Here is a 230,686-nt window from a genome sequence, read left to right on the forward strand (position 1 = left end):
CGGCGACGCCCCAGATCGCCGACATTATGCCGAACAGCTGTGGCCAGATGTTGCGGTTAAACAGCCGCTCGACCGAGACGAAGGCCAGCGACACCAGCGCACCGCCGCCGAGCCCCTCGACCAGACGGCCGGCAAGAAACACCGGCATGGACGGCGCGGTGGCGCAGATCAGGGCGCCCACGGCATAGAGCAGGGCGGCGACCGTGACGTTGGAGCGTAGAGCGACATAGCTGACCAGCCGCCCGGCCGCTGCGCCGGCGACAATGGCGCCGAGCTCGTAGACGGCCAGCGACCAGCCGACGAACTGCACACCGGCGAGGTCCCCGACCATGGCCGGCATGACCGTCGCCACCATCGTCTCGTTGGTGGCGTGCAGCAGGATGCCGAGGCTGATGAAGCAGAAGCGCGCGAGGTCGCCGCTTGCCCACAATGCCCGCCAGTCGACCTTGTTGCTGGTGATTTCAGTCATTCTTTTACCCTGCCTTTGCATATCTCGATGCCGGCGCATGGCGCCAGAAGCCAGTGGGGGCTTTCCGGCGGGGCCATGCGCGCTGTTTCAGTCAGGCGAGTTGTAAAACCTCAAGCGCAGTTGAGCTCAAGTGGCTTTTTATCGAAGTGCAAACGGTCGAGATTGGCCGGAAGCCTCTCCGCTTGATGCGCCGGTCAGTTCTCAATGCTGCGCAGCTGAAACCGGCTGACGCCGATCGCGATGTTGATACCGGTCTGCGTCTGCAGGCTGAGCGGCTGCAGGGTGAAGGCCTGCGAGGAGCCGCCGACCAGGAGATTGGCGCCGGCGCCGACCGCAGCGGTCACTTCGGCGCTGGCGCCGATATAGTCGCCGGCCAGCGCGCCGGGCGCATAGATGTTCCTCAGCGGCGTCAGCACCAGCCATTGCATGACGGTCTGCTTGGTGGTGCCGATGTCGAGCCCATATTTGTTGACGGCGCCGAAATAGGCTTCCGGCGAAAAGCTCTTGTCGGCCGGCGTGAAGGTGCAGCTCAGATCCTTGCTGGAGCCGAAAACGAAGCCGGTGCCGCCGCCGATGGCGCAATCGAGCACACCGAGTTCGATGCCCTGGTCTTGCGCTTGGGCCTGGGCGGTACAGATGATGGTGATAGCGGCGGCGATGGCTGGTTTCAGCACGGCGGATCCCCCAAAAAGCATACGGCGCGAAACAGTAACCTGTTCCGCGCCGCGCGTAGAGGGATCAGTCGATCCTTATTTGCCGACGCTTATTTGAACGAGTGGATCAGCTCCAGGGAGGTCACGGCGACCGCTACATTGACGCCGGTCTGCGCCTGGACGCTGAGCGGCTCCAGCACAAAGGCGCCGTCGAGCCCGCCGACCAGCAGATTGGCGCCGCCGCCGGTCACCACGCTCGCCTCGGCGTTGACGCCGTAATAATGGCCGGCAAGGTCGCCCTCGTCATGGCCGCGGGTGGCGGCCAGAACCGCCCACACCAGCTGGCCCTGATGCGTCTGGCCGAGATCGACCCCGAGCTTGGAGATCATCCCCGTGTATTTCTCGGACGGCCCATGGTGATAAGGGCGGAACGTGCAGTCGACGCCCTTGTTCGACGTGATGACGTAACCGACGCCGCCGTCGATGGTGCAATCGAGCGTGCCGAGCTGAAGCTTGCCGGCGCTGGCGGGAACGGCAAGCAGCGTCGTGGCAAGTGCCGCGGCACAGATGATTTTCTTGATCATGGGTCAGTCCTTTCGAAAATGCCTTCAACAACGGTTGAATGGCCCGGAGCGTTCCGCTGAAAACTTGGCGCGATCAAGGCAGGGGTTAACGCTTTGCCCCGGTGGTTAAGATTGGGTGATAGTGGGGTTTTCTGGACACGCATCCCTAGCGGAAGCGCTCTGCGCTTTCCCGGGGAGAAACCGCTCACGCGGCGCACCGCATCAGGAATGGAACGTTGTTATAAAAGGCCGCGGATGGCGGCGCGCCGGCCGCATCTCAGCCGGCGGTGGCGCCCGATGTGCGCGACAGGCCGTCCTTGGCCGGCTGGTAGGTCGGGTCGAGATGGACGGCTTCGCGGTAGGCCTTCGAGGCCTTGACCTTGTCGCCGCGGCGCTCGTAGATCAGCGCCTGGTTGGACCAGGCTTCGGCGTTCTTGCCGTCGAGTTTGATGGCCATGTTGAAGTCGGAGAAGGCGTTGTCCTCGTCATTCATGGCGAGATAGGAGAGGCCGCGGCCGTTGTAGGGTTCGGCGGCGTCCGGCGCCAGCGAGATGGCGGTCGAGAAATCCTCGATGGCAAACTTGTGCTGGCCCTGGCTTTGATAGATCAGGCCGCGATTGTGGTAGGCGCGGGCATCCGTGGTGTCGAGCTGGATCGCCTTCTGGAAATCGTTGAAGGCCTGCTGGGTCTGGCCTGCCTTGCGATAAAGGTTGCCGCGGCCGATATAGGCGGCGTCATAATTTGCATTGATCTGGATCGAGCGGTTGTAGTCGGCAAGGGCGGCCGCCTGGTTGCCGAGGAAGCGCTGGATCAGCGCTCGGTTCGAATAGGCTTGGTAGAAATTCGGGTTGAGCTGGATGGCGGTGTCGAAATCCTTCAGCGCCGCCTGATACTGGCCGCCACGGCCATAGGCCGAGCCGCGCACATTGTAGCCTTCCGGATCCTGCGGATTGCGCTGGATCACCGCCGACAGCGAGGAGATGTTCTCGCTCGAGCCTTGCGCCTTGTCGATGTTGTTGAATTCGCCGGTCGGAACGCTCTGGCAACCGGCCAGCACCAGGCCGGACATCAGGGCTGCCGCCAGGGCCAAACCGCGCATTGTGGTTCTGCGCTCTACGCCGATTGCGTTCATGTCTGCCCTGTCCTCACTTCAGCCGCGCCGTCCAGGTCCCCCTCCGGGCCGGGTCACAGATTGTCGTAACAAAATCTAGAACGCCGTTTGCGCGTTCAAGGGAACGGCCTCTAACAGAATGGCGGCGCTCCAAACAAAAAGGTGGCGGCGATTCCGCATCGCGCCACCTCAGAGTATCCTTCGAAAAGGACGAAAAATTGGCGTCAGAACCGCGGTGGACGCGGAGCACCACCAGGACCACCGGCGGCGCCGGCAGCAACCGGGCGCGGCGTCATCGGCAGCAGGCCTTCGCGCTGGGCGCGCTTGCGGGCCAGCTTGCGGGCGCGGCGAACGGCTTCGGCCTTTTCACGGGCGCGCTTCTCGGAAGGCTTCTCGTAATGGCCGCGCATCTTCATTTCGCGGAAAATGCCTTCGCGCTGCATCTTCTTCTTGAGAGCGCGAAGCGCCTGATCAACGTTATTGTCGCGGACGAGTACCTGCACGGGCAATCCTGTCTTTCCGGTTTGATATCAACAGGCAAGTGGCCATAGCCACATGCCTCCGCGGCGCTTTACACCACGAATTGTGGCGGCTGATAGCAGAATCAGGCCGCGCTGTCCACACTGGAAATGAAGGACAACCGCCAATTTGCCACGGCAGCCCCGAGATAGGGCGCCAACTAGGCGCTGGCCAGATGGAGCCGTGCGAAATCCTCGAAGAATTCGCCGTAATCGCAGGTAATTTCCTCACCGGCTGATATATCTCGGGTGGCCGTGGCGCCGCCATATTGCGAAAAATCCGTGTTCGGCCGCTCGGCGTGGTTCATGAAGCGGCCATTATCGACTTCATAGACCATGAAGCCGGGACGGTCGGGGCTCGGATAGGCATAGCGGTCGAGCAATTCCTTGAGGTGCGGCGGCGCCGCCTCGTATTTGTCCATCGGGATCAGCCGGTCGAAATCCGGATCGAGCCGCCATATCGAGGCGCCCTTCCTGATCGGCTCGGCGGCGAACACGCCGACGCCTTCGATTGCGCTCTGGGCGACATAGGTCCTGATCAGCAGCATGTCCGTCCTCCTCACCCGAAACCGAATCGCCAAATCGCGTGGAAAAAGCAAGTCCGGTTTCGGGTTCTATGGCTGATCGGCGCGGGCGATGACCCGCGAAATGCTTCACGTCCGGGTGATCGAGACGCCGCCATCGGCAAACAGCGCCGATCCTGTGGTGAAGCTCGACGCATCCGATGCCAGGAAGAGCGCAGCGCGGGCGATCTCTTCAGGCACAGCGACACGTTTCAAGGCATGCAGGTTTTCCACGAAAGCGCGTGATTCCGGCGTCTTGAATGTTGCCGACGGGGTGTCGGTGCCACCCGGCATCAGCGCGTTGACCCGCACGCCCCTGGGGCCGTATTCGGCGGCCAGTACCTGCGTCAGGCCGATCAGTCCGGCCTTGCTCGCGGCATAGCTGGTCATGCCCGGCATGCCGACTGTGTGACCGACGAAGGTCGAGGTGAAGATCAGCGATCCGCCGCCGCGTTCGACCATCGCCGGCACCTGGTATTTCGCGCCGAGAAAGGCGCTGGTCAGATTGGCGTCGAGCGTCTCGCGCCATCCGTCCAGCGACAGTTCCGAAATCGGACCCATCGTTCCGACGGAGCCGACATTGTTGAAGGCGATATCGAGCCCGCCGAATTTTTCGACGGCGAGATCGACGAGGGCTTTTGCATAGGCTTCGTCGCGGACATCGCCGGCAAGCGCGACTGCCGTGCCGTCGGCGTCCTCGATTTCGACGACCAGCGCATCGAGTTCGGCCTGGCGGCGGGCGGCGATGACGACCCTGGCGCCTTCTTCGGCGAAGAGTTTTGCGGTGGCGCGGCCGATGCCGGAACTGGCGCCGGTGACGATGGCGGCTTTATTGGCGAGTGCGAACATTTTCTTACATCCTTTCATCGCGCCGGCTGTGCCGGCAACCGGGATGTTGATCGCAGTTCGAGACGGTGCTAGCCACCCGATACGTGCTCGACTTGCTGAATGGCTTCGCAGCGGCACAAGCGCCGCGCGCCGGACTATTGCTTCAGCAGCCAGCCGAGGCGATCGAGCGAAAATGCGTAGCTGATGGCGATGAGCAGCGTGATGACAACGCCCGTAGTCGTGTGACCGGCGGCATAGAATCCGGCTGCACCGCCAAACAGGATGGCCAGTTCAAGCACCAGCCTGACTGCGCCTGGTACAGGAACCGGCGCGCGTCCGGACCGGCTCGGATCGCCGCGCACCGCGAAGGTTCCCCACAGCGCAGCTGCAATGAACGGCAAGGCCAAGGCGAGGACCCAGCGCCACCATCCGCCGGAGAGGCTCCAGCCGGCAAAGCCGAGGCCAAGCAAGGCGGCAAGTTCCAGCAGGAAACGCAAGGTCAGATTCCACCAGGCGTTGCCCATATACGTCCTCCAGAGTCTCGCGATCGCCAGTGTGTCCGAACGCAGCCATGCCTGCCAGCCCGGGCAGGTCTTTTCCACCGCGGCGCAAAACGGCAAGCGCCGTCGCAAACAGCGCAAGGGTGGAAGCGCCGTTTCGCTAGTGATACACCTCGCGCGCCGGGGCTGCGTAAAATACCCCACCGCCATTTGCGAGGCTGGAACGTTGAAAAAATATTCGGTATTCGCCATCGCCCGCGAGGCCATGCGCGGCCACAAGGGCTGGGAGGAACAATGGTCCTCGCCGGAACCGAAGAAGGAATATGACGTCATCATCGTCGGCGCCGGCGGTCATGGCCTGGCCACCGCTTACTATCTCGCCACCGTGCACGGCATCACCAATGTCGCGGTGCTGGAAAAGGGCTGGCTAGGCGGCGGCAACACCGGGCGCAACACCACCATCATCCGCTCCAACTATCTCTATGACGAGAGCGCCGGCATTTACGACCATGCGCTGAAGCTGTGGGATGGGCTCTCCCAGGAACTCAACTACAACGTCATGTATTCGGCGCGCGGCGTCATGATGCTGGCGCACAATGTGCACGACATCCAGGTGCTGAAGCGCCATGTCCATGCCAACCGTCTCAACGGCATCGACAATGAATGGCTGACGCCTGAGCAGGCGAAGGAATTCTGCCCGCCGCTCAACATTTCCAGGCAGGCGCGCTATCCCGTTGTCGGCGCCGCCTTGCAGCGGCGAGGCGGCACGGCGCGTCACGATGCGGTGGCCTGGGGCTATGCGCGCGGCGCTTCGGCGCGCGGCGTGCACATCATCCAGAATTGCGAGGTCACCGGCGTCAAGCGGGCGGCCAATGGCGCGGTCATGGGCGTCGACACGACGCGCGGCTTCATCGGCGCCAAGAAGGTCGGCGTGGTGGCTGCAGGCCACTCCTCGGTGATCATGAACATGGCCGGCGTGCGCATGCCGCTGGAAAGCTATCCCCTGCAGGCGTTGGTGTCGGAGCCGGTCAAGCCGGTGGTGCCGTGCGTGGTTATGTCGAACACGGTGCACGCTTATATCTCGCAGTCCGACAAGGGCGAGCTGGTGATCGGCGCCGGCACCGACCAGTATGTCTCCTATTCGCAGACCGGCGGCCTGCATATCCTGCAGCACACGCTCGACGCCATCTGCGAGATGTTCCCGATCTTCACCCGCATGAAGATGCTGCGCTCGTGGGGCGGCATCGTCGACGTGACGCCCGACCGTTCGCCGATCCTGGCCAAGACGCCGGTGCCCGGCCTTTACGTCAATTGCGGCTGGGGCACGGGCGGCTTCAAGGCAACGCCCGGCTCAGGCCATGTCTTTGCCCACACGATTGCCAAGGACGATCCGCATCCTATCAACGCGCCCTTCACCATCGAGCGCTTCCGCACCGGTCGCCTCATCGACGAGGCAGCGGCGGCGGCGGTGGCGCACTGATGATGGTGGAGTTGGCTGTAGCGGTGCCGCTGGTGCTGGCGGGGGAGCAGGACCTGTTCCACTTTCCGTCACCGGACGAAGTGCGGACGCAGCCGATCAGCCGCGCCGGCAACGAAGCCAATTGGCCGTTTTCGATCGACGCCGGCATTCTGGGATGCGTGTGGAGTGGTGGCCAGAAGGTGGTCATCTTCATGGAGAACAGGCCCTCCGATCTCGGCGAGGACGACACATTCGAGCCGCGCAGCGTCATCGTGACGACCGATCCGTTTCAGCTCACGATCGGCAACATGGCGTATCGCGAGCTGTTTCGCCCCGCCGCAAGTGTAGAGGAGCGCATTCGGCTCGTCGCGCCTTTTGCGGCGATGGGCCAGAGGCTTTGCAACCAACCGGCCGGCGCGCATGTCGGCCACGGCGAATTGTAGGAACGAACGATAATGCTTCTCATCCGCTGCCCCTATTGCGAGGAAGAGCGCCCGGAGCTCGAGTTCCGTAACGCCGGCGAGGCGCATATTGCGCGTTCGGCCAACATGGCGGGCGAGAGCGACGACGATTTTGAAAAGTTCTTCTTCATCCGCTCGAACCCCAAGGGCATCATCTATGAGCGCTGGCGCCACATCCATGGCTGCGCACGCTTCTTCAATGCGGTGCGCGACACCGTCACCGACAAGTTCGTCATGACTTACAAAGCCGGCGAGCCGAAACCGTCCAAGCTGCCCAAAAACTCCAACGAAATGGCTTCCAAATGAGCGGCGCGTTCCGCATTCCGAGCGCCGGCCGTCTCAGCCAGGCCAAGACCGCGCGGTTCTCTTTCGACGGCCAGTCTTACACCGGCATCGAAGGCGACACGCTGGCCTCGGCGCTGCTTGCCAATGGCGTGCATTTGGTGGGACGTTCGTTCAAGTATCACCGTCCGCGCGGCTTCCTGTCGGCCGGAGCGGAAGAGCCCAACGCGCTGGTCGAGGTCAAGCGCGACGCGGCACGCAAGGCGCCCAACATCCGCGCCACGGTGCAGGAGCTCTATGACGGGCTGGTCGCGCAGTCGCAGAACCGCTGGCCTTCGCTGGCCTTCGATGTCGGCGCGGTCAACGACATTGCATCGCCGCTGTTTTCGGCCGGCTTCTACTACAAGACCTTCATGTGGCCGAAGGCAGCCTGGAAGAGCCTCTACGAGCCGAAGATCCGCGCCGCGGCCGGCCTCGGCGTTTCGCCTGACAAGCCAGATCCCGACCATTATTCGTCGCGCTATGCGCATTGCGACGTGCTGGTGCTAGGCGGCGGTGCGGCCGGCATTGCGGCAGCGCTCGCCGCTGCCGAAACCGGCGCGCGTGTCATCCTCGCCGATGAACAGGCCAGCTTCGGCGGCAGCCTGCGCTTCGAGAGCGGGGCGAAGATCGACGGCCAGGACGGCTATGCCTGGGCGCAAGGCGCGGTGGCCAAGCTCACCGCCATGGACAATGTCCGCGTTTTGTCGCGGACGACGGCGTTCGGCTACTACGCGCAGAATTTCGTCGGCCTGGTCGAGCGGGTCAGCGACCATCTGCAGAACCCCGGCCGCGATCTGCCGCGCGAAAGGCTGTGGCAGGTCCGCGCCAAGCGCGTGGTGCTGGCGACCGGCGCCATCGAACGCCATATGGTGTTTGCCGACAATGACCGGCCCGGCATCATGCTGGCCTCGGCGGCGCGGACTTATCTCAACCAGTACGGTGTCGCGGTCGGCAAAAATGTCGGCGTCTACACCGCAAATGACTCGGCCTACTCCGCCGCGATCGACCTGAAGAAGGCCGGCGTCAACGTGGCGGCGATCGTCGACCTGCGCGACCATCCGACCGGACCTGTGATCGACGAGGCGAGGGCGCTCGGGATCGAGGTCAATTTCGGCCGCGCGGTGATCCGCGCCGGCGGCAAGTTGCGCGTGACCTCGATGACGGTGCAGCCGAAGAATGGGGGCGGCGAGCGCACCATTCCGGTCGACGCCATCCTGATGTCGGCCGGCTGGACGCCGTCGGTGCATCTGTTCTCACAGTCGCGCGGCAAGGTCGCCTTCAATGACGAGACCAAGCGCTTCGTGCCGGGCATCTATGCGCAGGACTGCGTTTCGGTCGGCGCCTGCAACGGTACGGATGGGCTCTCGGCGTCGATCGATGAGGCCTATGCGGCCGGCGCAAAGGCGGCGAAGGATGCGGGCGGCAAAGTGGCCAAGGGCGTAAAGCCGAAGGTCGACGCGTCGGAAAGCTGGTCGCGCGGCATGCTGGGCGCGGCGCCCGGCGCCGGGCCGGACAAGACGGTCAAGGCCTTCGTCGATTTCCAGAACGACGTCACCGCCAAGGACATCCGCCAGGCGGTGCATGAAGGCATGCGCTCGATCGAGCACGTCAAGCGCTTCACCACCAACGGCATGGCGACCGACCAGGGCAAGACCTCCAACATGCACGGCCTGGCGATTGCCGCTGAGACGCTTGGCAAGCCGATCCCCGAGGTCGGGCTGACCACGTTCCGCGCACCCTATACGCCTGTTACTTTCGGCGCGATCGTCAGCCATTCGCGCGGTGCGCTGTTCGACCCTACACGCAAGACCGCGATCCATCCCTGGGCGGAAGCTCAAGGCGCGGTGTTCGAGGATGTCGGGCAGTGGAAGCGCGCCTGGTATTTCCCCAAACCCGGCGAGGACATGCACAAGGCGGTCGACCGCGAATGCGTCGTGGTGCGCAGCAATGCCGGCCTGTTCGACGCCTCGACGCTGGGCAAGATCGAAGTGGTCGGGCCGGATGCGGCCAGGTTCATGGAACTGCTCTACACCAATCCGTGGGAGAAGCTTGAGCCCGGCCGCTGCCGCTATGGCATCATGCTGCGCGAGGATGGTTTCATCTATGATGACGGCGTCGTCGGCAGGCTGGCGCCGGACCGTTTTCATGTGACGACCACGACGGGTGGCGCGCCGCGCGTCATGAACCATATGGAGGACTATCTCCAGACCGAGTTCCCGCATCTGAATGTCTGGCTGACCTCGATAACCGAGCAATGGGCGGTCATCGCCGTGCAGGGGCCGAAGTCGCGAGACATCATTGCACCGCTGGTCGAAGGCGTCGACATGTCGGACGAGGCGCTGCCGCATATGTCGGTGCGCGAAGGCAAGATCTGCGGCGTGCCGACACGGCTGTTTCGCATGTCGTTCACCGGCGAGCGCGGCTTCGAGGTCAATGTGCCGGCAGACTACGGCCAGGCCGTCTGGGAAGCGCTGTGGGCCGAAGGCCAAAAGCATGGCGCTACTGCCTACGGCACCGAGGCCATGCACGTGCTGCGCGCCGAAAAGGGCTACATCATCGTCGGCCAGGACACGGATGGTACGGTGACGCCGAACGATGCCGGGCTCGACTGGGCGGTCGGCAAGAAGAAGACCGATTTCGTCGGCATCCGCGGCCTGACGCGGCCCGATCTGGTCGCCAAGGGCCGCAAGCAGCTGGTCGGCTTGAAGACCAAGGACCCGAAAGTGGTGCTTGAGGAAGGCGCGCAGATCGTCGCTGACCCGAAGCAGGCGATCCCGATGAAGATGATCGGTCACGTCACATCCAGCTACTGGTCGGAAAATTGCGGTCGCTCGATCGCGCTGGCGCTGGTTGCCGGCGGCCGCGACCGGATGGGCGACACGCTCTATGTGCCGATGCCGAACGGGGTGATCGAAGTGGAGGTTACCGGCATGGTGTTCTTCGACGAGACGGGAGGGCGCCTCAATGGCTAAGGCTGCTGCAAAGAAGACGGCCCCAGCTGCAGCGCCGTCGGTCGAGCGCCGCCCGGCCCTGGCTGGACGCGTCCTTTCCGCAACGGATGTCAAGGTCGAGGTGCTGCCGCCGGCGGAGCGCATGTCGCTGCGCGCGCCGCAGGCTTCCGTCGCCGCGCTATCGAAGGCGCTCGGGCTGACCTTGCCGAAGCAGCCGAAGACCTCGGCGGCCAAGGGTGGCCGCACGGCGCTGTGGCTCGGACCGGACGAATGGTTTGTGATCGACGAAGCCGGCAAGGATCCGCTGGCCGATTGTGCTGGGGTTGCCGCATTGCATTCGGCGGTCGGCATCTCGCACCGCAACGTCGCCTTCGCCGTCACCGGCCCGGCGGCGGCCGCCGCGATCAATGCAGGCTGCCCGCAGGATTTGTCGCTCGAGGCTTTTCCGGTGCGCGCGGCGTCGCGCACCATTCTCGGCAAGTGCGAAATCCTGCTGCTGCGCACGGCAGCCGATGCCTTCCGGGTCGAGTGCTGGCGTTCCTTCTCGGACTATGTCTTTACTTTCCTGTCGGAAGCAGCCAGCGACGCGGCGGCGTAGGAACGTTTGACGGGTCAAGCCGTTCTGCTTCCCCCATCAGGGAGAACATACGATGCCGTCGAAAGCGCCGCCGAAGTCAGCTGGCAAGACGTCCGCCGTGCGCTCACTCGAACATGAGCAGCATCACGAGGTGACTGCCGAAGAGGAACTCGAGGAAGGCCTCGAGGACACGTTTCCGGCCAGCGATCCGGTGTCGATCACCTCGACGGCCATCCCAGGCGCGCCGGCAAGACCCGGCAAGGCCAAGACGGTGCCGATTCGCAAACCGCGCAAGAAATAACCGTTCGGCTACGCCAGGTTTGAACTCGGAGAAGCCCAGCTTGCGCTGAGAAAATGGGGGCGCTGAGGAAAAAACGGGCGGCCGGGATTATCCTGCCGCCCTTAAATTAGTCGTTGTGCTGTTCGGTGGTCGAGCTCGATCAACTTAGAACGTGCTCGGCACGATCCATGGGTTGATCTCGATGCCGAGACGCGGGCTCTTGGCCTTGACGTCGGACTTTTCGACCGAGCCGGTCACGGCGCAATCGAGCTTGGCATTGGTCGTGGTGTCGACGCAGGTGGCGGCCTGCTTGGTCGAGTGTGTGTTGTTGGCGGCGAAAGCCGAGCCGGAGAGAGCCAGCACGGTGGCTAGGGCGAGAAGGGTCTTGTTCATGTCAGTCTCCATCGGTTAAACTTTTTTCGTACATGTACGATACAACGTACACATACGTCCACCGAGATGGGTTTTCAAGTCGGAAAACGTACGCGTACGACAAATCTTTTTGAATGCCGAAAATTGCGGCGCACTGACACAGCCGAAGCTGTCAGGCCGGACGTTGAATTGGAGGGGCGGGGATGCTCAGCAGTCGACCGGGGTCTCGGTCAGCGGCGGCACATTCTGGGTGCTGAGCGTGGCGAGTGTGAAATCGCACATCCGCGTCACGAAAGCCTGTGGATCGCCGAAGGGGTAGAACGGGAACGTGATCAAAAGCGAGATGGTGCCGTGGCCGACTGCCCAAAGCATGGTGGCGATGGCGCGCGGATCGCCCTGCAGCTTGCCTGCAGCAACGCAGGCCTCGACCCTGGATATCAGCGCTTTCATCGCCGGGTTGGCCTCTTCCATGTCCTCATAGCTTCTGCCTTCCGGCAGCTTGGTCTTTTCGGTCATGAACACGGTGCGGTATTCGTTGGGATTGCCGAGCCCGAAGGCAGAATATTCGGTCATCACCGCACGCAAAGCCTCGATCGGATCGTCGGAAGGGTGCTCCTCGATGCGGCGGGCAAGTGTTTCGAAGGCATCCTCGGCCAGCGCAAACAGGATGTCTTGCTTGTCGGCGAAGTAGGAATAGACCGACATCGGAGCATAGCCGACCCGCTTGGCCAACTTCCGGATGGTCAGGCCTTCATAGCCCTCTTCCTTGACGAGCTTGTGGGCTGCGTCGAGCAGTTCGGAACGCAGTTCGGCCTTTTGTTTCTCGCGGCGTTTCTGGACGCTCAGTGGCAAGATCCGGTGCCTTTGGTTGGTTGTGCATGACTAAATATATACGCTGTACGGAAACGGGCAAGGGCGCTGTCAGGGACATCAAAAAGCGACCTCAAGCTTTCTCTCGAACAGTCGTGCCCGTCTGGTCCATTTCGCCGGCATCTATGTCACAGCATGTGTAACCTGGGCGCACGCAGGCAACATCGGACTGTTACAAACAAAGCCTATTTGGCGGCTCTGCAAGAAATTTCGGTTTTCGGGGGCCTCTATGGCTGCGATAGAGCTTTCGTCCGGGCTGCCGGGCGCACATCCACTTTCTCATGGCGCAAGGCTGGCGCTCAGGCGAGTCGTGATAGTCGCATGGCTGGCGATCGCAATCGGCTTCGCCATGGAAGCGCTTATTCTGACTGCCGGATTTGCGGCAGGTTCGCACCCGGCCCCGACCCAGGTTCTGATAGACTTGGCGCAAGGCGTGACCTGGTCATTCTTCGTCTGCGCCGGCGTCAGCCTCGGCACGGCGATCACCAAGGTGCGAGCCTCGCTTGGCGGCCTTATCGCCATGATCTCGGGGCCGCTGGCCATGGGCATCGCCAAAGGTACGCAAAAGGTGATGGTGAGCGCGCTTGATGTATCGGCAAAGCCCGTGATCCTGTCGCTCACCACGCTCGGTATGTTGCGGGCGATCGAGTATGGCTTGCTGGGCTGGATGCTGGCTTCGCTGGCATCCAAGGAAGAACCTCGCTCGCTGCATTTCATGCTGGCGGGTGCCTTGGCCGGCGCGGTGTTCGGCGGCGGGATCACGGCGCTGACGATCGAGACCGCCGCAGCCAAGGACATTGCGCTGGCATTGCCGCAGGCTGTCGCCACCGGCCTCATTGAGATCGTGTTTCCGATCGGATGCTCGCTGGTCGTCTACATCGCCCTGCAAGTCAGCCGGCACATGAAGTTCATTTCCAGCGATGCGCGCTAGAGCAGGATGATTTCAGGTCGAATTGACCTGAAATCTGAATCCGGGTCTAATCAAATTGATAGAGCATGATGTCGTCCGAAAACCGCTTCACACTTTCGGCATCATGCTTTTTCTACAGACGGTGATCGGTTTGCGTCCTGTTTCCAGGCCGGTTGCCACCGCCTCCGTGTGGGCTTGCTCCCCGGTCGGGGAACGGAACTGATCCGATCTGTCATCAAATCGCGCCGACCACACTATCTCATTGTCGAGTCAGGTTCGGTCGATCAGCTTGGCGGCAAGGTGCGACAGCAGCTTCACCGCTTGACCATAGGTCTTGGCCTTTTCGGGGTTGGAGGCGTTGCCGTCCAGCGCCCGCTTGTAGACGCCCTGGCAGATGGCAGCCAAACGGAAGAAGGAGAAGGCGAGGAAGAAGCTCCAATTGTCGATGCCGCCCAGCCCGCGCCGCCGGCAATAGGCGGCGACGTACGCGTCCTCGGAAGGAAGGCCGAGGGCGGCGCGGTCGACGCCGCCAAGACCGCGAAAGCCCGAGGCGTGCGGCAGGCGCCATTGCATGCATTGATAGGCGATGTCGGCGAAGGGATCGCCGAGTGTCGACAGTTCCCAGTCGAGCACGGCCAGCACTTTCGGCTCATTGTGCGCGAAGATCATGTTGTCCAGCCGGTAGTCGCCATGCACGAGAGATTTTCGGCCGTCATCGGCCGGCATATGCGTCTCCAGCCACGCGATCAGCAGGTCCATGTCGGCGACCGTGCCGGTCTCCGAGGCGCGGTACTGGCTGGTCCAGCGTGCCAGCTGGCGTTCGAAGTAATTGCCGGGTTTGCCGAAATCGCCGAGCCCGACCGCCTCGACATCGACGTCGTGCAGGGCGGCCAGGGTGGCGTTCATGGCATCGTAGAGGGCGGCGCGCTCATCGTTGCCAGCGGCCTCCGGCACTGCCGGATCCCAGAAGATGCGGCCGTCGAGAAAATCCATGACGTAGAACATGCGGCCGATCGGCGTCGCCTCCGCCGACAGATGCAGCATCGCCGGCACCGGCACGGCGGTGCCGGCCAGCGCCTTCATGACCGTGAATTCGCGGTCGACCTGATGCGCCGATTTCAGCAACTGGCCCGGCGGCTTGGCGCGCAGGACATAGCGGCCGCTGGCCGCGGTCAGCAGATAGGTCGGGTTCGACTGGCCGGATTTGAATTTTTCGATGGAATGAAGCCCGGCAAAACCCGGGATGTGCGCCTCGAGATAGGGCGCTAGTGCCGTCTGGTCCAGCGCGTTGGCGTCGCCGCTCATGCGGTCTCCGGCTCACGCTCGATCAGCGTCAGCGTCAGCCAGCGCGCCGTCAGCGCCGGCTTCTTCGAGCCTTCGATCTCGATGGTCACGTCATGCGCCGTCTGCACCCAGCCCGACGGCCTGACCTTGACGTCGGCCAGCACGAAGCGGGTGCGGATGCGCGCGCCGGTCTTCACCGGCGCCAGGAAGCGCAGCGAATCGAAACCGTGGTTGACGCCCATCTTGCCCTTTTCCAGCGGCGGCATGGTCTCGAAGGTCATCGCCGAGAGCAGCGACAACGACAGGAAGCCATGCGCGATGGTGCCGCCGAACGGCGTCTCGTTTTTGGCCCGCTCGGGGTCGCAATGGATGAACTGGTGGTCGTCGGTGGCGTCGGCGAACTGGTCGATCATGGTCTGTGTGACCTCGCGCCATGGCGAGACGCCGACTTCCTTGCCGACGCTGGCCAGAAGCACATCGAGACTGATCGGTTCCACTGCGGTGTCCTCCCCTCGCCGCCGACCGCGGCTCATTCCTTGAACAGTGTCAGCCCATGCTGCACCGACTGCCCGCCGTCGATCGGCAGGATGGCGCCGGTGACATAGGAACCGGCACGGCTGCACAAATAGAGCGTTGCGCCGCCGATGTCATCCGCCACGCCGATACGGCCGATGGGGACATGGCTGCCGACATGTCTGGCCTTTTCGTCGGTGCCCGTGGCAAAGGCGGTCATCCGGCTCTGGAAGGGACCGGGCGCGAAGGCGTTGACGGTGATGCGCCGCGCCGCGAGTTCGATCGCCAGCGTGCGCGTCAGGTGGTGAACGGCGCCCTTGGACGCGGTATAGGAATAGGCGTCGTCGGCCAGCGGCTGCGTGCCCATCACCGAGCCCAGATTGATGACGCGGGCCGGATCGGCATCGCTGGCCGCGGCTTCCAGCAGCGGCAGCAATTCGCGCGTCAGATGAAAGACGGCGGTGACGTTGACGGCGAACACCTTGGCCCAGCCGCTATAGGGAAAATCCTCCAGCGAGGCGCCCCAGGATATGCCGGCATTGTTGACGAGGATGTGCAGCTTCTCGGTGCGCGCCTTGACCTCGCTGACCAGCGCGGCAATGCCTGCTTCGCTCGAGACGTCACCGGCGAAGCCTTCGGCACTGCCGGAGCCGCCGAGCCCCTTCAACTCAGCGGCGACCTTGATGCAATCCTCGCCCTTGCGCGAGGCGATCATCACGGTAGCGCCGGCTTGGACCAAAGCGGTCGCCACCATGCGGCCGATGCCGGTCGCGGCTCCCGTCACCAGCGCTGTCTTGCCGGCGACTGAGAACAGTTCTTCCAGATAGCTCATCGCAATTCCTCCGCGCCTCTCTGCTCACGGTCTGGGGCGAAAGGGCTCGCGTTGACAAGGCTACCCGAAGTACGGTCATCCTTGCCACGGGTAAAGTGCCCCAGATGCGTGAAAGGGTTGGAGACCGATGGCGGACATGAATCTCGGCATGACCGAGCGGCTGAAGCCGATCCACGCCCGCGTCGCCACCATGGTGCGCGATGAGATCATGCCGCTCGATCATGAGTTTTTGAGCGAGGTCGGCAAGGGCGGCGACCGCTGGGTCTACACCGCGCGGCAGACCGAGATCCTCGAAGGGTTGAAGAAGACGGCCAAGGAGCGCGGTCTGTGGAATTTCTGGCTGACCGGGTCCGAGCGCGGCTACGGGCTCTCGACCGTTGAATATGCCTATCTCGCCGAGGAGATGGGCAAGGCGCATCTCGGCGCCGAGACCTTCAACTGCTCGGCGCCCGACACCGGCAATATGGAGGTGCTGGAGCGCTATGGCTCGGAGGATCACAAGCAGGCATGGCTGGCGCCGCTGCTCGAGGGGAAAATGCGCTCGGCCTATCTGATGACCGAGCCGGACGTCGCTTCCTCCGACGCCACCAACATCGCCATGCGCTGCGAAAGGCAAGGCGACGACTATCTACTCAACGGCGAGAAATGGTGGGCGTCGGGGGCCGGGGACCCGCGCTGCGCCATCTACATTGTCATGGTTCGCACCGGCGGCGAAGCCGATCCGCAGCACCGCCGCCACTCAATGATCCTGGTGCCGTCCGGCACCAAGGGCGTGACCAAGCTGCGGCCGATGCAGGTCTATGGCAACGACGACGCGCCGCATGGCCACATGCATCTTCGCTTCGACAATGTGCGGGTGCCGGCCGGAAACCTGATCCTCGGCGAGGGCAGGGGGTTCGAGATCGCCCAGGGGCGGCTTGGCCCCGGCCGCATCCACCATTGCATGCGCGCCATCGGCCAGGCCGAAATGGCGCTGGAGCTGCTGTGCCAGCGCTCGGTGCGCCGCGAGGCCTTCGGCCAGCCCTTGGCCAAGCTTGGCGCCAATTTCGACATCATCGCCGAATGCCGCATGGAGATCGAGATGGCGCGGCTGCTCTGCCTCAAGGCGGCGTGGATGATCGACCAGGGCGATGCGCGCGCAGCCGCGCCCTGGATCAGCCAGATCAAGGTCATCGCACCGCGCGTCGCGCTCAAGGTCACCGACGAGGCCGTGCAGATCTTCGGGGCGCAAGGCATCAGCCAGGACACGCCGCTGGCACGCTCATGGACGCATCTGCGAACCCTGCGCCTCGCCGACGGGCCGGACGCCGTGCACCGCCGGCAGGTGGCGCGTACGGAGCTCAGGAAATACACGCAGGAAAAGGTCTGAGCGGATGAAGGCCATTATCGCCCGCGATTTCGCGCCGCTCGACCAGCTCGTCCATGCCGACAATCTGAAGGAACTGGTCGGCTGGCATCTCCCCGGCAAGGTTCGGCCGGTCATCGAAGGCACTTATCCGCTGGCCGATGCCGCCGCCGTGGTGACGCGCGTGCTTGGCCGTGGCGCATCCGGCAAGCTCATCCTCAAACTGTAAGGAGCCCCGCCATGGCGATCCCCTCAGACATGAAAGCACTGCTGCTGACCGGCGACGGCTACACCAGGACGCCCTCCGGCAGTGCGCTGGAGGCGATGGAGCCGTATCTCAAGCTTGGCAGCATCGGCGTGCCGACGCCCGGACCGAGCCAGGTTCTGATCAAGGTCAGGCTCGCCTCGATCAACCCGTCCGACGTCATGTTCATCAAGGGCCAGTACGGTCAGCCGCGCGCCAAGGGCCAGCCGGCCGGCTTCGAGGGTGTCGGCACGGTCGTTGCCAGCGGCGACGAGCCCTATGCGAAAAGCCTGATCGGCAAGCGCATCGCCTTCACCACCGGCGTCACCAATTGGGGCGCGTGGGCGGACTATGCAGTTGCCGAAGCTGCCGGCTGCATTCCGCTGCTCGACACGGTCCGCGACGAGGATGGCGCGGCGATGATCGTCAACCCGCTCACGGCGCTCGCCATGTTCGACATCGTCAAGGAGACGGGCGAAAAAGCCTTCATTATGACCGCCGGCGCCAGCCAGCTTTGCAAGCTGATCGCGGGTCTCGCCAAGGAGGCTGGGTTCCGGCCGATCGTCATCGTGCGCCGCGACGAGCAGATTCCGCTGTTGAAGGAGATCGGGGCGGCCCATGTGCTCAACGAGAAGGCGCCGGATTTCAAGGCAGCACTACGCGATGTGGTCAAGGCCGAGCAGCCGCGCATCTTACTCGATGCGGTGACCGGGCCGCTGGCCTCGGCGATCTTCGACGCCATGCCGAAGCGCTCGCGCTGGATCATCTATGGGCGGCTCGATCCGGACCCCACTGTCATCCGAGAGCCCGGCCAGATGATCTTCCAACACAAGCACATTGAAGGCTTCTGGCTGGTCGAATGGATGCGCCACTTCCGCGACAAGCGCGGCCCGGCGATCATGGAAGCACAGAAGCGCTTTTCGGATGGGCGCTGGTCGACCGACGTGACGGCGGTGCTACCGCTGGATGAGGCGATGGCGAAGGTCCCGGCGGAGCTGGCCAAGCCGAACGGGAAGGTGTTTATCAGGCCGTGACTTTCTACCCTCCCCCTTGTGGGGAGGGTCGACGAAGAGCAATTTTGCTCTTTCGTCGGGGTGGGGGTCTTGGCTCCTACCTCTGTTATTCGCGGGAGCGCTGGACCGACGTTAGTTGGCGCTGCACCCCCACCCCGGACCTGCGGTCCGACCCTCCCCACAAGGGGGAGGGTAAGCGGAGCTACTCCGCCGGCTCGACATTGGCGTACGCCGCTTCCTCAAGCTCCCGCTTCAGCCTCGCTTCCTCATGCGTCTTCGGCGTGACGAAGCGGCCGAGCAGGAGGTAGGCGACCGGGGTCAGGAAAAGCGTCGAGACGGTGGCGAGACCCAGCCCGCCGACGATGACCCAGCCGAGCGCGATGCGCGCTTCGGCACCGGCGCCGGCGGCCAGCACCAGCGGGACCCCGCCGAGGATGGTGCAGATCATCGTCATCATCACCGGCCGCAGGCGGATGATCGAGGCCTGCTCGATCGCCTCGCGCACGCCGAGGCCGCGGTCGCGCAGCTGGTTGGCGAATTCGACGATGAGGATGCCGTTCTTGGCCATGACGCCGACCAGAAGCACGAGGCCGATCTGGCTGTAGGCATTGAGGCTGGTGCCTGACAAAAGCAGCGCAAAGATTGCGCAGGCAAGGCCGAGCGGGACCGTCGCCATGATGATGACGGCGCTGACGAAGCTTTCGAACTGGGCGGCAAGCACCAGGAGGATGATGACCAGCGCGAAGCCGAAAATGGTGATCATGGCGCTGTTGGTCTCGCCGAGCGTCGCGGCTTCGGCCAGCGGCAGGACGCGGCTGCCCGGCGGCAGCAGCGGGGCGGCGATCTGCTCGGCAACGCCGAGCGCGTCACCCAGTGCGAAATTGCCGTTCAGGTTCGAGGTGATCGCCACCGAAGGCTGCTGCTGTTCGCGGGTCAGCGACGGCGGCACGGCGCGCTCGGTCAGCGTGGCGATGGTCGACATTGGCACGAAGCGGCCGTCGGCGGTCTTCAGGAAGATGTTTTCCAGATCGGTCGGATCATTGATCGGGTTGGTGGTCGAGACCAGCTTCACGCCATAGCTGCGGTCGGCGATGTAGACATCGACGACATCGTTGCCGTCGAGCATCGCCTGCAAGGTGTTGGCGAGCCCTGATATGTCGATGCCGAGATCGGAGGCGCGCTCGCGGTCTATGGCCACCGCCAGCTGCGGCTGCGTCGGGTCGATGGAAAGCCGCGGCGTCTGGAAGCGCGGATCGGCCTGCATCCGGGCGATGATCTTCACCGCCGCGTCGCCGAGCGCCTTGCGGTCGTTGCCGACCAGCGCGAATTGCAGGCCGTTGCCGGCGCCGCGAATGCCGAGGCTATTGGCCTGCACCGGGAAGATGCGCACGGATGGCACCTGCCGGGTCAGCTGGCTTATCTGCGCCATGATCTCCTGCTGGCTGCGCGTGCGCTCGTCCCACGGCGCCAGCGTCATCACCATGAAGCCGGAATTGTAGGCGCCGTTCTGGCCGGCGTTTTCGAAGGTCGAGACGATCTCGCCGGAATCGCGCAGCGGCTGGATCAGCCGCTCGATCTTCTGCATCTGCTGCGTGGTGTAATCGAGGCTGACGCCTTGCGGCGCGTTGATGCGCAACAGCACGACGGCGCGGTCCTCGCTCGGCGTCAGTTCCTGGCGGATGGTGCCGAACAGGCTGAAGGCGACGCCCGCAAACAGCACCGCAACCAGCAGCACGATCCACGGCGCGCCGAGGCAGGCATGCAAGGCGCGCTTGTAGGCCGCGTTCAGCCCGCCACCGACGCGCGCGCCAATGCCGTGACCGCCTTCATGGTGGAGCGATGCGCCGGTCAACATGCGCGAGGCCAGCATCGGGCACAGCGTCAGCGCCACCACGCAGGAGAGCAGCACCGACATGGCGAGGACGAAGCCGAATTCGCGAAACAGGCCGCCGGTCTGTCCCGGCAGGAAGGAGATCGGCACGAAAACGGCAACGAGCGTCAGCGTCGTGGCGATGACTGCGAAGAACACTTCTTGGGCGCCGAGCACGGCGGCGGCACGAGGCCCCATGCCTTCGTTGCGCCGTCGCACGATGTTTTCCAAAACGACGATGGCGTCGTCGACGACAAGGCCGGTCGCCAGCACCAGCGCCAGAAGCGTCAGAATGTTGATGGAGAAGCCTGCGAGATAGATGGCGGCGATGGTGCCGATCATGGCGACCGGCATTGACAGACCAGGGATCAGCGTCGCGCGCCAGTCGAGCAGGAAGATGTAGATGACGATCAGCACCATGGAGATCGACAGGCCGAGCGCGATCTCGACCTCGTGCACGGCGCCGTTGACGAAGACTGCGTCGTCGCTGGTGATCTTGATCGACATGCCCTTGGGCAGGTTTTCCTGCAGCTTGGCGACGGCTGCTTTCACTCCGGTGGAAATATCCAGCGTGTTCGATTCCGCCTGACGGATGATGCCAAGGCCAATGCCGGTCTTGCCGTCGGAGCGCAACGAGGTCTGGCCGATGTCGGGACCGAGCGTGACGGTGGCGACGTCGCGGATGCGCGTCGTGCCGCCGATGATGATGTTTTCGAATTCTTCCGGCGTCGTCACATCGGCCGTGGTGCGGACGATGAGATCCTGGTTGGTGGTGGTGATCGAACCGGCTGGTGAATCGAAAGCGACCGAGGCAAGCGCTGCCCTCAGATCGGCGACAGTGAAGCCGAGGCTGGCGAGCTTGTTCTGGTCGACATCGATGCGGAAGATCTTGTCGCGGTCGCCATAGACCTGAACGTCGGCGACGCCAGGCACGGCAGCCAGTTCGTCCTCGATCTGGTCCTGGACAATCACCGTCATGTCCTGCACCGACATGGTGTCGGAGGTGACGGCCAGTCGCATCACGGCATCGGAATTGGCATCGGCCTTGACGATGCGCGGCGGATCGGCGGTCTCCGGTATCATGTTGGCGACACGGCCGACCGCGTCGCGCACGTCGGAAGCGGCGACGTTCAAATCGACGCCGTCGTTGAACTCGATGGTGACGCGGCTCTGGCCGAAGGACGAGGTCGACGAGATCGACTTGACGCCGGATACGCGCGCGACCGCACCCTCGATGGTGTCGGTCAGTTCACGGTCGACGGTTTCGGCGGCGGCACCCTCGAAAGCCGTCGACACGGTGACCACGGCGCGGTCGACATCGGGCAGTTCGCGGATTTCGACGCCGTAGAAAGCGGCAAGACCGGCCACTGCGATCAGCGTGTTCAGCACGAAGGCCATGACCGGCCTGCGGATGAAAAGAGCGGTGAAGCCGGTTTCGCTGGCGGTGCTGACAGGCGCGGTCATGAGCCTTCGGCCGCGTCCGCGGCGCGCTGATCCTGGCCGGCGATGCGGACCGCGCCGCCTTCGCTGACGCTCTGGGTGCCCTCGGTCACAACCATGTCGCCATCCTCGATCTCGGCGTCGATCAGCACCGTCTCGGTGTTGCGCTGGATGATGCGCACGGGAACGCGCCTGGCCTTGCCGTCCTCGACCTGCCAGACATAGGCGCCGTCGGAACCCCACAGGATCGCCAGCGGGCTGACGGCCGGATAGGTGTCGCCGGGGAAGCGCATGGTGATGCCGAACGACATGCCGGCGCGCAGCGAATCCGCCGGATTGGCGATTGCAGCCTTGACCAGCAGGGTGCGGCTCTTTTCGTCGATGTGGTTGTCGATGGCCGACACGGTGCCGGTATAGGCCTTGCTCGGATTGGCGATCGGCGTCGCCGACAGTTGCGCGCCGACCTTGACGGCGGCGGCGAAGCGCTCGGGCACCAGGAAATCGACCAGGATGGAGGAGCGGTCGTCAAGCGTGGCGATCGCCGACTGGCTGGTGACGTAATTGCCGGCCGATATCGGCAGGATGCCGACCGTGCCGGCGATAGGGGCGACGATCGAACGACGCTGCAAGGCGAGTTCGGCATCCTGCAGCGCCAGTTTGGCGCCGGCCAGCACCACTTGGGCATCGGCGACGGCGACCGGGGTCGCGGCGTTGGAGGCCCTCAATGATTTCACCCGCTCGAGCTTGTCCTGGGCATCCTGCAAGGCGAGCTTGGCACGATCCTGCGAGATCACCTCGGTCTCGGAATCGAGAACAGCGATGATCTGCCCCTTGTCGACGCGGGTACCGGACTGGACGAGGAATTCAACCAGCCGGCCGGAGCTGTACGGGTTGACCGTCACCGACGCGTTGGCGCGGCCGGTGCCGATCGCCTGCAGGCGATCGTTGATGGTGGCCGTGCCCGCCGGCAAGGCAACGACATTTGCCGGCCGGCCGGCAGCGTTGCGACCGCCTGCCTGTTTCGTCGTGTCGACCGCGCCGGTTGTGGCGGGCGCCGAAGCATAGGTCCAGTCGATGCCCCAGCGTGCCAGAACCTCCGGCGCGCCCGGGAAGAATCGCGCCCAGGCGAGGACAGCCGCGACCAGGATCACAAGCGCAAAAACGATCTGTTTCCAGGCGACCATCGACACTCCGGTTGGCAAAACGTCTACCGGTTTCGCCAAGCAAAAAAACGCGCAGCGACGCACCCGGTATGTGCCAAGCCGCCGCAATATCATGGCTTTATGGCAATTCTGCCGCTTCCATGCACATTAAATCTGCGTAATTTTGCGCACCTGCGGCGGGGATTGAACGTGTCAGCGCAGGCTTTCGAGGTCGCGGATGCGCCTGGCGCTGTCGGCCTCGAGCTGCCTCGTGACGGCGCCGATCAGCGTCTCGGCGACAACGAACAGAGCGGCGGAAGAGTCCCACGCCGAAGGCACGGCGGTGCGTCCGGCAATGACATGGCGGGCGAAGCGGGCGATCGGCGATAGCCACTGGTCGGTGAACAGCACGATCTGAACGCCGCGCTGATGCGCGGTCTGGGCAAAGCGGACCAGACTGTCCTGATAGCGCCTGATGTCGAAGATCACCAGCACGTCGCGCTTGCCCATGTCGATCAGCCGGTCGCGCCAGATGCTCTCCTGGCCGGCAAGGTGATAGACATCGGGCTGGATGATGGCGAGATGGGCGGCCATGTAGCGTGCCAACGGATCGGTGAAGCGGCCGCCGATCAGGAATGTCTTGCCGCGCCGGTCGGCAAGCCTTGCGGCGATGTCGGCAAGCTGTCTGTCGGAGAGATGCCTGAAGGTCTCGCGCATATTGTCCAGCGTCGCCTCCAGCATTGGCGATACTGCACCGCTTGGGGAGGCCGGGTTGAGCGTGCGCGATGCCGGCGACTGCAATTGCGCCGCCAGTTCGTCCTGCAGCGCCGACTGGAATTCGGGATAGTTCTGGAACCCCAGCCTGGAGACAAAGCGCAGGATGGTCGGCGACGATACGCCGGCGGCGGCCGAGAACTCGGCGACCGTCTTCAGCCCGATCAGCGGATAGTTCGCAATCAGTGTCTGCGCGGCGCGGCGCTCGCCGGCCGGCATCGTGCCGATGCGGTCCGAAATCAGTTCGGCAATGCTGGAAATCATCGTTTTCCCCACCCCTGAGCCCGTCCGGACCGCTTCCCCGAAATCGCGTTTGACAAAGCCGGACAAACTGTATGAAATCATCCACAGGGACGCAATGAGGCAAAATACGTAACATAAGATACAGCGCTCCCCAGGGGACGGCAGACTATGGAGAGAGCACGGCCCGCCAGCCTTGCATCGTCTGATACCGTAGGGGTAACGAACCCCGGCGGGTCCAGCCCTTTCGTGCTGACCTGCGACCACGCTTCCAACTTCCTGCCATCCGAATTCGGCACGCTTGGCCTGCCGGCCGAGGACCTCTCCCGCCACATCGCCTGGGACCCCGGCGCGCTGCCGGTGGCCCGCCGCATGGCGGCAGCGCTCGATGCGACGCTGGTCGAAACCCGCATCTCGCGCCTGGTCATCGACTGCAACCGTCCGCTCGACGCACCGGACCTGGTGCCGCCCGTCAGCGAGACGACGGCCATTCCGGGCAATGCCGGCCTGTCGGACAGTGAGCGCGCCGAGCGCATCGCTTTGTCGTGGCGGCCGTTCCACGACACGATCGCATCGATCATCGACGACCGGCAGGCGCGTGGGCAGGAGACCCGTCTGGTGTCGGTGCATTCCTTCACCCCCGTCTACAAGGGCAAGAAGCGGCCCTGGCATATCGGCATCATCCATGATGACGACCGCCGGCTGGCGTCGCCGCTGATAGCGGCGCTGCAGCGGCTCTCCGGCGTCACTGTCGGCATCAACGAGCCCTATTCGCCGGCCGACCGCGTATATTTCACTTTGGAGCGCCATGCACGCTCGCGCGGCCTTGCCTGCGCAATGATCGAAATCCGCAACGACGAGATCTCCGGCGAGACCGGGCAGCGGAAATGGGCGGATCTGCTCACGGGCATTTTTTCTGACCTGGAACCCGAGGAGGCCAAGGGTTCCCGGCGACACGCAATGGGAAAGTCAGTTCAATCGGCCAGCTAGAAAAACAGGGGACGAAAATGGCAGGACCGGACAAATCAGACGCTGAAAGATCGGAGGATGTAAAAACCCTCCATAGCATGGGCTATGCCCAGGAGTTGGCTCGCCGCATGAGCGGCTTCTCGAATTTCGCAATTTCCTTTTCGATCATTTGTATTCTGGCGGGCGGCATCACGTCCTTCCCGCTGGCCATGGCGACCGGCAGCGGCTTCGAGGCGACTGTCGGCTGGGTCATCGGCGGCGTCTTTGCACTTGTCGTTGCCGCGTCCCTTGGCCAGATCGGCTCGGCCTACCCAACGGCCGGCGGTCTCTACCACTGGTCGTCAATTCTCGGCGGGCGCGGCTGGGGCTGGGCCACGGCCTGGATCAACTTGCTCGGCCTGGTCTTCGTCGTCGCCTCGGTCAATGTCGGCGTCTACGCGCTGTTCAAGGACCTTGTCTGGTCCGGCGTGTTCGGCAACGACGTCTCCGCGTGGGGCTATCAGGAGCAGGTGATCGGCGTTGTGATCATCACGGTCGCACAGGCGCTGATCAACCATTTCGGTATCAGGCTCACCACCATGCTGACGGATTTCTCGGGCTACCTCATTCTGGTCGTCGCCGTCGTGTTGACCGCGATGTTCCTGATCTGGGGCGCAAGCTGGGATTTCTCGCGGCTCACCACCTTCGTCAACAACACCGGTGATCCAGGCGCAGGCTACGTTCCGACCGCACGGACGGCACTCGTCGCCTTCCTGATCGGCCTGCTCTACCCACTCTACACCATCACCGGCTTCGACGCTTCGGCCCACACGTCCGAAGAGACCCACAATGCCCGCGTGGCGGTGCCGCGCGGCATGATCCATTCGGTCCTGTGGTCGCTGGTGTTCGGCTTCGTCATGGCCGTTTCGTTCGTACTGGCCAGCCCCGATCTGGCAGCGACGGCCAAGGATGGCGCCAATGCCTGGTTCAATCTCTTCAACAACCTGCCGGCACCATTCCTGCTGAAGAGCATCATTGCCATCGCAATCGTGCTGGCGAACTTCATCTGCGCTCTCGCCGGACTGACGTCGACCTCGCGCATGATCTTTGCCTTCGCGCGTGACGGCGGCCTGCCCGGTTCGTCGGTGTGGAAAACCGTCAGCCCGACATGGCGCACGCCGGTGGCGGCGATCTGGCTCGGAGCGGTGCTCGCGGTCGCAGCGACATTGTACTCGCCGGCTTTTGCCGCACTGGCGGCCGGCTGTGCATTGTTCCTCTACGTGTCCTACGCCATGCCCGTGGCCGCCGGCCTGCTTGCCGAGGGCAAGAGCTGGACCGAATTCGGCCCGTTCCGCCTCGGCATCTGGTCCAAGCCGTTCGCCGTCATCACGGTGCTTGGCGTTCTGGTGCTGATGTATGCCGGCATCCAGCCGCCCTTCGACATCCTGATCAACTATGCCATCGGCCTGATCGTTCTGCTCGTGGTGCTGTGGTTCGGCATCGAATCGCGCCGCTTCAAGGGCCCGCCGATCGGCGCCGACATTGCTCGCCGCGCTTCCGAGATCGCGGCCGCGGAAGCAGCCGTCGGCCAGACGGCAGGCTAACAGCAAAGACTAGATGCTCCGGCCGGCGCAAGCCGACCGGGGCAGGGCCGGCCAGCTAAGAACGCAAAGGGGACTACAATGGCAGCACCGGGTTATTCAGACACAGACAAGGCGGAAGACGTAAAGCACCTCCATTCCATGGGCTACGCCCAGGAACTTGAGCGGCGGCTAAGCCGCTTCTCCAACTTCGCCGTTTCCTTCTCCATCATCTGCATCCTGTCGGGCGGCATCAATTCGCTGGCGCAGGCAACGTCGGGCGCCGGTGGCATCGGCATCGGCATCGGCTGGCTGGTCGGCTGCTTCGTCTCGCTGACCTTCGCGGTCGCCATGTCGCAGATCAGCTCGGCCTATCCGACGGCCGGCGGCCTCTATCACTGGGGTTCGATCCTCGGCAATCGCGGCACTGGCTGGGTGACGGCCTGGCTCAACCTGCTCGGCCTGATCACCGTGCTCGGCGCCATCAATGTCGGCACCTGGACGTTCTTCATCGGCGCCTTCGGGCCGACGCTCGGCATCGAGGGTACGCTGACCAATCAGATGATCTTCCTGGTCATCATCACTGGCGCCCAGGCGCTGATCAACCATCTCGGCATCAAGCTGACTGCGAAGTTGACCGACTTTTCGGGTTACCTGATCTTCTTCGGCTCGATCCTGATTGCTGTCGTCTGCCTGTTCTCCGCCGAGACCTGGGATTTCAGCCGGCTCTTCACCTTCCACAACTACTCGGGTGAGGCCGGCGCCAGCGTCTGGCCGTCCGTCTCGAACGCCTGGGTGTTCGCTCTCGGCCTTCTGCTGCCGATCTACACCATCACCGGCTACGATGCTTCGGCACACACTTCCGAGGAAACCATCAAGGCGGCCTCATCGGTGCCGCGTGCGATGGTGATGTCGGTTATCTGGTCGGCGGTCTTCGGCTATTTGTTCCTGGCCGCCTTCGTGCTGATGATCCCCAACATGGACGACGCCGCCAAGCAGGGTTGGAACGTGTTCTTCTGGGCCTTCGACCAGCGCGTCAGTCCCGGCCTCAAGGAGTTCGTCTACCTCGTCGTGTTCATCGCCCAGCTGTTGTGCGGCCTCGCAACCGTCACCTCGGCTTCGCGCATGATCTTTGCCTTCTCGCGTGACGGCGGCCTGCCGGGCTCGTCGGCACTGGCCAAGGTCAGCCCGACCTATCGCACGCCGGTGGCGGCGATCTGGACGGCGTCGGTCCTGTCGGTGCTGTTCGTCTGGGGTTCGACGCTGGTTTCGGTCGCCGGTACTTCGGCCTACACCATCGTCGTGTCCTGCACCGTCATCTTCCTGTTCCTGTCCTTCACCGTGCCGATCGTGCTCGGCATGCTGGCCTGGGGCACGCCGAAGTGGGACAAGATGGGACCGTGGAACCTGGGCCGTGGCATCTTCATGCTGTTCGGGGTCCTTTCCATAGTGTCGATGATCCTGATCTTCATCATCGGCATCCAGCCGCCGAACGACTGGGCGCTGTACATCACCGTCGGCTTCTTCATCCTGACGGCGATTGTCTGGTTCGCCTTCGAGCGTAATCGCTTCCAGGGTCCGCCGCTGGGCGATATCATCGCGGCGCGTCAGGCAGCGATCAAGGCTGCCGAACAGGCTGTCGGCGAAACCGGCCACTGACGTCACCATCATGGCCATGGCCGGCGTGCAGCCGGCTATGGTTTCGTCCTCAACGACCAAGCACTGGAGTGCCAAAGGAATGGCCGGAAATTTCTCGTTCGATCAGTTGAAGAAAGCGGTCTCCAATGGCGAGATCGACACGGTGCTGGCCTGCATCGTCGACATGCAGGGGCGGCTGGCTGGAAAGCGTTTCCTGGCGCAGTACTTTGTGGATTCTGCTCATGACGAGACGCATGGCTGCAACTATCTGCTCGCCGCCGACATCGATATGGAGCCGGTGCCGGGCTACAAGGCGGCAAGCTGGTCGAAAGGCTATGGCGACTTCGTCATGAAGCCGGACCTGGCGACGCTGCGGCGCATTCCGTGGCTGGAAAAGACGGCGCTGGTGATCTGCGACGTGCTCGACCACCACACCCATGACGACCTGCCGCATTCGCCGCGCGCGATGCTGAAAAAGCAGGTCAAGCGGCTCACCGAACGCGGCTATATCGGCTACTTCGCCTCGGAGCTCGAATTCTATCTGTTCAACGAGACCTATGATTCCGCCCGCAAGAAGCACTGGCAGGGCCTCGATACCGCTTCGCCCTATATTGGCGACTACCAGATCGGCATCACCACCAAGGAAGAAGGCGTCATGCGCCGGCTTCGCAACGAGATGGAAGCGGCCGGCATTCCGATCGAGAATTCCAAGGGCGAATGGGGCCCGGGCCAGGAAGAGATCAATGTGCGCTATGCCGAAGCGCTCGACATGGCCGACCGCCACGTCATCCTGAAGAACGGCGCCAAGGAGATTGCCGAGTCCGAAGGCAAGTCGATTTCCTTCATGTCGAAATACAATTACGGGCTCGCCGGTAATTCCAGCCACATCCACAATTCGCTGTGGAGCGCCGACGGCAAGACGCCATTGTTCTTCGACAAGAAGGCGGACTGGACTTTGTCCACGCTTGGCCAGCAATGGGCGGCTGGGCAGCTCAAATACGCCAAGGAGTTTACCTGGTTCCTGGCGCCCTACATCAACTCCTACAAGCGCTTCCAGGCCGGCACCTTCGCACCGACCAAGATCATGTGGAGCGAGGACAACCGCACCGCCGGCTTCCGCCTGTGCGGCGAGGGCACCAAGGGCATCCGCATGGAATGCCGCATCGGCGGCGCCGACCTGAACCCCTATCTCGCGTTCGCGGCGCTGATCGCCGCCGGCCTTGCCGGCATCGACGAGAAGCTCGAACTGCAGAAGCCGTTCGTCGGCGATGCCTACCAGGCCTCGCGCCTTCCGGAGATCCCGAAAACGCTGCGCGACGCCACCGAGACGCTGGCCAAGTCGAAGATGCTGAAGCAGGCGCTCGGCGACGATGTGCTCGAACATTATGTCCACACCGCAAAGTGGGAGCAGTTCGAATACGACCGCCGCATTACGGATTGGGAACTGCACAGAGGGTTCGAGCGGTACTAAAACTTTATAAAGCTTTAATGTTGACAATGTAGTGAAGTTAGTGCCATATGGTACTTGTAAACTGCAGTGCGCTACATTGAGGAGTTTGCAATGTCCAAATATGCGCCGCTCAAGGACTTTCTCATTGCCCAAAATGTCGATCGCGTTCCGATGTCATTCGCCGAAATCGAGAGAGTGCTCAATCTGCCGCTGCCCGCATCGAAGCAATACCCTGCATGGTGGAGCAACAATCCGAGCAACAATCCCATGACAAGGGAGTGGCTTGAGGCTGGGTTCGAGACCGAATCCGTCAATATAGGCAGTGGGAAATTGGTATTTCGCCGCGTTCGCAAAGTGCCCATTTCGGCGCCGCCCAGTGGTAGCGTGCCTGCCGCGCCAAAGGAGGCGCGCGCGGATCGCCACCCCGGTTTTGGTTTCATGAAGGGCCTGATAACAATCGAAGCCGGATTTGATATCACCAAACCTTTCGATGACGAGCCATGGGACCGGGGCTATCTGGGCGGTGAGGCTGACGCGCGTGACGGCAAACTTGCGGTGCGTAAATGAGCGAAGGGCCAAACCTGCTTCTGGATACATGTGCGATGATCTTTGTCGCCAACGATAGTCTGATCGATCCGCACGCAAGCCGGGAGATTTCGGAAGCGGCCTATGACGGCCGTCTGTATCTTTCGCCGATGTCGACATGGGAGATCGGAATTGGCGTAGCCAAGGGCCGGCTCAATCTGCCATTGGCGCCACTCGACTTCGTGGAGCGATTCATCGAGCGAATGTCGGCAAAGCTCAGCGCTATCTCACCAGCCATTCTGATTGCGTCATCCAACCTGCCCGGTCCGCCTCATGGTGATCCGATGGATCGGATACTGATGGCAAGTGCGAGAGCGTTGGACATGGTTCTGGTGACGCGTGACGAGCCCATCCTTCGCTATGGCCGCAATGGCCATCTGCGCACCCTAGCCTGCTAACTTGGAGTATCCTTTGGAAACCGTAAAACTCAAATCGCCCATCGATGGTTCGATTTACGCCGAGCGGCCGATCGCGACCGACCAGGCGATCAATGCCGCGGTCGAGCGCGCCAAGGCGGCGCAGGAGAAGTGGGCGCTGACGCCGATCGTCGAGCGCGGCAAATTTATGCTGGCGATGCTCGAAACGCTGGTCGCGATGACCGACGAGATCGTGCCGGAGATCGCCTGGCAGATAGGGCGACCGGTGCGCTATGGCGGCGAGTTCGGCGGCGTCAGGGAACGCACCAACTACATGGTCGAGATCGCTGAAGCCGCGCTGAAATCCGTGCCGGCATCCAACCCGAAGGACGGCTTCCGACGCTATGTGAAGAAGGATCCGCTCGGCGTCGTCATGGTGATCGCGCCGTGGAACTATCCCTATCTGACCGCCGTCAACACCATCGTGCCGGCACTGATGGCCGGCAATACCGTTATCCTCAAACATGCGGCGCAGACGCTGCTGGTTGGCGAACGGTTCCAGCAGGCGTTCGACAAGGTTGGGCTGCCCAAGGGCGTGTTCCAGAATGTCGTGCTGAACCATGCCCAGACCGAGAAGCTGCTCGGCTCGGGCAAGATCGACCATGTCAATTTCACCGGTTCGGTCGGCGGCGGCCGCGCCATCGAGAAGGCGGCGGCCGGCACCTTCATGACGCTCGGGCTCGAACTCGGCGGCAAGGATCCGGCCTATGTGCTGCCCGACGCCAAGCTCGACCATGCGGTGGCCAATCTGGTCGACGGCGCCTTCTACAATTCCGGCCAGTGCTGCTGCGGCATCGAGCGCGTCTATGTGCATGAGAAGGTCTACGACCAGTTCGTCGAAGGTTTCATCGCCGAGACGAAGAATTATGCCGTCGGCAATCCGCTGGAACAGGCGACGACAATGGGGCCGATGGCGCAGGCGCGCTTTGCCGACCTGATCCGCGAGCAGAAGGCCGAGGCGCTGCGCAAGGGTGCAATCGCACACATCAATATGAAGGTGGCTAACGACAAGGCCGGCTCGCCCTATCTGGCGCCGGAAGTGCTGACCGGCGTCGACCACCAGATGAGCGTCATGCGCGAGGAAAGTTTTGGCCCGATCGTCGGCATCATGAAGGTGCGCAACGACGAGGAGGCGATCGCGCTGATGAACGACAGCCCCTACGGGCTGACCGCTTCGATCTGGACCGGCGATATCGAGCATGCGGTGGCGATCGGCGACCGCGTCGAGACCGGGACCGTGTTCATGAACCGCTGCGACTACCTCGATCCGGCGCTGGTCTGGACCGGCGTCAAGGACACCGGCAAAGGCGTCGCCCTTTCGGCGCTCGGCTACGACAATCTGACCCGGCCGAAATCCTTCCATCTGCGCGAAGCCATCTGATTTTTTGAAAGACAAGACATGTCCAAGCTGATCTCCAAATGGAACTACCCGACCACCGTCCGCTTCGGCGCGGGGCGCATCAAGGAACTGCCTGACGTGCTCGCTGCCACCGGCATTAAGCGGCCGCTATTCGTCACCGATCCGGGGTTGGCGAAACTGCCGGTCGTCGCTTCGACGCTGAAAATCCTCGACGACGCCAAGGTATCCTATGGCGTGTTCTCCGAGGTGAAGCCGAACCCGGTCGATTCCAACCTCACCGCCGGCATCGCCGTGTTCAAGAAGGGCAAGCATGACGGCGTCATCGCCTTCGGCGGCGGTTCAGCGCTCGATCTCGGCAAGCTGATCGCGTTCCAGGCCGGCCAGACGCGACCGATCTGGGACTTTGAGGATGTCGGCGACTGGTGGACGCGCGCCAATTCAGATGCCATCGCGCCGATCATCGCCGTGCCGACCACTGCCGGCACAGGCTCGGAAGTCGGGCGTGCCGGCGTCATCACCAATGAGGCGACGCACACCAAGAAGGTCATCTTCCATCCGAAGCTTTTGCCGGCAATCGTCATTGCCGATCCGGAACTGTCGGTCGGCATGCCCGGCTTCATCACCGCCGGCACCGGCATGGATGCGCTGGCACATTGCCTCGAAGCCTATTGCGCGCCGGGCTACCATCCGATGGCCGACGGCATTGCGGTGGAAGGTGTGCGCCTGGTGTTCGAGAACCTGCCCAGGGCCTACGCCAAAGGCAAGGACCTTGTCGCGCGCGCCCACATGATGAGTGCGGCCGCCATGGGTGCTGCCGCCTTCCAGAAGGGTCTTGGCGCCATCCACTCGCTGTCGCATCCGATCGGCGCGCTCTACGACACCCATCACGGCATGACGAATGCGGTGTTCATGCCCTATGTCTTGGCCTTCAATCGCGACTCCATCGAGGAGCGGATTGCCCGGCTCGCTGCCTATTGCGGCATCAAGGGTGGCTTCGACGGCTTTGCCAAAGCGATCATCAAGCTGCGCAAGGAATTGAAGGTGCCGCATGCGCTGCCCGATCTGATCAAGGGGCTCGACATGGACAAGAAGCGCAAAGGGCTGATCGCCGACATGGCGGTGGTCGATCCGACCGCCGGCGGCAACCCGGTCAGGCTGACCAAAAAGGCGGCGCTGACGCTGCTCGAGAACACTATCGCCGGCACTGTCTGAGGCGGTTTCTGCGCCGGACGTGATCTAAAAACGAAGGGAAAGGAAGGGCAAGGGGGCAAAAAGCAAGGCAATAAACCATTAGCCGGGAAATTAAGTCGAGGCTAATTGCTACAGCCGGTTAAAAAGAGTTAACTTTTCGTACCGCCGGGGGCCAGTTTCAAAAAGCTTTCATCTGGCTGTCATATGAAACCGATACCGCATCGCAGGCGTCCATGACGCCAGTTCAACGGAGAGAACACATGTTCAAGTTCACAGGGAAAGTGCTTTCCCTTTCGGCCGTCGCCCTCATGGCGACCTCTGCTATCTCGTCGGCCCAGTCCATGGATGAACTGGTTGCCGCTGCGAAGAAGGAAGGCCAGCTCACGACCATCGCGCTGCCGCATGACTGGTGCGGCTACGGGGCCGTCATCGACGGCTTCAAGGCAAAGTATCCTGAGATCACCATCAACGAACTCAACCCCGATGCCGGCTCCGGCGACGAGGTCGAGGCGATCAAGGCCAACAAGGACAACAAGGGCCCGCAGGCGCCCGACGTCATCGACGTTGGCCTGTCCTTCGGCCCGACCGCCAAGGCTGACGGCCTGATCCAGCCCTACAAAGTGTCGACCTGGGACTCGATCCCCGACAGCGCCAAGGATGCCGATGGTTACTGGACCGGCGACTACTATGGCGTGCTATCCTTCCTGGTGAACAAGGACCTCGTCAAGGAAGCGCCTGCTGACTGGGCTGACCTGCTGAAGCCGGAATTCGCCAACACCGTGGCGCTTGCCGGCGACCCGCGCGCCTCGAACCAGGCCATCCAGGCCGTCTACGCGGCCGGCATTTCCGGTGGTGCGGCTGCCGGCGAAGCTGCTGGCACTGCTGGTCTCGACTTCTTCAAGAAGCTTAACGCCGCCGGCAATTTCGTGCCGGTCATCGGCAAACCGGCGACCCTGGCACAAGGCCAGACGCCGATCCTGGTGACCTGGGATTACAATGCACTTGCCGGTCGCGACACGCTGAAGGGCAATCCGCCCGTCGACGTCGTCGTGCCCAAGACCGGTGTCGTTGCCGGCGTCTATGTGCAGGCGATCAGTGCTTTCGCACCGCATCCGAACGCTGCCAAGCTCTGGCTAGAGTATCTCTACTCCGACGAAGGCCAGATCGGCTGGCTGAAGGGCTATTGCCACCCGATCCGCTTCAACGATCTTGCCAAGAACGGCAAGCTCCCGGCGGACGTGATGGCCAAGCTGCCGCCGGCCGAGGCTTACGCTGCCGCGGTGTTCCCGACGCTGGACGAGCAGGGCAAGGCAAAGGAAGCCGTCACCAAGAACTGGGATGCCGTCGTCGGCGCCAACGTCAAGTAAGGCTTGAAACCAACCGGGCGGCCTCGCGGCCGCCCGGTGTTCCTCGGAGACGGTAGCCGGCGCATGACAGATATCTCGCTTTCCGATCACGCAGTTGCCGGGAAGACCGCGCCCCCCAGCGAGGCGCGTGCAATGCGACTGCCGACGCAATGGCTCGGCGTTGCGCCATTCTTCATCTTCGCCATCATGTTCCTGATCCTACCCACGCTCTATCTGATGCTGGGTGCATTCCAGAACGATGCCGGCGAATTCACGTTCGAAAACATAGCAGCACTGGCGCAGCCATCGATTGTCGCCGCCTACTGGATCTCGCTCAAGGTCAGCCTTTCCTCGTCGCTGATCGGCGCCTTCGCAGGTCTCGGCATCGCCATCGCTATCGTGCGCGGCGGCCTGCCGGAGTGGATACGTTCGGCGACGCTGACATTCTCCGGCGTGGCTTCCAATTTCGCCGGCGTACCGCTGGCCTTCGCCTTCATCGCCACGCTCGGACGCCTCGGTCTCGCCACGGTGCTGCTCAACACCGTGTTCGGCCTCAACATTTATGCGCACGGCTTCAACATCCTATCGTTCTGGGGCCTGACGCTGACCTATGTCTATTTCCAGATTCCCCTAATGGTGGTCATCATCACGCCGGCGATCGACGGCTTGAAGAAGGAGTGGGGCGAGGCTGCGGCGACGCTTGGCGCCACCCAGACGCAATACTGGCGCATGGTGGTCATCCCGGTGATCTGGCCGAGTTTCCTCGGCACGGTCATCCTGCTCTTCGCCAATGCCTTCGGCGCCATCGCCACCGCCTATGCGCTGACCGGCTCTTCACTCAACATCGTGCCGATCCTGCTCTATGCGCAGATACGCGGTGACGTGCTGCACAATGCCCATCTCGGCTATGCGATCGCCTTCGGCATGATCGTCATCACCGGGCTGGCCAATGTCTTCTACATTTGGTTCCGGACGCGCTCGGAGAGGTGGCTGAAATGAAGTCCGGAAAATTCTGGGCTTGGGTCGTCTTCGGGCTGGGCGCGGCCTATTTCTTCATTCCGCTGATCGCGACGGTGGAATTTTCCTTGCGCATGCGGCGCGGCGCTTATTCCTTCGACGCCTATCAGATCGTGCTTGGCGACCCTCGTTTTCAGGCGACCTTTGGCTACTCAGTGCTTGCCGCCATCTTCACCATCATTCTGGGCGTGTTGATCGTGGTGCCCGCCGCCTACTGGATTCGACTGCGCCTGCCGCAACTGCGGCCGATCGTAGAGTTCATCACGCTGCTGCCGCTGGTCATTCCCGCCATCGTCATCGTCTTCGGCTATATCAGGATGTACGGTTCGAATTCGCCGCTGCCGTTCCTGGCGACCGACATGGGCACAAATGCCTTGCTGGTCATCGGCTATGCAATGCTGGCGCTGCCCTACATGTATCGCGCGGTCGATACCGGACTGCGCACCATCGACGTCAGGACGCTGACCGAAGCGGCGCAGATCCTTGGCGCCGGTTGGGGCACGATCATTGGTCGTGTGATCCTGCCCAATGTGCTGATCGCCGTGCTGTCGGGCGCCTTCCTTACCTTCGCCATCGTCATTGGCGAATTCACCATGGCCAGCTTGCTCAACCGGCCCGCCTTCGGCCCCTATCTGCAAAACGTTGGCGCCAACCGCGCCTATGAGCCGGCGGCGCTTGCCATCATCGCCTTCGCCATCACCTGGGGCTGTATGTCGCTGATCCAGATCCTGTCCCGTTTCGCGCCGAGATCGGCGAACCGCCCGAACTGATCGACAAAGTACTGATCGAAAGAAAAAGCCATGGCCGAACCATTCCTCTCCATCCAGCATGTGCGAAAATCCTTCGGCGCCACCACCGTGGTCGAAGATTTCAATCTTGATGTCGAGCCGGGCGAGTTCGTTTCCTTCCTTGGGCCATCGGGTTGCGGCAAGACCACCGTGCTGCGCATGGTCGCCGGTTTCGAAGAGCCGTCGGCGGGCAAGATCGTCGTCGCAGGCAAGGACATCACGAGGCTAAAGCCCAACCAGCGCAATGTCGGCATGGTGTTCCAAGCCTATGCGCTGTTCCCCAACCTGACGGTGGCGCAAAACATCGGCTTTGGCCTGAAGGTCGCCGGCATGCCCAAGGCGGACATCGACAGACGCGTGGCCGAGATGCTCGACATCATCAAGCTGCCGCAGATGGCCGACCGCTATCCCTACCAGCTCTCCGGCGGCCAGCAACAGCGCATCGCGCTGGCCCGCGCCATCGCGCCGAAGCCGAAGCTGCTTTTGCTCGACGAGCCGCTGTCGGCGCTCGACGCCAAGGTGCGCGTCTCGCTGCGCGAGGAAATCCGCTCGATCCAGAAGAAGCTCGGCATCACCACCATCTTCGTCACACATGACCAGGAAGAGGCGCTGTCGATCTCGGACCGCATCGCGGTGATGTATGGCGGCAAGGCCGAGCAGGTCGGCACCCCGTTCGAGATCTACAACCGGCCGGCGACCAAGTTCGTCGCCAATTTCGTCGGCACGCTGAACGTGCTCGAAGGCACTGTCACCGATGCCGCGTCCGGCAAGGTGCGCGTCAACACGCAGGAAGTCTCGCTAATGGGCAAGCTCAACGGCTCGAAGTCCGGTGACACGCTGTCGCTGGCGCTGCGACCGGAGGCGATTTCGCTCGGACGCCAACCCGGGCGCGATTCAAGCCTGTCGGGCGAAATCTCCGAAGTGCACTTCCTCGGCTCAGTCATTCGCGTTCGCGTCGGCATCGGCGGCAACACGGTGTCGCTCGACACCTTCAACAGCCCGGCAACGCCACCGCCCGCGGTCGGCGAGAAGGCCGACATATCGTTCTCATCAAGCGATATGCTGGTGCTGCACTAGCAAGCAGCATTTTGGCGCGACCGAGGCGGTCGATTCGAGCTGGCGCGATGAACGGCCGTATCATTGCCGGACCCGAGTGCTGGATAATCAACAGCATCTTGCCATCCAGCCACTGCCCATGATGCCGCTTCGCCGCTACGATGGGCCATGGCGCTATTCGAACTTACCCTCATCCTGCTTCTGGCTGCCGTCGCGCTGACGGCGCTGTCGCGGCGGCTGGAAATTCCCTATCCGTCCCTGCTGGCTCTGGCCGGCGTCGCGATTGCCTTCGTACCCGGTGCGCCGACGATCGAGATCGATCCGGAGCTGGCGCTTGCCCTGTTCATCGCGCCGGTGCTTCTCGACGCCGCCTATGACACGTCGCTGCGCGACCTCAAGCGCTACCGGCTGTCGCTCGCGTTGCTCGCGCTGGGCGCCGTGGTCTTCACCACCGTGGTGGTTGCCTTGGTCGGCTGGAAGATGGCCGGCCTGCCGATCGCGGCGGCAATCGCGCTTGGCGCCATCGTCGCGCCACCGGATGCGGTGGCCGCATCCGCCGTGCTCAGCCAGTTCAAGGTGCCGCACCGCATCACCGCCATCCTGCAGGGCGAGAGCCTGCTCAACGATGCCACGGCGCTGCTGATCTACCGGCTGGCGGTTTCGGCCGCGCTTGGCACGATCATGCTCAGCAACGCCGTTCCGGTGATCCTGCTGGCAACGATCGGCAGTGTGATCGCGGGCTATCTGTTTGGCCGCGTCTCGCTGCTGGCGCTCGGCCGCATCGAGGATGCGGCGAGCAGCACGGTGGTGCAGTTTGCCGGAACCTTCGCCGTGTGGATCATCGCCGACAGGCTCGGCCTTTCCGCCATCATCACCATCGTCGTCTATGCCATGACCATTGCGCGCAGGGCGCCGCGCCAGTCGTCGGCGAGACGCCGCGTCAGCACCTATTCGGTCTGGGAGTCGGCGGTGTTCGTGCTCAACGTGCTGGCTTTCGTGCTGATGGGCCTGCAGGCACGCACGATCGTTGGCAGGCTGGCCGGCGACGGGCAAGGCGAAGCATTCCTTTTCGCCGCAACGGTGCTGGTCGTCGTTATCGTCGCGCGCCTTGTCTGGGTGGCGAGTTACGTCGCGATCATCCGGTGGCTTGCCCGCTTCGGCAGCCAAGAGGCAAGGCGGGAATTGCCGACGTTCGGCGGCGCCGTCATTGTCGGCTGGTGCGGCATGCGTGGGTTGGTGACGCTGGTGGTGGCCATTGCGCTGCCGGCCGATTTTCCCGGCCGCGACCCGATCGTGCTTGCCGCCTTCGCGGTGGTGCTGGGCACGCTGGTGCTGCAAGGCATGACGCTGAAGCCGCTGCTGCGCTGGATCAACTTCGACCCCGATAGAACCGTCGACAATGAGGTGGCGCAGGCGCGCGTCGCCATCATGCAGGCAGCACTGGACGTGCTGAGCCGCAAGACATCTGCGGCCGCCGCCGTCGTGCGCGAACAGTATGAAGCGCAGCGCCTGATTGCGGAAAACCCGGAGGACGCTCAGGCCGCGACCGAATACGACCGGCTCCGCCTCTATGCCATCAACCGCCAGCGCGACACGCTCGAGGAGTTGCGCAGCAACGGCACGATCGGCGACGAAGCCTACCACCGGCTGGAGGAAGAGATCGACTGGGCCGAACTGGCGGCATCGCCGGCGGGCCGGTTCCAGCCGCTGACCACATCATAGACGCTGGCCCAGTTCCGCCGTCGTGCCGGTACATTGCAACCCGTCTGCCGAACCGCTACTGCCAAAGCGAAATTGAGCCGGATAAGCAATGAAGCTGGTCAGCTACAACATCCAGTACGGGTTCGGCGGCGATGGCCGTTACGATCTTTCGCGCTGCACCAAGCTGGTCGACGGCGCCGATATCATCGCGCTGCAGGAGGTCGAGCGGCATTGGCAGCGCACCAATGAGGACGACCAGCCGGAGGTCCTGTCCAAGCTGCTGCCTAGCTATTACTGGGTCTATGGCCCGGCCTTCGACATGGACGCCAGTGAGCAGCGCGACGGCCGGGTCGTCAACCGCCGCCGCCAGTTCGGCACCATGCTGCTGTCGAAGCTGCCGATCGCCTGGTCGCGGCTGCACGCGCTGCCCATGCGCCGCACGCTGCGGCCGCTCAACACGCGCAACGCCGCGCTCGAATGCATGATCCGCACGCCGGCCGGACCGGTAAGGGTCCTGTCGCTGCATCTCGCCCATATCGCGGCGGAGGAGCGTCTGGAGCAGATCGACTATCTCTTGGCCGAGCATCGCCGCGCGCCGTCCGAGGGCGGCCCGTGGAGCGGCGCGGACGATGAGCCTTCGCGCAACTGGACCAGTGGCGAGGCCGAGCCGGAAAACCCGACAGCTGCGATCTGGATGGGCGATTTCAACATGGAGCCGGGCAGCGCCGAATACAGCCGCATCGTCGGCAGCACGCCCTATCATCGCGGGGCAGCTTATCTCGACGGCTTTGTTGATGCCGCTGCCGTCGCTAGCGAGCCGGCTGCCGATTTCCACACCCATGTGAAAACGATCGACGGGAAAGTGGCAAAACGCCGGCTCGACCATTGCTTCGTCGGCGGTATGTTCGCGGACCGTGTGCGCTCGGTCAGTGCCGATATAGGCGAGATCGCTTCAGACCATTTTCCGGTCCGGATCGATATCGATCTCGAAACGCCTTTGAGCTCGGGAGATCGGTGAGCCCTCAATGACGCTTTTCGTCTTTTTCGCGGTGCTTGCCGCCGCCGCCATGCACGCGATCTGGAACGCGCTGGTCAAGGTGCATCTCGACCGCTTCCTGTCGATCACGCTGATGACGCTGGGCATGGGGTTTGCCGCACTGTTCGTGCTGCCCTTCGTCGAGTTTCCGAAGGCCGAAGTGTGGCCTTTCATCATCGCCTCGGTGCTCTTTCACATGGGCTACCGGACCTTCCTGATCGGCGCCTACAAGGCCGGCGATTTCGCCCAGACCTATCCGCTGGCGCGCGGCACGGCGCCGCTTTTGACCGCCCTCGGCGGCGTTGTCGTGGTGCAGGAGATGCCGGCGCCGTTCGCCATCCTCGGCATCCTGCTGCTGTCGGCCGGCACGCTGGTGATGTCGTTTCGCGGCGGCGCGCATCTGGAGCGGATCAATGTGCGGGCGGTCGGCTTTGCGCTCGGCACTTCGATCTTCATATCCAGCTATACGCTCTCCGACGGCAGCGGCGCGCGGCTGGCCGCAACGGCAACGAGCTATGCCGCATGGCTGTTCATCTGCGATGCCACGTGGGCGCTGGTGCTGTGCCTCATCTTTCGCGGGCCCAAGGCGCTGCCCGTGCTGGCGCGTGACTGGAAGGCAGGCCTGTTCACCGGCGTGCTCAGCGGCGCGGCCTACTGGATCGTCATGTGGGCGATGACCAAGGCGCCGATCGCCTCGGTGGCGTCGTTGCGCGAGACGTCGATCCTGTTTGCCATGATGATCTCGGTTTTCGCGCTCGGCGAGAAGATGACAGGCTGGCGCGGCGCCGCCGCGCTCAGCATCGTCGCCGGTGTCGTGGCCCTCAGGCTGGGCTGAGATTCTGATACTTCAGCCGAGCACCGTCATCACCTGTCCGCGCCGTTCCGGACTGAAGCGGATGACGAGGATGATGCAGACGGCGACCACGCCGGCAAACAGCGCCAGCGCGTAGCCATAGCTGCCTCCAGACGCCTCGGCGATGCCGGCCTGGTAGGGACCGCCATAGGACGCCGCGAGATTGCCGGCCTGGTAGATGAAGCCGGGCAAGGTTGCCCGCACGGCGCCGGGCGACAGCTCGTTAAGATGCACCGGGATGACGCCCCAGGCGCCCTGCACCGCGACCTGCATGACGAAGGCGCCGATGGCCAGCATGAACGGTGTCGAGCTGAAGGCCCAGAGCGGAATCGAGGGCAAGGCAATCACGCAGGCGAGCGTTATCGCGTTGACGCGGCCGATCTTCTCCGACAGTGCGCCGAACGCCAACCCGCCGACGATGGCGCCGATATTGGCGACGATGGTGATCCAGCTCACCGTGTGCGGGTCGAAGCCATGCTGCTTCTTGAGGAAGGTCGGGTAGAGGTCCTGCGTGCCGTGGCTGAAGAAATTGAAGAACATCATCAGCACGACCGCATAGACGGCGACGCCCCAGTGCTTCTGCAGCGTTTCAAGAAGGCCAGGTCTGACGGATTTCTGCGCCTCGACGAAGGCCGGCGATTCCGGCACATGCGAGCGGATGAAGAGCACGATCAGTGCCGGCAGGAAGGAGAGCAGGAACATGGCGCGCCAGCCGATCGTGTAACCACCGATCGTCTGCTGGTAGAGCACGCCGTAAACCACGGCCGCCAGAAGGTAGCCGGTGGGATAGCCGCATTGCAGGATGCCCGAGACCATGCCGCGGGCACTGGGCGGAATGGACTCCATGGCGAGCGAACTGCCCAGCCCCCATTCGCCGCCCATGGCGATGCCGAACAGAGCGCGCAGCGCGAGGAAAATGCCGAGTTTGGGCGAGAAGGCAGCCAGCGCGCCGATCACCGAATAGCTGACGATGTTGAGCATCAGAATGGGCTTGCGGCCATATTTGTCGGCCAGCCTGCCGAAGAAGAAGGCGCCGATGAAGCGTGTCGCCAGCGTCAGGAACAACGCTTTGGAGACTGCCGGAACGTCAGTGTTGAATTCGGTTGCGATATCGGTGAGCAGGAACGTCAGAAGGAAGAAATCGAAAGCGTCGAGCGTCCAGCCGAGGAAGGAGGCAAGGACGGTTTTCTTCTGCTGCGCGGTGAGAGCCACGACGTTCCTCCTAAACGCCCCCGGGGAACGATATGTTCCTTGGGGCGCAAAAGAGAACAGGCGTCAGCCGGCTTTCGAAAGAAGCGCGGTCACTTTTTCGTAATGTCGAGATCGAACACCATCAGCCCGTCGGTGCCGCCTTCGAGCGCTGCGACCAATCGGGCGCCGGCGCGCTGATGCGCTTCATGCACGAGATAGGCGTCGCGGGCGGCGGCATCGCGGAAGTCGATGGTGAAGGCATGGCTGAAGCCGCGCGCGAACGGCTCCGGGCTGACATTGGTGCTGAAATGGACCGTGTCCATGCCGTCGACAACGGAGCGCAGTGCTTCGAGATCGGCGTGGATTGCCGTGCGCTCGGTGGCGGGCACATCGCTGCGGAAGCGTACGAAGACGCAGTGTCTGATCATTGGTTCGTTCTCCTAAGTGGCTATGCGGCCCGATTGCCGGAGAACACCGCCGGCGGAAGCGGCTCGCGGCCGAGGATGATGTCGGCGCCTTTTTCGCCGACCATGATGGTCGGCGCATTGGTGTTGGAGGAAGGCACGCGCGGCATCACCGAGGCATCGCAGACGCGCAGGCCCTCGATGCCGCGCAGGCGCAGGTCCGGTGTGACCACCGCCATATCGTCATGGCCCATGCGGCAGGTACCCACGGGGTGATGGTCGGTCTTGGCGGTGCGGCAGGCATAGTCGATCAGCTCGTCATCGCTGGCGAGCGATGGTCCGGGCAGCACCTCGCGCAACACGTAAGGCGCAAGCGCCTTCTGCCGCATGATCTCGCGCGCAAGCCTGAGGCCGTTGATCGACATGGCGCGGTCATAAGGGTCCGACCAATAGTTGGGATCGATCAGCGGGTGGTCGGCCGGGTCGGCGCTGCTCAGCCGCACCGTGCCGCGCGAGCGCGGGCGCAGGAAGGCCGAGTTCAAGGTCACGCCGGGGTTCTTCAACCTCTCGACGCCGGCCTCGATGCCGGAGCCGAGTCCCAGATGGAACTGGATGTCGGGCGAGGCGGCGGTCGGATCGGCGTACCAGAAGCCGCCGGTCTCGAACAGGCTGGAGGCGACCGGCCCTTTCTTCAGCAGCAGATACTGCAAGCCGGCCCACGCGGTGCGGTGCAGCTTGGCGTAGTTGTCATAGGTGTGGTCGCCGGTGCATTCGGCGATGACGAACAAATCGAGATGGTCCTGCATGTTGGAGCCGACACCGGGCAGATCATGCACCGGCGTCACGCCGACCGATTTCAGGTGATCAGCCGGGCCGATGCCCGACTGCATCAACAGCTTCGGCGAACCGATGGCGCCGGACGAGACGATCACTTCGCGCTCGGCGCGCATGATGGTCTTCTCGCCGCCGGGTTTGTCGACGATCTCGACGCCGGTGGCGCGGCCTTTCTCGACGACGATGCGGGTGACCAGCACATCGGTTCGGACCGTCAGGTTCTTGCGGGCGCGGATGGGCTTCAAATAGGCGACCGAAGCGGATGAGCGCCGGGCGTCCTTCTGGGTCAGCTGGTAGTAGCCGACGCCTTCCTGGCTAGCGCCGTTGAAATCCGGGTTGAAGGGGATGCCCATCTCTTGGCCGGCGCGGAAATAGGCTTCGCAAATCGGCAGCGGCGAAATAGGGTTAGACACGCCGAGCGGCCCCTGGTCGCCGTGAAAATCGTTGGCGAAGCGCTGGTTGTTCTCGGCGCGCTTGAAATAAGGCAGCACGTCGCGATAGCCCCAGCCCGCGAGGCCCTCTTCCTTCTCCCATGCGTCGTAGTCGCGAGCGTTGCCGCGCGTGTATATCTGGGCATTGATGGACGAGCCGCCGCCGACCACCTTCGCCTGCGTATACCAGAAGACGCGGTCCTGCATGTGCCTCTGCGGCACGGTCGACCAGCCCCAGGAAGCGATGCCCTTGGTCATCTTGGCAAAGCCCGCCGGCATGTGGATGTAGGGGTGCCAGTCCTTGCCGCCGGCCTCGAGCAGCAGCACGGAATTCGCTGGATCCTCGCTCAGCCGGTTGGCCAGAACGCAGCCGGCCGGGCCGGCACCTACGATGATGTAGTCGGTCATAACCCTATCCACCTACAGTCGAGGCACGGAGAGCGCGCCGTCGACATTGATAATCGAGCCTGTGGAAAAGCCGAGCTTGCCGGCGGCAAGCGTCGCCACCACGGCGCCGATGTCCGATGCTTCGCCCCAGCGTTTTGCCGGCACCAGGCCGCTGTCGATAAGCGCGTCGTATTTGGCTGATACGCTCGCGGTCATGTCGGTGCGAATGATGCCCGGCCGCAGTTCGAACACGCCGATGTTTTCCGGCGCAAGCCGTAGCGCCAGGTTCTTCACCCACATCGAAAGGCCGGCTTTCGAGATGCAGTAGTCGGCGCGTTCCGGCGAGGCCATATCGGCGCTGACCGAGGTGATGGTGATGATCGAGCGCGGATGATTGCTGGGAGCCGCCAGCATCGCCTTGGCGACGGCCTGGCTAAGGAAGACTGTGCCGCGCAGATTGACGTCCAGCGCACGGTCGAAATTCTCGGGCTTCAGCTCCAGCAGATCGCCGCGCACCACGGCGCCGATGCCGGCATTGTTGACGAGGCAGTCGATGCGGCTGAAGGCACGTATGGCGGCGTCGACGAGGGCCGTGTGATCCTCGAGGTTGGCGATATCACAACGGACATAGGCGAACTCCGCACCCCGTGCGGTGATGTTGGCGGCCAGTTCGTCCGGCGCTTGTTCGGCAAGGTCGGCGATCAAAATGTCGAAACCGTCCCCGGCCAGCGCCTCGGCGCAGGCGAGCCCAATGCCGCGCGCACCGCCGGTGACGATTGCTGCGGGGCGGGTCATGCCGCGAGGTCCGTTCGGCGAATATGCTCGGCCACGCGCAGCGCCTGTGCCGCAATCGACAGCGCCGGATTCACGGCGGCCGAGTTCGGCAAAAAACTGGCGTCGACAACGAACAGGTTCGGGTGGTCGAAGGCGCGGCAGAAAGGGTCGAGCGGCGACGTCGCCGGATGGTCGCCCATTTTCACCGTGCCGCACTGGTGCGAGGGCGTGCGCTTGTCGAAGGGACGCGACAGCACGATGGGATAACCGCAGGCGCGGAAGTTCTCACGCATCACCCTGGTCAGCCCGTCCAGCGACTGCATGTTGGAGCGCCGCCATTGCATGACGATGTCCTTGCCGTCGACCATGATGCGGCTTCCCGGATCGGGTAGATCCTCGCACATCAGATACCAGTCGACGGCGTGACCGGCCATGTAATCGAGCGCGAATTTCGGCACGCGTTTGACGTTGGCCTTCAACATGTTGCCGTCGATCTTGCCGAGCAGCTGGACGTTGCCGAGCGGCTTGCCGCCTTTGCCGTCGGAGAGATAGTAGTCATTCAGCATCAGCGTCTTCTGGTAGACGCTGTCGTTCCTGCGGCGCGGATCGATCGCCAGCATGGCGCTCGAATTATGGTTCATGAAATTGCGGCCGACCTGGTCGGAGCTGTTGGCGAGGCCTTTGCCGTCTGATGACGGCGAGCGCAGCAGGATGACGGCGGAATTGACCGCGCCGGCGGACAGGATGACCAGCTTCGGCGCGACTTTCTTCAGCTCGCCATTCTGACGGTAGTGAACGGCAGCGATGCTTTTGCCGTCGGACGACGCTTCGAGATATTCGACATGGCAGCCGGTTTCGAGTCGGATATTGCTGTCCTTGAGTGCAGCCGTCAGCGGTCCGGTCTGCGCATCGACCTTGCCCTGGGCGGTATTGGGGAATGCGTCCCAGCCGGTCTTGCCCTCTTTCAGCCAGGTGTCGATGTCGACGCCGAGCGGCAGCGAGGCCGGATGCAGGCCGAGGGCTTTCAACTCAGCGCGGGCGCGGGCAATCGGCGCTTCGTCGGGCACCGGCTTGAAAGCATAGGGGATCGAGTGGAACGGTTCGGTCGGGTCCTCGCCGAGTGAGCCGCGGACGCGAAACAGCTGCTCGGCTTTCGAATACCAGGGCTCGAATTCATCGTAGGAAAACGGCCATGCCGGCGAGACGCCACCGAAGTGCTCCATGGCGGCGAAATCCTCTTTGCGGTAGCGGATCAGCACCGCGCCGTAGAATTTCGAATTGCCGCCGACATAGTAGTAATTGCCGGGGTTGAAGGCGCCGCCGCCGGCCTCGCGCCACATCTCCTTCGGACGGTAGTGGCCATCGACGAAGATCGAGCGCGTGTCGCGGGCATGCGGCGTTGCCGGCAAGGGCTCGCCGCGCTCCAGCATCAGGACCGAGGCGCCGCTGCCGGCCAGGCCGGAAGCGATCGTAGCGCCGCCGATGCCGGAGCCGATGATGACGATATCGGGGCTGACCATCTCGATCAGCGGATGCGGTGTTCGGTCGCCGGATCGAAGAACACGGCCTTGGTCAGGTTGAAGGCGAGCGGCGTGCTGGTGCCCGGCTGGATGTTGGCGTCGGCCCGCAACCGCGCCACCACGCCCTTGCCGCCGAGGTTGGTCACCGCGAAAGTGTCGGACCCTGCCGGCTCGACCACTTCGATGTGCAGGTCGGCAGTGGCAATGTTGGAGGCGTTGCGTTCCGCACCTTCCGGATCGGTCAGCGCTTCCGGGCGCACGCCGAAGATGATCGGCTTGCCCTGGAACGCCGACAGGCCCGCCGGCGCATTGGCCATCGGCAGCGTAATGGGCTCGCGCGCCTCGCGCTCCAACACGACGGACAGCGCATTGCCCGACGTGGCAATGGTCGCCGGGATCAGGTTCATCGCCGGCGAACCCATGAAGTCGGCGACGAACAAATTGGTCGGGTTGTTGTAGATCTCGGCCGGGGTGCCGAACTGCTGCACCTCGCCGTCGCGCATGACGGCGATCTTGGTAGCCAGCGTCATCGCCTCGATCTGGTCGTGGGTGACGTAGACGATGGTTGTGCCGGTGGTGGCATGCAGGCGCTTGATCTCGATGCGCATGTCAACGCGCAATTTGGCGTCGAGGTTGGACAAAGGCTCGTCGAACAGGAACAGCTTAGGGTCGCGCACCAGCGCCCGGCCCATGGCGACGCGCTGGCGCTGGCCGCCGGAAAGCTGGCTCGGCTTGCGCTGCAGGAGGTGGCCGATCTGCAGGACCTTGGCCACCTTGTCGATCGCCTTTTGGCGTTCGTCGGCCGGCACGCCGCGCATCTCCATGCCGAAGGAGATGTTTCCGGCCACCGTCATGTTCGGATAGAGCGCATAGCTCTGGAACACCATGGCGATGTCGCGCTTGGATGGGTGCAGATCGTTGATGGCGCGGCCGTCGACGCGGATTTCGCCCTCGGTGATCTGCTCTAGGCCGGCAATCGTGTTGAGCAAGGTGGACTTGCCGCAGCCGGACGGGCCGACCAGCACCAGGAAGCCGCCCTTTTCGAGCTCGACATCGATGCCCTTCAGGATCTCGACATTCCCGAAGCGCTTCTTCAGCCCATCAATTTCCAGAAAAGCCATCAGATTATCCTTTGACCGCGCCCGCCATCAGGCCACGCACGAAGTAGCGGCCGGCGACCACATAGACGAGAAGGGTGGGCAGGGCTGCGATCATCGCCGCAGCCATGTTGACGTTGTATTCGACGACGCCTGTCGAGGTGTTGACGACGTTGTTGAGCGCCACCGTCATCGGCATCACGTCGCCGGAGCCGGCATAGGCGGAGGCGAACAGGAAGTCGTTCCAGATGTTGGTGAACTGGTAGATCACCGTCACCACGATGATCGGCAGCGAGTTGGGCAGCATGATGCGCCGGAAGATCTGGAAGAAGCTTGCCCCGTCGATCTGCGCCGCCTTCACCAGCTCGTTCGGAAACGCTTCGTAGTAATTGCGGAAGAAGAGGGTGGTGAAACCGATGCCGTAGACGACGTGAACGAACACCAGGTTCACGGTCGGATTGCCAAAGCCGAAGGTGAAACCGGTCGCGTTCTGCAGCTTGACGCCGAACCGGCCCAAGCTGCCGAGGATCGTTGCCATCGGCAGCAGTACCGACTGGAACGGGATGAAACAGGCAAACAGCATCAGCCCGAACACCAGCGTCGCCCCGCGAAAGCGCCATTTGGTCAGCACATAGCCGTTGAGCGCGCCGAGCAGGGTCGAGATGATGACTGCCGGAACCACCATCTTGATCGAGTTCCAGAAATAGCCCTTCATGCCGACGCAGGTCAGGCCCGAGCAAACTTCGCTCCACGCCTTTATCCATGGGTCGAAGGTCGGCGCCTGGGGCAGCGCCAGCATGTTGCCGTTCTGGATCTCCTCCATGGTCTTGAACGAGGTCACCAGCATGACGAACAGCGGCATCAGGTAGAACAACGCAAACAGCGCCAGCAGTCCGTAGATGACGATGCGGTTGAGGGTCTTGGTGCTCATGCCGCTAGAGGCCTGGCGGGTAGGGGTGGCAACGGCGCTCATTGCGGCTTCTCCCGCAGTTCCGAATAGAGATAGGGCACGATGATGGCGACGATGGTCATCAGCATGATCACGGCACTCGCCGAGCCGACAGCCATTTCGTTGCGCTTGAACGTGTACTCATACATGAAGTTGGACGGCAGCCAGGCCGAGCCACCGGGGCCGCCGCTGGTCAGCGCCACCACCAGATCGTACGACTTGATGGCGAGGTGGGCGAGCACGATGAAGGCCGACAGGAAGATCGGCCGCAGCAGCGGAATGACGATGCGGCGGTAGAGCTGGAAAGTAGTGGCGCCATCGATCTGCGCCGCTTTCATGATCTCACCGTCGATGCCGCGCAGGCCGGCCAGGAACATCGCCATGATGAAGCCGGAGGCTTGCCAGACGCCGGCGATGACCACCGTGTAGATGACGAAATCCTTGTTCTTGATCCAGTCAAAATGGAAGCTCGTCCAGCCCCATTGATGCAGGGTCTGCTCAAGGCCGAGGCCGGGATCGAGAAACCATTTCCAGGCGACGCCGGTAACGATGAAGGACAGCGCCATCGGGTAGAGATAGATCGGCCGCAACACGCCTTCGCCGCGGATCTTCTGGTCGAGCAGGATGGCCAGGAACAGGCCGAGCGCCAGGCACATGGCGATGTAGAGAAAGCCGAAAATGCCCATATTGACGATCGACGTGTACCAGCTCGATGGCGGGTCGGAGTCGAACGTCCAGCCCCATAGCCGTAGGTAGGCGCGCGGTCCGGTGATGACATAGGACGGAAAAGTCTTGGAATTGGTGAAGGACAGATAGACCGTCCACAGGATGAAGCCATAGACGAAGACGATGGTGATGGCGAAGCTCGGCGCCAGCACGATCTTCGGCAGCGCGTCCTGCAGTCGCGCGCGCACCGAGGGGCGCGACCGCTCCGGCGTCAGCTTGATCTGGGTTGTCGCTACACTGCTCATGAGGCTCCTCCCGTTTCGGGTTGTCCGTGCTCTGCCGTCAGGCGGCAAGGCGACCCCGTGCATACGGGTCTCTGGTCGGCATGGTGTTCAAGAGCGTTTTCACCGTTTCACGAAACGGCGAACCTCTCTAACTCTTTCTTTTACGCAATTCCGGCCGGAAAACCGCTCACACTTTTCCTGGAATTGCGCCAGCTGGCCAATCCTTAGGTGAAACCTTCCCCGCCGAAGCGGGGAAGGTGTGTTTCTGGCTAGCGCTTACTTGGCGTCGTCGATCGCCTTTACCAGTTCGGTCACGGCTTCGTCCGAGGTCTTGATCTGACCATGGACGAACTTCGAAACGACGTCCTTGTAGGCATTGGCGACTGCCGGAGGCGCGCCATAGCCCTGGGCAAGCGAGCCGAACAGTGTGCCGCCTTCGTTGGCAGCCTTCAGGTCGGCGATGCCCTTCTTGCCGCACGCGTCGAAGTCGGTGTCCGGAACGTCGGTACGGGCGGGAACCGAACCCTTGACGACGTTGAAGGCCGACTGGAAGCTCTTCGACAGGGTGGCGGTGGCCAACGCGACCTGGGCGGCCTTGCGGTCGTCCGGAACGTTGAACATGCCGAACATGTCGGAGTTGTAGACCACCGAGCCTTCCGTGCCCGGGAAGCGATAGCACAGGAAGTCGGTGCCCGGCGTTTTCTTGGCGGCGTTGAACTCGCCCTTGGCCCAGTCACCCATCACCTGCACCAGGGCATCGCCCTTGATGACCATGGCGGTGGCAAGGTTCCAGTCGCGGCCCGAGAAGTTCGGGTCGACATAGGTGACGAGCTTGGCGAGGTTATCGAACGACTTCTTCATCGTGTCCGACTTGAGGGACTCGTCGTCGAGGTCGTTGAAGGCCTTCTTGTAGAACTCAGGTCCGCCGGTCGACAGCACAACCGAGTCGAACATGGTGGCTTCCTGCCAGTTCTGGCCGCCAAGGGCGAGCGGAATGACGCCAGCCGCCTTGGCTTTGTCGAGCAGGGCGACGAAGTCGTCGAAGGTCTTTGGCTCGGTGCCGCCGATCTTGTCCATCACCGCCTTGTTGATCCACAGCCAGTTGACGGAGTGGACGTTGACTGGAGCAGCGACCCACTTGCCGTCATAGACGGAGAACTTCTGCAGGGCTGCCGGAACCGACTTATCCCAGCCCTCCTTCTTCGCCGTCTCGGTCAGGTCGCCCATGACGCCGGCCGCCGCATAGTCGAGCACGGTGTAGCCGAGCATCTGCGACGCGGTCGGGTAATTGCCGGCCGCGACCATCGCCTTCAGCGCAGTCATGGCGGCGTCGCCGCCACCACCGGCCACCGGCACGTCCTTCCAGGCATAGCCTTCCTTGGCAAGGTCGCCCTTGAGGACGTTGAGAGCAGCCGCTTCGCCGCCCGACGTCCACCAATGCAGCATCTGCACTTCCTTGACGTCCTCGGCATGGGCCGAGAAAGCAAAGGCCGTCGCCAGAGCCGTTCCGATAAGCAGTTTGCGCAACATGTTCTACCTCCCTTGTTGCATTACACGACCGGTGGAAGCCCACCGGGTTCTTCCAAACTCAGCCGACCCACCAACCGGTGCGCTGGCCGCGATGAAACTGGATTGTCTTTTCCTCGGTATAATCCTCGACAGCGCGTTTGCCGAGTTCGCGTCCGATGCCGGACTGCTTGTAGCCCCCGAATGGCAACTCGGGAAAGCCTTCCATGAATGTGTTCACCCAAACGGTCCCCGAACGCACACCACGCGCCACCGACATACAAGTGTCGATGCTGGCGCTCCACACCCCTGCCGACAGACCATAGGGCGTGTTGTTGGCGATGTGCAACGCCTTTTCAATCGATCCAAAAGTCAGCACGGAGAGCACCGGGCCGAACACTTCCTCGCGCGCAATAGCCATGTCTTCGGTAACGCCGCGGATGATGGTCGGATCGAGGTACTGGCCGGCATTGGACGCCAGCTGGCCGCCACCGCAATAGACATTGCTGCCGTCTTTTGCTGCTACCGCGACGTAACCCGCGACCTTGGTCAGATGGTCGGCTGATATCATCGCGCCAACCTTGGTTCGGTCGTCGAGTGGGTCGCCGACCGTTACCTTGGCGGTCAGGGCCTTGACAGTGGCGAGGAAATCGTCGGCGATGGCTTCATGCACGATCAGCCGACTGCCGGCATTGCAGCATTCGCCGGCGTTGAAGAAGCCGCCGAACACTGCTGCGTCAGCGGCCGCCTCGAGATCGGCATCGGGGAAGACGATCTGGCCGTTCTTGCCGCCGAGCTCCATCGAGACTTTCTTCAGCGACTGCGCGGCGGAAGCCATGGTCATCTTGCCGACGCGGGTAGAGCCGGTGAACGACACCATCTCGACCAGCGGATGGCTGACCATCGGCCCCCCGACATCGGCGCCGAGGCCGGCCAGGATGTTGACGACGCCCGCGGGCAGGCCGGCCTGCATCAGGATGTCGCCGAGCACGAAGGTCGAGGCCGAGGTCATTTCGCTCGGCTTGACCACCGCGGTGCAGCCGGCGGCGAGCGCGAAGGGCAGTTTCTGGCTGACGATCAGGAACGGGAAATTCCACGGGGTGATGATCGAGACGACGCCGATCGGCTCGCGCAGGACCACGCCCAGCATGGCGTCGCCGAGATTGGCGTAGCTTTCGCCGTGCAGCGTGCGGGCGAGCGAGGCGGCATAGCGCCAGATGTCGATGGCGCCGCCGATCTCGCCGCGCGCCTGGGCGATCGGCTTGCCGGATTCCAGCGCATCGAGTCGGGCGATGTCTTCGAGCTGGGCCTCGATCAGGTCGGCCGTCTTGAGCAGGATGGCGGCGCGCTCGGCCGCCTTCGTGCGCGGCCACGGGCCGGTCTCGAATGCCTTGTGCGCGGCCTGCATGGCCGCCTCCACCTCGGCCTCGCCTGCCTGCGCATAGCTCGAAACGGTGAAGCCATGGCCGGGGCTGTTGCGCGCAATCGTGCGGCCGTCACGGGCATCGACATGCTTGCCGTCGATCAGGAGCTTGTAAGCCTTCGGCGCCTTGGACGCCTCGGCCGGCATGGAAATGTTGAGCGGTGCGTTCATCATGCTTTCTCTAGGATCTTGAAAAGGCCGGCTTCTGCTTGGCCTTGAAGGCGCTCACGCCGGCTTTGAGGTCGCCGGTCAGCGCAACGAAGCCGCTGGCGAGCGCCTCGGTGGCGGCCGCACTTTCCTCGCCTTCGGCGACCGCAATCATCAGCTTGGCGGCTTCAGTTGCGAGCGGCCCGCGCCCGGCGATTTTTTCGGCCCAAGTCCTGGCCTCTGCCAGCGCCTGGCCGGTCTCGACCACGCGGTCAACGACGCCGAGTGCAAGCGCGTCGGAGGCGGCAAAGAGCTCGCCGCCGAGTGCCATGCGGCGCACGATCTGGGCCCCAAAGCGGCGCACGGCGCGTTGCGTGCCGGACCAGCCGGGGACGACGCCGATCGATGTCTCGGGGAAGCCGAGCTTCACCTGCGTTTCGGCGACACGGAAGTCGCAGGCGACTGCCAGCTCCAGCCCGCCACCCAACGCATGGCCGGAAAGCACGGCGATGGTCGGCTGGCGGAGCCTCGCCAGCCGGTCGAAGACGCGGTGGCCATAACGCACCCATTGCACCTGAAAGTCGGCAGCGCTCATTTGTGCCCAGGCCTCGACGTCGCCGCCGGCGCAAAAGCCTTTGCCTTCGCCGCGGATCAGCACGACGCGCACGCCATCAGCCATTTCGGCTTCGTCGAGCGCTGTCTCGAGCGCGCGCAGCATCGGAATGTCCAGCGCGTTGAATTTCTCCGGCCGGCGCAGCGTGACGATGCCGATGGCGCCGTCCTGCTTGAAGGTGACGAGGCGCTCAGCCATGCGCGCCTCCGAGCGAAGCGCCGCCATTGAGCGACAGGCCGATCGGCCGATCCTGGTACAGCGCCGCCGGTGTCACCTTGAGGTCGTTGGCGACGCCGAGCGGTGTTTCGGACTGCGCCAGCACATCGCGTTCGAGGTCGATGCCAGGCGCCAGTTCCGTCACCATCAGACCGTCCGGCGTCAGCTTCATCACGCAGCGCTCGGTGACGTAGGTGATGTCCTGCCCTTGTGCGACGGCGCGCTTGCCGGAGAAGGAGATGTGCTCGACCTCGTTGACCACCTTCTTCACCTTGCCTTCTGCATCGATGCGAATGCCGCCATCGGCGAGCGACAGTTTTGCGCCGGCATTGAAGAAGCCGGAGAAGACGATCTTTTTCGCCCGTGCCGTGATGTCGACAAAGCCGCCGGCCCCGGCGGTGACATGTGGCCGGGCCGAGAGTTTCGACACGTTGACGGAGCCGTGGCGGTCGATCTGCAAGAAGGAGAGCAGCGAGGCATCGAAGCCGCCGGCCTGGAAATAGATGAACTGGTGCGGCGAGGGCATAATCGCCTCGGCATTGGAAGCGCAGCCGAACTTGAAGTCGAGCAGCGGCACGCCGCCGACGGCGCCCTGCTCGATCACCCAGGTGACCTTGCCGTGCTGGCCTTCCTCGAGAAGGATACGCGGCACGTTGGCCGAGATGCCGAAGCCGATGTTGACCGCCATGCCGTCGCGCAATTCCATGGCGACGCGGCGCGCGATTACTTTCTGGACGTTCATGTCGGCGTTGCGGAAGCTGGACAACGGCCGGAAGATCTCGCCCGAAATCGCCGGGTCGTAAGGAGTCAGCGTCGTCTGCAACTGGTCGGGCGCCACCACGATGTGGTCAACCAGCACGCCGGGCACGCGCACGTCATGCGGCTTCAGCGTGCCGTTCTCGACGACCCGCTTGACCTGCGCAATGACGATGCCGCCATTGTTGCGGGCGGCGAGCGCCTGTTCAAGGCCGCCGAGATAGGCGCCTTCATGTTCATAGGTCAGGTTGCCGCGCTCGTCGGCGGTGGTGGCGCGGATGATCGAAATGTCAGGCACGATCGAGCGGAAATAGAGCCATTCCTCGCCGTCGAACTGCTGCACCGAGACGATCGGCTCGCTTGCCGCCGCGTTCATGGCGCAGCCCTGGTGGCGCGGGTCGGCAAAAGTGTCGAGGCCGACCTTGGTCAGCACGCCCGGCCGCTTGGCGGCGGCCTCGCGGTGCATGTCGAACAGGATGCCGGAGGGCACGTTGTAGGCGGCGACCGAATTGTCGCCGATCATCTTCCATATCTGCGGCGGCTCGGACGAGGAGGGGCCTGAGGGATAGGAGCCGCAGAGCGTGCGCTTCAACAAGCCGGGCTTGGCCAAATGGTCGATGCCCTTGATGCCATACATGTCGCCGGCGGCGATCGGATGCAGCGTGGTGATGTCTTTCGGATGGCCTTCGGCGTCGAAGCGCTCGCCGATGGCAGCCAGGACGGCGTCAGGGCAGCCAAGGCCGCTCGACGACGAGACGGAGACGGTCATGCCGTCCTTGATCAGGCTTGCTGCTTCAGCGGCGGAGACGAGCTTGCTCACACGACACCTTTCGGATCGATAGTGACGGCCTTGCCGGACTTTGCCGACTGCAACGCTGCTTCGGCTGAGGCCAGCGACCAGACGCCGTCCTCGCCGGTGGCGGAGGGCTGGCCTTCTCCACGCATGGCGGCATGGAACCGGCGCAGCGACCTGGCGTAGAGGTCTTCTCGGTCGAAGCTCAGTTCTTCCTCGCCTTTGGCGGTGCGTAGCAGCACCGAGCCGACTGGCTTCTGCGTCATCACATTTTTTGCGATCAGCGAACCTTCGGAACCATGCACCTCAAAGCCGGTATCGGCGAACTTGGTTGTGAAGCCTTCATGCGACTGGGCGATGATGCCCGACCCGAAGCGCCAGATGCACATGGCGCCGTCTTCCAGCCCGCTGCTGGCCATGCCGGCCAACTGGGTGAAGGCGGAGACCTCGACCGGGTCGTCGCCGAGCACGAAGCGCAGCGTGTCGGCATCATGCACGGTGATGTCGAGCACCACGCCGCCGCCGGCCTCAGGCTTGGTAATGCGCCAGCCCTGCAGGTTTTCCGGCAAATAGACGGAATGGAAGACGCGCGCGGCAATCGGCTTGCCGATGCGGCCGGCTGATATGGCGTCGCGCATGGCGCGGTGGGCGCCGGCATTGCGCAGATGATGGTTGGTGCCAAGCACCACGCCGGCTTCCTTGGCGGCGGCGACCATGGTGCGCGCGTCAGTGCTGGTCAGCGCAAGTGGCTTTTCGCATAGGACATGCTTTCCCGCCTTGATCGCGGCCAGCGCCTGTTCGAGATGCAGTTCATTGGTGGTCGAGATGTAGACGACGTCGATGTCGGCGCCGAGCAAATCGTCAAGCGTCGAGACGGCGAGAGGAATGTTGTTTTCTGCGGCATAGGTCTTGGCGCGCTCCGGGTTGGAGCTCATCACCGCTGATATCTCGCCATCCTTTTGTGCGCGGATGGCGTTGATCATGAACTGTTTGGCGATCGTGCTGGCGCCGATCAGTCCCCATTTGACGCTCATGCCGCGTCTCCCATTCCTGCTGATGTGTCCTGGGCGCCGCGATCGGGACCGCAGCTGTCCCTGACGACTAGATTGACGGCGCCGATATGGTCCTCGGCATGCGTGATGCGCGACTGGATCATCTTCAGCATGACGTGGGCGGCGCGTTCGCCGAGGCCGGGTGTGTCGACCGAGACGCTGGTCAGCGCCGGCATATAATGCTCGGCCTCGACCACGTCGTCGAAGCCGACGACGGCGAAATCCGCGCCGGGCTCCAGCCCGCGCTTGCGCAGCGCCAGCATGACGCCGAAGGCGACGGCGTCGTTGAAGCACAGCGCCGCCGTCGGCGGCTCGGCCATGGCAAGGGCGGTTTCCAGGCAGGCGATGCCGCCCCTGCGGCTGGTCTCGCCTTCGACGACAAGCACGTCGCGTCTGGCCATGCCCAATGTCTCGCAAGCTTCACGAAAACCGCCCAGGCGCTCCTGATAGACGACTAGGTCGGAGGTGCCGCCGAAGAAGGCCAGCCGGCGATGGCCCTTGCCGATCAGATGGGCGGCGGCGAGATACGCGCCGCGATGATTGTCAGGCGCGATCACCGGGATGCGGCTGTCCGGCAGGCGGCGCATGGCGAAGACGACCGGCACGCCCGCCATCTCGAGGCGACGGAAGGCGCCCGGCGTGGTGCCGCGTGCCGGTGACACGATCAGGCCTGCGACGCCCTGTTCCATCAGCGACTTCAGCACTTCTTCCTGGCGCACCGGGTTCTCCGCCGTGTTGGCGATGAAGGGCACGATGCCGGCTGACTGGAAGACGCGCTCCATGCCGACCGCCAGCTCGGCGAAAAAGGGGTTGGTGAGATCGTTGATGACCATGCCGATGACGTTGGAATGGGCTTTGCGCAGATTGGCGGCGCCGCGGTTGTAGACATAGCCGACATCCTCGATCGCCTTGCGAACCTTGACCGCGGTTTCAGGCCGGATCAGCCCTGAGCCTTGCAGCACAAGCGACACCGTCGATTTGGACACACCAGCCTCGCGGGCGATGTCCAGGATCGTTGCCTTGGGCCGGCTGGCCATGTCGGTGGTTTCCTCCGCCTGAATGGGCAAATCTATTGGAACGTTCTAATCACTCTGCCAAACGAGAGTCAATCGGGATTCTTGCGGAGATCGAAAAGGTGATGAATGAGGCTCCAAGCAAGGGCTCTTAGCCTTCTTCGGCATTTGGACCGGTTCAATCGCCGAATCATAAAGGTTCTTGATTTATTGGAACGTTCCATTTATAGGATGCCGAAAACGGAGGTTGCCATGGATATCACCCTGCCTACGCAGAATGGCGGCCGCGTCAGCTACAAGCTCGCGGGCAGTCCGGTCGAGCCCGTAATCGGTGCGGTTTTCCCGCGCATCGCCTATGCCGCTGCCCATGTCGTCGCCGACCCTTTCGCGATGATCGACCCCTGGTCGAAGCCTGCGGTCGATTGGGACAAGACGATGGCATTTCGGCATCATTTATGGCGGCTTGGCTTCCGCATCGCCGAGGCGATGGACACCTCCCAGCGCGGCATGGGTTTCGACTGGGCGAATGCGCAGGAATTGATCCGCCGCTCGATCGCCGAGGCGCGCAGCGTCGAAGGCGCAGACCTCGCCTCGGGCGCCGGCACCGATCATCTGGCGCCGGCCAATTCGAGATCACTCGAAGATGTGATCGCCGCCTATGAGGAGCAGTTCGCTTTCATTGAAGGCGAGGGCGGCAAGGCGATCATGATGGCCAGCCGGGCGCTGGCAGCGGTCGCAAAGGGTCCGGACGACTATATCAGGGTTTACGATCGCATCCTCAGCCAGGCATCCGGCAAGGTCATCCTGCACTGGCTGGGCGACATGTTCGATCCTGCACTGAAAGGTTATTGGGGCAGCGGCAATTTCGAGGCCGCGCTCGACACCGTCGTCGCCATCATCGAGCGCCATGCCGGCAAGGTCGAGGGGATAAAGATTTCCCTGCTCGATGCCGGCAAGGAAGTTGCCTTGCGCAACCGGTTGCCGGAAGGCGTCGTCATGTTCACCGGCGACGATTTCAACTATCCCGAACTGATTGCCGGCGACGGGAAGCGGCACTCGCACGCCTTGCTCGGCATATTCGACGCCATCGCGCCGGTCGCCAGTGCGGCGCTCGCGAAACTGGCTGACGGCGACCGCGCCGGCTTTGACGCGCTGATGGCGCCGACAGTGCCGTTGTCGCGCAAGATCTTCGAGGCGCCGACGGAGTATTACAAGGCCGGCATCGTCTTCATTGCCTGGCTCAACGGCCATCAGGACCATTTCGCCATGGTCGGCGGCATGCAGTCGGCGCGCGGCATCCTGCACTATGCCGACATCTTCCGCCTTGCCGACCAGGCAGGGTTGCTCGCCGATCCCGAGCTTGCGCTGGCCAGGATGAAGCATTTCTGCGCGGTTGCAGGTGCCTGAGAACGACACAATCGCTGGCTGAAACCTGTCCCCCGTATGGGGAATTTGCGTTCTCGCGCCAAATCTGTATTCGGTTGCCGGGATTGGATGCGGACGGAGCGGCAATGACGGAAAAAGTGGCGCTCATCACCGGGGTTACCGGGCAGGACGGGGCCTATCTCGCAGAATTGCTTCTGCAAAAGGGCTATATTGTCCATGGCGTCAAACGCCGCTCGTCCTCGTTCAACACCGAGCGCGTTGACGACATCTATGTCGATCCGCACGAGCGCGGTGCGCGTTTCTTCCTGCATTATGGCGACCTGACCGACGCGACCAACCTTATTCGCCTGGTGCAGGAGATACAGCCCGGCGAGATCTACAATCTCGGCGCCCAGAGTCATGTCCAGGTGAGTTTCGAGACGCCGGAATACACCGGCAATGCCGATGCGCTGGGAACACTCAGGCTGCTCGAGGCGATCCGCATCCTGCGCCTGGAGAAGTCGGTGCGCTTCTATCAGGCATCGACGTCGGAGCTTTACGGCAAGGCGCGCGAGGTCCCGCAAAGCGAGGCGACGCCCTTCCATCCGCGCTCGCCCTATGCCGCGGCCAAGCTTTACGCCTACTGGATCACGGTCAACTACCGCGAGGCTTACGGCATGTTCGCCGCCAACGGAATCCTGTTCAACCACGAAAGCCCGACACGCGGCGAAACCTTCGTCACCCGCAAGATCACGCGGGCCGTCGCCTCGATCCATCACGGCCTTCAGGCCACGCTCTATCTCGGCAATCTCGACGCCAAGCGTGACTGGGGCCATGCGCGCGACTATGTGGAGGGCATGTGGCGCATTCTGCAGCACAGTGAAGCCGACGATTTCGTGCTGGCGACCGGTGAGGCGCATTCGGTGCGCGAATTCGTCGAACTGGCTTTTGCCGAGACCGGACGCACCATCCGCTGGCAAGGCGAGGGTGTCGATGAAGTTGGTGTCGATGCCGGTTCGGGCACTGTCCTGGTGCGCATCGATCCGCGCTATTTCCGGCCGACCGAGGTCGATCTGCTGCTCGGTGACCCCGCCAAGGCCAAGGCAAGACTTGGCTGGTCGCACACGACCGGCTTCAGGGATCTGGTGACGGAAATGGTGCAGGCCGATCTGGCGCGCGCGGCCGGCGGCACGCGGCAGAACAGCCGTTCTGCGTGAGGCAGGCCGATGGACGCGACATTTGAGCTGAAGGGCAAGCGTGTCTTCGTCGCCGGGCATCGCGGCATGGTCGGTTCGGCCGTCGTGCGCCGGCTGGCGAGCGAGGACTGCGAGATACTCACCATCTCGCGCGACAGGCTCGACCTGCTCGACCAGGCAGGGGTGCAGCGCTGGATGGCCGAGCACAGGCCGGATGCGGTGGTGATGGCGGCCGCCAAGGTCGGCGGTATCCTGGCCAATGACCGGTTCCCGGTCGATTTCCTGCAGGACAATTTGGTCATGCAGGGCAATGTCATCGACGGCGCCTTTCGCAGCGAGGTCGGCAAGCTTTTGTTTCTCGGCTCGTCCTGCATCTATCCAAAGCTCGCGCCGCAGCCGATCAGGGAAGACGCCCTGCTGACCGGGCCGCTCGAGCCGACCAACGAATGGTACGCGATCGCGAAGATCGCCGGACTGAAACTGTGCCAGGCCTATCGGCGCCAGCATGGGGTCGACTATATCTCGGCGATGCCGGCCAGCCTCTACGGACCGGGTGACAATTTCGACCTGCAGAGCAGCCATGTCGTGCCGGCCCTGATGCGAAAGGCGCATGCGCTGGCGCTGAGCGGCGGCAACAGCCTCAATGTCTGGGGCTCGGGCACGCCACGGCGTGAATTCCTGCATGTCGACGACGCCGCCGATGCCTTGGTCTGGCTGTTGAAGAATTATGCCGGCGACGGCCACGTCAATGTCGGTTCGGGCGAGGATGTCACCATTGCCGAGCTTGCCCAGACCGTCGCATCGGTCGCCGGCGTCGAGGCTGATATCGCCTTCGATACGACCAAGCCAGATGGCACGCCGCGCAAGTTGATGGATGTTTCGCGGCTGTTTGCGACGGGATGGCGCCCGCGCTACGCGCTTCGCGGTGGATTGGAACAGACATATGCGTGGTTTCTCAACCATGTTGAGAAGGGTGATGTCCGCCTCGGCGCGGCCTGATTCCAATTTTCCTTGAACCATTTCGCTGCCGCCCGCGACCAAGCGGTGTGTAGCAAACACGGTCCATCAAGGAGAACGTCAATGTTTATCACTTCAAGAAACGCATTTCTCGCCGCCATCGCGGTTTCGGTGCTGGCAGGGTGTCAGACGGCACCGCCGAGGGATTGCGAGAAGACCAAGCCCGGTGTCACCTACAACGGCAAATGCTGCGGCATCGGCACCCCGTGCCGTGAAGGCAGCAACGCCCCTCATGACAGGCCCGACAGGCCCGATCCGCGGCCACAGTGATCCGCGAGCCAGAAACGTCCCGGCACGTGCCGGGACGTTTCGTCCCCCGACAGGGTGGATTTACGGATCGGAAGGCCGCTACCCGGTTCCTTGCTGGCCGGCATTTGAATACGAAACGGGACGGCAGGGCAGTAGACGATGCGGTCGCGCAGATCGCGCGAAAACTTCCAGCCGGATCTGTACTTCAAGGGGCTGTTCGACTGTTCGAAGGGAAGGTCCCGTAGAAACTCAGATTTCGCTTTCCGTCGATGCGAAGGATGCTACTAAAAAAAAATCGAGATGCTCTTGAACTCATTTGGGGCGCCTCCTAATTCGATTTCCGCCAAGGCCATAAGGCTCGGCAAAAAATGGCGGCGCCGCACGGGGCGGCGTCCTTGTACCCATGTTGCTTCAAGGAGGATGTGGCTATGAGAACCTTTGATACCCTCTATCGGACCACCGTCGGTTTCGACCGGCTTTTCGACATGCTCGACAGCGGCACGCGTCCAGACTGGCCGCCCTATAACATCGAGAAGGTCGACGAGAACGATTACCGTATCTCGATGGCCATCGCAGGCTTCAGCCAGGATGAGGTTGAGCTGACCCAGCATGGACCCGAACTGGTCGTGGTAGGCCAGAAAGCTGATGATCAGAGCGGACGCCAGCTGCTGCACCAGGGCATCGCCTATCGCAGTTTCAGGCAGACGTTCAAGCTTGCCGACCATATGAAGATCAAGGCAGCCAAACTGGAGAATGGCCTCCTCTCGATCGACATCGTCCGCGAGATTCCCGAAGAGCTGAAGCCGCGCCGCATCAGCATCGGCGTCGGCGACACGCCGACGGCCGCCACTCAGATCACGCAAGACACGGACCGCGCGCGTAAAGCCGCGTAATCCTGTCGATCTGTCACACTTTGAACTGCGGGTCCGCCTCCCGGTTCCGGCCGGGAGGCTGTGATTGCGGAGAAACGAAGATGATCACTGCAGGACGTACTGGCGCGCATCTGTCGCGCGCCCGCAGTTGGCCTGGACCGCGCAAACCATGAACTCAATGGTTCGTTCGATTTGGAGGATCATATGAACGATCGGATGTTTGACAGCGCCGTTTTCGTGAAAAGCGGCGACAACCTTGTTCAGGAAATCACGTGTCTCGAGGACGCTCTGGAGTTCCTCTATGAATGGCCGAAGGACAGGCGCGGCCCCATTCACCAAACCGCATTGCGGGCCTGCCAGCGAGCTTTCGATAGCGATTATCCGCTTTCCGCAGCCAGAGACGCGTTCAGCGGTTTTGCGAAAGCAGCCAGAATCCTTGAGGAAGTATCCACGACAATGCCGTGGATGATGGGCAGAGGTGGCGAAGGCGGAGGAGTGACTGCCTAAAGCGCGTCGCGAAACGGATTCATGCGACACGCTTTAAGTCTTTGTTTTGATGCATGTCGTTGTCCCAGAGCCGCAGCATACTTCTGGGTGACATGCATTAGGAAAGGAGGTCATGATGCTATCGAAACCTTTTGAAAAGCCAGTCCGGGTGTGGGTGGGATTGGGCTTTCCCCGCCAACTCAACACGGTCGCGGATGCTTATCAATTCGCAGCCGAATGGTGTGGCAACAGCCCGGAGCAGAGAGCTGCTATTCGCGCTTGCAAAGCCGCTCTGATTGGTGATGTGGAACCCGAGACAGCACGAGGCGTCTTCGTCGCGTTCGCTCGCAAGAAGGATATTCTTATGGAGGACGGCATCGAGCCTGCGCCTTCAAGGACGCTAAGCCCGCACCACGTCTAAAGCGCGTCGCGTTTGAACGGACTCAGACGACGCGCTTTAGGTCTTTGTTTTTATGCATGTCGTCGTCTCAAAACCGGGGCCACTTTTGAGCGCCATGCATTAGAATGTCCACAAACACGAGGCGGCTGCCACAAGCGGTGGCCGCCTTACCGGCTAAGTCGTCGAAGGGGTGCGCCAAAAACGGGCTTGGCTAAGTTATTGAAAGGATGGTGGGCGTGACAGGGATTGAACCTGTGACCCCTGCAATGTCAATGCAGTGCTCTCCCGCTGAGCTACACGCCCATCCGAAGCCGCGCATACACCATTTTTGGTCCAGCGCGTCAATAGCCGGAAAAGGGAAAGAAAGGCTCGTATGTCGCGCCGCCGACGAAGCGGCGAGATCACACTGTGCGTGCTTCAGGCGGCCTGCAGCATTTTTTCGACCTCGTTGACGAGATCGCGCAGGTGGAAGGGCTTGGACAGCACCTTGGCGTCTTTCGGCGCCTTGGAATCGGGGTTGAGCGCGACGGCCGCGAAACCGGTGATGAACATCACCTTCAGGTCGGGATCGATCTCGGTGGCGCGGCGCGCGAGTTCGATGCCGTCCATCTCCGGCATGACGATATCGGTCAGCAGCAGGGAGAAAGGTTCTTCGCGCAGCCGCTCGTAGGCGCTGGCGCCATTGTCGAAATCGCTGACGTGGTAGCCGGCCCGCTCCAGTGCCTTGACCAGGAACCGGCGCATGTCGTCGTCGTCTTCCGCCAGCAGAATGCGTGCCATCTTGTCCCGTCCGAATCACCCCAGCCAAGCCTGCCGTCCGGCAAGCCCGTTAACCATCCTGTATATGAGGAGCTGACGGTAAACATCAAGTGAACGTTGGCGGCATTAATCCTGATTTGACGGGGTTCCTGACATGCCGAAATGCTGGACATGCGGCCGATGAGGTGGCAGTTTCCCATCATGATGCATTGCTGTTTCCGGGTTCGTTCAAATTGACGACGGCAGCCGAAGATTTTTCGGTCGTTCCACCCTTCGAAATCCGATCGGGCGCCGAGCAGCGCGTTCCGTTCGTCTTCAACTCACCGCATAGCGGCCGCTATTATCCAGACCGCTTCCTGGCCATGGCGCGGCTCGACCGGAGCGCCATCCGCCGCTCCGAGGATTGCTATGTCGACGAGCTGTTCGGCAGCGCGGTGGTGCTGGGCGCGCCGATGCTGGCGGCGAATTTTCCGCGCGCCTACCTCGACGTCAATCGCGAACCCTGGGAACTCGACCCGCGCATGTTCGCCGAGCCGGTGCCGTCCTTCTGCAACATCCGCTCGGCGCGCGTTGCCGGCGGGCTCGGCACCGTGCCCAAGCTGGTGGGTGAGGGGCTCGACATCTATTCCGGCCGTCTGCCGCTGGCGGAGGCCGTCCAGCGCATAGAGGCGGTCTACAAACCCTATCACGAGACGCTGAAGCGGCTATTGACCAGAACCCATGCCAGGTTCGGCTATGCCGTGCTGATCGACTGCCATTCGATGCCGGCGAGCATCAGGGTGGGCGACAGCGGCCTGCGGCCGGATTTCATCGTCGGCGACCGTTTCGGCATCTCGGCCACGGCAGCCCTGACCGAGACGGCGATCGGCCTGCTCATCGGCATGGGCTACACCGTCGCCCACAACAAACCCTATGCAGGCGGCTTCATCACCGAGCATTACGGCCGGCCGGCGCGCCATCTGCATGCGCTGCAGATCGAGGTCAATCGCGGCCTCTACATGAATGAGCGGACGTTCCAGAAATCGGCCGGCTTCGATGCGCTGGCCGACGATATGGCGCGCTTTTCGGCCGACCTGATGGCGATGCCCGACCACCACTTCATAGACCTGCCGCTGGCCGCCGAATGACACGGAGCGGCGGCTGTTCATGAGATCCCGCGCTGGCGATCCCGCAGCGTAAAAAAAGACCGCATCGTTTGCACGACACGGTCGAAGTCTAGGGAGGAAACGCCCAAGGAGGGCATGGACAGGAAAACCTGTCCGAGAACAAATTTATTGTGCGATGCACAAATGTCAATCGATCCCACGCTTTTTTAATTCACTCTGATGTGAAAATGCGTTTCGATGGCGCCGATGTGTGACATTTCGGCAACGCTGATGTCTCTAAAATCGATAAACCGGCTTGTTTTGGCGGGAAAGTGCCTGCAGACCGGGTTGGCACTCTGCAATGCGGGAGAATCACGTGGACATCAGCATCGATTTCATGCGCCGGATCGCGCAAGCGGCGGCGGCTGAAACCTTGCCGCGTTTTCGCGCACAGGGCGCGGTGGCCAACAAGGAAAAAGGCAGTTTCGACCCGGTCACCGAGGCCGACCGCGAGGCCGAGCGCGCCATTCGGGCGCTGATCTCGGCTGAGTATCCCGATCACGGTATCCTTGGCGAAGAACATGGCAGCGAAAACATCTCCTCAAGGCATGTCTGGGTGATCGATCCGATCGATGGTACCCGCGCCTTCATCTCAGGCTTGCCGGTGTGGGGAACGCTGGTCGGATTGACGGTCGACGGTGACGCCGTCGCCGGCATGATGGCGCAGCCGTTCACCGGCGAGCTGTTCTACGCCAACGCTTCCGGCTCCCACTACGAAGGCCCCGGTGGGCCGCGGAAGCTGTCGACCCGCAAGAGGACGAAGCTTGACGAGGCGACCTTGTTCACCACCACGCCGGCGCTTTTCAAGGGCGAGGCGCGCACCCGCTACGACGCGTTCGAGAAACAGATCCAGCTCGCCCGCTACGGAGCCGATTGCTACGCCTTTGCCATGATCGCGTCCGGCAGCGTCGACATCGTCGCCGATCCCGGATTGAAACCCTACGACATCGTGGCGCTGATCCCGATCATCGAAAAGGCCGGCGGCGTCGTCACCACATTCGAGGGCGGTCCGGCGGAAAAGGGCGGCGACATCCTGGCCGCCGCAACGCCGGAGCTTCATGCGGCTGCAATGGCAGCCCTGCGGGGCTGATAGTCGACCCGATCAGCGCGGCTTGATCGAGCGCTGGAATTCCGCCGGCGTTCGCCCGTAGACCTGCCTGAACGCTGAGCTGAAATGGCTGTGGCTGGAGAAGCCGAGGTCCAGGCCGAGCGTGGTCAGATTGTCGTAGCGGCCAAGCAGGTCGAGCGCGCGCGCCAGCCGCAGGCGCAGATGGTAGCGATAGAGCGGCATCGCCTCGACCTGCTGGAAAACCTGCGTGAGATAAACCGGTGATACCCCGACTTCAGCGGCGATCTCGGCCAGCGTCCAGCGCCGCGAAAGATCCGAGGACAGGACGAGCTTGGCGCGATCGACCAGCTTCTGCCGGCCAGCGCTGGCGCCGGCGGCATGCGAGGTGCGCTCGCCGAGGGAGCGCCGCACCAGCGTCAGCGCCAGGGTTTCGGCCTCCAGCGTTTCGGCAATGTTGCGGCTCAGGCTGTGGCGCAGCACCGCCACCAGCGCCTGAGCCCGCGGGTCGATGCGGCGGCGCTGACGACGAAACGCCACGGCGCTGCCCGAGCGCAACTGCTCCTTCGGCGTCAACTCCTGCAGTTGCGCCTCCTCGATAACGAGATCGAGGCAGGAATCGCCACCCTCGACGGGATGGCTGATCCGGTAGCCTTCGGCGTTGTTGAAGAACAACAACTGGTTGGCTTCGGCGACCGCATCGTTGCGGCCGACATGGCGCACGAAGACGCCGCGATAGGGAAACACAAGATGCGTGGCAGCGGTGCACTCTTCTTCGCTCTTGTGCCGGCATTCGCCGCTGCAGAGGACATCCCTCACCCTGACGGCGCCGGTGTCCAGAAGCGTCTGTACCGTGAACTGCGACATGGTGAGCTGAGACATGGCCGTTGCATTCTACCCTTGCGCCGAAAGCTGCTCCGGCACATTAGGCGATTGGCTTGTCCAAACCTGTCAGGAGACTTCACCTGTCGGGCCCTTCGTAACGGCCATGGCTCAGTCCCACAAACGGCGCATGTATTCGCAGTGAGCGTCGCTGCGCGACAGGCCGATGTCCTTGAGCTGTTCGTCGGTCATTTCGAGCAAGGCAAGGCGGCTTCGGCGCCTTTCCAGTTGACGGCCGATCCAGTTGGCCGCCGCGATGCCTTGTGTCCGCAAGGACCGCCGGAACGTCGCGGTTTGAGTTGTCGGCTGATGTGCGAGGCATTGCGCCGCCGCTGCATGATCGGGGCGCATCGCTCAGGCTTCCCCGTTGCCGGCCACTGATGCGCCGGCCACTGAGGCGCCGGCTTCGTTCAGCGCAATCGCGCATTCCTCGCAGCAGACCTCGACGGTCTTGCCGCCGACCTTGACGCGGATCGGGTTGGCGTCCAGCTGGCAATCGCAGGCAGCGCAGGTTTTCTCGGTCATGACGTCATCCCCTTGGCGTTCAGTATGCGGAGAGATGAGCATTCCGGGGCGGCACCGGCTGTCAGAATCTTTAGCTCTTTGGGTGCTGCCGGCGCTGCTCCTGACAGAAGGCTGTCAGCAGGCGCAAGCTCAAGGCGCCGCAACATGCAGCGCCGGCGGCATCAGGCTGTTGGGTCGTCGTTGCCGGGTATGAAGGCGTCGAAGGCGGCGAGCAACTGCTCGCGATAGACATCGGCCTCCTGCAGGATCTCGTGTTTCGAGCCATCGATCATCAGCAGCGAGCCGAGGCGCAGACGCCTGGCATAGGCTTCCACGGCCTTGGTCGAGACGACCTGATCGGCGCCGGCGGCGATCATCAGCAGCGGCACCTGGATCCTGGCCATGAAGTCGGGCTCACTGATGGCTTCGCCTGCCTTGATTGCCGCCTGCAGCCAGCGGATCGTCGGCCCGCCGAGCGCCAGTTGCGGATAGTGCTCGTAGATTTTCGTGTTGCGCTGATAGCGCCCGGGGTCCGATGTCACCTTGTTGAGGGCGAAGGGCAGGGTTTCCCTGGGACGCGGACCCCAGGCGGCGTAGAGCCGGCCGAGGCCGAGAAAGCACAATATCGAGCAGACGCGGCGCGCGGTTTTTGCCGACACGGGCGAGTCGGGCACCGTCAGGAAAGGCGCAATCAGCACCATGCGACGCACCCGGTTGACCATCGACGGCGCCGCGAGCAGCGCGATCACGGCGCCCATCGAATGGGCGAGGATGTAATACGGGCCGCGGCAGTCGGGCAGCACGATATCCTCGAAGAACTGTTCGAGGTCGCCGGTGTAATCGTAGAAGGAGCGGACATAGCCGCGTTGCGGGTCGGCGATCAGCCGGTCGGAATCGCCCTGGCCGCGCCAGTCGAGGGTGGCGACGCCGAGGCCGCGGTCGGTCAGGTTGCGGATGGTTTCGAAATATTTCTCGATGCACTCGTTGCGGCCGGGCAGCAGCACGACGGTGCCTTTCAGCGGCCGGGTGACCGCGGCAAACAGGCCGTAGCGGATCTTCTTGCCGTCGCGCGTGGTGAAAAAGCCGCCGCCGACATTTTGCGGCGGCGGATTGCCTGGCGTGGGATGGAAGAGATCCGTCATTAGGCGCTTGCGTGTTCGTGGTGTCTCACCCGGCAGGGGCGTCGGCATGGTGATAGACGCCAATGGATGAAAAGCAAAGGGAGGGCGCCAAGGGGGCGGACGAACGACAAGCAAGGCCGGAAGCAGCCTGCGGCGGCGTGCTTCCGGCCTCTGTCGATCCGGGAGGAAGGGACGTTACACCCGGTCGGCCTCGTCGCGGCGCTTTCATCCGGCGCCGCCTGGTTCTTTATCCTGGGGGCACTCTAGCGCGGCCGGCTGAACGGGCGCCGAAGCAGCGGTTCATCTGCCGTTCATCGACGCCTCGATTGGCGCTCTTCAAAAATCCTTGAAATGCGCTTTTGCGCTCCCCAAATGTCGGATGCAGCTGCCGATGTCGGGGCTGCTGGTCCACCCGAAACGCCTTTCCAGGGTTTCGCACCGGCCACACGCAAACATGTTGCTCAACAGGAGAACACCTCATGCGTCACGTTGATTTTTCCCCGCTCTATCGCTCGACCGTCGGCTTCGACCGCCTGTTCACCATGCTCGACTCGCTGGCCCAGCCCGATGGCGCGCAGACCTATCCGCCCTACAACATCGAGCGCACCGGCGAGGACGCCTATCGCATCTCGATGGCGGTTGCCGGCTTCTCGGACGAAGAGATTTCGATCGAAGCCCACCGCAACGTGCTGACCGTCAAGGGTGAGCGCAAGGAAGAGGGCAATGGCGAAGGCTCCGAGCTGCTCTACCGCGGCATTGCCTCGCGTTCGTTCGAGCGCCGCTTCCAGCTTGCCGACCATGTCGAGGTCGTCGGCGCCACGCTGAAGAACGGCCTGCTTTTCGTCGACCTTAAGCGCAACATCCCCGAGGAGCTGAAGCCGCGCAAGATCGCGATTACCGCCTCTTCGGCCAACGCCAAGCAGATCGAGGCCAAGAACGCCGGGTGATCAAGACGGCGGCGTCACAACGCCCAAGGTTAAAAGCGTCTCCTCCCGAGACGAAAGCGGCGCCGCGAGGCGCCGCTTTTTTTCGCCGCAGCCTCTGTCACCCCAACCGAAGAGTTCTGGCTCTTTTGCGGCGGGCGCCGTCTTCCCATGAAGGGCGATGTCTGATCTCTCGGCTGATTTTTCCCTGGCCCTAACGGCAACCATTGCGGTGACCTTCCTGCTGGCCGGCATCGTCAAGGGCGTTACCGGTATGGGACTGCCGACGTTGGCGATGGGGCTGCTGGGCACAATCATGCCGCCGGTCGCCGCGGCTTCGCTGCTGATCGTGCCGTCCTTCGTCACCAATATCTGGCAGCTGTTTGCCGGCCCGAGCTTCGGATGGATCCTCAGGCGGCTGTGGCTGATGATGGTCGGCATCGTCGCCGGCACGCTGGCCGGCTCATGGCTGCTGGCCAGCGACAATGTCAAATGGACGACGGCCGGCCTCGGGGCGGCGCTGATCGTCTATGCCGTCTATACGCTGCTGGCGCGGCAGTTGACGGTTCCCGCGTCAGCCGAGCGCTGGTCGTCGCCCATCGTCGGTTTCCTTACCGGCATCGTCACCGGCGGCACCGGCGTGTTCGTCGTGCCCGCTGTACCTTACATTCAGGCGCTGGGCTTGAGCCGTGACGATCTGATCCAGGCGCTCGGCCTGTCCTTCACCGTGTCGACGATCGCGCTCGCTGCCGGCCTTGCCTCGCACGGCGCGTTCCAGGTCGGGCATGTCGCCATGTCGTCGCTGGCGGTTGCGCCGGCCTTGCTCGGCATGTGGCTCGGACAGTTGCTCCGGCAGCGGATCAGCCCGGCGACCTTCCGGCGCTGGTTTCTGATTTTCCTGATCTTGCTTGGCCTCGAGCTTTTGGCGCGGCCTTTCCTTGCTTAGCCACCGGTGCCGGTTGCGAGAACGGCCTCGACGTTTTGCCGGTGGACGGGCTCGTACAGCGCGAAGTACTCGACCTCGCCCGTGGCGAACATGTCGGCGCCGAAGGTTTTCAGATCCTGCTTCGCAAGATCAGGCTCATGCCGGCAGCGAAGCAGTTTTTGAACGTAGGCTTGCGTGGCGGCGATGAGGCCTTTGTCGTAGCCGCCTCGCTCAATCGCTTCGAGCGAGCCGTGATTGGGCAAGATGCGGTCTATCGGCCACCCGCTCATGCGTTCGAGATCGACCAGATGTTGCGCCAGCCGATCCGCCTCGCTGACATAGGTGATCGGATCCTCCAGCGTGTCGCCCGCCAGCAGCAGGCCGTTCCCAGGCATGAACAGCACGGTGCCGTCATGGCTGTGGATTTCGACCTGACGCAGCTCGACGGCGATCGATCCAACGGTGAGGTCAAGACTGCCTTCGAAGGTCCTGTTCGGCAGCACGAGAGGCTTGATCGGTGGAACACCGCTTTCGATCTCGGCCCGGTTGTTCGCGAGCGCCGAGGCGGTGAGCGTGTTGGCGATAATCTCGCAATCCTGAAACACCTCATTGCCGGCGATATGATCGTCATGCCAGTGGCTGAGCACCACCCGGATCGAGCTGACCCCCATGTCTTCGAGCGTCTGCCTGATGAAGCGCGCGTGAGGCAGCGAAATATGCGTGTCGTAGACAAGCGCCTGCGAGCCATCGGCGATCGCATAGGTGCAGATGCCGAGGGCATAGGCGCCGTCGTCCAGCCAGTTCGGTTCGTCCGACCAGGCGCGAACGCCGTCGATGCGGCCATCGTAGAAGCCGAGCACGTTTGGCGCCGGGCGAACCAGCCGCATGGTTGAGCCGAGAAGTGGCTTTGTCATTGGCGCGGTCTCGCGAGTTCAGGCGATCATCTGGCCGAAGCGATCGACCTCATCTGAAGTCGTGGCAAAGCTGGTGACGAAGCGATAGAGCAACTCGTCCTCGCCGACATGGCCATCGAAGCCGTGCGGCCTGTGCCAGTCGTAAAAGGCGGCGCCGGCCGATTGCAGCCTTTCGGCTTCCGCCTTTTTCATCACCGCGAACACCTCGTTGGCCTGCGGCAACCAGGCGAGCTTCGCCGTTGCCGAATCCTCGATCGCAGCCGCCAGGCGCGCGGCCATGGCATTGGCATGACGGGCCGTGTCCAGCCACAGGCCGTCCGTGAAGTAGGCGTCGAACTGCGCTGCGATGAAGCGCGACTTGGAGAACAGCTGTGCGGCGCGCTTGCGCAGGAAGGACAGCTCCTTGGCGCGGTCTAGATCGAACAGCACCACCGCTTCGGCGCACCAGCAGCCGTTCTTGGTGCCGCCGAACGAGACGATATCGACGCCGCGCTTCCAGGTCATTTCGGCCGGCGTCGTCTCAAGCGCGACCAATGCGTTGGCAAAACGGGCGCCGTCCATATGCAGCGGCAGGGAAAAGCGTTTGGCGATCTCCGAAATGGTGGAAATGTCGTCGAGCCCGTACACTGTGCCGACTTCGGTCGATTGGGTGATCGAGACGGCCGTCGGGCGTCCCCAATGGACGATTTCGGGTGCGAAACGGGCGACGGCGCGTTCAAGATTGTGCGGATCGATCTTGCCCAGGGCGCCGTCGACAGCATGGAGACGCGAGCCGCCGCTGAAATATTCCGGCGCGCCGCATTCGTCCTCGATGATGTGCGATTCGCGGTGCGCAAAGGAAATGCCGCCGGGCTTGTTGTAAGCGGCCAGGGACAGCGAGTTGGCCGCCGTGCCGGTAGCGACGAAGAACACCGCGACCTCGCGTTCGAAGATCTCGCTGAAACGCTGGTAGACGGCCCGGTCGAGATCGCCATCGCCATAGGCGGTCGAAAAGCCGCCAGCATTGGCTGACAGCCCGGCGGCAATGTTGGAATGGACGCCCGCCCAGTTGTCGGATGCAAAGAACATCAGGAAAGTCCCTGCCTGGTTGAGAAAGTCTGGTTGCGACAAGAGCGCGACCATGGCCGTTTCGGGGTTTGACGCGCAAGGGCCAAGGGCTGAAAAAGCGGTAAAGCCAAAGGCGATCACGAAGGAGTGCCGGGACCGAAATTTCGTTTCAACAGCGCCTGACGTAATTTTCTGTCGCCAAACGTCCACGAATTTGGTGAATCGGTCTTGTGTGCGCCCAGGATTTCTGCCATAAAAATTTAGGACAGTAGTGCTGTCTTATTTTGTCGCACAAGTCAGGCTGGATTGGCGTATCATTTGGGCCACTCCGGCCGGTGCCGCGAGCGACCGGGTAGACGGCTCGGCTGTGGCCTGTACGATACCGGATACGAACCGGCGGTGCACCGCACGGTCCGCCAAGGATTTCGAAAAGACGTGCCGCAAGAATGAGAGCGGAAGCCAGTCGCTTCCCAAGGTAGACCAGCGCCCCAAATGCTAGACGTGCAAGGGGCCGGAACGGAGGACAGGACGATGACGGAACTGACGCCATCTGCGATTATCGGCCAGGCCGAGCAGACGAAAGCGGCAGCCGTTAAAAATACCGTTCTGACCAAAGAAGGCCAGACCAACGGCCTGACCACCAATGGCATGGCCGCGCAGGGTCTCTATGATCCGCGCAACGAGCATGACGCGTGCGGCGTCGGCTTCATCGTCAACATGAAGAACGTGAAGTCGCACCAGATCGTCAAGGACGGGCTCTTCGTGCTCGAAAACCTGACGCATCGCGGCGCTGTCGGCGCCGATCCGCTGATGGGCGACGGCGCCGGCGTGCTGGTGCAGGTTCCCGATCATTTCTTCCGCGAAGAGATGGCGGCCCAGGGCGTCGAACTGCCGGCGGCAGGCCAATACGGCGTCGGCCACTGGTTCATGCCGCAGGATGCGGCACTGCGCGCCCATATCGAAGAGATCATCGCCGAATCGGCGCAGTCAGAAGGGCTGCCGCTGCTCGGCTTTCGCGACGTGCCGGTCGACAATTCATCGCTGTCGAAGGCGCCCGATATTGCGGCCTCCGAACCGTTCCATCGCCAGGTCTTCATCGGCCGGACATCGGACATTCCAGATGACGAGGAATACGAGGCCAGGCTGTATCTGCTGCGCAAGGTGATTTCCGGCCGCATCTACGCCGAGAACAACAACAAGGATATCGGCGCCTACTGTGTGTCGCTATCGGCGCGTACCATCGTCTACAAGGGCATGTTCCTGGCCTACCAGGTCGGCGCGTATTACAAGGATTTGTCGGATCCGCGTTTCGAGACCGCGCTGATCCTCGTCCACCAGCGCTTCTCGACCAACACCTTCCCGTCATGGAAGCTCGCGCACCCCTACCGCATGGTCGCGCATAATGGCGAGATCAACACGGTGCGCGGCAACAATAACTGGATGGCGGCGCGCCAGGCCTCGGTCGATTCCGAACTGTTCGGCAACAACATCTCCAAGCTGTGGCCGATCTCCTATGACGGCCAGTCCGACACGGCGTGCTTCGACAATGCGCTCGAATTCCTGTTCCAGGGCGGCTACAGCCTCAGCCACGCCATGATGATGCTGATCCCGGAAGCCTGGGCCGGCAACAAGCTGATGGATGCCGATCGCAAGGCTTTCTACGAATACCATGCAGCGCTTATGGAGCCGTGGGACGGGCCGGCCGCGGTCGCCTTCACCGACGGCCGCCAGATCGGCGCCACGCTCGACCGCAACGGGCTGCGCCCGGCGCGCTACATCGTCACCGACGACGACCGCGTCATCATGGCGTCCGAAGCCGGCGTGCTGCCGGTGCCGGAGGAGAGGATCGTCAAGAAGTGGCGGCTGCAGCCTGGCCGCATGCTTCTGATCGACCTTGCCAAGGGCCGCATCATTTCCGACGAGGAGATCAAGTCGGAGATCGCCACCAGGCATCCCTACAAGACCTGGCTCAACAACACGCAGCTGATCCTGGAGGATCTGAAGCCGGTCGAGCCGCGCGCGCTGCGCAAGGATGTCAGCCTGCTCGATCGCCAGCAGGCTTTCGGCTACAGCCAGGAAGACACCAAGCTGTTGATGTCGCCGATGGCGACCACCGGCCAGGAAGCGGTGGGTTCGATGGGCACGGACACGCCGATCTCGGCGATGTCGGACAAGTCGAAGCTGCTCTACACCTACTTCAAGCAGAATTTTGCCCAGGTCACCAACCCGCCGATCGACCCGATCCGCGAGGAACTGGTGATGAGCCTTGTCTCGTTCATCGGGCCGCGGCCGAACATCTTCGACCTGGTCGGCAATTCGCGCCGCAAGCGGCTCGAAGTGCGCCAGCCGATCCTGACCAATGGCGATCTGGAAAAGATCCGCTCGATCGGCCACACCGAGGACCGTTTCGACACCAAGACCATCGACATCACCTACGGGTCGAGCGAGGGCGCGGCCGGCATGCAGGGCGCCGTCGAGCGTCTGTGCGAGCGCGCCGAGGCGGCCGTTGCCGGCGGCTACAACATCATCATCCTGTCCGACCGCCAGGTGGGTCCCGACCGTATCGCCATTCCGGCACTGCTGGCGACGGCTGCCGTGCACCACCATCTGATCCGCAAGGGTCTGCGCACCGCGGTCGGCCTGGTTGTCGAATCCGGCGAGCCCCGCGAAGTGCATCATTTCTGCTGTCTCGCCGGCTACGGCGCCGAGGCGATCAACCCCTACCTTGCTTTCGACACGCTGCTCGACATGCACAAGCGTGGCGAACTGCCGGCGGAGGTCGACGCCTACGAGGTGGTCTCGCGCTATATCAAGTCGATCGGCAAGGGCATCCTCAAGGTGATGTCGAAGATGGGCATCTCCACCTACCAGTCCTATTGCGGCGCGCAGATATTCGACGCCATCGGGCTGAAGTCGGATTTCGTCGAGAAGTACTTCACCGGCACAGCGACGCTGATCGAAGGTGTCGGCCTGGACGAGGTCGCGGCTGAGACGCTCAGCCGCCACACCGACGGTTTCGGCAACGATCCGGTGCTGCGCAACAGCCTCGAGGTCGGCGGCGAGTACATGTACCGCATGCGCGGCGAAGCCCATATGTGGTCGCCCGACGCCGTCGCCACCTTGCAGCACGCCGTGCGTCAGGGCTCGTGGGAGACGTTCAAGGAGTATTCCGCGCAGATCGACAGCGAGACGGCCCGTGCTCAGACCATACGCGGCCTGTTCAGGATCAAGCTTGCGGAAGAGACCGGCCGCAAGAAGGTGGCGATAGAGGACGTGATGTCGGCGGCCGATATCGTCAAGCGCTTCTCGACCGGGGCGATGTCGTTCGGCTCGATCTCGCGCGAGGCACACACGACGCTGGCGCGCGCCATGAACCAGATCGGCGGCAAGTCGAACACCGGCGAGGGCGGCGAAGAGGCCGACCGCTATCTGCCGCTGCCCGGCGGCAGCAAGAACCCCGAACGTTCGGCGATCAAGCAGGTCGCCTCGGGGCGGTTTGGCGTCACCGCCGAGTATCTCGTCAATTCCGATGTCATGCAGATCAAGGTCGCGCAGGGCGCCAAGCCCGGTGAGGGCGGCCAGCTGCCCGGCCACAAGGTCGACGCCACCATCGCCAAGGTCCGGCACTCGACGCCTGGCGTCGGCCTGATCTCGCCGCCGCCGCATCACGACATCTATTCGATCGAGGATCTGGCGCAGCTGATCTACGATCTGAAGAACGTCAACCCGGCGGCCGATGTCTCGGTAAAGCTGGTGTCGGAAGTCGGTGTCGGTACGGTTGCGGCCGGCGTCGCCAAGGCACGCGCCGACCACATCACCATATCGGGCTATGATGGCGGCACCGGCGCGTCGCCGCTGACCTCGCTCAAGCATGCCGGCAGCCCGTGGGAAATGGGCCTAGCCGAGACGCACCAGACGCTGGTGCTGAACGGGCTGCGCTCGCGCGTTGCGCTGCAGGTCGATGGCGGCTTGCGCACGGGGCGCGACGTCATCATCGGTGCGCTGCTCGGTGCCGACGAGTTCGGCTTCTCGACCGCGCCGCTGATCGCGGCCGGCTGCATCATGATGCGAAAGTGCCACTTGAACACCTGCCCGGTCGGCGTCGCGACGCAGGATCCGGTTCTGCGCAAGCGTTTCAAGGGCACGCCCGAGCATGTCATCAACTTCTTCTTCTATGTTGCGGAAGAGGTGAGGGGGCTGCTGGCCGAGATGGGCTACACCCATATCGACCAGATCATCGGCGACAGCGACCTGCTGGAAAAGCGCGAGATGATCCAGCATTGGAAGGCGCGTGGGCTCGATTTCGGCAAGATGTTCTTCAAGCCGGACGCGCCGCATGAGGCGGTGCACTGGACCGAACGGCAGAAACACCCGATCGACGATGTACTCGATCGCAAGCTGATCGAACTGGCGAAGCCCGCGCTCGAAAGCAAGCAGCCGGTCAAGATCGAGGTCGACATCCGCAATGTCGATCGCTCCACGGGCGCCATGCTGTCGGGCGAAGTCGCCAAGCGCTTCAGGCACAAGGGCCTGCGCGAGGACACGATCCAGGTGAAGCTGACCGGCACCGCCGGTCAGTCGTTCGGCGCCTTCCTGGCGCGCGGCATCTCGTTCGATCTCGTCGGTGCGGCCAACGACTATGTCGGCAAGGGCCTGTCGGGCGGACGCATCGTCATCCGGCCGCCGGAGGAGTCCAGGATCGTCGCGGCGGAATCGATCATCGTCGGCAACACCGTCCTCTATGGCGCGACCGAGGGCGAGGCCTATTTCGCAGGTGTCGCCGGCGAGCGCTTCGCGGTGCGCAATTCGGGCGTCGCCGCCGTCGTTGAAGGCGTCGGCGATCATGGCTGCGAATACATGACCGGCGGCATCGTCGTCGTCATCGGCCAGACCGGTCGCAACTTCGCTGCCGGCATGTCGGGCGGCGTGGCCTATGTTCTGGATGAGGCCGGCGATTTCGCCGCGCGCTGCAACATGGCGATGGTCGAGCTGGAGCCGGTTCCGGAAGAAGACGATCTGATGGAAAGGCTGCTGCATCATGGCGGTGACCTCGACCACAAGGGTCGCGTCGACGTCTCGGGCGACATGACCACCCATGACGAGGAACGGCTTTACCAGCTTATCTCGAACCACGTCCATTTCACCGGTTCGGTACGCGGCCGCGAGATACTCGACGACTGGACGACCTTCCGGCCGAAATTCCGCAAGATCATGCCGGTCGAATACCGCCGCGCGCTGATCGAGATGGAACGCATGCGCATGGGCGTGGCGGCGGAATAGGTTTTTCGACTTGCCGGGAGGCGCAGGCTTCCCGGCGGAACTTTCAGCGACAGTTTGACCTCGGATGCAAGGTTGCCACGGCTGCCTCAAGGGGTTAACGGGTGCGAAAACCGCACCATCTGGACAGCAGGAACTGGACTATGGGCAAGGTAACAGGCTTTCTCGAAATCGACCGGCAGGTGCACAAGTACCAGCCGGCCTCCGACCGCATCCGGCATTTTCGTGAATTCACGCTGCCGATGTCGGACAAGGAGGTCGAGAAACAGGCGGCGCGCTGCATGGATTGCGGCATCCCGTTCTGCCACGGGCCGACCGGTTGCCCGATCCACAACCAGATCCCGGACTGGAACGACCTCGTCTACAATGGCGACTGGGACAATGCGATCCGCAACCTGCATTCGACCAACAATTTCCCCGAGTTCACCGGCCGCATCTGCCCCGCGCCCTGCGAGGAAGCCTGCACGCTGAACCTCGAGGACATTCCGGTTGCCATCAAGACCGTCGAACAGGCAATCGCCGACAAGGCTTATGAAACCGGCCATATCCGGCCTTATCCGCCAGAGAAGAAGACGGGCAAGCGGGTCGCTGTCATCGGCTCCGGCCCGGCAGGGATGGCGGCGGCGCAGCAGCTTGGCCGCGCCGGCCACGAGGTCAGCGTTTATGAGCGTGAGAGCCGTCCCGGCGGGCTGATGCGCTACGGCATTCCCGACTTCAAGATCGAGAAGCACTATATCGACCGCCGCATCGAGCAGATGCAGGGCGAGGGCGTGACCTTCCATTGCGGCGTCAATGTCGGCGTCGACAAGCCGGTGGCAGAGTTGCTCGCCGGATACGATGCGGTGCTCTATTGCGGCGGTTCGGAATCGCCGCGTCCGGCCAACATTCCGGGCGACGATCTCGGCGGCGTCTATGACGCCATGCCCTATCTGGTGCAGCAGAACCGTCGCGTCGGCGGCGAGCCGATCCAGTCGGTGGCCTGGCCGTCGCATCCGATCATCGCCGGCGGCCAGCATGTCGTCGTCGTCGGCGGCGGCGATACCGCGTCCGACTGCGTCGGCACCGCCTTCCGCCAGGGCGCGGTGCGCGTCACCCAGCTCGACATCCGCCCGCAGCCGCCGGAGAAGGAAGACAAGCTTTCGGTCTGGCCTTACTGGGCGACCAAGATGCGCACCTCGTCCTCACAGGCCGAAGGTGCGGAGCGCGAATTCCAGGTGGCGACGCTCGAATTCATCGGCGAGGACGGCCAGCTGACCGGCGTCAAATGCTGCGAAGTCGACGAGAAGCGCAAGCCTATCCCCGGCACCGAATTCGTCATCCGTGCAGACCTCGCCTTCATCGCCATCGGCTTTGCCGGACCGGCTGCCGCCGGCGTCGCGAAAGAGCTGGACGGTGAGATGAAAATCACCACCGACAGCCGCCGTTCCCGCAATGTCGAAGCCAACGATCGCGACTACAAGACCAGCGTCGACAAGCTCTACGCCGCAGGTGATGTGCGCCGCGGCCAGTCGCTGGTTGTGTGGGCGATCCGCGAAGGCCGCCAGGCCGCGCGCTCGATCGATGAAGCGCTGATGGGGTCGACGGTACTCCCCCGTTAACGGTTGATCGCCGTCGTCGTATCCGTCGCGGCAGCGGCCTTGGGCGGCCACGAGAAGTCGTCGGCGCGGCCGGGCGAGGCCTCGGGCGCCTTGCCTTCGAGGATTAGTTTTTCGCCGGGCAGATCCGGATTGGCTTTCGGCGCCGCCGCCGCACCGAGAAGTTCGGTACCGCCGTCGAGCGCCGGATCGTTGAGCAGCATCGGAACGGTGCGGTCGACCACGATCGGGGCGGCGGGCAGCGACGGCGCCTCGACCGGGGCGCCGGCCGGTGCGGCAGCCGTCACCACGCTTCCCGGCGCTGCCAGGCCGAGGATCTTGGCCAGCGGCTTTTCGGTGTAGAAGGCGAGCTTTCGCTTGCCGGCTTTCGAGACGTTGATGCCGTCGTCGGAGCGCAGCCGCACGGCCTGGCCGTTAATGTCGGGGCCGGTCGAGACAAAGGCGCCGTTCTCGTCGACGAACCCATCCCAGACATCGACGAATTCGCCGCCGTTCTTCTCGGCAGCCGAGTGGTAGATGTCGTTGAATGCCAGCATGTCGGAGGTCATCTTCGGCGTCTTGAAGGCTGGCATGCCGACCCACAGATAAGGCACCTTGGTCGCCGCCAGTGCCTTTCCCAAGGCTTCGGTCCGGCGTTCGTATTCCTTGGTCCAGTTCTCGGAGCGCGGCTGCTCGCGCACATCGTTGACGCGCATCTGCTGGCGGTCGTTGGAGCCGAGCATGACGACGACCACGGAGGGTTTTTCGGTCTCGACCAGCGATTTGACCTGTTCGGGCCAGTTGTAGACATCATCGCGCACGAACCCCGAAGAACCGTTGGCGCGCTCGACGATCCTGACGTTGGCATTATCGGCAAAGGCTGTTTCGAGGCCTTCGGCCAGGCCGTTGGCCATGAAATCGCCGATCACCAGAACGACGTGGGCATCCGGTGTCTTCTCGACAATCGGAGCGGAAGGTTCAACGGGTGCACGGGGCTTCTTCTTGACCTTCGGCTTTGCCTTGCGGACGTCGAGCGGCGGCTCGATGCGTTCGCTGCGGCGCGGGAACAGAAGGTCGCGCAGCGACCAGCCGCGGTTCTGCGGTTGCTCCTGCGCCAAAGCCGGTGTGTGGAAACTGCCGGCGACCCCCGTCGCCAGGACGACGATGGCCAGAATTAGGATCGGCAAGCGGAAAACGATCACACGGATACGCGCTGCCGGAACCAAGCACCCTCTCCATCCCTTGGTGCATGGCCCTCGCAGGGGATCATGCACAGACCGATGCTACGGCATCCCTTGCGCGTCGCAGATGCGCGCTGCCGTCGCCGGCTCTATTTCTTTCTGAGCCATTTGAGCACTTCCATGCTCGGATACCCGTCTTGGGTCAAGCCGACCGTTGCCTGATAGGTCATGATGGCGGTTTTCGTACCGTCACCGATCTTGCCGTCGAACTTGCCGTCGTAAAGTCCGTGCTGCGAAAGCCGCTTCTGCAACTCCTGCCTTTCCTCGAAGGACAGTTTGGTGAAAGGCCGCTTCCAGTCCTGCACCAGACCATTAGAGCCGGCGATTTCGTCGGCAAGAAGGCCGACGGCCAGGGCATATTTGTCGGCGTTGTTGTAGGTCTTGATGACGGAGAAGTTCTTGATCATCAGGAATGCCGGTCCGCCGCGGCCGTCCGGCACTTTCAGCGTCGCCTTGTCGGTTGCGTTCTTGAACGGCTTGCCATTGGCCCTGGCGACGCCGAGCGCCTGCCACTGCGCCAATGTCTTCGAGCCGGCCGGCAGTTTGCCGGCCGGAATGGTGACCTCGTAGCCCCAGGTCTTGCCGCCCTGCCAGCCATTCTTCTTCAGCAGATTGGCTGATGTCGCCAACGCATCGGGGATCGAATTCCAGATGTCGCGCTTGCCGTTGCCGTCCATGTCGACGGCATAATGCTGGTAGCTGGTCGGGATGAACTGGGTCTGGCCCATGGCGCCGGCCCAGGAGCCCATCAGGTGGCTTTCGTCGATGTCGCCGGTCTGCAGGATTTTCAGCGCCGCGACCAATTGGGTGCGGGCGAATTTCGAACGCTTCGGGTCGCCATAGGCGAGGGTTGCCAGCGAGCGGATGACATTGCGCATGATGTCGTCGCGCTTGAGGATCTCGCCGTAATTCGATTCCATCGACCAGATGGCGAGCAGGATGTAGCGGTCGACGCCGAACCTCGCCTCGATCCGTTCCAGCCACGGCTTCCATTTCCTGGCCATCTGCTGGCCGACGGCAACGGACTGGTCGTGGACGCGGTTGTCGAAATAGTCCCAAGCAGGTGCGGTGAATTCGGGCTGGGTGCGTGCCTTTTCCAGCACCACCGGGTCGGGCTCATTGATGCCCCGGAACGCTCGGTCGTAGACCGCGCCGGAAACGCCGCCCGCCACGGCCGTGGCGCGGAAGCCGGCGACCCATTGCCGAAAACCGGCATCGGCGAAGGCCGGTCCGGCCGGCATCAGCAAGGCGAGCGAGAGGCTGGCCGCCGTCAGCACGCTGGTAAAGAGTTTTGCGGCACTGCGAACGGACATATTTTCCCCTTTCTCTATCTCAGGAAAGACCATTCATCGCCGAACCGGGTTAGCAATTGGTTTACCATAGGCGGCGCCTGGAACGAAAAGACACCTGGATGCTTTACCGGTTGATGTTTCCCTCAATGGCCCGATAATCCACAATTCCGGTGCGAAAATGTCGCGAGGCGGGATTGCCGGGCACGCCCTCAAACGGATAATTGACGCATGAAGCGAGTTCGCAAGGCAGTTTTCCCGGTCGCCGGTCTCGGCACACGGTTTCTCCCGGCCACAAAGGCCATCCCCAAGGAGATGCTGACCGTCGTCGACCGGCCCGTCATCCAGTATGTCGTTGATGAGGCGCGCGAGGCCGGCATCGAACATTTCATCTTTGTCACCGGCCGCAACAAGGCGGTCATAGAAGACCATTTCGATATCCAGTTCGAGCTCTATGATACGCTGGCACAGCGCGGCAAGGACGAGCAGTTGGCCCGCCTGCAGCGGCTGCAGCCGGCGCCTGGGCAGACCTCCTTCACCCGCCAGCAGGTGCCGATGGGGCTCGGCCACGCCGTCTGGTGCGCCCGCGAACTGGTCGGCGACGAACCCTTCGCGCTGTTGCTGCCCGACATGATCATGCAGTCGGAGAAGAGCTGCACGAAGGCCATGGTCGAGCTCTACGAGGAGACCGGCAACAACATCATCGCGGTGCAGGAATGCGATCCGGCCGAAACCCACAAATATGGCATTGTCGGCCGCGGCGAGGACACGCATCACGGCTTCCGCATCACCGAGATGGTCGAAAAGCCGAAGACCGGCACCGCGCCGTCCAATCTCTACATCAACGGCCGCTACATCCTGCAGCCCGAGATTTTCAAGATCCTCGAAAGCCAGGAAAAGGGCGCCGGCAACGAGATCCAGCTCACCGACGCGATGCTGAAGCTGGAAAAGCAGCAGCCCTTCTTTGGCTACCACTTTCAGGGCCGCACCTTCGATTGCGGCTCGCCGGAAGGCTTCGTCGAGGCCAATGTCGCCTTCGCGCTGTGGCGCAGCGACATGAACGAGAACATGGCCGGCGTCATCCGCACGCTGCTCGATGAGATGAAGCCGTCCGAGCGTCGCGGCGCTGCTTTTTAGCTACCGCTGCAGCTTCAGCCCCAAATAGATGCTGTTGGCGGTGTAGTTGCGCCCGGGCAGATTGCTGGTCAGCTTTTCGGTGCGGGCGCGGCTGGTGAGGCCGACATAGCGGTTCAGCCACCAGGTCAGCCCGGCCTCTGCACTCAGCGTCATGTCATGGCCGTCGGAGCCGGTGTAATTGCGCCAGTCGAGCCCAAGGGCTGCGTTGCCGGTCAGGTCGGCGCGGATCTGCCGCTCGCCGGTGAGGCGGCCGGAATAGAGGATGTCGCCGCTCTTACCGGCATTCGTCGTGCCTTCGACCGTGGTTCGCCCGGTGAGGCCGATGATGGTACCGCGCTCGGGCGACCATTTGAGGTCGGCATTGATGGTGGCTCCCGAAATCGCCTCCAGGTTCTTGTCGTCGATCGCCTCCCTCAGCCAGCCGGCCGAGAACTCACCCTTGAGCTTCTCGCCCATGTCGACTTCGATACCGGCGCGCGCGCCAAGCCGGGTCGAAGAGCGCTCGAAGCCCTTGTTGTCGATCCGTTGGTCATATACCCGGCGGCCGAGCTCAATCTCAGCAAAGGGCGTCAGAGCCGGGGAAATTTCATAGCCGGTCCGCAACGTTGCGGTGTAGAGCGTGTTGTCCTGGTCCTTCTGCGACAGCGAGGTGCCATCGGTAAGTTCGGCATCGCCATAGATGTCGTGGGAGACGGCGCCGGTCAGCGCAAAGCGCATCTTGCCGACGTCCTTCTCGACGCCGAGGCTGCCGTCGACCGTCTGGCGGATCGGCTGCGATTTGACGCCGGCAATGGCGTCGGGCGCGGAGGCCGATTCCGGTGCAATCTCGTAGCCGAGCTTGGCGATGGCGCGCAGTTCATTGTCGAGGTCGACATTGTACGTGCCTTGGATACGGCCGCGTGCCTCATTGATCTTCTGGCCCGAAATGGTGTTGCGGAAATTACCGTAGCCGTCGATGACCGCCGAATTCTCGCGCCAATCGGAGGCGGCGGAGAAACGCAGCGCCGTTTCGGACAGCACCGCCGACTTGCCGCCAGCGCTGGAATCGGCGTTCGACGTGACGGCAACGCCCTGCTCGAGCGCCGGCCGCAGCAGGAACGAGCCGACCTTGATGCCGGTTGCCGCGTACGGGTCGTCCTCGAGCTTCTTCTTCAGGCCCTCGATGGCGTCGGTGCGCTCGGCGCCGGGGTCGAGCTTTCGTCGGTCGACGCCGTCGACGGTGAGGACACGGCGGTTGGCTATGTCCTGATCGGCGTCGCCTGCCGCAGTGCCGTCCGGAGTCGTTCCGGTGGTGGTCTGGTCCGTGGCTTTGCCAGGCTTCTTCTTGTCGGCAGCCTTGGTTTTGTCCTTGGCCTTGTCTGCATCCGCGTCGGCGCGTTGCTTTGGCGTCGACGGGCGGCGTGGCAGGACGGTTGGCGGCTTGTCGGCGAACGAATCGTCGATGGTCGCCGGCGGGTCGAAAATGCTGTTTGCGCCGGCCTGTGACGGGTCGGTGTCATCAGGCAAGGCGCCATCGCTGGCCGGCACATAAGCGGTTGGCGTGTTTCCCGTGGGGGCGGTGTCGGCAGGGGCGGGCTTGACCTGCGTGTTGGCCTTGCTCAATTGCCTGGCCCGGCGCTGCTGGTCGGACAGGATCGCCGATTCCGAAACTTCGCCGCGCAGCTCGGTCTCCTGGGCATGAAGCGCAGTTGGCCGCAGCAAAGCGAGCACGCTCGTCGCCAGAAGCAGAGCGCAAAACGCTCTGCCCGTTCGACCTTTTTTCTCTTGAGGTTGGGCCCGCGACATCGTCACCACTGCTTGCGCGGCGCAAGCGCGCCATCCTTACCGAACCGTAAACGGGGATGGTTAACGGAGGGTTGAAGGGGTGCCTGTCGGACATGGCTGGACGGCAATTCTGTTGGACAGGCGAACGGCAAAGCGCTAATCGCATCAGCCATGCATGCGGGATCCCAAGAAAAGAAGCCTTTGGAGGCTTCGATCGCCTCGGCGCTGAGAACGGTAGCCACGGAACAGGCCGGCGTGGCGGCATTGGCCGCCGCGCTGGAGAACGAACTGGCCGAACCTTTCGCCCGCGCCGTCGACATGGTGTCGCGCATCAATGGCCGCGTCATAGTCACCGGCGTCGGCAAAAGCGGCCATATCGGCACTAAGATCGCGGCCAGTCTGGCTTCGACCGGCACGCCTGCCTTCTTCGTCCATCCGGCGGAGGCCAATCATGGCGACCTTGGCATGATCGCCAGAGACGATGCCATCATCGCCATGTCATGGTCCGGCGAGAGCAGAGAATTGATGGGCATCGTCGCCTATTCCAGGCGCTTCTCGATCCCGCTGATTGCGATTACCGCGGGCGCGGCCTCGGCGCTGGCGCGCGCGGCCGACGTGGTGCTGCTCCTGCCGTCCGTGCCGGAAGCCTGCCCGCACGGCCTGGCGCCGACGACATCGACCCTGCTGCAACTGGTGGTCGGCGATGCGCTGGCTATCGCGCTGCTCGAAGCGCGCGGCTTCACGCCCGACCATTTCCGCACATTCCACCCCGGCGGCCAGCTCGGCGCCAATCTCACGCAGATCCACGAGATCATGCATGTCGGCGAAAGGCTGCCGCTGGTGGCTTCCGGCACGGGCATGCGCGAGGCGATCCTCGAATTGTCGAACAAGGGCTTCGGCTGCGTGGCGATCGCGACGGCGGATGGCGCGTTGGTGGGCATCATCACCGATGGCGACATCAGGCGTCACATCGGCAGCAATCTCATGGAAATGAGCGTCGATCAGGTGATGACGAAAAAGCCGAAGACGGCCACACCGGACACGCTGGTGGCGACGGCGCTGCAGATTATCAACAATTCGGCCATTACGAGCCTGATGGTGGTCGAAGGCAGGCGGCTCGTGGGACTGGTTCATCTGCACGACCTGCTGCGCATCGGCGCCGCCTGAAAAAATCAAAGGACGCGTCGCGTTCGGGAAGCCCTAGGCGACGCGGCCTGATTTTCCGGATCGAAAGCGCCATGCGCTTTCGAAATGTCAAACTGCCTCGACGGTCAGTTCCAGATCCGTGTCGGCCGAACTGACGACGCGCACCTGCGTGCCGGCCGGCAGGTCGGGACCGGAGACGCGCCACAGTGTGTCGCCGAGTTTGATGCGGCCGCGACCGTCCTTGATCGGCTCGGCCAGCGTTGCCATCCTGCCGACCAACTGCGCGCCGCGCCGGTTGAGCAGCGGCTGGTCGCTAGGGGTATTACGCCCACCAACCAGCTTCTTTCCGGCAAAGGCCGAGACCAGCGACAGGGCCAGGAAGGCGAGGACCTGGACTTCCCAGGCCCAGAAGCTTGCGTCCCAGACGAGCAGGGAAATCACACCGATCACCAATGCGGCGATGCCGATCCACAGCATGAATATTCCTGGCGCGATGACCTCCATCACCAGGAGGACGAAGCCCAGAACCATCCAGTTCCACGGACCAAGTTCGGAAATGATGCGGTCGAACATGGGAGTGCGCTCCTATGATCTCAGTTCTCAGCTAGCCTCAATTCTCGCTTGGGCGAACCACCGGAGGGCGGGCGGCTTGCCTGGCGGCGCCGGCGGTGCCTTCGCTGCGGAACACCTCCCTGGCGATCTCGCTTATGCCGCCGAGGGTGCCGATCAGCGCCGAGGCTTCCATCGGCATCAGCACGACCTTGCTGTTGTTAGCGGTGCCGATCTTGCCCATCGCTTCGGTGTATTTGAGCGCCACGAAGTAATTGAGTGCCTGCACGTCGCCCTTGGAGATGGCTTCCGATACAACCTGGGTGGCTCGCGCTTCGGCCTCGGCCGAGCGTTCGCGCGCCTCGGCGTCGCGGAAGGCGGCTTCCTTGCGGCCTTCGGCCTCGAGGATCTGCGACTGCTTGAGGCCTTCGGCGGCGAGGATCTGCGCACGCTTATTGCGTTCGGCGGTCATCTGACGACCCATCGATTCGATGAGGTTGGCCGGCGGATTGATATCCTTGATCTCGACGCGGGTGATCTTGATGCCCCACGGATGCGCCGCTTCGTCGACGACGCGCAGCAGGCGCTCGTTGATGGCGTCGCGGTTCGACAGCAATTCGTCGAGGTCCATCGAGCCCATGACGGTACGGATGTTGGTCATCGTCAAATTGAGGATGGCGTTCTCCAGGCCGGCGACCTGGTAGGCGGCCTGGGCCGCATTGAGGATCTGGTAGAAGGCGATGCCGTCGACGCCCACAATGGCGTTGTCGCGCGTGATGATTTCCTGGCTCGGAACGTCGAGCACCTGCTCCATCATGTTCATCTTGGCGCCGATTCGGTCGACGAACGGCACGATGAGGTTGAGGCCGGGGCTTAGTGTTTTGGTGTAACGACCAAAGCGCTCCACCGTATAATTATAGCCTTGCGGGATTGTCCGGATGCCTTTGATAAGAAGCACCAATACCAGAAAGGCAAGCGCACCAATCGCAATACCGAAACCACTGAAGTCCATTTGAATCTCCCTCAGATGCCGGCCATGGCGTTGATTCCATGCAACCGACTTCACCAAACACTTAGGTGTGTTTCAATAATGTTACAATCAGGTGATCGTTGATTATTAGTGCATGGAATAGCGCAACTGCGGCGATCGATCGCCGCAACGTGGCGGCCTCAGACCCAGCCCGACAGCTCGCGCCGCACCATCGCCTCGATCACCGCCATGCCTTCTGCACTGTCGTTGAGGCACGGGATGTGGGCGAATTTCTCGCCGCCGGCGTGATGGAAGGTCTCGGCCGCCTCGCGGCCGATTTCGTCCAGCGTCTCGATGCAGTCGACGGAAAAGCCTGGGTTGACGATGGCGATCGATTTCACGCCGTCATTCGCCAGTTTCTCGACCGTCTTGTCGGTGTAGGGCTGCAGCCATTCCTGGGCGCCGAAGCGCGACTGGAAGGTGATGATCAGCTTCTTTTCATCCCACCCCAGTCGTTCACGCAACAGCCGTGTCGTCTTCTGGCAGTGGCAGTGATAGGGATCGCCCTTCTCGAAATAGGGCTTCGGGATGCCGTGATAGGAGGTGATGACCACCTCGGGCTCGAAGTCTAGCGTTGCCAGATGCCGTTCGATCGAATGGGCGAGCGCCTCGATGTAGACCGGCTCGTCATAGTAGGGCGGAACACTGCGCACGGCAGGCGCGCGGCGCATCTTCATCAAGGCGCGAAACAGCTGGTCGTTGGCGGTCGCGGTGGTGGTCGCGGAGTATTGCGGGTAGAGTGGGAACGACAGGATGCGGTCGCAGCCTTGTTCGACCAGCCTTTGAGCGACGCTCGCGGTCGAGGGGTTGCCGTAGCGCATCGCCCAGTCGACCACGACATCGGGTAGGTCGATGAGCGCTGCGGCCAGCTTTTCGCTCTGCGCGCGGGTGTAGGTGCGCAGCGGCGACTCGTTCCTCTCGCGGTTCCATATCCTGGCGTAATTGGCGCCGGACTTCTTCGGTCTGGTGGTCAGCACCAAGCCGTAGAGGATCGGATACCAGATCGCCTTGTTGAGTTCGATGACGCGCGGATCGGACAGGAATTCGCGGAGATAGCGCCACATCGGCTTGAAATCGGTACCGTCGGGCGTGCCGAGATTGACCAGCATGACGCCGATCTTGCCTGCCTTTACCGGCGGATGTCCCGCCGGCAGCAGGTCGAGCGCTTTCGCGGCTTTGGGGTCGACAGGCGTGGAAAGCGTCATGAAGGTCTCCCGACACCGCGAAACCGACGATGTCGGGCGAACCTAGCGATGCGGCGCGAGTTTTCAATGCTGCGTCTGGCCGCACCTTACCCTGAAAGCCAAAAACCGCCCGGTTTCCCGGACGGATTTTGCTGGTCGCAAGCGCGAAGCGAGGTTACTTCGCCGGAATGGTCAAGCTCGCGCCGACCGGAAGCCGGCGTGGCTCGTAGCCTTTGTTGGCCTCGGAGATCACCTTCCACTTGGCGCCGTCGCCGTAGGCCTTCTTGGCGAGATCCCAATAGGTATCGCCGGCGACGATGACATGGCTGGCTTCGGCCGGGGCGCCGTCAGCCGGCTTTGCCGGAGCAGGTGCGGCTTCGGCCGGTTTTGCCGGTTCGGCCGGAGCCGGCGTTGCCGGGGCGGTTTCCGCCGGGACAGTCGGCGGCGTGGTGGTGATGTCGCCGGAGCCTGCCGGCAATGCGGGCATCGCCGGCTCCGCCGGTGCAGCCTCGGCCGATTTTGCCGGTTCCGCTGGAGCAGGTGCCGGTTCGGCTGGTTTTGCCGGCTCGGCGGCCGGGGCAGCCGCTACGGTTGCGGCAACCTCGGTGATGCGGCCGTCGAGCTTGGGCGTGTAGGGCCGGTGCGCGGCGAGATAGTCGGCGACCACCTGTTCGAGGCCCGGGCCGTAATCATAGGCGTTCTTGGCCTTCTCGGCGAAGACCTTATAGCCGTCGCCGCCCTGGCGGACGTAATTGTTGGTGGCGACCAGATAGTCCTTGTCCGAATTGATCGGCGCCCAGGCACCGTTCTGCATCACCTCGACCGACTTGACTCGGCCGGCATTGGGCGCGACCGACTTGTCGAAGGAGTATTTGAGACCTGCCACCTGCGGGAAGCGGCCGCCGCCGTCCTCGACCTGGCTGACGCCGTTTTCCAGCCCGGCAACCAGATCCTTGCCGGAAATCTGGAAGGTCGCCAGCGTGTTCTGGAACGGCAGCACGGTCAGCACCTCGCCCATGGTGACGGTGCCCTTGTCGATCGAAGCACGCAGGCCGCCGCCATTCGAGACGACGATCTCGACGCCCTGTCCCTTGACGCGGTCGAGGATGGCGTCGGAGACGAGGTTGCCCATCGCGCATTCCTTGGTGCGGCAGCTTTCGCGGCTGCCGTCGATGGCCTCGGTGGTCTCGGCCACTTCCTTGTTCTTCAGCGCCTCGATCGGCGCGCCAAGCTCCTTGATGCGGGCAAGAACGGCCGGATCGGGAGTGATCGACTTGTCGAGGAAGATCGGGTCGCCGCTGGCTTCCTTGACGTTGCCATTGTCGTCGAACACGACCTTGAATTCGCCGAGATATTTCGAATAGGACGCGGCCTGCACGACAGGCACCTTGGAGCCGTCGGGGTTGTCGACCATCGTCGGGTAGGGGCCTTCAGCCTTCGGGTCGGTGTTGGACAGAAGCGAATGGCTGTGGCCGCCGACCACCACATCGATGCCCGGGATCTTGGCGATGACATCGCGCTCGCGCCTGTAGCCGATATGGGTGACGGCAATGATCTTGTTGACGCCTTGCGCCTTCAGCTTCTCGACCTCGGCGGTGATCGACTTGACGTCGTCCTCGATGGTAATGTTGGGGCCGGGAGAGGCGAGTTCCGGCGTGTCGTTGGTCACGGCGCCGACAATGCCGATCTTCTGGCCGCCGACCTCAAGCACAATCGACGGCTTGATCTTGCCTGCGGCGCCGGACTTGTCGTTGGGCACGACATTGGCGCTGACGATCGGGAACTTCGCCTTGTCGAGATAAGGCACCAGCGCGCTCTCGCCATCGTCGAATTCGTGGTTGCCGAGCGTCACCGCGTCGGGCTTGATCTGATTGAGGAATTCCTCCTCCGCCGTGCCCTTGTAGGTGATGTAGAACAGCGATCCCTGAAAGCTGTCGCCGGCATTGAGCAGCAGCACGTTCTGGCCTTCGAGCTTCTTGCGCTCCTGTGCGATCGCGGTGACCAGCCGGCCGGCGCCGCCGATGCACTCACCCTTGGTCTCTTCCTCGGCCGAGCAGGTTGACTCGTATTTGTTGTTGCCTTCGATGCGGCTGTGCCAATCGTTGAAATGCAGGATGTTCAACGTGTAGTCGGCAAAGGATGGTGCGGCCGACAGGCCGAGTGTCGAGGCAGAGAGGGCGGCAATGGCGGCGAGCTTCTTCATCTTCGTCTCCCGGATATGATCAAAGGCGTTTAGCGCTCTTGCCCGACTGCAGGATAACAGCCAGCATTTCGGGTATGTTCACATCGCGGTTGTGGCGATGCAAGAAGAATCAGGGCGGATAACCGGCATCGGTTTGCCGGCATAAAAAAGGCGGCGGCATCGCGCCGCCGCCATCCGCAAAGCCGCATGGGAAAGGTTCAGCCGCGCCTGGTCAGCACGAAGTTCTGCCCGGCGGAGCTGGTGCAATTCAGCTGGTTTATGGACACCAGCAGGCAGTTGAAAGCGATTGGCTGCTGCCGGATCAGCGAGGTTCCGTTGATCTCGACCGAGGTGGCGCCGGTCTTGGTGTAGCTGCCGTCAGCGAATTTCTCACCGGTCTCCGCCGAAACGGTGGTGAAGACGCCGCCGTTCAATGTCGAGACCGCCTTGCCTTCGGCGTTCAGCCATGAGCCTTCGACGCCTCGCGCCTGCGATGAGATCGGTGGCCCGTCGGAGCCGCCGGTGGTGCAGGCGGCAAGCATCGTCGCAAGAGCGCCCGCCGCGCCCGCAGAAAGAATTTTGCGCGCAATCGTCATATCAAATCCTCTCCTGACGCATCGGCCCAATCGTCAAACGACGCTTTGGAGAACACGATGTGCGTGGCCTCAAGTTTCCAGAGCCGTCCCTCGTGCGTCCAAATGGATGCACACTGCTCTCGTCCGCATCCCTTCAATCGCCCGATTTCCGGGCGATTGCAAGGCAGTGAGGCAGGGGTATGGAACCGCTATCGAACGAGGATGTTGCGGAATTGCCACGGGTCGCTTTTGTCGAGGTCCTCGGGAAACAGGCCCGGACGGTTATCGAGCGGCGTCCAGTCGGTGTAGTAGCCCTTGACCGGTCCGAGATACTGGGACTGCACTTCCAGGCAGCGCCTGTAGTCCATCTCGTCGGCCTCGACGATGCCGGCTTCCGGGTTTTCCAGCGCCCAGACCATGCCGGCGAGCACGGCCGAGGTGACCTGCATGCCGGTAGCGTTCTGGTAGGGCGCCAGCTTGCGGGCTTCGGCCAGCGACAGCTGCGAACCGTACCAGTAGGCGTTCTTGGCATGGCCGTAGAGCAGCACGCCAAGCTCGTCGACGCCGTCGACCAGTTCGTTTTCGTCAAGCACATGGTGGATCGGCTGCGGCTTGCCGGCAGCGCCGAACATTTCGTGCAGCGACAGCACGGCGTCGTTGCAGGGGTGATAGGCATAGTGGCAGGTCGGGCGGTATTGCACCTTCCCCTTCTTCGACCGCACGGTGAAGAAGTCGGCGATCGAGATCGCCTCATTGTGCGTCACCAGGAAACCGTATTGCGCGCCCGGCGTCGGGCACCAGGAGCGCACGCGGGTGTTGGCGCCGGGCTGTTCGAGATAGATCGCAGCCTTGGAGCCATGCTTGTGCTCCTTGCCGTTCTTCGGCATCCATCTCTCATGCGTGCCCCAGCCGAGCTCGGCCGGCTGCAGCCCTTCCGAGATGAAACCTTCGACCGACCAGGTGTTCCAGAACACGTTCATCGGCTTCGGCTTCTTGGTGCGCTGGGTGTCGCGCTCGGCGATGTGGATGCCCTTGACGCCGGCCTGCTTCATCAGCTTCGCCCAGCCGTCACGGTCGTCCTGCGCGGGTTCGGAAAACTCGAGGCCGAGGTCGCCCGCAAGGTTCAGCAGCGCCTGCTTGACGAACCACGAGACCATGCCCGGATTGGCGCCACAGGTCGAAACCGCGGTAGCGCCGCCGGGCTTGTCGTGCTTCTCCTTGATCAAGGCTTCGCGCAGCGCGTAGTTGGTGCGGCTGGCATTGTCGGCCTTGGCGTCGAAATAGAAGCCGAGCCACGGCTCGACGACGGTGTCGATGTAGAGCACGCCGAGCTTGCGGCAGAGCCGCATCAGGTCGACCGAGCCGGTATCGACCGACAGATTGATGCAAAAGCCCTGGCCGTCACCATTGGTCAAAAGCGGCGTCAGCAGTTTCTTGTAGTTTTTCTCGGTCACGTGCTCCTGGACGAAGGCGATGCCGCGCTCGTCGAGCAGCTTGCGGTCGGTGTCGAGCGGGTCGATGACCGTCATGCGCGACTTGTCGAATTTGAAATGGCGCTCGATCAGAGGCAGCGTTCCCCGTCCGATCGAACCAAAGCCGATCATCACGACAGGGCCGGTGATTTCACCGTAAACGGGCCAGTTTTCATTCGCCATTTTATCGAGCACTCCTTCAAGCAACGCGCCAAAACGGCCGTTCGACCGCCGCGCGACAAACCATAGATCATTGTCACAATAAAGCGAAAAGCAGGGATAAGGTTAGTTCCCGGCCGCGCAGATACGCCTACGGTTCGAGCAGTTTCGCGAATTCCGGTGTGAACAGCGCTTGTGCTTCGGAGACCGGCATTTCAACGAGATCGCCGCCGCAAGCCTGGATGACGTTGGGCAAACCTTGCAGGCCGAAGACCAGAACCTGCCTGTCGCCATCGCGCTTCAGGCTGGCGCCGAGATAGTCGCTGATCAAATCGTCGATGCCGCATTCGGCCTCGTAATCCACCTCGGTCTGGTCGCTTGGCTTCTTGCGGTTCTCCCTGACGAAGGCGGCCAGCGAGGGGCCTGGCTTGCCGTCGCCCGTATCGGAAAACATGTCCTGAAGGGTAAGCAAGGCGCCACGGCGCACGTCCATGACATAGGCGTCGGAATAGTTGTTCGGATGCGCACCGCCGCAATAGAGGCTGCCGGATTCCGACCAGCTCATCAGCTTCGGCGTCAACGACGTCACTTTGGACGTCGTGTCTTCGTAGCCGCCAAGCGAATCGTCATCCATGCCCTCCATCGGTGGTCCATCGTGGAAGCCGGCGTATTGCAGCGCCGCGCACGTCAAGGCGCTGAGGCTGTCATGCCAATGGCGGTTCTGCAGCAAGGCATTGGCGGCTTCGATCGGCGCACTGCCGGCGAGATCGACGATGCGCGGCCTGGCGAATTTGGTGCGCGGATCGGTGACATAGTTGTAGGCTGCATCCGGCCAACCTTCCTTGGCGTCTGCCTTGGGCGCGAAATCCAGCTTGATATAGTCGTAGGGCGATGCCGCCATGGTGATCGGCGCATCGTCGCCCGAGAATGTCATGTCGGTGAAATCATAGAGATCGCGTGGCGTCGTCGCCGGCGTCTCCGTCTGGGCACGGCTGGCGATCCTTGTCAGCTTCAGCGGCAGGGTCTTTTTGGCCGTCCAGGTGCCTTCCAGCGTCTTGCCCTTGTCGGCGGAACTCAACCGCCAGACGGCGCCGATGGGTGGAGCCTGGCCGTCGCCGCACTTCTTGGCATCGCAGGCTTCTTCCTCGGCCAATTGAAAGGTGGCGCCCTTGCTCGACTTCGCCTGCAGAGGAATATCGACGCCCTTGGAGCGGTAGAAATAGCGCGCCGCCTGTGCCTCTCCAGCCGTCGCCGGATCGCCGGTAAACTCGACGACGATGTCGATGTTGCCGAGCTTGCCGGCATAGGTGACGGGGTCGGCGAGCGCCGTTGCCGGCAACGCCAGCAATGCACCGAGCAATACGGCTTGCTCCAGGATTTTTCGGATCATCGTCACTCCTGAGCCATGGTTTGCAGGCGTTGCACCAGCCGGTCACGGTCTGATGTCATCCCCTTATAGTCGAGTTGAGCCTCATCCAGCGCCTGCAATTGCGCCGCGAAAGAGGCGGCAAGCGTTGCCCGGTCGGGATGCCGCGCCAGCACTTTCAGCGGGTCGAGATGGATGCGGATGGTGAACAGGATGTCGCGCGACAGAGGCAGTTTGCGCAGCGTCTGGCGCTCGACGCGGATGAAGGCGTGGGCGTTGACGTCGCCGTCGGGAAATCGCGAGGGGCGGTTGGTGGCACGGTCGATGCGCTCGACATTGGAGAGCGGATGATAGAGCGCGTCGCCGGCCTGGATCGACCAGTTGAAGCGTTCGACGGCCTGACCCTGCAGGCCGTCGAACATGCGGTTGATGAGCTCGGCCGGCCTGGTGCCCGGACCGAAGCCCGGCACCGGTGCGTGGATCTGCTGCAGCGGCCGGCCGAATTTTTCGACCAGCGACCAGGATGACGGGAAACACAGCGAGCCGGCGGCGAGCCGCCAGCCGGTGTCGTCACGGCGCATCAGGATCAGGTCTTCCTGAACGAGCAGCGACGCTGCGACCAGCGGGGCATCGGGGAAGGTGGCGTCAGAGTCGGCTTTGGCGCCAATGACCTCAACCCCGGCATTGGTGCGCCGGTACATCCCGGGAAATGTCGACAGCAGATGTGCTTCGATGAGGCCGCGCACTTCGCGCTGGGCGTCGCGCGTGCCGTCTTCCTCGACAAACACCTTGTCGGGAATTTCGGCATACAGCCGGCGCTTTTCGGCGAGATGGTCGAAGAGATACCGGTCGACCTCGATCCACTTGTCGAGTTCGAGCGGCTTCAGCCCGATGGTGAAGAGCTTTGAGGAGCCATCATAGGGCGTGTGCGTGGGCTGACGAGAATTCATGCTTCGCTAGAAAGTGTCCAATGCCGGCGGTTATTCTCGCAGCCGCTTCGTATCAGGCCAATGTTGCCGGGATCAAGCCGCGCAGAGAATTGCCGACGAACAGTGTTTTGGCGGATTTCAACTCGTCATAGCTGTAGATCGCCTCCTGGGCGCGGCCTTCGTCCAGCAACTCGGCGCGCAATACGCCAGGCAGCAGGCCGCAGTCGAGCCTGGGTGTCATCAGCATGCCATCACCGAAATCGGCGAAGACGTTGGTGATGGTGCCTTCGCAGATTTCACTGCGCTCATTTGCGAGCAACACTTCGTCGGCCTGGGTGATCAGATATTCGGAGCGGGCGTGAGTGTAGACTTGCCGCCGGCCGGTCTTGTGGCGCAGCAGCGTGTCGGTGGAGGAGAGCCGGACCCGCGCCAGTCGCAGCCGCCAGACCTTGTCGGCGGCGAGTGGCTCGTAACGCTGAACAGAAGCCGTCACCTCGCCATTGCGCTGCAGGACGAGCCGGGTGCGCAGCGCCGTCTGCTGCGCCCCGATAGTATTCGCCAGCACCTCGCCGATCCGCTGCGGATCGCAGGCAAAGCCGAGTTCTTCCGCCGAGCCGTAAAGGCGTGCGAGATGGCGTTCGAAGCGCAGAAAGCCCTGGCCGGGCTCCCAGCGCATGGTCTCGATCAGCTCGAAATCGGCGGTGTCCCCGTCGCGAAGCGCGCCTTCAGCAGACACTCCTGATACTCCTCTTGCGCCGTCGAATCGAAGACGACGCCGCCGCCGACATTGTAAACGGCCTCGCCACTGGAAAAGAGGGATATAGTGCGGATCGCCACCGAAAAGCGCATCATGCCGCCAGGCGCGATCCAGCCGATGGCGCCGCAATAGACGTCGCGCGGTGTGTCTTCCAGCTCGTGCAGGATTTCCATCGCGCGGATTTTCGGCGCGCCGGTGATCGAGCCGCAGGGAAACAGCGCGCCAAAGACTTGGCGGATGCCGAGATCAGGCAGAAGCTTCGCCCGCACACGGCTCACCATCTGATGGACGGTCGGGTAGCTCTCGATGCGGAACAGTTCCGGGACTTCCAGCGTGCCGACCTCGCTGATCAGTGAGATGTCATTGCGCAGGAGATCGACGATCATCCGGTTCTCGGCCTGGTTCTTTTCGTCGCTGCGCAAGAAGGACTTCAACCGCGCGTCCTCGGCCTTGGTCGCCCCGCGCGGTGCGGTGCCCTTCATCGGATGGGTTTCGATCATGCCTAAGGCATTGATCTCGAAGAACAGCTCGGGCGAACGCGATAAGACGATGGGATCGCCGAGCGAAATCAGTGCGCCATACTTGACCGGCTGGCGTCCTGTCAGTGCGTCGAAGGCAGCAAGCGGATCGCCCGACCATTGGGCACGGACCGGAAAGGTCAGGTTGCCTTGGTAGCAATCGCCCTTGCGGATGTGGTCGTGAAGGCGCGCGAAGCGTCTGGCGTAGTCCTGAGCGGACCAACTGGCCCTGGCGTCGAAGATGGGGCCATTGGTGGCCGGCGCATCGTTGCGCGGCACGCCCTCTTCGACCGGAGCATCGAAGACACCCAGACAAACCAGTGGCGCACGCCGGCCTTCAGGCAGCAGCGGCACGAGTTTCGGTTCGAGCAGATAGCCCGCTTCGTAGGAGAAATAGCCGGCCAGCCATTTGCCGGCATCGCTCGCCGCCTGCGCAGCCGCCAGCGCCGGCAGAAAATCCTTGGCATCATAGGCAATGATGATGTCGGCCGGGTGGTCGAAGACCAACTGACGGCCGCTTTCATCGTTGCGGAAAATGGCAGAGGGCAGGGGCATGGGGCTCGGGTACTGCGGTCGATGACGCCAGAACCGCTCTATATGGGGGCCGGGCGGCGTGCAATCGAGGGAGCGGCGTCGCAGGGCGCAAAGACAGTGGCGAATGCAAAAACAAAGACGGCGCCCGAGAGCGCCGCCTTCTGGTTATGTTGCCGATGACAGATCAGCTGTTGTTGGCGGTCCCGGCGCTCGGGAATTGGCGTGCGAACTCCTTTTCGTCGCCGGTGGCAAGCAGCTTGGCCTGCTCGACCCACTTTTCGCGGGCGATGCGGCCGTCGAAATTCAGCGTGTCCTCGATGCGCTTGACATCGGCCGCGGTCCAGCCGGCGATCTGCGCGTAGGTGGTGACGCCAAGGCCCTTGAGCAGTTTGTCGTTGACCGGGCCGATACCGATCAGGCGGCGCAGATTGTCGGCCTTCCCAGCTGCCGGGGCGGCCTTCTTCGGGACGGCGGCGGGCTTTGAAGCCGCGGCTTTGGGCGCGGCCTTGGCGGCGGCAGGTTTGCTGGCCGCTGGTTTTGCGGCCGCGGATTTGGCCGCAGCTGGTTTGGCCGCGGCGGGTTTGGCGGGGGCCGGTTTCGCGGCCCGGGCGGACTTGGCCGTTGCCGCTGTCGATACCAGCGCAGCCGGCGCCGAACTTGAAGGCTTGGCGGATGGAGCTGATGTTTCACGCAGCCGCCGTTCGAGATCGGCGCGGGTCTTGCCGCAGGCGTCGAGTTCGCCAGTCAGGCGATCGGCGTCGGCGCGCAGTCTGTCACGCTCGCTGCGGGTGCGGTCGAGATCGCCGCGCAGGCTGTCGAGTTCGCCGCGCAGCCGGCCCCAGATAAACCAGCCAACCAACACACCTACAAGGAACGCCAGGACAATGTAAAAGAAGGTCATCGTCTCTCTCCAGTCGGATCCGTCCGCCGCCGTCCCAAGTCATGACCTTGGCAGATCGGATCATCCAATGTGGTTCGGCGGCTCAGGGAACAGCCGGTCTGTCGTCGAGTGTCGGCGTTCGGCTTTCCGCCCATTGCCAACCGTCGCTGTCGCATTCGTCAGACCGCTGCCATGGGCCGGGATACTGTCCGGCCTTAAGCCGCGCGCCCGGCTGAGCTTCAGTCGGAAAGCTATCATACGGTTTCGGGAAAGCTAACGGAATTTTCGCCGGAGAGTTATTCAAGAACAGATATTTAGAACAAGAACAGAGCTGCCGTCACATGCATTCCGGCTAAACTGTTCTGCGATTCTGCAAAGTCGAGGCCGCTGCTGAACCTGCCACTCTGCGCCATCGGTCCAATGGGTGCGCGCATTAACTGTCGAGCGCTTCCAACTCGTCGATCAGGCCGCCGATCACGCCAAGCCCGATCTGCCAGAAGGCGGGGTCGGTGGCGTCGAGGCCGAAGGGCGCGAGAAGCTCCGAGTGATGCTTGGTGCCGCCGGCGCGCAACATCTCGAAATACTTATCCTGGAAGCCATGCTCAGCGTTCTGGTAGACCGCGTAGAGCGAGTTCACCAGGCAGTCGCCAAAGGCATAGGCGTAGACGTAGAAGGGGGAGTGGACGAAGTGCGGGATGTAGGTCCAGAAGACCTCATAGCCCTCGCGCAGCTTGATCGCCGGCCCCAGGCTTTCGGCCTGCACCTCGAGCCAGAACTGGCCGAGCTTGTCGGAGGTCAGTTCGCCGTTCTTGCGCTCTGCATGCACCTTGCGTTCGAACTCGTAGAAGGCGATCTGGCGCACGACCGTGTTGATCATGTCCTCGACCTTCTGGGCGAGCATCGCCTTGCGCTGGCGCTTGTCGGTGGTCTGGTCGAGCAGCGAACGGAAGGTCAGCATCTCGCCGAACACCGAGGCCGTCTCGGCCAAAGTCAGCGGCGTCGAAGCCATCAGCGCGCCCTGGCCGCCGGCCAGCACCTGATGCACGCCGTGGCCGAGTTCATGCGCCAGCGTCATCACATCGCGCGGCTTGCCCATGTAGTTGAGCAGCACGTAAGGGTGCGCCGAAGGCACGGTCGGATGGGCGAAGGCGCCGGGCGACTTGCCGGGCCTGACCGGCGCGTCGATCCAGTTGCGGTCGAAGAAGGTGCGGGCGATCTCCGCCATGTCGGGGGAAAAGCGCTGATAGGCCGATAGCACAGTGTTCCTGGCATGATCCCAAGGAATCACCGCTTGCGGCGTTTCGGGCAAGGGCGCGTTGCGGTCCCAGTGGTTCATCACCTCCATGCCCAGCCAGCGCGCCTTCATCGCGTAGTAGCGATGAGACAGGCGCGGATAGGCCTCGCGCACGGCCGATGCCAGCGCGTCGACCACGCTGCGCTCGACACGGTTGGCGAGATGGCGTGAGTCGGCGATGTCCTCGAAGCCGCGCCAGCGGTCGGAAATCTCCTTGTCCTTGGCCAGCGTGTTGGTGATCAGCGTGAAGGTGCGCAGGCTCTTGCGGAAGGTTGTGGCCAGCGCTTCGGAGGCGCGGCGGCGGACCTCCCCATCGGCGTCCTGCAGGCGGTTCAGCGCCGGCTCCAGCGTCAGTTCCTCGCCGTCTATGTCGAAACGCAGATCGGTCATCGTCTCGTCGAACAGCCGGTTCCAGGCACCGCGCCCGGTGATCGACTTCTCATGGAACAGCTGCTCGACCCGATCCTCGAGCTGGTAGGGCTTGTCCATTCTGAGGTCGAGCACCCAGGGCCGGTAATGGGCAAAGCCGGCGTCGGCGGCGAGGGCGGATTCGAGCGCCTTGTCATCGATCAGGTTCAGTTCCAGCGCGAAGAACAGAAGATGCGCGCTGGCGTCGGTCATCTTTTCCTGGATGTCGCCATAGAGCTTTGCGCGCTGCGGATCGGCGGTGTTGCCGGCATAGATCAGGCCGGCATAGGAGACGATGCGGCCGATCAGTTCCTCCAGCGCCTCATAGGCTGTCAGCGCCTCGCCAAGCCTGCCGGCGCTTCCGCGCCCGGCCTCCGCAGCCAGTGTGCCCTTCCAGCGGTTCTCGAAGGCGACGGCGTCGGCCGCCGCCTTGGCAAGGTCACGCTTCAGTTCGGGCGCTTCCATGCCGGAATAGAGGTCGGCGAGATTCCATTCCGGCAGGTCGCCGAGTTCCGCCGCGCCCTGACCGGACGCTACCGCCGCAAGCTGCCGACCGAGAATCCTGCTCATCAACAATTACCTTCTGGAATCAAGGGGAAAGGACAAGCCGGTCAAATCCTAAGGAATTCGTTCACCGGGTTTTTTGAAACCTTGTTTAGAACCCTGTGCCAAGATGATCCATGGGAATTTCCCAGGCGGGCAACTCAAATCAGTCATGACAGGTTCCATTCTTATAGTCGATGACGATCCCGTGCAGCGCCGGCTGCTCGAGGCGGCGGTGACGAAATTCGGCCACAGCGCCATCGTTGCCGATGGCGGCGAGGCCGGTCTGAGCGCGCTTGACGGACCCAATGCGAGGGATATTTCGGCAGTCATCCTCGACCTTGTCATGCCGGGCCTCGACGGCATCGGCGTGCTGAAGGCGATGCGCGAGCGCGGCATCACTGTTCCCGTCATCGTGCAGACTGCGCAGGGCGGCATCGAAACGGTGGTTTCGGCGATGCGCCACGGCGCCTTCGATTTTGTCGTCAAGCCGGCGTCTCCCGACCGGCTGCAGACCGCGGTCGGCAACGCGCTCAAGGTCGAGGCGGTCGAGGACGAGGTCAAGCGCACGTCGCGGCGTCGCGGCGGCCACCTGACCTTCAAGGACATGATCACGCACAGCCCGGCGATGGACCGGGTGATCCGCCTCGGCCAGAAGGCTGCGGCCTCCAACATCCCGATCCTGATCGAGGGCGAATCGGGCGTCGGCAAGGAATTGGTGGCGCGCGCCATCCAGGGCAGCGGCGAACGCCGCACAAAGCCGTTCGTCACCGTCAATTGCGGCGCCATCCCCGACAATCTGGTCGAATCGATCCTGTTCGGTCACGAAAAAGGTTCGTTCACCGGCGCCACCGAAAAGCACACCGGCAAGTTCGTCGAGGCGCATTCGGGCACCCTGTTCCTGGATGAGATCGGCGACCTGCCGCTCGACGTGCAGGTCAAGCTGTTGCGCGCCGTGCAGGATGGCGAGGTCGATCCGGTCGGCGGCCGTTCCACCGTCAGGGTCGACATCAGGCTGATCTCGGCCACGCACCGCAACCTTCTGCAGCAGGTCAAGGACGGCAAGTTTCGCGAGGACCTGTTCTACCGGCTCAACGTTTACCCGATCGTCGTGCCGCCGCTGCGCGACCGCCGCGACGACATCCCCTATCTGGTCAAGCATTTCATGGACAAGGTGGCGCCGGCGGGCAATCGCCTGCACGGCATCTCGGATGCCGCACTGGCCATGCTGCAGGCCTATGATTGGCCGGGAAACATCAGGCAGCTGGAAAACGCCGTGTTCAGGGCCTCGGTGCTTGCCGAAGGCGATGTGCTCACGACTGACGAATTTCCGCAGATCCGGGCGCAGGTCGACGGCACCGTCAATCTCGACGCCGATGCGTCCTTGTCGGACCCCGGCATGGCCTTGAGCACCGGATCGCAAGGCGATGGCGCGCAGACTGATGATGCCGGTACTGCAGCTGCCGAGCTCGCCCCTCCGGCCAGGTTGCTTCAGCGTTTCGGCACATTGAGGGCGCTGGACGAGCGTGGCAATGTGCGTGCGCTGGCCGATGTCGAACTCGAAATGATCAAGCTCGCCATCGACCATTACAACGGCCAGATGAGCGAGGTCGCACGGCGTCTCGGCATCGGCCGCTCGACGCTCTACCGCAAGCTCAAGGAATACGGCATCGACCCGGAAACCGGCCGCCTCGACCGCCTTGCCTCCTGAACGCCGAATTCCACAGCTTGCCAACGCAAGGCCGGGACCAGCTTGCCATGCCACATCCGGCGCTGCATAAGGGTTGGGGCGGGAATATGGCTGATGCGGACAGCGTTGTTCACGCATTAAGGCCAGCGGTAACAGATCGTGTAGCGGGAAAAGGCTGAATCTTGATCTAAACCAGCAGTTTACCAAGAAATCCTGTGTATTATTTTTGACGGGATATCGCCACGGTGTTACCGCATTTCGGCTTCAATAAGCGATGATTAACCATTAGGATCGATATTCGGATGTGAGAACCACGCATCCGTTTGGACAAATCCGGGGACAAACGGCAGCCTGCAAGGCCTTTTGATTTGAACAAAGTCGAACGACACAGAAACGGGCGGCGCGATCACATGGGCGTCTGGCCGAGATGGCTGGCAGCGTTGATCGTTGCGTTCGCTTTCCTCGCCGCAACTGCTGCCGGCGCCAGCGCTGAAACGCGCTCGCTCAAGCTCTATCACCTCCACACGCACGAAAAGGCCGAGATCGTCTACAAGCGCAATGGCCGCTACGATCCGGCAGGCCTCAGGAAGATCAACATCATCCTGCGCGACTGGCGTCGCAACGAACCGACCAAGATGGATCCTCGCCTGCTCGATCTGGTGTGGGAAGCTTACCGGCAGGCCGGCGCCACCGACTACATCCAGGTCGTTTGCGGCTATCGCTCGCCGTCGACCAATTCGATGCTGCGCAGCCGCAGCCGCGGTGTCGCCAAGGAAAGCCAGCATATGCTGGGCAAGGCGATGGACTTCTACATTCCGGGTGTGCCGCTGAAAAAGCTGCGCAACATCGGCCTGAAGATGCAGGGCGGCGGCGTCGGCTACTATCCGTCGTCGGGTTCGCCCTTCGTCCACATGGACGTCGGCAATGTGCGGCATTGGCCAGGCATCAGCCGCCAGGAACTGGTCAGCCTGTTCCCCAATGGCAAGACGCTGCATGTGCCGAGCGACGGCAGGCCGTTGCCGGGTTATGACCAAGCGCTCGCCTCCTACAAGGCGCGCAAGGGCGCCGGTTCTCCTGCCATCATGATGGCCAGCGCAGGCGGCAGCACCAAGAAATCCGGTGGCTTCCTGTCCGCGTTCTTTGGCGGTGGCGGTGAAGACGAAGCCGACGACAGCGCCGATGTCGCTACCGCCGCGCCGCCGCCGAGAAGCGTGAAGCCGGTGCTGGCTGCCACGAGCAACAACAACAGCAATCTGCCTGGCATCGCGATCGTGTCGCCGCAGAACGCCAAGCGCGCCAACATTCCGCAGCTTGCCGACGACAGCGCTGACGATTCGGAGCCGCAGGACACGCCGGAGACGATCATCGCCGCGCTGCCCGCCAAGGAAGTGCCGCTGCCCGCTTTCGCACCGCGGCCGAAGGCCGATGTCGGCGCGCAACAACCTGAGACCGTGCCGTTCGGCGTGGCCGATGCCACCACCGAACAGACGGTGGCGACGGCGCAGGCGCCGGCCAATGTGCCGTTCGGCACGGCCGATGCGAGCAATGCCGACCAGGGGGCCGATCAAGCTGCCGCTCCGGCGCAGGTCGCGGTCAACGTCCCGTTGCCGACCTGGCGTCCCGACCGCTCTTCGCCGCCGGCTGAGCTTGCGCCGCAGGACAAGGGCGTTCTGCTGGCGCTGGCCGATACGGCTGCCCACAAGCAGACCGCAACCGACGCGTTCTCGGTGCTGCCGTCGCAGCGTCCGGACGAGGTCAAGGCGGTTCTCGAACAGGCCAGCGCCGCCGATACAGCCGGTGCTACCGACGACTATCAGGTTGCGTCGCTTGAGCCGCGCTCGGCGTTCAACGATCCGTCAGGTGTCGATGCCGCATCGCCGCGCGGCGCTATTGCTGCCCGTCCCGCCGGTACCGATCCAGCCTCGGTGATCGGCGCCGGCGTCAAGACGACACGCAAGGAAGCCAGGGCTTCGGCCCGCGACCTGAAGCCAGGACCGAAGGCAGTGGTGATGGCGGCCGAACCGCAGGCGGCCCGCTGGGCGCTGAGCAGCGGCGACAACATCGCCACCGTTTCCAGCCCGACGACAGCGCCGCGCTATGCCTACAACATCGTGCATACGCCGCCGAGCGAGGTCTACACCGCAGGCTTTCAGGCGGACAACCAGATGGCCGATGCCAACCGCTTCACCGGCAATGCCGTAAAATTCCTTTCGGTCGCCCGCTTCCAGACGAAGTAAGGGCGTGACCGGGGCGTTATCGACTCGAAGCCGCGCTGGGCAACCTGTGCGGCTTTTGTTTTTAGCGAGATCTCGAGCACTGGCTTCCATCGCCACAGAATGCTAACCACCAAGCTGCATTCCCGCTTCGTCTAATGGTAGGACAGCGCCCTTTGAAGGCGTGAATCGTGGTTCGAGCCCATGAGCGGGAACCAAAATCTCAACGCGTAGCAAACCCGGTCGGCGCAGCTGGCGGGTTTTGTGCCGAGTGCAATTCCGGGAACACTGTGATTTTCCCGGAAAAGCGCGGAGCGCTTCCCTTGGGAATTGCGCAAAGACAAAGTAGCGGAGGTTATTTTCCGAGCTTGCTCGCGGTCTGTGCGAGCGCCTCGATCTCATCCCACTTGCCGGCCTTGACCAACTCGTCCGGCGCCACCCACGAGCCGCCGACGCAGATAACGTTGGACAGGCTGAGATAGTCGGCGGCGTTCTTGGCCGAGATGCCGCCGGTCGGGCAGAATTTCACGTCGGCCAGCGGCGAGGCAAAGGCCTTCAGCGAGGCGATGCCGCCGGATTGTTCGGCCGGGAAGAATTTCAGGAACCGCAGGCCGGCCTCGCGGGCAGCCATGATCTCGCCGGGCGTGATGGCGCCGGGCAGCAAGGGAACGTCGCTGTCCTTGGTCGCCGCCAGCAACTCTCGCGTGATGCCGGGGCTGACGATGAATTTCGATCCGGCGGCCGCTGCCTCGTCGAACTGCTTGGCATCGAGAATTGTGCCGGCGCCGACAATGGCGCCCTCGACCTCACCGGCGACGCGGCGGATCGCTTCCAGCGCATCGGCGGTTCTCAGCGTGATCTCGATCGCCGGCAGGCCGCCGGCGGCGAGCGCCCGGGCGAGCGGGACGGCGTCCGCGACATTGGCGATCTTCAGCACCGGAATGACCGGCTGGCCATTGAGCAGCGACAGGAGCTTTTCGGTCTTGCTGGGCATTGGCTTGTCTCTCCCTGGGTGATTTCAACCGATTAGCAGAAGGCCGATTCCGAGTCCACGAAACCCGGCCTGCCGCGATGTCACATGTCGGCCAACGAGCCTGCTGGCGAATACCGACAAGGTGTCTTTAGCTCTGCCTTGAATCCGCTTTGACCACGGTTTAGTGGCTTGGCGATGACCAACCGTGAACCCGTGCGCGTCGCTGCGCTCTACAAATTTGCGAGGCTGGGCGACTTCGACGCGCTGCGAGAATTGCGCACGCCGCTTGCCGCCTTCTGCTGCGGGCGCGGCATCAAGGGCACATTGCTTCTGGCGCAGGAAGGTATCAACGGCACGGTCGCCGGCAGCGAAACCGACATAGCCGACCTGATCGCTTATCTCGAGGCCATCGAGGGTCTTGCCGATCTCGAGGTCAAATACAGCACTGCCGCCGAAATGCCGTTCCATCGCATGAAGGTGCGGCTGAAGCGCGAGATCGTCACCATGGGCGTCGAAGACCTCGACCCGGCGACGGGTGCGGGGACCTATGTCGCGCCGGCCGACTGGAACGCGCTGATCTCGGACCCCGGCACCATCGTCATCGACACACGCAACGCGTACGAAGTGTCGATAGGCACGTTCGAGGGTGCGGTGGATCCACGCACGTCGAGCTTTCGCGAATTCCCGGCCTGGGTGGAAAAACACCGCGACCAACTCGACGGCCGCAAGGTCGCGATGTTCTGCACCGGCGGCATCCGCTGCGAAAAGGCGACGGCCTATGTGAAGTCGCTCGGCTTCGAGGATGTGTTCCATCTCAAGGGCGGCATCCTCAGATATCTTGAAGAGGTCCCGGCCGAAGACAGCCTGTGGCAGGGCGAGTGTTTCGTCTTCGACGAGCGGGTCTCGGTGTCGCATGGGTTGACCGAAGGCGAGGCCGAACTCTGCCGCGCCTGCCGGCATCCGCTGACGCCGGAGGACCGGCTGTCGCCGCATTTTTCCACCGGCGTGTCATGCCCGCATTGTTACGAGGCACGCTCGGATGAGGATCGCACCCGCTATGCCGAGCGCCAGCGCCAGGTCGAACTTGCGCAGGCGCGGGGCAGGGGACATATCGGCAGTTAAGTGCCGCCGACGCCCTGACTGGATCACCACACGACAGAATAGCGGTCGATCACCCACAGCCATGTGCCGTCGGCCTGCCGGCGCGCGACCTCTGAGGTTATCGAGCCGTCGGCAAGCCTGGTCGACGTCAACGCGAGGTCGCCGTTAATGGCCGCCGGGCGCTGCTCGCCGCGCTGGAACTTTCGTCCGCTCGCGGCAAAGGCTTCGAGCAAAGCGCGGATCGCCTCGTGGCCACGCGTCAATTCGGCTGCTCCGGTGTCGATGGCGGCATCGGGTTGGAACAGCGCCACCATGCCGTCAATGTCTCCGGCCCACTGCCGGTCGATCAACAAACGTTCCAGATCCTGCGGATCGCGCGCCGGTTCCCGGCCAGGTTGATCGGTCACGGCAAGGTTCCTCCCTCGGCAATGCGGCGGCGACATTAGCGCAAGCCGAGGCCGGTATCGACACACCGATCACCGATTTGGGGCATTGCCGGCGCCGATAGCAAAGCGCGTCTCCGTCATTGTAATGTCAGTGTGCGGGACCTACCTCTGCAACGTCCAAAACCTGCCCGTTCACGTTTGGCGCGGGCCCTTTTCTGGAGGCACCATGTTCGACCCCAAGAAGCTTCTCGACAATCTGCTCGGCTCGCAAGTTCCCGGCACAACCGGCACCGTTCGCGACAAGGCCGGGCAGGCTGTGCAGATGGCCAAGGACAATCCGCTGGCCGCCGGTGCGCTGGCTGCGGTGCTGCTTGGAACCGGCACGGGACGGCAGTTCACCGGCACGGCCGTGAAGCTCGGCGGACTGGCTGCGATCGGCGGTCTCGCCTACAAGGCCTACCAGAATTACAAGGCCGGCAATGCACCCGAGCAGGCGCCGGCGGCCGGCCAGCCGGAATTGCTGCCGCCGCCCGCCGACACCGGCTTTCATCCTTCACAGGCGCCACAGGGGGAGGACGAGTTCACGCTGACCCTGGTGCGGGCGATGATCTCGGCGGCCAAGGCCGATGGCCATGTCGATGACGCGGAGCGCCAAAAGATCGCCGGCAAGCTCAGTCTGGCCGGCATCGGCACGGAAGCGGAAAAGTTTCTGATGGCGGAGCTGGACAGCCCGCTCGACCTCGATACGCTGGTCGCCGGCGCCAAGACCGATGAGCAGAGGCTCGAGCTCTACACGGCGTCGCGACTGACGATTGACCCCGATACGCGCGCCGAACGCGGCTATCTCGACCTGCTCGCCGGCCGGCTCGGCCTGCCGGATGCGCTCGTCGATCATGTCGAGGCGACGGTGTCGGCGGCCAAGGTGCCGGTTCCGTCAGGCACGGCGCCGAACCCGCGCTGGTAGACAACGCAGCCGCGCGCCTGGGGCAGGGGGGCCGAGGCCGGAAAAATGCGTTAACGTCTCGTTTACCGAGGAAGCGCATGATTTTAGTCAGTCGGATCGGCTTTTCCTCCTCCCAAGCCCGGTTCAGATCAGGGGGCGGTCGCCAATGACCGCCCTTTTTGTTGGACCGATCACATAAAGCGCGTGGCGCTTCATGTTTTTGTCCTGATGCATGTCGTTCTCTTAGAACCGGGGCCACTTTTGAGCGACATGCATTAGTGTCCGGCTTGCCATGATCGCCCTCATTTGCGATGGGTCGGTGCATTCGGATGCACCCCGATCTGTGCCGGGGATGCGCGGCGCGCAGGAGCAAAATCCATGACAGCCCTCACAGAGAAAACCGCCATCGTCACCGGCGCCGGCACCGGCATCGGCAAGAGCGTCGCCACGGCGCTGCTCAAGGCGGGCTGGAACACGGTGTTTTGCGGCCGCCGCAAAGCGGTGCTCGACGCCGCCATTACCGAAGCCGGGAAAGCGGACGCCAAGGCGCTGGCAGTTGCCTGCGACATCAGCAAGGCCGGCGAAGTCGATGATCTGTTCGAGACGGTGGCCGCAGCCTTCGGCCGCGTCGACCTGCTCTTCAACAATGCCGGCATGAGCTACAAGTCGACGCCGATCGACGAGATACCGGTCGAGGTTTGGAACGATATTGTCGGCGTCAATCTCACCGGATCCTTCCTGTGCGCCCGCGCCGCCTTCGGCGCCATGCGCAAGCAAAAGCCGATGGGCGGCCGCATCATCAACAATGGCTCTGTGTCGGCCTATGCGCCACGGCCGGGCTCGGTGCCCTACACCGCGACCAAGCACGCCATATCGGGGCTGACCAAGACGCTGGCGCTCGACGGCCGGCCCTATGATATCGCCTGCGGCCAGATCGACATAGGCAACGCGCTGACCGATATGGCGCATGCCATGACGGTCGGCGTGCCGCAAGCCAATGGCACCATCGCCGCCGAAGCGGTGATGGACGTCCAGCGCGTCGCCGACGCCGTCGTCCACATGGCCAGCCTGCCGCTCGACGCCAACGTGCTGTTCATGACGGTGATGGCGACCAAGATGCCGTTCGTGGGGCGTGGGTGAACAGCCGAAGGCCTACTTCTTCAAAAACGCCTCGATCCGCTCCAGCGCGTGCAAGATGTTCTCTTCGGAATTGGCGTAGGAAAGCCTGATGTAGCCTTCGCCGAGAATGCCGAAATCGGGGCCGCCGATCAGCGCCACGCCGGCCTCCTCGAGCAGTGCCGAGGCGAGCTTCTTGGCCTTCCAGCCGGTCTTCGAAACATTCGGGAAGGCATAGAATGCGCCTTTCGGCGTAATGCAGGAGACGCCGGGCAGCGCGTTCAGCCCCTCGACCACGATCTTCCTGCGGTTGTCGAAGGCGCGCATCATCTTGTCGACATCGTCCTGCGGGCCGTCGATGGCGGCGATGCCGGCGAACTGGCTCGGCGCGTTGACGCAGGACCAGCAATTGACCGCCAGCTTGCGGACCTTGTCGTAGAGATGCCCGCCCTTGTCGCCATTCGGCCAGATCGACCAGCCCATGCGCCAGCCGGTCATCGCCCATGTCTTCGACCAGCCGTTGAGCACGATCAGCCGGTCGCGAATTTCCGGAAAATTGAGCAGCGAAAAATGCGTCTCGCCGTCATAGGTCATGACGTCGTAGATTTCGTCGGAGAGGATAGCGACCTGCGGATGCGCTTGCAGCCCATCCACCAACTTCTCGATCTCGGCGCGCGGCGTGACGCCGCCGGTCGGGTTGGCCGGTGAGTTGAGGATTAGCAGTCTGGTCTTCGACGTGATCAGCGCCAGCGTCTCTTCTGCCGAGAAGGCAAAGCCGTTCTCCTCGCGGATCGGCACCGGAATGGGCGCGGCGCCGGTGAACTCGATCATCGAGCGGTAGATCGGAAAGCCTGGGTCTGGATAGAGGATCTCGGCGCCGGGTTCGCCGAACATCAAGATGGCCGCGAACATGGTCGGCTTGCCGCCGGGCAGGATCATTACATTCTCGGGCGAGACTTCGACGCCGGTAGTGGTCAGCGTGCGCCGCACCACCGCTTCGCGCGTCGCCAGCAGGCCATTGGCCGGGGTGTAGCCATGGTGGCCGTCGCGCAGCGCCTTGATCGCGGCCTCGACAATGTGCTGCGGCGTTTTGAAGTCGGGCTGGCCGATGCCGAGATTGACGATGTCGCGGCCCTGTTGAGCCAGTGCAGTGGCGCGCGCCAGCACGGCAAAGGCGTTTTCCTCGCCGAGGCGGTCGAAGGCCGAAATCGTGTGGAGCATTTTTCCCGTCCGTGTGGTTCTTGCTGTTAGGTCGCGTTTTTGTGAGCGTCTGCTCACAAAAGTCAAACGGATTGGAGTTTTGCGTGTCGGAAAATCTCAAAGATTGGCAAGCGCGTCCGCGGCCCGAGCGCAAGCCCATTGACGGCCGCTATGTCCGGCTCGAACCGCTGAGCGCCGAAAAGCACGGCGATGGGTTGTACGAGGCGTCGTCCGTGCCCGACATCGATGGACGCTTTGCCTGGCTGCCCGACTACCCGCCGCAAACCCGCGCCGATTTCCAGCCATGGCTGGACAAGGTCGAGGCGAGCGAGGATCCGCTGTTCTTCACCGTCATCGACAAGGCCAGCGGCAAGGTCGCCGGGCGACAGACGCTGATGCGCATCGATCCCACCTATGGCGTCATCGAGATCGGCAACATCTATTGGGGGCCGCTGATCTCGCGCAAGCCGGCAGCGACCGAGGCGCAGTTCCTGTTCATGAAGTATATTTTCGACGGGCTCGGCTATCGCCGCTACGAGTGGAAATGCAACAACCGCAACGAGCCGTCAAAGCGCGCGGCGGAACGGTTCGGCTTCAAGTTCGAGGGCATTTTCCGCCAGCATCTTGTGGTCAAGGGTGAAAACCGCGATACCGCATGGTACTCGATCATCGACAAGGAATGGCCGGCGCTGCGCAAAGCCTATGAGGCATGGCTCGATCCCGCCAATTTCGATGGCGAAGGCCGGCAGAAGCGGCGGCTCGAGGATTTCCGCGCCGAGTTCGGCGCGTAACAGGAGTTTTTTCCGATGGCGCACAGCCATGATCATGGTTCGCATGCTGGGCATGGCGCCGGCCACGTGCATGGCTCGACCGACAAGAAGCGTGTGCTGATCGCAGCCTGCCTGACCGCCGGCTTCATGGTGGCCGAAGTGCTTGGCGGCCTTTTGACGGGATCACTGGCGCTGCTGGCCGACGCCGGCCACATGCTCGCCGACTCGATCGCGCTTGGCCTTGCCTGGTACGCCTTCCATCTTGGCGGACGGCCGGCGACAGTGCGCCTGACCTATGGTTTCGGCCGGGTCAAGACGCTGGTCGCCTACACCAACGGCATCGCCATCTTCGCCATTGCTTTGTGGATCGTCTACGAAGCCTGGGGCCGGCTGATGACGCCGGCGCCGGTGCTGGGCGGGCCGATGCTGGTGGTGGCGATCGCCGGCCTTCTGGTAAACTTCGCCTCGTTCTTCGTGCTGCATGGCGGCGACCACGACAGCCTCAACATGCGCGGCGCCATCCTGCATGTGCTGGGCGACCTGCTCGGTTCGGCGGCGGCGATCGTGGCGGCGCTGGTCATCCTGGCCACCGGCTGGACGCGGATCGACCCGATTCTGTCGGTGCTGGTCTCGGTGCTGATCCTGTCCACCGCATGGTCGTTGATGCGCGAAGCCGCCCACGTCCTTCTCGAAGGCGTACCGGCAAGCCTCGACCGCGACCTCATCGCCAAGGACATTGCCGGCACCGTCAACGGCGTGCGCGAAGTGCATCACATGCATGTCTGGTCGCTCGACGGGTCCAGCAACATGGCGACGCTGCATGCCTGCCTCAACGATGGCGTCGATCCGCACCAGGCGGTCAGCGCCATCAAGAAGCGGCTCGCCGCCGAACACGGCATCAGCCACGCCACGGTTGAACCGGAATTCGGCCAGTGCGCCGACAGCCGTGACGAGCACGATCATGACCACGACCATGGTGCGCCACCGCATCACGGCCATTATCACTGACAGGGAATTTCATGGCATTGGCATCCGAGTTGACGAGTTCCCGCTGTGGTGGGACCGCATGATGGACCGCGACACGCGAAACGCGCTGATTGCCGCAGCCTGGATCATGCTGCTGTTCGGCATCGCGGCGTTCTATTTGCCGACCGTGATGCTGGCCGTCGGCAATGTCTCGACCGTACTTGCCGGCATCGTCGGCATCGCCTTCGTGCTGGCATTTTTTCTGGTGTTCTGGTTGCGGGGCCGCAACCAGAACAAGGGCAAATAAGAGGCTTTCGAAATGCGCATCCTGATTACTGGCGCCGCCGGCATGGTCGGCCGCAAACTTGTCGACCGGCTGGCCAAGGACGGCACGCTCAACGGCCGCAAGATCACCGGGCTCGACCTGCACGACATCGTGCCGCCGCAAGCGCCGGCGATGGATGGCGTCAGCATCGCCACGCATACGGGCGACCTTGCCGACGCCGGTGCTGCCGAGAGCCTGGTCGCCTCACGCCCCGACGTCATGTTCCATCTCGCCGGCATCGTGTCGGGCGAGGCGGAGGCGAATTTCGATCTCGGCTACCGCGTCAACCTCGACGGCACACGGGCGCTGTTCGACGCCGTGCGGCTGGCAGACTTTGCGCCGCGCCTCGTCTTCACCTCGTCGATCGCGGTGTTCGGCGCGCCGTTCCCCGATGTCATCCCGGACGACTTTCATCCGACGCCGCTGACCTCCTACGGCACGCAGAAGCAGATGAGCGAAGCGCTGCTGGCCGACTATTCCAGGCGCGGCTTCTTCGACGGCATCGGCATAAGGCTGCCGACCATCTGCGTGCGGCCCGGCAAGCCGAACAAGGCGGCGTCAGGTTTCTTCTCCGGCATCATCCGCGAGCCGCTGAGCGGCCACGAGGCGATCCTGCCGGTGCCGCGCTCGGTGCTGCACACCCATGCCAGCCCGCGCTCTGCGGTCGGTTTCCTGATCCATGCCGCCGGGCTCGACGGTGCCGCTGTCGGGCCGCGCCGCAACCTCACCATGCCCGGCGTTGCCGTCACCGTCGGCGAGCAGATCGAGGCGCTGGAGCGCACTGCAGGCGCCGAGGTGGCGAGCCTGATCCGTGAGGAGCCCGACGAGACGATCTGGGCGATCGTCAAGGGTTGGCCGACGCGCTTCGAGGCGCGCCGTGCAAGGGACCTCGGCTTCAGCGCCGAAAACAGTTTCGATGAAATCATCCGCGCTCATATCGAGGATGAGCTGGGCGGAATGATCGCGGGTCAGGCCTGACCCGCCGAGGTCACACAGCTCCGGACAGGCTCGCCGACAACAGCAACAGCCCGAACAGGAAGACGAAGGCGGCGCCGCCGATTTCGACGACTGTGTGGATGCGGTTGCCCATGCGGCCGTCGCCGGCGAAATAGACCGCCCAGTTCTTGGCGGTGACTGCGATCGTTGCCAGCGCCGAGACTGTGATGGCGGTTCCAATCGACATCGCCAGCACCGACAGCAGGCCGCCGAGCCACAGGCCGTTGAGCAAAGCGAAGCTCAGCACAATCAGCGCGCCGGAGCAGGGGCGGATGCCGACGGCGGCTACAGCCGACCAGGCCGTGCGCCAGTCGAAGCGGTCGCCCGACAGCAGCGCCGGATCGGGCGCATGTGAGTGGCCGCACGTATCACAGACCTCGCCGGCTGGGTGATCGTGAGCGGCGTGATCGTGATGAGCGTGGTCGTGATGGGAACGATCGTGTGTGTCGTGGTCGTGCGCAGCGTGATCGTGATGATCATGCGAATGGTCGTGATGCACATGCAAGGCATGCGAATGCGCATGCGCCGCGTGGCTGTGAGCGGCATGCGAATGGCCGCCATGGGAATGACCGGCGTGGGCTGCCGACAGGCTGTAGGCGGGCGCCTTGCCGAACCAGCGCAGGACCGTAGGCCCGAGCTTGCGCCACAGCAGCCAGGCGCCGAACAAAGTGACGAAGACATAGCTCATGATCTCCATGAACCAGGCTGCGTCGGTCATCGAGATGGCGGTGCCGCGCAGGACGAAATAGGCAAGCAGCATCACCAGGATCGCGGTCAGGCCCTGCAGCAGCGCCGAGACGAAGGACAGCAGGATACCGCGCCTGAGCGCCACTTCATTGGCCACCATGTAGGACGAGATCACCGCCTTGCCGTGGCCGGGGCCGGCGGCGTGGAAAATGCCGTAGGCGAAGGACAGGCCGATCAGCAGCCACATCTTGCTGCCGTCCTCGCGCATTGCTTTCATCGCCGTAGCCAATGCGCGGTAGAATTCCTGCTGGCGCAGATTGATCCACATCAGGATGTGGGCGAACGGGCCGGTGGTGGGCGCCATGCCGTCATTGACACCGATGCCGAGTGAGCTCTGGGCATGGGCCTGCCCGAGAAAGTGCGTCATCAGCAGGGCAGCGACCACGAGGCCGAATGCCAAACGCAGGGACGGTTTCATCACCGGATCTATCCTTCTGGCGGGCAATTCAGTTCGAGCTTGGTGGCGAAGATCTTGCTCATGTCGGTGCCTGTCGGGTCGTTGAAGAACGCGTCCGTCAGGGTCTTCTGGTTTTCCTTGATCGCCTCGTCTGGATCAGGCCGGATGACGCTCTTGGTGCAGTTCGAGGGCAGGCCTTCCACCGTGATGTTGCTATCCTCGGTGAAGTCGATCGCTGTGTAGAAGGTTGGATCGTAGACGCCGAAATCGATCCTGCCGGCGAGCTTGATCGGCACCTTGGGTTCGGATTCGAACAGGATGATCAACTGGTCGTTGTCGAAATTGGCCATCAGATGCGGTGGCGGCGTCATAGGCACGTCCTTGCCGTCGACGGTGACGAGCTGGAAATAGTTGAATTCGGCCAGCGAGGCATGAACTGTGTCGGCGACATCCTTCAGCTCCTTGTCGTCAAGCTTCAGGTCGGAGTTCTTGTCGAACTCCATCATCACCGTACTCGAAAACAGATCATCGAAACGCCAGAGGTGACGCAGCGCTTTCACACTTTGGTGATCCGGCGAGAGGATCACGTCGAGGCGGGCCTCGGCGAATACATGAGGATGCGCGCCAGCCGCTCCGACGGAGGCAAAAGTCGTCGCCAGGGCCGAAGCCAGCATGATTGCGTGCCGTTTCAGATGCATTCTCGGTCGCTGTTCCATCGGCCTCGGAGAGATTTCGAGAGGTTACCAGAAACGGGGCGAAATTGGGACCGCGGCACGGCAGGACCGGCTCAAGCGCTCTCGCGGTTCTTGAACCATTGCACCAGGAAATCGACGAAGACACGGACCTTGGCCGGAAGATAGCGACGGTGCGGGTAGACGGCGAAAATGCCGCTGCCCGACTGGATGCGGTCGTCGAGCAAGGACACCAGCAGCCCGGATGCGAGGTCGGGTGCGGCGATGAAATCCGGCAGGATGGTGAAGCCCAGACCCGACACGGCGGCGGCTCGCGCGGCCATCGGGCTGTTGACCTCGATCGGACCCGATACGTTGACACTGACTGGCTCCTCGCCATCGCCCCTGAAGCGCCAGTTGGCGAGCGAGCGGCCATTGGTGTCGACGATGCAGGGCAAGTTGGCGAGATCCTGCGGGCGCGTCGGCTTGCCGTGCTTGGCGATCAGCTCCGGCGAGGCGCAAAGCTTGATCGAAAACGGCCCCAGGCGGCGGGCGATCAGCGATGAGTTCTCCAGGCGCGAGATGCGCACGGCAAGATCGAAACCTTCCTCGACCAGATCGACAAAACGGTCGTCGAGATGGATGTCGAGCACGATGTCGGGATGCTGCTTGGCGAAGTCGATCAGCGACTGGCCGATCGGTGCATCGGCAAAGGTGCGCGCCGCCGACAGCTTGATCCTGCCGCGCACGTCACCGGAGGATTCGCGCACGGCGTCGGCCAGGCTGTCGACCTCGCGCACGATTTCCGAAGCGCGGCTGTAATAGGTATGGCCGGCCTCGGTCAACGAGAACTGCCGCGTGGTGCGGTTGAGCAGCAGCGCGCCGAGTTCGTCCTCGAGTTCGCGCACATATTTCGACAGCAGCGCCTTGGAGCGACCGATCTTGCGCGCGGCCGCCGAAAAGCCTTCGGCCTCGACGACGTCGATGAAGGCGCGCATGCGGGTCAGTGTATCCATCATCAAGCCTTTCGTGCCGCATCGAGAATTCGCCGGCCGAGCCGTATCAGGGCAATGTCGCTGCCGGGAGGACCGAGCAGCGAGAGGCCGAAAGGGGCGCCGTCAACCGAGCCCAGCGGCAGGGTGATTTGCGGAAAGCCTGAAAGACCCGAAAGGCACAAAAGATGCAAGGCCCTTTCGCGGTAGGCCTGGAGCTGCTGCGGCTCGCTTTTGACCAGAGGTGCGGGGCCTGGAACGGTAGGCAGGACAAGAAACCCGTCCTGGCCGAGCAGCGCGGCTAGCTCGGAGCGGAACGTCAGGCGGCGCACCGCCTCGGCCCGCGCGGTCTTTTCGTCGATCGTGCGGCCAAAACCAAAGCGCTCCTCGACGCCCGGCCCGAGATCGCGCTCGCCAGAAATGATCCAGGCGCCATGCTGCTGCCAGGCCTCGGCGGCCTGGAGGCGGCGAAAGCACCAGTAGAGCTCGTCGGGGAAGGAGGCGAAGCTGTACTCTACCGGCGCCGGCTCACAGATAAGACTGGCGGCCAGCGCTCTCATCCTGGCATATTCGGCTGCCTCAGCGGGGCCGGCCACGAAAGCGTCCAGCCAGCGGATCGAAAGCGGCCGGGTGAGCGGATATGGATGCGGGTCGCGGCCGAGCAGCAATTTGCCGATCGTCTCATAGGTCTCGATGTCGTCGGCGAACCAGCCGAATGTGTCGAAGCTCGGCGCCAGCTTCATCGTGCCTTCGAGCGAAATGCGGCCATGCGTGGTGCGCAGCCCGATCAATCCGCAAAAGCTCGCCGGGGCGCGGATCGAGCCGCCGGTGTCCGAGCCGGTAGCGATATCGGCAAGCTTGCCGGCCACCGCCGCCGCCGAGCCTGACGAGGAACCGCCGGTGACGCGATCGGGAGCGGCCGGGTTCACCGGAAACGGAAAATGCGCGTTCTGGCCCATCAGCGAGAAAGCGAACTCGTCGGTCTGCGTCTTGCCGATGAAGCGCGCGCCGGCGTCGAGAATCATCTGCACGGCCGATGCCGTGCTGGACGCGGCATGCGCCTCGTCGAACTTCACCAGATTGCCGCAACCGGTGCGGTAGCCGGCGACGTCGTAAATGTCCTTTACCGCCAGCCTGAGCCCGGCCAGCGGCCCCAGTTCCGCATTGGCGACCGGCATGCGGCGCAGGTCGAGAAAGGCGTTGAGTGGGCCGTGCGTGCCTGGCATCGTTCGATATCCGTATACAGTAGGCCCAGCATTGTTCGATGCCGGAAATTTTACAACCTGGGATACGATTTTTATTGATTGTGAAATCTTTCGATCTTATATCGCGCTTGCCCAAAGTCGCACGTGCCTGTGGGTGTCCGCCGATCCTCGAATGGTGAGGGAAATCGGTAAGGTAACTGGAGCTAACCCCTCCAGTCGGTCTAGCGGCCAACCGCCAGCCCGAGGACACCTTGAAGCAACGACGGTGCGGGCCTTTCTGGTGTTCTGCCGGTCGTCCAAAGACCGGGGTTACTGAAGAGGCACACCTTCATTGCCGGCAGTGCGGACGGGTCTCCCATCCAAGCCAAGGCAGACAAAGCGAACCGAGGCCGGGCAAGGCCAAGGTTCACCGCCGCGAGACGGCGTTTCATGGTTCCGGGGTCTCCACCGGCTGGTTCCATGAATTTCCGTCCCGCCTTTGTTTGACCGCGCGTCGCGAGGCCGAGAGCCCGCGTCCGCAGCCTTATTGCGCGCCGCAAGGCGTTAATGGAGAGACCCCGATGGCCACTCAGCGCATCCTCGACTTCCTCGCCACCCGACGTCCGTCCGGCCCCTGCCTCGTCGTCGACCTCGATGTCGTGCGCGACAATTTCCGCGCCTTCGAAAAGGCGCTGCCCGATTCCCGGATCTACTATGCGGTGAAAGCAAACCCGGCGCCGGAGATCCTGCGCCTGCTTGCTGCGATGGGCTCATCCTTCGACACCGCTTCCGTTGCCGAAGTCGAGATGGCGATGGATGCCGGTGCGCCGGCGGACCGCATCTCCTTCGGCAACACCATCAAGAAGGAGCGTGATATTGCACGCGCCTACCAGCTCGGCATCCGGTTGTTCGCCGTTGACTGCGTCGAGGAAGTCGACAAGATCGCCCGCGTCGCCCCCGGCGCGCGCGTGTTTTGCCGCGTTTTGACCGATGGCGAAGGCGCCGAGTGGCCGCTGTCGCGCAAGTTCGGCTGCGTGCCGGCGATGGCCGTCGATGTGCTGCGCCACGCCAGGACGCTCGGCCTCGACGCCTATGGCGTGTCGTTCCATGTCGGCTCGCAGCAGACCGACCTGACGGCTTGGGACCGTGCGCTGGCCGACGCCAAGAAGGTGTTCGCCACGCTCGCCGACGAAGGCATCGTCCTGAAGATGGTCAATATGGGCGGCGGTTTCCCGACGCGCTATCTGCGTGATGTGCCGGCGGCCCAGGCCTATGGCCAGGCCATCTTCTCGGCGCTGCGCAAGCATTTCGGCAATGCGATCCCTGAGACCATCATCGAGCCGGGTCGCGGCATGGTCGGCAATGCCGGCGTCATCAAGTCGGAAGTCGTGCTGATCTCGAAGAAGGCCGAAAACGACAATGTGCGCTGGGTGTTCCTCGACATCGGCAAGTTCGGCGGTCTGGCCGAGACGATGGACGAGGCGATCCGCTATCCGATCGTCACCCGCCATGACGGTTCGGAGACCGCACCTTGCGTGCTCGCCGGCCCGACCTGCGATTCGGCCGACGTGATGTACGAGAAGACGCCGTATCCGCTGCCTCTGTCGCTGACCATCGGCGACGATGTGCTGATCGAAGGCACCGGCGCCTACACAACCACCTACTCGGCGGTCGCCTTCAACGGCTTCGAGCCTCTCCGATCCTACGTGATCTGACGGCTTCGGCCTTCAGATCACCCCAGGCGGACGTTTGCGTCCGCTCGGGTTCGCCTGTGGAACAAGCTCCGCTCGTGAAGGATCGCGGAAATGGACATTGTAAATTACATTGATGGTGCCGTGGGAATCTCCCCCCTTGAGGGGGAGATGGCAGGCAGGCCAGAGGGGGTCGTCTCGCGTGAAGCGCCGGCATCCCTGGTCCACGACGCGGTGTCGCGTCAGGTCGTGCCGACCTCCTCTGTCGCCTTCGGCGACATCTCCCCCTCGAGGGGGGAGAGTGCCCGCGCCATTGTTGTCGTCGCCGAAACTGCGGCAGACATTGCATCGCGTGAAGCGTTGCTCGATCGCGCCATGGGGCCGATGCGGCGCAAGAAATCGTCGGAGAAGCTGCGGCGTGGCCGCCGGCCTTCCGAAGGCCTCGCCTTCGTGGCGCGTGATGCGGCGGGCGCGGTGATCGGCACTGTGCGGCTGTGGGATGTAAGGCTGGGCGAGGGCGGCCCGGCGGCGCTCCTGCTCGGGCCGCTCGCCGTCGATCCGGCGCTGAAGAACGCCGGCATCGGCTCGGCGCTGATGCGCCATGCTTTGTCCGAGGCCGCGCGTCTCGGCCATGCCGCGGTGCTGCTAGTCGGCGATGCGCCTTACTATGGCCGCTTCGGCTTCTCGGCGGAGAAGACCGGCGCGCTCGCCATGCCTGGTCCGTACGAGCGGCACCGCCTGCTGGCGCTGGAACTGATCGATGGTGCGCTCGACGGCGCGCGTCGCACGCTGAGGGCTGCAGGTCGCAAGCTCAAGGCACAGAGGCTGTCGTTGGCCGCCTGATTGTCCAAAAACAAACGCCGCCGGTCCTTTGCATTTCAGCGAGGGCGGCGTTTTGTTTTTGCGAAGGGCTCAGCCGATCAGTTGGCTGAGGGCCATGGCGACCGACATATCGCCTTCGACCTTTATCTTGCCGGACATGAACGCCATGGTCGGGTTGAGGTCGCCGGCGATCAGCGAATCCAGATCGTCGAGCGACAGCTTTATGGTGCAGTCGGTCGGCGCGTCGGTGGTCGAGACGGTTGCGCCGTCGATGACGATGACGCCGTCACTGCCGGTATCGAACTTCACGGAATGTTCGAACCCGGCGCTCGCCACGCGCGACCTCATCTTCTCGGCAATGTCCTGAACGCTCATGACTGTTCTCCTGGTCTCGTTGCGTTTTGCCGCGCTTCAGTGACCGGCCTCCGCCGAAGTCGCTGTCTCGCGCGTGCCGCGATCCTGGTCGCTTGGCGCATATAGCTTCGAGTTGACGTAAACGTCAACGCGCGATGCGTCATCTCGTTTCAGTCGGAAGGAATGCGGCAGGGAGAACATTCACCCTGCGACGAAGGTTAGTGTTCAGCAGCGGGCTTCGCCGCCTCGGCCTGGGCCGATTCCGCCGGGGCCGGTTCGGTCGGCGTGGCCGGATCCTTGCGGCGGCGCATGGCGTTGTCGCGGATTTCGTCCTTGGTCAGGAAGTTGACCTGGTCGATCAGCACTTCATGCACCAGGTCGGCGCCGACGCGGGCGTTTACGGTGTCGCGTATGGCCTTGCGGAAGGCATCGAGATCGATGGTTTCCTTCTTGGTGAAGTCGATCTGCGGATTGGAGTAGAGATAGGAATAGACCTGATCGGTCATCAGCGCTTCGGCCGGGATCGACATCTTCTTTATCTCGGCCGGCTCGACCGTGTAGACGAGCTTGGTGAGGAAATAGCCGTCGATCTTGGAATCGCGGATCAGCGGCACCGAGATGATGTCGGTCTTGACGTAGTCGAGGCCACCCAGCATCGGTTTCGGCGTCTCGCCGACGCCGCGCTCACCGGCCGCCTGGAACGAATAGAACACCGCGCCAAGCGTGGCGGCGCAGATCCAGATCGCGGCAGCGATGAATTTGATCACCGGTTGTTCCCGCCTGTTGCCGAGATCATCAGCTCGCCCAACCGAATTCGCCGGCCGAATAGGTGCCGTCGGCTTCGGCGCGCTGAATGGCGTTCTTCAACAGCGTGGCGACTTCGTTGACCGCGTTGAGGTGGGCGAGGATTGCAGCCTCGTTTTTCGCGAGCTTCTGGCGCAGCCGCGCCAGACTGTCGCGATGCTGTTCCAGGAATTCGATCTCGTTGGCGCCCTTCATGGCGCGGGTCAGCTCATAGAGGTAGCGGCTCTTGCGGGCGTTGGAGGCCTTGAGGTCATAGCTGGTGTCGTTCTTCAAACCGGCCGTCTCTTCCTCGACCGCTTCCTCGATGCGGCCGATGATGGCGGCAAGGTTGCCCGGCCGTGCAAACGGGATCGGCGCTTCGGACGTACGCGCCGGCAGGTTGGAAGAGTATTTTGAAAAATCGGCCATTGAAAATCCTGGTCTAGATCTTGATTTCGGTTTTGATGGTCGTCTCGTCGCCGGTCATCGACCGTGCGGCCTTGCGCTGCAATTCCTCGACCAGCGAGGTGGACAGCCGGGTCTGCTGGTCGATCTCGGTCTTGTGCGGCCCGGTTGACACCGGGCCGATCGGCACGGTGCGCTTGCCGTCCTTGTAGTGGTCGGCGAGCAGCGATTTGGCGATGCCGATCCCGCCGCGCTCGGCCATGACGTCGGCGACACGCTCGGCAAGCTGCGATTTCCACATGTCGCCGGCCAGCCCCTTGCCGTAGACGCCCTCGGTGTCCTTGGGCAGCATGTTTTGGATGAAGGTCTGCAAGACCATCGCCTCGAACTTCTTGAACTTGCTGGCGGGATCGGCATTTGCGGCGGCCTTGTCGGCGGTAGCGCGCGACAGGATCGAGCCGGCATCGACCGAAGCAGCCATGTCGACAGAAAAATTACCGCCAACGCCGTTGGCCCGCTTGGCCAGCGCGGCACGGGCAGCCTCGATATCCGTCGGGTCGACGGCTCGGGCAACATCGAGAACGATGTCGCTGGGTGGAGAAATCGCCAAGAAAGTCCGCCTCTTTGCCGGGTTTCCTGAGCGACCATGCCGCAACAAGCTTGTGGCAGGCTTGCCGGTTTGAAATCCTTCGCCGGATGCTGGGCCATTGCTATCAGCAGCGGCAAGTCCGGCTGGGTCGATGCGATCTGGTCGTTTGCGGTGGGCGCTGCCGGCGTCGCCATGGTCAGATCGTAGGTGGCGTAGGCGCAGAGGCCGAACACGGCGCCGTACACCCAATACAGCCCGCCGCACGGAACGAAACCGAACGCCGTCCGCAAGTGACGCGGCTTTAACTTTCGATTATTCCTGCCCTCGCCTCTGCGCGATCAGATCGAGCCGGTCGCGGTCGGAGCGTTCGCGTTCGTCGCGGCTTCGCACGTCCTTGTAGGCACGTTCGACCATGTTGGTGCGCGCCGTCGCAGTGGCGATGAGCGTGACCTCCTGCCTGGCGCTTTCCAGGCTCGCTTCCTGCCGGACCAGCGCATTGGCGATGCGGCGATGGTAGAGGTCAGGGAACAGCACCGCCATCGACTGGTCGGCGTCGAAATGCTGGACAAGTTCCTTGGCCTCGGTTTCGGCGGTTGCGGCTGCCGCCAGGAAGGCCGCATGGCGCGTCTCGTGCAGGGCCTTCAGCTGCTCCTGCACCTTGACCAGTTTCTTCAGCCGTTCCTTGCGCGTGCTCATCTCACCTCGCCAGCGTCAGATCGACAAAGCCGTCGACGAACAGCGACAGCATGGTGCCGATGGCGAAGTAGAAGATGATCATGCCGCCGGCGATGACGAAAGGCAGCGAGATGAAGTAGACCGGAATCTGCGGCGTCAGCTTGTTGACGAAGCCGATGGTCAAATTGACGAGGATGGCATAGGCGATGAACGGGCTGCCGAGCCGGATGACCAGGAAGAAGGCGTCCGACACCGTGTCGGTGAGATCGACCAGTGCGGCCTGCGGGTTGAAGAAGACGTTGACCGGCGCCACCGTGTAGGAGGCGACCAGAGCGCGGATGATCTCGTGGTCGAAATCGAAGACGAAGAGCAGCAGCAACGCTGAAAACGAGATGATGGCGGCGAGGGCCGCCTGCGGCTCTGGCTCCTCGATGGCGGGGCCGCCGGTGCCGCCATAGCCGATCAGCATGGCGATGGCCGAACCCATGAAGCGCAGCGCCTCCATGTAGAGCCTCGTCATCGCGCCGATCAGCCCGCCGACCAAAAGTTCGGAGATGATCATCGGTGCCAGCACCTGCGGACGCGCATCGACGAAGGGAAAGATCTTGTCCCACAGGAAGGCGAGCAGGCCACCGGTGGCGGCGATCGACGCGAACAGCCGGACCTGGACCGGCACGCGGGCGCTGGACAGGCCCGGCATCAGCATGAAGCAGGCGCCGATGCGACAGAAGGCGAGGAAGGCGGCGATGACGACGCCTTGCGACAGTATGTTCACGAGATCGTCCCGAGCACCTTGATCTCGACGCCCTTGGCGATTTCGACATGGGAGAGAACGGGAAGCGTCGTGAACAGGCGCTCGATGATCATGCGCACATAGGGGCGAGCATCGGGCGCGGTGACGAGGACAAAACGCTCGCCGGCCTCGAGATGCTTGCGGATCGCCTTGGTCGCGTCCTGGCCGAATTCCTCCAACTGGCGCGGGTCGATGTCGAATTCGCGCACCTCGCCCTTGGCGTCGCGCTTGAGGCTCTGGTGGAAGGCGAGATCCCAGCGGTTGCCGAGCCGCAGCACCTTGAGCATGCCGCCCTCGGAGAGATCGCCGCAGATCTGCTGGGCCATGCGGATGCGGACATGCTCGACGATCTGCTCGGTGCGGCGCACATGCGGTGCGATCTCGGCGATAGCCTCGATGATCAAATGCAGGTTGCGGATCGATACGCGTTCGGCCAGCAGCAGTTTCAGCACCGCCTGCAGGCCGGGATAGGAGATGTGCGAGGTGCAGATCTCGTCGGCGAGCTTGCGGTATTCCGGATCCTGGCGCTCGAGCAGCGCCTTCATGTCCTTGTAGGACAGAAGCTGCGGCAGGTTGTTGCGGATCACCTCGGACAAATGCGTGAGCAGCACCGACATGTTGTCGGCAAAGGTATAGTTCTCGCGCTTCAGATCCTCGGCGAAGGTTTCCAGCACCGAGAAGGCGCGCATGCCGAAGGCCGGCTCGCGGATTTCCTCGCCGGGAACGTCGGGCAAATCCCGGTTGCCGAGCAGCACCATGATCTCGCCGACGCGCATCTGGTATTCGGCGACGACGGTGCCGTGGACCTTGATCTGATAACTTTTCGGCGGAATGCCGAAATCGTCGGCGACGCGCACTTCCGGCACAACGAAGCCGTATTGCGTGGCAAATTTCTTGCGCATCTTGGCCATGCGGAACACCAGTTCCTGATGCGACACCAGCAGCCGCGTCGACAGCTGCTTGCCGATCAGAAGCTCGATCTCGGCGGTGGTCAGCGAAGCCTTGACCGAGTTCTTCTCTTCCTCGACTTTGTTCGCCTTCTCCAGATCCTTGATCGCTTCGGCGGCGGCAGCCTCGCGGTTGGCGCGCATCGGGATGACGTAGCCAAGGCCGGCCATGCCTGCAGCCAGCGTGAAGAACGGGAAGAACGGCAGGCCGGGCATCAGGCCGAGCAGGACGAGCAGCGAGGCCGCGACATAGAGCGCGCGCGGATGCGCGCCGAGCTGGCCGAACACCGCCTGGTTGGTCGAGCCGCGCGTGCCGCCCTTGGACACAAGCAGGCCGGCGGCGAGCGAAACGATCAGCGCCGGGATCTGGGTGACGAGGCCGTCGCCGACCGACAGTTTGATGAAGACATCGGCGGCTTCGCCCATGCCCATGCCGTGCCTGATGTAGCCGATGGCGATGCCGCCGACGATGTTGATTGCGGTGATGATGAGGCCGGCAATGGCATCGCCGCGCACGAATTTCGAGGCACCGTCCATCGAGCCGAAGAAGGAGGATTCCTCTTCCAGCTCGCGGCGGCGCAGTTGCGCTGTCTTGTCGTCGATCATGCCGGCGGACAGGTCGGCGTCGATCGACATCTGCTTGCCGGGGATGGCGTCGAGGGTGAAGCGGGCGCCGACTTCGGCAATACGGGTGGCGCCTTTGGTGATGACGATGAAGTTGACCACAATCAGGATCATGAAGACGATCAGGCCGATGACGAAATCGCTGGCCATCACAAGTTTGGAGAAGCCGGCGATGACATAGCCGGCGGCGTGCGTGCCCTCATTGCCGTGCGACAGGATCATGCGCGTGGTGGCGATGTTGAGCGATAGCCGTAGCATGGTGGCGATCAGCAGCACGGTCGGGAAGGACGAGAAATCGAGCGGCCGCTGGATCCACAGCGCCACCATCAGGATCAGCACCGACAGTGCGATCGAGAAGGCGAGGCCGATGTCGATGAGGAAGGCCGGGATCGGGAGGAACAGCACGGCCAGGATGATGACGATGCCGATGGCGAAGAAGACATCGCGGCCGTTCTTGGCCACTGTTCCTGTCGCTAAGCTTTCGCTGACGGCCATATCGTCCCCAATCACAAGCCTGCCGAGCACGCGACAGCCCTTCGAGCCTAACCGGTCAAGCTTGCGCGAGGGTGGGAGGACTGGTTACTTGCCAGGACGATAGAGGCCTTGAGGAGAGAGATCATGCTGGTGATCATCGGCACCATTCGCCTGCCTGCGCAACGGCTCGACGAGGCAAGGCCGGCCATGCGGCGCATGATACTGGGCAGCCGTGCGGAGCCCGGCTGCATCGAATACTCCTACGCGCAGGACGTGCTCGACGTCGGGCTCATCCATGTAACCGAGGTGTGGAGCGACAGGGCCGCGCTCGACGCGCATTTCCGCTCGCCTCACATCGCCGATTGGCGGGCGAGTTGGGCATCGCTCGGCATAGGCGAGCGCAACCTCATGCTCTATGAGGCCGGCGAGCCGAAGCCGATCTGAGGACCGGGCACAGTCAAGAAGGCGTGGGCCCAAGAAAGTCTAGCAGGCGTTGACCTGTCTGCAGGACCATCCGCCGCCATCGGTATCGTGGCAGTCTTCATAGCTGCCGTAGCAGGTGTTCGTCGAATTGCGATACCAAGGGTAGCCGCCAGGACAGCAAACATCTTGTTGTGCAGTCTGGATAAATTCCTTTGCCGGCCGGCTTTGGCTTTCCGGATTGCCTCCCGCCAAAAAAAGAGACATCGGGTGTGACACAACAGACCTAACCGGCGTATCCATGCTTGAATTGCTCACCGCAGACGAGCTCAAAAAAATCATGCCGACAGCTAATGAAAAAAATCCCCGCGCACTCATCTTCTCCTCCTTGAGGGAAATAGAGACGGCCAAAAATAACACAGCTGCGTCGATTGCGTAAGCGATCGCTCATATACCTCGACACGCTCGCGGGGAATTGAAGCGGGGCGGCAAGCCTGACTGCGCCTCAGCGCCAGAATGGCGCCGCAAGCAGCCGGCATTATGTCGGCGTGCTGATCGTCGCCGAACTGCACAGCGATCCGTCCGATGGTGAGACGCCGGTGCTGGCGCCGGCCAAATTCCGGCATGCGGTGCTGGTGCCGACCATGAACGTCCAGTCCACCGCCGAAACCATCCAGCGCGCCGTCGCGGAGGAACTGGCGGTGGTCGAGAATTTCGACAACCGGGCCATTGTCGGGCTTTTAACCGAGGGCCATCTGATACGGCGCTACGCCGAGGAACTCGACAAGGCGCGGCGCGACCTGTCGGGCGAAGACTAGGCCTCGGCCGGCATCTTAAATGTCCCTACTCGGCGCTTGCCACGTGTACAGTGTCACTGTACAAATTGTTCAGTGGGAGAAAAAGACGGGATGAGCACCGACCAGGCTCCGGTCAAGAATGGCGTGGCCTCGACGGCGACGCATGCCCATCAGATGCTGGGCCAGCGGCTGAAGAGCCTGCGTCTCGGCCGGCGGCTTTCGCTGCGCGAACTCGCCGAGCTGACCGGGACCAGCGCCAGCTTCATCAGCCAGCTCGAGCGCGGCCTGACCGGCGCCAGCACCGCCTCGCTCAACCAGATGGCCTCGGCGCTTGGGGTGAGCGTGGCGATGCTGTTCGAGGATAGTGCCGCCGGGCAGCGCGGGGTCTTGCTGCGCAGCGAGCGGCCGAGCCTGCCGCCCAGCGACGGCTGCCGCAAGATGCTGCTCTCGCGTCCCCCTTTAAGCGACATGGAAGTCTATGTCGGCGAGTTCGAAATCGGCGGCTCGACCGGCCCAGCGCTCTACACCCATGGCGACGCGCACGAGATGCTCGTCGTGCTGCGCGGCATCGTCGAGGTTTCGCTCGGCGATGTCAGGCATGTGCTGGAAGAGGGCGACAGCATCGAATACGCGACATCGACAGCACATCGCTCAGAGAACATCGGCAGTGGCCGAGCCGAGGTGATGTGGATCATTGCGCCACCGACTTCGGTGCGCGCCGAACTCGATCAATACAGGGCCTGGAAACCGCTCGCAGCCAGGTAGGTTCAATCCATGCGGGTCAAATGGGAGAACAATAATCATGCTGAAAACAAGACATCTTGGCCTTGGCGCCGTGCTGGCGCTCGGCGTTCTGGCAACCGCAGCGTTCGCGCAGGAAAAGCCTGTCGCGGGTGAGGTCAAGGAAGGCTCGCTCAAGGGCAAGACGCTGACGCTCGTCTCCTATGGCGGCATCTACCAGGACGGCCAGGCCGCCGCGCTCAAGGAGTTCGTCGAAAAGTCCGGCGCCACGCTGCTCAATGACGGGCCGACAGAGATCGCCAAGCTGCAGGCGCAGGTCGAATCCGGCAACGTCACCTGGGACGTCGTCGACACCGCCGACCTGCCGCCTTACGTCTATTGCGGCAAGCTGTTCCAGAAGCTTGATTTCAGCAAGCTCGACGTCTCCAAGGTGCCCGAGGGCCAGGTCGGCGAATGCTCGGTGCCGGCCATGAACTACGGCGTCGTGCTGATGTACAACAAGGAGAAGTATGGGGATAACCCGCCCAAGAACTGGGCCGATTTCTTCGACACGGCAAAATTCCCCGGCACGCGCGCGCTCGACGGTTCGGGCGACCCGACGGGCGGCCTGCTGGAGCAGGCGTTGAAGGCGTCTGGCGGCGACCCGAAGGCGATGACGGCGGCCGACATCGACAAGGCCATCGATGTCATCCGCAAGCTCGGTCCCGACACGATCTATTGGAAGACCGGCGCTGAGTCGCAGCAGCTTGCCGAATCTGGCGAAGCCGACATGCTGATGATGTGGACCGGACGTGCCATGACGGCGGTGAAGAACGGCGCCAAATATGCGCCGGCCTGGCAGGACTGGCTGGTGGTGATGGACCAGATGACCATTCCGGTCGGCGTCAAGGATACGGATGCGGCTTATGCGCTGCTCAATGCCTATCTCGGCAAGGGGGCGCAGGAGATCCTGGCGCAGCAGACCTCCTATACGCCGATCAACAATGACGCGCAGCCCAAGGTCGATGCGTCGGTCGCCGCCTTCCTGACCAACACGCCCGAGCGCCAGAAGCAGGGTTACAAGCAGAACATCGAGTTCTGGGTCGAGAACTTCCCGGTGGCGCAGGAGAAGTGGTCGGCGCTGATGGCAGGCAACTGAACAGCCAAGTGAGAGCCAGGCCGTGAGCGCGTCCGAACCCATCGCCCAACCCGCCGCCCATGCGCGGCCGGGTCGGGCATGGCGGCCGTTCGCGCTCACGGCGCCGGCGCTCATCCTGCTTGTCGCGGTGATCGGCTACCCGCTGCTCACCATCGTACTGCGCAGCCTGTCGGAACCTGAGTGGGGGCTGCGGAACTATGCCTGGTTCTTCGGCGCGCCGGTCAACCTGACAGTGCTGCAGCGGACTTTCGTCATTTCAGCCTGGGTGACGCTGGTCTGCGTCATCGCGGCCTATCCCTATGCCTATCTGATGACCGCGGTCGGGCCGCGCGTCCGGCTGGTGCTTGTGCTTTGCGTGCTGATCCCGTTCTGGGTGAGTGGTGTGGTGCGAACGCTGTCATGGGTGATCCTGCTGCAGGATTCGGGCGTCATCAATTCGTTGCTGCGCTCGGTCGGGTTCGGCGGCGTCAAGCTGATCCGCACCCAGACCGGCGTTGTCATCGGCATGGCGCAGGTGCTGTTGCCGTTCATGATCCTGCCGCTCTATTCCGTGATGCAAGGCATCGACCTCAGGCTGATGCGTGCGGCGCAAAGCCTCGGTGCGCGGCCGTCGCGCGCGTTCTTCACCGTCTATCTGCCGCTGTCGCTGCCCGGCGTCTATGCCGGCGCGATCATCGTCTTCATACTGTCGCTCGGCTTCTACATCACGCCGGCTTTGCTCGGCGGCCCGCGCTCGACCATGCTGTCGACGCTGGTGCAGACGCAGGTGCTGAGCCTGCTGCAATGGGGCAGGGGCGGCGCCATGGGCGTCGTTCTGCTGGTCACCACCTTCGTGCTGCTGGCGCTGGCAGCACCTGTGATGCGGTCCAGTCATCGGGAAGCGGGGCGGCGCTGATGGAGATGAAGCCGCTCACCCGCGTTCTTCTCGGGCTCGTCTGCCTGCTGGTGGCGATATGGCTGGTGGCGCCGACGCTGGTCGTGGTGCCGATGTCGTTCAACGAAAACAAATCGCTGGCGTTTCCGCCGCAAGGCTTTTCCTGGCAGTGGTACCAGAATTTCGCCACCAATCCGGACTGGTCGAACAGCTTCCTGAACTCGCTGAAAGTCGCCTCCATCGTTGCCGTCCTGGCAACGGTGCTCGGCACGCTTGCCGCCTTCGGCCTCGACCGCATGAAGGCGCGGCCGGCGAACCTTTTGCGTATGCTGATGCTGACGCCGATGGTGGTGCCGGGCGTGGTGCTGGCGATCGGCATCTATGCCGTCTATCTCGACACGCAGCTCGTCGGCACGCTGCTCGGCTTCGTGCTGGCCCACACCATCCTTGCGCTGCCCTTCGTGCTGATCGCGGTCTCGGCCAGTCTCGAAGTGTTCGACCGCCGGCTGGAGACAGCCGCCGCGAGCCTGGGCGCCGGCGCACTGACCACGTTTCGCACGGTGACGCTGCCGCTGATCGCGCCGGGCGTGCTCTCAGGCCTGCTGTTCGCTTTCGCCACCTCGTTCGACGAGATTGTCGTGTCGCTGTTCATCACGAACCCTTATCTCAAGACATTGCCGGTGCAGATTTTTGCCTCGATCACGCGCGACGCCGATCCGACGGTGGCGGCTGTCGGCACGATCCTGCTTTTCGCGACCACGATCCTGATCGGCGGCGGCATGCTCCTTCTTGGCCGCGAGCGGAAAGGACGCCAATGAATCCGAAGCCGACAAGCAAGGGCGCGGCGATCGATCTCGAAGCGATCAGCAAGGCCTATGGCGGCTTCAAGGCGCTGGACGGCGTGTCGCTGCGCATCGAGCCCGGCGAGTTCATGACGCTGCTCGGCCCCAGCGGCTCGGGCAAGACGACGACGCTCAACGTGATTGCCGGTTTCACCGATGTCACCAGCGGCAAGCTTCTGGTCGGGGAAAAAAGCGTCGTCGGCGTGCCGGCGCACAAGCGCAACATCGGCGTCGTCTTCCAGCATTACGCGCTGTTCCCGCATATGAGCGTCGGCCGCAACGTCGCCTATCCGCTGACGCTTCGCGGCGTCGACCAGGCGACGAGGCAGACACGCGTGGCAAGGGCGCTCGACATGGTCAAGATGGGCGATTTCGCGCATCGCTATCCCAGCGAATTGTCGGGCGGCCAGCAGCAGCGCGTGGCGTTGGCACGCGCCATCGTCTTCGACCCGCCGCTGCTCCTGATGGACGAGCCGCTCGGCGCGCTCGACAAGAAGCTGCGCGAATGGCTTCAGCTCGAGATCAAGCGCATCCATCGCGAACTCGGCACCACCTTCGTCTATGTCACGCACGATCAGGAAGAGGCGCTGGTGCTGTCGGACCGCATCGCCGTGTTCAACCGCGGGCGCATCGAGCAGGTCGGCACCGGCCGCCAGCTCTATGACGAGCCGGCAACGCTGTTCGTCGGCCGCTTCATCGGCGATTCCACCGTGCTGCGCGGCAAGGCGCGCAGCGATGGCAACAGCACCGCGCTGAGCATCGCCGGCGAGACGGTGACGGTACCGCGTAAGCTGTCGGGAGAAGCCAGTCCGGTGATGCTGCTGCGTCCCGAAAAGCTCGCGATCCGAAGAGCCGGCCAAAGTGCTGCCAATGGCGCCAACCGCCTGTCGGGGACGATCGCGGAAGCCATCTATCTCGGCTCGGAATCGAAGTACGAAGTTAAGCTCGCCGACGGCTCGGCCGCGATCGTGCGCTCACCACTGACCGGCGAGAGTTTTGGCCTCGGCGACAAGGTCGAGCTCTGCTTCGACGGCAGCGATGCCAAGCTGCTCGCGGACGACGCAAGCGCCGACACCACACTCACCTGATTCCATCTGGCCTGATCCCATCTGGCCTGATCCCATCTGAAAGTCATTCCATGCAAGCCAAGCGCAACGGCGACATATCGTTCTGGTATGCGGATCTGGGGGCGGTTCCCGTTCCGCGCCCGTCCTTGCCTGGAAACATCGAGGCCGATGTCGCCATTGTCGGCGCCGGCTATACCGGCCTGTGGACCGCCTACTATCTGAAAAAGGCGAAGCCATCGCTGCGCGTCGTGATCGTCGAGCGCGAATTTGCCGGCTTCGGCGCTTCGGGGCGCAATGGCGGCTGGCTGTCGGGCGGCTTCAGCTGGTCGCGCGAAAAATATCTCAAGACATCGAGCCGCCAAGGCGTGATGGCGATGCAGGCGGCGATGGCAGGCTGCGTTGATGAAGTGATCCGGGTCGCGACCGAGGAAGGCATCGACGCCGACATTCGCCGCGTCGACAATCTGACGGTGGCCACCAACGCAGCGCAGTTGGAGCGCGTGCGCGAAGAATGCGAGACGATCCGTTCCTGGGATGTCGACCCGAACCGCGTCGAGATGCTGGACGCCGCCTCAACGCGCACGCGCATCAACATCCGTAACGTCATGGGCGGCTTCGTCGTCCATGGCCAGGCGCGGGTGCAGCCGGCCAAGCTGGTGCGCGGGCTTGCCGATGCCGTCGAGCGGCTGGGCGTGCCGATCTATGAGAAGACGACGGTGACAAGCATCGCCAAGGGCAGCGTGACGACAGACCGCGGTACGGTGCAGGCGGAGACGATCATCCGCGCGACCGAGGGTTTTACATCAGGCATCCCCGGCGAGGAGCGGACCTGGCTGGCGCTCAACAGCGCGCAGATCGTGACTGAGCCGCTGCCTGCCGACCTGTGGCGCGACATCGGTTGGGAAGGGCACGAACTGCTCGGCAATGCGGCGCATGCCTATTGCTATGCCCAGCGCACGCGTGAGGGACGCATCACGATGGGCGGACGCGGCGTGCCTTATCGCTACGGCTCGCGCACCGACGTCAACGGCCAGACGCAGCAGGCCACGATCGACCAGCTGCACACGATCCTGACGACGCTCTTGCCGCAGACCAAGGGATGCCGCATCGATCACGCCTGGTGCGGCGTGCTCGGCGTGCCGCGCGACTGGTGCACCACGGTCGGCCTCGATCCCGCGACCCGCATCGGCTGGGCCGGCGGCTATGTCGGCCTCGGCGTGTCCAGCTCCAACCTTTCGGGGCGCACGCTGGCTGACCTTGTTCTCGGGGCAAACACCGAGCTGACGAAGCTGCCCTGGGTCAACCGCAAGGTCAGGCCATGGGAACCGGAGCCCTTCCGCTGGCTGGGCGTGCATTCGATGTACCAGCTTTATCGCATTGCCGATGGCCGCGAGGCGGCAGGGCTTGCGCGCACCTCGAAGCTGGCCGCGTTGGCCGACAGCATCACCGGCCACTAAAGCCATTTGTTCTCACGCAATTCCGGGGCAGACCCCTTTCCTGGAATTGCTCTTATCCATGGAGCTAGACTTGATCGATCTTTCGACCTTCCACGATCTCGCCAAGGCCGAGATCGGCGCGTTCTCACCTAAGCCAACCTCGATTGAAGGGGATCAGGTCGAGGCCGTGCGCTCGTTCTTTCAATCGCCGGACGGGACTGTCGATGTCGGCATCTGGGAATGCACGCCCGGCCGCTTCACCGCCGATCGTTCGGACTCGTCGGAGATCTGCCACATCATTTCGGGGCGCGTGGAACTGAGCCGCATCGATGGCGAGGTGCGCGAACTCGGTCCGGGCGATCTCCTCGTCCTGCCGCAGGGCTGGAAGGGCGAGTGGCTGATACGCGAGACCACGCGCAAGCTCTACATGATCCAGAGCGCCGGCTGACCGGCGCTACGGATATGGCGAGCTCAGTGATCGATCGGCCCCTTCGGCGAGACCAGCGCGGTGCCGGCGGTCGTCGGGCGCTCGATCAGGCGGCGCACGCGCGGCGGTTCGTCGCCGCTGTGCAGCGCCCGCACCCGCTCGCCGACGACGGCGTCGGCATGGGTGGCGCGCCGGTTGTGGCGGATGTATTCCAGCCAGGTCGGCGTGTGGTAGTGTTCGATCCAGACTGCGGGATTTTCTAGGTCCCGAGCCAGCGTCCAGTTGCGGGCGCCGTCGCGGCGGCGGATGCGCCCGCGCTCGGCCATGGTGGCGAGGAATTCGGGTACATCTTCGTCGCGGATAATGTACTCTATCATGATGGCGATGGGGCCGCTGCGCGGCTTCAGGTCGAGGCCGAGATGCGGCTCCTTGAAGCGGTTGAGCGGGTCGAGGTTGAGAGTCGTCTGCTGCGGCAGCGGCAGGAACAGGCCGATGGCGCCGCCAACAAGCATCGCGATGGCCGCCGCAATCAGCGCGGTTTCGGCGCCATGCGCATCGGCAACGACGCCCCAGATCCAGCTGCCCAGCGCAATGCCGCCGAAGGTCGCCGTCTGGTAGACCGACAGCACCCGGCCGACGACCCAGCGCGGCGTCGACATCTGCACCGTGACGTTGAAATGCGACAGCGCGATCACCCAGCAGGCGCCGCCGATGAGCAAACCCGCCGCAGTCTGCCAGGCATTGAGGCTGATGGCGGCATTGAAGGCGCAGACGGCAAAGCCGGCGAAGGCCATCCGCACCATCGTCTCGCTGGACAGCAATTGTCTGAGACGCACGCTTATCAGCGCGCCGCCGACGGCGCCGATGCCGAAGGCGCCGAGCATGATGCCGTAGGTCAAGGCATCGCCCTTGACGACGTCGCGCGCCACCAGCGGCAGCAGCGCCAAAACCGCGCCGGCGCTGAAGCCGAAGGCGGAGCCCCTGACCAGCACCTTGCCGATGTTGGGCGACATGGCGACATAGCGCAGGCCGGCGCCCATGGCGGCGCCTAGCGTCTCGCGCGGCAGCGTCGAGACCGGCAGCTCCGGCTTCCAGCGGAAGAGCACGATGATGAGACCTATATAGCTCAGCGCATTGGCGGCGAACGCAGCAGCCGCACCAGCGGCGGCAACGATGATGCCGCCGATCGCCGGGCCGACGCTGCGTGTCAGGTTGAAGCCCAGTGAATTGAGTGCAACCGCGGCCGGCAGCTTGTTGCGCGGCACCATGTCGCCGACCGATGCCTGCCAGGACGGGTTGTTGAGCGCCGTGCCGCTGTCGATTAGGAAGGTGAAGGCAAGCAGCGTCCACGGCGTCATCCAGCCGTTCCAGGTGAACAGCGTTAGAAGTGCAGAGACGACCAGCATGAAGATTTGGGCGATCAGCATCACCTTGCGCCGGTTGAAGCTGTCGGCGATGGCGCCGGCGACGAGTGCAAACAGCATGATCGGCAGAGTGGCCGAGGCCTGGACCAGCGCCACCTGATAGGGCGACGTGGCGATGGTGGTCATCATCCAGGCGGCGCCGACGCCCTGGATCAGGCCACCGAAATTCGACACCAGGCTGGCCGACCAGACGGCGCGGAAGATGCCGTGCCGGAACGGCGCCAGCGCCGAAACGCGTTCGCTGTCCGGCTCGTCATCGATCATCAGACCTGTCCCACCTTAACGTGCTGGTTTCGTCCGCGGGGACGACAATCATGGCATCCGTTTGAAATAGAGCACGACATCCAAAAGGGCGAACGCGTCTTCGAAAAAGATCATGGTCCAACAACAGGATAGCAAGGGCGAAAATACGTCAGCCGGGAATGGTCCGCTACCCAGAGCGATGTTCTCATTGGTCCACTGCGCGGGGCTGTCGGCCGCGCGCGAAGTCAGCTTCTGTCCCGGGCAGCGGTATGCAAGGCTTCGGTCAGCGTGCCTGTCGTCTCGCCGCCGGCGTGAAGGCGCAGGAAAAGCTCCATGCCGACAAGCCGCAGCCTGGACGGTTGCTCGCGCCGCGCCAACTGGACCATGTCCTCCAAATTCGCGGCGGGCCATTTCAAGGCATCGCGCAGGAAACCGCCGCGTAGCAAAGTCTCCGTGCCGGCCGAAAATTGCGACGACATCTCGAAGCCGATCTTGCGCGCCTGGACGTTCTGGCGCGGAATATGCTTTTCAGCGACCTTTCGCAAAAGCCATTTTCCTGTTTTGTCGCGGTATTTCTGCCGCCTCGGCAAATGGATGGCGAAGTCGATCAGGCGGTTTTCCAGGAACGGGACCCGCAGTTCCACGGACGCCGCCATGCTCAGCCGGTCGTGCCGGTGCAGGATGTCCTGCAGATGCGAATAGAGGTCGTAGAGGCAACTACCGAGAAAGGCGCGATCCGCGGGCGGCATAACCGGCTCCAGGCGGTCGAAGATCTCGGTTTGCAGAAAATTCAGCTCCGGCGACAAAGCACGCAGGACCATGCTGCGATCCATTTGTGAGTGGCTTCCAGCCGAGACCTTGTAGGGGGCATGACGCTGTTGCTCGAATCTCCGGTCGAGCGAGCGCTTCGAATGGACCAGGCGCCGGGGCCACGACCAGGAACGCCACTTCTTCATGCTCAAGGCCTGCAAGGGGTAGCCGCCAAACAATTCGTCTGCGCCTTCGCCGGTGAGCAGCACCTTGACGCCATCGGCCCGGCATCGTTCGGCAAGCGCCAGCAGTGCGACATGGCTGGCGTGCCAGCCATCGCTTTCAAGATGCCAGATTACCCTTGGCCAAAGTTCGAAAAACCGGTTCCTGTCGACCGGCACCCGGCGCAAGGGCACGCCGACATGGCGGCCGGTGCGTTCGGCGTCTTCGGCCTCGCTGTTGCCGAGCTGCGGGTCGACGACATAACCGTGGACTTCCGGCCTGAACCGCTTTGCCAGCGCCGTTATCAGGCCGGAATCGACACCGCTGCTGCAGGCGGTGGCAACGCTGGTATCGGCGATGCAGTGAAGTCCGACGCTGTCCTTGAGCAACGCCTCGAGCGTCGCCATGTGTTCAGCATCAGCGGATGCATCGCCGGTAATGCGCGCGGTCTCCAGCACGTCCAGCACATGCCAGAAGCGGCGCTTCTCGATAACGCCATCAGTGATCTTCCACAGGCCGGCGGGCGGCAGGCGCTCGATGCGGTCGAACAGGCTGTAGCTGGAATCGCGGCTCTGCCAGGCAAGCCGCAAGGTGATCTCGCGGCTGTCGATGTCGCGCGGAAAACCGTCGCAGGCGAGGATCGCCTTGTCCTCCGAGGCGAACAGGATTCGCTCCGGCGTGTCGGCCACCGACATCGGCTTGATTCCAAGACGGTCACGCGCAAGCCACAGCGCACTGCTGCGAGCGTCGAAATAGGCGAAGGAAAACATCCCGTCGAACAGCGGCACGGCTTTTTCGGGGCCCCAGTGATGCAAGGCTTCGAGAACCACTTCGGCATCGCAGATGGTTCGAAAGACGACGCCTTGCGCCTGCAGCGTTTCGCGCAGCGAGCGGTAATTGTAGACCTCGCCATTGTAGACGAGAACGCCATCGCCGGAAGAAGTCAGCATCGGCTCACGGGCGGCGGGCGAGGGATCGATGATGGTAAGTCGGCGGTGACCGAGCGCCAGCCGATTGTTGTGCCAGCTGTCATGATCGTCGGGGCCGCGATGTACCAACGCCTGCATCATGCTGGCGACATCCGACAGGTCGTTGGCGTCGATCGGGTTTCGTTTGCGCCAGACGCCGGCTATTCCGCACATGGCCTGCCGGTGAGTTCTGCCTGAGTCATGGCCTGCAATCTAGCCGGAACACAGCCGCCTGCAAGCGCTGCCTAGAACCCGTTTTCAATGCGCTCGAAAATGACGTTGGTGAAGGCCGAGATCTGGCTGCCGATGAACGGACCGGTCAGCGCCACGACCAGCATGATGGCGACGATCTTGGGCACGAAGGTCAGGGTGATTTCCTGGATCTGGGTCAGGGCCTGGATCAGGGCAATGCCGATGCCGACCACCATGGCGACCAGCACCACCGGCGCGGAAGCAACAAGCACCGTCCATACCGCGTACTGGACGATGTCGAGTGCGTCGGCCTCGTTCATGTGAGCGCGCCTCTATGGAACTGTCTAGCTGGCCGGCTTTATCGAAACGCCCGCGCCGACCGGCACTTCGGTGCCGTTCTGCAACACGGCGATCACGCCGTTGCTTGCAAGCTTGACCGAGGCCACGACGCCGGTCGTCTTGCCGTCGGCCGAGGTGATCGAGCGGCCGATCAAGGCATCGGCCTGCGACAGCGCCGAGGACTGCATGATCTGGTCGAGCTTGGTGTTGGTCTGCACCGATTGCTCTACCTGCGAGAAGGTGGCGAGCTGGGCGACATACTGCGTCGAATCCATCGGTTTCGTCGGATCCTGGTTCTTCATCTCGGCGATCAACAGCTTCAGGAACGACTGGTAGTCGACCGCTGTCTTCGACGTCTGCTGGGTACCCTGGTTGGCGCCCGTGGGGATCGTCGTCGTCATGTCCACATTCATCAGTATTGTGCTCCCACGGCCAGCGGGCGCTTCGCACCCTGAACATCGTCATTGCCGCCAAGTGCGCGGCGTTCGAGCGGATAAAGCGCGCGGATAGCCTTCAGCGCTTCATAGATATGGTCTTCGCCGACCATGCGGTCGATCTGCTTCAGCGCGCCACTGATCTGCTCATCCTCGAAGCTTGCCAAAAGCAAGGGCAGCGAGCGGCGGAACATGGCGCGCGCCTCGATGGCGCCGGCCGGGTTCATCAGCATCACCTGCAGGATGAAATAGAGCTGCTTGAGCGGCGTCGAGGCATCGTCGGCCTGGATGACATGGTTCTCGAGCAGGAACTGTACGTCGTTCATCAGCTCGACGGTGACCTTGCGGTCGACGCGGATGACGGCGCCGTTGATGTAGATCTTCTCGTTCGGCTTCAGCGATATCTTCAGCGTGTTGGTCATTGAATGCCGTCCCGGATGATCTGGGACACTTCGATCAGCCCTTCGAAATTGTCGGTGCGGCCCTGGCGGATGTCCTCGGCCTCGCGCAGCAGCCACAGGCCGATGGAGATGAGGTTGGCGCGCAGTTCCTTGGGCAGGACATTGTCGCTGGAACCGAGATCCTCGACGAAGGTGGTCCAGACCCGGTTGGTGAAGTGCAGCGCCTCGACCGCTTCCATCGAGGTGTGGCCGACCGCCGCCGCCGCCGCCAGCATTTCGATCGAGCGGGTCAAAAGCTGCCGCTCGCGATCTTTCGCATCGGCAACGGAGTCGGTCTGGATGTCGGCGTAGGAGAATTGGTACATCGTTTGGCTCTACCGTTGCGGTTGAGATTGTCAGGTCAGGTAGTTCAGCAGGCTCATCTGCTGCAGGCGCGCGGTCAGCGCAAAGGACGTCTCGATATGCTGCGTCAGATCCGCGACGCGGGTGGCGGCCTCGGCCGGATCGACGCCCTCCAGATCGAGAATATGGCGCTCGAACAGGTCGACCTGCGTCTTCATGCGGTCGCTGGCGTCGGAGACCCGCTTCTCGGCAAGGCCGGTCTCGGCCTGCAACTGGCCGAGTCCGCCCAGCGCCTCGCCGACCATCGCCTGGGCGCGACCGACGACGGTGGTCTTCGCCGCCTGGCTGATGTTGCCGGAGAGCAGGCCGGTGATCAGGGCGGAAGCCATGGCGAGCTTGCGGATGCTGTCTTCATTGGCGCTGGCCGAGGTCTGGGTGGTTTCGCCCAGCGAAATGCGGCTGACGATCTGCTGGTCGGTGGCGTTCGACCAGTTGGCCTGCCAGCCGGCGCCCATGAACTGCGGCACGACATTGCTGGTGATGAAGCCGTCCATCTGGGCGGCGGTGATGTTGGCGGCGAGCGGATCGGTCTGCGTGAAGCCGAAATACGACGAGAAGGAAGCGTCGAACGCCGCCTTGGCCGGCGAGCCGGCGGCAGTGAAGTCATCGATCGGCTTGACGTCGGTGTTGGTGCCGGCAAACAGATATTCGCCGTTGACGCTGGCGTTGAGGATAGAGGTCATCTGCTGCACGGCGGCCTTGCCGGCTTGCTGCGTGATGGTGCTCGAGGAATTGCCGGCGGCGGTCAGTGCGGTCAGCAAATTCTGCGCAGTGTCGGAAAGCTGGCCAAGCGCAGCCTGCGTCGAGGACAGCCGAGCGGTGACCAGCGAATTGGAATCGATGATGACGTTCAACCGGTCGAGGTCGCGCGAGAAGGTGACCGCCTGCGAGGTGCGCGCGCCGAGCGCCAGACCGACATCGGCGACGGTGCCGGTCGTCGATTCCTTGGTGGCTTTGACCAGTTCGCCCTGCATGCGCATCTGCTGATAGCGCGCGGCGTTGGAGAGAGCGGCTGAGGAGACGGATGTGGCTTTCATGGCTTATCCCACGGCATCGAGCAGGGCCGACAGCATGTCGTCGACGGTTTTCATCATGCGCGCCGAGGCCTGATAGGTGTGTTCGAGGTCGAGCAGCAGCGACATCTCCTGGTCGACATTGACGCCGGTGTCGTTGGACAGCGCCTCGGCGGTGCGCGATGCCAGCGCTTCCTTGGCGTCGGCGTTGCTCGAGGCCTGCTGGCGCTGGCCTTCGAACCAGCCAATGGCATTGGCGGCGTAGTCGGACACGCTGGACGTGACGGTGATGCCGGCCGCAGCGTCGAAAGGCATCGGCTTGTCGAGCTTGTCGCCATAGCCGATCAAGAGCTGCGAATAGGAGGCGTTGCCGGCAGTGTTGGCGATATAGGCCGCACCATTGGCGCCGCCGTCGCGCAGCAGCACCGGATTGCCGCCGACGCTCGGGTCCATTGCGGCGTTGACCTTGATCGAGCCGGCAAGGCCGTCGATCAGCGTGCCGGCGGCCGGAATGGCGGGCGCACCCGACCAGGTGAACAGGCCGGTTCGGTCGGGCTGCGAAGGTGCTGTTTCGGCAAAGGCGGTGATGAGGCCGCGCGCGACTTCGTCGAGCTGGCTCTGCATCGTCGCCGCGATGCCGTCGCGCAAGGTGATGAGCCCGGCGAGCTTGCCGTCGGCGCTGGTGTTGCCGCCAGCCCCGGCGCTGACCGGCACATTGTCGATGTAGATGGTGTTGCCTGGTGTGCCGGCCGTGTAGCCCGCCGACGGGGTGAAACTTACCGAGCGCGGAATGGTCTCGAACAGTGTCGTGCCATCCTTGGTGGTGATGACCATGTCGTTGTCGCCACGCGTGAAGGTCGACACCGGCACATAGTCCGCGATCTTCTTCAGCAAAGCGTCGCGCTGGTCGAGCGCGTCGGATGCGTCGGTACCCGAACGGGTTGCGGAGATGACCGCCTTGTTGGCGTCCTGGAACTGACTAAGCAGCGAGTTGAGATCGTTAACCGCCGTTGATATCTCGCCATCGGCCTGGGTGCGGAAATCCTGGATCGCGTTGGTGCCGTCGTTCAGAGCGCGCACCACCTGCTGGGCCGCGTCGATGACGCTGGAGCCGAGGTTCTGGTTCGATGGCGTAGCGGCGTAAAGCTGCAGCGCGTTCTGCAGCTTGCCGATCGCGGTCGAGGCAGAGGAGGCGTTGTCGACGCCGTTGACGGCAACGGCGAGGCGGTCAATTCCGCTGTAAAGCGTGCTCTGGCCGCTCCATGCCGATTGCGCGCTAAGGTTCTGGCGAAACAGCAGGGCGTTGGTGGCGCGCTGGATCTCGACCGAGCGGGCGCCGGGCGCGCTGCTGACGACGACCGCCGTGCGGCGGGCATAGTCGGGGTTGCTGGCGTCGGCAATATTGCGGGAAAGGACGCTGGTCTGCTTCGATGTGGTCTGAAGCGACTGTTGGGCTATGGTCAATGCGGAAGTCAGCGACATGCGGGTCTTTCACGAGGCCAGTGGGGAGGGGATGACGTCTCTGCCCTGTCGGCGGCGTCGGCGTTCGGAAATCTGCAATTCCAGACCACCCCGGCCGGTTTGCCGGTGTGGCCTTGAATTCGAAATCCGCGCACCGCGCTGCTCTGGTTTGGGTTCATCCCACTAGTGCCCGTCGTTTATCTCTTCAGGTTGACAAGGACATCCATGAGGTCGGAACCGGTCTGGAACACTTTCGAGTTAGCGGTGTAGCTGCGCTGCGCCGCGATCATGTTGGTCAATTCCTCGGCGATATCGACGTTGGAATTTTCCAACGCGCCGGAGATGATGCTGCCGAGCTTGCCTTCATTGGCGAAGCCGATGCGCACGGTGCCGGAGTCGGTGGACTGCGCATAGACATTGCCAGGCAGTGCGGTGAGGTTGTCGGCGCTCTGGACGTCGGCCAGTGGGATCTTGAACAGCGGCTTGGTCGAGCCGTCCTGATACTGGGCGTAAATGACTCCGTCCTCGCCGATCTGGATCTTTTCGATCGTGCTGGGCGCGTTGCCGTTGACCTTGGCTTCGGAGACCGTGAAGCCGGTGCCGAGCTGAGTCAGCTTGGACAAATCGAGGTCGAGCGACGCACCGCCCGGTACGGGGATCGTTATGCTGTCGACCGCGCCGGTTAGCTTGCCGGTGGTGGTGTCGAAGGTCAGGTTGGCCGTGGCCAGCGCGCCGCCCGTATAGGGGAAGGATGTGCCCGGCGTCGCCTGGGACTGGTCGAACACAGAGACCGACCAGGCGCCGGTGCCGGTGTTGGTGAAATAGACGTCGAGCAGCTTCTTGTTGCCGAGATTGTCGTAGGTGACCATCGAGGACTTCGACGTGTATTCGGCGGTCGGGCTGTTGGTGGAAGGCAGCGGACCGGCGGGCGGCGTGGCACCAGCCGGCAGATTGGCGTTGAAATTGCCTGTGGTGCTGGGCGTCGCCGTCATTTCCTGGTCGGAGATCTGGACCGGAACCAGCCCTTCGAAGCCGTTGGCGGTGGCTGCCGGCGTGCCGTTGGCGTAGCTGTATGCCATCAGCTGGTAGCCGGCGGCGTTGACCAGCCTGCCCTGAGCGTCGGGAACGAATGCGCCGGCGCGGGTGAGGAAAGGCGTTCCGCTGGGGTCCTGGACGACGAAGAAACCGTTGCCGTTGACCGCAAGGTCGGAAACCGAGGTCGTGTACTGCAGCACGCCCTGGGCGCTGATGGCCGAGCGGATGGTGGTGTTGACGCCGCCGGAATTATAGGCGCCGCCGACCTGCGGCATAATCAGCGTCGAAAACTCGGCCGAGGATCGCTTGTAGCCGGTGGTGTCGGAATTGGCGATGTTGTCGGCTGTCGCCGAAAGGCGGTTGGCCTGCGCGTTCATGCCGGAAACGCCGGTCCGCATCATTCCGTAAAGGCTCATCGAACGTCTCCTCAATGCCCAAGATCGTTGGGCCCATCTGTGGTCGCGAGGATATAATTTCTGTCTTGCGCGAGGCTGGCGCAGACCGCCATCAGAACACCAGCCGGTAGCCAAGGAAGCGCTTGGAATCTATCGGGTCCTGGCCAAGCTTTTCGCGCAGCTTCTTGCGCAGTTTGGAGATGTGGCTCTCGACCACGTTCTCCTCGACCTCTTCGTCGAAGATGCCGTAGATGGCGTTGAAGACCTGGGTCTTGGTGACGCGGCGTCCGCGGTTGCTCGCCAGATATTCGAGGATGCGGCGTTCGCGGCGCGGCAGAGGCAACGGCTGGCCATCGATCTCGGGATCGCGGCCATCCATGAAGATGCGCATGGCGCCGATCTCGGTGTAGCTGACGTCCTCATGGGCGCGGCGGCGGATGGCGGTGATGCGGGCCAGGATCTCCCGGATATGGACCGGCTTGCGTATGACGTCGTCGACCCCGCTCTCGAACAGCCGCAGCGTATTCTCGAGCGAGTGCTGTTCGCTCAGCGCAATGACCGGAGCGCCGGTGCGGTCGCGGATCTGGCGTGGCGAGATGGTGCCTTCGCGGCAGTCGCCGATGAGGAAGGCTCGGACCGATCGCAAATCCGTGTCGGCGGCCGATGTCACCCACTCGCCGAATTCACCGGACGCGAAGCCTGCACAGGCGACGCCCTCACGATCGAAAAGTGAATTATAGCCTTCAGTTACGAGCTCACGCTCGTCAACGATTACAATCATCGGCCCCGCCTCCGAATCAGATCATCTGCCCCGTGGGAAGAGCCGTAACCGGTGCCGGGAATCCTGAACAACCATCATTTCTTGTAGCTATTTTCTTGGGAGTTATTTCGAGTTTCGAAATAACCGCAATCAGGAGGTTGTATCGTTGGTTGCCGAACGGGTGACGTGGCACGTCACCCGCCGGGCGTGGATTTGCAGCCGTTCGCAAGAGATGATTCACCTAAGGGTTGCAAAAGTTGCGGGCGCTCGGGGTCCATTTGCCGAAGCCGGTGGCGACCATATTGGCGATGACGCGGCAGACATAGAATTTCTGCGCGGGGTCATTGTCGGGGCCGGCGTGGTAGCGGGCGACGGCCATCGACCAGCTGACATGACGCGCATGCAGGCTGGCCAGGAAGCGCGCGGCATAGTCGACATTCTGGCGCGGGTCGAGCATGTCGTCGACGCTGCGGAAATGCGCGGCGTGATAGTGATGGTTGATCTGCATGCAGCCGAGGTCGATCAGCGTCTTGCCCTCACGCCGGGCTGCTTCGAAGGTGGCTATGGCCTCGGTGCGGTTTCTTGGAAATACCGCTTTCCCCTGTATATTCAAGGCATTAGGTTGCAAGCTACCCTTCTTGCCGGTCTCGGTCAGCCCGACCGCATAGAGGATGCCGGCGGGCACGCCATAGCGGTCGGCGGCACGCAAAATCTCGGGCTCGCAAGGGTTGGTGGCGGCGGTGGCCGGCTTGGTGGCGAGGCTAGATAAACATATCGTCGCCAGCGCGCTCGCGAGCAGGCGCGCCAGCGCGGCCGAATTCCTGGGCATCGTCATTGCGGTTTCTTCCCGACTGCTGGCCGCCCGAACCCGTATTGTTGCCGCTCGAGTTTCCGGGCTGAAAAGCGGACTGGTCGCGGCCTTGCGGCATTGGATGCGAGTTCGCTGCATCGCTGCGGGCCGCTGCGTGGATCGCTATCGAGGGTTGCAGGATGGTGACCTTGTCGACATCGAAGCCGAGCCCGCGCAACGACTTCACGATGGCGTCGCTGTCGGTGGCGAGACGGCGGTAAGCCTCATGGGTTTCGGGCTCCAATTCTATCGAAAGTTGTTCTCCGGAAAGCCTCAGACTGGCGGTGACGATGCCGAGCTCTGCCGGGTGAAGCTCGATCTTCAATATATGTGTCGGAACGGCAACAGAGCCGGCCGTCTGGGCGGTCGTTGACGGCGTCGAAACGGCTGGCCGCAGGCCGTTGTCCGAAGCCAGCGCGTCGATAAGCGCCGAAGTCGTTTGGTTTATCGGACTATGCGCCGGCGCGGGGAAGCTCTGTTCGGCGACAATGTCGACGCGCGCAGCGAATGGCGGCTGTTTTCCCTGTGTGGACGATGCCGCGGAATGGGCTCCATCGACGGACTTCGCCGACGGCGCGGACCGTTTTGCCTCGGGTGCCGAAACGTCGCTTGCCGTCTGGTCCGCCGGTAGAGGAGGCGTCGGACCATCCTGGTGCGGCAGTTTGCCGGACTGGAGCCCGATCGCGGGCAGCTTTTGCCCCTGATCCTGTGCGGAAACGCTGGTACCGGGCTTGGCCCGTTCCGATCGCGTCGTCGTGTCGAGTCTGTTGTCAATGCCGGACGCTGCGCGGTGTCTCTTCAGAGGCGACGTCTGTGCAGAAATGGCCTCGCCAGCGGGCGCCGGTTGCCCAGTCTGTCCATTCGTCGCGATGCCGTTCCCGCTTGTCCGGACCATTGAGAAATGCCTGATATCGTGCAACGCCAGCACCAGTGGCAAATGATCCTGCAGCGATCCTGCATCCGCGTCTCGTCCGGCCACCTCAGCGTCCTTGGATGGTTTGTCCGGGCCACTATCGGCATGTTCTTTTGCGGCCTTGCCGGCAGCGGATTTCGTCCCCGTTTTGCCAGACTGGGTGTGTGGGATTTCGCTTTTGCCGGGACCGGCAGGGCTGCGTTTGGCCCAATGCGGCTCGTGCGATGCGGCCTCAATTGCTCCCTGGCCTATCGGTGTCGGCGCATCGTCGTCGCCGCGCACCATGTCGCCGAAGCTTTTGTCGCCGCCCTTGGCGTTTGAGGCCGACTGCTTCGATCCGGCGTGCGCGGGAGCCGGCAGGGCCTGGCCAACATTGGTGGTCATTTCGGGGCTGCTCCAAGCATCTGGTCGATCAAATCGAGCTGGCGACGCGTCCTCGCCATGGCGGCGTCGGTGGGATCGGTAGGCTCTACTGCGGCGGGGGCCGGCACCGATGCCGGCACGACCGGAGCCGCATCGCTGGCCGAGGCGACTGCAGGCGTTTCCGCCGCCTTTGCCTCTGGCGTGCTTGGTGCCTGCGCGCCCGGTTCACTTGCCGCCTTCGGTCGGTCGGTTGCTGCCGGTTCACTCGATGTTGTGACGGCTGGCTGTTCCGGCATCGCGCCTTCGACCGGCGGCAGCTCTGGCTCGTCGGGTTTTTCCACTGCCGCGGTCTTGACCGGCTCCTGCCTGGCCGCGGCAGGTGCGGGCTTTTCGGCAGGCAACGGCGCCGGCGGGGCGATGACTTCACCCGCCACGGCCTGCGCGGCATCGAGCAGGTCGCGGTCGCTTTGCGAAAGCTGGTTGCGATCGATCTTGTCCAGCTTGGCGCGGACCTCGCCGATGGTGCCGGACGTTACCGTGGACAGGCTGGAATAGAGCTGGGCGCGCGGATCGTCCTGATTGTGGATGCCGTCGCGGCCCCGTTCAGCCCTGGCCGAGGCGAAGGCGGAGAGATCGGCAAAGCCGTCGATCGCGGCGCGGCGGGCGATGCGCAGATAGATCACCTTCTCGCGCTCGGGATCCATCATTGCGGTGATGTCGGCGAGCTTGTCCTGGCTGATTGCCATGTGCAGCGTGATGACGCCGGAGACGAATGCGTCGGCGAACTGGCTGGCATAGGGCGAATAGAGGTAGTCTTCGACATATTGGGTTGAGGCAAGCGCGAAACGCGCACCGTCGCCTTGCGCGGCGGCGATGCCGACCGAGCGGCGCAGCGCTGCTTCCTCGACCAGCGTGCCGGGGCTGAGCAGGCGAGCATCGTCGAGCAGCGCAAGCGCGCTGACCGGTTGCTCGGTGGCGAGAAGCGAGCCCTTGACCAGCGCCAGAAAGGCACCGACATCGGGGGGCAGGGTCATCGGATCGATCGGCTTCAGCGCCTCGATCGCAGCCGCCTGCCGGCCGTTCAGATAATCGACAATGCCCTTGGCGATGGTCAGGCTTTGCGGGTCGGTCTTGGCGCGCGACACCGCCGCCTCGACGGTGACGGGGTTGCCGCCACTCATGCCATAGACCAGCAAGGCGCGAAAATTCTTCGGGTCGCTGAAATCATCTGCGTCCGCCGCGCGCAGCCTTGTGTCGGCCATTTCGAGCAGCTTGGCCTGCATCGGCAGCGCGGCGTGATCGCCGGCGGCGATGCGGTCCTGCACAAGCTGCAGCGAGCGCACCAGCTGATAGGGCTGCAAGCCGTCCTCGGCGAAGGCCGATGGCGGATGGACAGCGCTCAGCAGCAGCAGCCCGACGGCGCGGCCGATGATCGCGGCGCGCCTCATCCGTCGGTCGCCATCAGGATTTCGATGCGGCGGTTCGCGGCCGCCATCGGGTCGGCTGCAATTTTCGGCTCGCGATCGGCGAAGCCGGCGACCTCGGTGATGCGGCGCTCGTCGACGCCGCCGCGCACCAGCATGTAATAGGCGGAATGGGCGCGCGCCGTGGACAGCCGCCAATTGTCGTAAGTGTCGCTGCGGAACGGCCGCGCGTCGGTGTGGCCGTTGATGCTGATCGTGCCTTTCTGCTCGTTGACGATGCGGCCGATCTTTTCCATCGCCAGCACCAGTTCACGCCTAGGCACCGCCGATCCGATCTCGAACATGCCGAAATCGAACTGGTCCGTGATCGAAATGACGACACCCTTGTCGGTGGCTTCGACGGAGACGCCATTATGCAATTTGTCGCCTGGCTTGAAGGCCTCGGCCAGTTCCTGCTTGACCTGCGCCGCGGCTCTAACAGTGGCGGCCGTCGGCGCCTTTTCCGCGGCTTCGGGTTTGGGTGCGGGTTGTGCTTCGGCAGCTTCGGCCTTTGCAATCTGGGCCTTCGCTGCTTCAGCCTTGGCCTCTGCCTTGGCTTCAGCCTTGGTCAGTGGCTTATCGGAAACGGATTTCGCCAGCGGCTCGAGCGGCGCCGCGGCCACTGGCGGCGCGGCCGGCACGGCCTTCACCTCCGCCACTTGCGTCTGTGCCGCCTTGTCACCCGGCTTCAGCGGATCGCCTTCGATCTTGCTGCGTTCGGCGGTGGCTTCGGCGCCTGGTGCAGCCACCTGCTGCGACCAGAAATCCGGCGCGAACGGGTCGCGGTAGGATTGGCCACCGGATGCGCCGGTAGCCGGGCCGGACGCCTGCGCGCCGCCATCGCCCTTCTCGCTGACATTTTGCATGACGCCGGTGTCGGTGGCGATTTCCGACAGCACCGCATAGGGATCGGCAAACAGATGCTCGTCGGAAAGATCGGTCTTCGGCGCCGATTCCTTCGATTGCTTCTTGTCCGAGGTGCCGGCGCCGCCGATGCCGTCCTGTCCCGCCTTGCTGGTCTTGTCCCGCGGGTCGTCCGCCGTCAGCCCGACCTTGCTCGGGCCATCGCCGAGGTCTTCGAGGCCCTTGCGGCTGGCGTTGCGATCGACCAGCTTGACCGGATTGAAGTAGCTGGCAACCGCCGCCTTGGTCTGCTCGTTGGCGGCGTTGATCAGCCACATGACGAGGAAGAAGCACATCATGGCGGTCATGAAATCGGCAAAGGCAATCTTCCAGACGCCGCCATGGTGGGCGTCGTCGTGGTCGTCGTGATTGCGCCGCACGATGATGATCTCGTGCCTGGGCTCAGCGGCGTCGGCAACGCTCATGACGTCCACTCGTTCATAAGAGGGCCCTCGCTCATGATAGGGCCTCGGACAAGGCGGCCGACCATTCGGCAATGCGGGTTTCGAACACCGCCTCGTCAATGGCGACGGTAAGGTCGAAGCCGGGTGCCTCGACGAAATCGAGATTGGCCGCGCGTGGGCCGAGCGAAGCCTTCAGCGTCTCGAACAATGACAGCGGTCCGCGCACGGCGATGCGCACCGCCTCGCTGTCGCCGACGGCTTCGCGGATCGTGCCGGCAAGGGCTTCCAGCGAACGCTTCTGCAGATCGTCGCTGACAAGGCCGCCAATGATGCGCGCAATGGTGGCGCCGACGAGGTCGCTGACCTTGGCCTCCATGATCTCGATACGGGCAGTGACGACCGCGCCGACATCGCCGCCGAAAGTTTCCAGAAAGGCCTTTGCTTCATCGGCGTTGGCCTGTCTCTGTGCCTCGAGCGCTGCCTGGTGGGCGATGGCAAGGCGGGCTTCAAGGGCGGCTTCGGCATCGATGACCGCTTCGGCGATCAGCGCGCCGATGTCGGCCTGCGGCGCCGACGTCTCCGGCCTTGGCTCGGCCATGGCCGCGAGCGAGGGCTGGCCGGCACGCTGGCTGCGTGCGCCGAAATCCGGCAAAAGGTCGAAAAGCGCTGCCGAGGCCATGGTCTATACCGCTGCTTCCTGGGCCGCCCATTTGCGCAGGATCTGCGCGGTGCGCTCCTCATTGATGTCGACCATGCGGGCAAGCCGCTCCTGCGGCGCCGGCCTGATCTTCTGACGAAGATCGTCGAGTGGAGTCGGGCCTGGGCGGCTGCCGGGCAAGGCAGCCCGCGCCGGTTCGGCGCCGGCGGCTTCGGGTGTCGGCAGTGAACGCTGGACGTCGTCGAAGCTCGGACCGGCAAGTGCCGGCGTCGGCCGCGCGCTCAGCGCGGTGGCCATTGGCCTCAGGCCGAAGAAGGCGACCAGGAACACCACGACGATGAACGCGCCGGCGTTGATCATCGTACCGGCATGGGTTCCGATCGACGCCATTATGCCCGGCTGTTCGACCGGCTCGCCGTCCAGCCCGTCGATGAACTCGACCGCCGAGACATCAATGATATCGCCGCGCTTGTCGTCGAAGCCGGTGGCCGAGGCCACCATCTTCTGGATGTCGGCAACGCGCTTGGCGATCTGCTCGGGCGTTGCGTCCTTGCCGAGGATGGTCATCAGCCGCTGCTGATTGACGACGACGGCGATCGACATCTTGGTAACGGAATAGCCGTTCGAGACTGTGGCGATCTTCTTGGAGTTGATCTCGTAATTGGTGATCTCCTCCTTGCGGTCGTTCGCCGATGACGTCTGCGGACCATCGGTGCTGGTCGCCTGGGTCTCGGGCAGGTTCTGCTCGACGGTGGCCGGGGTCGAGGCCTGCCTCTGATTGCTGTTTTCGTTGGCGCGCACCGACTGCACGGAACGCTCCACGCGCGACTCCGGATCGAAGATTGTCTCTTCGGTCTGGCGGGTGTCGGTATTGACGTCGGCTTTGACGCTGGCGCGGAAATTGTCGGGGCCGAGATAAGGCGTCAGCGCGCGGCGGATGTTGTCGCCGATCTGCGCCTCGACGGTCTGCTCGACGCCGAGCGTGCGGGCAGCACTTGTGTTGGAGGGATCGTCGCCGGCGGCGAGAAGGTTGCCGTTGGAATCGAGCACGGTAACCTTGTCGGCCGACAGGCCCGGCACGGCGGCGGCGACGAGATGGCGGATCGACATGGCGCTCTTTTCGGCGTCGATGCCGGAATAGCGGATGACCACCGAGGCGGAGGGTTGCTGTTCGTCGCGGCGGAAATTGGCGCGCTCGGACATGACGATGTGAACGCGGGCGGCCTTGATGCCGGATATCGACTGGATGGTGCGGGCGATCTCGCCTTCCAGCGCGCGCACGCGGGTGATCTGCTGCATGAAGGAGGTCAGCCCGAGCGAGCCGACATTGTCGAACAGTTCGTAGCCGGCATTGGCGCTGGTCGGCAGGCCCTTTTCGGCGAGCAGCATGCGCGCCTGCGCGGTGGTGCCGGCCGGCACCAGCACGGAGGTGCCGTCGGAGCCGACGTCGAAGCCGATTCCGGCTTCGCCGAGCACCAGGCCGATCTGGTTCACGTCGGAGCGATCGAGCCCGACATAGAGCGTCTCATAGGCCGGGCGGTTGAGATAGACCGAGCCGATGCCGATGACGGCCATCACCAATGCGGCAATGCCGGCCAGCATGGCGAGGCGCCTGACGCCAAATGCCCTGAGATTCGAGATGATGCTCTGGATCTGTTGCGGCACGATTCAAGCGCTCCCAGCATGATATTCCGTGGGAACACTAGACCGCGAAGCTTGTGCGAAGATGATAGAGCATGTCGCCCGGAAGTGTGCCGCGATTCCGGGTCAACGACATGCGTCAAAACACACCCATACAGGAAAGGGCCGCGCTGTTGGCACGGCCCTTATTCAAGGAAGAGAAAGCCGGGTCAGGCTTACTGCTTGAACAGCGCCAGGATCGACTGCGAGTTGCCGTTGGCGATCGACAGCGACTGGATGCCGAGCTGCTGCTGGACCTGGAGGGCCTGCAGCCGCGTCGATTCCTTGTTCATGTCGGCGTCGACCAGCGCGCCGACGCCCTTGTCGATGGAGTCCGACAGGTTCGACAGGAAGCTCTTCTGGGTGTCGATGCGCGACTTGGCGGCGCCGAGATAGGCGGCACCCGTGGACAGCTTGGCAAGCGCCGTTTCAACGGCGCCGAGTGCGGTGTCGATGGCCGCCGGGAGGACCTGGGTGGTGCTGGGATCGAAGAAGGTCGTCGCCAGCAGAGCGCCGACGATGCCGCCAGTGCCAGGAAGATCGAGAACCTGCGTGTCGGCCGCCTTGACGTCGATGGTGTCGATGGCGACGGTCGTGCCGGTGCGGTTATAGGACGCGACGATCTTCAGGTCGGAGGTCGCGGCAGCGTCGTTCTGCAGCAGGTTCGAGCCGGCATAGGAGGCGTTGGTGACCGACGACTTGATCTGGTCCTGGATAGCCTTGATCTCAGTGGCGATCTTCTGCTGGTCGTCCTTGCTGGCGCTGCGTGCAGTGACCAGCTTGGCCTTGATCAGGTCGACCTGGTCCTTGATGTCGGTGATGGCGGTGTAGGCGGTATCGACCTTGCCGGCGCCGAGGCCAAGCGCGTCCTGAACGGCCGAAAGCGCCTTGTTGTCGGACTTCATCGTGGTGGCGATCGACCAGTAGGCGGCGTTGTCGCTGGCGGTGGCGACGCGGTAGCCGGTCGAAATGCGTGACTGGGTGGTTTCAAGCTGCTTGTTGGTGTTGTTCAGGCTCTGCAGCGCGGTCAGAGCCGAAGCGTTCGTCATGATGCTAGCCAAGATATTTACCCCTTTTCAAACACTGGCGTGTCCCGAACACGCCGGATCAACTTCATCAAGGGGGTAGGCATAAGCCCATCGACCGTATGGTCTGCCCGCCATGGAATGGTTAACCATGACTACCGGGATATGGTTAACGGCCTGTTAAACCAAGCCATTCAGGGCGCTGGCCAAGAGCAAAAATCGGCAGCCATTTAGCAAGAAAATCAACAGCCGCAAAAAGAAATCGGGCCGCGCTGTTGGCGCGGCCCGACGGATGGTGTCAGTCGTAAAGTCGAGAGATCAGCCGCGGAAGAGCGACAGGATCGACTGCGAGTTGCCGTTGGCGATCGACAGCGCCTGGATGCCGAGCTGCTGCTGGACCTGGAGGGCCTGCAGACGGGTCGATTCCTTATTCATGTCGGCGTCGACCAGAGCGCCGACGCCCTTGTCGATCGAGTCCGACAGGTTCGACAGGAAGCTCTTCTGGGTGTCAATGCGCGACTTGGCGGCGCCGAGCGAGGCAGCGCCGGTGGACAGCTTGGCAAGCGCGGTTTCAACAGTGCCGAGCGCGGTGTCGATGGCGGCGGGGGTAACCGCCGTGGTGCTCGGGTCGAAGAAGGCAGCGGCGAGCAGGCCGCCGACGATGCCGCCCGTGCCGGCGACATCGAGAACCTGCGTATCGGCAGCCTTGACGTCGATGGTGTCGATGGTGACGGTCGCGCCGGTACGGTTGTAAGCCGCAACGATCTTCAGGTCGGACGCAGCGGCAGCGTCGTTCTGCAGCAGGTTCGAGCCGGCGAAGTTGGCGTTGGCGACCGAGGACTTGATCTGCGCCTGGATGGCGTTGATTTCGGTCGCGATCTTCTGCTGGTCTTCCTTCGAGGCGCTACGGGCAGTGACCAGCTTGGTCTTGATCAGGTCGACCTGGTCCTTGACGTCGTTGATGGCGGTGTAGGCGGTGTCAACCTTGCCGGCGCCGAGGCCGAGGGCGTCCTGCACGGCCGAGTTTGCCTTGTTGTCGGACTTCATCGAGGTCGCGATCGACCAGTAAGCGGCGTTGTCGGAAGCGGTGGCAACGCGGTAGCCGGTCGAGATGCGGGCCTGCGTCTGCTCGAGGGATTTGTTGGTGTTGTTCAGGCTCTGCAGCGCGGTCAGCGCCGAGGCGTTCGTCATGATACTGGACATGGCTACTCGTACCTTGATTTTTACAGGGTGTTTTTGACATACCGGCTTTTCCGGTATGACGGAGCGGCATCATGCCAATGATCGTGAGACCCGATCACCCGCCATCTGCGAGCAATATGCGGGCAAGTCCCTACCAAAGGGCTAAACGGGACGGTTAACCGGAAATATATTGCATAAAATTTTAGCAAGGCGCCAAGGGCGCGCGGACGGTCAGGTGAAGGAGCGCACCAGGCTGCCGACAAGCAGGTTCCAGCCGTCGATGAGGACGAAGAACAGGATCTTGAAGGGCAGCGAAACGACGGTCGGCGGCAGCATCATCATGCCCATGGCCATGGTGATGGTGGCGACGATCAGGTCGATGACGAGGAACGGCAGCACGATCAGGAAGCCGATCTCGAAGCCGCGGCGGATTTCGGAGATCATGAAGGCCGGCACCAGGATGCGCAGGTCGACGGTGTCCCTGGCAACGACCTGGCCGCGTTCGCGGGCGAGATCGGCGAACAGGTCGAAGTCCTTGTCGCGGACATTGTGCAGCATGAAGGTGCGGAACGGGTCCGAAATCTTTTCGAACGCCTCGGTCTGGCTGATCTGGTTGTCCATCAGCGGCTTGACGCCGGTGTTCCAGGCCTGGTCGAAGGTCGGCGCCATGACGTAGAAGGTCATGAACAGCGACAGCGAGATCAGGATCAGATTGGCCGGCGTCGACTGCAGGCCGATGCCGGCGCGCAGGATCGAGAAGGCGATGACGAAGCGGGTGAAGCTCGTCACCATGATCAACAGGCCCGGCGCCACCGACAGCACGGTGATCAGACCGAACATCTGGATGATATAGCCGACGGTGGCGCCGTCGGCCTTGCCGATGCCGCCGAGATCGAGCTGCTGGGCGGCGGCGACAGAGGTGGCGGCGACGACGATCGCGGCGGCGAGGACGAGTTTTCTCATTCGAGCAGCAATGTCCTGATCAGAACCTGTTTGGCATGGCCACCGCTGCGGATTGCGGCGCGCTCCTCGAGGTCGGCTTTCAAATGCTGGTAGCCGCTGGCACCTTCGATCTGATGCATCTTCAGGGTGCGGACCATGGCCAGCAGGTCCTGGTGAATGCTTTCGGTGAGTTCGGGCGGCTGCGGCGCATCGTAGACCACCGACGCTTCCAGCCTTATCCAGGTGTCGGCAGGCGAAGCCAGATTGGTGGTGATCGGCGCCAGCTGGACAAGCGTCGGCCCGGTGCCGGGAGCATGTTCGGCCGCCTTGCTCGGTTGCTCGGCATTGGACTGGTTCTCCGGTGCGGCGGGCACAGGCACCGGTCCCCCGACGCCCTTCAGATAGCCGCCGGACATCCAGCCCATGCCGATCGCGGCGCCCGTCACCGCCAGCAGCATCGCAAGCTGGATGACAAGCGACGGGCCCTTTTTTTGCTGAACCTGTTCGACATTTGCCACGGCGCCGTTCTCCAGTCCTAAAAGGGGAGGACTTGGTCGAGGATCTGCTGACCGTAAGCGGGCTGCTGGATTTCGCTGACGCGGCCGCGGCCGCCATAGGAGATGCGCGCCTCGGCGATGCGTTCATAAGAGATGGTGTTTTCAGCGCCGATATCGGATGGACGCACCATGCCGGCGATGGTCAGCACCCTGAGCTCGTAATTGACGCGCACCTCCTGTGAGCCGCGGATCATCAGATTGCCGTTGGGCAGGACTTCGGTGACGACGGCGGCGACGTTGAGCTCGAGGTTCTCCGAGCGCTTGATTTCGCCGTCCGCATTGGTTTCGGTGGTGGAGCTCAGCCCCGCGTCGCCCTTGCCGCTGGTGGTGGCACCTTCCCATCCGAGGTTGACGTCATAGCCGAGCTTGCGCCCGGCGGTGCGGCTGCGGTCGTTCTGGTTCTTGAAGTTGGCCTTGTCGTTGAGCTTGATCCTGACGGTGAGGATGTCGCCGTCGCGCAGCGCGCGTGGGTCGGTGAACAACCGGCTCTGGCGATCATCCCACAGCGAGAATTTCTTCACTGGCGCGGGTGGCGTTTCGGGATAGGAGTAGGGCGCATTGACGCTGCCGGTAATGCCGGTGCCAACCGGCGACAGCGCCGGCTCCCTGCCGATCTCCCTGGGGTCGGAGGCGCAGCCGGCAAGTGAAGCGGTGGCGACCAGGGCGAGTATATGCGACTTCATGACGGGTCTACCCTTCGCGCCGCGCTGGCCATAATGCCGGTGAGCGTGGCTGCCGCCTTCTGGTCCATTTCGTTGAGAATGACGCCGGCCTTGCGCGAATCGAGTTTCATCAGGATGGCGGCGGCGAGATCGGTGTTGACCATGGCCAGGCGCTCGGCCGCGGCATCCGGTTTCATGCCGGCATAGATCTTGACGACGCCATCCTCGGCGCGGGCCAGGAAAACTTCACGCCGCTTCAGCCATTGCTCGTATTCGGCGCGCTTGTCGTCCAGCGCCTTCATGCGCTGGTCGATGCCAGCCTGCAACTGCTTCAACTCTTCGGCCTGCAGTGCGTAACGGCGGTCGCGGGCGGCGTCGGCGATGTTGGAGCAGAAGCGCTGGATCTCGCTTTCATCGGGCACCTTCTCGCGGACCAGCTGCTGCACTGCCGCCGGCTGTTGCCCGCCAGGAAGAACCTGCCGCACCGCTTCTTCCGCGCGAACAGTGCCGCCGGCAAGGACGGTGGCGGCGATGACGCAAGCTGCCAAGGCTGCGCTTCGGCGGTGCTGCTTTTGGGAAAAGAAATCGATCATCGGCATGGCCTATTGGAGAACCAGATCGGCCTGCAAAGCGCCGGCCGACTTAATGCCTTGCAAAATGGCAATGATGCCGTCCGGCTTGACGCCGAGACGGTTGAGGCCCGACACCAGCGTTTCGAGGTTCGGTCCGTCGAGCACATTGACGCGGGCGTCAGGCCGCGTGGCATCGATGGTGGTGAAGGGTTCCTCCGCTGTCACGCCCTTGGAGAACGGTTCCGGCTGGACGATCTTCGGCTGTTCGGTGATGCGCACGGTGAGCGTGCCGTGGCTGATCGCCACCCGCGAGATCTTGACCTCGTTGCCGATGACGATGGTGCCGGTGCGTTCGTCGATGACGACGCGCGCCGGCGTGTCGGTCTCGACCACCAAATTCTCGATCTCGGCATAGAAACGCGCCGCCGAAACGTTCTTCGGCCGCCTGATCTGCACGGTGCGCGCATCGCGCTCCGCCGCCACGCGCATGCCGAAGCGCTGCGAGGTGTAGCCGTTGATGGCGTCGGCGATGCGGACGGCAGTGGAGAAATCGGGATTGCGCAATTGCAAGGTGAGCAGCGCCTGATCTTCGAATTCGGCGCGCACGGTGCGCTCGACAATGGCGCCGTTGGGCACGCGGCCGGCCGTCGGCACGCCCTGCGTCAGCTTTTCGGCATCGCCCTGGGCAGTGAAGCCGGAAACGATGACCGAGCCTTGCCCGACAGCATAGATTTCGCCATCGGCCGCCTTCAGTGGCGTCATTATCAGCGTGCCGCCGGCAAGCGATGTGGCGTCGCCCATCGAGGAGACGTCGATGTCGATGCGGGCCCCAGACTGCACGTAAGGCGGCATGTTGGCGGTGACGATGACGGCGGCGACGTTCTTGGCCCGCGCGCTGCCACCTTCGGTGGCAATGCCGAGATTTTCGAGCATGGCGCGGATCGACTGTTCGGTGAAGGGCGAATTGCGCAGGCTGTCGCCCGATCCGGCGAGGCCGATGACGAGGCCGTAGCCGACGAGCTGGTTGTCGCGCGAAGCCTGCAGCTGCGCAATGTCCTTGATGCGCGATGCGACCTGGCCGGGTGGCAGAGAGCTTGGGCCGTTGGAGACCCTGAACATGCGGTTGGTGGTGGCCGGATCGTATTCGGGATCGACAAAGGCGCCGCCATTCTGGCCGGCAAGATCGCGCTTTTGCTTCGGCGTAAGACCGTCGGCCAGCGCCGGCTGCAGGCCGACAACGGTCGCGAGCAGAAGGGCAGCTCCGCGTCTCATGACGCGCTGACCCGGATGGTGCCGTCAGCCATCACCGTGCCGGAAAAGATCTTGCCGCTGTCTGTGTTGCGGACCTTTATCAAATCGCCGGCGGCACCCGGCTGCAGCGACACCGCCGTGGCCGAAATGGTGAGGTCGCCCGCGATGAAATAGACCTGCACGGCGGCACCCTGTTCGACCAGCCAGGCGTCGCGGATGGCGGCGACCGGGATATAGCGGCCGGGCAGCAGCGTGCGCTTGGCGACCTTGCCCTGGAGTTCCATGGCCCGCGTGGCGACCGCATCTGGCCTGTGCTTGCCGGGGAGCAGCGTCACCGGTTTCAGCACGCCGGTGTCGATCATCTCGCCGGGATAAATGACCCGGTTGGGGATCAGAACGATCTCGCCGGTTGCCTGACTGCTCGCGACCTGAGTGGTGGTCTGCTGGTCTGCGCTCTCCTGGGCAAACGCCGGCACACTGCCGGCCACCAGCGCCAGGATCAGCGCGGTGCGGCAAAGCGCGGAGCGGAAGGCCGGAGAGACCATCAAATCTTACCTGATGTTCTTGGACACGACGGAGGCCATGTCGTCGGCGGCCTGGATGACCTTGGAGTTCATCTCATAGGCGCGCTGCGCGGAGATCAGCTCGGTGATTTCCTTGACCGGATCGACGTTGGAGGCCTCGAGATAACCCTGCTCGACCGAGGCGAAGCCGGGATCGCCGGGCACGCCGACATTGGCCGGGCCGGAGGCCGGCGTCTCCTGGAACAGATTGTCGCCGAGCGGCGCGAGGCCTGCTTCATTGGCGAAGTTGGCGAGCTGCAGTTGGCCCAGCAGCTGGAGGTCGGTCTGGCCGTCGATGCGGGCAAAGACCTGGCCGGTCTTGTTGACGACAACTTCGATGGCATCGGTCGGCACGGTGATGGCCGGGATGACATTGGCGCCGTCGACGGTCACCAGCTGGCCGGTGGCGTTGGTGTTGAAGGCGCCGGCGCGGCTGTAGAGCGTGCCGCCGTCGCCGCCCTCGATCTGGAACCAGCCGCGGCCCGTCAGCGCCATGTCGAAACTGTTGCCGGTCGAGGTCAGTTCGCCCTGCGTATGGACGTTGCGCACCGCCGTCGTCTTGACGCCGAGGCCGATCGACACGCCTTCCGGCACAAGCGATGAATTGGAGCGGTTGGGCACGCCCTGCGTGCGGTCGACCTGGTAGAGCAGGTCGGAGAATTCGGCGCGCGCGCGCTTGTAGCCGGTGGTGTTGATATTGGCGATGTTGTTGGCGATCACTTCCAGATTGGTCTGCTGGGCATTCATGCCGGTCGCTGCGATGGCGAGTGCTTTCACGGCAAGTCTCCTCAGATGCCCATACGGCTGATTTCGAGATAGGCGGAGACGACCTTGTCGCGGATGGCGATCGTGGTCTGCAGGGCCTGCTGGGCGCTCATGACGGCGTCGACGACCTGACGGGTATCGGCGTCGCCCTTGAGCGCCTGGATCGAGACCTGCTCGGCGTTCTGCAAGGTGTTGACGGTCTTTGAAGCAGCCTGGCTCAGCGCTTCGGCGAAGGTGGCGCCGATTTCGCTGCCGGCCATCGGCGCCCTGGTGCCCTGGAACAGGTCGGTCGTGGTATCGGCGCCACCGATCTCCGGCTTGAGGGGAAGCGATCCGATACCGCCAATGCCGCTGATCATTACTGGTTCCTCATCAGGTCGATGGTCATGGAGATCAGATCACGCGCCTGCTTGATGACCTGAAGGTTGGCTTCGTAGGAGCGGTTGGCCTCGCTCATGTCGGCCATCTCGACCAGCACGTTTACATTGGGCATCTTGACGTAGCCCTTGTCGTCGGCGGCCTCGTTGCCGGGCTGGAATTCGACGGGAAAGTCGCTGGGGTCGCGGTCGATGGAGTTGACCTCAACTGTCGTGCCACCCGAGGCACGGTCGAGTTCCGAGACGAAACTGATGGTCTTGCGGCGATAGGGGTCAGCGCCCGGGGTGTTGCCGGTCGACTGCGCGTTGGCGAGATTTTCCGAAACGACGCGCAAACGGTCAGACTGGGCGCTGAGGCCGGACGCGGCGATCTTGAGGGCTGAGGTCAAGGCGTCCATTGTCAGCTCTTCACCGCCATCATCATCATCGAATGGAAGGCCTTGACGATCGCGGTGTTGAGCTCGAAGGAGCGGCGGACCTCGCCGGCCTTCATCAGTTCGTTTTCGACCACCACCGTGTTCTTCGAGGGCATGATGGCGCCGGTCGTCTCTTCTGGCTTGACCGTGAAGCCGGCATTAGTGGCGGCAGTGCCGAGGTGGCCTGCCTGGGTGGCGGTCAGCGACACTGCCGTGCGGTCGAGCACCTTCTCGAACGGCTCGACATCGCCGGCGGTGTAGCCGGGCGTGTTGACGTTGGCGATGTTGCCGGCAATTGCGGACTGGCGCACCGACAGCCATTGCGACTGCTTGGCGGCGAGATCGAAAAGGTTGATGGGCTCCATGGGGATCTCCAGGCTGGTACGTACAAGACTAGGCTGCCAGTCTTGCGCGGACCTTGCGCGGGCCAGGCGTAAGCCGGTGTGCCGCTATTTGGAGAGTTCGATCACCTGGTCGGTGCTGGTGACCATGACCCACTTGCCGCCGCGTTGCTCGATCGACGAGACGACGCTGGAGTCGGGCAGCTTCGAGCCGCGCTGGACAATCCACAGGCCGGCATCGTCCTCGATCATGGCGCGGCCATTGGCGACATGAACCATGCGAAATTTGGGATCCGCCGGGAAGGGCTGCTCGTCGACGCCGGGAGGCCGGGTCTTGTCCTCGGGGTCCTGCAGCGTGCCGGTGGCGAACAGGTCGACATCGGGAACATCGTTTGCCGTCAGCGGCTGACCGCTGTTCTCCATCTGCGAGCCGCCGCTGACCCGCCCTGCATTGGTGCCGCTGCCGCCGAACTTGATCGCCTGCACGCCGAACTGGTCCTGATTGAAGAAGATATACCAGGGAAACAGCGCGCAGATCAGGCCAAGCGTGATGCCGAGCGCGGCAAAGACGATATCGCTGCGGCGGTCGGATTTCTTGTCGAGCCTGGGATATTGCGGCCTTGGCGGCTGCGGCCATTCGGTGACCGGGAACAGCCCGTCGAGAAGCGAGTCACGACTGGTCTCGATCGCTTCTTTGGGGCCGGCGCGAGGGGTCCTTGGCAATTCAGGCTTGACGACGCTGGGCAAGGCAGGCTCGGCCAAGCGAGGCACAGTGGACTCGACTACGCTGGCTACCCTGGGCAAGAATGGCCTGGCGGCCCTGGCCAGAATGGCCTCAGCCTTGGCGGCCTTGTCGAGATCGGCCTTTGCCCTGACAGCTCTCGCTTCGTTGGCCCGGGCTTCCTCGGCGGCACTGGCCTCTGCGATCATCTCGCGCAAAAGCCGCTCGGTGTACTGAAGCTCAGTCTCCTGCATCGACACTTTGCTTGCCTTTCAGATGACGGGCGAGGTCGGAGAATGCGTCGCTCGAGGCGCGATCCCTGGGCGACTGCGTCAGCGCCTCGTAGATCAGCGGCACCTGGCGCACGGCAATATCGAGCTCGGCATCGGCGCCGCCCTGATAGGCACCGAGCAGGCGGATGTCGCGGGTGTCCTCGAAGCGCGAGATCATCGATTTCAGCCTGGTCACCAGCATGCGTTGCTCGGGGCTCCATGCCTTGTCGGCGAGGCGCGAGATCGACGACACCGGATTGACCGGGGGGTAGCGGCCCTGTTCGGCAATGGCGCGGTCGAGCACGACATGGCCGTCGAGGATGCCGCGTACCGAATCGGCGACCGGGTCGTTGTGGTCGTCGCCGTCGACCAGCACCGAGATGATGGCAGTGATTGATCCCTGTCCTTTGATACCGGGGCCTTCAGCGCCCGGGCCAGCGCGTTCGAGCAGCTTGGGCAGATCGGTGAAAACCGAAGCGGGATAGCCGCGGGCGACCGGCGGCTCGCCGGTGCCGGTCGCTACCTCGCGCAGCGCATGGGCAAAGCGGGTAATCGAATCCAGCACCAGCAGCACGCGATGGCCCTGGTCGCGAAAATGTTCGGCAACGCGCATGGCGGTATCCGGCGCGCGCCGGCGCATCATGGCGCTCTCGTCGCTGGTAGCGACGACGGCGACCGTCTTGGCCATGCTCTCTGCGCCGATCGTGTCTTCGAGGAATTCGCGTACCTCGCGGCCGCGCTCGCCGATCAGCGCCACGACCACGGTGTCGAAGGCGTCGGCGCCGGCCAGCATAGCGAGCAGCGTCGACTTGCCGACGCCGGAACCGGCAAAGACGCCGAGGCGCTGGCCGAGGCAGAGCGGCGTGAAGATGTCGATGACCTTGACCCCGGTCGTGAAGGCGGTGCCGACGCGCTGCCGCGCCATCGCGCCGGGCGTTGTGCCGTCGCCGCTCGCAGCCTCGCCGATCCTGATCAGCGGCGGGCCGCCGTCGATGACGCGGGTCAGCGCGTCGATGGCGCGCCCACGCCACGAAGCATGCGGCGTTACCGTCAGCGGGCCGCGGCGAAACACGGCGTCGCCGATGCCGGCGTCGGCGCTGCGTTCGAAAGGGGCGATGACGACTTCGTCGCGGCCGATCCTGACGATCTCGCCGCGGCGCGTGCCGGCATTGCCGCGCTGTTCGACGAGGTCGCCAAGCCTGGCGACTTCAGACAGGCCGCGCACCTTGTAATGCGTTGGCGAAACCTCCGAAACACGGCCGCCGCGCCGCAGCAACGTCTCGGTGTCATCGAAGCGGCGCCAGATCCGCTCCAGCGCAGCCAGCCGGTTTTCCGGTGCTGTCTCCGGTTGCCGTTCAAGCGCGCGTATCGATGATTTGCTGCTCGACATGCTGCTACGACTTGGAGCCGAGCGTCTTGATGGCGTCGTCGGTCGAGGCATCGGTCTGGCGCATCAGCGCCGCCGTGTTCTCGAAGGCGCGCTGGACCATGATCAGGCGCGTCATCTCCAGCACCGGATTGACGTTGGATTCCTCGACATAGCCCTGCGCGACGCCGAGATCGGAACGGTCGGTGACCGGCTCCGGCGCACGCGCGGGCACGATGCCAGAATTGCCGTAGCGGACGAAATTCGGGCCGGGATCGAAATTGAACAGGCCGATGGCGCCGACGAGCTTGTCGCCCTGGCGCAGCGAGCCGTCGGCGCCCGCCTTGGGTGGGCCGTCGCGCGGGTCGAGCTGGATCGGCGCACCGCCGGCGTCGAGCACCGGATGGCCTTCGAGCGACATCAACTCGCCGTTCTCGTTCATCGAAAAGCGTCCGTCGCGCGTCATCACGGTGCCGGCCGGGGTGTCGATGCCGAACCAGGCATCGCCCTGGACGGCGAAGTCGAACGGGTTGCCGGTCTGCGTCATCGCGCCATGCGCGCCGGACAAATAGGTCTTGCCGGAGGAGGCGAAGGACACCGATTTGGGGCCGCTGCCGGAGACGACATCCTCGAACTTCACGCCGGTGGCGCGAAAGCCGATGGTCGAGGCGTTGGCGACATTATCGGCGATGGTGTCGAGACGGCGCTCAAGCGCGATCTGCGAGGAAAGGGCGACGTAAAGGCTGTCCTGCATGGTGTTCTCAGAATCTCAGTTTCTGCATGGCCATCATCAGATCGGTCGAGATGCCGACGGTGGTCGGCTGCGCAAACAGCACACCGATCGATGTCTGGGCGGTCGAGGTCGGATGATTGATTTCCCAAAGGCTGGTGAAGCGGGTGAGGAATTTCTCGAGCTTGGCCGGGTCGGTGAAATCGGTGAGGTCGAGCTTTGCGTCGAAGGCCTGCGCCTGCTTGTCGATATCTGCGGCAGCGAAGGAATCGGGCAGGCCGATGGCGGTGCGTACCACGCTGGCCAGGGCCGTGTCGGCCAGCACGTCGTACCAGTTGGTGATGGTCGAGGCCTTGCGCTCGAAATAGAGCGCCAACCGCACGCCCTCATTGGTCTTGCCGGCGTCTTCTTCCAGGGTCTGGCGCATGTATTTGTCGACCACCGGCTGCTGCGACGGGCTGCGGGTCGTTGCCGCTTCGCCGTAGGCCTCGAAATTCAACGAGGTGGCGAGCCTGGCATAGGCCTTGTTGGAGAGCTTGTTGGCGACACTGGCGGGATCGCGGACACCGCCCTCAAGGACATCACGGACGAGATCCTTGTTGGTGGTCGCCGGATCGAGCCCGCTTGCGGACAGAGCATAGTTATAAAGGCGGCTGTCGGCCATCAGGTCGTCGACCGATTTCACCTTGGTGATGTTGGCGAGGTAGTAGCTGGTCTCGGCCTGGACGGCGTCCGCATTCGGCTTGATGAGGCCAAGACTGGACTCGGTCGTGTAGAGCTTCGGCGTGGTCTTCAGCACCGCGTCGCGCGTGATCGTCTGATCGCCATACTGGGCAAAATCAAAGGCGCTGACGAAGTTGGCGTAGCTCTTGTCGGTCAACAGGTTGGCGGGACTCAACGGATCGGTGACGCCGCCATTGACCATGGTGCGGATCTGCTTCGTCGTCTGGGTCGATGCATCAAGCCCATAGGCAGCCATGGCGAAGGTCAGCAGGCGCTTGTCCTTCAGCAGGTCTTCGATGGACTTCACCTTGGAGATGTTGGCTGCGTAGTAGTCGGCCTCGCCCTTGATGTATTGCGCGGTCGGCTTGACGAGCAACAGTCCGGTTCCGCCGATCACAGCCTTCGGCACCGCCTGCTGGACGGCGTCGCGCGCCGTAGCCTGGTCGCCATATTGGGCAAAGTCGAAAGCCGCGACGAAAGCCGCATAGCCCTTGTTTGTCGACGTGTTTGCGGGGCTGTTCGGGTCGGTGACGCCGCCTTCCAGCATGGCCCGCACGGTCGCAGCCGGCTCGGCGTCGGCGTCCAGGCCGAACGCGGCCATCGCATAGGTGAGCAGGCGATCGTTGCCCATCAGGTCGTCGATCGATTTTACGTTGGAAATGTTGCTCAGGTAGTACGAGGTTTCGCCCTTGTAGTAGGTGAAGCCGTTCTGCGAAGGGCCGACCGAGACCTGGAGACCATAATTGTTGGTCACGCCCTGCTGTGCCGAATTGTAGCTCGTGGCATTAGCGCCAAGTGCGGCGAAATTGAAGGCCGACACGAACTCGGCATAACGCTTGTCGCTCAGTTTGTTGGCGAAGCTGTCGGAATCCGACACCCCTTCCTTCAGGGCTTTGACCATGAAGGCCTTGGCGTAAGCCATGTCGCCGAGACCGAAGGCTTTCATGGCATATTTGAACAGCCGGTCGTTCTTGACGAAATCGTCGATCGATTTCACGCTGCCGATGTTCGCGAGATAGTAGTCGGTGTCGCGCTTGGTGATCGGCTCCGCCTCGATGCGGTCGATCGCCTTGGGGATGTCCCTGGCGATGAGCTGGTAGCTGGTAAAAGTGCTCAACACGACATGCCTCCGGTCGCAGCTTCAAAAGCAAGACTATGCGGACTTGCTTGCGCGAGGCTGAATCGCCTCACCTTGCATGATTCAAGCCTCACACAAGGCACGGGGGCTATCGGTTAGGCCTGACGTGATGCGGAAGGATCTGGCGTGGGCATTCTGATCGGACTTGTGGTGACGCTCGGCTGTGTTCTCGGCGGCTTCATGGCGATGGGCGGCCATCTGCATGTGCTGATGCAGCCTTGGGAAGCGGTGGTCATCTGTGGCGCCGCACTTGGAACCTTTCTCGTCGCCAACCCGATGAAGACGGTCAAGGACACCGGCAGGGGTATCCTCGAAGCGTTCAAGCAGGCGGTGCCGAAAGAGCGCGACTATCTGGAGACGCTGGGCGTGCTGCACAGCCTGATGCGCGAACTGCGCTCGAAGTCGCGCAGCGAGGTCGAGGCGCATATCGACAATCCGGAGGAGTCGGCAATCTTCCAGGCGTTCCCGACCGTGCTCAAGAACCACGACCTGACGAATTTCATCTGCGACTACTGCCGCATCATCATCATCGGCAATGCCCGCTCGCATGAGATCGAGGCGCTGATGGACGAGGAAATCCAGACCATCAAGTCCGACAAGATGAAGGCTTACCATGCGCTGGTGGCGGTGGGCGATGGTCTGCCGGCGCTCGGCATCGTCGCCGCCGTGCTCGGCGTGGTCAAGGCGATGGGCGCGCTCGACCAGTCGCCCGAAATCCTCGGCGGCCTGATCGGCGCTGCCCTTGTCGGAACCTTCCTCGGCATCTTCCTGTCCTATGCGGTGGTCGGGCCGGTCGCCACCAAGATCAAGACGGTGCGCGAGAAGAAGAACCGCCTCTATATCATCGTCAAGCAGACGCTGCTTGCCTACATGAACGGCGCCCTGCCGCAGGTGGCGATCGAGTTCGGTCGCAAGACCATCTCGTCCTATGAGCGGCCGACGATCGATGCCGTCGAGCAAAGCACGATGAACACAGCTTCCGCCGAGAAGAAAGCGGCTTGAGCCATGCATGACGACAGACAGGACCGCACGCCGTCATGACAAGTCCTGGCAGCCCCTCGCAAGCCCGCTCGCTGATCATTGAGCGTCTGGTCGGTGACAGCGGTGAGGCCGCTCATGTCATCGGCACCGGGCGCTCGATGGGCGAGCGCGCCCTGCCGCTGCTGCAGAAGAGCCTGGCCGGCGAACTCGGCGCACCGGTCACCGTCGACCTGCGCGCGGTCGAGATCAGCCGTGTTCCCGATGCCCGCACGAATGCCGGCGATGCCTTTGCCATGGCCATCATAGCATCGCCGACGTCTTCGGATGCGATGACGCTGGTGGCTGATGCGCCGGCCATCGCCGTGATGGTGTGCGCGCTGTTCGGCGGCGATCCGGATCAGCCGGTTTCGCCGATCGAGCGCGCTCTGTCGCAGATCGAGACCGATGTCGCGACCACGGTCTTCCAGGAAGTTGCGCAGGCGTTGAACGGATCGGGCCGGCGCTCGCTCGAGCTGCGGCTGCCGGTGCCGCGGGCGCTTTCGGGCAGCGAAGCCAAGCGTCGCGTGCTGCGCGATGGCGCGGCGGTGCGCATCGTCTTCGGCATCTCGACGCCGACCGACAGCGGAACGGTCACGGTGATGATCCCGCAGCGCATTCTGCTTGCCACACGCGGTATCGCCGATGTCCACGACAGCGAAGGCACGACCTCCGACTGGCGGGCACGTTTTTCCGAAGAAGTGATGCGCTCGACGGTGACGCTCGAAGCGACCATGCCGCTGGCCCGCCTGACGCTCGGCGATCTCGCCGGTTTCGAGCCAGGCCAGGTCATCGAGTTCGAGGAAACCGCGCAGTCGCAGGCCAAGCTGAGCGCGCGCGACAAGACGCTGTTTGTCTGCGAGTTCGGTAAACTCGGGCAGAACTACACCGTCCGGATCAGGCATCCTTACGATGCCGGTCAGGATTTTATCGATGGGCTCATGCCGGGCTGACGCCGGGCAAGCCCAAGCATTTGGAGACGACTGATGGCCAAGACCAAGGTGGAAGCCAATATCGACCAGCCGGACGAACAGCTCGACCGCGCCATCGAGGAATTGCGCGGCGTCCTCCAGGAGGAGGAAAAGCGCCCCGACGCCGCCTTGCGGGCTGCCACGTCCGGCGCCAATTCCAACATCATCATGAGCATCCCGGTCGATGTGCAGATCATCCTCGGCAGTACGGAAATGCCGGTGTCGGACCTGATGGCGCTGCAGAAGGGCTCGACGGTGGCGCTCAACCGGCGCATCGGCGAACCGGTCGATGTCGTGGTCAACGGCCGCAAGATCGCGCGCGGCGAGATCACCGTGCTGGAAAGCGATCCGTCGCGCTTTGGCATCAGGCTGACCGAAATTATCGCGGCGACCAAGGGCGCTTGAGCAATGAATGACATGCGGTCTCAGCAGGAGCGGATGCCATGACGACGCCGGTGACGCTCACGCGCCCGCAAAAGGCCGCCGCCATCCTGGTGGCGATGGGCAAACCTTCGGCCAGCCGGCTGCTGAAATTCTTCAAGCAAGAAGAACTGAAGGCACTGATCGAAGGGGCGCGGCTGCTGCGCACCATTCCGCAAAGCGACCTCGAACGCATCGTTGCCGAATTCGAGGCCGAGTTCACCGAAGGTGCGGGCCTGCTCGATTCCGCCGACCGGATGGACACGATCCTCAATGAATCGCTGTCGCCCGAAGAGATGAGCGCCATCATGGGCGACAAGCGCTTCGAGGTTGCGCCGGAAGGGCCACCGCCGATCTGGCCGGAGCTGGAAAAGCTCGAACCGACGCGTCTGGGCACATTCCTTGCCGCCGAGCATCCCCAGACCGCGGCCATGGTGCTGTCGAAGCTTGCGCCGCAAGCCGCCGCCAACATTTTGCTGACCATGGAAAAGCCGATGCGCAGCGAGATCATCAAGCGCATGGTGACGATGGCGACCATTCCGGACGCGGCCACCAGGATCATCGAGAACCAGCTGCGCGCCAGCGTGCTGGCGCAGACCGCGACCAAGGATATCTCGGCGGGACAGGCGCGCGTCGCCAGTATGCTCAACGAGATGGACAAGCCTCAGTTGGAAGAGGTCATGCAGGATCTGGAAGAGGCCGGCACGCCGGACCTCGGCGGTGTTCGCTCCAGGTTGTTTGCCTTCGACGATCTGCCGCTTTTGACGCAGAAGGCGAGGGTACTCCTTTTCGACGGGCTGTCGACCGAACTGATCACGCTGGCGCTGCGCGGTGCGGCGCCCGCATTGACGGAATCGGTGCTGTCGGCGATCGGCGCACGGTCGCGGCGCATGATCGAGTCCGAGCTCGGCCAGGGCTCGGAAGGCATTCAGCTTGCCGACATCATGACGGCGCGCAAGAACATCGCGGTGGCGACAATCCGGCTTTCGCGCGAGGGGGCTTTCGAACTGCCCTCATCGCAGCAGAGCGAAGCGGCTTAACGCCGAGCGCTGAATGGCTGAAGCGGCGGACAAAGACTCCAAAACCGAAGACGCGACCGAAAAGAAGATCCGCGACACCGTCGAACAGGGCAAGCTGCCCCATTCGCGAGAGGCCGCACTTCTGGCGTCCTTCATCGCCATACTGGTGTTCACCGTCTTCTACGCCAAGGACGCGGTCGCTGATCTCGGCATGTTCCTGTCGATGTTCCTGGAAAAGCCCGAGGCGTGGCCGATGGACACCGAGACCGACGTCATCGCGCTCTACAAGACCGTGATGATGGAAATAGGCAACGCCGTCGTCAGCCTGCTGGTGCTGCTGGTGGTGGCCGGCATCGGCGCCTCGGTGCTGCAGAACATGCCGCAAGTCGTCGGCGAGCGGATCCGGCCGCAACTGTCGCGCATCTCGATAGCCAAAGGCTGGACCAGGATGTTCGGCATTCAGGGCTGGGTCGAGTTCCTGAAATCGCTGGGCAAGCTCGGCTTCGCCAGCATCGTGCTCTACTTCACGCTATCGCAGGACTACCGCCAGCTCCTGGCCGGCATGATCACCAACCCCGTCGCTTTCGGCCTCGTCATCAAAAGCATCACCGTCGACATATTGGTGGCGATCGTCTTCGTCATGGGGCTGATCGCGGCGGTCGACGTCGTCTGGTCGCGCTTCCACTGGAAGCAGGATCTGCGGATGACCAAGCAGGAGGTCAAGGACGAGTTCAAGCAGTCCGAGGGCGACCCGATCATCAAGTCGCGGCTGCGCTCGCTGGCGCGCGACCGGGCGCGCAAGCGGATGATGACGGCGGTGCCGCGCGCGACGCTGATCATCGCCAATCCGACGCACTTTTCCATCGCGCTCAGATATGTCCGCGACGAGGATTCAGCACCCATGGTGCTGGCCAAGGGCCAGGACCTTGTGGCGCTCAAGATTCGCGAGATTGCCAAGGAGCACAACATCCCGATCTTCGAGGACGTGGCGCTCGCCCGCTCCATGTACAAGCAAGTTTCGGTTGATAGCGTGATCCCGTCGCAATTCTACCAGGCCGTCGCCGAACTGGTGCGGATCGTCTACTCCAAAAAGGCTGAGCGGAGACAAATTTCATGAACCGCCAACCGCACGCAAAATCCCGCGAACTCATCGTCGCCAAGGCCATCGAGCAGGTGGTCGACGAGTTGCGGCTGATCGACGTCGCCGACTACATCGCCTTCATCCGGCTCGAGCATTTCGCTTGCCTGTCGGATCTGGTGGATTCGGCTGTGGAGCTTTTTTTCCTCCCAGGCACGCTCAGGCTCGGCCATGGCGGAGAGGCACATGTCGACTGGAGCGGCAGCCCGCGCATCGTGCTCGATCTCGAGCTTCGGCCGCCGGGCGTCACCGTCTATTTCCAGCTGACGCTGAGCGAGGAGAGGTCTTCGGTCGCGGTCAACTATGTGTCGTTCGAAAAGCCCGGGGAAGACCCCGAGCACAACACCGCTTTGCTGGAGACGGTGATCGAAGAGGCGCGAATCCGCAGGACCGAGCCGCTCGCCTATCGCTGATCTTTTGTCTTACTCCAACTGCCAGACGCGATCACTCGATCAGCCCCAGCCGCAGCGCCTTGGCCACCGCCTGGTTGCGGTTGACCGCGTTGAGCTTCTGCGTCGACTGGGTGAGATACTGGTTGGCGGTGTGGACCGACAGCTTCAACAGCCTGGCGATCTCTTCGCTGGTGTTGCCGTTGGCGGTCAGCTTCAGGCACTCCAGTTCACGCTTGGAGATCGACCGCATCCGGCCGGCATCGTTCGGACGAATGCGGGCGACGGCGGCGAACAGCGAAAAACAGCGGGCGTGGATTTCGTAGAGCGTGTCCTCCGGCAAAGCGATCGTCGAGCCGAGGAACACCACCAGCCCGCAATGGCCGCGATCGGCATGGACGGGAAAGCCAATGCCGTTGGTGCCCGGCGCCAGCGGCTCCGTCCGCTCCGCCCAGGCGAGGTTCTTGAAGACGGCGTCCGAGCCGGCGATGCCGTCATCGGCCCACCAGCGCGGCGCTGTCGAGGCGCCGCTGTGGCGAACCATCTCCTCACCGTTGGCGCCGGCAATGAACTTGGTTGTCACCGCGGTGGCGGGATAGTCGGAATCGAAGCTCGGCACCAGGCGCGCCCGTTCCGGCGAGGGGCTGACGAAGTAGAGGCCAAACGCCGACGCGTTGATGTCGACGGCGATCCAGCGGCAGCGGCGCACCGCGTCCGGGATGGTAACGGCATGGTGCGTCTCGGAACCGATGGAGAAGGCGCCGAACGGATTGCGCTGCTCGTTGAAAAGGGCTTCGGCCGCCGCCTTGATGTCAGCATGTTTCAAATGATGCCGCTCCTGATCGCCGTGGCGATGGCCATCGCGCGGTTCGACGCCGCGAATTTCTGGATGGCGTGGGTGATGTAGCTGTTGACGGTGTTGGACGAGACCCCGAGGATCACTGCGACCTCATCGGTGGTTTTGCCTTCAGACACCCAGAACAGGCATTCGCGCTCGCGGTCGGACAGCGGGTCCTGCATGGCGACGGCGGCGATCAATTGCGGGATGGCGGACAGCGCGTAACAGCACTTCAACTGAGCCTTCATCAGCGCCGGCTGGTCGATACTGCCGGCCTCGGCCGCCGAGAAAAGCGCAAACAGCCGCTGGCGGCCGACATTGAGCCGCAGTGAATAGACTTCGGCATGGCCAAGCACGTCGAGCAGGCGCGCCTCTTCGCCGGTGAGCAGTCCGCCGGCGTCGGGCGCCGCGGCGGCGACCAGTGGCCTCGGGCGGATGCCAGGTGCAACGGTCAGCGGTCCCTGGGCAAGGCCGGCGATCAGCCGCTTGCCGATCAGTTCAATGGCGTCGAAGATCCAGTTGGATGAGACGATGCGGGCGTCGTTGCGATCCTGGTCGTGGACGATGGCGACGAGCATGTAGCTGTCGGCGCCGATCTCGGCGGCAAGCTGCATGAAAAAGGAGGTGAGATCGCCGCGCGATTCAAGGCGCGAGCCTAACGTATCGGATTGGAGAAGCGCGGCGGAACTGCTCATTGGATGCTTTGGTTGTATGTCATGGCCGGAGTCTTTTCTTGAGCCCGGACGCTGGGGTTAGCAGCGGCCGAACTTGAAGACGCATCACGTTTACGAAGCACTCACACGGCGCGGCGGTCGCGCTGATCGCCGAATCCATTCAGGGAACGCGAAGCCGTCCGCGTCTGGTGCCGGTCATTGGCCGGAACTTAAGACTTTGGGTGGTCGCCGCGCCCCCCAAGGACCGGCTGATTCGGGTCTAATCTACCCGCAGATGAATCCGACATCAAACGCGATTTGACAAAATCAATATTATTGGACTCAAGCGACTCAGGGGCGGCTTCCGCGGCCTTTTCCGCCGCAAAAGGCCTGAAACGCCGACACGAAAAAGCCAGAGGGTGTTGCGATACTGCCGTATCGAGGGCCGATCGATTCCGATACGGTCTCGGCAGCCGGCAGGGGTGGGCATCCCTTCGGTCATACGGCGGATTTGGCGGCGCTTGCTCGCGGCCATCAGCATCGGGGGTCATGATGAAGCAGGTTTTCCTGGCGTTCACGGTGGTGCTTGCGGTTCTTGCCGGCATGGCAGCGCCCGCCAAGGCTGAGCCGACCGTTACCTATGCGCTCGACAACGGGCTGCAGGTGGTGCTGGTGCCCGACCATCGCGTGCCGAAGGTGGTGATGAACCTGCGCTACCGCGTCGGGTCGATGAATGAACCCGCGGGACGCTCGGGCTTTGCGCATCTGTTCGAACATCTGATGTTTTCCGGCACGCCGGCCTGGCCGAACGTGTTCGGCGCGCACGCCGCGCTCGGCAACGAGATCAATGCCTGGACCACCGAGGACGGCACGGTTTATTATGTCGACGGGCTGTCGTCGTCACTGCCGATGATCTTGTCGCTTGAGGCAGACCGCATGGCCAATCTCGGCCGCTCGGTGACTCAGGCCAAGCTCGATCTGCAGCGCTCGGTGGTCAAGAACGAGATGCGCCAGAACGTGCTCGACAAGGCCGGCGCATCCGGCTGGGAAGCTTTCTGGTCCGGGCTGTTCCCGAAGCCGCATCCCTATAGCCGCATGGTCATCGGCTCGGTCGCCGATCTCGATGCGGCGACGCTCGACGATGTCAGGGGTTTCTTCAACAGCTACTATCTGCCCAACAATGCGGTGCTGGTGCTGGTCGGCGACTTGGAGATCGACGACACCAAGGCGCTGATTGCCGACACGTTCGGCCGCGTGGCGCGCGGCGCCGATGTGGTGCGGCCCGCCGTGCCGGCACCGACGCAGGCCCGGCTCAAGCTGGTGCTCGAGGATCGTGTGCCAAGCCCCATCGTCGTGGTCGGCTTCAGTGGCCCGGTGGCGCAGTCGCCCGACAATGGTGCGCTCAGCATTGCCGCCGAACTGCTCGGCAACGGCGAATATGGGTTTTTGCGCAACCGGCTGGTTTCGCAGTTGGGCATTGCCACCTATGCCAGCGCGAGCTGGACCGGCGGTCTGCTCGGTGGCCGCTTTACCTTCGAGGCGGGTGCCGCCGAAGGTGTGGCGCCGGAAGCGCTGGAAAACGCGATGAAAACGACGTTTGCGGATTTCCTGAAGACCCCGCTCGATCCGGTCGATGTCGAGCGTGCGCGCACCGGCATCTTGCATGCAGCGCGGCTCGGCAGCGAAGCACTGAAGGATCGCGCCGGCGTCGTCTCCTACAATGCCGACGTGCTCGGCGATGCGCAGAGCGCGCTGGTCGACGACCCGCGGGTGAAGGACGCCAGCGTGGCGGGCGTCGAGGCAACGATGAAGCGGCTGTTGAAACCGGAAGACGCCAGCATACTGGTGCTGAAGCCCGGCCCGCGCGGCGGCTATCCCGATGCACTGATCGGGTCGTCCGGCACACCGCAGCCGTTCACCGCGCCGGAGCGAGCGGCGATCGACATTCCGAAGCATGAGGCCGGGCAAGCGCCTTCGGCAACACTGCCCGCCATGGAAACGGCGACGCTCTCGAATGGCATCAAACTCGTCCACTACACAATGCCGGAAGCGCCGATGGTGTATGTCGCGGCCAGTGCCGCCGGCGGCTGGAACAGCGTGCCGGAAGGCAAGGAGGGATTGCTGGAGCTTGCAGCAAGCATGGCGACACGCGGGGCCGCCGATCGCGGCTCGGCTGATTTCGCCAAGGCGGCCAGCGACATCGGCGCCGGCGTCGGCCACCAGGCCGGAACGCTGACCACGATGATGACGCTTGGCGTGCCGCCGGAAAAGCTCGACCAGGGTATTGGCCTGCTCGCCGACGCGGTGCTGATGCCTCGTTTCGACAAGACCGAATGGACGGTGCTGATGGCGCAGACGGTCGACTGGCTAAACGGCCGCGAGGCGGATCTGCCCGGCGTTGCCGGCCGCATGGCAAAGGCGACGCTGATCCCGCAGGTGCCGGGCAAGGCAGCGGTGGACTGGTCGGCAAAGGCGCTGGCCTCGATCTCGCTCGACGAGGCGAGGGACGCATTCAAGGCGGAGTTCACGCCGAAGGCGGTGACCTTCTACAGCGTCGGCCCGATGCCGGTCGCGACCGTCGCCGCCAGCCTTGAAAAAGCATTCGGCGCGTGGACAAGCGACACCGCCGGCTATGCCGTCGAGCCGTCGCCGGCGGCGCATTTCAACGGGGGACAGAAAGTGCTGCTGGTGCCCGAACCCGGCGCCAGCCAGTCGGCGCTGTTCGTGGCGCGGCCGGCGCCCGGCACCGACGAGAGCGAGCGCGCTGAATCGACCGCGGTCTCCAACCTGCTTGGCGCCGATTTCTCCAGCCGGCTGAATTCGGTGATCCGCGAGGAGAAGGGCTACTCCTATGGCGTGTCGAGCTATCTGATGAGCCCGATGAAGGCCGGCTCGGGATTGGTCGTGGCAACCACCGTCGAGCGCGCCAACACCGGGCCGGCGATTACCGAAATCCTGAAAGGATTTGCCGGCCTGACCACCTTGCCGGTGGCGCAGGACGAAGTCGACCGCACGGTGACCGTCTATCGCCGGGCGCTGGCTGGATCGGCCGAGACGTCGGCTGGTCTGTTCTCCTCGCTGATTGGCGCGGTTGGCAGCGGATCGACGCTGGAGGACCAGCAAACCCGCATGGCGGCGCGCACAAAGCTGACGCTCGATGCGGTTCAGAAACAGGCGCTGGCCCTGGCGTCGCTCGATCCGTCGCTGATCGTGGTAGCGGGCGACCCCGATGTGGTGATGCCGCAGCTTGCCGCGATCGGCCTCAAGGACGTCGAGATCGTCAAGCGTGACGAGGCTGGTGAAGACACGGCGATGCGGGCGCTCGATCTTCTCGGGGGCAATCGCCGGGCGCCGCTGTCTGCCTCGCCGTGGCGGGTTGGCGATGGCGGCACGACGCGCGCGGTGCACGCCTGCGCCGGCGACAGGGATTGCGGCGCGCAGATCCACGCCGATTGACGGGCTAAACGCGCAGCCGCCGGCCGCGTTGTAATTTTGGGATAACTTTGTTTCGGGGGAAACGATGAGCGATTCATTTCGGGAAGTAACGTCCGTCTCATGGTTCGGGCGGATCAAGCGCGCGGTCGGCGGGGTCATCTTCGGCCTTATCCTGATCGTGCTGATGGTGATCGGGCTGTTCTGGAACGAAGGCCGCGCCGTGCAGACTGCGCGCTCGCTGGCCGAAGGTTCTGGAGCGGTGGTTTCGGTCGGCGCCGACAGCGTCGATACCGCCAATGACGGCAAGCTGGTTCATGTCAGCGGACTGGTGACGGCGGACAGCGGCCTGGCGGATCCGGATTTCGGCATCGCCACGCAAGGGCTGCGGCTGTCGCGCAGTGTCGAGATGTATCAGTGGAAGGAAGAGTCCAAGTCGGAGACGACCAAGAAGCTCGGCGGTGGCGAAGAGACGGTGACCACCTACAGCTATTCCAAGGTGTGGGACGACAGCCAGATCGACTCCTCCGATTTCAAGAAGCCGGACGGCCACCAGAATCCGCCGATGGAAATCCACGGCCGGACCTTCCAGATTCCCGAGGGCAAGCTTGTCGCCTTCGATCTCGATACGCCGGTGCTGGACCGTATCGAGGGTGACAAGGACTATTCGCTCTCAGCCGACCAGTCGGCGGCGATAAAGGCTGCCTATACCGGAACGAAACCGCTCAGCATCGTCGATGGCAAGATTTTTCTCGGCAATGACAACACGACGCCCGCTTTGGGTGACTATCGCATCGGCTACGAACTGGCGCCGCTGGGCGTGGTTAGTATCATCGCGCGCCAGGCCGGCAGCCGCTTCGAGCCCTACCAGACGCAAGCCGGCGATGCGCTGCTGATGGTCGACACCGGCAACGTCCCGGCCGAAAAGATGTTCGCCGACGCCGTCAGCGCCAACACGCTGATCACCTGGCTGCTGCGCGGCGCCGGCTTGCTGTTGCTGACCATCGGCTTTGCGCTGTTCCTCAGCCCGATCGGGGTGATCCTCGACGTCATACCCTTCCTCGGCAGCATGGCGCGGATGGGCACCGGCATCATCGCCTTCGTTCTGGCGATCCTGGTCGGCACGGTGACGATTGCGATTGCCTTGTTCTGGTACCGGCCGTTGCTGGCGGTGGCCATCCTGGCGACAGGCGTGATTGCGGCGGTGATTGTCTACCGCATCGGCCGGTCGCGATGGCCAGCCGTTCCGGTGGTTGCACCCAACCCGGCTGCGGCCGCCTAGATGGTCGGGGCGGCCGGAGCCGCCCCATATCTCTTTGGCACAATTCCGGCCGGAAAACCGCCTCACACTTATCCTGGAATCGCTTTCCTATTTGTCCTCGAAGCCGGTCAGCACGCCGACGGCGTTGATGCCGATCTCCTCGACGGCATAGCCACCTTCCATCACGAACAGCGTCGGCAGGCCGAGCTTTGCGATGCGCCGGCCGATCTTCGGATAGTCCGGGCTTTTCAGCTTGAACTGGCTGATCGGATCCTTCTCGAAGGTGTCGACGCCGAGCGAGACGATGACGATATCGGGGGCGTAGGCGGCGAGCTTGGCGCAAGCATCCTCCAGCGAGGCGTTCCAGGCGTCCCAATTGGTGCCGAAGGGCATGGGATAATTGACGTTGAAACCTTCGCCGGCGCCGGCGCCGCGTTCATCGGCATGGCCGAGGAAGAACGGATACTCCACCATGGGATCGCCATGCAGGTTGAGAACCTGCACGTCGGCCCGTTCATAGAAGATCTCCTGCGTGCCATTGCCGTGGTGATAGTCGACGTCGAGGATCGAGACGCGTTTTGCGCCCTGATCGAGGAACCATTGCGCGGCGACCGCAGCATTGTTGATGTAGCAGTAGCCGCCCATGAACCCGGCACCGGCGTGATGGCCGGGCGGGCGGCAAAGCGCGAAGGCCGACCGCTCGCCACCCTTGACCAAGGCCGCCGCCGTCAGCGCCACGTCATAGGACGATTTGATGGCGGTCCATGTGCCTTCGACGAAGGTGGCGCCGGCGTCGAAGGAGTAATAGCCGAGCAAGGCGTCGACGCGCTTGGGTGGCACGTCGCCGCGCAGGCCGCGCGTCGGCCAGGTGAAGGGCATCGCCGTGCCATCGAGGCCGGCGGCCTTCCACGCTGGCCAGACGGTTGGCAGGAAGTCGATATAGTCGGCCTTGTGGATGCGCTTGGCGGCTGTGAGATCGTGCTCGACCGGTCCGATGATCGGCCCCAGCTTCTCGCTCTCGACCCGCGCCTTGATGAACTCGGCCCGCGATGGCTTTTCGAAACCCGGCACGATTGCCGACGTGACCAGTTCCATCTGGCCGGCATGGCCGGCATGAAGCGGCGAATAGACAGTCTTCATGAATTTCCTCTCGAAATAGCGAAATCAGTCAAGGTTGAGATAGGGGGTGACCAAAGCGAGCCACATTCTTTCCACATCGTCCTCGATGAGGTCGTATGTCTTGCGATCCCGCTTCAACCCCACAAGCCGGCAGGCGTGCCCGACATCCATCATCAGCACGCCGAGCCGGCTGGCGATCTTGTCTTCAAGGGCCGGGTTCACATGCTGCAGCCACGCGGCGTAAAGCGCGATGATCTGCTCGTCATATTCGTCCTGGATCGGCCTGAGGTCGGCATTGCCGGATATCGCCTCGATCACCGGCATCAGGGTGGCGTTTTCGAGATATATTCTGGAGGTATCGATGAACAGCTTGCGCACCTCCTGCCGAAACTCGTCGCGGTTGGTGGGTGGGGTGACCTCGATGCGCCTGGCGATCACCTCGGGAAACGACGACAGCCAGCGCCGGGCGAGGTCGAGGAGAATGGCTTCCTTGTTGGGAAAGTACTGGTAGACCGAACCGACCGACAGGCCCGCGCGCCGGGCAATGGCGAGCGTCGTCGGCGTCTTGGTTCCTTGCTCCCGCGTCAGGGTCAGCGCAGCGTCGAGTATCCTGTCGACGACCTTGCTCGACCGTTCCTGCCGCGGCTGCTTGCGCGGTTCGAGCGCCATCCTGGTTTCGCGGCTGAGACTGCGCTTCACGGATTGATGCCTTCGTTCCCTGCCGGTTTCAACACAGGTCCCGGTCTCAACATTGGCGTGGTGTGTCGTCCACAATACATTCGAAATTCGGCACGTTGACAAACGCGAATAATTAGTCGCATTCTTTTATCCACGCTGTTTTGAGAGATCACAAGGGGAATTTCGAAACAGCGCACTGGCATCAGTTTTCGTCCGATAACGCCGCTCCAGCGGAGTGGCAGCTTGTCGGACAAGAGGGTTGTCGGTCTCAGCCAGTCGTCAAAAGCGCGGAGTCGCGATGTCTGTCACGGGTGCGGGTCAAAATGCTGATCTGATCGTCATCAATGGTCGCGTGCGGACCATGGACGATGACAATCCCGCCGCCGAGGCGATTGCCGTCAAGGACGGCGCCATCATCGCCATAGGCAACCACGCCGCCATCGAAAAACTCAAGGGAACGACCACAGAGGTGATCGACGCCAAGGGCGGTTCGGTCCTGCCCGGTTTCATCGAAGCCCACATGCATCTGTTCTCGGGAGGGGCCGAGCTCGCGCATCTTCAACTCGGCGGTATCCATGGCTTCGAGGCGCTTCAAAGCGCCATCCGCGACTACGCAACGACGCGGCCCGAGGCGAAAATGCTTGTGGGCCAGGGCGTCGACTACACCGTGCTCGGCGACGAGCGGGTGACACGCCATCATCTCGACGCCATCCTGCCCGACCGCCCCTTCTGCATGGCAGCGCCCGACCACCATACGATGTGGGCCAACACCAAGGCGTTGGAGATAGCCGGCATCCTGAAGGGACGCACGCTCGGTCCGGGCAACGAGATCGTGATGGGTGGCGACGGCCTGGCCGCGGGCGAATTGCGCGAGGGCGAGGCCTTCGGTCCGGTGCTCGACCTTGCCGGCGAAAGCCGGGTGCGGCTGGGGCTGTCGACCGGCGGTGAGCCCGACCCAATGCCGTCGGCCGCCGAGCGGGCCGCTGACCGTGACATCATGCGGCGCGGGCTTGCATGGTGCGCGCGCCACGGCATCACCTCGATCCAGAACATGGACGGCAATCTCTACCAGCTCGAACTGCTTTCCGAGATCGAGGCCGAGGAGGGATTGCCCTGCCGCGTCAAGATCCCGTTCCACTACAAGAATTTCATGACGCTCGACATGCTCGAGAAGGCGTCCGTCATGGCCGAGCGCTACCACAGTGAGTGGCTGTCATCGGGCATGGTCAAGGTGTTCTATGACGGCGTGCTCGATTCCTGGACCGCTGTTATGGTCGAACCCTATGCGGATCGTCCCGACTGGGTCGGCGAGCCGCTGTTCACGCCGCAGCAATTTATCGATCTCGCCGTGGCTATCGACAAACGCGGGCTGCAGATCGCGGTGCACTCGATCGGTGACGGCGCGGTGCGCGCAGTGCTCGACGGTTACGAGGCGGCGCAGAAGCTCAATGGCAAGCGCGACAGCCGGCACAGGGTTGAGCACATCGAGGTCACCACAGCAGCCGACGTGCCGCGTTTTGCCGAACTCGGCGTCATCGCCTCGATGCAGCCGTCGCATCCGCCCGGCGCCATGGATTTTCCACTGGAGCCGACGGTGTCACGCATCGGACCGGCCCGCTGGCCGCTGAGCTATGCCTGGCGCACCCTGAAAAGCGCCGGCGCCCATGTCGTGTTCGCCTCGGACTGGCCGGTGGCAGCGATCGACCCGATCCTGAGCATTCAGGCGGCAGTGCAGCGCAAACCATTGGCAGAAGGCGATCCTGACCAGAGTTTCTCGCTGCAGGAAGCGATTGCCGCCTACACGGTCGAGGGCGCCTATGCCGAATTCGCCGAGCATCGCAAAGGCGTTCTGAAACCCGGCTACATGGCGGATCTGGTGGTTTTGTCGGCCGATATCGAGAAGACGGCGCCGGCCGATCTGCACAAGCTGCGACCGGTGACGACGGTCTGCGGTGGCAAGGTCACTTACCAGGCCTGACAATGGCATGCGGCTTGCACAGCTTGCCGCTTGCAAGACGAAATGACCGACTGAACTGTGATTCAATGCCGGACTTGCCAACCTACCGGCCGTGTGGTCACATCGAACAGGGGAAAAACTCCGCCAGCAAGAGTGGGGTCAACAGTGAGGCGTATCGTGCCGGAAAAACCGGATCGGAATGCAATTGAAGTCGTAAACGTCAGTAAAATTTTCGGATCGGGTGAGGGGCAGGTCGCTGCCCTCGATACGGTCTCGGTATCCATCCGGGAGAATGAGTTTTTTACACTGCTGGGACCATCCGGCTGCGGCAAGACCACGTTGCTGCGGCTGATTGCCGGCTTCGACTTTCCAACCGCCGGCGAAATCCTCCTCTACGGCCAGGACATCGCGCCGTTGCCGCCCTTCAAGCGACCGGTCAACACCGTCTTCCAATCCTACGCGCTGTTCCCGCATATGACGGTCGCCGACAATATCGGCTTTGGCCTGGAAATGCTGGGCAAGCCGAAGGCCGAGATCAAGGCGCGCGTCGCCGAGATGCTGAAACTGGTGAAGATGGAGGCGCTGGCGGGCCGCCGCACCAGCCAGATCTCCGGCGGCCAGCAGCAGCGCGTGGCGCTCGCCCGGGCGCTGGCGCCGCAGCCCAAGGTGCTCCTGCTCGACGAACCGCTCTCGGCCCTGGACTACAAGCTGCGCAAGGAAATGCAGATCGAATTGAAGCGGCTGCAGCACGAGACGGGCATCACCTTCATCTTCGTCACCCACGACCAGGAGGAAGCGCTGACCATGTCGGATCGCATCGCGGTGATGTCGTCGGGCAAAATCCTGCAGGTCGGCTCGCCGCGCGACATCTACGACCGGCCGGCCGAGCGTTTCGTCGCCGACTTCATCGGCGAGTCGAACTTCCTCAAGGCGGATGTGGTTAGCGCGACTGGTGGCCGGGCGACGGTGAAGCTGCCGTCTGGTGTGGAAATCCCAGCCTCGCTGCCGGAAGGCTTCAGCCCCAGCGGCAAGGTCACCATCGTCGTGCGTCCAGAGCATGCGCAGTTGGGCACGGCCAGCCCGAGCGCTTCGCTGTCCGGTACCGTCGAAAACATCGTCTATCTCGGCACCGACACGCACTTCCATCTGCGCCTTGCCGGTGGCGAGCCGTTCATCGTGCGGCGTCAGAACAGCCGCGGCGCCGGTGACGGCTTCGTGCAGGGCGGCCAGATCGGCATCATGATCGGCAACGACGCCGCGCAAGTGCTGAAGGACTGATCATGGCGACCGCGGAACAAGTCGCCAAGGCAGCGCAGCGACGCGATGTGCGCGACCGGTGGCTGCTGTCAGCGCCAGCCTTGCTGGTGATCTTCCTCGCCGCGACCGGCCCCTTGCTGATCGTGCTGATCTACTCGTTCCTGACGCCTGGCCCCTATGGAGATGTGAAGTGGCAGTTCTCGCCCGATGCCTGGCTGTCGGTGTTCATGGAACGCGACATTTTCGACGATACGCTTTCGCTTGCGGCAGCGCATGTCACCATCTTCTGGCGCTCGATCAAGCTGGCGGTGATAACGACGATCGCCACTTTGGCATTGGGGTTTCCAACCGCCTATTTCATGGCGACGCGCAGCGAGAAAACCAGGGATCTCTGGCTGTTCCTGATCACCATTCCGTTCTGGACCAACCTTCTGATCCGCACCTTCGCCGTGCTGCAGATCATCCGCAACGAAGGCATCATCAACACCATCCTTATCAAGCTTGGTATCGTCTCAGCGCCGGTCCAGATTCTCTTCACCGACACGGCGATCCTGATCGGCATGGCGTATGTCTACCTGCCGCTGATGGTGCTGCCGATCTATGCCAGCATGGAGAAGCTTGATTTTCGCCTCGTCGAGGCGGGCTACGACCTCTACGCGACCCGTTTCAAGGTATTGCGGAAGATCATTTTCCCGCTGGTCAAACCCGGCGTCATTGCCGGCTCCATCCTGGTCTTCATTCCAGCCCTTGGCGCCTATGTGACGCCGAGCGTGCTTGGCGGCGGCAAGAATATGATGCTGTCCAACCTGATCGAATTGCAGTTCGGCCAAGGCCGCAACTGGCCGCTCGGCTCGGCGCTGTCGATCACGGTGATGATCATCGTCATGGTGGCGCTGCTTGCCTATGTGCGCAATGCCGGCAAGTCGGGGGTGCGGCATGGCTAAGAACTTTTCCATCAAGCACCAGACCGGCTTCACGGTGATCGCTGCGACCTGTTTTATCGTGCTCTATCTGCCGATCATCGTGCTGGTCGCCTATGCCTTCAACGCGGCGAACTCGACGTCCGAATGGGGCGGCTTTTCGATGCGCTGGTTCCAGTCGGCTTGGCAGAACGTGCAAGTTATCGACGCGACGCTACGCTCGTTCCAGATCGGCGCCGTCGCTGCGGTGCTGTCGACAATCTTTGCCACCATGGCCGCGCTCGCCACCACGCGCACCGCGTCCTATCCGGGCCTCACCTTCAAATATGCGGCGATCAACCAGCCGCTGATGGTGCCCGAGATCGTCACCGGCGTGGCGCTGCTGATCTTCTTCTCGCGCATCAAGATCTTCACCGGCTATTCCGGCATCGGCTATCTGATCGCCGCGCACGCGGCGTTCTGCATCCCGTTTGCCTATCTGCCGATCCGGGCGCGGCTGGAAAACATGGACCTGACGCTGGAGCGCGCGGCTGCCGATCTGTACGCGACGCCGTGGAAGACCTTCCGCCGCATCACGCTGCCGCTTTTGTGGCCCGGCATACTGGCCGGACTGATGCTGGCCTTCGTCATCTCGCTCGATGACGTCGTCATCACCGAGTTTGTCAAATCGGGCGGCCAGGATACGCTGCCCACCTACATGCTCGGCCAGATCCGCCGCGGCATCACGCCTGAGATCAACGCGATATCGACCGCCTTCCTGCTGCTTTCGGTCGCGATCGTCACGTTGTTTTTCTTCGTCAGCAGGAAAAGAGACTGAACCGACAAATGGGAGCTAAAACCATGAACTGGAAAACAACGACAGCCGCCATCGGGTTGGCGCTGCTCGCAACGACGAGCCTGGCCCGCGCCGATGGCGAACTGAACATTTACAATTGGGGCAACTATACCAGCCCCGATGTGATCAAAAAGTTCGAAGCCAAATACAACGTCAAGGTGACGATCACCGATTACGATTCCAACGATACGGCGCTCGCCAAGGTACGCCAGGGCGGCACCGGCTTCGACATCGCCGTTCCGTCGCAAACCTACGTGCCGATCTGGATCAAGGAGGGCCTCGTGCAGGAGACCGATCCGGGCAAGATGGAGAACTTCAAGAACGTGGCGCCGGAATGGGCCAATCCAGACTTCGACCCCGGCCGCAAATATTCCGTGCCGTGGGCGCTGGGCACCGTCGGCGTCGTCGTCAACACCGATGCCTACAAGGGACCAGCCGACAGCTGGGGCATCATCTTCAACACGCCGGACGAGCTGAAGGGCAAGACCAATGTCGTTCCCGAGATGAATGACGTTATCTTCGCGGCGATCAAATATGTCGGCGGCCAGCAGTGCACCGACGACAAGACGGTGCTGAAGAAGGTGCGCGACACGCTTGTCGCGGCCAAGCCGAACTGGATCGCCATGGAATACAACACCATCGAAAAGATGGGCGCCGGCGACTTCAAGGCGACCAGCGACTGGAACGGTTCGGCGCTGCGTCAGCGGCTGGCCAATCCGGCCATCCATTACAATTATCCGAAGGAAGGCTACGGCCTGTGGAGCGATAACGTCGTCGTTCTCAAGGAAGCCAAAAATGTCGAGAACGCCAAGCTGTTCCAGAACTTCATCATGGATCCGGAAAACGCGGCCGGCCTCTCGGCCTTCCATCGCTACGCAAACGCCATTACCGGCTCGGACAAGTACATGCCGGCCGATATGAAGGATGCCCCGGAAGTCGTCATTCCGGAGGCTGCGAAGGCACAAGGCGAATTCCAGAAGATGTGCGCGCCTGAGATCCAGGACATCTACACCAAGATCTGGACCGAACTGCAGAAATAACCGCAGTCTGACAGACCCGGCGGCATGCGCCGCCGGGTCTTTTCTTTTCCGGAATGGCTTTCATGGACTCCTATCGCAACAGCGATCCGCGGCCGTCGATCATGCAGGGCTCGCCGCCTCAAATGGTGCTGCCGAAGCTCGACTGGGACCGGCCGCCATGGAATCGCTGGGCCTTCCAACACATCCGCGAATTCCTGCCGACCATCGAGGTCTGGCGCGGTAATGGCCATCGCCATCGTCTTGAGCGCGCAGAGACCGATCTCGACGCGCTGCCGGTGGAAGACAGCAAGGGCCGTCCGACGACGCTCGTTGGCCTGCTCGACGAGACCTACACGGACGGCTTCCTGGTGCTCAAAGACGGCAAGGTCGCCTATGAGCGCTATTTCAACGGCATGGCCGAGCGCACGCTGCATCTGTCGCAGTCGATGGCGAAGTCGGTAACAGGCACCGTGTTCGGTATTCTGGTTGGGCGCGGCTTGATCGACCCGGCCAAACCGGTGAGCGCCTATCTGCCGGAGCTCGGCGCGACCGGCTGGGACGGCGCCAGCGTGCAGCATGTGCTGGATATGACCACCGGCGTGCGGTTTTCCGAGGAATACACCGACCGTTACTCCGACATCGGCCAGGTTGATGTCGCCACGGGCTGGAAGCCGGTGCCGCCGGACAGCGATCCGGATTTCCAATGGCCGCCGCATCTGTTCGAGTTGATCCTGCAGCTGAAGGACAAGGTGCGGCCGCATGGCGCCGCGTTCGAGTACCGCTCGATCGAGACCGACGTGCTTGCCTTCATCATGGAGCGGGTCACCGGTAAACGGCTGGCGCAGTTGGTGTCCGAGGAGCTGTGGCAAAAGCTCGGCGCCGACGAGAGCGCCTGCTTCACGGTCGACAGCGCCGGCTATGCGCTGGCCGATGGCGGCTTCAACGCGACGCTGCGAGACTACGCCCGCTTCGGCCAGTTGATCCTCGACAATGGCCGCGGCATCGTGCCGGCCGACTGGGTCGAGGCGACGCGCAACGGCAGGCATGCGCCGGATTTCAATCCGAGCCTGCCGGAGGGCAGCTACCGCAACCAGTTCTGGATCGAAAACCCGCGCTCACGCGCGCTGATGTGCCGGGGCGTGTTCGGGCAGATGATCCATATCGACTGGGACACCGGCATGGTCGTGGTCAAGCTTTCAAGCTATCCGGATTTCAGCAATGTCGCCTATTCGGTGGCAACGCTGAAGGCGGTGCACGCCATCGCCAAGGCGCTTGGTTGACCCACAACAAATCATCCCTCCGAGGAAACGTTCATGACTGGCAAGACTGCGTTCGAGACCCGCTACGGCTTTGCCCGCAATGAGGTGCTGCTCTCCAAGTGGCGCGAAAACCCCTTCAACCGCTGGTCGTTCCAGAACCTTGGCGAACTGGTGCCGACCGCTCCCGTGGCGGCGACGCCGGGAAGCGTCGAAGCGCCGGTGCGGGACCTGAGCGGCCTGCTCGGCGAAAAGGTTTCGATCGCCAGCGCCCCGGAAACGGTGGCCGAATTCCTCACACGTTCGAGCAGCGACGCGCTGACGGTGATGAAGGCTGGCAAGGTCATCGGCGACTGGTTCGCGCCCAATATGGATTTCGGCGCCCGTCACATCATCTTTTCGATCAGCAAATCGGTCACCGCGATCATCGCCGGAATACTGGAAGGCGAGGGCGTGTTCGACCCGGAAGCGCCGGTGACCCAGTACATTCCGGAAGCCGCCGGCTCGGCCTATGCCGATGCAAGCTGCCGGCATGTGCTCGACATGAGCGTCAGCCTCGATTTCGAGGAGGCCTATCTCGATCCCGAAAGCGCCTTTGCCCGTTACCGCCGCGCGACGCTGTGGAATCCGGGCGGCGGCACTGAAAGCTTGCGCGAATTCATTCTGACCTTGCAGCGGCTCGAAGAACCGCACGGCAAAACCTTCCGCTACCGTTCGCCCAATTCCGATCTGCTCGGCCTGCTGCTCGAACGAGCTTCCGGCCAGCGCTTCCCGGACCTGATGCGCGAGAAACTGTGGCTACCGCTGGGTGCAGTCAGCGAGGCTTCGATCGGCGTCGACATGGAAGGTACGGCGCGCACCGCCGGCGGCATTTCGGTGACGCCGCGCGACCTGGCGCGTATCGGCGAGATGATGCGGCAGGGCGGCACGGCCAATGGCCGCGGCATCGTGCCAGAAGGCTGGGTGCGCGATACGACCGTTGCCGGCGGCAGCGCGGAGGCCTGGCAGCGCGGCACAATGGTGCATCTGTTCCCAAAGGGCCGTTACCGTAACAAATGGTACCAGACGGGGGCGGCAAACGGCGCCTTCTGCGGCATCGGCATCCACGGCCAATGGCTCTACGTCAACCCGAAGACGGAAGTGGTGATTGCAAAAATGGGGTCGCAGCCGGTGCCTGAAGATTATCCGCTCGAACGCGAGATCGTTGCCTTTTTCGAGGCGCTGAGCGGGATGGTCTGAGGACGAGCCAAAGCAAGGCGCTTTCCTGTGGACCTCTTTGACGCTTGAGAACACTGCGGTTGGCGGGACGGACATCAGCGCCTATGGTCGCCGCTCTTTGCGACAGGGACCAGCATGGCAGCAGACAGCAAACGCATCGCATCCATCATCGCGGCAGAGATCGGGGCGCGGTCGGAGCAGGCATCGGCAGCTATAGGGCTGCTCGATGAGGGCGCGACGGTGCCGTTCGTGGCGCGCTACCGCAAGGAGGTCACCGGCGGGCTCGACGACACGCAATTGCGCGACCTTGCCGAGCGGCTGGCCTATCTGCGCGAGCTCGATGCGCGGCGCGATACGATCCTTGGTTCGATTCGCGAGCAGGGCAAGCTGACCGACGAACTTGAGGCCAAAATTGTGGCTGCCGCCACCAAGGCTGAACTGGAAGACATCTACCTGCCCTACAAGCCCAAGCGCCGCACCAAGGCCGAGATCGCCCGGGAGCGCGGGCTGGGGCCATTGGCGGAGGCTATTTTGGCCAACCGGTCGTTGGTGCCCGCCGAGGCGGCGCTGGCTTATGTGACCGAGGATGTGGCCGACGCCAAGGCCGCACTGGAAGGCGCACGCGACATCCTGTCGGAACAGTTTGCGGAAAATGCCGATCTGGTCGGCAAATTGCGAACCTACATGAAGGAGCGCGCTTTCATGCGTGCCCGTGTCGTCGACGGTAAGCAGGAGGCCGGGGCGAAATTCTCCGACTATTTCGAGCATGTCGAGCGCTGGGCCAATGTTCCGAGCCACCGTGCGCTGGCCATGCTGCGCGGCCGCAACGAAGAGGTGTTGTCGCTCGACATCGAGGTCGATGCCGACGATGCCTCGCCGGTGAAGCCGGTCGAGCGGATGATCGCCAATGCCTACGCCATCGGCGGCAGCCTGCCGGGCGACCGCTGGCTGATGGAAGTCGCCGGCTGGACCTGGCGGATCAAGCTTTCGCTGCACCTGACGCTCGATTTGATGCGCGACCTGCGCGAGCGGGCGGAGGAAGAGGCGATCCATGTCTTTGCACGCAACCTCAAGGATTTGCTGCTGGCAGCGCCCGCCGGATCGCGGCCGACCATGGGGCTCGATCCCGGCATCCGCACCGGCGTCAAGGTCGCGGTGGTAGATGGCACCGGCAAGGTGCTGGCGACGACGACGGTCTATCCATTTCCGCCGCGGAACGATGTGCGCGGCACACAGGCGGAGCTCGCCAAGCTCATCCGCCTGCACAAGGTCGAGCTGATCTCGATCGGCAACGGCACCGGCAGCCGCGAGACTGAAAAGCTGGTCGCCGACATGCTGTCCGATATGCCTTCGGATGGCGGGCCGAAGCCGCTCAAGGTGATCGTCAGCGAAGCCGGCGCCTCGGTCTATTCGGCCTCGGCGACAGCGGCGGCTGAGTTTCCCGGGCTCGACGTGTCGCTGCGCGGTGCGGTGTCGATCGCCAGGCGCCTGCAGGACCCGCTCGCCGAACTGGTCAAGATCGAGCCAAAATCGATCGGCGTTGGCCAGTACCAGCATGATGTCGACCAGTACCGGCTTGGCCGCTCGCTGGAGGCGGTGGTGGAGGACGCGGTCAATGCCGTCGGCGTCGATCTCAACACTGCCTCGGCGCCGCTTTTGGCCCGCGTGTCAGGCCTGGGCGCGTCGCTTGCCGATGCCATTGTCGCGCATCGCGATGCGACCGGGCCGTTCGCCAGCCGCAAGGAGCTGCTCAAGGTAGCGCGGCTCGGACCGCGCGCGTTCGAACAGTCCGCAGGCTTCCTGCGCATTGCCAATGGCAGCGAGCCGCTCGACGCCTCGTCGGTCCATCCGGAAGCCTACGGCGTGGCCAAGAAGATCGTAGCCGTCTGCGGTCGCGATGTGCGCTCGCTGATGGGAGACAGTGCCGCGCTCAAGGCGCTCGATCCGCGCGTCTTCGTCGACGAACGGTTCGGCCTGCCGACGGTGCGCGACATCATTGCGGAGCTGGAAAAGCCCGGCCGCGACCCGCGCCCCGGCTTCAAGACGGCGACCTTTGCCGAGGGCGTCGACGATATCAAGGATCTGAAGCCCGGCATGCTTCTCGAAGGCACCGTCACCAATGTCGCGGCCTTCGGCGCCTTCGTCGATATCGGCGTGCACCAGGACGGGCTGGTGCATGTCTCGCAACTGGCCGATCGTTTCATCAAGGACGCGCATGAGGTGGTGAAGGCGGGCGATGTGGTGAAGGTGCGGGTCGTCGATGTCGACATCAAGCGCAAGCGCATCGCGCTGTCCATGCGCAAGGACGGCGGCGAGGGCGGGACGCCGAAGGGGCCGCGCGACAATGGCGGCGGCAAGCCGGCGCAACCTTCGCCGATGCCGCAGCGTCAGCCGGAAGGACCGGCACAGCAAGGCGCGTTTGGCGCAGCACTGGCCGATGCCTTGAAGCGGAAGTAGCCTCGAATGGTTCCTTGCAATCCCATCCTTGTGTGGAGATACGCGCGATATGGCAAGTTTCGAGAAAGTGAGTGTCCAAGAGTTGGGGCGTCTTTGGGACGAGGGCATGGCGAGTGGCAGTTCGGTCGATGGAGACCAGGCTTTCGCCCGGATCAAAAGCAAGCTCGATGCGAAAGTTGCCGAACGCAAGTCGCAAAAACGCTGCGCTTCCAGCCGGAAACCGAGTCGATGAAGCGGCAGTAGCTACCAGGCCAGAACGGCCGGTTCCTTCTCAACCTGGCCCAGCAGCCAGTCGCGAAAGCTGACGACGGGCGGGTGGCCGCGCTTGTCGTTCGGGACGACGAGGTAGTAGGCGCTGCGGCTTTGCATCGGCTGTCCCGGCGCCTGCACGAGCTGACCGCGCTGCAATTCGCCGGCGATAAGAACTTGCGGCAGGAGCGCGACGCCAAGCCCCGCCATGCAGGCTTGGGCAACGGTGCCGAATTGCTCGAACTGCATGCCGGGTCCGATCGGTGCGCTCAAGCCCTGTTCCTCGAACCATTCGCCCCAGGCCCCGGGACGCGTCGCCATGTGCAGCAGCGGCAGGCGGCTAATGTCGGCCGCCGTGGTGATATCGCGGCTGGCAAGGAAGTCTGGCGAGACCACCGGCATTACGGTCTCGCGCATCAGAAGCGTGGAGTCGGCGTCCGGCCAGTCGGGCTGGCCATGATGGATGGCGGCGTCGAGCCGCTCGCGGGCGAAGTCGAAGCGGCCGATGCGGGTGACAAAGTTGATGGTGATGTCAGGGTTTTCTGCGACGAAATCCGGGATCAGCGGCATCAGCCAGCGCGTGCCGAAGGTCGGCAGTATGGCGAGGTTCAGCATGCCGCTATGCCGATTGCTCATCAATCCGAGCGCCGCGTCGCGCAATTGCCCGAGTGCCGCCCGCACGGCTTCGGCATAGATTTCGCCCGCCGTGGACAGCCGAACATTGCGGCTGTCGCGCTCGAACAGCCGGCGGCCGAACTGTTCCTCCAGAAGGGCTATCTGGCGGCTGACGGCCCCTTGGGTCAAATCGAGTTCCTGGGCGGCAGCGGTGAAGGAGCCAAGGCGGGCCACGGCCTCGAAGGCGGCAAGGGCGCTGGTGCTGGGCAAAAGCCGGCGTTGGACGTTCATGATCCATTACTAAACCTCATTGATCGGTGATGCAATTTTGTTTGATTTTTCCGAAGCGAAGGCGGATAAGCCCGAGCACTTCAAGATTTTGGGAGAGAGCGAAGCCATGGCCGCCGACAAGAACGCGTTCGTTTGGGAAGACCCCTTCCTGATCGAGAACCAGCTTTCCGAGGATGAGCGCATGGTGCGCGATGGCGCGGCCGCCTTTGCCGCCGACAAGCTCGCGCCGCGCATCGAGGAGGCCTATCTCGAGGAAAAGACCGATGCCGGCATCTTTCGCGAGATGGGCGAGGCCGGCCTGCTCGGCATCACCATCCCTGAGGAATATGGCGGGCTCGGCGCCAATTACGTCACCTACGGGTTGGTGGCGCGCGAGGTCGAGCGGGTCGATTCCGGCTACCGGTCGATGATGTCCGTGCAGTCGTCGCTGGTGATGTATCCGATCCATGCCTATGGCTCGGAAGAACAGCGCAAGAATTTTCTGCCTAAGCTGGCCTCGGGCGAATGGATCGGCTGCTTCGGCCTGACCGAACCGGATGCGGGTTCCGATCCCGGCGGTATGAAGACGCGGGCCGAGAAGACCGCGAACGGCTACAGGATTTCCGGCTCGAAAATGTGGATATCCAACGCGCCGATCGCCGATGTGTTCGTGGTCTGGGCGAAGCTGAAGGGCGACAACGGCAAGGACGAAATCCGCGGTTTCGTGCTGGAGAAGGGCATGAAGGGGCTGTCGGCGCCGAAGATCGGCGGCAAGCTCAGCCTTAGGGCCTCGATCACCGGCGAGGTGGTGATGGAAGGCGTCGAAGTCGGCGAAGACGCGCTGCTGCCCAACGCCAGGGGCCTCGGCGGCCCATTCGGCTGCCTCAACCGGGCCCGCTACGGCATTTCCTGGGGCGCGATGGGCGCCGCCGAGGATTGCTGGCACCGGGCCCGGCAGTATGGACTCGACCGCAAGCAGTTCGGCAAGCCGCTCGCCGGCACGCAGCTGTTCCAGAAAAAGCTCGCCGACATGCAGACCGAGATTGCGCTCGGCTTGCAGGGCTCGCTGCGCGTCGGGCGGCTGATGGATGAAGGCAAGATGGCCCCGGAAATGATCTCGATCGTCAAGCGCAACAATTGCGGCAAGGCGCTCGACATCGCGCGCCAGGCCCGCGACATGCATGGCGGCAACGGCATCCAGATCGGCTACCACGTCATGCGCCACGCGCAGAACCTGGAGACGGTCAACACCTATGAAGGCACGCATGACGTGCATGCGCTGATTTTGGGACGGGCGCAGACGGGGATACAGGCGTTTTTCTAAGCTGTGCCGAATTCAAGTGAGGCCGGCCTGCAAATGGCCGATACCTGCGCTTCCGGTGCTCGCGTGCCAAAAGTACGCTCTGCTCCGGTTCTCGGTATCAGCCATTTTCGACTCGGCCTGACCTGAATCTCGACACAGCGTAGCCGGCTTCGGCTGCTTAATTTAGGTGCAGCGCAACATCTCTGCTTGGAGAATGGCCAATAGATGTGTCAGGGTTCGGCTGAAGAAACGCCGATCTCCGGGGCCCCATGGCAATACTGGCAGCCGTCTACCACCTGACCCATTACAAATATGACCGGCCGGTGGTTCTCGGGCCCCAGGTCATCAGGCTGCAGCCGGCACCGCATTCCCGCACCAAGGTGCTCAGCCATTCGCTGAAGGTCGGGCCGGCGAACCACTTCGTCAATCTGCAGCAGGACCCCTACGGCAATTTCCTGGCCCGCTTCGTCTTCCCGGAACCAGTGACGGAATTGAAGATCGAGGTCGATCTCGTCGCCGACATGACGGTCTACAATCCGTTCGATTTCTTCGTCGAGCCATCGGCCGAGACCTTCCCGTTCGAGTACCCCGAAGACATCAGGGACGATCTCGCCATCTACCGCACGCCGGAGCCGGCGGGGCCGCTGCTGTCGGCTTTCCTCGCAACCATCGACCGTAGCGCCACCAACACCGTCAATTTCGTCGTCGACCTCAATGCGCGGCTGCAGCGGGAGATCGCCTATATCGTGCGGATGGAAACCGGCGTGTTCTCGCCGGAGGAAACGCTGGCCGCGAAAAAGGGATCGTGCCGGGATTCGAGCTGGCTGCTGGTGCAAATTCTCAGGAATCTCGGCCTCGCCGCGCGTTTCGTCTCAGGCTATCTGATCCAGCTGAAGCCCGATCTGGTCGCGCTCGATGGCCCAGCCGGAACCGCCGTCGACTTCACCGACCTGCACGCCTGGTGCGAGGTCTATCTGCCGGGCGCCGGCTGGATCGGCTTCGATCCGACGTCGGGCCTGCTCACCGGCGAAAGCCATGTGCCGCTGGCGGCCACGCCGCATTTCCGCAACGCCGCACCCATTTCCGGCATGGCGAGCTTCGCCAATGTCGAATTCGGCTTCGACATGCGTGTCGACCGCATCGCCGAACATCCGCGCATCACCAAGCCATTCTCGGACGAAAGCTGGCAGGCGCTGGATGCGCTGGGCAACAAGGTCGACGCCGCACTTCAAGCGGGCGACGTCAGGCTGACCATGGGCGGCGAGCCGACCTTTGTCTCCATCGACGATTTCGAGTCCGCCGAGTGGAACACCGCCGCCGTCGGCCCGACCAAGCGCGAAAAGGCCGATGCGCTGATCCGTAAATTGCGCGAACGCTTCGCGCCGGGCGGCTTCCTCCACTACGGCCAGGGCAAATGGTATCCGGGCGAAAGCCTGCCGCGCTGGACCTTTTCGCTCTATTGGCGCACCGACGGCCAGCCGGTGTGGAGCGATCCGTCGCTGATCGCACGCGAAAAGAGCGACGCAAAGGTGGGGCCGCAGCAGGCCGAGAGCTTGCTGACGGCAATCGCCGGCGAACTCGGCATCGACAAGGCGATGGTCAGCGAGGCCTATGAGGACCCGGCCGAATGGCTGCTGAAAGAAGGCAAGCTGGCCGACAATGTCGATCCGTCCAACTCCAAGCTGGAAGACCCGGAAGAGCGCAGCCGCATGGCGAAAGTGTTCGAGCGCGGGCTGACCAAGCCGTCGGGCTACGTGCTGCCGGTGCAGCGCTGGAACAGCCAGGCTTCGGACCCGCGCTGGCGCTCGGAGAAGTGGAAGACCCGGCGCGGGCGGCTGTTCCTGGTGCCGGGCGATTCCCCTGTCGGTTACCGCCTGCCGCTGGGCACGCTGCCCTATGTGCCGCCGGCGCAGTTCCCCTATATTGTGCCGGTCGATCCGTCGCTGCCGCGTGGACCGCTGCCGGCGCGGGAAGCCATACTGCCAGAACCGGCTCCGGCCGAGCTGGAAGGCGCCGACGAGATGGCACGACGCCAGCAGGCGATTTCTTTCACGGCGACGACCGGCCAGCAGGATAGGGTCGAACAGGAGATCACCGAGATCGGCGGCGCGGTGCGTACAGCACTTTCGGTCGAGCCACGCGACGGGCGGCTGTGCGTGTTCATGCCGCCGGTCGAGGCGCTGGAAGACTATCTCGAACTCGTCGCAGCCGCCGAAAACGCGGCCAAGGCGATCGGCCTTCCCGTCCATATCGAAGGCTATGGACCGCCGCACGATCCGCGCCTCAACGTCATCAGGGTGGCACCCGATCCCGGCGTCATCGAGGTCAACATCCATCCGGCTGCCAACTGGCAGGACTGCGTGGCGACGACGACGGCGATCTACGAGGAAGCACGGCAGACGCGGCTTGGCGCCGACAAGTTCATGATCGACGGCCGCCACACCGGTACCGGCGGGGGCAACCATGTCGTCGTCGGCGGCGCGACGCCCAATGACAGCCCGTTCCTGCGCCGGCCCGATCTGTTGAAGAGCCTGGTGCTGCAATGGCAGCGGCGCCCGTCGCTGTCCTATCTATTCTCCGGCCTGTTCATCGGCCCGACCAGCCAGGCGCCGCGCTTCGACGAGGCGCGGCACGATTCGCTTTACGAACTCGAGATCGCGATGGCGCAGGTGCCGCACCCGGGCCAGGGCAACCCACCGCTGCCTTGGCTGGTCGACCGACTGTTTCGCAACCTGTTGACCGATGTCACCGGCAATACGCACCGCTCGGAAATCTGCATCGACAAGCTGTTTTCGCCCGATGGCCCGACCGGCCGGCTTGGGCTTGTTGAGTTCCGCGGTTTCGAGATGCCGCCCAATGCGCGCATGTCGCTGGCGCAGCAATTGCTGGTACGCGCCATCATCGCCCGTGCGTGGAACAACCCGCTTGATGGCCGCTTCGTGCGCTGGGGCACCTCGCTCCATGACCGTTTCATGCTGCCGCACTATGTCTGGGCGGATTTCCTCGACGTGCTCGACGACCTCAAGCTCAACGGGTTCGAATTCCGGCCGGAATGGTTCGATGCCCAGCTGGAGTTCCGCTTTCCGTTCTGCGGCGAAGTCCAGCATGCCGGCATCAAGCTGGAACTGCGGCAGGCGCTGGAGCCGTGGCATGTCATGGGCGAGCAAGGCGCAATCGGCGGCACTGTGCGTTTCGTCGACTCCTCGGTCGAACGGCTGCAGGTCAGGACCGAAGGCCTCAACCCGGAACGTCATGCCATTGTCTGCAATGGCCGAATCGTGCCGATGAAGGTCACCGACAATCGCGAGGTCGCGGTGGCCGGTGTGCGCTTCAAGGCCTGGCAGCCTTCGTCGGGCCTGCATCCGGCGCTGCCGGTCAACACGCCTTTGGTTTTCGACATTTACGACCGTTGGTCGGGGCGGGCGGTGGGCGGCTGCGTCTACCATGTCGCGCATCCAGGTGGGCGCAGCTACGACACCTTCCCGGTCAACGGCAATGAGGCTGAGGCGCGGCGTCTCGCCCGCTTCGAGCCGCGCGGCCATACGCCGTCGGCCTATGTGGTGCGCAATGAAGAAGCCTCTGAAGACTTCCCCATGACCCTTGACCTCAGGCGGCCAGCAAGACTCTGATCAGCGATGGCAAAGGGGAATCAGAAAAAGGTCCGCGGCAAGCCGCTGAGGCACAGTCTGCTGGAGCACTATCAGCCGATTGACGGCGTCGTCGACGAGATGGTCGATGCTTCGGGCCATCCGCGTCCGGCCTGGGCGCCCTTCATCGAGGCGCTGGAGGAGCTGGGTCCCGAAAAGCTGGGCCAGCGCTTTGCCCGCGCCGACCAGTATCTGCGCGACGCCGGCGTTTATTATCGCGTCTACGACAAGGCCGGCGCCAACGAGCGCGAATGGCCACTGGCGCATATCCCGCTGCTGATCGAAGACAAGGAATGGGCCGGGATCAGCGCCGGTCTCGTCCAGCGCGCCGAGCTTTTCGAGGAGATAGTCGCTGATATTTACGGGCCGAACCGGCTGATCGAGAAGGGAATCCTGCCGGCAGGCCTGATTGCGGCGAGCCCCGAATATTTGCGCCCCGTCGTCGGCACCATGCCGGCCAGCGGTCATTTCCTGCATTTTTGCGCCTTCGAGCTCGGCCGTGGGCCGGATGGAAGCTGGTGGGTGCTGGGCGACCGCACGCAGGCGCCGTCGGGCGCCGGCTTTGCGCTGGAAAACCGCGTCGCCACGACGCGGGCTTTGTCCGACATCTATGGCGAGATGCATGTGCATCGCCTGGCCGGTTTCTTCCGTCGCTTTCGCGATGCTCTGATCGGCATGGCGAAAGAGAATGACGGCCGCGTCGCCATTCTGACGCCGGGGCCGCTCAACGAGACCTATTATGAGCACGCCTATATCGCCCGCTATCTCGGCATCATGCTGCTCGAGGGCGAGGATCTGACCGTCTCCGGCGGCAAGCTGATGGTGCGCACGGTTTCCGGGCTGATGCCGATCAGCGTGCTGTGGCGGCGGCTCGATGCCGCCTTTGCCGATCCGCTGGAACTGAGGTCGGACTCGCATATCGGCACGCCGGGGCTGGTCGAGGCGATCCGCCGCGGCACGGTTTCGACGGTCAATGCGCTGGGTTCGGGCTTGATGGAAACCCGGGCGCTGCTCGCTTTCCTGCCGAAGATTTCGCGCGCATTGCGCGGCGAAGAACTTCTGTTGCCAAGCGTCGCCACCTGGTGGTGCGGGCAAGCAACCGAACGGGCCCATGTGCTTGCCAATATCGATCGCATGGTGATCGGTCCGGCGCTGTCGACGCGGCTGGCCTTCGAGGATGACGGCCAGACCAGGCTCGGTTCGGCACTGACGCCGGAGGAACGCATCGCGCTGATCGCGCGCATCGAGAGCGATGGCAGCGGTTTCGTCGGCCAGGAAGCGGTGACGCTGTCAACGACGCCGGTCTATGTCGGCGGCTGGCTGGAACCGCGACCGGCAAGCCTGCGCGTTTATCTGGCGCGCACGCCCGATGGCTGGACGGTAATGCCGGGCGGTTTCGCCCGTGTCGGCCTATCGCTCGACCCGACGGCCATCGCCATGCAGCGCGGCGGCCAGGCGGCCGACGTCTGGGTGGTCAGCGACCGGTCGGTCGAGCGCGAGACGCTGCTGCCGCAGGAGCATGACAGCTTCGTCCGCACCATGCCGGGCAGCCTGCCCAGCCGCGCGGCGGAAAACCTGACCTGGCTCGGCCGCTATATCGAGCGTTCGGAAGATACGGTGCGTATCCTGCGCGCCTATCATGTGCGGCTGGCCGAGACGTCCGATCCTGACATGCTGCTGCTCGCCGATATAAGGGACTATCTCGAACCCTTCGGCATCGATCTCGAAGCGGCCATTCCGCCCGGATTGATCGGCACGCTGGACAGCGCCGTCTACAGCGCCGGACAGATCCGCGACCGCTTTTCACCCGATGGCTGGCTGGCGCTGAAGGACCTGTCGAAGACCATTCATCAGTTCGCCACCACGGTGGCGCCGGGTGACGACGCGACACGGGCGATGACGGTCATGCTGCGCAAGTTGGCCGGCTTTTCCGGCCTGTTGCACGAGAATATGTACCGTTTCACCGGCTGGCGTTTCCTCGAGATCGGCCGGCGGATCGAGCGCGGCATCCAGATCGCCCGTACGCTAGCCCGACTGACAAGGTCCGGTGCGCCGGACGGCTCGCTCGACATGATGCTGGAGATCGGTGACAGCGTCATGACCCACCGCCGGCAATATCCGGTGCGGGCCGGACGGCGCACGGTGATCGACCTCTTGGCGCTCGACCCACTCAACCCGCGCTCGATCCTGTTCCAGCTCGAACGGCTGAAGGCGGAGATCGGCCTGTTGCCATCGGTTGGGCCGGAGGGGCATATGTCGGTCGCGGCCAAGGAAATCCTGCAGCTCAACACGGCAATTGCCGTCATGGAGCCATCGGAGATGTCGGCGGAGGTGCTGGACGATCTCGCAACTGAGATCGGCAACCTCTACAGCAGCCTGGCTAAAGCGTATTTCGGTTAACATGCTGTACGATATCAGGCTTCATCTCAGCTACGATTATGACGCCGCGGCCGGCGGCAGCCGGCATCAGGTGCGTGTATTGCCGCCGACCATTGCCGGCGTGCAGCGCGTGATCGCGGCCTCGCTTTCGTTTGTGCCGACCCCATCGGAGCGCACGGATTTTGCCGATTTCTTCGGCAACAATGTCACCGCGATCGCCTTTCGCGACGTCCATGACGGGCTCGACATCAGAATGAGCGCGCGCGTGTCGGTGTCACGGCCGGAGCCTGGGCTCGACGTGTCGCCCGATCTGCAGCGCCTGCGGGAAGAACTCGGCGCCGTACGGTCACTGGGGCCGGATGCACCGCATCACTTTCTCGCCGCCAGCGATCATGCCGGCATCGATGCGGCGATCACCGCCTATGCCTGCGACAGCGCCGGCGGCTCGACGGTCGGCATGGCCATCGATCTGTGCAACCGCATCCACCGCGACTTCACCTATGACGGGGAAGCGACCACGGTGCGTACCGGGGCCAGCGATGCCTTCCGTTTGAAGCGGGGCGTGTGCCAGGACTTCTCCCACATCATGATCGCCGGCCTGCGCGGGCTAGGTATTCCTGCGGGTTATGTCAGCGGCTTCCTGCGCACCATTCCACCGAAAGGGAAGCCGCGGCTCGAAGGCGCCGATGCCATGCATGCCTGGGTTAAGGTGTGGTGTGGGCGCGATGCCGGCTGGCAGGAATTCGACCCGACCAATGGCATGCGGGCCAGCAACGACCACATCACCGTTGGCTATGGCCGCGACTATTCCGACGTGGCTCCGATCGTCGGCGTGCTGAAAACCACCGGCGGCCAGGTCGGCGACCAGGCCGTCGACGTCATTCCGGTTGCGCTCGAGAAGGCCTGACAGCCTCGAAGCACAGCTTCTCAACAACGTCCATGCCCGTTATGCTCGGTCGAAACTTCGGGGAGGATCGGTCGGCAGGCATGCTGATGCGGAGTTCGGTATTGACGGCAATCAGTGTCATCATCCCGGCGCACAATGCGGCGGCAACCATAGCGGCCACGCTGGCCTCGCTTCGTTCCGAAGCCGAGGTTATCGGCGAGGTGCTGCTGGTCGACGATTCCTCCTCGGACGGGACGGCAGAAGCCGCGCTGAATGCCGCCACGCAATTCTCGTTGCCGTTGCGCGTGCTCATGAGCAACTGCCGGGACGCGGGCGGCTCCCGCAATGTGGCGCTGGCGCAGGCGCAATGCTCCTGGATCTACCTGATCGACGCCGACGACTTGCATCTGGAGGGCGGGCTGCGGTCGATGCTGGTCCGGGCGGGGGAGCAGCCGGCCGCCGACATGGTGATCGGCGCCTACCGTCGGCGCACCGATGGCGAGAACCGGAACCTCAAGCTTCCAGCCGGCTACATAGAAGACGGTATAGCCAATGCCTCGGCCTATCTGGAAGGTCACATTCGCTCGATCGCCGTGGGCAGTGCGCTGGTTTCCCGGCGCGTCGTCGGCGACACGCGCTTCCCGACCGGGCTTGCCTATGACGAGGACACGCTGTTCTGGTCCAGGCTGATGGGCAGGGCGTCGCTTGCCCTGATCGTGCATCCCGTCATGATCTACCACGTTTCGGCAGTGCGTTCCGATGATCGCTTCATCACCAGGCCGGTGCGCCGCTTTCTCGACTGGCGGCTGGCGCTGCGCGAGCTGACTGACTGTGGCATCCCACTATCGTCGCTAAAGACCAGGGAGGGGCTGGTCGCCCTCAAGATCGCCCGGGTTCACTATGCGCGCGGCGATCTGGAGACGGCGGCGCGGTTCCTGAGGATCGCGGCGGCGGCGCCGAAGGTGCGGTCGAACACCTGGCGTTGCAGGCGCTACCAGCTGAAGCTGGCGCTGCGGCGCTGGTTTTCCTCTCCGCGCGTCCAGTTGCAACGTGCCTGAATCAGCCCCGCCGCAGCTTGCCGTCATTGTCATCGGCTATCGCGCGCCGGCTCAAATCGTCGAGGCGGTGACATCCCTGCTGGATCAGGATGAGCCGCTCGAGATCATGGTGGTCAACTCGGGCGGAGGCGAGGTCCTGGCGCTGCTGACCGGCGCCGGGGTCAAGGTGCCAGTGATCGAGGTCGGTCGAAGGCTGTTTGTAGGCGCAGCCCGCAATCTCGGCATTGCGGCCACCAAAGCGCCTTTCGTTGCCTTTCTTGCCGATGATTGCCTCGCCTGTTCGGGCTGGGCCGAGGCACGGATGCAGCGGCATCTGGCTGGCGACCGCGCCGTGGCGAGCGCGATGGTGAATAGCCATCCGCGCAATCTGATCGCCTGTGCGGCTCATCTGATCATGTTCATGCGACGGCTTCCCGGTCTGCCGCCGGATCGTGCGCTGCGTTACGGCGTGTCGTTCGATCGGCGGCTGTTCGATGAATATGGCTTGTTCGATGAAACCATGCCTGCTGCCGAAGACACCGAATTCCTGGGGCGCCTGCCGCAGGAACTGCAGCCGGTCTGGGAGCCTAAGGTGCAAACCGTTCATCGCAACGAAACCCGGCTGTCCAGATTGCTTGCCGATCAGTACAGGCGCGGCTGTCGCCGCGGCGATTACCTCGCAGCGTCCGCCCTGAACACTCCGTTTCGGTGTTTTCGCGACACGTTTCGCGATCGGCGGAATGCCCGCAAGCTGGCGAAGATCGGGCTTTCCGATCGGGATCGAACTTTCGCGATGATGTCGATGCCAATTGTCTGGCTTGCCCTGCTGGTCAAATCCGTGGGTGTCTATATTGGCGTGCGAAATCGCGTGAAAGCGGCAACAAGAAAATGATAACGAGCCAAATCAAGCCTCGACGCTGGCGACGGAGCCGACTGTTCTGGACGCGCCAGAGAACGGTCGCAGTTTTCAGCTATCGTTATGACGCGCATCTGGTTGCCGATCTGATCACCAATATCGATCCGGTCGTTGACGGCTGGATTGCCTATGACGATCGCGGGGCGACCGGCGTGTTCAGCAGCGAGCCGCAGCGGCGGCGGATCTTACTCGACGCAGCGCATGAAGCTGCCGCCGACTGGATCCTGGCTATTGATCCCGATGAGCGGCTGGAACGCGGTACCGCGGAGCGGATCGGACAGCTGACGGGGGATTACAGGCGCATGGCCTGGGGGTTCCGGCTCCGCGAATTGTATTCGCCGACCGAGTACCGGGTCGACGGGCTGTGGGCCGAAAAGTTCCAGTATCGTCTGTTCAGAGCCTACGATCCGGCGAAGTACCGACCAGAGGACCTGCACGGGCTCTGGTATCCTCCCGATCTTGGTTTCAAGGCCCGCAACAGCGGGCTCAACCTCTATCATTTAAAGATGATGGAGCCGAAGCGGCGGATCGCCCGCCGCAATATCTACCACCACCTTGATCCAAAGGGGCTCCTGCAGGATGTGGGCTATGACTACCTTGCCGATGAGGCAGGGGCCGTGTTCGAACAGATTCCGCCCGGGCGCGACTACCATCCGCCTCACGTCGACGATGGCGGCCTCTGGATGGCCGTGCCGGCTGGTGCCACCATTGGTGGACCCGACCACATTCCATAGCAACGGGGTGGAACCAGCAGTCGGCTTGGCGCTTATCTACGAGAAAAATTTCGTGGAGCGGGCATGCTTGACAAATCTGGGACGCCATCCGGCCGGTCGGCTGCCGGACGGGGGGACGATGGAGCGCCGAAGAACGGCGCGCAGACCGCTGCCGAACAGGCCTCGCTCACCTATATCAGCGACAGCGAGCCGGGGATCCGGCGCCTGAAGGCGGGCGAAGGCTTTTCCTACAAGGGCGCGAAAGGACAGGCCGTCGGCGCGGCAGCCATTGCCCGCATCAAGGCGCTGGCCATTCCGCCGGCATGGACGGATGTGTGGATCTCGCCCGATCCCGCCGGCCACATCCAGGCGACCGGCCGCGACCAGCGCGGGCGCAAACAGTACCGATACCATCCGCTGTGGGCCGCCGAGCGCGACGGCGCCAAATACTCCAGCCTTGTCGCCTTTGCCGAAAGCCTGCCGGAGCTGCGCCGCCGGATCGATGCCGATCTGCGCCGCCGTGGCCTGCCGGCCGAGCGCGTCGTGGCGGCAATTGTCTGGCTGCTCGACAACACGATGATCCGGGTCGGCAATGCCGCCTATGCCCGCGACAACAAGAGCTTTGGGCTGACGACGCTACGCGACCGCCACGTCGACATCAAGGGATCGAGCCTGCGCTTTGCCTTCAAGGGCAAGTCCGGCAAGGAATGGAAATTGAAGCTGGTCGACCGCCGCATCGCCCGGGTCGTGCGCGGCGCGCAGGATATTCCGGGGCAGCAACTGTTCCAATATCTCGACGAGGATGGCGAGAGGCATGGAGTGCGCTCCGACGATGTCAACCGCTATATCCGCGACGCGATCGGCGCCAATTTCAGCTCCAAGCATTTCCGCACCTGGGGCGGCACCATCCATGCCGCGTCGCTGTTTGCGCGGACGGAGCTTCCCGAAAGCCAGGCGCAGACCAAGCGTGTAATGAACGCCGTCATCGACAAGGTGGCCGAGCGGCTCGGCAACACACGCGCCGTCTGCCGCAAATGCTACATCCATCCACAGGTTTTCGAAGCCTGGGTGGAAGGGCGGCTGCTTAGCGAAATGACCGAGGCCAACAAGCGCAAGCGATCGATAGACGGTCTCGATGATGAAGAGGCTCTTGTGCTGAGATGGTTGAAGGCAAGCGAAGGCTGACAAAAATGGCGTAACTTTTTTGTCGACGCCATGTCGGCATAGGCCCTACTGTTTCGTCCTTTGAGACAGAAAAGGACGTCCCATGCTCTACGCTATCCTCTGCTATGCCTCCGAAGATGTCGTCTCCTCCTGGAGCAAGGCACAGGATGACGAGGTCATGGCAAAGCTCATGCATGTGCAGGAAAAATACGCTCAAGCCGGCCGGCTTGGGCCGGTGGCGCGGCTTTTGCCCACCACCGCCGCGACGACGCTGCGCAAGGTCAAGGGCGAATCGGTCGTCATCGACGGCCCGTTTGCCGAGACCAAGGAACAGTTCCTCGGCTTCTACACGCTGGAATGCGCCGATCTCGACGAGGCCGTCGACTTCGCGCGCGAGCTTTCCGAGGTCAATCCCAGCGGCGGATCCTATGAGATCCGACCGGTTTCCGTCTTCAACCCAACCAGAGTAGCCACATGACAGACCTCGCCTGGATAAGCTCGGCGATCAGCGCTGCCCGCCCGCAGGCTATGGGTGCGCTGCTGCGCTATTTCCGCAATCTCGATACGGCGGAGGAAGCTTTCCAGGACGCGTGCCTGAGGGCACTCAAGAACTGGCCGCAGAACGGGCCGCCGCGCGATCCTGCGGCGTGGCTGATCTTTGTCGGCCGCAACACCGGCATCGACGCGGTGCGCAAGCGCGCCAAGCAGGCGCCGATGCCGGAAGAGGACCAGATCTCGGACCTGGAAGATGCCGAGAGCGATATCGCCGAACGGCTGGACGGCGCGCACTACCGCGATGACATATTGCGGCTCTTGTTCATCTGCTGCCATCCGGATCTGCCGCCTACGCAGCAGATCGCGGTGGCGCTGCGCATCGTCTCCGGTCTCACCGTCAAGCAGATCGCGCGTGCGTTCCTGGTCGGCGAAAGCGCCATGGAACAGCGCATCACGCGCGCCAAGGCGCGCATTGCCGATGCCGGCGTGCCGTTCGAGACGCCCGGCGCGGTCGAGCGCTCGGAGCGGCTCGCCGCCGTTGCCGCCATGGTCTATCTGATCTTCAACGAAGGTTATTCCACCAACAGCGGCGAGGCGCCGGCGCGTGCGCCGCTTTGCGAGGAGGCGATCCGGCTGGCGCGCCTGTTGCTGCGGCTGTTCCAGACCGAACCGGAGATCATGGGCCTGACGGCATTGCTTTTGCTGCAGCATGCGCGCGCGCCGGCCCGCTTCGACGAGAATGGCGAGATCGTGCTGCTCGACGACCAGGACCGCTCGCTGTGGAGCCGCAAGATGATCGACGAAGGCCTGGCGCTGGTCGACAAGGCCCTGCGCCACCAGAAGCCCGGACCCTACCAGGTGCAGGCGGCGATCGCCGCCCTTCATGCGCGGGCGGCAACCCCCGAGGAGACCGACTGGACAGAGATCGACCTGCTCTACAGCCTGCTGGAGGCGATGCAACCTTCGCCGGTGGTGACGCTGAACCGTGCCGTTGCGGTCGCCAAGGTGCGCGGGCCGGAAGCTGCCCTTGCCATGATCGAGCCGCTTGGCGAGAGGCTGTCCGGCTATTTCCACTTCTTCGGCCTCAAGGGCGGTCTGTTGATGCAGCTCGGCCGTGGCGAAGAGGCGCGTGTCGCCTTCGATCGCGCCATTGCGTTGGCCAACACGGCAGCGGAAGCCGCCCATATCCGCATGCATATCGACCGGCTGATGCGGGACGGAGCCGTGAAGGCGCCGGCGAAGACAGCGCACTAAGCCTGTTCCTCCTCTGGCTCAATCGTGCAATCCCGGCTTGGACCATGCCGGGGTGGCGATTTTCCCCTGAAACGAGTAATGGCACGCCATGACAGCGCCCGCGGCATGCGGGCGATAATGGCGCCAAGGCTCGACCGCCGCCCTATGATGGCGAGCGGATCTGAAAGGGATAAAAATGACGATAGCGAAGGAAACGGCCGAACTTCTGGCGAAACTGGGTGTGGCCAAGGACGCGCTGACCGGCGGCGACCTCGTCGTGCGCAGCCCGGTGACGGGTGAACAGATCGCGGCGCTGAAGACGATTTCGCCGGCCGATGCGGCCAAGACCATCGATGCCGCGCACACGGCGTTCCAGGTTTGGCGGATGGTGCCAGGTCCCCGGCGCGGCGAACTGGTGCGGCTGCTCGGCGAGGAGTTGCGCGCGCACAAAACCGAGCTTGGCCGGCTGGTGTCGATCGAGGTCGGCAAGATCCCGTCGGAAGGCCTCGGCGAAGTCCAGGAAATGATCGACATCTGCGATTTCGCCGTCGGCCTTTCCCGCCAGCTCTACGGTCTGACCATCGCCACCGAGCGTCCGGGACATCGCATGATGGAGACCTGGCATCCGCTCGGCGTCGTCGGCGTCATTTCGGCCTTCAATTTCCCGGTCGCGGTGTGGTCGTGGAACGCGGCGCTGGCGCTGGTCTGCGGCGACGCCGTGGTGTGGAAGCCTTCGGAAAAGACGCCGCTGACGGCGCTCGCCTGCGAGGCGATTTTTGCCGGCGCGGTCAAGCGCTTCGGCGCGGATGCGCCGCAGGGCCTGGCACCGGTGCTGATTGGCGACCGCTCCGTCGGCGAGATCCTGGTCGACCACCCGAAGGTGGCGCTGGTTTCGGCCACCGGCTCGACCCGCATGGGCCGGGATGTCGGCCCGCGTCTGGCCAAGCGCTTTGCCCGCGCCGTGCTCGAACTCGGCGGCAACAATGCCGGCATCGTCTGCCCGACCGCCGATCTCGACATGGCGCTGCGCGCCATCGCCTTTGGCGCCATGGGCACCGCCGGCCAGCGCTGCACGACGCTGCGGCGCCTGTTCGTGCATGACAGAGTCTATGACGCGCTGCTGCCGCGGCTGAAGAAGGCCTATGAGAGCGTCTCGGTCGGCAATCCGCTGGAGACGTCTTCGCTCGTCGGGCCGCTGATCGACAAGGCGGCCTTCGACGCCATGCAGAAGGCGCTCAAGGAAGCCACCGCTCACGGCGGCAAGCTGACCGGCGGTTCGCGGGTCGAGAATGGCCATCCCGATGCCTATTACGTGCATCCGGCGCTGGTCGAAATGCCGAAGCAGGTGGCTCCCGTCACCGAAGAAACCTTCGCGCCGATCCTCTACGTGATGAAATATTCCGATTTCGATGCCGTGCTCGACGAGCACAATGCGGTCGGCGCCGGACTGTCGTCGTCGATCTTCACCCGCGACCTGCAGGAATCCGAGCGCTTCCTCGGCGTCGATGGTTCGGATTGCGGCATCGCCAACGTCAACATCGGCACGTCGGGCGCCGAGATCGGCGGCGCCTTCGGCGGCGAGAAGGAAACCGGCGGCGGCCGCGAGAGCGGCTCCGATGCCTGGAAGGCCTATATGCGCCGCGCCACCAACACGGTGAACTATTCCAAGGCGCTGCCGCTGGCGCAGGGCGTGTCATTCGACATCGATTGAGATGCTGCGCCCGGCTTTTGACCAGTTGATCCACCCGAACCCGTCGGGCGGATCGCTGCCGCTCGCGCGGATCGTTCCGCTTTCAGGCTTCGCCCCCGCTGTCCAGATGTCCGTATCCCGACGGCGGAAAGGCCACCTCGGCCATGCGCCCGGACGGGTCCTCGCGGTCGGCACGATCGGCTGCGCAACAGCGTCTGCGCCGAACGTTCAGCCAGCGTGCGGCGACGCCGGTCGGCAGGCTTCGAACGCGGCATCGATAACGGCAAGCTTGGCGGCCTGGACGGTCATGTATTCCTGGTAGAAGCTGTTCGACACCCACATCACCGAATGCCCGCGCCGGCCCAGCCAGCCGACGCTGCCGAGCTTTTCGGCGTCGCGCAATTTGCGCGCAAGATGGGTGCGCGAGAGTTTTAGCCAACTGGCGAATTCGCCGATCGAAACCACGCTGGTCGGGATCCGGTCGAGGCCGGCATTGTCGGGATCGATGCCAGACATCAGCCAATCCATGACGATGCCGCCATTGTTGAGCCAGATGAACAGCGAAAACGTCTGCTTGGGCTCACGCACAGGGTTGGAGGAGAGCAGGCCTTCCGCCACCAGCGGCTGCAGCCTGGCAATCATGCCGTGCTGCTTGAGAAACGCGGCGAGGCGGTCGCCGCCGTCGAGACCGTCGAGCGTGCGCAGATGCGCAACCACCCAGCCATCGAATTCCTTCAGCGTCGCTGCCGTCACCTGAAAGGGATGGGCTCGTCCATCACCGGTGTGCGGCAGGTATTCGATGATGTGATAGTACAGCATCTCCTTGATGAAGGCTTCGGCCGTGTTGCGGCTGGCGACGGAATAGTGAAGCACGGCATCGATGAAGCGGGCCAGTGTCAGTTCCGTGCGGGGATCGCGCGGGTCGCGGGCGAAATGCAGGGCTAGGCCGGTGTGAGCCAGCAGCCAGCGCTGTTGCGTGGCGAACACGGCAGCCAGGCGTGGGCTCGTTTCATAGATATGCAGCAGCGCCTTCGACTGCGCCTCGACATGACGGTGCAGCGCCGGATGGCCGGCAATATATTCGAAATTCAGCGCCATCCTCCTCGTCCTCCGGCCAGCCCCCCGGCAGCGAAGACGTGCAATCACATTTCCAGCCTTAGCCGCCCGTGTCCAGCCATGCCAACCCGGACAAAAGGCCTAGAGCGATCAACCGTTCCACAGACAGGTTGAAACCCCCGTCATCTCTTGATTTCGAGGCAAATTGCTGCAGAAGCGCCGCGCGCTTCTGCAGAGAAAACCGTGTCACACTTTTTTGGAAATGCTCTGGTCCGTTCGCGCCCGGCGCGTGTCGGAAAACACTAAGCCGTTGCAAGCGTTGAAAAAACCTACCCCGATAATAGTCAGCCCAGCAGCCTGCGGTTGAATTTGCCTCAAGGTCGCCAGCACGTTGCGCGCGGCCCGTTTGTATCCAGGCGGTTCGCCACGTCGGAGCGTCTGGGCTATCGTTCCGGCTATTACGGCCGCAACCGCGAGGTGATGGAGAGCCATCGCGTCCTAGCCACGAAGACCACATCGTGGCAAACTCCTTGTTAACCACATGCTCGGTGAAAATATCGGATTAACCTCAGATGCCACTATCGAGGTTATGTTCCGTACCTTAGCGTTCAATATGAGTTCAAGGGATGTGTGGATTCGGGGGTTATTTCGGGTCAATCCGGGATGCGGAAGCTTTGCTCACGCACATGGTAGCCGCAATTGCCCATCGTGGGCCGGATGAGCAAGGGAAATTCGTAGCACCCGATGCCGGGCTCGGGCATGCGCGGCTGTCGGTGATCGGCATCGGCGATGGCCAGCAACCGATGTCCGACGAGGCCGGCAATTTGACGATTGCGTTCAACGGCGAGATTTTCAACTACATAGAACTGCGCGAAGGGCTGATCGCCAAGGGCCGGCACTTTCGGACCTCGAGCGACACAGAGGTCATCCTTCAGCTCTATGAGGAGATGGGCGAAGACTGCTTGTCTCTCCTGAACGGTGATTTCGCCTTGGCGATATGGGACAATCGGCAGCGACGAATGGTGCTTGCACGAGACCGGATGGGTGTCCGGCCGCTGTTCTACACAAGTAAGGACGGGGTGCTTTACTTTGCCTCGGAGATCAAAGCCCTGCTAAAGGTCCCGGGCGTCTCCGCTGAAATTGATCCGATTGCGCTGGATCAGATCTTTACGCTGTGGGCGCCGATCGCTCCGCGCACGGCGTTCCGCAATATCCACGAGTTGGAACCGGCAAGTGTGATGATCGCGACGCAGGGGCAGGTCACGGTCAAACGGTACTGGCACTTGGACTATCCGCATCGTGATGAGCCGTCGAAGATCACGAACGAGGACCACGCGGCAGAGGAATTGCAAGCCCTTCTGACCGATGCGGTGAGGCTTCGCATGCGGGCCGACGTGCCGGTCGGCTCCTATCTTTCCGGAGGGCTCGATTCCTCGCTTGTTTCGGCGCTTGCCGCCGGCATGACTCCTCGGAGACTGGAGACATTTTCCGTAACCTTCGACAGCGCCGAGCATGACGAAAGCGCCTTTCAGATCGAAATGGCCTCGGCGCTCGGCACGCGCCACCACGCCATAGAATGCGGCGCCCGCGATATCGCCAGCGTCTTTCCTGAGGTCATCCGCTTTGCCGAGCGGCCGATCATCCGCACGGCGCCAGCGCCACTCTACAAATTGTCCGCCCTGGTTCGCCAGGCCGGCCTGAAGGTGGTGCTGACGGGTGAAGGCGCCGACGAGGTCTTCGCCGGTTACGACGTCTTCAAGGAGGCGCGTGTCCGCCGGTTCTGCGGGCGGCAGCCCACATCGCGCATAAGGCCGCAGCTGTTCCGCCGGCTTTACCCGTATCTGCCGGGCCTGCAACAGCAATCGGTGGAGTATCTGGCTGCCTTCTTCGGCACCAGCAACGCTGCCCTCGACGATCCGCTGTTCTCGCATCGGCCACGCTTCAAGACCACGGCGGCGGCGAAAATCTTCTTTTCCGGCGACCTGCGCGCGACGTTGAAGGGTTATGACGCAGCTGAAGAGCTGACCAGCCGCCTGCCCGAGGCGTTTTCCCTATGGCATCCGCTGCATCAGGCGCAATATCTCGAAACCCGCTTCCTCCTGCCCGGCTACATCCTCTCCAGCCAAGGCGATCGGATGGCCATGGCGCACGGCATCGAAGGGCGGTTTCCTTTCCTGGATCATCGCGTGGTAGAGTTCGCGGCAAGACTTCCGCCGGAGATGAAACTGAAAGGCTTGATGGAGAAGCACATATTGCGCAAGGTGGCCAGGCACCACCTTCCGGCGGCAATCGGCAAACGCACCAAGCAACCTTACCGCGCCCCGGAGGCCCGCTCCTTCGTCGGGGCGGAGGAACTAGACTATGTGCGTGACTGCCTGGGCGAGGCGAGCATTACCGCCGGCGGCCTGTTCAACGCCAAGGCGGTGGCCAAGCTCCACGAGAAATGCCGCATGGAGACCGCGACCGGATTTCGCGACAACGCCGCCTTCGTCGGCATTCTGTCGACGCAGCTGTGGCAGAAGAATTTCGCCGGCCAAGCGGTCGGCGCGGCAAGAGCGGCCTGAGACGGCGAGGAAAAGGAAAGACATCATGACGGCAATCAAGGACAGGGTCAGAAGCTTTATCGTCGACAACTTCCTGTTCGGCGACACCTCCTACAAACTGTCGGATTCAGCCTCGCTGATCGAGAACGACATTATCGACTCGACTGCGGTACTTGAGCTGGTGGCCTTCATCGAGGACAATTTCGGCATCGCGATGGTGGATGCCGACATCGTTCCGGCCAACCTGGACTCGCTTGACCGCATCTCGTCCTTCATCGAGGCGAGAGCACAAACGCTGGCAGCGTAAGCGCCAACGGCGAGGAACGTTCCGTGCGGATCGAGCATTTTCTGGTGGCGAAGGCTGCTGCCCACCCGGCCAAGACGGCATTGGTCACTAGGGGCAAAAAGCTGAGCTACGAAGAACTTGACGACCTTTCGAGCCGGCTGGCCACCGCTCTCTTCATGAATGGGATCAGGCGCGACGACCGCGTCCTGGTCTTCATGGACAATTGCTGGGAGGCCGCCGTATCGATCTTTGCCGCACTCAAGGCAGGTGCGACCTTCAGTCCGATCAACCCCTCCACAAAGGTCGACAAGCTCGGTTACATCATCGCCGATTGCGACGCCAGGGCGGTCCTGACGCAGGCGAAGCTGATGCCCGTGGTCACCGAAGCCTGCGCATCGCAAGGCAAGACCGGCATCTTCGTGGCTTCCACTCCTGGGGCCGATGGGCAATGCCCGGCAGGGGCCGCGTCCCTGACTGACTGCCTGACGTTCGATGGCGCGGAGGTAGACCATCGCGGCATCGACGTCGACCTTGCGATGCTGATCTACACGTCAGGTTCGACCGGCCGGCCCAAGGGTGTGATGATGACGCATCGCAATTGCGACGCTGCCGCGGGGTCGATCGCCACCTATCTGCGCAACGCGCCGGACGACATCATCCTGAACGTCCTCCCGCTTGCCTTCGACTATGGCCTCTACCAGTTGCTGATGGCAGTCAGGCTCGGGGCCACGCTGGTGCTCGAGAAGTCCTTCGCCTTCCCGCACGAGATCTTCGAACGCATCCGCAAAGAGGGCGTCACCGGCCTTCCGCTGGTGCCTACCATGGCGGCGATGATCCTGCAGATGCGTGATCTGGCGCCGGGTTTCCTGCCCAGCCTCCGCTATATTTCCAACACCGCGGCCGCCTTGCCGCCAGCCCACATAGAACGCCTGCGCTCGTTGCTGCCCGGCGTCCGGATCTATTCGATGTATGGGCTGACCGAATGCAAGCGCTGCACCTATTTGCCACCCGAGGAACTTGACCGCCGGCCAGGGTCGGTCGGCATAGCCATCCCCAACACGGAAGCCTTTGTCGTCGACGACCTTGGACAACGCGTGCCGGCGGGCGTGGCAGGTGAGCTAGTCATCCGCGGTCCGCACGTGATGCAGGGCTATTGGCGCAACAAGGCCGCGACGGAACGAGCGCTCCGGCCGGGGCCTAACCCTTGGGAAAAGGTGCTCTATACGGGCGACCTGTTCCAGACCGACGAGGACGGCTTTCTCTATTTTGTCGGGCGTAAGGACGACATCATCAAGACGCGTGGCGAGAAGGTCGCCCCCAAGGAAGTGGAGGCCGTGCTCCACGCCCATCCAGGTATCGCGGAAGCGGTGGTCGTCGGCGTGCCGGATCCGGTGCTGGGGCATGCGATTGGCGCGCTCGTCGTGCGGTCCGATCCGGCGCTTGGCGGAAAGGACATCATTCGTCACTGCGCGCGCCACCTGGAGGATTTCATGGTCCCCAAAATCATAGAGTTCCGCAGCGAATTACCGAAGACGGAGTCGGGCAAGGTCAGCCGCCGGCTCGCGGCTGAGATGATGGAGGCCGAGCAATGAACATCGGCTCAACCCAGGATGCGCCGGCCTTCACGCAAGCCCTGGTCATCGATCCCGCCGCCGAAACGGACAGGATCGTGGCGGCCCTGCGCGAGCAGTTGCGCGGCATTCGCAAGCGCGGCCTCGTGCTCGGTCTTTCGGGCGGTATAGATTCCAGCGTTTCGGCTGCATTGGCCGCGCGGGCCGTCGGCCACCAGAATGTGCTGTGCGTCCTCATGCCGGAAAGCGATTCCGACCCCGAAAGCCTGCGACTCGGCCATCTGGTCGCCGACACTTTCGGCGTCGAGGCCGTTGTGGAGGATATCGGGCCGACCCTGCGGGCAATGGGCTGCTATGAACGCCGCGACGCCTTCATCCGCGAAATGGTCCCGGACTATGGCAAGGGCTGGGCCTCGAAGATCGTGATCGCGAACGTGCTCGAAGGCGAGGGCTACAACATCTCGTCGCTGGTGGTGCAGGACCCGCAAGGCAAGCAGACGAAACTGCGGATGCCGGTGGCAATCTATCTCGGCATCGTTGCCGCCACCAACATGAAGCAGCGCACCCGCAAGCAGCTCGAATATTATCATGCCGACCGGCTGAACTTCGCCGTGCTCGGCACACCGAACCGGCTGGAATACGACCAGGGGTTCTTCGTCAAGAACGGCGACGGCGCCGCCGACGTCAAGCCGATCGCGCATCTCTACAAGACGCAGGTCTATGCGCTAGCCGCCTATCTCGGCATTCCGGAAGAGGTCCGCAACCGGCCGCCGACCACCGACACCTACTCGCTGGCGCAGACGCAGGAAGAATTCTACTTCTCCCTGCCTTACGATCGGATGGATCTGTGTCTCTACGGCCTCAACAACGGCGTGTCCGCCGAGGTGGTAGGGCAAGCGGCGGGATTGGCCGCCTCACAGATCGAACGTGTCTGGGCCGACATCGCCGCCAAGCGAAAGGCGACGCGCTATCTGCACCTGCGCCCGCAGCTCGTTGGCGGCGTGGACGAAGTCGGCTCCTGACCTGATGCATTATGCCATTCCGGACGGAAAACCGCGCACCCTTTCCTGGAATTGCTCTAGGCGGAACGCTTCAGGTGAAGCGGCCGCCGATCAACTGGCTCCACTGCTCGCCCGCAAGCCCGTTCAGAAAGACCTGCGCGTTCTTCATGGCATCGAGAAGCTCGGGATCGCGTGAATGCACGACGGTCGAGGCGACCGGTATGAAGGCTATGCGTCTTACAAGCATGGCGTCCAGAAGCGCGGGCTGGACGCGGCCGCGCAAGCCGGAGACACCGCGCCGGGCGGCATGCTCGACCAGGCAATCGATCACCGGCCCGGCCTGGCCGGGAAGAGCGAGGACCTGCAGCACGCGGCCGATCCCGTCCGGTCGAGCGTAGTAGGCGAAAGCGCCGACATTGGCGCCGTTCGGCGATGCCACCGACACGCAGACAAGCTCTCCGAAATCCGGCTTTTGCGCCGCATCGCCCAGAATATGGTCGAGCTGACCTTCCGCCCACTGCGGACGTAGCGGAAACTGGGCGCAAAGCGGCTCCAGCAGCCCCGCAAAGCTGCCGCTGTCGATCTCGGAGGTCCGAAATGCCCCCCGGCTCGATGCGTTGGCGACGACGCCGGTCCAGCGTCGTTGACCGCCCTCCATTTTGCGAAGGTAGAGCCGGTCGACCATCCGGGCGAGCGGGTTCAACATCCAGGCAAGCTTCATGTGACTGGCAAAAAGGCTGAGCACGAAGGTCGCCGGCCGCATCACGCGAACCCAGTCAAGGCTGTATTGCGGCAGCACAACGCCGCGAAGCCGCGTCCACAGTTTCACGGACGTATCATTGGCGGTTTCGCTGAAGGAGATGTCCTGCGGACCATCGAGGAAGGCCTTCAACAGGCGGGCACCGGCCATCGGATCGGTCTCGTGATCCTCGACCATCAGCGAGCTGCAGATGGCAGCGTAGAGCTGCCGGCCGTTGAATTTCATCGGCAGCGCATGAACGCCGACGAAGCCGGAAACCTGGCCGGCGTCATTGACATGGACAAGCGAACGGAGCCCGCTGCCCCAGTCGGGTGCGTCCAGATAAAACCGCCTCATGTAATCGACGAGGGAGGCCGGCGCTGGCCCCCGCTTCTTGCGCAGCATGCGTTGAAACATGCCCGCGACGGCCGCAAGGTCGGCCTGATCGAGGGCGCGGACGACGCTCACGCCGGGCTCCCTGTTCCGGGAACCCGGCCACCATGTTTGCGCGCCATGGCGACACGGGGCTGGCCGTCGGCCGTCACGGCAAAGGTTGGGGTTTCGTAGGATTTCGTTCTCGATAAAAGGGTTGCTATCTGCCGATCCTGACCTTCGCCGAACTCAAACAGCAGCCATCCGCCTGGCTTGAGGAAAGCTGCGGCATCCCGGACCAGCCTTTGGAGGATCGAAATACCGTAAGGGCCGCCGTCGAAAGCTTCCCGAGGTTCGTTCTCCAACAGATGCGCGCTTTCGCTATCGAGACGGGACGACGAAATATAGGGCGGGTTGCACAAAACCATGTCGGCAGCGCCGTGGAGGCCGTCACCCTCGATCGCGGCAAATAGGTCGCCTTGCCGGACCTTGATCCTGTCCTGCAGGGCGAGGCGCACAACATTGCGGCGGGCAAGCGAAACCGTGCTGTCGGTCAGGTCCGCCGCCCATGCCCGAGCCCGAGGACATTCGCTGACGATGCCCACGGCAAGATTGCCGCTGCCGCAGCACATGTCGATCAGGATCGTTTCGTGCGCCTGTTCGCCAAGAATGGCCGCGGCCGTCCGGCCAAGCAGTTCCGTTTCGGCTCGCGGCACCAGGACGTCAGGCGCGAGTTCCAGCTCAACCCGCATGAAGCGGTGCAATCGCGGCCAATTGCGATCGTTTGCACGGCCGGCAGGAAGGCTGTGATGCTGCGGCAAGGAAAATCCCTATCCTGAGGATAAAACGCGGGTTCCCTGTTGTTACCAACTCCGGGTAAATTGATGTTAAAGATCATGATTGGATTGGGAGTAACCGGCCTATGTTGGCGGCGTCCTGTCCCATCAATGGCGGATTCCTGTGCCGCCGCAAGCCGATCCATGCGCTAATTCAGAGCAACGCCTCGTACCGGTCTCCGATCTTTTCAATTTCGAAATCCGCCGCCCTGCTTTTCAGGATCGCGGCGGTTGTCGGCTGGTCGAGCATTCCGGCCATCGCCACTGCCAGGGCCGCGGCATCGCCGACCGGCACCAGGGCGCCGAAGCGGCCGTCATCAAGTATTTCGCGCGGGCCGTGCGGCGCGTCCGTGGAGACCACCGGAATCCCCGCTGCCATGGCCTCGACCAGAACATTGCCGAAGCCCTCGCTGGTCGATGATAGGACGAACAAGTCAGCTACGGCGTAGCAGGCCGCCGGATCATTGACATAGCCCGCAAACAGAACGTCTGCGCCGATACCGGATTCTTTGGCATAGGCGCGCAACTCGTCGGCCAGCGGACCCTCGCCGAAGATGACAAGCCGGGCCCGGCGGCCGGCGCGCAGCACAGCGAAGGCCCGCAGCAACGTCCAATGATCCTTAACGGGCACCAGGCGTCCGGCGGTGATGATGATGGGGCCGTCGCCCATCGCCGCGAGCTCTGCCTGCCAGGCGTAGGAGCGTTGCTGGGATGCCGCAGCCGGCGGCAGCGGGTTGTTGATGACCACGACCTTGGATTTCGGGAAGCCTCGGGCCACAAGATCGCCGCCGACACCCTCAGAAACCGCGATGGCCCTGGTGGCGCGGGCCGCAACCAGGGCCGAAAGCCAGACCGCCATTTTCGCGCCAAGGCTGCCGGAAGGCAGTGAGGCGGCGGCGTGGAAACTCGGGAAGAACCGCGCCCTGCTTCGCGCGAGGGAAAGCGCCAGCGCCACGACCAGATTGGCGAATTCCGGGGCGCTGTAGATCGCGTCGGGAGAAAGGCGGCCAAGCAGGCCCGCGCTTCGCACGATGCCTTTCAATGTCGCCCACTTGCCATAACCCTCGCCGCGAATGGGGAGGCCGAAATCGACCAGATGCACGGCAGGCGAAAGCAGGGCGGCATTGGGCCCCTGCGCGTTCCAGGTAAAAAGCGTGACGTTGTGGCCGCGCGATGCCAGCTCGTTCGCTATCAGGACGAACACACGCTCGGCGCCGCCGCCCCTGAGGCTGGCAATGTGAAAGACAATCCGCTTCGCCATTTCAGGCGCGGCTGGCAATGACATCCGGGCGGTTCGGCGGAAGCCGCATGTCGCGCACGATACCCAGGGTAATGGCGAGCAACATGCCGAGGATCATGCCGCCAATGGCCCCCAGGCCGATCATCACGACGGTGCGCGGGGGCCATGAACGGCCCTTTGGCGGCACTGCGGTGGAAATCACCTGCACATTGGTGCTGTCGATCTGTTCGCGCTCGGTTATCTGGCGTGCCCGCGACAGGAAGCTCTCATAGATAGCCGTCTTCGACGCGGCGTCACGTTCAAGCTCACGCAAGGCGACCTCGGAATCGCTATCCGAGAACACGTTGCCCTTCAAGTCATTCATCTTGGCATTGAGGGAGGCCGACGAGGTTTTGGCGGCATCGAGATTGACCTTCGCCAGGCGCAGGGTGCGCGCGTATTCGGCGCTGAGTTGCGCGCTGACCGTGTTGTACTCCGTCTTCAGCCTGACGATCGACGGATGACGGGGGCCAAAGGTCATCGACTGCGAATCGATCTGCTGGCGCAGGCCGTTGGCCGTTGCGCGCAGCGCCACAAGCGCCTCCGACGTGGCGGGACCGGAATTGGTGCCGTTTGCGCCGGCGGCAAGCAGGGCGTCGTAACTTGCCTGCGCGGCGATGACGCGCGATTGCGTCTCCACGATCTGGCCGTTGAGCTGGGTCATGGTTTGCGAGGAAACAAGCTGCCCATTGCTGGTGGCCAGATTGTGGCTGCGCCTATAGGCTTCGACCTTCTCTTCGGCCGCCTGCACATCGCTCTTGAGCTGGCCCAGCCGCCCGTCCAGCGCCGCCGCGGCACGGCTGGCGCCGGAAGCCTCGGCGCTGGCCAGCTCTTCCTGGAAAGTCTTGACGATATCCTGCGAAATCAGGATCGCCTTGGCGGGGGTTTCCGCCGATACCATCAAGGTCGTGACAAACGACTTTTCATCCGCGATGCTGCTAACCCGTTCCGCCAGGTTCTTCAGGGCGGTAAGCTTTGGATCGGGTTTGGCGCCGTCCGTCCCTGTGCGGCTACGGTCCGCGTCGAAGAACTCCGGGTCACTGGCCAGGTCAAGATCGTCTACAACACGTGAAAGCACGCTGCCCGAGGTCAAGATGCGCTCTTTGCTGCGCGCGCTGAGCAGCTGTCCATCGACCTGGGCCGATTGCGGGTAAAGATCATTCGGAACAACCTGAAGATTGGCGGGATTGATGAGGATGTCCGTGGTCACGGTGTAGCGCTGCTTGCTCAGCAGAGCGTAGGCACCGCCGATGATCCCGCCGGCGATTGCCAGCAGGCATACCAGAGCGAGGCCGGCGCGCAGCCAGACAAACAGACGCCCGAAATCGAGTTCGAGAAAGGTTCCGATCTTGTTGAGCGTCACCGTCGTGACGGGCTCGGCTACAGGCGGCGCCACGGGTGCAGGCGACACAGGGGCCGACGTTACAGGGGCCGACGTTACAGCGGGTGCCGCCGCATGTGCCATGATCGGCGCGGTTTGTTGCGGCTTTGGCCTGCTGGCGCGCCGCGCATTTTCGATCCGTTCATAGGGGCTAATGCCGGCGGCGGCCGCGGCTGGAGGAGGACCGGAAGCGGCGGACATCATGCTAACCCTTTAATATTCAATACGCACAGCCTGCTTTACGGAAACATCGTTAACATTTCATTTTCCAGGCGTGTCAGGCGCGTTCCGGAACAGCGATCTATCCACCCTTGGTCGGTATTCTGCCACGCCCGTTGTAGCCTGGCAAAGCGTGCAGGCGTTTCAAATGGAAATACAAGAGGTCGTCGCGAGGGCACCCGCAAGGAGCGGGCTTGGCGTCATGTCGCTGTTGATGCTGGTTGGCCTTGAAGGGGCGTGCCGGTTTGGCGCCCATCCGGCTTTCGATAAGCGAGCAACAAGATGACGAGCAGCATGATATCCGGCGCCTTCGAAGAAAGGGCATTGTTTGACAATGCCGCGAGAATGGACGCGGCCGCTGCGATATGGGCGGCCCGAGGCGTATTGCGCAGGAGCTTGAAAAGGAACCGGAAGAAAGCAAACGCGAAGAGCAGGGCGATCGGCAGGCCGAACAAAAGCGTAAGAACGACCGGCGTGCTTTCGATGAAGGGGAGGTTGAGCTTTTCGTTGACGATCTTCAACAACTCGTTGGGATTCATGCCAAGCAGGATGTCCCTCCATTCAACGAACTTGAATACATCGTAGATCTTGACGCGCGCGTCGTAATTTTGATCAAAGAGCGTGTTGCTGAAGCGGTTCAGCAGCCCCGCCGAAAAGAGTATCACAATCAGTATGGCGCCACCGGCCAGCGTCAGCATCAGCACCAGGAGTTTGGCCTGGCGTTGATGTCTGGGTGACAAGTCCGGCCAAGGCAGGAACACGAGCAGGAACAGGATCTCGCCGCAAGCGAGCAGCAGGGCGGTGCGCGCGCCCGAAGCGGCCGTGCCGATGAAGAGAATGAAGATGCAAAGCGCGCACACCCAGATACGCCACCGCGTCAGTGCAACGAAACCTATGGCGGTGGTGCAAAGCGCGCCCAGCGCCAGCGGATGGGCCGACAGTCCGATCGGCCGAAAGTCCAGCTCAACGAGGGGATAGGGCAGGAATCGATGCTGGGTGACGGCCTCGATCGTTCCGATGATGGCGCTGAGGACGATCATGCCGACGATGACATTGCCAAGCGCCCTGCGCACATGGTCACCCAAGGCAAGCATGATCATCGCCGCGGCACAAGAGACCAGATAGGAATCGATTATGAAGCCGGCCGAGCCGGCACGGCCTATCACGAAGAGATAAGGCACCAGCCACATCAGCAGCAGCGAATATAACAATGTCGCCTTGAACAGCCTGACTTCATCGCCTTCGAGCCGAATTGGCCGGGTCGTGGCGATGACGACAAGCAGCAGAAAGATGGCATAGGTCCCGATATGCAGCTTTTCGGGAAACGACCCCCCCTCCGTCGAATAGGACATCACCATATTCATCAATTGCGGAGAGATGGTCGAGCGGAGCAGGAAAGCGAAGGCCGCGAGGAGAAAGAACAGGAGTGTGAGGGCGTCTTGGCGGCTGGCCTGCGCGGTCACGAACTGTTGCTCTGTGGGGGTGACACTCACGATTATCTGACCAGCGTTGCGGCTTGCGATTGAGATGGCAGGGGACGAACGCACCCCCGGGTACATTTTCCTGCACGAACGTAAAGGAATATGGATAACCCGATCTTAACAGTGGCGATGCCGGGCATGGGCCGCCACATGTCAGCTTTGCCGAAAAGCCGGACACCGCTCATTGAAATCTCACCAAAGTGCGCCGAGAGGGAACGAATTCACGCAATGCACTTGCGCGACATGCATCGGCAGCCGGATCTACGCTATTTCGTGAACTCGGTAACCCACACTTAATTGGCCGGTCGTATTGATGGCGATGCTTTGCACGGCGCCCGACGCGCTGCCTGTGGACATGGCATCAGGCGCCGGCAAAGCGCAGGAGATCAAGGTGAAGAAATTCTATTCGATTCAGTATCTTCGCGCCTGCGCCGCCTTGCTGGTTCTGTTCGCACACGCCTTTTCCTATCAGATTGGCGTGGACAATCTGATTATCGTGACGGCGGGCCGCCTGGGCGTCGTTCTGTTCTTTGTCATCAGCGGTTTCATAATGGTCCATATTACGGGAGATGGTCCGTTTTCCGCTGCCACCTTCCTGAAACGCCGAGCAATCCGGATCATCCCCCTTTACTGGCTTTTCACCAGCCTCGCCGCGGTTCTGGCGGCGCTCGCGCCAAGTCTCTTCCAGAAGACTGTCTTTACATGGCCCCACTATGTTCAGTCGCTCCTCTTCATTGTTCACGAAGCGCCTGGACGGGATAGCGCCAGTCCAATCCTCTCACTCGGCTGGACGCTCAATTACGAGGTATTTTTCTATATCGCTTTTGCGGTGTTCGCATTCCTGTCCGTGACCTCGCGCGTATTTGTGCTGACGGTCTTTTTCATTGCGATGTGGATAGCCGGGCTGTGGCTGGGTCCCACCAACCCTGTTATCCAGTTCTATCTCAACCCTTCTCCGGTGGCATTCGTCATCGGCATGTGGATAGGGCGGCGCTATTTGGACGGTGATTTCACTTCCGACATACGCCATGCCTGGATATTCGGCGTAATGACCGCTGCAGGCGTGGTGCTTTCATTCGTCGATGACGGTACGCCGCTCTTGGGTCAGATCAGCTTCGCGGGACAAGCAATGTGGGCGGCGGGCCTGCTTCATCTCAGCCTCATTCTGGAGCCGAAACTCAAGCACTGGAGCCTTCTCGAGCAGTTGGGCGACGCTTCCTACGCGCTTTATCTGTCGCATATCTTCGTGATCGGCGCTGTGGCGTACCTGGCCAGACGCACCGTCGGATACGAGCATCCGACAACGGTATTGTTGGTGTCGGTGGTCAGCATCGTGGCAGCCTGCCTCGTCAGTCTGGTGATTTACGAGATGATCGAGAAGCCGATTCTTCAGACCCTGAACGGCAGAAGGAAGACGAGAAACACACCGCTTCCTCATATTGCCACGGAGAACAAATAAGCAGGCCACGCAACGGGACGCTCACGGCTTTCAGCGCTTCAGTCAGCCCGCGCTGTCCACGACCTCGACATTGCCGGCGCGGTTAAGCGTATGAATGCCCGTGCGTGCCCATGCCGGACCCGCGCCGATCGGCCGGGGCGAGGCAAAACGGACATCGGACGCGTCGAGTCGCTCAAGCCGCATCAGCCCCAGACCACCGCCATAGGCCCTCGATCCGTTCTGCACCGGCAGCACCAGGGCATCGTCGTGGCGGATAAAGGCGCCGCCCGGCCGGGTGGCCGAATGATCGACGGCAATGGGATTGAGCGGATGGGCGACCCATGGCCCGCGCAGCGAGGGTGCGCAATAGACCGCCATCGTGTCCGACGCGCTGCCGCAGCCGAACCGCTCCGTTCCAACCAGCCAGAAGCGACCGTCGGATTCGAGCAGAGTCGCGTCGTTGAAATCCCTGTCCGTCATCAGCACCGTGTCGCGGACCCAGCGGTCGGGGAACTGCGCGGCGCGATAGAGCACAAGTTCGCGAGCCGAACCACTTTCGGGGATCATGAAAATCTCGCCATCGTGTGCGAACACCTGCGGATACGACAGGTGGTGCGCTTCCTCCAATACAACCCTTGGAACACCGAAAGTGCCATCGTCACCGAGCTCGGCGACGGAAATCACGCCGCGACTCGTCGCGTAGGGAAATTCCTCGACAAACAGATGATGGCGGCGGTCGACCTCGAAGACGAACGGGTCGGCATAGAAGCGTTGGCCATCGTCCGGCAGGACTGTGAACGGTTTGCCGTCGAGTTGCCCGGTTTCGGCGATGCCTGGTCCGTCGATCACCCGATAGGCAACCTGCCAATAGAAGGGGCGTCGTCCCCGCCTGATTTTTTGCACGGCGCGATCGATCAAGGCCCTGCCGAAAAAGGGCACATAGTGTCGAACAAAACTGTCGTTCTTCAGGATCGGCACCGGGTTGTCGCTTACCGGCACAAGCTTGCCCGCAAAGAAGCGGGCGACGGTTTGCATGATCAGCGACATGGCACCGGCGAGCAGGTCGTTGCAGCTTCGAGATAGCCAGAGCCTGTCTGCCAGCATCGGTCTAGCCTGGGCTACGACAACGCCATCGAGGCGAGCGCCAAGTTCAGGCAATTGTCCGCTCGCCAACATTGCGGCAACGCCGGCTGGAAAGCTGTTGCGGCCGCAAAATTCGAGCCTCAGGACTGGCGCGCCTTGCCCCGTTGCGCTGGCAGTGAGATCTATGACGAGGTTCGGAGGGCCGCGATCGATGGGCGGCAGCGGCTCGGACCGGCCCGCCAGCGAGGGACCGAAACGCCGGCTCTCGATCGCCAAGACAGTGTCCAGCCCCCGAGCGGTTGGCGCCGCCGCCGGCGCGTTGCAACTCGAGACCACGTAACCTGCCGCATCCAACCGCTTAAAAAGCTCATTTTCCCAGCGCCGGGATGCGACGGCGTGGCCGATGATTAAAATATTAGTCAACCCAAGTTATTCTCGTTAAAGCAAAAAATGGCTTTGCTCTGGTATCTTTCCCCACAGTTCCTGGCAAGGGTTGCCCAAGGGGGGCTGCGGACTCTAGCGTTAATCATACGTTAATTTTTTTGAATACGAAGGCGGTTCAGGGCGCTATTGTTAGGCTGAAAGCACATGTCAGCCGGGCGCCCACGCTTTCGGTGACCAGGGTCAACCATGAACGCCGTTTCACATCCGAACTTGCCCTCAAGGCGAAAACTGCTGATCGTGTTCGGCACGAGGCCGGAGGCGCTCAAATGTTTTCCGGTGGCGCGCGCCGCGCTCGCCCATCCACGCTTTACCACGGAAATATGTGTGACGGGCCAGCATCGCGAGATGGTCGATCAGGTCATTGAACTGACGGGCCTGCCGGTGCACTACGATCTTAACATCATGCAACCAGGTCAGACGTTGTTCGACGTGACCTCGCGCGTGCTCCTCGGAATGGCGGCGGTGCTGGAGAAGGCGAAGCCGGACATCGTCATCGTCCAGGGCGACACAACCACCGCGATGACCGCGGCTCTAGCTGCCTTCTACAAGCGGATTCCGGTTGCCCATATCGAGGCGGGATTGCGCAGCCACAACATCAACTCTCCCTTTCCGGAGGAACTGAACCGCAAGATTGCCGGCAACATCGCCACCTGGCATTTTGCGCCGACCACCGAGGCGCGCGACAATCTCATCGCCGAAGGAAAGGCTGCGAACACAATCTTCGTAACCGGCAATACCGTGATCGACACGCTGCTGCATTTCTCCAGCGAGATCGATGCCGACAAGCTGATGAACGCCAAGCTCGCCGCTCGTTTCCCCTTCATCGATCCGACCAAGAAAATGATCCTCGTCACCGGTCATCGCCGTGAGAATTTCGATGGCGGCATCCAGAGGATCTGCACCGCGCTGAAGGCATTGTCGGCGCGCAGGGATGTGCAGATCATCTACCCGGTCCATCCCAACCCGAATGTGCGCTCCGTGGTCGACGCCGAAATCGGGACGGTGCCGAACATCCACCTGATCGACCCGCAGGACTATTTGCCGTTCCTGTACCTACAGAAACAGAGCTACCTGGTGTTGACCGACAGCGGCGGCGTGCAGGAAGAGGCGCCTTCACTCGGCAAGCCGGTGCTGGTGATGCGGGAAAACACGGAGCGACCCGAAGGGATCGCCGCTGGTACTGCCCGGCTGGTCGGTACCGATATCGAAAAAATTCTGGCCAATGCCAATAGCCTGCTCGATGATGAGAGCGTCTATCGCGGCATGGCGGAGAGGCACAACCCATACGGCGATGGCCAAGCTGCGACCCGGATCGTTGAGGAATTGCTGAATCATGGCTGAAATCAAAACCGTTTCCGTTATCGGCATGGGCTATATCGGCCTGCCGACCTGCGCCATTTTTGCCAGCCGCGGACTCGAAGTCATCGGTGTCGATATCAATGAGGCGGTGGTCGCGAAGGTCAACCGCGGCGAAATCCACATCATCGAACCGGACCTGGATGGTTTGATCCAGAAAGTCGTCGCCAATGGCAAGCTCAAGGCATTCAGCACGCCTCAGCCGGCCGATGCCTATATTATTGCCGTTCCAACTCCGATCACCCCGGACCGCAAGCCGGATGTCAGCTACGTGCTTGCGGCAGCGCGAAGCATCGCTCCGGTGCTAAAACGGGACGACCTGGTGGTGCTGGAATCAACATCGCCGGTCGGCACGACGCGCGTCATGACAGCGCTGCTCGCGGAACTGCGACCCGATCTCAAATTTCCCGTTGCGCATGGCGAGGAAGCTGACGTCCTGGTCGCCTACTCTCCCGAGCGCGTGCTGCCGGGAAAGGTGCTGACCGAGCTGATCAACAATGATCGCTCGATCGGCGGACTGTCCCGAAAGTCTTCGGAGCGGACAGCGGCACTCTATTCAAGCTTCGTCGCCGGCGACCTGTTCATAACCCAGGCCGAAAGCGCGGAACTGGTTAAGCTGACCGAAAATGCGTTCCGCGATGTCAATATCGCCTTCGCCAATGAGCTTGCGGCGGTGTGCCAGGATCTATCGCTCAATGTCTGGGAGGTAATCGATCTCGCCAACCGGCATCCTCGCGTGAACATCCTGCAGCCGAGCCCGGGCGTGGGCGGCCACTGCATTGCGATCGATCCGTATTTTATCATCGACGCCGCACCGAACAATACGCGGCTGATCAGTTCGGCGCGGCGTATCAATTCCGAGCGACCCTTGTCGGTGGTCAGGGACATCGAGGCATTGCTCGACCCGACCCGCAAGCAGACGATCGCCTGTCTTGGCCTCAGCTTCAAACCCAACATCGACGATATGCGCGAGAGCCCGGCGGTCGAGGTTGTTAAGCTTCTGTCCAAGATTCCCAATATCAAGATCGTCGCTGCCGAGCCCAATGCGCGTCAGTTGCCACACGAGCTCGAGGGCAGCGGCGTCATGTTCACCGATGCACTTTCCGCTATTGACCAATCCGATATCGTCGTCCTGCTGGTCGACCATCGACAATTCAATCTGATCGATCCCGAAGCGCTCAAGGACAAGAAGCTCGTCGACACACGGGGCCTGTGGACCTGGCGCAAGGCGCGCAAGCCCGACGCCCGCATCGAAGGCAAGAAATCCGAAATGGAACGCTCGCAGTCTCTCGCTCGCACCGGAGAAGCGGCATGAACTCGCATGACCCGGCATGGGCGCAACACTCTCTATTGGCATCGCGCCGCCGCGAGTTTCTCGGTGCGACCATCCATGCGCTGACCATGGCCGAGACGCTGGCCATCGCAGACGAGGCGATGGCGACGCGGCGGCCGCTTCATCATGTTGTCGTGAACGTCGCCAAGCTTGTGAACATGCGCAAGAATGCTGAACTGCGCGAGGATGTCGTCGGGGCGGATATGGTCAATGTCGATGGCAAAGGCGTGCTTTGGGGCGCGCGGCTCTGCGGCGTCGAGTTGCCCGAGCGTGTGACCGGCGTCGACGTCATGATCAACCTGCTGGCGCTGTGCGCCAAGCGTGGCTATCGCCCCTACCTTCTGGGCGCTGAACAGCACATTCTCGACGCAGTTGAAAGCCGACTTGCCAGAGATCATCCGAGCCTGGCCATTGCCGGCCGGCGCAATGGGTATTTCAAGGCGGAGGAAGAGGCCGCGATCGTCGAGGCCATCAACGCTTCAGGTGCCGACTGTCTGTTTGTGGCGATGCCGACGCCGAGCAAGGAGCGCTTTCTCAAGCGCTATCGCGACGTACTCGCTCCGAGTTTCGTCATGGGCGTGGGCGGCAGCTTCGACGTCTATGGTGGAAAGGTCGCCAGGGCACCGAGACTGGTTCAGGCGGCGGGCCTGGAGTGGCTGTTTCGCGTGGCGCAGGAGCCGCGACGATTGTGGCGCCGCTACTACGATACCAACACCGCCTATGCACTGCTGCTGTGGCGTGAGTTCTGGTCTCGCCGGGGACGCCGAAACGTCAATCCGTAGGCTCGCGACTTTCAGACAAGCATGCCTCATAGCGCGGGATTTATGCGATCCGGAGCCGTGCCCTTAGCTTGCCGATGAACTGCGTCACGGCCGCGGGGTGAAACAACCAGGTCAGTCCCAGGAAAGCCGCAGCGCCGGCGACACCGCCCGCCGCGAGCGGAAAGATCGCCGGCATATTGCCCAGCCCAGTGCTGGCAAAGCTGGCGGCCAGTCCGGTGCAGATAGAAATGATGACCGAGACAGCGATGTCGCGCCAGGGAACCGGCACCGGCGTGAGCCTCTCGGCGATGACGATGCAGGCTGCAAGACCTGCCAGCGATCCGCCCGCCAACGCCAACGCCGCGCCAACCTCCGCCATGGTGGGAATCAATAGAAAAGACAGTGAAATCGTTGCCACCGAGCCGAAGGAATTGGCGATGATCAGCAACCACGGCCGCTTATGTGCGTGCACCACGACGCCATAAACGAAGCTTGTGAGATTGGCACAAAGAACGCTGAAGGCGATGATCGGGAACAGCAGGCCGAAGCGACCATGATATTCCGCGGGCAGCAGGAGTCGCGTGATGTCGCCGCTGAGCGCGATAAGCATTGCTGCGACCGGCAGGCAAAGGCGTATCATCAAGGCCATGAGTTGCGACAACAACCGCCCGGACGCCTCGGATCCCTCTTCGTCGAAGCGGCTGACCACTTCTGGAAATGCGCCCATGTTGATTGCGTTGGCGACCATATCGATCGGCTGCCGAGCCAATGCGTAGGCGGCTGCGAAGACGGCCACCGCGCCGGCATCGTAGTAGAGCTTGAGGAAGACGCGTTCAGCGCTGTTGAGACCGAAACCGACCAGCGCCATGATGACCAGGGGCACGCCGAGGGCAAAAAACTCCTTGTGGGTGAAGCGCGGCGGGCCGCCAATAACGCGCCCGGATGCCACCACGCACGCCACGATGCCGGCAATCAGCACGGCGAGGCTCGAGCCGAGCGATACCGTCAGAAACGAGCGTTGGAAGATAAGGATGGCGGCGATCGGCAAGGCGAGTTGCAGCAGGCCGCGCAGATATTCAAGCATCGAATAGAGGGAATGACGCTGCTGCATTTGCAGCACCGTCAACGCGAACCGGCTGATGGAGCCGGCAATCAGATAGCTGCAGACGGCGATTGCAAATTCGATCCAGCGCTCCGGCACGATCACCGCCGAGGCGATCACGGATATGATCAGGGCCAGCACCGTGGTGACAAGCAATACCTGTCCGGCAAGCATCAGGCTGCCACGGCTGACGTCGCCTTTTCCGCCAAGCCGCAACAAGGCAATGCGCAGCCAGTTGGTAACGGCAACATCCGTCATTTCGCCCACGGTGACCACCAGGGTCAGCAGGCCATACTCCGTCTGGTCGATCAGCCGCGTCATGACGACCAGCAGGAGCAGAGCGGAAACCCGCGTCAGCAGAATAGCTGGGCCATAGATGAGTGTGGAACGGAGCAGCAAAGGGTTGTTCCCGGAAAATTTGCCGTCGATTAATCGTTGACCGACGGGAATTCCAGCATGATGACGGCAAAGGGTGAACGGATACAGTTTGAACCAAAAGATTTGTCGTAAACCTTTTTTGGAACGTTTGCTTTAGGGTCACCCGGCATCCGCAATCCAAATGGTGTCATGTTGCAGCGTCTCGCCCACAATAGAAAAATACATGTCTTGGTCGCAACGCCCTCGGGCGTTTCGGGACAAGGCGGCATCGACCGGATCATGGGGGCGCTGAAGCAGGAGTTCGAACGGCAAGAGATCGCCGACATCGATCTGCGCTTTCTTTCCAGCCGTGGCCCGGGACATGTCGGGCTTTCGATCTTCTACATGCTTGGTTTTTGCGCGCGGATGCTTGCGGCCCGCCTCGACAGACGCGCCGACGTCATTCACATCAATATATCGGTCTCCGGCAGCACCTATCGCAAGATGATGATCGCCGCCTGCGCCAGGCTGTTGTCGATACCATATGTCCTTCATCTGCATGGGGCGCAGTATCAGACATTCTGGAAAGATGATCATAGTTTCATGAGCCGCCGTATCAGGGCTCTGTTCGAGCATGCCGGCCGGGTGATTGTCCTGGGGGGGCTTTGGCGCGATTTCGTCGCCAGCCGGGCACCGGCGAACGGCGGCAATATTGTCATCGTTCCCAACGCCACGGCAGTTCCTTCCCTGGCGCATGTCGGCGGAGGCGATCACGTGCACATCCTGTTCCTCGGCCGCATCGGCGAGCGAAAGGGCGTGCCGCAGTTGGGCGAGGCGCTGGAGCGGATGAAACATCTCAGGGGTTGGCGTGCCACGATCGCCGGCGATGGTGAGGTCGAGCCGGCACGAGCGAGGTCGGTCGCTCTAGGGATTGCCGACCGTATTGCTTTTCCGGGCTGGGTGGGACCTGACGAGGTCGCATCACTGATCGCTTCGGCCGATATTCTGGTGCTCCCCTCGTTCGCCGAAAATCTGCCAATGTCGGTGATCGAAGGCATGGCGGCCGGCCTGGCTGTCGTGGCCACCCCGGTTGGCGCGGTCGAGGACATCATCACCCACGAACAATCCGGTCTGTTGGTGCCGCCCGGCGATGTGGCGGCGTTGACCGAGGCGTTAACTCGGCTGGTCGAGGATACGGCGCTGCGCGCGCGGCTTGGCGCCGCCGCCATGGCGGTGCACCGGGAAAGGCTTGAGCTTGCACCGTTTGTCGACGCGATCTGCGATGTCTGGAGATCGGTCGCGTCCGAGGCGCGATCGGTCAAGCGCTGACGCTGTCCTTCATTGTCGTCACTGCGGCGGGCCAAGCGCGAATTCGCGGTGGAATATCTCCAGGTTCAAAAGCGCCCATATCAGTTTTTCGTGGTCCGCGGCGCGCTCGGCGTGCTCCGTGACAATCTGGTCCAGCTTCTTGGCGCCCAAATAGCTACGGATGACCGAATGGGACGAACACAGATGGTCTCGTACATAATCGCTCATCGACCCGCGGAACCATTCGGCGACGGGCACCTTGAAGCCGATCTTTGGCCGGTTGAGGGCCTCGTCGGGAACCATGCCGGCCATGCAGTCGCGCAGGATCTGTTTGCTGCCCAGGAGACCGAGCCTGTAACGATCGGGCAGCTGGCTGACGAAGGAAACCAGATCGCGATCAAGGAATGGCATTCGCCCCTCGATTGAACCGGCCATCATCATCCGGTCGCCCCGTTCCAAGAGGTTGTCGGGCAACCACGATGTCTGATCAAAAAACAACACACGGCGCAGATGGGATTCCGTCACACTCGAAGAGAACGGGAAATCGTTGCGGTCATGGCCGCAAGTGGCCAACCCACCGAGGAGCGAATCGCGTTCCCGCGCCGTCATGGCTCCAAACCAGGAGATCATCCGGGTTGCAAAGTCCCGTTCACCCGCGCTTCGGGCAAATATGTCGAACTTGGCCGATGCGCCGGGCAATGCGCGCATCAAAGGGGCGAGGAGATTGTTGTGAAGCGACGCTGGAACAAGTGACCGGTAGACACCCGCCAGAGACTCTGCGCGATGTTTGGGGTAGCCGCCGAGAATCTCGTCCGCCCCTTCGCCCGTAAGCACCATCTTGACGTCCCGCGAGGCTCGAACCGACATCAGGTAAATTGGAATGTCCGTACTTTGTGAAACAGGTGCCCCCCGATGGCGGACCATCTTGGGCAGATGATTCATCAGGTCATCCGCCTGGATGACGATTTCGCAATGATCGGTCTTGAAATGATCGGCGACGCGCCGGGCGAATGGAAGCTCGCTGTAAGCCTGTTCGCTGAAACCGACCGAAAACGTACGAATCGGGTTGTCGCTGTGCCTGGTCATCAGGGCAACGATTGCCGACGAGTCGAGCCCCCCGGACAGAAAGGCGCCAAACGGCGCATCACTGCGCATCCTGATCTCGACAGAACGGTCGAGCAATTCCAGAAATCGTCGCTCGGCGGTTCCTGGATCGATATCCGCTGTCAGATCGGTCTGATCCGGGGGCGCATAATAGCGCGTTTCCGTTACTTCCCCTTGCGACCACACAGCGTAGCTTCCCGGGTTGAGCTTGCGGATCTGTTTAAAAAGCGTCCGCGGTCCAGGCACGTAACGCCAGGTCAGATACTCGCGCACTCCATCCAGATCGAGCTGCTGGCCATCTGGCTGCGCAGACAACAACGCGCTGATCTCCGAGGCAAACGACAGCAAATTTCTGCCTTGCATGAGGTAAAGGGGTTTTTTTCCAAAGGGGTCGCGAGCGAGGATCAATTCGCGCCGTTGAGCGTCCCACAGCGCAAAAGCGAACATCCCGCTCAATCGGTCGAACATGGCCAGGCGCCACTGGTCATAAGCCCTGAGCAGCACTTCCGTGTCGGAGCGTGTGCGAAAACGGTGGCCGAGACCGATCAACTCCTCACGCAACTCGATGTAGTTGTATATTTCGCCGTTGAAAATAATCCGGAGCCGTCCGTCCTCGGTCTGCATCGGCTGATTTGAATCGGCGTTTAAGTCAATAATCGCCAGGCGGCGATGCACCAATGCCAACTGGTCCTCGCCTGTGTTCAGGTCCAGGAGTTCGATGCCTTCGGCATCGGGACCACGATGCTGCAAGGCATTCGACATCCCGGCGGCCCGATCTTGTGGCTTCTCGACCCTGCGCCCAATCCAGCCGGCAATTCCGCACATTCTTTCCCTTGGCCCTCTTTCCCTTGTTTGCGTATGATCGAGGACACCAATCTACAGCGAATATATTTAAATAGCTGCTCGGTGGAGTGATTTTAAAACTGAGCCTGATTTGGTTCGATCAGGCCCTCTCGGCTGCAACTGGAGACGACAGTCCTTGGGTTTCACGCGATTGATCGCCAGCAACCAGGCAGACCGCTCGAACCGATCCTGACCCGATGACGAGTTATGGCAGGCCCAGTGCCCGCAACATCTCCCGGTCCGGGATCGCAGGCCCCTTGGGTTGGATAACACTCATTCCGTAAGGATTGGAGAATTCCCAGGCCGACCACGGCATCGCGAAGCGTTCCGCCTCTCTGCGCACTGCCATGAGATAGCGCAGGCGATCAGCATCGAAAGCTCCCATGCGGCCATCCGCAGACATCAGGATAACGCCGAATTCGCCCACGAACAGGCGTCTGCTCGCTATGCCATGGGCTTCAGCCCAGTCGACCGCCTGACGGAAACCCGCTTCGAGCTGGCTCTGCCCCCAATTCTGCTCAAAGTATCGGGCGATCGTTTCACGCGCCGAGGCCATGTTCATCACCTCTTCGATCTGGCTCAAGCCGGCGGCGTCCATCTGCGCCTTGAGGGTTTCGGCGACCACTTCGGGCGTGCTGGCGTCGGCAGGCCAGGGAAGGCCGGAGGAGAAAGCGTTCTTGTCATCGGCCCGCTGGTGCGTGAAGCTGTGCGGATCATACATGTGGAAGCTGTAATAGACGTTGGGGTCGTCGAAGTTGGGGTCCAGGTTGACCAGTCCGGCGATGCTCCCGCCGCAGGCGCCGGTCGCGACGATGGTGAGTTCGCTGCTGACGGCGCGAATATCGCGAACCGTGCCTGCCATGATCCGCTGCCAGTCATCGCTGCCGCTTGAATCGCAAGGGTAGTAGGCGGGCTCGTTATAGGGCTCGAGGGCGACCTTGTCGGCACCAATTTTGATCAGCATGGCAGCCACCGCCACTACCATTTTGCGATAGCGGGCAACACCCTCGCTGTCGGCCCCGCCATAGATCATTTCCATGCTGTAGGCCGGAACCTGGCTGACGCCATGCAGATCGAAAACCACCTTGAGCCCGCTTGAAACGACCCGCTGCACCGCAGCGGCAAGCATGTCCAGCGCCTGTTGTCGTTTGGCGCCCTCGCTGGCAAGCAGAGGGCCAGGGTCGACACTCAGCCGGACAAAGTCGAAGCCCATGGATCGAATGCGATCAAACTGGTCGCCGTCCGGCCAATCGGTGAGCGGCCTGCCGCCCGCAAGCCATTCCTTCTCGCTGCGATAGGGCGGCCATTTGTAGGAACCATCTTTCTCCACCGGCGACCAGTTGAGCCATTCATGGACGCCGACGCCGCGCTCAAGCGGGATCGGCGCCGCCTCGGCTGACAAAGCCATGCCAAGCGCGCACGCTATGACGTAGACAACTTTTCTCATCGCAAAACTCCGCGTCATGGCCGAAGATATTAACCGCGGGAACGGAAAAGAGGATGCCGCCACACGCTTTTTCGACGGGATGGTGTATGAGGATCAAAATCTTGGCGGAGCGCGGATGAGGGTCGGGTGGTATTTCAACCGATTGCGCAGCATGGAGTTGGCCGAGATATTGCATCGGTTGGACGAGCAGCGCCGGAGGACCGTTTCGCGCCGCCGCGACAACGGCTGGCAGCGCTATGCGTCGCCGCAGTTGCACCCGGTGCTGCACGGATTGCGGAATGCTGTGCCGGCCGCTGCGACACCAGCCCAGCGGCAAGCTATCCAGGCGGCTGCGCAAAACACTCTTCGGGGCCAGTTTTCAGCACTTGGCCAGACCTGGCCACAGCGAGACCCCTATACTCTCTTTCCACCCGAGCTCTGGCGCCTTGATCCGGTGACCGGCCGGCTTTGGCCAGGCCCCAAGACCCATACTTTCGATATCGATTTTCGCCATGCCACCGGCCGTGGCGATGTAAAATATGTCTGGGAAATCAACCGGCTGCAGCAACTGCCGCCACTGGCTGCCCATCTGCTTCTCACCGGCGATGATCAATCCCGTGCGGCCATCGAGGCGGCGATCGAGAGCTGGCATTTCGCCAACCCACCATTTCAGGGCGTTGGCTGGGCCTCGGGCATCGAGGTCGCGCTACGAGCCATCAGCCTGATTGTCACGCTCGACCTCGTCGGCGACCGGCTTGGCGCGGCGACGCGAGAAAAAGTCGGTGAAATACTGGCGGCAAGCGCCTATTGGCTGCCGCGGTTTCCCTCCCGTTTTTCGTCCGCCAACAACCATCTCGTCGCGGAATTGGCTGGCGAATATTTGATCGGTCTGGCTTTCGGGGCCGAGGTGGCTCGCGAGTCGCTCCTGGCTGAGGTGCTCAAACAGATCCTGGCCGATGGCGCCGGGGCCGAGCAGACCCCGACCTACGCCGCCTTCAGTGCCGAACTTTTCCTGCTGTGCGCTGCGGCGGCGCGCCAGGCCGGACTGCCTTTTCCCCAGCCCGTCGAAGCGCGTTTGGCCGCTTTCGCCAATTTCGCAGGCTGGCTCCCGCCGAAAACCAGCGGCTTCGGCGACAATGATGAAGGCCGCGTGATCACGCTGGGGGGCGAAACCGATTATGTCGGATCGGTCGCGGCCGCCATCCGTGGTTTTCTACGGATGCCGGGCAGCGCACCGGAGCCCGGCGATTTTCGTGCGCTTTTCTTCGGCGCGCCACCGCGGCCGGCGCCGGTGCCGGATGGATTGCATACGTTCACGCAAGGCGGGCTCTCCGTCTGGCGCGGCGAGATGAATGGTCGCAACGTCCATCTGACATACGACCACGGCCCGCTGGGCTACCTTTCGATAGCGGCGCACGGTCATGCCGACGCGCTGTCGCTCACCCTGTGCATTGACGGCGATCCGGTGCTGGTCGACCCCGGCACATGGCTCTATGGTTCGGGGGGAGGCTGGCGCGACTGGTTCCGCTCGACGCCGGCGCACAACACGCTGAACCTAGAGGGTAAAAGCCAAAGCATCATCTCCGGGGCGTTCAACTGGTCGCACAAGGCGGTTGCGACATTGGTGGAGAGCGAGCCGGGGCCGCACTGGAGGCTGTGTGCCCG

Annotated in this window: 212 protein-coding genes and 2 tRNA genes (2 of these 214 running past the window's edge); 99 read left to right on the forward strand and 115 right to left on the reverse strand. The window is 63.1% G+C overall.

The window, feature by feature from the left end; all coding sequences use genetic code 11:
* The 8 genes from NKI31_RS03705 to NKI31_RS03740 form a co-directional block, all read right to left on the reverse strand.
* A protein-coding gene (locus NKI31_RS03705; RefSeq protein ID WP_352650490.1) for an MFS transporter crosses the window boundary here: on the reverse strand, positions 1-469 show its 5' end (the start). 968 nt of this gene lie to the left of the window's left edge; 469 of the gene's 1,437 nt are visible here — the first part of the coding sequence; its start codon is at positions 467-469; its stop codon lies beyond the left edge, outside the window.
* A 194-nt stretch (positions 470-663) separates the two neighbouring features.
* Positions 664-1,143, reverse strand: a complete 480-nt coding sequence (locus tag NKI31_RS03710) for a DUF992 domain-containing protein (RefSeq protein WP_352650492.1) — start codon at positions 1,141-1,143, stop codon at positions 664-666.
* An 89-nt stretch (positions 1,144-1,232) separates the two neighbouring features.
* A complete protein-coding gene (locus NKI31_RS03715) occupies positions 1,233-1,706 on the reverse strand; it encodes a DUF992 domain-containing protein (protein WP_023671136.1) in 474 nt (157 codons plus the stop codon).
* Between the two features lie 256 nt (positions 1,707-1,962).
* On the reverse strand, positions 1,963-2,817 hold the full coding sequence (locus NKI31_RS03720; protein ID WP_023714058.1) for a tetratricopeptide repeat protein: 855 nt from the start codon (positions 2,815-2,817) through the stop codon (positions 1,963-1,965).
* Between the two features lie 203 nt (positions 2,818-3,020).
* Positions 3,021-3,299 (reverse strand): 30S ribosomal protein S21, encoded by a 279-nt coding sequence (rpsU, locus tag NKI31_RS03725; RefSeq protein WP_023671138.1) that lies wholly within the window; start codon positions 3,297-3,299, stop codon positions 3,021-3,023.
* A 176-nt stretch (positions 3,300-3,475) separates the two neighbouring features.
* The gene (locus tag NKI31_RS03730; RefSeq protein ID WP_023671139.1) at positions 3,476-3,862 is read right to left on the reverse strand and encodes an SET domain-containing protein; all 387 of its coding nucleotides are present in this window, start codon (positions 3,860-3,862) and stop codon (positions 3,476-3,478) included.
* Between the two features lie 105 nt (positions 3,863-3,967).
* Positions 3,968-4,726, reverse strand: coding sequence for an SDR family oxidoreductase (locus NKI31_RS03735; RefSeq protein ID WP_023704048.1), 759 nt, complete (start codon positions 4,724-4,726; stop codon positions 3,968-3,970).
* A 134-nt stretch (positions 4,727-4,860) separates the two neighbouring features.
* Entirely contained in the window at positions 4,861-5,229 is a 369-nt protein-coding gene (locus NKI31_RS03740; RefSeq protein ID WP_023683195.1) for a YrdB family protein, read from the reverse strand.
* 202 nt (positions 5,230-5,431) lie between these two features.
* On the opposite strand from NKI31_RS03740, the gene NKI31_RS03745 reads away from it, so the two are divergent.
* Genes NKI31_RS03745 through NKI31_RS03770 form a run of 6 tightly spaced genes read left to right on the forward strand, consistent with a single transcriptional unit; the run spans position 5,432 to position 11,278 of the window.
* Positions 5,432-6,685 (forward strand): sarcosine oxidase subunit beta, encoded by a 1,254-nt coding sequence (locus NKI31_RS03745; RefSeq protein WP_023683196.1) that lies wholly within the window; start codon positions 5,432-5,434, stop codon positions 6,683-6,685.
* Positions 6,685-7,107 (forward strand): hypothetical protein, encoded by a 423-nt coding sequence (locus NKI31_RS03750; RefSeq protein ID WP_023671143.1) that lies wholly within the window; start codon positions 6,685-6,687, stop codon positions 7,105-7,107. Before NKI31_RS03745 ends, NKI31_RS03750 begins: the two co-directional genes overlap by 1 nt.
* Positions 7,108-7,119: 12 nt before the next feature.
* On the forward strand, positions 7,120-7,431 hold the full coding sequence (locus tag NKI31_RS03755; RefSeq protein ID WP_023683197.1) for a sarcosine oxidase subunit delta: 312 nt from the start codon (positions 7,120-7,122) through the stop codon (positions 7,429-7,431).
* On the forward strand, positions 7,428-10,421 hold the full coding sequence (locus NKI31_RS03760; RefSeq protein ID WP_352650495.1) for a sarcosine oxidase subunit alpha: 2,994 nt from the start codon (positions 7,428-7,430) through the stop codon (positions 10,419-10,421). Before NKI31_RS03755 ends, NKI31_RS03760 begins: the two co-directional genes overlap by 4 nt.
* Positions 10,414-10,998: a sarcosine oxidase subunit gamma gene (locus tag NKI31_RS03765; RefSeq protein ID WP_352650497.1), complete on the forward strand. Its 585-nt coding sequence runs from the start codon at positions 10,414-10,416 to the stop codon at positions 10,996-10,998. The genes NKI31_RS03760 and NKI31_RS03765 overlap by 8 nt, the downstream gene beginning before the upstream one ends.
* Positions 10,999-11,050: 52 nt before the next feature.
* Positions 11,051-11,278: a hypothetical protein gene (locus tag NKI31_RS03770; protein ID WP_352650499.1), complete on the forward strand. Its 228-nt coding sequence runs from the start codon at positions 11,051-11,053 to the stop codon at positions 11,276-11,278.
* Positions 11,279-11,422: 144 nt separating this feature from the next.
* Here NKI31_RS03770 and NKI31_RS03775 read toward each other — a convergent pair whose 3' ends face one another.
* The gene (locus NKI31_RS03775) at positions 11,423-11,650 is read right to left on the reverse strand and encodes a hypothetical protein (RefSeq protein ID WP_023686456.1); all 228 of its coding nucleotides are present in this window, start codon (positions 11,648-11,650) and stop codon (positions 11,423-11,425) included.
* 186 nt (positions 11,651-11,836) lie between these two features.
* Positions 11,837-12,481 carry a TetR/AcrR family transcriptional regulator gene (locus NKI31_RS03780; RefSeq protein WP_352560355.1) on the reverse strand — a complete coding sequence of 215 codons (645 nt, stop codon included), beginning with the start codon at positions 12,479-12,481 and terminating at the stop codon, positions 11,837-11,839.
* Positions 12,482-12,809: 328 nt separating this feature from the next.
* Here NKI31_RS03780 and NKI31_RS03785 point away from each other — a divergent pair, with 328 nt between their 5' ends.
* Positions 12,810-13,430 carry a hypothetical protein gene (locus NKI31_RS03785; RefSeq protein WP_023671150.1) on the forward strand — a complete coding sequence of 207 codons (621 nt, stop codon included), beginning with the start codon at positions 12,810-12,812 and terminating at the stop codon, positions 13,428-13,430.
* Positions 13,431-13,679: 249 nt separating this feature from the next.
* Here NKI31_RS03785 and NKI31_RS03790 read toward each other — a convergent pair whose 3' ends face one another.
* From NKI31_RS03790 to NKI31_RS03800, 3 genes are read right to left on the reverse strand one after another with little or no spacing between them, the layout of a single operon-like run.
* Positions 13,680-14,714, reverse strand: coding sequence for a phosphotransferase family protein (locus NKI31_RS03790; RefSeq protein ID WP_352650502.1), 1,035 nt, complete (start codon positions 14,712-14,714; stop codon positions 13,680-13,682).
* Positions 14,711-15,226, reverse strand: a complete 516-nt coding sequence (locus NKI31_RS03795; RefSeq protein WP_280791431.1) for a MaoC family dehydratase — start codon at positions 15,224-15,226, stop codon at positions 14,711-14,713. The genes NKI31_RS03790 and NKI31_RS03795 overlap by 4 nt, the downstream gene beginning before the upstream one ends.
* Positions 15,223-16,038: an SDR family oxidoreductase gene (locus NKI31_RS03800; RefSeq protein WP_352650504.1), complete on the reverse strand. Its 816-nt coding sequence runs from the start codon at positions 16,036-16,038 to the stop codon at positions 15,223-15,225. The genes NKI31_RS03795 and NKI31_RS03800 overlap by 4 nt, the downstream gene beginning before the upstream one ends.
* 127 nt (positions 16,039-16,165) lie before the next feature.
* Between NKI31_RS03800 and NKI31_RS03805 the strand changes: the two genes are divergently transcribed.
* From NKI31_RS03805 to NKI31_RS03815, 3 genes are read left to right on the forward strand one after another with little or no spacing between them, the layout of a single operon-like run.
* Positions 16,166-17,407, forward strand: a complete 1,242-nt coding sequence (locus NKI31_RS03805) for an acyl-CoA dehydrogenase family protein (protein WP_352650506.1) — start codon at positions 16,166-16,168, stop codon at positions 17,405-17,407.
* Positions 17,310-17,612 (forward strand): zinc-binding dehydrogenase, encoded by a 303-nt coding sequence (locus tag NKI31_RS03810; protein WP_352650729.1) that lies wholly within the window; start codon positions 17,310-17,312, stop codon positions 17,610-17,612. Before NKI31_RS03805 ends, NKI31_RS03810 begins: the two co-directional genes overlap by 98 nt.
* Positions 17,613-17,623: 11 nt before the next feature.
* Positions 17,624-18,661, forward strand: a complete 1,038-nt coding sequence (locus NKI31_RS03815) for a zinc-binding dehydrogenase (RefSeq protein WP_352650508.1) — start codon at positions 17,624-17,626, stop codon at positions 18,659-18,661.
* 181 nt (positions 18,662-18,842) lie between these two features.
* Here NKI31_RS03815 and NKI31_RS03820 read toward each other — a convergent pair whose 3' ends face one another.
* From NKI31_RS03820 to NKI31_RS03830, 3 genes are all read right to left on the reverse strand, one after another.
* Positions 18,843-21,974 (reverse strand): efflux RND transporter permease subunit, encoded by a 3,132-nt coding sequence (locus NKI31_RS03820; protein WP_352650510.1) that lies wholly within the window; start codon positions 21,972-21,974, stop codon positions 18,843-18,845.
* On the reverse strand, positions 21,971-23,134 hold the full coding sequence (locus tag NKI31_RS03825) for an efflux RND transporter periplasmic adaptor subunit (RefSeq protein WP_352650512.1): 1,164 nt from the start codon (positions 23,132-23,134) through the stop codon (positions 21,971-21,973). The genes NKI31_RS03820 and NKI31_RS03825 overlap by 4 nt, the downstream gene beginning before the upstream one ends.
* 171 nt (positions 23,135-23,305) lie before the next feature.
* Complete coding sequence (locus NKI31_RS03830) at positions 23,306-24,130, reverse strand: MurR/RpiR family transcriptional regulator (RefSeq protein WP_023725208.1); 825 nt, start codon at positions 24,128-24,130, stop codon at positions 23,306-23,308.
* Between the two features lie 147 nt (positions 24,131-24,277).
* Here NKI31_RS03830 and NKI31_RS03835 point away from each other — a divergent pair, with 147 nt between their 5' ends.
* From NKI31_RS03835 to NKI31_RS03905, 15 genes are all read left to right on the forward strand, one after another.
* On the forward strand, positions 24,278-25,096 hold the full coding sequence (locus tag NKI31_RS03835; protein ID WP_352650514.1) for an N-formylglutamate amidohydrolase: 819 nt from the start codon (positions 24,278-24,280) through the stop codon (positions 25,094-25,096).
* Positions 25,097-25,113: 17 nt separating this feature from the next.
* Positions 25,114-26,658 (forward strand): amino acid permease, encoded by a 1,545-nt coding sequence (locus NKI31_RS03840; RefSeq protein WP_023691842.1) that lies wholly within the window; start codon positions 25,114-25,116, stop codon positions 26,656-26,658.
* Positions 26,659-26,736: 78 nt separating this feature from the next.
* Positions 26,737-28,293: an amino acid permease gene (locus tag NKI31_RS03845; protein WP_023671163.1), complete on the forward strand. Its 1,557-nt coding sequence runs from the start codon at positions 26,737-26,739 to the stop codon at positions 28,291-28,293.
* 79 nt (positions 28,294-28,372) lie between these two features.
* The gene (locus NKI31_RS03850) at positions 28,373-29,743 is read left to right on the forward strand and encodes a glutamine synthetase family protein (protein ID WP_023744175.1); all 1,371 of its coding nucleotides are present in this window, start codon (positions 28,373-28,375) and stop codon (positions 29,741-29,743) included.
* A gap of 90 nt (positions 29,744-29,833) precedes the next feature.
* Positions 29,834-30,289 carry a DUF7662 domain-containing protein gene (locus NKI31_RS03855; protein ID WP_023695631.1) on the forward strand — a complete coding sequence of 152 codons (456 nt, stop codon included), beginning with the start codon at positions 29,834-29,836 and terminating at the stop codon, positions 30,287-30,289.
* Entirely contained in the window at positions 30,286-30,705 is a 420-nt protein-coding gene (locus NKI31_RS03860) for a type II toxin-antitoxin system VapC family toxin (protein WP_031242742.1), read from the forward strand. The genes NKI31_RS03855 and NKI31_RS03860 overlap by 4 nt, the downstream gene beginning before the upstream one ends.
* 13 nt (positions 30,706-30,718) lie before the next feature.
* Positions 30,719-32,104, forward strand: coding sequence for an aldehyde dehydrogenase family protein (locus NKI31_RS03865; RefSeq protein WP_352650518.1), 1,386 nt, complete (start codon positions 30,719-30,721; stop codon positions 32,102-32,104).
* 18 nt (positions 32,105-32,122) lie between these two features.
* Positions 32,123-33,295, forward strand: coding sequence for an iron-containing alcohol dehydrogenase (locus NKI31_RS03870; protein ID WP_352650520.1), 1,173 nt, complete (start codon positions 32,123-32,125; stop codon positions 33,293-33,295).
* Positions 33,296-33,534: 239 nt separating this feature from the next.
* Positions 33,535-34,641: an ABC transporter substrate-binding protein gene (locus NKI31_RS03875; RefSeq protein WP_023671169.1), complete on the forward strand. Its 1,107-nt coding sequence runs from the start codon at positions 33,535-33,537 to the stop codon at positions 34,639-34,641.
* A 63-nt stretch (positions 34,642-34,704) separates the two neighbouring features.
* Positions 34,705-35,619 carry an ABC transporter permease gene (locus tag NKI31_RS03880; protein ID WP_023671170.1) on the forward strand — a complete coding sequence of 305 codons (915 nt, stop codon included), beginning with the start codon at positions 34,705-34,707 and terminating at the stop codon, positions 35,617-35,619.
* On the forward strand, positions 35,616-36,407 hold the full coding sequence (locus NKI31_RS03885; RefSeq protein ID WP_023671171.1) for an ABC transporter permease: 792 nt from the start codon (positions 35,616-35,618) through the stop codon (positions 36,405-36,407). The genes NKI31_RS03880 and NKI31_RS03885 overlap by 4 nt, the downstream gene beginning before the upstream one ends.
* 30 nt (positions 36,408-36,437) lie before the next feature.
* The gene (locus tag NKI31_RS03890; protein ID WP_023701013.1) at positions 36,438-37,502 is read left to right on the forward strand and encodes an ABC transporter ATP-binding protein; all 1,065 of its coding nucleotides are present in this window, start codon (positions 36,438-36,440) and stop codon (positions 37,500-37,502) included.
* A 147-nt stretch (positions 37,503-37,649) separates the two neighbouring features.
* A complete protein-coding gene (locus NKI31_RS03895) occupies positions 37,650-39,203 on the forward strand; it encodes a cation:proton antiporter (protein ID WP_023704038.1) in 1,554 nt (517 codons plus the stop codon).
* 88 nt (positions 39,204-39,291) lie between these two features.
* The gene (locus NKI31_RS03900; protein ID WP_023671173.1) at positions 39,292-40,200 is read left to right on the forward strand and encodes an endonuclease/exonuclease/phosphatase family protein; all 909 of its coding nucleotides are present in this window, start codon (positions 39,292-39,294) and stop codon (positions 40,198-40,200) included.
* Positions 40,201-40,207: 7 nt separating this feature from the next.
* Positions 40,208-41,053, forward strand: coding sequence for an EamA family transporter (locus NKI31_RS03905; protein WP_027049805.1), 846 nt, complete (start codon positions 40,208-40,210; stop codon positions 41,051-41,053).
* A gap of 12 nt (positions 41,054-41,065) precedes the next feature.
* Here NKI31_RS03905 and NKI31_RS03910 read toward each other — a convergent pair whose 3' ends face one another.
* The 14 genes from NKI31_RS03910 to NKI31_RS03975 all read right to left on the reverse strand — a co-directional run bounded on the left by NKI31_RS03910 (position 41,066) and on the right by NKI31_RS03975 (position 57,151).
* Positions 41,066-42,283, reverse strand: coding sequence for an MFS transporter (locus tag NKI31_RS03910; protein WP_352650522.1), 1,218 nt, complete (start codon positions 42,281-42,283; stop codon positions 41,066-41,068).
* Positions 42,284-42,372: 89 nt separating this feature from the next.
* Positions 42,373-42,690 carry a Dabb family protein gene (locus tag NKI31_RS03915; RefSeq protein ID WP_023683219.1) on the reverse strand — a complete coding sequence of 106 codons (318 nt, stop codon included), beginning with the start codon at positions 42,688-42,690 and terminating at the stop codon, positions 42,373-42,375.
* A 20-nt stretch (positions 42,691-42,710) separates the two neighbouring features.
* Positions 42,711-44,339: a GMC family oxidoreductase gene (locus NKI31_RS03920; RefSeq protein WP_352650524.1), complete on the reverse strand. Its 1,629-nt coding sequence runs from the start codon at positions 44,337-44,339 to the stop codon at positions 42,711-42,713.
* A gap of 12 nt (positions 44,340-44,351) precedes the next feature.
* Entirely contained in the window at positions 44,352-45,113 is a 762-nt protein-coding gene (locus tag NKI31_RS03925; protein ID WP_023671178.1) for a 3-ketoacyl-ACP reductase, read from the reverse strand.
* Positions 45,110-46,612, reverse strand: coding sequence for an FAD-dependent oxidoreductase (locus tag NKI31_RS03930; RefSeq protein WP_352650526.1), 1,503 nt, complete (start codon positions 46,610-46,612; stop codon positions 45,110-45,112). The genes NKI31_RS03925 and NKI31_RS03930 overlap by 4 nt, the downstream gene beginning before the upstream one ends.
* A 5-nt stretch (positions 46,613-46,617) precedes the next feature.
* Positions 46,618-47,733, reverse strand: coding sequence for an ABC transporter ATP-binding protein (locus NKI31_RS03935; RefSeq protein ID WP_023671180.1), 1,116 nt, complete (start codon positions 47,731-47,733; stop codon positions 46,618-46,620).
* Between the two features lie 4 nt (positions 47,734-47,737).
* Complete coding sequence (locus NKI31_RS03940) at positions 47,738-48,682, reverse strand: carbohydrate ABC transporter permease (protein ID WP_352650528.1); 945 nt, start codon at positions 48,680-48,682, stop codon at positions 47,738-47,740.
* Positions 48,679-49,629 carry a carbohydrate ABC transporter permease gene (locus tag NKI31_RS03945; RefSeq protein WP_023832915.1) on the reverse strand — a complete coding sequence of 317 codons (951 nt, stop codon included), beginning with the start codon at positions 49,627-49,629 and terminating at the stop codon, positions 48,679-48,681. Before NKI31_RS03945 ends, NKI31_RS03940 begins: the two co-directional genes overlap by 4 nt.
* A gap of 255 nt (positions 49,630-49,884) precedes the next feature.
* Positions 49,885-51,138: an ABC transporter substrate-binding protein gene (locus tag NKI31_RS03950; RefSeq protein WP_027049809.1), complete on the reverse strand. Its 1,254-nt coding sequence runs from the start codon at positions 51,136-51,138 to the stop codon at positions 49,885-49,887.
* A gap of 58 nt (positions 51,139-51,196) precedes the next feature.
* Complete coding sequence (locus NKI31_RS03955) at positions 51,197-52,708, reverse strand: aldehyde dehydrogenase family protein (protein WP_352650731.1); 1,512 nt, start codon at positions 52,706-52,708, stop codon at positions 51,197-51,199.
* 10 nt (positions 52,709-52,718) lie between these two features.
* Positions 52,719-53,495, reverse strand: coding sequence for an enoyl-CoA hydratase/isomerase family protein (locus NKI31_RS03960; protein ID WP_352650530.1), 777 nt, complete (start codon positions 53,493-53,495; stop codon positions 52,719-52,721).
* On the reverse strand, positions 53,488-55,089 hold the full coding sequence (locus NKI31_RS03965) for an acyl CoA:acetate/3-ketoacid CoA transferase (RefSeq protein ID WP_352650532.1): 1,602 nt from the start codon (positions 55,087-55,089) through the stop codon (positions 53,488-53,490). The genes NKI31_RS03960 and NKI31_RS03965 overlap by 8 nt, the downstream gene beginning before the upstream one ends.
* On the reverse strand, positions 55,086-56,096 hold the full coding sequence (locus NKI31_RS03970) for a Gfo/Idh/MocA family protein (RefSeq protein WP_352650534.1): 1,011 nt from the start codon (positions 56,094-56,096) through the stop codon (positions 55,086-55,088). Before NKI31_RS03970 ends, NKI31_RS03965 begins: the two co-directional genes overlap by 4 nt.
* Positions 56,093-57,151, reverse strand: a complete 1,059-nt coding sequence (locus NKI31_RS03975; protein ID WP_352650536.1) for a LacI family DNA-binding transcriptional regulator — start codon at positions 57,149-57,151, stop codon at positions 56,093-56,095. The genes NKI31_RS03970 and NKI31_RS03975 overlap by 4 nt, the downstream gene beginning before the upstream one ends.
* 228 nt (positions 57,152-57,379) lie before the next feature.
* Between NKI31_RS03975 and NKI31_RS03980 the strand changes: the two genes are divergently transcribed.
* The 7 genes from NKI31_RS03980 (at position 57,380) to NKI31_RS04010 (ending at position 62,733) form a co-directional block, all read left to right on the forward strand.
* Positions 57,380-58,534, forward strand: coding sequence for a dihydrodipicolinate synthase family protein (locus NKI31_RS03980; RefSeq protein WP_352650538.1), 1,155 nt, complete (start codon positions 57,380-57,382; stop codon positions 58,532-58,534).
* A 104-nt stretch (positions 58,535-58,638) separates the two neighbouring features.
* A complete protein-coding gene (gmd, locus tag NKI31_RS03985) occupies positions 58,639-59,709 on the forward strand; it encodes a GDP-mannose 4,6-dehydratase (protein ID WP_352650540.1) in 1,071 nt (356 codons plus the stop codon).
* Positions 59,710-59,718: 9 nt separating this feature from the next.
* Positions 59,719-60,687 (forward strand): GDP-L-fucose synthase, encoded by a 969-nt coding sequence (fcl, locus tag NKI31_RS03990; protein ID WP_352650542.1) that lies wholly within the window; start codon positions 59,719-59,721, stop codon positions 60,685-60,687.
* Between the two features lie 81 nt (positions 60,688-60,768).
* A complete protein-coding gene (locus tag NKI31_RS03995; protein ID WP_352650544.1) occupies positions 60,769-60,975 on the forward strand; it encodes a hypothetical protein in 207 nt (68 codons plus the stop codon).
* 407 nt (positions 60,976-61,382) lie between these two features.
* The gene (locus NKI31_RS04000; protein ID WP_023671192.1) at positions 61,383-61,847 is read left to right on the forward strand and encodes an Hsp20 family protein; all 465 of its coding nucleotides are present in this window, start codon (positions 61,383-61,385) and stop codon (positions 61,845-61,847) included.
* 183 nt (positions 61,848-62,030) lie between these two features.
* The gene (locus tag NKI31_RS04005; protein ID WP_023671193.1) at positions 62,031-62,333 is read left to right on the forward strand and encodes a DUF982 domain-containing protein; all 303 of its coding nucleotides are present in this window, start codon (positions 62,031-62,033) and stop codon (positions 62,331-62,333) included.
* 112 nt (positions 62,334-62,445) lie between these two features.
* The gene (locus NKI31_RS04010) at positions 62,446-62,733 is read left to right on the forward strand and encodes a DUF982 domain-containing protein (protein WP_245260022.1); all 288 of its coding nucleotides are present in this window, start codon (positions 62,446-62,448) and stop codon (positions 62,731-62,733) included.
* Positions 62,734-62,940: 207 nt separating this feature from the next.
* Here NKI31_RS04010 and NKI31_RS04015 read toward each other — a convergent pair.
* Together NKI31_RS04015 and cpdR are read right to left on the reverse strand one after the other, a co-directional pair.
* Positions 62,941-63,015: transfer RNA gene (locus NKI31_RS04015), tRNA-Val, on the reverse strand.
* 114 nt (positions 63,016-63,129) lie between these two features.
* On the reverse strand, positions 63,130-63,492 hold the full coding sequence (cpdR, locus tag NKI31_RS04020) for a cell cycle two-component system response regulator CpdR (protein ID WP_023671195.1): 363 nt from the start codon (positions 63,490-63,492) through the stop codon (positions 63,130-63,132).
* A 164-nt stretch (positions 63,493-63,656) separates the two neighbouring features.
* Between cpdR and NKI31_RS04025 the strand changes: the two genes are divergently transcribed.
* Entirely contained in the window at positions 63,657-64,598 is a 942-nt protein-coding gene (locus NKI31_RS04025; protein ID WP_352650546.1) for an N-formylglutamate amidohydrolase, read from the forward strand.
* 334 nt (positions 64,599-64,932) lie between these two features.
* Positions 64,933-65,706 carry a histidinol-phosphatase gene (gene hisN / locus NKI31_RS04030; RefSeq protein ID WP_023671197.1) on the forward strand — a complete coding sequence of 258 codons (774 nt, stop codon included), beginning with the start codon at positions 64,933-64,935 and terminating at the stop codon, positions 65,704-65,706.
* A gap of 12 nt (positions 65,707-65,718) precedes the next feature.
* Here the strand turns inward: hisN and NKI31_RS04035 are convergent, their stop codons facing one another.
* From NKI31_RS04035 to NKI31_RS04050, 4 genes are all read right to left on the reverse strand, one after another.
* The gene (locus NKI31_RS04035) at positions 65,719-66,549 is read right to left on the reverse strand and encodes a helix-turn-helix domain-containing protein (RefSeq protein WP_352650733.1); all 831 of its coding nucleotides are present in this window, start codon (positions 66,547-66,549) and stop codon (positions 65,719-65,721) included.
* Between the two features lie 126 nt (positions 66,550-66,675).
* Positions 66,676-66,915, reverse strand: a complete 240-nt coding sequence (locus tag NKI31_RS04040) for a DUF1127 domain-containing protein (RefSeq protein ID WP_023686421.1) — start codon at positions 66,913-66,915, stop codon at positions 66,676-66,678.
* Between the two features lie 3 nt (positions 66,916-66,918).
* On the reverse strand, positions 66,919-67,089 hold the full coding sequence (locus NKI31_RS04045) for a hypothetical protein (RefSeq protein ID WP_023683236.1): 171 nt from the start codon (positions 67,087-67,089) through the stop codon (positions 66,919-66,921).
* A 161-nt stretch (positions 67,090-67,250) separates the two neighbouring features.
* The gene (locus NKI31_RS04050) at positions 67,251-68,210 is read right to left on the reverse strand and encodes an alpha/beta fold hydrolase (RefSeq protein WP_023737639.1); all 960 of its coding nucleotides are present in this window, start codon (positions 68,208-68,210) and stop codon (positions 67,251-67,253) included.
* Positions 68,211-68,668: 458 nt separating this feature from the next.
* Between NKI31_RS04050 and NKI31_RS04055 the strand changes: the two genes are divergently transcribed.
* On the forward strand, positions 68,669-69,136 hold the full coding sequence (locus tag NKI31_RS04055; RefSeq protein WP_352650549.1) for an Hsp20 family protein: 468 nt from the start codon (positions 68,669-68,671) through the stop codon (positions 69,134-69,136).
* Between the two features lie 157 nt (positions 69,137-69,293).
* The gene (locus tag NKI31_RS04060; RefSeq protein WP_023701029.1) at positions 69,294-70,058 is read left to right on the forward strand and encodes a sulfite exporter TauE/SafE family protein; all 765 of its coding nucleotides are present in this window, start codon (positions 69,294-69,296) and stop codon (positions 70,056-70,058) included.
* Here NKI31_RS04060 and NKI31_RS04065 read toward each other — a convergent pair.
* Together NKI31_RS04065 and NKI31_RS04070 are read right to left on the reverse strand one after the other, a co-directional pair.
* The gene (locus NKI31_RS04065) at positions 70,055-70,951 is read right to left on the reverse strand and encodes an MBL fold metallo-hydrolase (protein WP_352650551.1); all 897 of its coding nucleotides are present in this window, start codon (positions 70,949-70,951) and stop codon (positions 70,055-70,057) included. The two genes, NKI31_RS04060 and NKI31_RS04065, sit on opposite strands and share 4 nt — an antisense overlap.
* Before the next feature lie 18 nt (positions 70,952-70,969).
* A complete protein-coding gene (locus tag NKI31_RS04070) occupies positions 70,970-72,019 on the reverse strand; it encodes a threonine aldolase family protein (protein WP_023710937.1) in 1,050 nt (349 codons plus the stop codon).
* 510 nt (positions 72,020-72,529) lie between these two features.
* Between NKI31_RS04070 and gltB the strand changes: the two genes are divergently transcribed.
* Together gltB and NKI31_RS04080 are read left to right on the forward strand one after the other, a co-directional pair.
* Entirely contained in the window at positions 72,530-77,278 is a 4,749-nt protein-coding gene (gene gltB / locus NKI31_RS04075) for a glutamate synthase large subunit (RefSeq protein WP_352650553.1), read from the forward strand.
* 140 nt (positions 77,279-77,418) lie between these two features.
* Complete coding sequence (locus NKI31_RS04080) at positions 77,419-78,873, forward strand: glutamate synthase subunit beta (protein WP_023686414.1); 1,455 nt, start codon at positions 77,419-77,421, stop codon at positions 78,871-78,873.
* Here NKI31_RS04080 and NKI31_RS04085 read toward each other — a convergent pair.
* Both NKI31_RS04085 and NKI31_RS04090 read right to left on the reverse strand, forming a co-directional pair.
* Positions 78,870-80,075, reverse strand: coding sequence for an SGNH/GDSL hydrolase family protein (locus NKI31_RS04085; protein WP_352650555.1), 1,206 nt, complete (start codon positions 80,073-80,075; stop codon positions 78,870-78,872). The genes NKI31_RS04080 and NKI31_RS04085 overlap by 4 nt on opposite strands.
* 104 nt (positions 80,076-80,179) lie before the next feature.
* Positions 80,180-81,403: a lytic murein transglycosylase gene (locus NKI31_RS04090; RefSeq protein WP_352650557.1), complete on the reverse strand. Its 1,224-nt coding sequence runs from the start codon at positions 81,401-81,403 to the stop codon at positions 80,180-80,182.
* A gap of 207 nt (positions 81,404-81,610) precedes the next feature.
* Here NKI31_RS04090 and galU point away from each other — a divergent pair, with 207 nt between their 5' ends.
* Positions 81,611-82,516: a UTP--glucose-1-phosphate uridylyltransferase GalU gene (gene galU, locus NKI31_RS04095; RefSeq protein ID WP_023714035.1), complete on the forward strand. Its 906-nt coding sequence runs from the start codon at positions 81,611-81,613 to the stop codon at positions 82,514-82,516.
* Here the strand turns inward: galU and NKI31_RS04100 are convergent, their stop codons facing one another.
* Positions 82,517-84,301, reverse strand: a complete 1,785-nt coding sequence (locus tag NKI31_RS04100) for an outer membrane beta-barrel protein (RefSeq protein ID WP_352650559.1) — start codon at positions 84,299-84,301, stop codon at positions 82,517-82,519.
* A gap of 150 nt (positions 84,302-84,451) precedes the next feature.
* Here NKI31_RS04100 and NKI31_RS04105 point away from each other — a divergent pair, with 150 nt between their 5' ends.
* A complete protein-coding gene (locus NKI31_RS04105) occupies positions 84,452-85,447 on the forward strand; it encodes a KpsF/GutQ family sugar-phosphate isomerase (protein ID WP_023671954.1) in 996 nt (331 codons plus the stop codon).
* Positions 85,448-85,534: 87 nt separating this feature from the next.
* Here NKI31_RS04105 and NKI31_RS04110 read toward each other — a convergent pair whose 3' ends face one another.
* The 12 genes from NKI31_RS04110 to NKI31_RS04165 form a co-directional block, all read right to left on the reverse strand.
* Positions 85,535-85,999, reverse strand: coding sequence for an NfeD family protein (locus NKI31_RS04110; protein WP_023671953.1), 465 nt, complete (start codon positions 85,997-85,999; stop codon positions 85,535-85,537).
* Positions 86,000-86,036: 37 nt separating this feature from the next.
* The gene (locus NKI31_RS04115) at positions 86,037-86,987 is read right to left on the reverse strand and encodes an SPFH domain-containing protein (RefSeq protein WP_023671952.1); all 951 of its coding nucleotides are present in this window, start codon (positions 86,985-86,987) and stop codon (positions 86,037-86,039) included.
* A 158-nt stretch (positions 86,988-87,145) separates the two neighbouring features.
* On the reverse strand, positions 87,146-88,210 hold the full coding sequence (gene hemH, locus NKI31_RS04120; RefSeq protein ID WP_352650562.1) for a ferrochelatase: 1,065 nt from the start codon (positions 88,208-88,210) through the stop codon (positions 87,146-87,148).
* A gap of 154 nt (positions 88,211-88,364) precedes the next feature.
* The gene (locus NKI31_RS04125) at positions 88,365-90,392 is read right to left on the reverse strand and encodes a bifunctional metallophosphatase/5'-nucleotidase (protein WP_023747138.1); all 2,028 of its coding nucleotides are present in this window, start codon (positions 90,390-90,392) and stop codon (positions 88,365-88,367) included.
* A 197-nt stretch (positions 90,393-90,589) separates the two neighbouring features.
* The gene (locus NKI31_RS04130) at positions 90,590-90,967 is read right to left on the reverse strand and encodes an Omp10 family outer membrane lipoprotein (protein ID WP_023683250.1); all 378 of its coding nucleotides are present in this window, start codon (positions 90,965-90,967) and stop codon (positions 90,590-90,592) included.
* Positions 90,968-91,155: 188 nt separating this feature from the next.
* Positions 91,156-92,601: a homospermidine synthase gene (locus NKI31_RS04135; protein WP_023747139.1), complete on the reverse strand. Its 1,446-nt coding sequence runs from the start codon at positions 92,599-92,601 to the stop codon at positions 91,156-91,158.
* A 127-nt stretch (positions 92,602-92,728) separates the two neighbouring features.
* On the reverse strand, positions 92,729-93,967 hold the full coding sequence (locus tag NKI31_RS04140) for a hypothetical protein (protein WP_023747140.1): 1,239 nt from the start codon (positions 93,965-93,967) through the stop codon (positions 92,729-92,731).
* A gap of 2 nt (positions 93,968-93,969) precedes the next feature.
* Positions 93,970-94,893 (reverse strand): heme-dependent oxidative N-demethylase family protein, encoded by a 924-nt coding sequence (locus NKI31_RS04145; RefSeq protein WP_023747141.1) that lies wholly within the window; start codon positions 94,891-94,893, stop codon positions 93,970-93,972.
* A 52-nt stretch (positions 94,894-94,945) separates the two neighbouring features.
* Positions 94,946-95,608 carry an aminotransferase class IV family protein gene (locus tag NKI31_RS04150; RefSeq protein ID WP_031242745.1) on the reverse strand — a complete coding sequence of 221 codons (663 nt, stop codon included), beginning with the start codon at positions 95,606-95,608 and terminating at the stop codon, positions 94,946-94,948.
* Entirely contained in the window at positions 95,557-96,702 is a 1,146-nt protein-coding gene (locus NKI31_RS04155; protein WP_023747143.1) for an aminodeoxychorismate synthase component I, read from the reverse strand. Before NKI31_RS04155 ends, NKI31_RS04150 begins: the two co-directional genes overlap by 52 nt.
* Positions 96,703-96,865: 163 nt before the next feature.
* A complete protein-coding gene (locus NKI31_RS04160; RefSeq protein WP_352650566.1) occupies positions 96,866-97,582 on the reverse strand; it encodes a helix-hairpin-helix domain-containing protein in 717 nt (238 codons plus the stop codon).
* Between the two features lie 412 nt (positions 97,583-97,994).
* Complete coding sequence (locus tag NKI31_RS04165) at positions 97,995-99,833, reverse strand: M3 family oligoendopeptidase (RefSeq protein ID WP_352650568.1); 1,839 nt, start codon at positions 99,831-99,833, stop codon at positions 97,995-97,997.
* Positions 99,834-99,978: 145 nt separating this feature from the next.
* Between NKI31_RS04165 and NKI31_RS04170 the strand changes: the two genes are divergently transcribed.
* The 3 genes from NKI31_RS04170 to NKI31_RS04180 all read left to right on the forward strand — a co-directional run bounded on the left by NKI31_RS04170 (position 99,979) and on the right by NKI31_RS04180 (position 103,927).
* Positions 99,979-101,517: a sigma-54-dependent transcriptional regulator gene (locus NKI31_RS04170; RefSeq protein ID WP_023671940.1), complete on the forward strand. Its 1,539-nt coding sequence runs from the start codon at positions 99,979-99,981 to the stop codon at positions 101,515-101,517.
* A 389-nt stretch (positions 101,518-101,906) separates the two neighbouring features.
* Entirely contained in the window at positions 101,907-103,733 is a 1,827-nt protein-coding gene (mepK, locus tag NKI31_RS04175) for a peptidoglycan L,D-endopeptidase MepK (protein WP_352650570.1), read from the forward strand.
* Between the two features lie 120 nt (positions 103,734-103,853).
* Positions 103,854-103,927: transfer RNA gene (locus NKI31_RS04180), tRNA-Gln, on the forward strand.
* Between the two features lie 137 nt (positions 103,928-104,064).
* On the opposite strand, the gene NKI31_RS04185 is transcribed toward NKI31_RS04180, so the two are convergent.
* Entirely contained in the window at positions 104,065-104,703 is a 639-nt protein-coding gene (locus tag NKI31_RS04185) for a 2-dehydro-3-deoxy-phosphogluconate aldolase (RefSeq protein WP_023817276.1), read from the reverse strand.
* 174 nt (positions 104,704-104,877) lie between these two features.
* On the opposite strand from NKI31_RS04185, the gene trhO reads away from it, so the two are divergent.
* Positions 104,878-105,804 carry an oxygen-dependent tRNA uridine(34) hydroxylase TrhO gene (gene trhO / locus NKI31_RS04190; protein ID WP_023817277.1) on the forward strand — a complete coding sequence of 309 codons (927 nt, stop codon included), beginning with the start codon at positions 104,878-104,880 and terminating at the stop codon, positions 105,802-105,804.
* Positions 105,805-105,827: 23 nt separating this feature from the next.
* Here trhO and NKI31_RS04195 read toward each other — a convergent pair whose 3' ends face one another.
* Positions 105,828-106,190, reverse strand: a complete 363-nt coding sequence (locus NKI31_RS04195) for a YybH family protein (RefSeq protein WP_023817278.1) — start codon at positions 106,188-106,190, stop codon at positions 105,828-105,830.
* A gap of 205 nt (positions 106,191-106,395) precedes the next feature.
* Between NKI31_RS04195 and NKI31_RS04200 the strand changes: the two genes are divergently transcribed.
* Both NKI31_RS04200 and NKI31_RS04205 read left to right on the forward strand, forming a co-directional pair.
* Positions 106,396-107,133, forward strand: a complete 738-nt coding sequence (locus NKI31_RS04200; RefSeq protein ID WP_352498655.1) for a tellurite resistance TerB family protein — start codon at positions 106,396-106,398, stop codon at positions 107,131-107,133.
* A 357-nt stretch (positions 107,134-107,490) separates the two neighbouring features.
* Positions 107,491-108,252, forward strand: coding sequence for an SDR family oxidoreductase (locus tag NKI31_RS04205; protein WP_023710952.1), 762 nt, complete (start codon positions 107,491-107,493; stop codon positions 108,250-108,252).
* Between the two features lie 12 nt (positions 108,253-108,264).
* Here NKI31_RS04205 and NKI31_RS04210 read toward each other — a convergent pair whose 3' ends face one another.
* Positions 108,265-109,449 carry a pyridoxal phosphate-dependent aminotransferase gene (locus NKI31_RS04210; protein ID WP_023714028.1) on the reverse strand — a complete coding sequence of 395 codons (1,185 nt, stop codon included), beginning with the start codon at positions 109,447-109,449 and terminating at the stop codon, positions 108,265-108,267.
* An 83-nt stretch (positions 109,450-109,532) separates the two neighbouring features.
* Here NKI31_RS04210 and NKI31_RS04215 point away from each other — a divergent pair, with 83 nt between their 5' ends.
* Genes NKI31_RS04215 through denD form a run of 4 tightly spaced genes read left to right on the forward strand, consistent with a single transcriptional unit; the run spans position 109,533 to position 112,467 of the window.
* On the forward strand, positions 109,533-110,219 hold the full coding sequence (locus NKI31_RS04215) for a GNAT family N-acetyltransferase (RefSeq protein ID WP_023701049.1): 687 nt from the start codon (positions 109,533-109,535) through the stop codon (positions 110,217-110,219).
* Positions 110,220-110,234: 15 nt separating this feature from the next.
* Complete coding sequence (locus NKI31_RS04220) at positions 110,235-111,206, forward strand: cation diffusion facilitator family transporter (protein ID WP_352650574.1); 972 nt, start codon at positions 110,235-110,237, stop codon at positions 111,204-111,206.
* Positions 111,207-111,264: 58 nt separating this feature from the next.
* The gene (locus NKI31_RS04225) at positions 111,265-111,471 is read left to right on the forward strand and encodes a hypothetical protein (protein ID WP_023701051.1); all 207 of its coding nucleotides are present in this window, start codon (positions 111,265-111,267) and stop codon (positions 111,469-111,471) included.
* A 12-nt stretch (positions 111,472-111,483) separates the two neighbouring features.
* A complete protein-coding gene (gene denD / locus NKI31_RS04230) occupies positions 111,484-112,467 on the forward strand; it encodes a D-erythronate dehydrogenase (protein ID WP_023714026.1) in 984 nt (327 codons plus the stop codon).
* A gap of 10 nt (positions 112,468-112,477) precedes the next feature.
* Here denD and NKI31_RS04235 read toward each other — a convergent pair whose 3' ends face one another.
* From NKI31_RS04235 to NKI31_RS04250, 4 genes are all read right to left on the reverse strand, one after another.
* On the reverse strand, positions 112,478-113,650 hold the full coding sequence (locus NKI31_RS04235; protein ID WP_488377161.1) for a nickel/cobalt transporter: 1,173 nt from the start codon (positions 113,648-113,650) through the stop codon (positions 112,478-112,480).
* A gap of 8 nt (positions 113,651-113,658) precedes the next feature.
* Positions 113,659-114,327 (reverse strand): DUF1007 family protein, encoded by a 669-nt coding sequence (locus tag NKI31_RS04240; RefSeq protein WP_023701054.1) that lies wholly within the window; start codon positions 114,325-114,327, stop codon positions 113,659-113,661.
* An 89-nt stretch (positions 114,328-114,416) separates the two neighbouring features.
* On the reverse strand, positions 114,417-115,316 hold the full coding sequence (locus NKI31_RS04245) for a LysR family transcriptional regulator (RefSeq protein WP_023701055.1): 900 nt from the start codon (positions 115,314-115,316) through the stop codon (positions 114,417-114,419).
* Between the two features lie 2 nt (positions 115,317-115,318).
* Entirely contained in the window at positions 115,319-116,518 is a 1,200-nt protein-coding gene (locus tag NKI31_RS04250; protein WP_352650577.1) for an amidase, read from the reverse strand.
* A gap of 539 nt (positions 116,519-117,057) precedes the next feature.
* On the opposite strand from NKI31_RS04250, the gene odc2 reads away from it, so the two are divergent.
* Positions 117,058-118,191, forward strand: coding sequence for an ornithine/lysine decarboxylase (gene odc2 / locus NKI31_RS04255; protein ID WP_023671923.1), 1,134 nt, complete (start codon positions 117,058-117,060; stop codon positions 118,189-118,191).
* A gap of 147 nt (positions 118,192-118,338) precedes the next feature.
* On the forward strand, positions 118,339-119,010 hold the full coding sequence (locus NKI31_RS04260) for a GNAT family N-acetyltransferase (protein WP_352650580.1): 672 nt from the start codon (positions 118,339-118,341) through the stop codon (positions 119,008-119,010).
* Positions 119,011-119,079: 69 nt separating this feature from the next.
* Here NKI31_RS04260 and NKI31_RS04265 read toward each other — a convergent pair whose 3' ends face one another.
* The 7 genes from NKI31_RS04265 to flhA all read right to left on the reverse strand — a co-directional run bounded on the left by NKI31_RS04265 (position 119,080) and on the right by flhA (position 124,654).
* On the reverse strand, positions 119,080-119,364 hold the full coding sequence (locus NKI31_RS04265; protein ID WP_023671921.1) for an SCP2 sterol-binding domain-containing protein: 285 nt from the start codon (positions 119,362-119,364) through the stop codon (positions 119,080-119,082).
* A 197-nt stretch (positions 119,365-119,561) separates the two neighbouring features.
* The gene (locus NKI31_RS04270; RefSeq protein WP_023683275.1) at positions 119,562-120,110 is read right to left on the reverse strand and encodes a hypothetical protein; all 549 of its coding nucleotides are present in this window, start codon (positions 120,108-120,110) and stop codon (positions 119,562-119,564) included.
* A gap of 28 nt (positions 120,111-120,138) precedes the next feature.
* Entirely contained in the window at positions 120,139-120,555 is a 417-nt protein-coding gene (locus NKI31_RS04275) for a hypothetical protein (protein WP_023671919.1), read from the reverse strand.
* A 13-nt stretch (positions 120,556-120,568) separates the two neighbouring features.
* On the reverse strand, positions 120,569-121,141 hold the full coding sequence (locus NKI31_RS04280) for a rod-binding protein (protein ID WP_023683276.1): 573 nt from the start codon (positions 121,139-121,141) through the stop codon (positions 120,569-120,571).
* A 291-nt stretch (positions 121,142-121,432) separates the two neighbouring features.
* A complete protein-coding gene (locus tag NKI31_RS04285) occupies positions 121,433-121,816 on the reverse strand; it encodes a hypothetical protein (RefSeq protein ID WP_352650583.1) in 384 nt (127 codons plus the stop codon).
* Between the two features lies 1 nt (position 121,817).
* A complete protein-coding gene (gene fliR / locus NKI31_RS04290) occupies positions 121,818-122,570 on the reverse strand; it encodes a flagellar biosynthetic protein FliR (protein ID WP_023714022.1) in 753 nt (250 codons plus the stop codon).
* Entirely contained in the window at positions 122,567-124,654 is a 2,088-nt protein-coding gene (gene flhA / locus NKI31_RS04295; protein ID WP_023671908.1) for a flagellar biosynthesis protein FlhA, read from the reverse strand. Before flhA ends, fliR begins: the two co-directional genes overlap by 4 nt.
* 123 nt (positions 124,655-124,777) lie before the next feature.
* Between flhA and NKI31_RS04300 the strand changes: the two genes are divergently transcribed.
* Positions 124,778-125,077, forward strand: a complete 300-nt coding sequence (locus tag NKI31_RS04300) for a putative quinol monooxygenase (RefSeq protein WP_023683279.1) — start codon at positions 124,778-124,780, stop codon at positions 125,075-125,077.
* 39 nt (positions 125,078-125,116) lie between these two features.
* Here NKI31_RS04300 and NKI31_RS04305 read toward each other — a convergent pair whose 3' ends face one another.
* Positions 125,117-125,431 (reverse strand): hypothetical protein, encoded by a 315-nt coding sequence (locus NKI31_RS04305; RefSeq protein ID WP_352650586.1) that lies wholly within the window; start codon positions 125,429-125,431, stop codon positions 125,117-125,119.
* 170 nt (positions 125,432-125,601) lie between these two features.
* On the opposite strand from NKI31_RS04305, the gene NKI31_RS04310 reads away from it, so the two are divergent.
* The 8 genes from NKI31_RS04310 (at position 125,602) to NKI31_RS04345 (ending at position 132,396) form a co-directional block, all read left to right on the forward strand.
* Positions 125,602-125,871, forward strand: coding sequence for a hypothetical protein (locus NKI31_RS04310; RefSeq protein WP_352650588.1), 270 nt, complete (start codon positions 125,602-125,604; stop codon positions 125,869-125,871).
* 90 nt (positions 125,872-125,961) lie between these two features.
* The gene (locus NKI31_RS04315) at positions 125,962-126,615 is read left to right on the forward strand and encodes a helix-turn-helix domain-containing protein (protein WP_027049833.1); all 654 of its coding nucleotides are present in this window, start codon (positions 125,962-125,964) and stop codon (positions 126,613-126,615) included.
* Positions 126,616-126,652: 37 nt separating this feature from the next.
* Positions 126,653-127,729, forward strand: a complete 1,077-nt coding sequence (locus NKI31_RS04320) for an extracellular solute-binding protein (protein WP_023695737.1) — start codon at positions 126,653-126,655, stop codon at positions 127,727-127,729.
* Positions 127,730-127,751: 22 nt separating this feature from the next.
* Positions 127,752-128,624 (forward strand): ABC transporter permease, encoded by an 873-nt coding sequence (locus NKI31_RS04325; RefSeq protein ID WP_023695738.1) that lies wholly within the window; start codon positions 127,752-127,754, stop codon positions 128,622-128,624.
* Positions 128,624-129,421: an ABC transporter permease gene (locus NKI31_RS04330; protein ID WP_023695739.1), complete on the forward strand. Its 798-nt coding sequence runs from the start codon at positions 128,624-128,626 to the stop codon at positions 129,419-129,421. Before NKI31_RS04325 ends, NKI31_RS04330 begins: the two co-directional genes overlap by 1 nt.
* Entirely contained in the window at positions 129,418-130,533 is a 1,116-nt protein-coding gene (locus tag NKI31_RS04335; protein WP_023686365.1) for an ABC transporter ATP-binding protein, read from the forward strand. The genes NKI31_RS04330 and NKI31_RS04335 overlap by 4 nt, the downstream gene beginning before the upstream one ends.
* 50 nt (positions 130,534-130,583) lie before the next feature.
* Positions 130,584-131,969, forward strand: a complete 1,386-nt coding sequence (locus NKI31_RS04340) for an NAD(P)/FAD-dependent oxidoreductase (RefSeq protein WP_023695740.1) — start codon at positions 130,584-130,586, stop codon at positions 131,967-131,969.
* Positions 131,970-132,027: 58 nt separating this feature from the next.
* Complete coding sequence (locus tag NKI31_RS04345) at positions 132,028-132,396, forward strand: cupin domain-containing protein (RefSeq protein WP_081726812.1); 369 nt, start codon at positions 132,028-132,030, stop codon at positions 132,394-132,396.
* Positions 132,397-132,419: 23 nt separating this feature from the next.
* Here the strand turns inward: NKI31_RS04345 and NKI31_RS04350 are convergent, their stop codons facing one another.
* The 32 genes from NKI31_RS04350 to NKI31_RS04505 all read right to left on the reverse strand — a co-directional run bounded on the left by NKI31_RS04350 (position 132,420) and on the right by NKI31_RS04505 (position 163,233).
* Complete coding sequence (locus NKI31_RS04350; RefSeq protein ID WP_023671898.1) at positions 132,420-134,063, reverse strand: MFS transporter; 1,644 nt, start codon at positions 134,061-134,063, stop codon at positions 132,420-132,422.
* Between the two features lie 224 nt (positions 134,064-134,287).
* The gene (asnB, locus tag NKI31_RS04355; protein WP_023691732.1) at positions 134,288-136,156 is read right to left on the reverse strand and encodes an asparagine synthase (glutamine-hydrolyzing); all 1,869 of its coding nucleotides are present in this window, start codon (positions 136,154-136,156) and stop codon (positions 134,288-134,290) included.
* A 71-nt stretch (positions 136,157-136,227) separates the two neighbouring features.
* Positions 136,228-136,494 carry a flagellar biosynthesis protein FliQ gene (gene fliQ / locus NKI31_RS04360; RefSeq protein ID WP_023671896.1) on the reverse strand — a complete coding sequence of 89 codons (267 nt, stop codon included), beginning with the start codon at positions 136,492-136,494 and terminating at the stop codon, positions 136,228-136,230.
* A 24-nt stretch (positions 136,495-136,518) separates the two neighbouring features.
* The gene (flgD, locus tag NKI31_RS04365; protein ID WP_023671895.1) at positions 136,519-136,926 is read right to left on the reverse strand and encodes a flagellar hook assembly protein FlgD; all 408 of its coding nucleotides are present in this window, start codon (positions 136,924-136,926) and stop codon (positions 136,519-136,521) included.
* Positions 136,926-137,369, reverse strand: a complete 444-nt coding sequence (gene flbT / locus NKI31_RS04370; protein WP_023683290.1) for a flagellar biosynthesis repressor FlbT — start codon at positions 137,367-137,369, stop codon at positions 136,926-136,928. The genes flgD and flbT overlap by 1 nt, the downstream gene beginning before the upstream one ends.
* Complete coding sequence (flaF, locus tag NKI31_RS04375) at positions 137,366-137,713, reverse strand: flagellar biosynthesis regulator FlaF (protein WP_023671893.1); 348 nt, start codon at positions 137,711-137,713, stop codon at positions 137,366-137,368. Before flaF ends, flbT begins: the two co-directional genes overlap by 4 nt.
* 30 nt (positions 137,714-137,743) lie before the next feature.
* Entirely contained in the window at positions 137,744-138,787 is a 1,044-nt protein-coding gene (locus NKI31_RS04380; RefSeq protein ID WP_352521408.1) for a flagellar hook-associated family protein, read from the reverse strand.
* A gap of 3 nt (positions 138,788-138,790) precedes the next feature.
* Positions 138,791-140,245, reverse strand: coding sequence for a flagellar hook-associated protein FlgK (flgK, locus tag NKI31_RS04385; protein ID WP_352650592.1), 1,455 nt, complete (start codon positions 140,243-140,245; stop codon positions 138,791-138,793).
* A 176-nt stretch (positions 140,246-140,421) separates the two neighbouring features.
* Positions 140,422-141,675, reverse strand: coding sequence for a flagellar hook protein FlgE (locus NKI31_RS04390; RefSeq protein WP_023671890.1), 1,254 nt, complete (start codon positions 141,673-141,675; stop codon positions 140,422-140,424).
* A gap of 91 nt (positions 141,676-141,766) precedes the next feature.
* The gene (locus NKI31_RS04395) at positions 141,767-142,435 is read right to left on the reverse strand and encodes a response regulator transcription factor (RefSeq protein ID WP_023740983.1); all 669 of its coding nucleotides are present in this window, start codon (positions 142,433-142,435) and stop codon (positions 141,767-141,769) included.
* Positions 142,436-142,655: 220 nt separating this feature from the next.
* Positions 142,656-143,243 (reverse strand): transglycosylase SLT domain-containing protein, encoded by a 588-nt coding sequence (locus NKI31_RS04400; RefSeq protein WP_502899095.1) that lies wholly within the window; start codon positions 143,241-143,243, stop codon positions 142,656-142,658.
* Complete coding sequence (fliK, locus tag NKI31_RS04405; RefSeq protein WP_352650594.1) at positions 143,176-144,561, reverse strand: flagellar hook-length control protein FliK; 1,386 nt, start codon at positions 144,559-144,561, stop codon at positions 143,176-143,178. The genes NKI31_RS04400 and fliK overlap by 68 nt, the downstream gene beginning before the upstream one ends.
* Positions 144,558-145,988, reverse strand: coding sequence for a MotC family chemotaxis protein (locus NKI31_RS04410; RefSeq protein WP_352650595.1), 1,431 nt, complete (start codon positions 145,986-145,988; stop codon positions 144,558-144,560). Before NKI31_RS04410 ends, fliK begins: the two co-directional genes overlap by 4 nt.
* Entirely contained in the window at positions 145,985-147,331 is a 1,347-nt protein-coding gene (locus tag NKI31_RS04415) for a MotB family protein (RefSeq protein WP_023740987.1), read from the reverse strand. Before NKI31_RS04415 ends, NKI31_RS04410 begins: the two co-directional genes overlap by 4 nt.
* Positions 147,332-147,362: 31 nt before the next feature.
* Positions 147,363-147,989: a hypothetical protein gene (locus NKI31_RS04420; protein WP_023701073.1), complete on the reverse strand. Its 627-nt coding sequence runs from the start codon at positions 147,987-147,989 to the stop codon at positions 147,363-147,365.
* 3 nt (positions 147,990-147,992) lie between these two features.
* Positions 147,993-149,633, reverse strand: coding sequence for a flagellar basal-body MS-ring/collar protein FliF (gene fliF, locus NKI31_RS04425; RefSeq protein ID WP_352650597.1), 1,641 nt, complete (start codon positions 149,631-149,633; stop codon positions 147,993-147,995).
* A gap of 191 nt (positions 149,634-149,824) precedes the next feature.
* Positions 149,825-150,709, reverse strand: coding sequence for a flagellin N-terminal helical domain-containing protein (locus NKI31_RS04430; protein WP_023683302.1), 885 nt, complete (start codon positions 150,707-150,709; stop codon positions 149,825-149,827).
* Positions 150,710-150,991: 282 nt separating this feature from the next.
* Complete coding sequence (locus NKI31_RS04435) at positions 150,992-151,876, reverse strand: flagellin N-terminal helical domain-containing protein (RefSeq protein WP_023683303.1); 885 nt, start codon at positions 151,874-151,876, stop codon at positions 150,992-150,994.
* Between the two features lie 210 nt (positions 151,877-152,086).
* The gene (fliP, locus tag NKI31_RS04440; protein WP_023686348.1) at positions 152,087-152,818 is read right to left on the reverse strand and encodes a flagellar type III secretion system pore protein FliP; all 732 of its coding nucleotides are present in this window, start codon (positions 152,816-152,818) and stop codon (positions 152,087-152,089) included.
* Positions 152,815-153,315, reverse strand: a complete 501-nt coding sequence (locus NKI31_RS04445; protein WP_023673655.1) for a flagellar basal body-associated FliL family protein — start codon at positions 153,313-153,315, stop codon at positions 152,815-152,817. Before NKI31_RS04445 ends, fliP begins: the two co-directional genes overlap by 4 nt.
* Positions 153,316-153,332: 17 nt before the next feature.
* On the reverse strand, positions 153,333-154,037 hold the full coding sequence (gene flgH / locus NKI31_RS04450; RefSeq protein WP_023673654.1) for a flagellar basal body L-ring protein FlgH: 705 nt from the start codon (positions 154,035-154,037) through the stop codon (positions 153,333-153,335).
* Positions 154,034-154,615, reverse strand: coding sequence for a MotE family protein (locus NKI31_RS04455; RefSeq protein ID WP_023673653.1), 582 nt, complete (start codon positions 154,613-154,615; stop codon positions 154,034-154,036). The genes flgH and NKI31_RS04455 overlap by 4 nt, the downstream gene beginning before the upstream one ends.
* Positions 154,616-154,618: 3 nt before the next feature.
* Positions 154,619-155,860 (reverse strand): flagellar basal body P-ring protein FlgI, encoded by a 1,242-nt coding sequence (locus tag NKI31_RS04460; protein WP_023683306.1) that lies wholly within the window; start codon positions 155,858-155,860, stop codon positions 154,619-154,621.
* The gene (gene flgA / locus NKI31_RS04465) at positions 155,857-156,384 is read right to left on the reverse strand and encodes a flagellar basal body P-ring formation chaperone FlgA (protein WP_023740991.1); all 528 of its coding nucleotides are present in this window, start codon (positions 156,382-156,384) and stop codon (positions 155,857-155,859) included. Before flgA ends, NKI31_RS04460 begins: the two co-directional genes overlap by 4 nt.
* 6 nt (positions 156,385-156,390) lie before the next feature.
* Positions 156,391-157,179 (reverse strand): flagellar basal-body rod protein FlgG, encoded by a 789-nt coding sequence (gene flgG, locus NKI31_RS04470; protein ID WP_023673650.1) that lies wholly within the window; start codon positions 157,177-157,179, stop codon positions 156,391-156,393.
* 11 nt (positions 157,180-157,190) lie between these two features.
* Complete coding sequence (gene fliE, locus NKI31_RS04475; protein ID WP_023701074.1) at positions 157,191-157,526, reverse strand: flagellar hook-basal body complex protein FliE; 336 nt, start codon at positions 157,524-157,526, stop codon at positions 157,191-157,193.
* Entirely contained in the window at positions 157,526-157,942 is a 417-nt protein-coding gene (gene flgC / locus NKI31_RS04480) for a flagellar basal body rod protein FlgC (protein ID WP_023686341.1), read from the reverse strand. Before flgC ends, fliE begins: the two co-directional genes overlap by 1 nt.
* 2 nt (positions 157,943-157,944) lie before the next feature.
* The gene (flgB, locus tag NKI31_RS04485) at positions 157,945-158,325 is read right to left on the reverse strand and encodes a flagellar basal body rod protein FlgB (RefSeq protein WP_023691724.1); all 381 of its coding nucleotides are present in this window, start codon (positions 158,323-158,325) and stop codon (positions 157,945-157,947) included.
* Positions 158,326-158,409: 84 nt separating this feature from the next.
* Positions 158,410-159,276 carry a hypothetical protein gene (locus NKI31_RS04490; protein ID WP_031192940.1) on the reverse strand — a complete coding sequence of 289 codons (867 nt, stop codon included), beginning with the start codon at positions 159,274-159,276 and terminating at the stop codon, positions 158,410-158,412.
* Positions 159,263-160,684 carry a flagellar protein export ATPase FliI gene (gene fliI, locus NKI31_RS04495; RefSeq protein WP_023817296.1) on the reverse strand — a complete coding sequence of 474 codons (1,422 nt, stop codon included), beginning with the start codon at positions 160,682-160,684 and terminating at the stop codon, positions 159,263-159,265. Before fliI ends, NKI31_RS04490 begins: the two co-directional genes overlap by 14 nt.
* Positions 160,685-160,688: 4 nt before the next feature.
* A complete protein-coding gene (gene flgF, locus NKI31_RS04500) occupies positions 160,689-161,414 on the reverse strand; it encodes a flagellar basal-body rod protein FlgF (RefSeq protein WP_023671749.1) in 726 nt (241 codons plus the stop codon).
* Positions 161,415-161,421: 7 nt separating this feature from the next.
* Positions 161,422-163,233, reverse strand: a complete 1,812-nt coding sequence (locus NKI31_RS04505; protein ID WP_023686338.1) for a DUF1217 domain-containing protein — start codon at positions 163,231-163,233, stop codon at positions 161,422-161,424.
* Positions 163,234-163,377: 144 nt separating this feature from the next.
* On the opposite strand from NKI31_RS04505, the gene motA reads away from it, so the two are divergent.
* The 6 genes from motA to NKI31_RS04535 are packed head-to-tail and all read left to right on the forward strand — an operon-like array spanning position 163,378 to position 168,229.
* Positions 163,378-164,253 carry a flagellar motor stator protein MotA gene (gene motA / locus NKI31_RS04510; RefSeq protein ID WP_023671751.1) on the forward strand — a complete coding sequence of 292 codons (876 nt, stop codon included), beginning with the start codon at positions 163,378-163,380 and terminating at the stop codon, positions 164,251-164,253.
* A 35-nt stretch (positions 164,254-164,288) separates the two neighbouring features.
* Positions 164,289-165,221 (forward strand): FliM/FliN family flagellar motor switch protein, encoded by a 933-nt coding sequence (locus NKI31_RS04515; protein WP_023683478.1) that lies wholly within the window; start codon positions 164,289-164,291, stop codon positions 165,219-165,221.
* Positions 165,222-165,254: 33 nt separating this feature from the next.
* Positions 165,255-165,644, forward strand: a complete 390-nt coding sequence (gene fliN, locus NKI31_RS04520; RefSeq protein ID WP_023683477.1) for a flagellar motor switch protein FliN — start codon at positions 165,255-165,257, stop codon at positions 165,642-165,644.
* A gap of 38 nt (positions 165,645-165,682) precedes the next feature.
* On the forward strand, positions 165,683-166,699 hold the full coding sequence (locus NKI31_RS04525) for a flagellar motor switch protein FliG (protein WP_023683476.1): 1,017 nt from the start codon (positions 165,683-165,685) through the stop codon (positions 166,697-166,699).
* Between the two features lie 13 nt (positions 166,700-166,712).
* Complete coding sequence (flhB, locus tag NKI31_RS04530; RefSeq protein ID WP_352650598.1) at positions 166,713-167,795, forward strand: flagellar biosynthesis protein FlhB; 1,083 nt, start codon at positions 166,713-166,715, stop codon at positions 167,793-167,795.
* Entirely contained in the window at positions 167,792-168,229 is a 438-nt protein-coding gene (locus NKI31_RS04535) for a BspJ family T4SS effector nucleomodulin (protein WP_023671756.1), read from the forward strand. Before flhB ends, NKI31_RS04535 begins: the two co-directional genes overlap by 4 nt.
* Before the next feature lie 31 nt (positions 168,230-168,260).
* Here the strand turns inward: NKI31_RS04535 and NKI31_RS04540 are convergent, their stop codons facing one another.
* Both NKI31_RS04540 and NKI31_RS04545 read right to left on the reverse strand, forming a co-directional pair.
* Complete coding sequence (locus NKI31_RS04540; RefSeq protein ID WP_023683474.1) at positions 168,261-169,031, reverse strand: helix-turn-helix transcriptional regulator; 771 nt, start codon at positions 169,029-169,031, stop codon at positions 168,261-168,263.
* The gene (locus tag NKI31_RS04545) at positions 169,028-169,738 is read right to left on the reverse strand and encodes a helix-turn-helix transcriptional regulator (RefSeq protein ID WP_023683473.1); all 711 of its coding nucleotides are present in this window, start codon (positions 169,736-169,738) and stop codon (positions 169,028-169,030) included. Before NKI31_RS04545 ends, NKI31_RS04540 begins: the two co-directional genes overlap by 4 nt.
* A 507-nt stretch (positions 169,739-170,245) precedes the next feature.
* Between NKI31_RS04545 and NKI31_RS04550 the strand changes: the two genes are divergently transcribed.
* Together NKI31_RS04550 and NKI31_RS04555 are read left to right on the forward strand one after the other, a co-directional pair.
* Positions 170,246-173,152: a M16 family metallopeptidase gene (locus NKI31_RS04550; protein WP_352650599.1), complete on the forward strand. Its 2,907-nt coding sequence runs from the start codon at positions 170,246-170,248 to the stop codon at positions 173,150-173,152.
* A gap of 64 nt (positions 173,153-173,216) precedes the next feature.
* Positions 173,217-174,410 (forward strand): TMEM43 family protein, encoded by a 1,194-nt coding sequence (locus NKI31_RS04555; protein WP_352650600.1) that lies wholly within the window; start codon positions 173,217-173,219, stop codon positions 174,408-174,410.
* Positions 174,411-174,497: 87 nt separating this feature from the next.
* On the opposite strand, the gene NKI31_RS04560 is transcribed toward NKI31_RS04555, so the two are convergent.
* Complete coding sequence (locus NKI31_RS04560) at positions 174,498-175,529, reverse strand: histone deacetylase family protein (protein ID WP_352650601.1); 1,032 nt, start codon at positions 175,527-175,529, stop codon at positions 174,498-174,500.
* Between the two features lie 24 nt (positions 175,530-175,553).
* Positions 175,554-176,207, reverse strand: coding sequence for a TetR/AcrR family transcriptional regulator (locus tag NKI31_RS04565; protein ID WP_023714009.1), 654 nt, complete (start codon positions 176,205-176,207; stop codon positions 175,554-175,556).
* A gap of 277 nt (positions 176,208-176,484) precedes the next feature.
* Here NKI31_RS04565 and NKI31_RS04570 point away from each other — a divergent pair, with 277 nt between their 5' ends.
* The 9 genes from NKI31_RS04570 (at position 176,485) to NKI31_RS04610 (ending at position 187,337) form a co-directional block, all read left to right on the forward strand.
* On the forward strand, positions 176,485-178,164 hold the full coding sequence (locus NKI31_RS04570; protein ID WP_352650602.1) for an amidohydrolase: 1,680 nt from the start codon (positions 176,485-176,487) through the stop codon (positions 178,162-178,164).
* 156 nt (positions 178,165-178,320) lie between these two features.
* The gene (locus NKI31_RS04575) at positions 178,321-179,421 is read left to right on the forward strand and encodes an ABC transporter ATP-binding protein (protein WP_023691713.1); all 1,101 of its coding nucleotides are present in this window, start codon (positions 178,321-178,323) and stop codon (positions 179,419-179,421) included.
* A 2-nt stretch (positions 179,422-179,423) separates the two neighbouring features.
* Complete coding sequence (locus tag NKI31_RS04580; RefSeq protein ID WP_023828190.1) at positions 179,424-180,344, forward strand: ABC transporter permease; 921 nt, start codon at positions 179,424-179,426, stop codon at positions 180,342-180,344.
* On the forward strand, positions 180,337-181,137 hold the full coding sequence (locus NKI31_RS04585; protein ID WP_023828189.1) for an ABC transporter permease: 801 nt from the start codon (positions 180,337-180,339) through the stop codon (positions 181,135-181,137). The genes NKI31_RS04580 and NKI31_RS04585 overlap by 8 nt, the downstream gene beginning before the upstream one ends.
* A gap of 23 nt (positions 181,138-181,160) precedes the next feature.
* Positions 181,161-182,195, forward strand: coding sequence for an ABC transporter substrate-binding protein (locus tag NKI31_RS04590; protein ID WP_023671767.1), 1,035 nt, complete (start codon positions 181,161-181,163; stop codon positions 182,193-182,195).
* Positions 182,196-182,257: 62 nt separating this feature from the next.
* On the forward strand, positions 182,258-183,454 hold the full coding sequence (locus NKI31_RS04595) for a serine hydrolase domain-containing protein (RefSeq protein ID WP_352650603.1): 1,197 nt from the start codon (positions 182,258-182,260) through the stop codon (positions 183,452-183,454).
* Positions 183,455-183,487: 33 nt separating this feature from the next.
* Entirely contained in the window at positions 183,488-184,669 is a 1,182-nt protein-coding gene (locus tag NKI31_RS04600; RefSeq protein ID WP_352650604.1) for a serine hydrolase domain-containing protein, read from the forward strand.
* A 114-nt stretch (positions 184,670-184,783) separates the two neighbouring features.
* Positions 184,784-187,105 (forward strand): Tex family protein, encoded by a 2,322-nt coding sequence (locus NKI31_RS04605; RefSeq protein WP_023683462.1) that lies wholly within the window; start codon positions 184,784-184,786, stop codon positions 187,103-187,105.
* A gap of 49 nt (positions 187,106-187,154) precedes the next feature.
* On the forward strand, positions 187,155-187,337 hold the full coding sequence (locus NKI31_RS04610) for a hypothetical protein (protein WP_023671771.1): 183 nt from the start codon (positions 187,155-187,157) through the stop codon (positions 187,335-187,337).
* An 11-nt stretch (positions 187,338-187,348) separates the two neighbouring features.
* On the opposite strand, the gene NKI31_RS04615 is transcribed toward NKI31_RS04610, so the two are convergent.
* Positions 187,349-188,260, reverse strand: coding sequence for a LysR family transcriptional regulator (locus tag NKI31_RS04615; RefSeq protein ID WP_286439811.1), 912 nt, complete (start codon positions 188,258-188,260; stop codon positions 187,349-187,351).
* A 106-nt stretch (positions 188,261-188,366) separates the two neighbouring features.
* On the opposite strand from NKI31_RS04615, the gene NKI31_RS04620 reads away from it, so the two are divergent.
* From NKI31_RS04620 to amaB, 11 genes are all read left to right on the forward strand, one after another.
* Positions 188,367-189,563: an acyl-CoA dehydrogenase gene (locus NKI31_RS04620; protein ID WP_023703957.1), complete on the forward strand. Its 1,197-nt coding sequence runs from the start codon at positions 188,367-188,369 to the stop codon at positions 189,561-189,563.
* Between the two features lie 248 nt (positions 189,564-189,811).
* Positions 189,812-193,171, forward strand: a complete 3,360-nt coding sequence (locus tag NKI31_RS04625) for a transglutaminase family protein (protein ID WP_352650605.1) — start codon at positions 189,812-189,814, stop codon at positions 193,169-193,171.
* Positions 193,172-193,177: 6 nt separating this feature from the next.
* Positions 193,178-195,589 (forward strand): circularly permuted type 2 ATP-grasp protein, encoded by a 2,412-nt coding sequence (locus NKI31_RS04630; protein WP_023703955.1) that lies wholly within the window; start codon positions 193,178-193,180, stop codon positions 195,587-195,589.
* Position 195,590: 1 nt separating this feature from the next.
* Complete coding sequence (locus tag NKI31_RS04635) at positions 195,591-196,475, forward strand: transglutaminase family protein (RefSeq protein WP_352650607.1); 885 nt, start codon at positions 195,591-195,593, stop codon at positions 196,473-196,475.
* A 101-nt stretch (positions 196,476-196,576) separates the two neighbouring features.
* Positions 196,577-197,512 (forward strand): glycosyltransferase family 2 protein, encoded by a 936-nt coding sequence (locus NKI31_RS04640; RefSeq protein WP_352650609.1) that lies wholly within the window; start codon positions 196,577-196,579, stop codon positions 197,510-197,512.
* A complete protein-coding gene (locus NKI31_RS04645) occupies positions 197,505-198,383 on the forward strand; it encodes a glycosyltransferase family 2 protein (protein WP_352650611.1) in 879 nt (292 codons plus the stop codon). The genes NKI31_RS04640 and NKI31_RS04645 overlap by 8 nt, the downstream gene beginning before the upstream one ends.
* Positions 198,380-199,141 (forward strand): hypothetical protein, encoded by a 762-nt coding sequence (locus NKI31_RS04650; protein WP_352650613.1) that lies wholly within the window; start codon positions 198,380-198,382, stop codon positions 199,139-199,141. Before NKI31_RS04645 ends, NKI31_RS04650 begins: the two co-directional genes overlap by 4 nt.
* A gap of 63 nt (positions 199,142-199,204) precedes the next feature.
* The gene (locus tag NKI31_RS04655) at positions 199,205-200,305 is read left to right on the forward strand and encodes a DNA topoisomerase IB (RefSeq protein ID WP_023683452.1); all 1,101 of its coding nucleotides are present in this window, start codon (positions 199,205-199,207) and stop codon (positions 200,303-200,305) included.
* A gap of 82 nt (positions 200,306-200,387) precedes the next feature.
* On the forward strand, positions 200,388-200,762 hold the full coding sequence (locus NKI31_RS04660) for a YciI family protein (RefSeq protein ID WP_023671781.1): 375 nt from the start codon (positions 200,388-200,390) through the stop codon (positions 200,760-200,762).
* Complete coding sequence (locus tag NKI31_RS04665) at positions 200,759-202,033, forward strand: RNA polymerase sigma factor (RefSeq protein WP_023707663.1); 1,275 nt, start codon at positions 200,759-200,761, stop codon at positions 202,031-202,033. Before NKI31_RS04660 ends, NKI31_RS04665 begins: the two co-directional genes overlap by 4 nt.
* A 175-nt stretch (positions 202,034-202,208) precedes the next feature.
* Complete coding sequence (gene amaB / locus NKI31_RS04670) at positions 202,209-203,723, forward strand: L-piperidine-6-carboxylate dehydrogenase (RefSeq protein ID WP_352650616.1); 1,515 nt, start codon at positions 202,209-202,211, stop codon at positions 203,721-203,723.
* 207 nt (positions 203,724-203,930) lie between these two features.
* Here the strand turns inward: amaB and NKI31_RS04675 are convergent, their stop codons facing one another.
* Positions 203,931-204,800, reverse strand: coding sequence for a hypothetical protein (locus NKI31_RS04675; protein WP_352650618.1), 870 nt, complete (start codon positions 204,798-204,800; stop codon positions 203,931-203,933).
* A gap of 584 nt (positions 204,801-205,384) precedes the next feature.
* On the opposite strand from NKI31_RS04675, the gene asnB (NKI31_RS04680) reads away from it, so the two are divergent.
* From asnB (NKI31_RS04680) to nadE, 4 genes are read left to right on the forward strand one after another with little or no spacing between them, the layout of a single operon-like run.
* Positions 205,385-207,322, forward strand: a complete 1,938-nt coding sequence (gene asnB / locus NKI31_RS04680; protein WP_352650620.1) for an asparagine synthase (glutamine-hydrolyzing) — start codon at positions 205,385-205,387, stop codon at positions 207,320-207,322.
* Positions 207,323-207,344: 22 nt separating this feature from the next.
* Entirely contained in the window at positions 207,345-207,608 is a 264-nt protein-coding gene (locus NKI31_RS04685; RefSeq protein WP_023671787.1) for an acyl carrier protein, read from the forward strand.
* 23 nt (positions 207,609-207,631) lie between these two features.
* Entirely contained in the window at positions 207,632-209,179 is a 1,548-nt protein-coding gene (locus tag NKI31_RS04690; protein ID WP_023703949.1) for a class I adenylate-forming enzyme family protein, read from the forward strand.
* Entirely contained in the window at positions 209,176-210,180 is a 1,005-nt protein-coding gene (gene nadE, locus NKI31_RS04695) for an NAD(+) synthase (RefSeq protein ID WP_352650622.1), read from the forward strand. Before NKI31_RS04690 ends, nadE begins: the two co-directional genes overlap by 4 nt.
* A 70-nt stretch (positions 210,181-210,250) precedes the next feature.
* On the opposite strand, the gene NKI31_RS04700 is transcribed toward nadE, so the two are convergent.
* The 5 genes from NKI31_RS04700 to NKI31_RS04720 all read right to left on the reverse strand — a co-directional run bounded on the left by NKI31_RS04700 (position 210,251) and on the right by NKI31_RS04720 (position 216,448).
* A complete protein-coding gene (locus NKI31_RS04700; protein WP_023683445.1) occupies positions 210,251-211,366 on the reverse strand; it encodes a hypothetical protein in 1,116 nt (371 codons plus the stop codon).
* Positions 211,363-212,091, reverse strand: coding sequence for a N5-glutamine methyltransferase family protein (locus tag NKI31_RS04705; protein WP_023696869.1), 729 nt, complete (start codon positions 212,089-212,091; stop codon positions 211,363-211,365). The genes NKI31_RS04700 and NKI31_RS04705 overlap by 4 nt, the downstream gene beginning before the upstream one ends.
* 169 nt (positions 212,092-212,260) lie before the next feature.
* Positions 212,261-213,367 carry a glycosyltransferase gene (locus tag NKI31_RS04710; protein ID WP_352650625.1) on the reverse strand — a complete coding sequence of 369 codons (1,107 nt, stop codon included), beginning with the start codon at positions 213,365-213,367 and terminating at the stop codon, positions 212,261-212,263.
* 1 nt (position 213,368) lies between these two features.
* Entirely contained in the window at positions 213,369-214,967 is a 1,599-nt protein-coding gene (locus NKI31_RS04715; RefSeq protein WP_031243977.1) for a GumC family protein, read from the reverse strand.
* Between the two features lie 218 nt (positions 214,968-215,185).
* Positions 215,186-216,448 carry a VpsF family polysaccharide biosynthesis protein gene (locus NKI31_RS04720; RefSeq protein ID WP_352650627.1) on the reverse strand — a complete coding sequence of 421 codons (1,263 nt, stop codon included), beginning with the start codon at positions 216,446-216,448 and terminating at the stop codon, positions 215,186-215,188.
* A 331-nt stretch (positions 216,449-216,779) separates the two neighbouring features.
* Here NKI31_RS04720 and NKI31_RS04725 point away from each other — a divergent pair, with 331 nt between their 5' ends.
* Entirely contained in the window at positions 216,780-217,925 is a 1,146-nt protein-coding gene (locus NKI31_RS04725; RefSeq protein WP_352650736.1) for an acyltransferase family protein, read from the forward strand.
* A gap of 42 nt (positions 217,926-217,967) precedes the next feature.
* On the opposite strand, the gene NKI31_RS04730 is transcribed toward NKI31_RS04725, so the two are convergent.
* Positions 217,968-219,263: a glucosamine inositolphosphorylceramide transferase family protein gene (locus NKI31_RS04730; protein ID WP_352650629.1), complete on the reverse strand. Its 1,296-nt coding sequence runs from the start codon at positions 219,261-219,263 to the stop codon at positions 217,968-217,970.
* A 354-nt stretch (positions 219,264-219,617) separates the two neighbouring features.
* Here NKI31_RS04730 and wecB point away from each other — a divergent pair, with 354 nt between their 5' ends.
* The 3 genes from wecB to NKI31_RS04745 are packed head-to-tail and all read left to right on the forward strand — an operon-like array spanning position 219,618 to position 222,902.
* Positions 219,618-220,772, forward strand: a complete 1,155-nt coding sequence (gene wecB / locus NKI31_RS04735; protein WP_352650631.1) for a non-hydrolyzing UDP-N-acetylglucosamine 2-epimerase — start codon at positions 219,618-219,620, stop codon at positions 220,770-220,772.
* Positions 220,765-222,102: a UDP-N-acetyl-D-mannosamine dehydrogenase gene (gene wecC, locus NKI31_RS04740; RefSeq protein ID WP_023820697.1), complete on the forward strand. Its 1,338-nt coding sequence runs from the start codon at positions 220,765-220,767 to the stop codon at positions 222,100-222,102. Before wecB ends, wecC begins: the two co-directional genes overlap by 8 nt.
* Positions 222,099-222,902, forward strand: a complete 804-nt coding sequence (locus NKI31_RS04745) for a WecB/TagA/CpsF family glycosyltransferase (RefSeq protein WP_023833544.1) — start codon at positions 222,099-222,101, stop codon at positions 222,900-222,902. The genes wecC and NKI31_RS04745 overlap by 4 nt, the downstream gene beginning before the upstream one ends.
* 40 nt (positions 222,903-222,942) lie before the next feature.
* Here NKI31_RS04745 and NKI31_RS04750 read toward each other — a convergent pair whose 3' ends face one another.
* On the reverse strand, positions 222,943-224,382 hold the full coding sequence (locus NKI31_RS04750; RefSeq protein WP_352650634.1) for a lipopolysaccharide biosynthesis protein: 1,440 nt from the start codon (positions 224,380-224,382) through the stop codon (positions 222,943-222,945).
* A 168-nt stretch (positions 224,383-224,550) separates the two neighbouring features.
* Here NKI31_RS04750 and NKI31_RS04755 point away from each other — a divergent pair, with 168 nt between their 5' ends.
* Complete coding sequence (locus NKI31_RS04755) at positions 224,551-225,669, forward strand: glycosyltransferase family 4 protein (protein WP_023671802.1); 1,119 nt, start codon at positions 224,551-224,553, stop codon at positions 225,667-225,669.
* Positions 225,670-225,687: 18 nt separating this feature from the next.
* On the opposite strand, the gene asnB (NKI31_RS04760) is transcribed toward NKI31_RS04755, so the two are convergent.
* Together asnB (NKI31_RS04760) and NKI31_RS04765 are read right to left on the reverse strand one after the other, a co-directional pair.
* Positions 225,688-227,577, reverse strand: a complete 1,890-nt coding sequence (gene asnB / locus NKI31_RS04760; RefSeq protein WP_352544956.1) for an asparagine synthase (glutamine-hydrolyzing) — start codon at positions 227,575-227,577, stop codon at positions 225,688-225,690.
* A 223-nt stretch (positions 227,578-227,800) separates the two neighbouring features.
* Positions 227,801-229,042, reverse strand: a complete 1,242-nt coding sequence (locus NKI31_RS04765; protein ID WP_352461986.1) for a glycoside hydrolase family 5 protein — start codon at positions 229,040-229,042, stop codon at positions 227,801-227,803.
* A gap of 115 nt (positions 229,043-229,157) precedes the next feature.
* Here NKI31_RS04765 and NKI31_RS04770 point away from each other — a divergent pair, with 115 nt between their 5' ends.
* Positions 229,158-230,686, forward strand: partial view of a heparinase II/III family protein gene (locus tag NKI31_RS04770; RefSeq protein ID WP_352650637.1) — the 5' portion only. Its footprint extends 379 nt past the window's final position; only the first 1,529 of its 1,908 coding nucleotides appear in the window; its start codon is at positions 229,158-229,160; the stop codon falls past the right edge of the window.

The organism is Mesorhizobium sp. M0659 (genome assembly GCF_040320605.1).
Classification (GTDB): domain Bacteria; phylum Pseudomonadota; class Alphaproteobacteria; order Rhizobiales; family Rhizobiaceae; genus Mesorhizobium.

Bases quoted from the DNA above. Each gene is read 5' to 3' on its own strand.
- NKI31_RS03715 (WP_023671136.1), bottom strand. From the start codon at position 1,706: ATGATCAAGAAAATCATCTGTGCCGCGGCACTTGCCACGACGCTGCTT.
- NKI31_RS03720 (WP_023714058.1), bottom strand. From the start codon at position 2,817: ATGAACGCAATCGGCGTAGAGCGCAGAACCACAATGCGCGGTTTGGCC.
- NKI31_RS03730 (WP_023671139.1), bottom strand. From the start codon at position 3,862: ATGCTGCTGATCAGGACCTATGTCGCCCAGAGCGCAATCGAAGGCGTC.
- NKI31_RS03735 (WP_023704048.1), bottom strand. From the start codon at position 4,726: ATGTTCGCACTCGCCAATAAAGCCGCCATCGTCACCGGCGCCAGTTCC.
- NKI31_RS03740 (WP_023683195.1), bottom strand. From the start codon at position 5,229: ATGGGCAACGCCTGGTGGAATCTGACCTTGCGTTTCCTGCTGGAACTT.
- NKI31_RS03750 (WP_023671143.1), top strand. From the start codon at position 6,685: ATGATGGTGGAGTTGGCTGTAGCGGTGCCGCTGGTGCTGGCGGGGGAG.
- NKI31_RS03755 (WP_023683197.1), top strand. From the start codon at position 7,120: ATGCTTCTCATCCGCTGCCCCTATTGCGAGGAAGAGCGCCCGGAGCTC.
- NKI31_RS03760 (WP_352650495.1), top strand. From the start codon at position 7,428: ATGAGCGGCGCGTTCCGCATTCCGAGCGCCGGCCGTCTCAGCCAGGCC.
- NKI31_RS03765 (WP_352650497.1), top strand. From the start codon at position 10,414: ATGGCTAAGGCTGCTGCAAAGAAGACGGCCCCAGCTGCAGCGCCGTCG.
- NKI31_RS03770 (WP_352650499.1), top strand. From the start codon at position 11,051: ATGCCGTCGAAAGCGCCGCCGAAGTCAGCTGGCAAGACGTCCGCCGTG.
- NKI31_RS03775 (WP_023686456.1), bottom strand. From the start codon at position 11,650: ATGAACAAGACCCTTCTCGCCCTAGCCACCGTGCTGGCTCTCTCCGGC.
- NKI31_RS03790 (WP_352650502.1), bottom strand. From the start codon at position 14,714: ATGAGCGGCGACGCCAACGCGCTGGACCAGACGGCACTAGCGCCCTAT.
- NKI31_RS03795 (WP_280791431.1), bottom strand. From the start codon at position 15,226: ATGAGCCGCGGTCGGCGGCGAGGGGAGGACACCGCAGTGGAACCGATC.
- NKI31_RS03800 (WP_352650504.1), bottom strand. From the start codon at position 16,038: ATGAGCTATCTGGAAGAACTGTTCTCAGTCGCCGGCAAGACAGCGCTG.
- NKI31_RS03805 (WP_352650506.1), top strand. From the start codon at position 16,166: ATGGCGGACATGAATCTCGGCATGACCGAGCGGCTGAAGCCGATCCAC.
- NKI31_RS03815 (WP_352650508.1), top strand. From the start codon at position 17,624: ATGGCGATCCCCTCAGACATGAAAGCACTGCTGCTGACCGGCGACGGC.
- NKI31_RS03820 (WP_352650510.1), bottom strand. From the start codon at position 21,974: ATGACCGCGCCTGTCAGCACCGCCAGCGAAACCGGCTTCACCGCTCTT.
- NKI31_RS03825 (WP_352650512.1), bottom strand. From the start codon at position 23,134: ATGGTCGCCTGGAAACAGATCGTTTTTGCGCTTGTGATCCTGGTCGCG.
- NKI31_RS03830 (WP_023725208.1), bottom strand. From the start codon at position 24,130: ATGATTTCCAGCATTGCCGAACTGATTTCGGACCGCATCGGCACGATG.
- NKI31_RS03835 (WP_352650514.1), top strand. From the start codon at position 24,278: ATGGAGAGAGCACGGCCCGCCAGCCTTGCATCGTCTGATACCGTAGGG.
- NKI31_RS03840 (WP_023691842.1), top strand. From the start codon at position 25,114: ATGGCAGGACCGGACAAATCAGACGCTGAAAGATCGGAGGATGTAAAA.
- NKI31_RS03845 (WP_023671163.1), top strand. From the start codon at position 26,737: ATGGCAGCACCGGGTTATTCAGACACAGACAAGGCGGAAGACGTAAAG.
- NKI31_RS03850 (WP_023744175.1), top strand. From the start codon at position 28,373: ATGGCCGGAAATTTCTCGTTCGATCAGTTGAAGAAAGCGGTCTCCAAT.
- NKI31_RS03855 (WP_023695631.1), top strand. From the start codon at position 29,834: ATGTCCAAATATGCGCCGCTCAAGGACTTTCTCATTGCCCAAAATGTC.
- NKI31_RS03860 (WP_031242742.1), top strand. From the start codon at position 30,286: ATGAGCGAAGGGCCAAACCTGCTTCTGGATACATGTGCGATGATCTTT.
- NKI31_RS03870 (WP_352650520.1), top strand. From the start codon at position 32,123: ATGTCCAAGCTGATCTCCAAATGGAACTACCCGACCACCGTCCGCTTC.
- NKI31_RS03875 (WP_023671169.1), top strand. From the start codon at position 33,535: ATGTTCAAGTTCACAGGGAAAGTGCTTTCCCTTTCGGCCGTCGCCCTC.
- NKI31_RS03880 (WP_023671170.1), top strand. From the start codon at position 34,705: ATGACAGATATCTCGCTTTCCGATCACGCAGTTGCCGGGAAGACCGCG.
- NKI31_RS03885 (WP_023671171.1), top strand. From the start codon at position 35,616: ATGAAGTCCGGAAAATTCTGGGCTTGGGTCGTCTTCGGGCTGGGCGCG.
- NKI31_RS03890 (WP_023701013.1), top strand. From the start codon at position 36,438: ATGGCCGAACCATTCCTCTCCATCCAGCATGTGCGAAAATCCTTCGGC.
- NKI31_RS03895 (WP_023704038.1), top strand. From the start codon at position 37,650: ATGGCGCTATTCGAACTTACCCTCATCCTGCTTCTGGCTGCCGTCGCG.
- NKI31_RS03900 (WP_023671173.1), top strand. From the start codon at position 39,292: ATGAAGCTGGTCAGCTACAACATCCAGTACGGGTTCGGCGGCGATGGC.
- NKI31_RS03905 (WP_027049805.1), top strand. From the start codon at position 40,208: ATGACGCTTTTCGTCTTTTTCGCGGTGCTTGCCGCCGCCGCCATGCAC.
- NKI31_RS03915 (WP_023683219.1), bottom strand. From the start codon at position 42,690: ATGATCAGACACTGCGTCTTCGTACGCTTCCGCAGCGATGTGCCCGCC.
- NKI31_RS03920 (WP_352650524.1), bottom strand. From the start codon at position 44,339: ATGACCGACTACATCATCGTAGGTGCCGGCCCGGCCGGCTGCGTTCTG.
- NKI31_RS03925 (WP_023671178.1), bottom strand. From the start codon at position 45,113: ATGACCCGCCCCGCAGCAATCGTCACCGGCGGTGCGCGCGGCATTGGG.
- NKI31_RS03930 (WP_352650526.1), bottom strand. From the start codon at position 46,612: ATGGTCAGCCCCGATATCGTCATCATCGGCTCCGGCATCGGCGGCGCT.
- NKI31_RS03935 (WP_023671180.1), bottom strand. From the start codon at position 47,733: ATGGCTTTTCTGGAAATTGATGGGCTGAAGAAGCGCTTCGGGAATGTC.
- NKI31_RS03940 (WP_352650528.1), bottom strand. From the start codon at position 48,682: ATGAGCGCCGTTGCCACCCCTACCCGCCAGGCCTCTAGCGGCATGAGC.
- NKI31_RS03945 (WP_023832915.1), bottom strand. From the start codon at position 49,629: ATGAGCAGTGTAGCGACAACCCAGATCAAGCTGACGCCGGAGCGGTCG.
- NKI31_RS03950 (WP_027049809.1), bottom strand. From the start codon at position 51,138: ATGTTGCGCAAACTGCTTATCGGAACGGCTCTGGCGACGGCCTTTGCT.
- NKI31_RS03955 (WP_352650731.1), bottom strand. From the start codon at position 52,708: ATGAACGCACCGCTCAACATTTCCATGCCGGCCGAGGCGTCCAAGGCG.
- NKI31_RS03960 (WP_352650530.1), bottom strand. From the start codon at position 53,495: ATGGCTGAGCGCCTCGTCACCTTCAAGCAGGACGGCGCCATCGGCATC.
- NKI31_RS03970 (WP_352650534.1), bottom strand. From the start codon at position 56,096: ATGAGCGTCAAATGGGGACTGATCGGCGCCAGCACGATCGCCAAACAG.
- NKI31_RS03975 (WP_352650536.1), bottom strand. From the start codon at position 57,151: ATGGCCAGCCGGCCCAAGGCAACGATCCTGGACATCGCCCGCGAGGCT.
- NKI31_RS03980 (WP_352650538.1), top strand. From the start codon at position 57,380: ATGGATATCACCCTGCCTACGCAGAATGGCGGCCGCGTCAGCTACAAG.
- gmd (WP_352650540.1), top strand. From the start codon at position 58,639: ATGACGGAAAAAGTGGCGCTCATCACCGGGGTTACCGGGCAGGACGGG.
- fcl (WP_352650542.1), top strand. From the start codon at position 59,719: ATGGACGCGACATTTGAGCTGAAGGGCAAGCGTGTCTTCGTCGCCGGG.
- NKI31_RS03995 (WP_352650544.1), top strand. From the start codon at position 60,769: ATGTTTATCACTTCAAGAAACGCATTTCTCGCCGCCATCGCGGTTTCG.
- NKI31_RS04000 (WP_023671192.1), top strand. From the start codon at position 61,383: ATGAGAACCTTTGATACCCTCTATCGGACCACCGTCGGTTTCGACCGG.
- NKI31_RS04005 (WP_023671193.1), top strand. From the start codon at position 62,031: ATGAACGATCGGATGTTTGACAGCGCCGTTTTCGTGAAAAGCGGCGAC.
- NKI31_RS04010 (WP_245260022.1), top strand. From the start codon at position 62,446: ATGATGCTATCGAAACCTTTTGAAAAGCCAGTCCGGGTGTGGGTGGGA.
- cpdR (WP_023671195.1), bottom strand. From the start codon at position 63,492: ATGGCACGCATTCTGCTGGCGGAAGACGACGACGACATGCGCCGGTTC.
- NKI31_RS04035 (WP_352650733.1), bottom strand. From the start codon at position 66,549: ATGTCGCAGTTCACGGTACAGACGCTTCTGGACACCGGCGCCGTCAGG.
- NKI31_RS04040 (WP_023686421.1), bottom strand. From the start codon at position 66,915: ATGCGCCCCGATCATGCAGCGGCGGCGCAATGCCTCGCACATCAGCCG.
- NKI31_RS04045 (WP_023683236.1), bottom strand. From the start codon at position 67,089: ATGACCGAGAAAACCTGCGCTGCCTGCGATTGCCAGCTGGACGCCAAC.
- NKI31_RS04050 (WP_023737639.1), bottom strand. From the start codon at position 68,210: ATGACGGATCTCTTCCATCCCACGCCAGGCAATCCGCCGCCGCAAAAT.
- NKI31_RS04055 (WP_352650549.1), top strand. From the start codon at position 68,669: ATGCGTCACGTTGATTTTTCCCCGCTCTATCGCTCGACCGTCGGCTTC.
- NKI31_RS04060 (WP_023701029.1), top strand. From the start codon at position 69,294: ATGTCTGATCTCTCGGCTGATTTTTCCCTGGCCCTAACGGCAACCATT.
- NKI31_RS04065 (WP_352650551.1), bottom strand. From the start codon at position 70,951: ATGACAAAGCCACTTCTCGGCTCAACCATGCGGCTGGTTCGCCCGGCG.
- NKI31_RS04070 (WP_023710937.1), bottom strand. From the start codon at position 72,019: ATGTTCTTTGCATCCGACAACTGGGCGGGCGTCCATTCCAACATTGCC.
- gltB (WP_352650553.1), top strand. From the start codon at position 72,530: ATGACGGAACTGACGCCATCTGCGATTATCGGCCAGGCCGAGCAGACG.
- NKI31_RS04080 (WP_023686414.1), top strand. From the start codon at position 77,419: ATGGGCAAGGTAACAGGCTTTCTCGAAATCGACCGGCAGGTGCACAAG.
- NKI31_RS04090 (WP_352650557.1), bottom strand. From the start codon at position 81,403: ATGTCCGTTCGCAGTGCCGCAAAACTCTTTACCAGCGTGCTGACGGCG.
- galU (WP_023714035.1), top strand. From the start codon at position 81,611: ATGAAGCGAGTTCGCAAGGCAGTTTTCCCGGTCGCCGGTCTCGGCACA.
- NKI31_RS04100 (WP_352650559.1), bottom strand. From the start codon at position 84,301: ATGTCGCGGGCCCAACCTCAAGAGAAAAAAGGTCGAACGGGCAGAGCG.
- NKI31_RS04105 (WP_023671954.1), top strand. From the start codon at position 84,452: ATGCATGCGGGATCCCAAGAAAAGAAGCCTTTGGAGGCTTCGATCGCC.
- NKI31_RS04110 (WP_023671953.1), bottom strand. From the start codon at position 85,999: ATGTTCGACCGCATCATTTCCGAACTTGGTCCGTGGAACTGGATGGTT.
- NKI31_RS04115 (WP_023671952.1), bottom strand. From the start codon at position 86,987: ATGGACTTCAGTGGTTTCGGTATTGCGATTGGTGCGCTTGCCTTTCTG.
- hemH (WP_352650562.1), bottom strand. From the start codon at position 88,210: ATGACGCTTTCCACGCCTGTCGACCCCAAAGCCGCGAAAGCGCTCGAC.
- NKI31_RS04125 (WP_023747138.1), bottom strand. From the start codon at position 90,392: ATGAAGAAGCTCGCCGCCATTGCCGCCCTCTCTGCCTCGACACTCGGC.
- NKI31_RS04130 (WP_023683250.1), bottom strand. From the start codon at position 90,967: ATGACGATTGCGCGCAAAATTCTTTCTGCGGGCGCGGCGGGCGCTCTT.
- NKI31_RS04135 (WP_023747139.1), bottom strand. From the start codon at position 92,601: ATGGCGAATGAAAACTGGCCCGTTTACGGTGAAATCACCGGCCCTGTC.
- NKI31_RS04140 (WP_023747140.1), bottom strand. From the start codon at position 93,967: ATGATCCGAAAAATCCTGGAGCAAGCCGTATTGCTCGGTGCATTGCTG.
- NKI31_RS04145 (WP_023747141.1), bottom strand. From the start codon at position 94,893: ATGAATTCTCGTCAGCCCACGCACACGCCCTATGATGGCTCCTCAAAG.
- NKI31_RS04155 (WP_023747143.1), bottom strand. From the start codon at position 96,702: ATGCCCCTGCCCTCTGCCATTTTCCGCAACGATGAAAGCGGCCGTCAG.
- NKI31_RS04160 (WP_352650566.1), bottom strand. From the start codon at position 97,582: ATGACCTTCTTTTACATTGTCCTGGCGTTCCTTGTAGGTGTGTTGGTT.
- NKI31_RS04165 (WP_352650568.1), bottom strand. From the start codon at position 99,833: ATGAGCAGGATTCTCGGTCGGCAGCTTGCGGCGGTAGCGTCCGGTCAG.
- NKI31_RS04170 (WP_023671940.1), top strand. From the start codon at position 99,979: ATGACAGGTTCCATTCTTATAGTCGATGACGATCCCGTGCAGCGCCGG.
- mepK (WP_352650570.1), top strand. From the start codon at position 101,907: ATGGGCGTCTGGCCGAGATGGCTGGCAGCGTTGATCGTTGCGTTCGCT.
- NKI31_RS04185 (WP_023817276.1), bottom strand. From the start codon at position 104,703: ATGCCCAGCAAGACCGAAAAGCTCCTGTCGCTGCTCAATGGCCAGCCG.
- trhO (WP_023817277.1), top strand. From the start codon at position 104,878: ATGACCAACCGTGAACCCGTGCGCGTCGCTGCGCTCTACAAATTTGCG.
- NKI31_RS04200 (WP_352498655.1), top strand. From the start codon at position 106,396: ATGTTCGACCCCAAGAAGCTTCTCGACAATCTGCTCGGCTCGCAAGTT.
- NKI31_RS04205 (WP_023710952.1), top strand. From the start codon at position 107,491: ATGACAGCCCTCACAGAGAAAACCGCCATCGTCACCGGCGCCGGCACC.
- NKI31_RS04210 (WP_023714028.1), bottom strand. From the start codon at position 109,449: ATGCTCCACACGATTTCGGCCTTCGACCGCCTCGGCGAGGAAAACGCC.
- NKI31_RS04220 (WP_352650574.1), top strand. From the start codon at position 110,235: ATGGCGCACAGCCATGATCATGGTTCGCATGCTGGGCATGGCGCCGGC.
- NKI31_RS04225 (WP_023701051.1), top strand. From the start codon at position 111,265: ATGATGGACCGCGACACGCGAAACGCGCTGATTGCCGCAGCCTGGATC.
- denD (WP_023714026.1), top strand. From the start codon at position 111,484: ATGCGCATCCTGATTACTGGCGCCGCCGGCATGGTCGGCCGCAAACTT.
- NKI31_RS04235 (WP_488377161.1), bottom strand. From the start codon at position 113,650: ATGAAACCGTCCCTGCGTTTGGCATTCGGCCTCGTGGTCGCTGCCCTG.
- NKI31_RS04240 (WP_023701054.1), bottom strand. From the start codon at position 114,327: ATGCATCTGAAACGGCACGCAATCATGCTGGCTTCGGCCCTGGCGACG.
- NKI31_RS04245 (WP_023701055.1), bottom strand. From the start codon at position 115,316: ATGGATACACTGACCCGCATGCGCGCCTTCATCGACGTCGTCGAGGCC.
- NKI31_RS04250 (WP_352650577.1), bottom strand. From the start codon at position 116,518: ATGCCAGGCACGCACGGCCCACTCAACGCCTTTCTCGACCTGCGCCGC.
- odc2 (WP_023671923.1), top strand. From the start codon at position 117,058: ATGGCCACTCAGCGCATCCTCGACTTCCTCGCCACCCGACGTCCGTCC.
- NKI31_RS04260 (WP_352650580.1), top strand. From the start codon at position 118,339: ATGGCAGGCAGGCCAGAGGGGGTCGTCTCGCGTGAAGCGCCGGCATCC.
- NKI31_RS04265 (WP_023671921.1), bottom strand. From the start codon at position 119,364: ATGAGCGTTCAGGACATTGCCGAGAAGATGAGGTCGCGCGTGGCGAGC.
- NKI31_RS04275 (WP_023671919.1), bottom strand. From the start codon at position 120,555: ATGGCCGATTTTTCAAAATACTCTTCCAACCTGCCGGCGCGTACGTCC.
- NKI31_RS04285 (WP_352650583.1), bottom strand. From the start codon at position 121,816: ATGAGCACGCGCAAGGAACGGCTGAAGAAACTGGTCAAGGTGCAGGAG.
- flhA (WP_023671908.1), bottom strand. From the start codon at position 124,654: ATGGCCGTCAGCGAAAGCTTAGCGACAGGAACAGTGGCCAAGAACGGC.
- NKI31_RS04300 (WP_023683279.1), top strand. From the start codon at position 124,778: ATGCTGGTGATCATCGGCACCATTCGCCTGCCTGCGCAACGGCTCGAC.
- NKI31_RS04305 (WP_352650586.1), bottom strand. From the start codon at position 125,431: ATGAGTGCGCGGGGATTTTTTTCATTAGCTGTCGGCATGATTTTTTTG.
- NKI31_RS04315 (WP_027049833.1), top strand. From the start codon at position 125,962: ATGAGCACCGACCAGGCTCCGGTCAAGAATGGCGTGGCCTCGACGGCG.
- NKI31_RS04320 (WP_023695737.1), top strand. From the start codon at position 126,653: ATGCTGAAAACAAGACATCTTGGCCTTGGCGCCGTGCTGGCGCTCGGC.
- NKI31_RS04330 (WP_023695739.1), top strand. From the start codon at position 128,624: ATGGAGATGAAGCCGCTCACCCGCGTTCTTCTCGGGCTCGTCTGCCTG.
- NKI31_RS04335 (WP_023686365.1), top strand. From the start codon at position 129,418: ATGAATCCGAAGCCGACAAGCAAGGGCGCGGCGATCGATCTCGAAGCG.
- NKI31_RS04340 (WP_023695740.1), top strand. From the start codon at position 130,584: ATGCAAGCCAAGCGCAACGGCGACATATCGTTCTGGTATGCGGATCTG.
- NKI31_RS04345 (WP_081726812.1), top strand. From the start codon at position 132,028: ATGGAGCTAGACTTGATCGATCTTTCGACCTTCCACGATCTCGCCAAG.
- NKI31_RS04350 (WP_023671898.1), bottom strand. From the start codon at position 134,063: ATGATCGATGACGAGCCGGACAGCGAACGCGTTTCGGCGCTGGCGCCG.
- asnB (WP_023691732.1), bottom strand. From the start codon at position 136,156: ATGTGCGGAATAGCCGGCGTCTGGCGCAAACGAAACCCGATCGACGCC.
- fliQ (WP_023671896.1), bottom strand. From the start codon at position 136,494: ATGAACGAGGCCGACGCACTCGACATCGTCCAGTACGCGGTATGGACG.
- flgD (WP_023671895.1), bottom strand. From the start codon at position 136,926: ATGAATGTGGACATGACGACGACGATCCCCACGGGCGCCAACCAGGGT.
- flbT (WP_023683290.1), bottom strand. From the start codon at position 137,369: ATGACCAACACGCTGAAGATATCGCTGAAGCCGAACGAGAAGATCTAC.
- flaF (WP_023671893.1), bottom strand. From the start codon at position 137,713: ATGTACCAATTCTCCTACGCCGACATCCAGACCGACTCCGTTGCCGAT.
- NKI31_RS04380 (WP_352521408.1), bottom strand. From the start codon at position 138,787: ATGAAAGCCACATCCGTCTCCTCAGCCGCTCTCTCCAACGCCGCGCGC.
- flgK (WP_352650592.1), bottom strand. From the start codon at position 140,245: ATGTCGCTGACTTCCGCATTGACCATAGCCCAACAGTCGCTTCAGACC.
- NKI31_RS04390 (WP_023671890.1), bottom strand. From the start codon at position 141,675: ATGAGCCTTTACGGAATGATGCGGACCGGCGTTTCCGGCATGAACGCG.
- NKI31_RS04395 (WP_023740983.1), bottom strand. From the start codon at position 142,435: ATGATTGTAATCGTTGACGAGCGTGAGCTCGTAACTGAAGGCTATAAT.
- NKI31_RS04400 (WP_502899095.1), bottom strand. From the start codon at position 143,243: ATGCCCAGGAATTCGGCCGCGCTGGCGCGCCTGCTCGCGAGCGCGCTG.
- fliK (WP_352650594.1), bottom strand. From the start codon at position 144,561: ATGACCACCAATGTTGGCCAGGCCCTGCCGGCTCCCGCGCACGCCGGA.
- NKI31_RS04410 (WP_352650595.1), bottom strand. From the start codon at position 145,988: ATGAGGCGCGCCGCGATCATCGGCCGCGCCGTCGGGCTGCTGCTGCTG.
- NKI31_RS04415 (WP_023740987.1), bottom strand. From the start codon at position 147,331: ATGAGCGTTGCCGACGCCGCTGAGCCCAGGCACGAGATCATCATCGTG.
- NKI31_RS04420 (WP_023701073.1), bottom strand. From the start codon at position 147,989: ATGGCCTCGGCAGCGCTTTTCGACCTTTTGCCGGATTTCGGCGCACGC.
- NKI31_RS04435 (WP_023683303.1), bottom strand. From the start codon at position 151,876: ATGTCCAGTATCATGACGAACGCCTCGGCGCTGACCGCGCTGCAGAGC.
- fliP (WP_023686348.1), bottom strand. From the start codon at position 152,818: ATGAGAAAACTCGTCCTCGCCGCCGCGATCGTCGTCGCCGCCACCTCT.
- flgH (WP_023673654.1), bottom strand. From the start codon at position 154,037: ATGAAGTCGCATATACTCGCCCTGGTCGCCACCGCTTCACTTGCCGGC.
- NKI31_RS04455 (WP_023673653.1), bottom strand. From the start codon at position 154,615: ATGCCGATGATCGATTTCTTTTCCCAAAAGCAGCACCGCCGAAGCGCA.
- NKI31_RS04460 (WP_023683306.1), bottom strand. From the start codon at position 155,860: ATGAGACGCGGAGCTGCCCTTCTGCTCGCGACCGTTGTCGGCCTGCAG.
- flgA (WP_023740991.1), bottom strand. From the start codon at position 156,384: ATGGTCTCTCCGGCCTTCCGCTCCGCGCTTTGCCGCACCGCGCTGATC.
- fliE (WP_023701074.1), bottom strand. From the start codon at position 157,526: ATGATCAGCGGCATTGGCGGTATCGGATCGCTTCCCCTCAAGCCGGAG.
- flgC (WP_023686341.1), bottom strand. From the start codon at position 157,942: ATGGACGCCTTGACCTCAGCCCTCAAGATCGCCGCGTCCGGCCTCAGC.
- flgB (WP_023691724.1), bottom strand. From the start codon at position 158,325: ATGGAGCCCATCAACCTTTTCGATCTCGCCGCCAAGCAGTCGCAATGG.
- NKI31_RS04490 (WP_031192940.1), bottom strand. From the start codon at position 159,276: ATGCAGGAGACTGAGCTTCAGTACACCGAGCGGCTTTTGCGCGAGATG.
- fliI (WP_023817296.1), bottom strand. From the start codon at position 160,684: ATGTCGAGCAGCAAATCATCGATACGCGCGCTTGAACGGCAACCGGAG.
- flgF (WP_023671749.1), bottom strand. From the start codon at position 161,414: ATGCAGGACAGCCTTTACGTCGCCCTTTCCTCGCAGATCGCGCTTGAG.
- NKI31_RS04515 (WP_023683478.1), top strand. From the start codon at position 164,289: ATGACAAGTCCTGGCAGCCCCTCGCAAGCCCGCTCGCTGATCATTGAG.
- fliN (WP_023683477.1), top strand. From the start codon at position 165,255: ATGGCCAAGACCAAGGTGGAAGCCAATATCGACCAGCCGGACGAACAG.
- NKI31_RS04525 (WP_023683476.1), top strand. From the start codon at position 165,683: ATGACGACGCCGGTGACGCTCACGCGCCCGCAAAAGGCCGCCGCCATC.
- flhB (WP_352650598.1), top strand. From the start codon at position 166,713: ATGGCTGAAGCGGCGGACAAAGACTCCAAAACCGAAGACGCGACCGAA.
- NKI31_RS04535 (WP_023671756.1), top strand. From the start codon at position 167,792: ATGAACCGCCAACCGCACGCAAAATCCCGCGAACTCATCGTCGCCAAG.
- NKI31_RS04545 (WP_023683473.1), bottom strand. From the start codon at position 169,738: ATGAGCAGTTCCGCCGCGCTTCTCCAATCCGATACGTTAGGCTCGCGC.
- NKI31_RS04550 (WP_352650599.1), top strand. From the start codon at position 170,246: ATGATGAAGCAGGTTTTCCTGGCGTTCACGGTGGTGCTTGCGGTTCTT.
- NKI31_RS04555 (WP_352650600.1), top strand. From the start codon at position 173,217: ATGAGCGATTCATTTCGGGAAGTAACGTCCGTCTCATGGTTCGGGCGG.
- NKI31_RS04560 (WP_352650601.1), bottom strand. From the start codon at position 175,529: ATGAAGACTGTCTATTCGCCGCTTCATGCCGGCCATGCCGGCCAGATG.
- NKI31_RS04570 (WP_352650602.1), top strand. From the start codon at position 176,485: ATGTCTGTCACGGGTGCGGGTCAAAATGCTGATCTGATCGTCATCAAT.
- NKI31_RS04580 (WP_023828190.1), top strand. From the start codon at position 179,424: ATGGCGACCGCGGAACAAGTCGCCAAGGCAGCGCAGCGACGCGATGTG.
- NKI31_RS04585 (WP_023828189.1), top strand. From the start codon at position 180,337: ATGGCTAAGAACTTTTCCATCAAGCACCAGACCGGCTTCACGGTGATC.
- NKI31_RS04590 (WP_023671767.1), top strand. From the start codon at position 181,161: ATGAACTGGAAAACAACGACAGCCGCCATCGGGTTGGCGCTGCTCGCA.
- NKI31_RS04595 (WP_352650603.1), top strand. From the start codon at position 182,258: ATGGACTCCTATCGCAACAGCGATCCGCGGCCGTCGATCATGCAGGGC.
- NKI31_RS04600 (WP_352650604.1), top strand. From the start codon at position 183,488: ATGACTGGCAAGACTGCGTTCGAGACCCGCTACGGCTTTGCCCGCAAT.
- NKI31_RS04605 (WP_023683462.1), top strand. From the start codon at position 184,784: ATGGCAGCAGACAGCAAACGCATCGCATCCATCATCGCGGCAGAGATC.
- NKI31_RS04610 (WP_023671771.1), top strand. From the start codon at position 187,155: ATGGCAAGTTTCGAGAAAGTGAGTGTCCAAGAGTTGGGGCGTCTTTGG.
- NKI31_RS04615 (WP_286439811.1), bottom strand. From the start codon at position 188,260: ATGAACGTCCAACGCCGGCTTTTGCCCAGCACCAGCGCCCTTGCCGCC.
- NKI31_RS04620 (WP_023703957.1), top strand. From the start codon at position 188,367: ATGGCCGCCGACAAGAACGCGTTCGTTTGGGAAGACCCCTTCCTGATC.
- NKI31_RS04625 (WP_352650605.1), top strand. From the start codon at position 189,812: ATGGCAATACTGGCAGCCGTCTACCACCTGACCCATTACAAATATGAC.
- NKI31_RS04630 (WP_023703955.1), top strand. From the start codon at position 193,178: ATGGCAAAGGGGAATCAGAAAAAGGTCCGCGGCAAGCCGCTGAGGCAC.
- NKI31_RS04635 (WP_352650607.1), top strand. From the start codon at position 195,591: ATGCTGTACGATATCAGGCTTCATCTCAGCTACGATTATGACGCCGCG.
- NKI31_RS04650 (WP_352650613.1), top strand. From the start codon at position 198,380: ATGATAACGAGCCAAATCAAGCCTCGACGCTGGCGACGGAGCCGACTG.
- NKI31_RS04655 (WP_023683452.1), top strand. From the start codon at position 199,205: ATGCTTGACAAATCTGGGACGCCATCCGGCCGGTCGGCTGCCGGACGG.
- NKI31_RS04660 (WP_023671781.1), top strand. From the start codon at position 200,388: ATGCTCTACGCTATCCTCTGCTATGCCTCCGAAGATGTCGTCTCCTCC.
- NKI31_RS04665 (WP_023707663.1), top strand. From the start codon at position 200,759: ATGACAGACCTCGCCTGGATAAGCTCGGCGATCAGCGCTGCCCGCCCG.
- amaB (WP_352650616.1), top strand. From the start codon at position 202,209: ATGACGATAGCGAAGGAAACGGCCGAACTTCTGGCGAAACTGGGTGTG.
- NKI31_RS04675 (WP_352650618.1), bottom strand. From the start codon at position 204,800: ATGGCGCTGAATTTCGAATATATTGCCGGCCATCCGGCGCTGCACCGT.
- asnB (WP_352650620.1), top strand. From the start codon at position 205,385: ATGTGTGGATTCGGGGGTTATTTCGGGTCAATCCGGGATGCGGAAGCT.
- nadE (WP_352650622.1), top strand. From the start codon at position 209,176: ATGAACATCGGCTCAACCCAGGATGCGCCGGCCTTCACGCAAGCCCTG.
- NKI31_RS04710 (WP_352650625.1), bottom strand. From the start codon at position 213,367: ATGGCGAAGCGGATTGTCTTTCACATTGCCAGCCTCAGGGGCGGCGGC.
- NKI31_RS04715 (WP_031243977.1), bottom strand. From the start codon at position 214,967: ATGTCCGCCGCTTCCGGTCCTCCTCCAGCCGCGGCCGCCGCCGGCATT.
- NKI31_RS04725 (WP_352650736.1), top strand. From the start codon at position 216,780: ATGGCGATGCTTTGCACGGCGCCCGACGCGCTGCCTGTGGACATGGCA.
- wecB (WP_352650631.1), top strand. From the start codon at position 219,618: ATGAACGCCGTTTCACATCCGAACTTGCCCTCAAGGCGAAAACTGCTG.
- wecC (WP_023820697.1), top strand. From the start codon at position 220,765: ATGGCTGAAATCAAAACCGTTTCCGTTATCGGCATGGGCTATATCGGC.
- NKI31_RS04745 (WP_023833544.1), top strand. From the start codon at position 222,099: ATGAACTCGCATGACCCGGCATGGGCGCAACACTCTCTATTGGCATCG.
- NKI31_RS04755 (WP_023671802.1), top strand. From the start codon at position 224,551: ATGTTGCAGCGTCTCGCCCACAATAGAAAAATACATGTCTTGGTCGCA.
- asnB (WP_352544956.1), bottom strand. From the start codon at position 227,577: ATGTGCGGAATTGCCGGCTGGATTGGGCGCAGGGTCGAGAAGCCACAA.
- NKI31_RS04765 (WP_352461986.1), bottom strand. From the start codon at position 229,042: ATGAGAAAAGTTGTCTACGTCATAGCGTGCGCGCTTGGCATGGCTTTG.